This window comes from Brevibacillus panacihumi W25 (genome assembly GCF_000503775.1).
GTDB lineage: Bacteria > Bacillota > Bacilli > Brevibacillales > Brevibacillaceae > Brevibacillus > Brevibacillus panacihumi_A.
The window spans coordinates 1,748,579-1,979,264 of the sequence record NZ_KI629782.1 but is presented as its reverse complement, the minus strand read 5'-3'; the positions used below and the strand labels follow the sequence as shown (position 1 = coordinate 1,979,264).

Sequence of the window (230,686 nt, the reverse complement as noted above, 5' to 3'; positions counted from 1 at the left end):
AATTAAAAGAGGAATGGATCGCCAACATTTCCCATGATTTGAAAACACCCCTGGCTTCCATCCAAGGTTTCTCCGAAATGATCAAGGATCCGGATTATCAGTTTACGATAGACGAGATCAGGGAATATGCTGGGATAATCGAAAAAAAATCTCTCTATATAAAAGAGGTCATCGATGATTTGCATTTATCGACGCGATTAAAAAACAAAGAGCTATCCATCCGCAAGAAAACGGTAAACATGGTAGCGCTCATGAGAAATATGGTCATCGATATATTGAATGACCCGGAATACGCTGATCGACAAATCGAATTCCATGCAAAACAAGAGAATGTACCCGCAGAGGTGGATGAAATCCTGATCAGGCGAGCGATCACGAATTTGATTTACAATGCGATCGTTCACAACGATAAGGATGTAAAAATCGATGTAAGCGTCGAAAAGAAAGAACGAACGCATATCACGATTCAAGACAATGGAAAAGGAATTAAAAAGGAAGAGCTGGACAGAATTTTTGACCGCTATTATCGCGGAACCAACACAGGAGATGCGCATAAAGGTTCCGGCCTTGGAATGGCCATTGCGAATGATATTATTCAGGCACATGGTGGAGAGATTGCCATTCATAGTGTAGAGAAGCATGGGACCACAATTGAGATTCAATTGTTATCTCCCATGCTTTTTTTTGTGGGAAAATGAAAGATTATCGGAAGCTGCTCCGTCTATACAGTGTCAAGGAGGTGGGACATACATGGACGACAATGCCGGCGCCGGCGTGCGTATCGAACAATGGTTTCACGCTTACAGCAATGATATTTATCGCTTTCTGGTCTATTATACGGGACGAACGGATATTGACGATCTTGTGCAGGAAACCTTTATTCGTGCTCTCAAGGCTCTAGAGAAGACAGAGGTTAAAAACCCCAAAACGTGGCTGTTTGCCATTGCCAGACATGCGGCCATTGATGAAAAGCGCAGGTCAAAATTGATGAACTGGCTACCCGATCTATTCCTGCAGCAGCTTGTTTCGCACGATAAAACCCCCGAAGAGTCTTTGGAATTAAGTGAGACCAACCGGATGATCTACGACATGATTAATCAGTTGAAACAATCCTACAGGGACGTATTGATCCTGCGCGGGATCAAGGGATTGTCCAGCAAGGAAACGGGCGAGGTTTTGGGGTGGAGCGAAGCAAAAGTCAATATCACGTTTCACAGGGCGCTGAAAGCTGTCCAAAACAATAAGAATGTTCCTGTTTCGGAGGTGATGAGCAATGCCGTCTCAAGATAAACAGAATATCTTAGAAGAATTGCAGAGTTTCCCTGACCAGAGCCTTGCCTGGGAACGAAGCCAAGTAATCCTCGAGAACATACGAGAGGAGCGAAGACGTATGCTAAAACAAAAAAGGCGGAGAAAACATCTGGCTTGGGTGACCAACGGACTGATCACGTGTGCTGCGTTGTTTGCGATTATCTGGATGAACCCGTTCTCTTCTCCAGCAAAAACAACAGGCAGTGAGTCTGTACTAGAGCAAACATATTTCGCGGCAGCGCAAGAAGCAATCAAAGCAATTGGCATGAACAAGAATTTTCTTTTTGACGAGATGGAGCAGGACACAGAGTATTGGATTGTACGGACGACAGACCGCCAAGCCATTGTGACTTTTAAGCCGAATACGACAGAGGTGCGAAGTGTCTCGGCAACGTATAAGAGCGATGAGTTGACGCCAGTGTATCAAAAGTATGTAGAGACTGCACAGAATGCAATGAAGGAAGCAAATCAACCGGTTGATTTTCAGGAAGCTCATTTTTTCCAAATGGATGGAGAAACGACCTTTACCTTGTGGTTTGGGGATAACCAGTTCGTGCGTGTCGATCTGAAAACCAATCAAGTAACCGACTTCTCCATTTTTTACAACCTGGCGGATGTGGACGAAAAGGTTGTATCCAGTGCGAAAAATGCGTTGATGGTGCTAGCAAAGCACGATCGTTTCGCCTTTACTCAGGTAAAAAAATCAACAACCAAGAATGAAGAAGTGTGGACGTTCTCTAATGAACAAGAGAAGTATTCGGTTGAAGTGGGGGCAAAAACGGGCCAGATATATCGGGTGAAATATGTAACAGACCACTATCGCATATCATCCATAGATGAGGCCGTTACTGTGACCAAGCCGCTGGTACAAAGCCTGTTTGGTGTGGATATTACGGGGTACCAGGCTTATGGCGGCAGGGATTGGGGAGGCTATTTGCTAAAAAGTGAGGGAAAACCAACAATACGTATCAATATTGCTGATTTGAGCATCGGGAATATTGCTGCAATCGGCATGGAAAGATAGAAACATACGGATCGATGGAAAGAGCCTGGAGCGAATCTTCAGGCTTTTTTTCATAAGTGCATTTCGCACTTGACCAGTAGGTATTATCGGTAATATAGTAAGCATATTCTCATTTTATAAACGTAAATTCCGAGTGGAATGGAGGGGAATTGATTGTCTACTTTATGGACGATTGTGAACATCGTTATTTTGCTTGCCATCATTTTAGGATTGTACGCCATGCAGAAGAAACACATTTCATTTTCCAAGCGGGTGTTTGTCGGTTTAGGCGTAGGGATATTGTTTGGACTCATCCTGCAATTTGTGTATGGAGCAAAATCCGACATCCTGCAGACGACCTTGGATTGGTACAACGTCGTTGGAAAAGGATACGTGAAGCTGCTGCAAATGATTGTCATGCCGCTCGTTTTCATTTCCATCGTCGCGGCATTTACCAAAATGAAACTATCCCATAACATCGGAAAAATCAGCACCCTGATCATCGGCTTGCTGGTCGGGACGACTGCTGTAGCGGCAGCGATCGGGATTGCTTCCACACTGGCGTTCAATCTGGATGGCGCCCAGTTCCAGCAAGGTGATGCAGAAACCGCACGAATCGGACAGGTGGAGCAGCGTCTGGGCGAGATCCAGAACATGACTTTGCCGCAAAAGGTACTGGAGCTTTTGCCAGCCAATCCGTTCCTGGACTTGACGGGTGATCGTCCGACCTCTACCATTGCTGTCGTCATTTTTGCCGCGTTTATCGGAATCGCCTACTTGGGAATCAGAAAGAAAAATCAGGAGCAAGCCGAGCTGTTTGCCAAAATCGTGGATACCTTCCATGCGGTGATCATGCGGATTGTGACATTGATTCTGCGTCTGACTCCATACGGGGTACTGGCGATCATGACCAGAGTGACAGCAACCAGTGATTACAATGCGATTTGGCAGCTGGGGAAATTCGTCGTTGCCTCGTATGTGGCGCTGGCCCTCATGTTCATCGTTCATTTGCTGCTGTTGGCCTTCGCAGGTTTGAATCCGATCACGTATATCAAAAAGGCATTTCCGGTCCTCACCTTCGCCTTTACATCGCGTACGAGCGCAGGAGCTTTGCCGCTGAATGTCAAAACACAGACGCAGGATCTGGGAGTTCCTGAGGGAATTGCCAACTTTGCAGGCTCATTCGGTCTCTCCATCGGGCAGAATGGTTGCGCGGGGACTTACCCGGCCATGCTCGCCGTGATGGTTGCGCCGCTGGCAGGGATCGATCCGCTGACGCCTTCCTTTATTCTCACGCTGATCGTGGTTGTTGCCCTCAGTTCTTTTGGGGTAGCAGGTGTAGGTGGAGGAGCCACCTTTGCAGCGCTGCTGGTATTGTCTACGATGAATCTGCCAGTCGCGATCGTCGGTTTGCTGATTTCCGTAGAGCCGCTGATTGACATGGGACGTACTGCTCTGAATGTGAGCGGAAGCATGACGGCAGGCGTGCTGACGAGCAAAGCAACGAAAGAGCTGGATACCCATGTGTACAATGAAACGAGCTCGCAATCTGTAACGGCATAAATACATGCGGCTGCACGACTGATCCAAGGCAGGTTCAGCTCTACATCTAACAAGCAACGGGGATGCTCCGAGTCCTTTACGACTCTGGATGCATCCCCGTTTTCGCTAGTCATTTATCAACCCGGCAGTACTGCGTTACTTTTCAAGCTGGATGGGAACCTCCCAATTGCCGTCGCGGTACTGATGCTGCTGAATGCCATAGGTAATCGTCAGTTCCTTCGGCTGCCTCTCCAGGCCGTCTATGAATAGAGCGCTCTTGATCTGCACGCGTCCGTCTTTGCCGCGGGTGTACTCAGCGTCGCCATTGTTCATAGAAACACGGTATACCTTACCCGTTTCGTCTTTTGCTTTCCAATCGGTGATGTACACGATGTCCTTCGGCAGGGTCGCTTCAAACTCGATGATCCCGCCTTTGTCGTCCCACTTGTACCCTCCGATCATCTCCTCTTCATCGCTTTTCTTCAAATGGAATTTGCTGAACGTAAAGGTGCTTCCACTGTTTTCGACCACAACCGGCTGTTTGCTCCATTCATCGAGGGCAATCTTGGCTTCGAAGGACGCCGGTTCATTCAGATAGATGGAGTGTAGCTTGAAGATCACCTTTTCATGGCCTGTAAACGGAGTGAATCCGTCCCACCACACCATTCCACGGCCTTCGCTATCTCCTTTGCCTTGTCTTGTGTTTTCTACCCCATTTTTTCTAATGCCATTCAAGGCGTGGAACATGGTATCATCCCGACCTGCGATCAGATTCCCTTTTTCGTCAAGAATTTCATAGGCCAGATCGTAGCTGGTCAAGTAGTGCTGCATCCGCTCTCCATCAGTTAATCCTATTTCCTTCCTTTGACCATCAGGTGCATCGTTCCAGCCTTTCTCCTCGATCAGCTTCCTATACTCCTCGTTTCTCTGTTCATTCCAATCTGTCTGTAAGGTGAGAAGACTGGAGCTGGGAACGGTTATGATGTTGTCCAGCTTGATGACAACCCCCTGTGGTGATGTGTACTCCTGATTGATCACTACTGTTTTCGCCACTTCTTTTGCCTTTTTCATATCGATGGGAATTTCGAGCTTCCATGAGCCATCCGTCTGCATGATTTTACTGAACTCGAAGATGACGGTAATCTCATCAGGCACTTCTTCTGCTCCTGTGAAAAGGTGGTACAAGTCCTTTTTGACAAGCATGTAATCTCCGTATTTCTTCCGTGCCCAGCCATCTCCCTCGGGATTCAGGTCCTTCCCGTCCTTGTCGGTAAGCGTAAAGCTCGTTTCATACTCCCCAGCTTTGTAATCCAATTTCTTCCCGTCCTGGTCGACGATCTCCAAGATCAGGGCAATTCGCGTCGGATCGGCCAACACTTCCTTGACTGTTACGGTGATCCCTTTGTCTGACACCTTCTTGTTGACTTCCTGGACGTAGCCTTCGACCGCCGCGTTTTTCATGCCGCCGTCCGCTTGATTTATGGTATGGAATAAACTGTTTACGTAATTGGCAAACGTAGGTGATACCATCGTCCCGAATGTAACGGCAGCCGCAAGCCCTGCTACGGCAATCGCTGTTTTCTTCATGATATCAAGGCTCCTTTTCCTCCATGTATTTTTCCTGTTCATGCTTTTCGCTTGCCGCGCAATATCCCCCATGACCAGCTCCGTAAAATGAGGAGCGAGCAGCTCTTCTGCCAGCCATTCTTCCGCGTCAGGAGTCCCTTCCATGAGGCGAACCAGTTCTTCTTGGCAAGAGATGCATGAATCGACATGCTGTTCCAGCTCTGCTGATTCCAGCGAAGAGAGCTTCCCGTCGAAATACGGCTTCAACTGGTCAGATTTGTGGCATTTCATATATGGAAGCCCCCCCTTTTTCCAAGCCTTCTCGCAGCTTTTTTCTCGCTCGATGGAGCCTCATCTGGACAGTCGTCGTGGGCAGCTCCAGCGCCTTACTGATTTCTTTGTAACTGAGCTGGTCGATGTACCGAAGGACAAGCACCGACCGATATTCCTCTTCCAGGCCTTTCATCTGGCGGAGAAGCAATTGCTGCTGTTCTTTTTGCAAAAGTTCGTCCTCTGGTGTCTTTGCATCGATCAGTTCGACTTCTTCGCCAAGCGTTTTGACGGTCTGCTTTCTCCGTCTTAGCTCATCCAGACAGTGGTTGGCAGCTACCCGATAGAGCCAGGCTGAAAAATTGCCGTCCAGATGAAATGTATCCAGCTTGAAATACGCTTTTGTAAAAACCTCCTGGGCCAAATCTTGAGCATCCTGCCTCTGACCAATCATCCGGTAGAGGTGGGCAAATATTCTCCCTTTATACTTGTCGACAAGTCGTGCATAGGCTTGCTGGTTTCCTCCTAGCACCAGGCGAACGAGCTCGTTATCGTCCTGCATGTTTTCTCTACCTCCCATGCAAAAGGCTTGCTGCGCAGCGATTGCCTTTTTGACCATGTTCATCAAGTAAAACGGATATTTTTCCATTTCCTTTCACATTTTTGCAAAATTGTTTTTAAGAGGTGTAAAGCAGACCGCATGGAAAACGGGGATGTGCGAGTCCAGAACGACTCTGCTACATCCCCGTTTGTGCTAGTCAATCCATATCATGATGCAATCATTCGTGTACACGGCTGCACCCGGCTTGACGTGCTGATCATTCAGCCGAATGTGTCCTGCCTTGATGCGTTGGGCAATTTGCGTACGGCTCCAGCCGACAAGCTGTTCGGCAAGCAGTTTATCGAGACGAAGGCGGCTATCCGCACGGTCGATGATGATCTTCACTACCTTGCACCCGTTCCCCTGATAGTCCAGGATGTTGAGTTGCTCGGGCTCCATGATGTCGATGGAAAACTCCTCTTCGAGAACCTCGACATGCTCCGTGAACGACTTGTAAATAGCCAGCTTTTTGTTCCACGTATGCCCTTTTTCGCATTTGTAGATGGAAAAGCGGTAGATGTTTTTTCCGTTGGCGTTGTGACGGCGTACGGCGGTATCGGTAAAGCGGACGGTTTTTCCGCAGTTTTTGCAATGGCGTTCGATGCTGCTGGTAGCATTCGATGAAGCTTCCAGCGTCCAGTAAAGCTCGATGGTATGCATATCCTTCACCTCGCGAGTAGATAAAGGAACGCGATGGCCTATTTGAATGTCTTGCAGGGTGAACAGGTGAGGCATGTAAAAAGAATGCCGCAAACCAAAAAGGAGACTCACCCAAAGGGCGAATCTCCGTAAGCGTCAACTCTACAGATATCGTCACGTTCCTTTGTAATGGGAAAATGGGCAGACTACCCCCTTGAGAAAAACAAGGCTGTTTTTCGAGGGTAATGCTATCCAGTTGCGATCCATTACAAAGTAGTTGTTGGCATACGTGCGATAGCTCCTTTCCATTCAAACAGATTATAGGAATCATAACATGTGTGGGTAATTTTCCCAATAGGCAACATGAACCAACAGACGCCTCAGCATGTACTTTTTGGGCTTCTTCCGCGTATCACGGTTGTAAGAGACACCTTTTTGAGTCTGCTTGACCAGTATAAGTATCTGAAAATTAGAATAATATTTCATTGGCATCGTAACAAATAAGGCCAAGGAGGGACTCTATGAACAAGTGGAAGTCGTTGGCTGTGCTGGCTGCGGCTCTGTGTGTCTTCACCGCGCCTGTACAGGCGGCAGTACCGGGAGTACCGGCATCGACAGAAGGAGCCACGCAAGGAATTGTGGCGGTTTCCCATCCTGCCGCAGCGCAGGTCGGCAAAGAGATTTTGGCACGAGGCGGCAATGCTGTTGATGCAGCAGCAGGCATTCAGTTTGCACTGAACGTCGTGGAGCCGATGATGTCGGGGATCGGCGGCGGCGGGTTTATGATGATCTACCTGAAGGACCAAGACAAGTTCACCGTAATTGACAGCAGGGAAATGGCGCCGGGACATGCGGATCCGAACATGTTTCTGGACGAGAGCGGCAAACCGGTTCCTTTCGATGAGAGGCACACCAACGGCAAGGCGGTGGGAGTGCCCGGCACGCTGCTCGGGGTGGACACCGCACTGAAAAAGTACGGAACGATGAAGCTGTCTGAGGTCATCGATCCGGCCATTGATCTCGCAGAAAAAGGCGTTCCGGTCAACTGGATCACAAGCGAGTACATCCATGATGCGGAATGGAAGCTGCAAAAGCATGATACAGCCGGAAAAGTATTCGTGCCAGAGGGCAAGTCTTTGGAAGAGGGAGATCTGCTTGTACAGAAAGACCTGGCGAAGACGCTGAAGCTGATTAAGGAAAAAGGAACCGACGTCTTTTACAAAGGAGAAATCGGGGAAGCGCTGGTGAAGGAAGTGCAGCGTACCGGCGGCCGCATGACGATGGAAGACCTGCGGAATTACGTCGTCAAGGAGCGGGAGCCTGTGAGAGGGAGCTTCCGCGGCTATGATATTGTCTCGATGCCGCCGCCAAGCTCAGGTGGATTGACCGTGATCCAAATCCTCAAGCTGATGGAGGGATTTGACAACAAAAAGGCGGGGGCCAACTCTGCGGAATACTTGCATTACCTCATCGAAGCCAATCACCTGGCTTATGCCGACCGCGCCAAATACATGGCGGACGAGGATTTTTACCCCGTGCCGAAAAAAGGGCTGATCCATGATGATTACATCAAAGAGCGCAGAAAGCTGATTCTTCCAGACCGAGCAAACGCCGAAGTAACGGCTGGCGACCCGTGGATGTATGAGGAAAAAGCGGCTGCTGCTCCACTCCCGCAAAGCGAGGCAAGCGAGCATGTGTATACCACACATTTCTCCGTGATGGACAAGTGGGGAAATTTGGTCTCCTATACGACGACAATTGAAGACGTGTTTGGATCGGGGATCATGGTTCCCGGGTATGGCTTCATGCTGAACAATGAGTTGACCGACTTCGACGCTGTGCCGGGAGGAGCCAATGAGGTGGAGCCGGGCAAGCGTCCGCGCAGCAGCATGACGCCCACGATTGTGCTGAAGGACGGGAAACCCTTCATGGCAGTAGGCTCGCCAGGCGGTTCCACGATCATCGCATCCGTGTCCCAGACGATTTTAAACGTGATTGAACACGACATGCCTATTCAGGAGGCGATCCTGTCGCCGCGCATTTTCTCCAGCAGCTATCCGAATGTCAGCTGGGAGGCAGGGATTGATCAGGATGTGGTCCTGGCCCTGATGGCGAAAGGGCATGTGTTTGCGGAGCAGCCAGGCAACATCGGCAACGTGCAAGCCGTCATCTACGATTTCGAGACAGGCAAGATGTACGGTGGAGCGGACGATACGCGGGAAGGCACGGTATTGGGGGGGGACGCAGTCTCCTACAAGTCTTCCAAACCGGAAGCGGCTCGGTTGACGACGAATCGCCCGTTTACGCTGAAAGTAAACGGCCACACGTATCCGTACACAGCTGAGCAAAAAGTTCTGAGAAAGGGGACAGCATACATCCAGGCGGATAAGCTGCTGCTCGGTTTGAACGGCGGGGCACAAGCATTCAAGAGCGACGCAGTGCAAATCGACGGGAAGGAGTTCCTGCCAGTGAAAAAGGTAGCGGAAAAGCTGGGTTATTCCGTCACATGGGACGCAAAGGAACGGACGATTCATCTGGAGAAAAAGTAAGAAGAATGTAGAACAGGGCCCCTTCAAATAGGAGAGCCCTGCAAAATCCCCTTGTTGGAGCTTGCAACTCGAGTAACCCCATTGAATTGTGTAAAAAAGAGGGCAATAACGAAAAAATGCAGTTCAATCTCCCTCAGGAGGCGGACTGCATTTTCTCTGTTAATTTTATCATCCGTTTTACATTTACGACGAAAGTCGTAAGTATTGCCTGTATTCGCATGCGAAAGAGACCACGGTACTTAGCCTTGGTCATCCCATGATACCTTTTTAGTTCCGCATTTTTATGTTCAATAATCGGTCTGCGACAAATACGTTCCTTGAACGTATCGCTTTTCTCAAACTCGATTTGCTCTTGGTAATGTTCCGCCACAATCCGAATGGAATAGGTTTTGCTCTTCGCTCCTGGCTTGAAGCATCCTTCCTTAAGCGGGCACGCCTTGCATTTCTCGGTATCGAAATAGAAAACAAGAGAACGACTATTGCCACTTTGCTTGCTTCCTTGGACAGCTTTTCGAATACTGTGTTGTCCTGCCGGACAAATAACAAAGTCTGCATCCTTGTTGTATTCAAAACCTTCTTGTCTAAGCCCTCCGTTATGTACGATCGGGTTAAGTGGTACGACGGGTTGAATCTGCTTACTTTTCATCTCTTCCAAATTATCTTTACCCGAATATGCAGTGTCAGCAATCACTTCATGTACTTCTATACCTGCGTCCAAGGTTTGATTCAAAAGTTCTTTGAATTGTTTGCCGTCATCCGAACTTCCTTCAGTAACTTCCACAGCCGTAATGATCTCTTCTTCTGTCATGGCGATATGTTCTTTGTAGCCAAAAAAGGATTTTGTATTGCTCTTCCATCCAAAGCGTGCATCCGGATCAATGGCCGACATAATGCCTTTATTGGCAAGGAGACGCTCGTCTTCCACGATGGCCTTGGCGATTCGAACTTTCTCCGAGATGGAACCTTCATGATCCGGCAACAACAACTCAACAGTTTCCCCAAGATTAGCCAGGTACTGAAGCATGATCTTCTCGGCATCCTCTTGATCTTCTTTCCTCAACCCCGGTAACTTCGGGAGTTTCTTCTCAAGCTTGGGATGCTTTTTCACCACAACACGGAACAGGCGCTTCGCCGCATCTCGAAGTACTTCAAGTGGCTTTTGTTTTTGCGAAGCTGCCAGTGTATGGGTGGAGTCCATGATGATCGTCTTTGACTTCACAAGACCTTTTTCGATGCACTGACGCACAACTGATTTGAGCACCTCATCCACGGCTCCTGCTCCTAATCGATGATTACGAAAGCGAGACAGTTGGGAGGGGTCAGGAAGGTTATCCTCCGGATTTACACCTAAAAACCACTTGTAAGCGAGGTTTACCTGCGTTTCCTGAATGATGCGTTCATCCGAAAGATTGTAGAGAACTTGTAAAAACAGCAAACGAAACAGGAGTTCTGGTTCGTTAGCAGGTCTTCCGTAATGCTCACAATAAGAGGAACGAACTAAGTCATGAATAAACGTGAAATCTACGATTTCATTGATTTTTCGTAATGGGTGATCCTCGGGAATCAGTTTGTATAATTCGGCATGGAAAGATGCCGTCATTTGTTTAGAGGGCTGTAGCAATGGTTCCAACTCTTTCGTTTTCTTTTCATTGTACAACAAAACCCAGTGCCAAAGGGGGTACTGGTTGAAAACTCTACGGTTGGGGAGGAGAAGCATGTTTCCAGGCGGAGCGATTGGCGGAGTCCAGCCTAGCGGAACAGCGAAGCCCGGGGAAACGAAAGCGCAACCTATGAATAAACTCCGGAGCTGCGCGCCGTTTTGCGCTTCCCCCGGGATCGCTGTGGAGCGGACAGTTTAACTCCCTTGCGGGACGTAGACCGTAGCGCAGATCGGAAACATGCTTCTCCCCACTACAGCTACATTCACGACACATGAATCCCCAGTACCTAAAAGCACTGGGGATTCAGTTTACAGATAGTAGGTGGACTTTTGCAGGGCTCTCAAATAGGGGGCCTTGTTTTTCGTTTCATGCTTATCTCGGGCCGTATGATCGGAAGCGATTTCCTGTATGTTGCCGATTTCGATATAATGCAATCAAGAAGGTATAAGCGTCATTGCTGTTTGGAAGAAATAAAAGTGAAAACACGCTAGACAAGATGTGCAACGTATTTAGAAATAAACAAACTAGCAGATGTATAAGCAAAAATAATAAGTACGACATAAATCCCAAGTTCCAGTACCAATTCCATACTTGATTTAGTTTGTCGCTGTCTGAAGATGAACCTTAACGTCAACATGACCATCAGCATGCCACATATATAATAGGCAGCCAACGTCACATAATAAGAAGGAGAATTACCAAGTGCGTGTTGATCGCCCAGCATGAATACGAATACTTTTCCGGAGAAAATAAAAGCGAATGACAAAAGGTAGGTTAATAGAAATTTTCCTAGCATTATTTATAGCCTCCCACATGAATGGGTAGATACCCACCCAAATACGGGTGGGCATTCATTCAATTATTTCGATCCAACAATAGTTGTAATACCAGCTTGCGACTTGATGTTTCCAATATAAGATAAGTATGCTACGTTTTGTCCTTTTGTACCAGCGGAAACGATTCCATAGATGTTTAGATTACTTGTAACTTTACTGTCGGGTGCACCTACAGGAGATCCACTATCTCCATTTACGACGGGGATATTTACCTTTTTCTGTCCCGTCAAATAGCCTCCCCAGGCTAAAACACTCGCATTGGTTTCTTGTACCCATCCACACATCTGTGTATCTGTTTCGCCAAGGGATGTACAAACACCCATTCCTTCCCAGTCACTGGTTTGTTCACCGATGATTTTATAGCCAGATGCATTCCAGTTGTTACCGGATGTTGTTAGGATATTGGGGGTTGTAAGGCTGGAGGTGACCTTAACCAAGGAAACATCTACAGTTCCTCCCCAGTTAAAAATCTTCTTTTGAACGGTCCCAATGTAATTATCATTTTGATAACTTTGATTTACATTTTGCCCAACTTCAGAAGCACAATGTCCTGCTGATACTAGATAATAGTCGTTTTGGCTATCCTTGGCAGAAAAGCCGTTTGTACAAAATCCTGATCCTTCAAAGTTCATTTGAACGGCACCTGAAACGGGTCTTACCTTAATAGAGGCTCGATCGATCATTGAGTCTGGGCGTTTTGTTTTCACAAACTTAAATACGTTATCGTCAAATTCATTCGCGTTTAATCTACTGAGAGAATTTTTGTGAATATTATCAGAAATCTTTTTTCTCGCAGATTTTTCATCGGTTGCATAACCTACAATCACTTGTTGATCAGCAAAACTAGATGATATGGTGACAATATCGTCTTCATTTTTTTCAATAGTTTCAGAAATTAAATTCACAACATTTTCCAAATCGTTCCTTGAATAGTTCACTTCACTATATTTTACAATCGCCTCTTTACCAAGTATCTTTGAAACCTTAGACAATTTATTCTTATCAGGGATCGAGTAGAATCCAATGTTGACTATTCCGCCATTCTCTTGATCAACATATAAACCCGCATAATTTTCATCAAAATCACTCTCAAGATACTCTATCACTTTTGGAATATTCTTTTGAGTTTCTATCCGCTCCCAAAATTCATCGTGATCGATTGGGGTAACGAAATGATTTTGATAGTTCACGTTGTTTGGTTGAGCTTGAATTTGTCCTGGTAATTGCGTAAATGTTAAAGTACCCGAAACTAACAAACTTACAATCTTTCTACTTAACTTCATTCAATCTACCTCCTTGAAATATTTTATTGTATCACAGTAATTGGAAATAATTTTACAAAAATACATTTTTTGTAAAATTGGGTCGGATTTCATATTATTATAGGAATTTAATGGGGAAAATAGACTACTATTTAAGTTGCATTATAATAAGTCTCTATATTCTTTTGGGAACCATATACAGGTAGATAAATCGAGTTACACTTGAATGGAATGGGAAAAGTCGAAGCTGTCTAGAAAAGCATTGAGTACGGAAAGGGGATATTATGGAAGCCTTGCTGGAAGTAAAAGAGGTAACAGGCGGATACATGTCGAGCCGAGCGGTCATTGAAGAAGTCTCCTTTCATATCCGGGAAGGAGAGATCGTCGCGCTCATCGGCTTGAACGGGGCTGGAAAAAGCACAACGATCAAACATATTTTAGGTCTGCTGGAGCCGCGAAAAGGAGAGATCCGGATCGCCGGGAAGACGTTTTTAGACGATCCGGATTCATATCGGCACACCTACGGCTATATTCCGGAATCTCCTATTTACTACGAGGAACTGACCTTGTGGGAGCATTTGGAGCTTGCGGCGATGAGCTATGGCCTGGATAAAGAGCAGTTTGCGGAGCGTGTGAATCCGTTGCTTTCAGAATTTCACATGGAAGAGGCCAAAGACCGATTCCCCCAGCAGTTTTCAAAAGGGATGAGACAAAAGCTGATGATCATGATGGCCTTGCTGGTGCAGCCGTCTTTGTATATTGTGGACGAGCCTATTTTGGGGTTGGATCCGCTGGGAATCCGCAGCCTGTTGACCTGGCTTGAACGCTGCAAGGAGCAAGGAGCGGGTATCCTGATGTCGACGCATATCTTGGCGACAGCGGAAAAATACTGCGACCGATTTATCATCATGCATAAAGGCAGGATCAAAGCACAAGGGACGCTGGAAGAGCTGCGTAGCCTCACGGGATTGGCGCATCACTCGTTAGACGACATTTACCTGCGGCTGGTGGAGGAAGAATGAGGATGGATGTGGATGCACTATTTCGCAAACGTCTCAAGCGGTTTTTCAAGGAGGTAGTCCTTTACGGGCAGTACATGGCAAATGGAGGCGTGCTCATGGTCGCCATTTTTCTATGTGGACTGCTGGCTTATTACTACCCGCTTCTCATCCAAGCGATCCCCGAGTGGTTTCCTGTTGCAGTCGCGATTGCTTTCCTGCTTGCCCTCGTAGTTACGAGGAGTCCCCATCGAACCTTTTTGCTGGAAGCGGACCTGCTTTTCCTGACGCCCGCCGAGACCAAGATGGCTCGCTATTTTCAAAAGGCTCAGATCTACAATTTCGCGGTACAGAGCATCGGGCTTTTTCTCGTCCTGCTGTTATTGCTGCCTTTGTACCAGGTCAAGATTGGGGCCGCTGGTGTCCAGTTGTGGCTGTATTGGGGAATCCCCTTTGTCTTGAAGGGCTGGAATGTGTATACCAGTTGGATTACGATGCGTTTGACAGACAAAAGCCAGTATGTAGTGTCCACGCTAGTCAGATTCTTTCTTACGTTTTTGGTGCTTGCTTGGATGCTTAGCGAGGGCAGCTTCCTGGCATACCAGGGCGTGCCATATGGCATTGTGATCGGGATGGTGGTATTGGTCTGGTTCCATATGCGTCTGCAGCGAATTTTGAAAAAGCATGCTTACCAATGGTACCGATTGCTTGAAATGGAGAATGGACTGCGCTTGCGATTTTATCAGATCGCCAACCAATTTCGCGACGTACCGTTCTTGCAGCAGCAAGTGAAGCAGCGCAAATGGCTTGTTTGGGCCGCAGACCTGATTCGGTATCAAAAATCCAATGCGGGACGGGTCCTGATTTTGAAGTCGTTTCTGCGCTCTGGTGACCAGGCAGGCATGTATATCAGGCTCGTCGTCATCAGCTCGTTTCTTATCTTGATCCTGCCGGGGATCCTTCCCAAGGCGGCTGTCGCTGTGCTCTTTTTCTTTATGTCGGCGATCCAGTTGAAGGGAATCGGGAGCTCTGCTCGGCACCAAAGCCGCTTATCGCTCCTTCCGATCAATGAGCAACAGCAAAAAAGTGCTGTCATCTGGGTGCGACGGGTGCTTTTAGGCGTTCAAGGAATCGTGCATGTGTTGGTTGTATGGCTGTGGCTGTGAATCCTTTGCCTCGCCCGAATAGGGGGATATGATAGAGAAGGGGTAGACAGATATGGAGATTAGAAAACCCAACCTGGCGGAGCTTGAAAGCATTTTGCAGCTCTCGCCACAAGCCTTGTTTGAAGGGACATTGGGAAGTGTTAGACCAACCGGCGAAAAAGTGAAGCAACTGGTCGAGCCGCTCTTGAGGAAAGGCTGCTGCTACTTGATTGCTACTGAAGAAGAGAAGCTGATGGGGTGGATTCTGATCGGGACAAGCAGAGATCAATTTTCCGATGAGATCATTGGCTTTATATACGAACTATATGTCATGCAAGAGTTCAGAGGAAAAGGCATCTCCAAGCACCTCATGAAAAATGCCATTGAGCAGTTGAAGTCTGAGGGATATCCCGAGATTCGGCTGGGAGTTTTCGCAGGAAATCAGGCGATGAAGCTCTATAAGCAAATGGGATTCTCTGAAAGAAACGTTACGATGAGTCTCAGGTTCTAACAGCGTTGTGTCATAACATCATTGACAGGGATTATTTGGAAGTCATATACTGTGTGAAAATAATATCGCGAAACGCAATGATCGGGAGTAGTAAGGATACCTATCGTCCAGAGAACTGTCGGTTCGGTGCGAGACAGTCGATAGCTTCCCCAACTCACCCATGAGCGGTAAGACTGAATCCAGTAGGTCTTAACGGATCACCCCCGTAATCAGGTAAAAGAAGGTTCGTTTATTTTCTCAAACCAACGAACGAAAAAGAGTGGTACCGCGAAGGCAAAACCTATCGCCTCTTTGTAGGCAATAGGTTTTTTTATTTTCCTATGAAGGAAGGTGTTCCCTGATGGAAAACGTCATTGATTATTATTCGCGCTTCGATGAGTGGGGAAGGTTGGATCGAGAACCACTGGAATTTATCATCAACTGGCATTATATGAGACAATATTTACCCCCTCATGGTCATGTATTCGACAATGGTGCAGGACCCGGAAAATATGCGATGGAGTTGGCGAAACTAGGATATCAGGTAACCCTTTCTGATATCACACCTAGACTCGTGGAACTGGCGAAGGAGAAAGCAACCGAACTAGGGGTAATGGAACGCTTCGGTGGCTTCCATGTATGTAATGCTACACATCTAGCTGGAATACCGAATGAGTTTTTTGCTGCTTCTCTCATGTTGGGGCCACTCTACCATTTACAAAAGGAAGAAGAACGTATACATGCTGTTCGAGAATTATTCCGTGTCACAAAGAAGGACGGCATCGTTTTTGTTGCCTTTCAAAGTCGGATGAGAATGACCATTACATCACTGCAGTTCCCGCAGTACTGGAAGCCACATGACACGATCGATTCCATAAAAGAGTTCGGCAACACCGGGATATTTAATCACGAAGACAAAGGGCGGTTTACAGGAGCCTACTACTTCAACATAGATGATATCAAGCCTTTTATGGAAAGCCATGGATTTGAAACAATTGATTTGATCGGTTCATCGAGTATTGGTGGGTTGCTGAGCAAGGAACAAAAGCAGTCTTGGGAAGAAAAAGGGGAGTCGCACAAGCTGGTGAAAATGCTGATTGAAATGGCTAAGGACCGATCCGTCCTGGGGATTTCCTCTCATTTGCTGTATATCGGAAGAAGGAAATAGTGATCATACACATAGACCATTCCTACGAGGGATGGTCTGTTTTTTCATGTACAGATGGTTAATCATTCCAGTGTACAATCAATATTATTTTACCTATAAATTATTTGTTGTTAAATTCATGGGAAAGATGTGGTTTCATTGCGTATATTTTTTCAAAATTTTAAGGTCAGGCTAGCTCTTGCTTTTGTTGGATTATTGTTGATACCCGCACTGATTGTAGCCATACTGGCTTATCATTCTGCCAAGGATTCGATTAAGAATGAAATCATCAATGCTGCGGTTGAAAACACAAAACTATTGGATGGAATTATTGATTCGACTATTCAACCGAAAATAAATGATATGAACTATTTTGCAGAGACCATTACGGCGCAATCGAATGAAGATCAAAGCATGCTAAGAAAAAGCTTCACTCAATACGTGAAGCTGCACCCTGAAGTCGTAAGCGTTTATATCGGTACAATAGATGGGGAAACTATTCAGGAACCCAATCTGCTAGAAGGGGTAGTACCAGCGAAGCTGACACCACCCGCAAAGTAAATCACTCAAACATCAAGGTGAAAGTTTATACCTGCCAGAGTACACGATTTGTACATTAACATTGATATTTCGTAAGGAATCTTTGTTTAGCACAGTCCCGGATGCAATCCGTTTCCATTCATAAGGATTCTTGCGAAAAAGAGATTCCCCTAGATTATAAATATCTATTCTCTTTTCAAACGCGGTTTGAAAGGTCTGCCTAATTTGATGCTCAATTTCTTTTTGAGCCAGTTGCGTGAGTTCTTGCTCCGTAACGTCTGCATGTAGCTCATTTACTCCGGCCTTCACCTTAACGGAAATATCGAAATATGCTTTGTCATATTTAACCCTTGGTTTGACGTCATATTCGGGTTTTTCTGCGACGAGAACTGCAACAAGCTTGTTATCGGAAAACAAGTCAACGGGCAGTCGGATTGTGTGTTTATTCAGCCATGGCAATCCTTTTATTTCTTCGAGGCTCATGCGTGCGTAATATTTGTCCTTATCGTATATTTGTATGCCAGAATATCTAAGCAGCTCATGCGGTTTTTGACTTTCCTTCCATTGATCCTTTCGAACAGATAATTCTGGTATATAGCTTGTCCTCGCCTTTTCGTTTGAATCCATTACAAATTTTTGCAGGCGGATCGGAGCGAGGATAGAACGCTGCCGATAATTCTGTTCGGGGTTATGTAGAATCGATCCTATTGGCGATAATCTGAAAAATGGAGTCGCAATTAAGACCTCGTCAAGGGGATCGCGCGTACTGAACACCCAAGCTAAGTACCTTATCTCACGATATCGGTCGATCAGTTCCAACACTTCACCGACTTTTCGTTCCTTCAATAACCTTTCGCTAAACAAGATTGCAGAGATTTGTCCCCAGTTTAACCTTTGTTGCGAAGTGCTGTATAAATCATTCGCTGCTTCTGAAAATGAGATACCTTTTCCTCTACCGATCCAGACCGGAGGCTGTTCCGCTTTCTGTTGTCCTTCCAGTTTTGCCACTGTCGAGAAATCGAGCAACTGCGCATAAATGATGTATTGACCTTCCGCATAGTCAATTCCAACAGCCGTTGCATAATTCATGTTTTGCACTTCGTATTTGCTCCAACATCCGGTGAGAAGGAAGGGAAGCAGAAGAACTGCGGTAAATTTATATGTGTTCATTTCTGCTTATCCCCTTGGCTTGTAGAATCTTGAGTATTTAGCATGTCTGGCCGAGTTTTCCGCCATCTCCATGGTAATCGGAACAAGGCATTGGCGAAGTCTTCATATAGAGGCGAAATCGGAGCCAGGTAAGGCAAACCGCATGAACGCAAAGAGGCTAAATGAGTTGTCACGATAAACAAAGCAAGTAAATAGCCATAGATCCCCAAGATGGCAGACAAAGCGAACAGGAAGAAGCGCAAAATGCTCATTGTCCCAGCCAGTGACTGGTTGGATAAAGTCGAACCGAACACTTGCGTAAGTGCTCCTATGACAACAATGCTAGGGGATAAAAATCCTGCGCGTATGGCCGCATCCCCTAAGATGAGCCCTCCCACTACCGTAACTGTAGATCCTACCGCTGAAGGCAACCGAATACCGGCTTCCCGCAATATTTCCAAAAAGATGAGCGCGAGAAACATTTCCTCTGCCAGTCCAAGAGGAATGCCTAATCGGTTGATGCCAATTGTTGCAAGAAGGTAATAGGGCAACTGATCCTGATGAAACGAAAGAATGGCAACCCAAAAACCGGGCAGCATGAGTGATACGGACAATCCGAGCAAACGAAGCGATTGTCCAAACGTAGCCGATAAAGCAGTAAAGTGGATGTCCTCTGGCGTTTTCAGGAGCAGGTACAAATTTGCTGGTGCGATCAATGCAGCCGGTGTACCATCCACAATCAGCGCTACACGTCCATTCATCATGCAGTTAACGGTAAAGTCTGGTCTTCCCGTATAGCCCATCAACGGAAACAAAGCTTTGGTCGGTTCCATAAACTCTTCCAGTTGAGTGGCGCTGAATGCTCCGTCAATGTGTAGGCGATCCAATTTAGTCTTGATATCTTGGACGATTTTCGGATCAACAATGTCTTGCATATAGAGAATTGCAATGGTTGTTTTTGTCCGGACACCTACTGTTTTCGTTTCGTATACCATGCTTGTTGACTTGATTCGTTTCCGAATTAACGCAACATTGACACCGAGTTCCTCAACAAAACCGTCTTTCGGCCCGCGAATAGAGACTTCGATATTGGATTCTTCGGGCTGGCGTGCCGGTTTTTTTGATATGTCGAGGGAGAACAAAGCGGTTAGTGTCGGAATAAACAAAAGCAGTTTTCCCTCAAAAATGTCCGTTTCGGATTTCTGCCACCACTCCTCGAAGGAAATGCTCTCAAGCTGTAATTGACACGACTCAAGAACTTCCTGATTCTTTTGAAAACCGTGATTTTCGTAAAACCGAGTCAAGTGAGGAAGCACCACATCCTGAATGAGTTGTTGGTTGTCACATAACCCATCGCAATACAGTAAAACGATCCTTGATTGTTCGTCACCAGCTACTAATTTATAAACATGATGCTTAACATCACGACACATCTGGAAACGTTGAAGAAGTGTTTGTTCATTAAGCGGTTGTGTATCAGGCGCCCCTTGTTGTGTCGACGATTTTGTTTCTCTTATCCATTTATTCTTGAAAAGATTTATCATCTTCACCTGCTCCTTTTACCCCATGTTGAAATAAATATTCGCGCGACGTATACGAGCATGACCCCAAGGGTAAAGACACAAAACGAAGGGAAGTAATATCGGCTGAGCAGATCTTGAAAAAGCATATCGCTGATTGGCAATAATGTAACAACAAACATGAGTAAAGCGCCCAGAATCATAGGCAACCACTTATACTTTTGCAATTTCCACAATTCGCTTAAGAGAAACAGCGAAAGCGAAACTCGAATGTACATACCGGATAACCATTGGTAAATCGAGAAAAAATCAACATGCTCCACATACTCGCCCAGTCGAACCATTCTCCATTGTTCGTAAGCGGGGTATCGTTGGTGTGCCGCTTCATCAGGGCCGTACATGGCAATTGAGCCCATCAAAGGGCCGAGTGTTAGCCCAGATAATATGATGCAAATAAGCATTAAGCTTTTGAAGCTCGGCCTCTTTGTTAACTGGTGCTGAAACAAGATCAGCACCATCAACTCCAACAATCCCCCAGCTGCGTAGGGAATACCTTTCCAAAGTGGAGGTGTCCCATTTTCGAGTAACGGAAAAAGCATGGTGTAGTCTTTAAACTGAAAGTTTGCAGCCATGACTAGGTCACCTAGAATAACAACAAAAGGTAACAATATCCCGCTTAAAATCGCAATGGTGCGAAGCCCTTGAAATGCCGCGAAGAAACATCCGACAAGCGTTGTTCCTGCGAGAACAAGCATTGGAGATTGAGGCATATAAGTTGCAATTGTCCATGTTATAGTGTCCTTAAAGGAAATGAGCCCCATAAACCATACAAGTACACTGTATAGGACAATCAAGGTTGCCGAGAGAAATCTTCCGAAATGTTGCTTTAACCAATCCCTAACATGCATTCCGTTCATGTTATTTAGAATATAGCTTAAAATGCCAACCCAAATTGGCGAAGCGATTAACACAAGAAGTACTACAAACCAGGCATCTCGCCCTGATGCACCGAGCAGTAACGGTATGATGATGACGTGGTTCAGTAAACCGACAGAAAGTATTATGATCATGTATGACTGTAAAACTGAAATTTTCGGCATCAACTCACCTTACCCTGTAAAACACTAAATGGAAGCAGTACCTTTACTTTTCCCATCTTCATCATCTTTATCCCAAATTTAAATAGAACTTCACAGCAATCACTCCCATATTGTCTAATTAAGTATGCATCGGTATACTAAATTTTTTGATTAAAATTCCGATTCTGACCATTTTAAGAACTTTACTCGGAGAGGATCAAGTGAAGCGAAATTGGGAACTGGAAGAGTTAATTGAGCATTTTACGTTTCTTCCTAACGAAATGCAGCAAATCGGCAATAAGTCAGGGGAGACTCGGTTGCGCGATTCCCCTTCCATAAATTCGAAGTGCCCAAAGCAGTCATTCAATACTACTGGCGATTCCGGGAGATGAAAGTTGTACCGCCTACGCCTGATCGCATTGAGCGACTTATCAGAACCGCAATCCGTACATTTGAGGAACAATTTTTCCAGGACACACTGGAAAAGTTGCCTACGGCATCTTTGTCCAAATTGGATTCACTCGTAGATCGTATTGCATTTCTGGATGAACACCAGGACGGCCCAAGCAGCGACAAGGTACTTCTTTCTTTTCATGAGCTAAAGGCGGATCCGGGCAAACCAGGTGTCGAAAGTGTGTTAAGAGAAGTAAGCAAGCTGCGAACGATTCGAAAACTGGAACTTCCGGATGATGATGGCTGCCTTCTTCTGGCTAAGGAGTATGGAGATAACGGACAATTTGATCGAACTGCTTATTCAAATCGTCCATCGGATAGGTGTGCGGGCAGAACGCAAAGTCGAAAAGGAAATCCTGAATGATTTACGCAAGCTAAGCAATAAGTATGGCATTTTATTCAACATGGCGCAGTCTGCCGTCAGTAATCCAGAAGGAGTACTTCGTGATGTCATTATCCCGGTCGTTAATGAGCAAACATTACGGGATTTGATAAAAGAAATCAAACACACCGGACCGGCTTACCGGGAGAAAATCAATACCATTATTCGGGCTTCCTATGGGAGTCACTACCGCCGTATGGTTCCCGAAATATTAGGAATCCTGGAATTCCGATCAAACAATGAAGTGCATCGGCCAGTGATTCGTGCATTGGAGCTGGTAAAGAAATTTTCAGATACTGGCTATCATTATTTGCCAATGTCTGAAGAAATCCCGATAGATGGTATAATCCTGACTGTTAATAAAGAAATCATTGTAGAGAAGGACGAGAAAGGCCAAGAGCGAATTAATCGGATGAATTATGAGATAAGCGTCCTGCAAGCTTTACGGGAAAAGCTTCGTTGCACGAAAATATGGGTTGCCGGAGCGAACCGGTACCGGAACCCGGATCATGACCTGCCAACAGACTTCGAAGAACGGCGGGAAGAAAATTATAAGGCTCTAAAGCAACCGCTGGATCGGAAGCATTCATTGCAACATTGAAGCAGGCCATGAAAGATGGATTAGAAAAGCTTGATGCCGGACTCCAGAAAAACCTAATGTCAGGATCACAGAGAAGGGTAACGGTTGGATCAGAGCAAGATCAACCTATCGCCGATAAAATCAGAAATACTTCGGCGCTGGCCTATGACGAGCCTCTTGGACATTTTCAAAGAGACCGATCTCCGCGTGGGATTTACAGAAAAATTGCTGTACGCGAACCGTTAGGCCGGGACATTCTTCAAAAGCGACTCATCCTATCACTTTATGGCCTTGGGACAATACCGGCTTGAAACGTGTGAGTGCCGGTGAGCATGGAGAGAGTTACAAAGACTTGCTGTACGTTCGTAGGAAATTCATTCACAAGGACAATCTTCGAAATGCGATATCCGAAGTGGTGAACGCGATTTTTCGCGTTCGGATGCAAGAGATTTGGGGCAATACCACGTCATCCTATGCATTCTGGTATGACTTTTTGGCCAGGCACATGCTATCCGACTGTGGCGTAGAGCAAGTATATGAGGACTTCTGCAACAACTGGGAGTGATTCGTTTCTGGACAACTTAAATGCTGTTTGCATAAATTTGGAAAGGCGGATGCCTGCATGTTACCAACATTCAGTACAAGCATTAAAAACTGGACTACCTCTGCCCCAAGACAACCAAATCGATGTAAAAATTACATCTGGGGCAACTGGGATGGGTTGAAACAATTTTGTTCGAAACCTGTCTGCATTAAGAAACAACCAGTATAAGAGAATGTCCATCTTCTTTTACTTGATCATGTTCGGTTATCTGCAAAGAATTCTTGCCCAGTGACTGGCATTTTTTCCGAGGACGCATATAATGACGTGATCTAACTTTGAGGAGTGATGAATCATGTCCGTTGCGGCTCAAACAAGTACAAAGAGTTTACCTCCCTTTTCCATATGGGGAGTTCATGCATCTGTCGCCGGAAGACCGGTTGTGTGGGGCAAACTAGTAATGCGTGTTTTGCAGGACCAGCAAATTCAAGGCACCATCCAATTTCGCGGAACGCCGATTCCGATTGAAGGAAGTTGGAATGAAAGCACGCAGCAGATCATGTTTCATTCCCCCTACGCCGCCTACTCCGGCCAATTAACCATCTATGACGATGTCAAGATTCAACTTCGGCATTTGGTTCTCACCGGACGTCTGCGGATGCTGCCCTCTTCTTTACAGGCGGGCGAATATGGAACCTGGGTAGCGACAACTGATATAAGCTTGGCGGGGTATAGCGGCTATATCCCACCGCAACCGCCTTCAACTTCGCTGCCGCCGGTCGGCGTATTTGTAACGTCGAATATACTGTATGGAAACTCGCGTATATAAAACAGGCACGTATTGGATGAAAAATGATCGGTATCCGGATAACGGAAAGGGGTGGATCGGTGGACGAAAATCAGATTCATCATGCAATCGAACAAGCCTATCAATTGATTGTTGAAGCACACCGCAACATGACTGACATTTGGCGCACTCACGTACTGTTTACGCGGCAATGGTGGTTTGGAGTAGGTTTATCGATATGCCCCTGGCTATTTGGATCGGATTTCGGGATAAGAGAGCTACGGGACAGTTTCTCCTATCCGGGTTTACAATGATTATCGTGTCATCGTGGCTGGACCAGCTTGGGATTGCCATGGGACTCTGGCATTATCACTGGGAAGTCATACCGTTCATGCCGGCCAATTTCCCATGGAATTTTTCACTTCTTCCCGTCTCGGTTATGTTCTTACACCAGTACAAGTCTGGCATCCATCCGTTGTTCAAAGCTCTCCTATTTGGGGATTTTCCGCTTTTGTGGCCGAGCCGGTTTCACAAATGGCCGATTTATACCACCCCGTTCACTGGAAACATACCTATTCTTTTCCTATCTATGTTGGGCTGTACTTGCTGGCTTCAAGCATTGCCAAGAAGGGCATAGATTGCGGTAAGTCTTTTCAGAAAGACTCTAACCCCTGACAATAGCCAATCATCAAATTTTACCATTCATTATTTTTCTGACGGGTTGACATATTACATATGGATGCCATTTCAGGAGGTGATTCAACATGACGGTAGCTTCTCAAGTGAAAACAGCTGTAGCTTCATTAAAAAGCGCACAGGCCAGCTTTGAACAGTTTGCGTTAAATACACAAAACCAGCAGGCCAAAACCACGTTCACAAATGCAGCGCAACAGACACAAAACATCATTGACCAGGTCACTCCACGGATACAACAAATTGAACAGGAAGAACCGCAGTATAAAGGGTTCTAAAAAAGGCCATGCCGATCTTTTCTCGGCATGGCTGCCACCTTTATCTTTATTCCCTCGTAGACGACAGGATTGGGAGGCTGATTTTCTTGGCATGGATAGCAGGATTATGGCTAGTAAATACGGCACTATTGATCATTATTGCGGTTCGGGAGGTGCGCCGCCCCGCCAAAGCGTTGACTTGGATATCAGTCGGACTTGTATTACCGATTATCGGATTCGTTTGTTACCTGTTCGTAACGAATCCTGTGCAAATGCGGCGGGACAAGCTCGTTTCTTCGCACAATAACCCGATAGCGTTGCCTTCAGCATGTGGTGACTCCGCTTTTGTTATCGCTCGGGCTTTGCAACCTTTGTCTGTCAGTGGCCTTCGAACCGGTTACGTCCAAATCCTCACGAACGGGATGGAAACCTACGGAAAACTCCTTCAATCAATTCAGGCCGCACAAAAGACAATCGATCTGGAATATTACATATACCGGAATGACCATATCGGTAAACGTATCACAGATGTGCTGATTGACCGCGCTTTATCCGGTGTGAACATTCGTTTTATAAGGGATGGCTGGGGAAGCCGGTCGTTTCCCAAACATGCGGTTCGCCGGATGATGGAAGCAGGCATTGAATGCAGGACCATCTTTCCCTTGCGATTCCCCTGGGTACTATCCAACTTGACATACCGGGATCATTGCAAGATCGTCATCGTCGACGGAAAGGAAGCCTTCATGGGAGGAATCAACGTTGGGGACGAGTATACCGGAATGAAGCCGGATGTCGATTTTTGGCGCGACACTCATATGCGGTTAACCGGCGAAACAGCGGATGATGTGAAAGCCGTTTTTGAGGCTCACTGGAAAATGGCGTCACCGGACATGCTCCATTTAACGAGAAAGGCAAAATTTCTCCCTGAATCCGCTCAACTTTCTGACGATAAAGCCATTCATCCATTTCCATCCGGCAAAACAGAACGAGGATACGGATGGGAATGGGGATCGGAGCTGGGAACGATGGAAGGCACCCACATGGGAAAAGCTTCCCCATCCAAGGATTCGCATAACGTCTATATACAGATATTCGAAGGCAATCCCGGGCTGCCTACTCCGGTCATTCGGGAAATGCATTTCATCTGCCTGACGCAGGCGACCCGAACCATCGACGTGACCAACCCTTATTTTATACCCGATGCGGATATCATGATGGCCATCAAAACAGCCGCGGCGCGTGGCGTTCGAGTGCGATTACTGGTGCCGCGCCAAGTGATTCCTAAAGTTGCAGGAGCTGCAAGCCGTACGTATTATGGCGAACTCGTGGAAGCAGGGATCAATGTGTTTCAGTACAACAAAGGGGTATTGCACGCCAAAGTCATGATTATCGATGGCGAGATTGCCGAAGTGGGTTCTTCCAACTACGATCTCCGTAGTTACCGTTTAAACTACGAAGTGTGTGCAGTGATGTATCATTCTGATGTGGCCCGGGAGCTTACGGAACAATTCGAACGGGATCTCGCCGAGGCTACTCCATATCGTTTGGAAGATCATATGCATCGTACTTCTTCCGAGCGCATGCTTGATCAAGCGGCGCGTTTGTTGTCTCCTTTGTTATAAATCTCGAAAGTTACATGGAATTGAATCGAAGTCCAGTTTCCACTGGCGAAAGGGGAGAAGGCTTCCAACGAAGACAAGTAATATCGGATTTGGGCTACCGTCTATGGTGCAAATATCACGCCCGGCATATAGTGTAGAAAAAAAGGAGCTGCATCATAGATGATCATGATGAAACCGATTGAAGTGGAAGGTCATCAGGTTATAAGTATCGAGGTCGCCCTGCCCAAAACAACACTTCTGGCCATCACAACCGATCACGGATATATCATGTGCGGAGCGCTTGATATTCGTTTGTTAAATGAGAAATTAAACGATCGCCGCATTGTGGCAGGACGCGCAACCGGGGTACGAACAATAGAGCAATTGCTGGATGCCCCACTCGATATGGAGACCACAGAGACGGAATTACGCGGAATTTGCCCTGGGATGAAAGGAGCAGATGCGCTTTTAAAGATGGTAAACGAGGTTAGTTAATTTTAAATCCATACTTAAGGAAAGTAGGGGGATTTTTTGTTAACGGGTCTGCATATTGTTTTCCTTGGAGGCGATGCCCGACATCTTGAAATCATTCGGTCATTCACAGACCTGGATGCAAATGTTGTGGTAATCGGTTATGAAGATTTGCACGAACAACTTCTTGAAGTTCAGCATTCCAAGCTTACGAGGGAGGTGCTTCGCAATGCTGATGTATTGATATTACCGGTTGTCGGTACAGACGACCATGGCAGAGTAGAGTCTTCATTTTCATCTGAAACGTTATTGCTGAACAAGGAATATATGTCTTCCTTGCCGAAACACGCAAAAGTCTGTACTGGCATAGCCAAGTCTTACTTGAGGAACCTTTGCGTGGAACTAGGAATAGATCTGATTGAATTATTCAGCAGGGACGATGTTGCCATATACAATTCCATTCCCACTGCGGAAGGCGCCTTATTGATGGCCATTCAACATACGGACATTACCATACATGGTTCGCGTTGTATGGTGCTGGGTTTGGGGAGAATCGGTCTTACGTTAGCCGGAATGCTTCAGCGCCTGGGTGCACACGTCAAAGCGGGGGTGCAGAAACCGGAGCAGTTTGCACGTGCATGGGAGATGGGGATTGAGCCGTTTTATACGAAAGATTTGTACGATGAAGGCGTAAATGTGGATATTATTTTTAACACGGTTCCGGAGCAAATCCTTACTTCTCGTGTGTTGACCCGTATTCCGCATCACGCTATTATTATTGATTTGGCTTCCAAACCAGGTGGAACCGATTTTCGTTTTGCCGAAAAACGTGGAATCAAGGCCTTGTTGGCACCAAGTTTACCGGGATTGGTCGCGCCAAGAACGGCTGGACGTATATTGGCGAGAACGTTATGTCAATTGATCCAGGACGAACGGAGTCAAAATCGAGAGCAAATGGATATACTTGCTTGTCCTTCCGGGTTATGAGATCGCGAACGATGGAACCGATCCATCGTTTTTTTTGAGTTTCAGCGTGCATCACTGAATAAACGGGGCAGGATTGTTCAGTCATTTACTCGAATACTTTGAAGAAAAAACATGCGGTCTATTTATTTGAATCATCGTGGAAGAAAATGTACACGGATCGGGGAATACGGAAGATTTTGGCCAAATATTTGGAGGAAGCTAAACTTGCTCAAAACCTGTCGCCACACAAGCTGCGTCATTTTCTGTTGACCTGGCTCAATAAACAGGGCATCGATGACGCACTCATACAGCCGTATTCCGGTCATGAAAGCCGGAAGTCATTGGAAATCTATTCGAAGCTTGCAATCACCGATGCCCAGCAGGAATATAACGAGGTTATCAATAAATTTCCCATTTAATTTACATCTACTTTGCCCTTGGTGACAGCTACGCTGGTACTACCCCCTTTCGTGAGGATACCATCCAAGATGCTGAAGAGGTAATCGATTGGCCATGCAAAAATGTGTTATTCCAGGATCACGACTTCGAACATTTGGTTGAGATTGTATACCGGCGATTTCGGGAGATAAAAGTTGTACCGCCTACGCCCGATCGCATCGAGCGACTTATTAGAGCGGCAATCCGTACATATGAAGAGCAATTTTTCCAAGCCACACTGGGCAAGATGCCCACGTCGTCTTTGTCTAAATTGGATTCACTTGTAGAGCGCATCGCATTTCTGGATGAAGAACAGGGCGGTTCAAGCAGCGACGGGGGACTTCTTTCTTTTCAAGAGCTGAAGTCCGATCCAGGCAAACCAGGTGTTGAAAGTGTGTTAAGAGAAGTAAGCAAGCTACGAACGATTCGAAATCTGGAACTTCCGGATGATCTGTTTCGTGATATCCCTCTTAAAGTATTGACCAAGTACCAACAGCGGACCGCAACAGAGGATCTCAGGGAACTTCGCCGGCATCCTGATCCGATCCGTTATACACTGTTGGCCGCCTTCTTCCGGCTAAGAAGTATGGAAATAACGGACAATTTGATCGAGCTGCTTATTCAGATCGTCCATCGGATAGGAGTAAGAGCAGAACGTAAAGTCGAAAAGGAAATTCTGAATGACTTACGCAAGGTAAGCAATAAGTATGGAATTTTATTCAACATGGCGCAGTCCGCAATCAATAATCCAGATGGAGTAATTCGTGATGTCATTTTCCCGGTTGTTAATGAACAAACATTACGGGATTTGATAAAAGAAATCAAACACACCGGACCGGCTTACCGGGAGAAAATTCATACCATTATTCGGGCTTCCTATGGGAGTCACTACCGCCGTATGGTTCCCGAAATATTAGGCATCCTGGAATTTCGATCAAACAATGAAGTACATCGTCCGGTGATTCGTGCGTTGGAGCTGGTCAAGAAATATTCGGATACTGGTCATCATTATTTGCCAATGTCCGAAGAAATTCCGGTAGATGGTGTGATCCGTACTGTTAATAAAGAAATCATTGTTGAGAAGGACGAGAAAGGACAAGAGCGGATTAATCGGATGAATTATGAGATAAGCGTCCTGCAAGCTTTACGGGAAAAGCTTCGTTGCAAGGAGATATGGGTGGTCGGAGCGAAGCGGTACCGTAATCCGGACGATGACTTGCCAACAGACTTCGAAGATCGGCGAGAAGAAAATTACAAAGCTCTAAAGCAGCCGTTGGACGCGGAAGCATTCATTGCAACGTTGAAGCAAGCCATGAAAGAAGGATTGGAAAAACTCGATACCGGACTCCAGAAGAACCCCAAGGTTCGGATCACGGAGAAAGGGAATGGATGGATCAGCTTGTCTCCGTTAGAACCACAAGCAGAACCGGTCAATTTATCACGTATAAAAGCAGAGATGCTTCGGCGTTGGCCGATGACGAGCCTATTGGATATTTTGAAAGAAGCCGATCTTCGAGTTGGATTTACGGAAAAATTCAAGACCGTTGCTGTTCGTGAAGCGTTAGGACGGGATACGCTGCAAAAAAGACTTATCCTATCCCTATATGGCCTCGGAACGAACACCGGCCTAAAACGTGTGAGTGCCGGTGAGCATGGAGAAAGCTACAAGGATTTGTTGTACGTCCGGAGGAAATTCATTCATAAGGACAATCTTCGAAACGCGATATCCGAAGTGGTGAACGCGATTTTCCGTGTTTGGATGCAAGAAATTTGGGGCGATGCCACGACATCCTGTGCCTCGGATTCGAAAAAGTTTGGCGCATGGGATCAAAACCTTATGACGGAATGGCATATTCGTTACCGCGGCCGTGGCGTTATGATTTATTGGCACGTTGAGAAGAACTCGACATGCATCTACTCGCAGCTCAAATCGTGCTCCTCCTCCGAAGTTGCAGCCATGATGGAAGGATTGCTTCGTCACTGTACCGAAATGAAAGTCGAGAAGAATTATGTGGACTCGCACGGCCAGAGCGAGGTTGCGTTTGCATTTTGTTATCTTTTGGGTTATCAGCTCATGCCTCGACTCAAGGCGATTCATTCGCAAAAGTTGTACAGGCCCGAGCCAGGCATGACGGATGCCTATCCTAATTTACAACCGGTACTGACCCGTCCAATCAATTGGGAACTGATTCGGCAGCAGTACGATCAAATGATGAAGTACGCAACGGCCCTGCGCCTTGGAACCGCCGAAACGGAAGCAATCCTGAAACGATTTACCCTTAATAACCTAAAGCATCCGACCTATCAAGCATTGGGGGAACTCGGCAAAGCGGTCAAGACGATATTCCTGTGCGACTACCTTCACTCTGAAGAGCTGCGTCGCGAGATCAATGAAGGTTTGAATGTTGTGGAAAACTGGAATTCGGCCAACAGCTTTATTTTTTACGGCAAAGACGGAGAAATTTCCACCAACCGGTTAGAGGATCAAGAGATGGCCGTATTATCACTTCACCTTCTGCAAAACTGTCTGGTGTACATTAATACCATTATGTTGCAAAGCGTCCTATCCGACCGTAAATGGTACGATATGATGACTCCGGAAGACTTACGGGCGCTTACCCCGCTGATATACACGCATGTAAACCCTTATGGTACATTCAGACTGAACATGAACGAACGCCTTCCGTTGGAAGAAGGTGTTATCGCGTGAGTGAGAGACGAAATCGCCGAAACGTAAAGCGAAGGAACTGTCCAAATATCTTCGTGGAGAAAGGCCAGATTATACCTATCTCAAAAGCTTGTTCCAGCATCTTAGAGCGGAACTGGAGATTGAGGTTCCAAAAGTAGCAAAGAAGCTTCCTTATGTACCTACAGAAGAGGAGCTTAAACGCTACTACGACGTGGTTTGGAAAGCGAAGAACTTTCAAGATATGATGATCGTCAAGACGCTTCTATATACCGGCGTTCGAGTAAGCGAGCTGATCAATATCAAGTTGTCCGATGTTGATTTCCACTACTGCCAAATCCGGATTAACAAAGGCAAAGGCAGCAAAGATCGCATTGTCCCCTTCCCTCAATCGTTCAAAGAAATGCTGGCTATGCACGCCGATTCGATGAAAAAGAAGCAGGGGGTTTACCTGTTCGAATCATCTTGGAAGAAAAAATATACGGATCGGGGGATACGAAAGATTCTGGCCAAATATTCGGAGGAAGCCTGCCTTGTGCAAAATCTGTCGCCGCACAAGCTACGACATTTCCTGTTGACTTGGCTCAAAAAGCAGGGCATCGATGACGCGCTCATACAACCGTACTCCGGCCACGAAAGCCGCAAGTCGTTGGAAGTCTATTCTAAGCTTGCAATCACAGATGCCCAACAAGAGTACAACGAGGTTATCAATAAATTTCCTATTTAATTACATTCACTTTGCGGGTGGTGTCAGCTTCGCTGGTACTACCCCTAGAAAAATAGATTTTGATCCGCGGCAACGGAACTGGTATAAAGACGCGGATGAACGCAACGGGGATGTCGTGATTACCACCCCTTATGTGGATCGGGCTACGAAAAAAGTGATTCTTACCGTCGCCAAGAAACTAAAGGATGGTTCCGGAGTGGTGGCTGCAGATTTATACATAAGTGATATTCAAAAACTTACGGAACAAGTCAAAATCGGGAAAAAGGGGTACGCTGCTCTTCTTGATAAAGACAGGAACTACATTGTTCACCCGACTGCGGAGAGCGGTTCAAAGGCTACAGAGAGCATCATCGATTTGATCTATCAAGTGGAGGTTGGTCATTTTCCCTATGAACTGAATGGTGAAAGCAAGGAAATGACCTTTGCCTCCAATGAATTGACCGGTTGGAAGATTGTTGGCGTAATGTTTTCATCTGAGGTAGATGATGCTGCCTCCAAGATCCTTCACGCAACCTTGTTTGTTTTGCTTGGAGCACTCCTGGCTGGAGCTGTGGTCATTTACTTTGTGACCAAAGCAATCATGAAACCAATTCGGGAATTAAAATAGGGAAGCTAGCCGAACAATCCCAAACATCGGCGAAGCAAATTTTTGAAATCCTGAAAGGGATTCAACATGATACCGAAAACACGGTACAAATCATGGAACAGGTTACCGACGAGGTCCAAAACGGCATCAACGTGTCGGAGGAGGCAATCGAGAAATTCCAGACGATTGTAACGAGCATGAGGGAAATCTCTCCCCAAATCGAGGCGATTTCAGTGACGGCCCATCAGATGTCCGACGAGGTCCAAGAGGTTTCAGCCGCAGCGGATCAGCTTGCCCTCTTTGCGAAAGAAAATGCCGCAACGTCAGAAGAAGTAGCGGCATCTACGGAAGAACAGCTCGCTTCCATGGAAGAGATCTCCGCATCGGCCAGATCCCTTGCTAACATGGCAGAGGAGTTGAAAGAGTTGATATCGACCTTTACCTACTAAGCAGGGGGAAATAGCTTTTCCGATAGTAAAATACGAAAAAGAATAAGGAAATAGACTCTTGACTAAAAATAAATTATGTGTTATGATTAAATATTTTATATTGATTATTATTGCGCGGCTGGTATACTACCTTTTAGAACAAAACGTTCGAAAAAGGAGGCTGCGCGCTTGAAGGAAAACCAGGTTAGTCTAACCTCAATCATGACGGCTTATATCCGGGCCTATCACTCCAGGAATGATACCCCAAAAATCTTTGATGACTTTCTGGCCTACGACATGATCCCGCAAGAAAGACGTACACTCATTGAACAGGGTTTGGCTGGTGCGCTTCAGTTGAAGCCGAATACTGACCAAGAGAATTCCTGGCGATTCTTCTTGCAATCCATGGGGCTGCCTCAAGTAATTAGCCGTTCAAGATATGCGGAAGATCATCTTGAAGTGGCTTACCAGCAAGGGGTGCAGCAGTATGTGATACTCGGAGCCGGGATGGACACCATTGCCTTTCGTCGACCGGAATTGCTGGAGAAGCTTCGGGTGTTCGAGATCGACCACCCAGCTACACAAGCCTTTAAACGTGAGCGTCTGGCTGAGTTGGGATGGGAGATACCTGCAAATCTGTCTTTCGTTCCGGTGGACTTCTCGAGAGAAAGCTTGTCAAAAGCACTCATGGGATACCGCTTCGATCCTCAGGCGAAAAGCTTTTTTAGCTGGCTCGGTGTCACTATGTATCTGACACAAGACGAGGTGTTCGAGACGCTACGTTCCATCACCGAGGTAGCCCCTGCGGGTAGCACGGTTCTTTTCGATTATTTTGGACCAGACGAAAATGCTTCACATTCCCAAGAGACGCGAGAAAATTTACAAAAGATCGGGGAACCGATAAAAACGTATTTCGACCCTTCGGAGCTGGCAACACAACTTTCTCATTTGGGATTGCGCCTCATGGAGAACCTCAGCCCCGCTGAGATCCAAAGCCGCTATTTTCAAGGGCGTACGGACGGTTATGTTGCATCCAAGAATGTATACTTTGCTAGGGCAATGATTGAACCCTCTACTCATGGAGCAAAACCATAGAACATGAGCACAAAGACGAACAGTAAGACGTATCCAATCACTGCTGCGAATAAGATGTACATCACGCTTAATAGGATGCTGAGAAACCAAGAAAGTCCTTTCCGTCTGAAAAAGCGGATAAACCCGAGCAATCCCGCGAGTAACAGCGGTACGATATAAAAATAAGCGAACAGGCTGACCCAGTTGAATAATGCTTGAAACGCTTCTTGGGGGACTGGACCTTCTGTCATATGATAGGTATTCATGATATACAGTCGGCCGCTAAAAAAGACGAGCGAAAGGATGCAATAGTAGACGAGAAGAGGTTTTACTCTAATCATGTCATTCACCTCGAGCGTAAGGATATAAGTATAGTAAAAGTGAACATGGAAAAAACAAAAAGTACCAACTTTCTTTGGTACCCAAGGGAACAGGTACAGGAGAAGGAGCCATGTGATATTGACTGCTTTTTCGAAAAATTGTATGCTCTATGTTAGACTGTGAAAAAATGCCAAGTGAGGGTATCCAGATGAAAAAAGCATCCTTGAAATCGTTGTCTGCTGGAGTTGGATACTCGACGGCTGTTTTCTTTGTTTTTGCTAACGACGGGAGAAGTATGTCCAAAATTGGATGTCAGCGACTTTTATCCTTTCGTTAGCGGGTAGTAAAGGATATACCGTGGAAAATTCACCACAGGTCGCTCGCCTGTGGTTTCTTCTTTTCAAGGTGCGCCACAGGTTTGCTTTCCTGTGGTGTTTTTTATACCCAAAAAAGGAGAGAGAAAGATGCAGATCACTGGTGAAAACATTGTCGTCAAACTGGCGGAGGAGTCGGATGCTCAATCCCTTCTGGCTCTGGAAGTGAAAAACAGGGATTTTTTTCAACAGTTCACAGGACGAAGAGACGAAGCCTTCTATACCTATGAAGGGCAGCTGGGTCGCATCCAAGACGCTTTGAAGATGCAGCAGGAAGACAGGGGATACCTCTTTTTCATCTTTTTACGCCGTACAGGGCAATTGATTGGAGAGGTGATCCTATCCGAGGTAGTCCGTTACAATCTGCAAGGCTGCTGGATTGGCTATTTTTTGGATAAGGACTTCAATGGCAAAGGGTACATGACGGAGGCGGTGAAGCTGGTCGTCAGCTATGCGTTTACGGAATTGGATCTCCACCGGATCGAAGCAGGAGTCATGCCGCATAATACGGGTTCGATGAAAGTGCTGTTGAAAGCTGGTTTTACAAAGGAAGGCATTGCCCGAAAAAACGTGAAGATCAACGGTCATTGGGAAGATCATCAGACGTTGGCGATGATTAAGGAGGATTGGCTGGCAAGGGCAGGGAAGAAGGTCCATAGGAAAAATCCCGGCAGTGTCGCCCCTCCGATCGGCTCCTATACGCATCTGACCACGGTACCGAATGGAGCGGGTTTACTCGTGCTGTCCGGGCAGGTTGGAAATGATGAAAACGGTGAAATGCCGGTCGAGTTGAATCAGCAGCTGTACAACGCACTGCAAAATATCAAGCATATTTTGGCAGAAGAATCTGTATCCGTAGATCAAATCATCAAAATCAACATCTGGGCGACCGAGGAAATGGATTGGCGCTATTTCAATCAAGTGTGGCAGGAGTTTCACGGTGGGACTCCGCCCGCTATGACCATGGCTTATGTCCCGGCATTAGCGGTTTCTTCTTTAAAGGTGGAGATCGAAGCCTGGGCGGCCAAGTGGTGATTGCACAAAAGGACGGCTAAGACGGCCGTCTTTTTTTGCTATAATGAATTTGCTAAAAGTGGAAATTGTCGTGAGTCACATAAACAATGGACCGGAAGACAGGAGGGCAGGGGCATTGAAGATCAAGGTATTGATTGCAGATGATAATTCGTTTATTCGGGAAGGCATGAAAATCATCCTGACCACCTTCGAGGAGTTTGAAGTGGTCGGGACGGTGATGGACGGGGCCGAAGCAGTTGCATTTTGCCGGAACCATGAGGTGGATGTGGCGCTATTGGACGTGCGAATGCCGAACATAAACGGCGTCGAGGCGACACGTATCCTGACGGAAGAGTCGACCGTCAAACCGCTGATTCTGACGACATTTGATGATGACGAATTCATTCTAGAAGCTGTCAAGGCGGGGGCTCGGGGGTATTTGCTGAAAAACAACGACCCGGAACGCATTCGCGACGCCATCAAAAGTGTTTATCACAACCATCACGTATTGCAAGATGTCGTCCTCAACAAGATCAAACGAAACCTTACTTCAGACCAGGATGCAGTCGAAGCACCAGCCGATCCTTCGTCAGTGTCATCTGCCCCAGCTCCACTCGGCAGCAAAATCGACCGGAGTTTGTTTACAGAACGGGAACTTGATGTGATGGAGCATATCGCCAAGGGATTATCCAACAAGGAAATTGCCAGGAAGCTTTTTATCTCTGAAGGAACGGTTGCGAATTACATCACTTCCATTTTCAATAAAACTGGACTTGAACATCGCACGCAGATTGCCATTTATTATTTAACAGGGGAAGCGAGGAAGTCTGACGCATGAGAACCGCTCTGGAAAATTGGATGATTTGGAATAAAGCGACGGTGTTCGGATATATCATGACTGCTTCCTTCCTAGCTCATTTCGCGTCTGAGATAAATCCTTGGCTCATTCTCGGATACCTGCTTTACTTGGCCGTAAACATTGCGATTCCTATCGTGAAAACATCCAAGCCAAAGCGAGTGCTTACTGTCGTATCCGCTGGATTTGTCGTCGCTTACGGGCTGTATGTGGAACCGTTGTTTCTCCTACTTCTACCGATTAACGGATATGAACTGATCATTTTGTCCAACACGAGAGCCATCTTCGCTATTCTTTTCCTCATCCTGTCGCTTATCATGGTACCTTATGAGTTGATTCCGCAGTACCTGTTGAGCGCTCTACTCAGTTTTTTGCTTATCACGTATATCCATTCGTCGAGCGAAAAGCTCAAAAGATTGGAGGAGGAACGCGAGAACCTGCGGGCGGATTTGCAAAAAATGACCCGAGCTTTGAGCGAAAACAACGAGTACATCCGGCAGTCCGCCTATACCATCAAACTGGAGGAGCGCAACCGCCTATCCCAGCAGATTCACGATGATGTCGGGCATGCGATGGCAGGAGCGCTGATTCAGATGGAAGCGGCGAGACGGTTGTTTTCGGTAGATCAGGACAAGGCGGTAGAGCTGCTGGGCAATGCAATCTCTATTTCCAAAGAGGGCTTGGAGCGAATCCGACTGACGCTCAAGGATGTGAAGCCACGGCCAGAGGAGTTGGGCATCAATCGGCTTCGACTGTTTGTAGATGAGGTGTCTGCCAAGGAGACAGTGACAGCTACGTTAACCTTTGGCGGGGACATCGATGTCATTGCGCCGATTCACTGGAAAATTATTCAGCAGAACGCGACCGAAGCGGTAACGAATTCACTCAAGTATGCCAAGGCTACGGTTATCTCCATTGAGGTACGAGTGCTGAACAAGCTCATCAAAGCGGTTGTTTCGGATAACGGAATCGGAGTGGACAAGGTGGTCAAAGGTCTGGGCATTCTCGGCATGGAAGAGAGAGCCGCTTCTGTAGGCGGGACTGTTATCGTTGACGGGACCAAGGGCTTTCGCGTGACGACACTTTTGCCTTACGAGCACCAATGAAGTTTTATAGGAAGCGACATGAGGATTCTCATAGATAAAGGATGAACTTATGCACTGACATAGGGACATCCTTTTTTATTAGAATACAGATACATTGTGAAGGGGGGAGACTCGGGTGAGCCATGTGTTGGAAATCCGCAACTTGACCAAAAAATTCGGTGATTTCATCGCTGTTGATAATATGACGTTGAACGTGAGTGAAGGAGAAATATTTGGGTTTCTGGGTGCCAATGGAGCGGGCAAGAGCACCACAATTAATATGATCGCGTCTCTTTTGCGCTGTACCAAGGGCGAGATCTTTCTGATGGGCAAAAATATTGTGAAGGAAGCCAAGTTTGCGAAAATGAATACGGGCATCGTACCACAGGAACTTGCCATTTATGAGGATTTGACCGCCTATGAAAATGTGAGCTTCTTCGCTGGCTTGTACGGATTGCGAGGGACGCTGCTTCGGGAACGAACCGAAGAGGCTCTAGAATTCGTAGGCCTGGGCGACAAGAGCAAGAGCTTTCCCAAGAACTTTTCGGGCGGAATGAAACGCAGGCTGAACATCGCCTGTGCGATCGCGCATCGACCCAAGCTGATCATTATGGATGAACCAACGGTCGGAATTGACCCGCAGTCGCGGAACTATATCTTGCACTCCGTGCGCAAGCTGAACGAGATGGGATGCACGATCATTTATACGAGTCACTATATGGAGGAAGTCGAGGAAATCTGCACGCGGATTGCTATCATGGATCACGGCAAAATTATCGCGGAAGGAACCAAGGAGCAGCTCGAGTCGACCATTACCGATTCGAAGGAAATCTGGATTGGTATCAAAGAGGATGACTCGTTGTCGTTCGATTCACTCAGAGCGATCCAGGGAGTGACCTCCGTACGTCAAGAAGAGGGCATGATCAAGATCGTCTCGAAAGCAGAAGTCAATAATCTAAATCGGATCATTCAGCTTTTGATCAAGGATCAGGTGGAGATCCGATCAGTCAAAGAACAAGCACCAAATCTGGAGTCGGTGTTCCTGACCTTAACGGGCCGGAACCTCCGGGATTGAGGGAGGCTTCACCATGAACCTTTGGAATATAGTCATAAAAGAAATCAGGTCTGACCTGCGAGACAGGCGGACTTTCCTGTTTATGCTCGCACTTCCGATCACCCTGATGCTGATTCTCGGGGCGGCTCTTTCCAATGCTTTCACACCTGGTCATTCCATAGAAAATATGCAATTCCTTTATAAAACGAATACGACAGATCCAAATATGTTGATCTATTGGGAGTATTTTACAGAAGCGATCAAACAGGAAGGAGTTACAGCTGTGCCAGTGGATGCTGGGATGGACGGCGTGGAGGAGGTGCGTGCCAACCGTTTTACGGCTTATGCGATTCTTGAAGACGACGGCATCACGTTTTATGGAAGCAATAAATATCCGCTTGAGAGTAATATCGTCCAGGGCATGCTGACGGCGTTTGCAGATCGTTTCTCGCTCGCTACAGCAGTATTTCAGGTTGACCCTTCAGCGGCAAAATCAATTCTGGTCCGCGCTGGACAAAGTAGTGATTTTATCCGGGAAATGTCACTTCAAGCCGATAAAAAACCGGGTTCTTTTGACTATTACGCGATTGCGATGACAACGATGATGGCGTTTTACTCGGCTATTTCGGCACTCTACCTATTCCGGTCAGAACGAATTCGCAATACAGCTGTTCGGCTGATGGCTGCTCCCGTCAGCAAGTCAGTCATTTTCGTCGGCAAGATCATCGGCTGCACGTTTGTCAATTTTCTCTGCGTGTTGATCGTCATCTTGTTCAGCAAATTCGTTTACCATGCGGATTGGGGCAATCATTACGGGATGGTGGTACTTGTCCTTTTGACAGAGTTGCTGCTCGCTGTCAGCGTGGGTCTTGGCGTCAGTTTTCTTATCCAAGGGGAGGGAGCGAGGGCGGTTGTGTTGATTTTCACACAGATCTCGTCTTTCCTCGGGGGAGCCTATTTTCCGATTGGCGATGTGGAAGGCGTGTTGGACATCTTGACGAACTTGTCACCGATACGCTGGGCTAATCTAGCATTGATGCAAATCATCTATGCCGATAATCCTTCAGCGGCATGGCCAGCAATCGGATTGAATACGAGCATCGCCTTGGTCTTTTTGTTCTTTGCCAGCATTTCTATACGCAAACGGGGTGCGTTTTAAGATGAGTGAATTGATGTGGCTCATTCGCAAGACATTGAAGGATACGTTTCGGAAAAAAAGCAGTTGGTTTGGCTACTTCGGACTGCCGATCGCGGGCATTTTGATCACCATGTTTCTTTACGGCTATAACAACACTGGGATCATTCGCGTAGGTATCCTCAATCAGGACGGCAATCAGGCGATTACACAGAATGTGATTCGATTTATGGAAGGATTGAATCAAGTCAAAGTCACGATATTGGACGAACAAACGCTTCATGCCGACATCGCATCTGGCAAGCTAGACAGTGGCATTATTTTCGAGCAGGGGTTTGCTTCCAGTGTCCGGGATGGAGATCCGGAACATCTGAGCATCATCTCGGTAAAAGGGACGCAGGTTACCGCCTACATCAAAGCGATGCTCCAAAACTATATTGGAAATATAGCGGCGATCGGCAAGGAATCCCACGGAGATGATGCCATGTTTGTCCGGCTGTATGAGGCGTATAGCCAGCAAGATTTTATGCTGAAGGCAGAAACGATACAGGATACGTCGAACATGAAGATGATGACCTATCAATCGATTGGCTTCCTGATCGCTTTCATGATGTTTTCCGCCGTCAATATGTCTGAGATCATACTCAAAGAAAAGGAGAATCGCACCTTCCTGCGCTTGCTCTCATCGCCGATGTCGGCAAGGACGTATGTACTCTCCAACGTAGTGGCCAACTTGATTATGATGCTGCTACAAATTGTGGTTGCCTTGGTTGTGATGAAAAATGTCCTTCATATTGATTCCGGCGTAACATATAGCGAATTGATTCCAGCTCTTCTCCTTTTTGGGCTTGCAACCATTTGTTTATCGCTCTTGATCGTCGCATTTGCCAAAAGCACGACCGGAGTAGACGCGATGCAGAATCTGATTATCACGCCGAGCTGTCTGCTCGCCGGTTGCTTTTTTCCGATGGAGATCATGCCGGATACCGTACGTAAAATTTCAAGCTTTTTGCCGCAGCATTGGCTGCTGGACATGATCAATAAACTGCAAGAGGGTCAAACCCTTGGAAGTTTGTATGTGAACATGGCGATTCTGTTGGCGTTCGCCGTAGTCTTTGCCTTGATCGCGATTTTCCGGTTTGGCCGCAACAATGACGTCAGACAGTTTGTGTAGGATGGAATCTTGCAGGAATCAGAAGGCTCTTCAAAGAATTGGAAAATGGGGACAGCCCCAGAGAGGAGCGGGTACATGAACTTCACGATGAAAGAAGCCATTGAGGTTCTGGAGCGCACACCGAAGACGCTGGAGCATTTTTTATCCGGCATTTCGGACGAATGGTTGCATTGCAGGGAAGGCGAAGGAACCTGGACTGTCTCAGAAGTGATTGAGCACCTCATCGAGGGAGAAAGGCAGAATTGGATTCCCAGATTGACATGGATTCTCCAAGAAGGCGATACGAAACCCTTTCCCCCTTTTGACCGCTATTCACACTTGCAGAAAAAGCATGAGAGCTCCATCGAAGAGAAGCTGCATGAATTGAACAAGATCCGAACAGAGAGTATAACCAGGCTAAAAGAGCTGATTGATCCAGAACGGCATCTTGAGTCTACGGGCTTGCATCCTGAATTCGGCTCGGTAAAGGCAAGAGAATTGATCTCTACGTGGGTTGTTCATGATCTCACGCATATTGCTCAAATCGTTCGGGTCATGGCGAAGCGATACAGTACGGACGTTGGGCCTTGGAAAGCCTATTTAGGGATATTGAAAGCAAAAGATGGCGCAAGTTAACGTGTCTGTCTAAGCATCTCGCAGGTTACGTCCCCGAAGAGAGCGGCGGGTGATTCTCGTATCCCGCAAGCATCGCGTGTATTTCAGCGAGCACCTTGATGCGAAGCTCCTCCGGGGACAAGACCTGTGCCAACGATCCAAAGCCGAGAATCATTTCACAAGCATGCTCCAGCGTCGCAAATTGGATGGTCGCTTCCAACCATCCGTTTTCTCCAGGTGCTTTTTCCAATATGGTGATGTAATTCTCCTGCTCCAAGCGTCCAAGCAGCTGCTCGCTGACTTTCAGTTTGGCCGGAAAGCGAGGGAGCCTTTGCTTGAATTCGGCTGTTGATGCCTCCCAGTAGTTCGCCAAATGAAATTCCTGCGGGTAGGGAAACGATTCCTGCAGCACCTCTGCGTGGGCGATCCGCGAGACGCGATAGGTCCGAAGCGCTCCATCGCAATCGGCAACGAAGTACCATACCGAGCGTTTTGCTACCAGCCCAAGGGGACAGACAGTTCGGACCAAGGTTTCTTGGTCCCGTTTATAGTGGATGCATAGTTTGAGGTTCGCCCATACCGCTTCTTGAACAGTGGACAAGTATGGATAGCTTTCTTTTGCTTGATGCCAGCCGGCGCCGTCAATATGGAACTTTTTCTGGATCAGCTCGATGTTGTTCTTGATCGAAGCGGGAGAAGAAGCGAGCAATTTCTGATAAGTGGCATCAAAATGCTTCTTGATGCCCAGATCCGTCAATAATCCAGGATGCGCCGAGACGATCAGGGAGAGAAACTCCTCCGCCTTAATCCCCGTCAAACTCGTTCGATAGCCGTCTGCGAGAAGCCAGCCTCCGCCGCTTCCGCGTTCAGAATAGACGGGCACTCCAGACATGCTCAATGCCTCCATGTCGCGCAGAATCGTCCTCTCCGATACCTCCAGTCTTTCCGCCAATTCTTTTGCGGTCTTTTTCCCCTCATTTTGCAGCAATAATAAAATCGAAAGCATGCGATCGGCTCTCAGCTGTCTGCACCTCCAGTGAAGTCTCCTTGTTAAAAATAGTACCACACAAATATGACAAAGGGTGTCATCTATCACCCTTTACAATAAAGAGGATCAAAGTTGGAGGAGGAGTTGCATGATGAAGAAGCCTTTGGAGGGAAAGATAGCAGTGGTCGCTGGGGCTACGCGGGGTGCGGGCAGAGGAATTGCCGTCATGCTTGGGGAGGCAGGCGCAACGGTTTACTGTACGGGGCGGAGCGTGCGTGGCAATCCGTCTGATTTGAATCGATCCGAGACCATCGAAGAAACGGCAGAGATGGTGTGCGCCCGGGGCGGCATCGGAATCCCCGTCCAGGTCGATCATACGGACCCGGAACAAGTGAGAACGCTGTTTGAGCGTATCCAGGCAGAACAGAATGGGGTCCTCGATATTTTAGTGAACGACATCTGGGGCGGGGAGAAGCTGACCAAGTGGGATACGCCCTTTTGGGAACATTCCTTGCCTGATGGGCTGCTCATGCAGGAGCGCGTACTGAAGACGCATTTGATTACGAGCTATTACGGCGCTCCCTTGATGATTGCCCGCAAATCAGGTCTGATCATCGAAATCACGGATGGAACGGATTACAGGTATCGGGGACATCTCTATTACAGCTTGGCAAAAATTGCACCGATCCACATGGCGGCTGCGATGGCGCAAGAGCTGGCTCCGCATCAGGTTGCGGCTGTTTCTGTGACGCCAGGCTTTTTGCGCTCTGAGGAAATGCTGGATTACTTTGGGGTGAAGGAGGAGAATTGGCAGGACGCTGTAAAAAGCGATGTGCAGCACGCGGAGCATTTCGGAGAATCCGAGACGCCGTTTTTTATTGGCAGAGCGATCGCGGCGTTGGCAGCAGACCCGCACATCATGCAAAAAACAGGGCAGGCGCTGTCCAGCTGGTCTCTTTCCGACGAATATGATTTTTGTGATGTAGATGGAAGAAGACCGCATTGGGGGAATTATGCGAAACGGCATGGATTTCTATAGGGTTTTTGTGGATGAACGAAAAGCTCTCAGCACACTGGGAGCTTTTCGTTTGGACAACATCCGGTATACTTTTTCCTAGAGGAGGTGAAATGTCTGAAGTGAGTAGTTCATCAAACATCGTGTTGGATTCCATAACGGTAAGGTGGGGAGAGTGGACATGAACAGGACTCGCAGCTCCATTGAAAGAGAAGTATCCAATTTTATCGGTGCCTATATCAAGGATACGTTAGGAAGAGGACCAAGAGATACGGAAATCAAAATCGTCGATAACGTGTTGATATTTTTTATAAAAGGGATTCTCACTCCGATGGAAAAATACATTTTAAAAACCCCAGAAGGAAAGAGTGTGGTATTAAAGTCCCGACAACTCTTTGTGGAAAGTACCAATGAAGAGTACATGAAGTTTTTTGAGAAGACAGTAGGGGCCAAAGTTCTGCAAAATTATGAGTCATGGGATCTCGAAAATGACTCGGCCGTCGGTGTGCTGGTCTTCGAAAGAAAAGTATTGCAAAATTAACGAAATAGGGTTGATTTTTTGGATGAGGTCCGTATAATGATTAATAACAGAAAATTCAATATTATCCGAAAGCAAGGGTGAGGAACCTTTGTTTCTGTAAGAGCAGTGGAAGGGCCTCTTGACTCGTTCAATCAAGGGCAGACCATGGCTTATCAAAACTAATTTCGATTAGTTTTATAAGTTGTGGTCTGCCCTTTTTTGTCATTTTCCAAAAAGGGGGGATCTGTGGCGGAGGGTGTCATGAGTTTCCATGCTTGAAAACAAATCTATGAGAAATGGGGATGATTCCATGAATAAGCAAGAAAATAGCCAACTCAGCTCGATTGTCATCAATGGTCACGAGTTTACCTACGATATCCACGGTGAAGGCGATGGCCCGGTATTGCTGCTGCTCACCGGCTGGTGTCAAGATCACAGGCTGTTCAATTACATCGTCCAGCCGTTGGCCCAACAGCATAAGGTTCTTCGTTTGAACTGGCGCGGCCATTCGTACCCGCAGCAGTTGCCTGGGGACTTCGGTGTCAACGAACAGGCTGAGGATGTAATCGGAGTGTTGAATGCGCTTGACATCGAAAAAGTGATTCCCGTATCTACCTCGCATGGCGGCTGGGCGAATATCGAGATTACCGATCGGCTTGGCACCGCAAGAGCGCCTCAAACGGTGGTGATTGACTGGATTATGGGGGAAGCCGGGGAAGCGTTGCTGCGAGACTTGCGGGATATCCAAAATCCGGAGAAATGGGTATCTGGCCGGCAAAGCTTGTTCGACCACTGGCTGGGCGTCAGCAGCAATCGAGCGATCATGGATCACCTGAACAAAGAGATGGCCAGCTTTGGTTATGACATGTGGGAGAGATCGTGCCGCGTGATCGAGCAGGCTTACGAAAAATGGGGGGCGCCATTGCAGCGGATGTCTGCGCTGAAGGAGAAACGTCCGATCGTACACATCTACTCGCAAGCTCCAGGGCCAGGATACGAGGAGATGCAGCAAAGCTTTAAAGAGAAGCATTCCTGGTTTGATTATAAATGTATTAAAGCGCAAACGCATTTTCCTACTCTAGAGTCTCCGGAAGCAGTAGCGAATCACATCCATGATTTTGTCTCCCAACTTCGTTGACTTGTACATTCACGCCCCCATACATTCATTGCTTGATCAACCGAAAATATGGGGGCATTTTTTCTAGGTTATCTATCGAATTCAGCTCAGAACGGGAGGACGAGATCAAATGGGAACAAAACAAGTCATCATTGCTGGTGCCGGATTATCGGGTCTGACATTGGGAACCGCACTTGCCCAACGTGGATGGAAGGTTCAGGTCTTGGAAAGAGCGGCTGAGCTGAGGGAAATTGGTGCAGGCCTCTATACGTGGGAAAATGGATTGAAGGTACTGGAAGAGACAGACGTATATGAGGAAGCTTCGAAACAGATCGAGTTCATTTCGGAATTAAAGATGGTCGATGAAAAGAAACAAGTGATCCACTCAACCAAGTTTTCCGATCAAAACCGTTTTTGTGTCATTCCGCGAAAACAAGTATATGGGTCTTTGCTTCGGGCTGCGGAGAAAGCAGGGGTCCAGATTGAAACAAGCGCATGTGCGGTGTCTGCAGATCCATCAGGTGGGATCACCCTGGAAAATGGACACACGCTTCGGGCTGATCTGGTGGTGGGGGCTGACGGAATCAATTCTTCGATACGAACATCCCTGAACATGGCACATACCGTTGAGAAGATGAACAATGGGGCATTGCGAGCGCTGATTCCCAGAGTGGAAGCGGACGAAACAGGGATAGCCGCGGAGCATTGGTCTGGTTATCGCCGCATTGGCATTGCGCCTGCGACCGACGATTTCCGCTATATCTATTTGACAGCTCCTTCTTCAGACGCGGAGGGACTTTCCGACCCGATCAACAAAGAGGCATGGCTGACTTCGTTCCCTCACCTGGAATCTGTTATCGAACGGATAGATTCTTCGCGATTAGACCGCCACTTTGCTTATATCTACGCGAGCACTTGGTCCGTAAACCGGGCCGCGATCATTGGAGATGCAGCACATGGCATGGAACCGAATCTAGGGCAAGGGGCTGGGGTAAGCTTAACCAGTGCTCTGGAATTAGCCAAACAACTGGAACGACATGATATAGACACAGCCCTGCAACAGTGGGAGCGCATCATGAGGCCGACTGTAGAAAACACGCAGATCTGGTCAAGGATCTATGGATCGGCAGCATCGAACTGGCCTCGAGAATTATGGCATCTGCGTTCAGAAGTAATCAAAAAGGCGATGGATTCGGAAAACATCGACCTGATGATGAGTACTGCAGCAAGACATGTGACGGGAGCAGCGGAGCAATTGCAGGTATAATTTATCGTCAAAAAGGGGCGAGGAACTGTGGGGAATGATCAAAGGAAAGAGTATCAAATCGCTTCAAACCCAGGCAAATCCCAGCTTATGGGTATCGGAATTGTTCTCTTTGCATCCGCCCTCTTTTCAAGTTTGGGGGTCCTGACGAATCTGGCCTATGAAGCCGGGATGAGCCCGGTTGCCTTTGCCACTTGGCGTGAAACAATCGGTGCCCTTGCCATGGTGGTTCTCCTTCTGTTTGGTGTTGGACGCCCTTCACGTGCGCAACGTATCTCACTGTCGCAGATTCCTGGATGGCAGTGGAGGAATCTGACGATCGCGGCTGTTGCCTTTATGTCGTACAGCCTGGCCATCTTCTATGCGTTTGTTCACTTGACCGTTTCGTTGGCCCTGTTATTGTTCTATATCTATCCTGCATTAGTGACGTTGATCAGTATTGCGACAAGACGTGAGCCGTTTACGATGCCAAAGCTGATCGCATTGTTGCTCGCATTGGGTGGGAGCACGATGGCTATTAGCGGACAAATGTCGCAAGAGGGCGCCGTTCGTTTCGATACCATCGGGATTTTGCTCGCATTGGGCGCTGCTATTGGCATGTCGATCTATTTCCTGGTAGGTCGCGGCGGCTATCCGAGCATTCCCTCGTCGTACGCCACTACGATTTTTTTAACGGCGGGTGCTGTCGCCTTTGCTCTCATTGGCATTGCGATGGGGGAGAGCGCTTCGCTCCTGCAGCCTTTTCAAGCCGCTTCCATCTGGCCCATGCTGTTATTTGCCGGCATTGGCGGAGCAGCCATTCCGACCATGATGCTGCTAACGGGCATCCGCATGATCGGTGCGTCCAGAGCCTCCATTTTGGCCATTTTTGAACCGATTTCCGGTTCTGTGCTGGCAGCGGTGATCTTGGGTCAAATGCTTTCACTGATTCAAATCGTTGCAGGTGCGCTCATCCTGGGTGCGGCAGTTATTTTGCAGCGGAGCCCCGAAACCATAGAACCCGTAACACCAAGTCCAAGAAGCAACATCGATATTGCCTGAAAAGGGCCACTTGCCTGCCATGATTTAGGTGCAAACCGAGCAGGAATCAGACGACCTTTCAAAGAATTGGAGAAAGGGAAGGTTGCTTTCCGAAAACAAGTCATGAGGAGGCTGTCTGATGAGTAAAAAAGTCTTGATCGTAACAGGAGATGCTGTGGAGGCCCTGGAGGTATTTTATCCGTACTATCGTTGTTTGGAAGAAGGGTTTGAGACGGTCATTGCAGCGCCTACGGTGAAAACACTGCACACGGTTTGCCACGATTTTGAAGCTCACAGCGAAACGTATACCGAAAAGCCTGCCTACCAGCTTCCTGCCCATGTTTCCTTTGCAGAGATCAATCCAGAGGGATTCGACGCCCTGATTATCCCGGGTGGACGCGCCCCAGAACATATCCGGCTGAATGAACATCTGAAGCCGATTGTAGCCCATTTCTTTGAGGCGAATAAACCAGTAGCCGCCATTTGCCACGGCTCGCAGGTATTGACGATTGTCCGGGAGCACCTGGCTGGCAGGGAGATGACTGCTTACCAGGCATGCAGGCCTGATGTGGAGGCTTGCGGAGCAATCTATCAGACAGAGACGCTGCATGTAGACGGCAATCTGGTGTCTGGGCATGCATGGCCGGATCTGCCTGGCTTCATGCGCGAGTTTATTAAGCTGCTTCGTTAATGAATTATCAGTTCGTATTGTAAATAGCGACAACCTCCCGTCGAGGCTTGATGATTTCGTTCAAGTTTGACGGGGGGGTTGTTTTTTGTGAGATTTTAGCGGCAGCATATCGTCCTGATGTGGGGTATGATGGAGAAAGCGCCATATAACCATAGAGGACGGGGAGAAATCTTGAAAATCTTTAAAAAAGTATATATCGAAATTACCAGCATCTGCAATCTCGCCTGTACCTTTTGCCCGCCGACGGAGCGCAAGGCCAACTTCATTTCCGTAGATGATTTTGCGAAAAGACTGGATGAGATCAAACCGCACACCAAATACATTTATCTGCATGTCAAAGGGGAGCCGCTGCTCCACCCGAAGATCGATGAGCTGCTCGATCTGAGCCACGAGAAGGGGTTCAAGGTCAATATCACAACAAACGGTACGCTGATCGCAAAAAATCGGCATAAATTGCTCGGAAAGCCTGCGCTTAGACAGATGAACTTCTCGTTGCACAGCTTTGACGGACATGTGGGTTCGACCGACCGGGAAGGATATTTGCGGGACATCCTCTCCTTTGTTCGGGAGGCGCAAAAGCATCGCGTCCTCTTTTCCTTCCGTCTGTGGAATTTGACGCAGGACAATCAAACCAATATTCAAAAGAAAAGGAACCGCCAGACACTGGAGATTGTAGAGAAGGAATTTGGTCTGGATTACAGGATCGAAGAAAAGGTTGTGCCAGGCGGGGGGGTGAAGATCGCGGAGCGCGTCTATTTGAATCAGGACCATGAATTTCAGTGGCCCAGTCTGACAGCGCCGGAGGACGAGGGTAAAGGCTTTTGCTATGCGCTTCGCAGCCAGGCGGCGATTCTTGTGGACGGGACAGTAGTGCCATGCTGTCTGGACGGGGAAGGCGTAATCAACCTCGGAAACATCAATCAGGCATCGTTTTCTGACATCGTGAACGGCGAGCGGGCGAATCAACTCGTCGAAGGCTTTTCCCGCAGGGAGGCTGTCGAGGAGCTGTGCAGAAGATGTGGGTATCGGCAGCGCTTTGGGGCGTAACAGCCGCCTTGCCTAGTGCCGGGCTCAGTGCCTTATGGGAAATGCGAAATAGACCGTATCCTTCGTCAGGGAGCGGTCTATTTCTTTTCGGCAAGGCAAGAACGAACATCACACGATATCCAAAAGAAACGAGCAACCGTTCCTTAACAGATCTTCCACCTGTTCAGGCGGAACAGGCTTGCTGAAGAAATAGCCCTGCATATCTTGGCAGCCCATTTTTTGCAAAAACAGATACTGCTCCACTGCCTCTACACCCTCCGCAACCACATGAATCCCCAAGCTGTCGGCCAGAGCCACAATGGCCTGAATGATTGCTTCCTGATTTTTGTCCTTGCTGATGTCGCGTACAAAGGATTGGTCTACTTTCAATGTATTGATTGGAAATTTCTTCAAATAGCTGAGCGAGGAATAGCCCGTACCGAAATCATCGATCGAGATGTTTACCCCCAAACGACTCAATTCAGTCAGTTTGCTGATCATTTCCATCACATTTGTCATGGCAGTGCTTTCCGTGATTTCGATCCGGAGACAATGCGGAGGAAGTCCCGTCTCATCAAGGATTTGCTCTATTGTTTTCACAAAATCGTCGTTATCAAATTGGCGCGCCGAGGCATTAATAGAGACGTATGTGGAGGCGAGGCCCTCCTTTTGCCAACTTTTGCTTTGCAGGCAAGCAGTCTTGAGGATCCAGATGCCGATCGAATGGATCAGTCCCGCCTCTTCTGCCAAAGGGATAAATTCGGATGGGGAGATCATTCCCAATAGCGGATGATGCCAGCGAATCAATGCTTCAAATCCCACGATTATCCCTGTCGGGGCATGAATAATCGGTTGATAAACCAGAAAAAACTCATTGTTTCCAAGTGCTTTATGGAGGCTCTGCTCGATCAATACCTTTCTCGACAGATCTTTGGCCATTCCGGGCCGATAGATCTGATACTGATTTCCCCCTCTCCCTTTTGCAAAATACATAGCCTGGTCAGCCCGTTTTAACAAGGCATCAGGATCGTGGCCGTGATCCGGGTACATGCTGATCCCAACACTCGTCGTGATGACATACTCCTGACCATTGAGCCAGATCGGGCTCGATATCATCCAGAGGGCTTTTTCGACAGCAGACAAAACAGTTTCTATCCTTGTAAAATCCTCCAATACAATGGCGAATTCATCGCCGCCCTGACGAGAGATGGTACCCCATTCAAGCTGGCGGCTAGTCAATCGATTGGAAACGATTTGCAGAAGCTCATCGCCCACGTTATGGCCAAGAGAATCATTGATGCACGTAAAGCGGTCCAGGTCAAGAAAGAGCAGGGCGACCTTTGTTTTGTTTGCTGCGGCCTTGGTTAATGCTTGCTGGAGCCGATCGGTAAGTAACCGGCGATTGGGCAAGCCTGTCAAGGTATCATGGTAAGCCATGAAATGAAGCTGCTCTTCATAGACTTTTTGCTGGGTAATGTCATTGCAGACTCCATCCAAACGGACGAGTTGATTGAATTCATCCAAGATCGGAATGGTATAGTCGGAAATCCATTTGCATTTCCCGTTCTTGTCCACGATGCGATAATCATGCTTCAACGCTTTTCCTTCCAAAAGAAGCGGTTGTCGAGCCTCCACCTGTTTTCTGTCCAGAGGATGAATGACTCTTCTCCAGAGAGAGGGGTCTTCTGCAAATTCTTGTTGGGTATAGCCGTAAATTTTTTGACAGGCAGGCGATATATGCAGCAGGGAATTGGTTTGCATATCCATCGACCATAGACAAACGTCAATACTGTCGAAAATATGCTGCAGTTGGTTGCGGGATTGGATGAGTTCATTTTGTGTCGCATGCAAATCGCTCAAATTTTTCGCAATTCCCACAATTCCTTTGGTAGAACCGTTCAAAATAATTGGTACTGCAGTTACATAAAGATCCACGTCTTCCCCATTTTTTGGCGTAATGGTTGTTACAAATTTCTCCACATTTCCATTCAAGGCACTGACGAAATGCTGGACAACCCGATCCCTGTCTTCCTCTTTAATGAAGGGAAGAAAATTCATCTGATGCAATTCCGCTCTTGTATAACCGGTTAATTGGAGAGTTGATTCATTTGTAAAGAAAAAGTAGCCCTCGGAATCAATGGCATAACCTGCGTCCGGGTTGTTTTCGAAGAGCGTTTTGTAGATTTCGAGCTGCAATCGTTGGGGTACCTTGTTCGACATGGAAAGTCACCTTCACTCAAGATGTTATTCGTGTGCAAGTGGAAAAATGGGTACTTGGATCTAATTTTATATACCCGACCTTCAAGGGAAATAAACGCTAGTTTTTGAGTATTCCTTGCTTTAAAAATAATTCTTGGAAGTTGTTGCACTTTACTATAATATTTACCTCGAACTATTTTCCAAGGTAAAAACATACATAAAATCCAAACAGATGAGGCAGGGGAGAAAAACATGCTATCAGCTTGGTTTCGCAACATGAAAATCAGGACCAAAATCATAGTAATGGTTGCGATTTCGACAATAGCTCTTTTATTTGTTGGAGTCACAGGCTTTTTGAATATTTTGGCCCTTAAGCAAGCAAGCGCAACGGTGATTAATGAAGGGGTCGTCCCCATGAACACCATTCATGAACTGGAAAGCCATCATCGGGCTATTGAAGGATATGTCCTGGAACTGAATCTGACGATGAATGAGCAGAAAAACAAAGAACTGCTTGCCAGCATTTATGATACAAGGGAATCAGCAAACCAACTTCTGGCCGAATTGCAAGGCATGAATCTCTATCCCGAGGAAGTAGAGGTTCTTGCCAAATACAACGAAGTCCTGATCGAATACCGGGATACGCAGAACTATATCATCGAACTGGCGAAAGAAAATCGAAATACGGAGGCGTATTCGATCTATTCCAAAACGGGAACGGTGCTGAAAGAGGAATTGATGGGGCATCTCAGCCAATTGAAAGAGCACCTTACCCAAAGTGCGCAGAACATCTATCAAGACAATGAAGCCAAAGCAAATCAAGCGGTGTTTATTGTCCTCGTTTGTATCGTCGCTGCAGTCGTCCTCTTGTTGGCTTGTGGAATTGCGATTGTCCGAATGATTACAAAACCGATTAGACATATGCAAGAGATGATGGTACAGGTAAAAAACGGGGATCTGACTGTCCAGGCTGATTATCAGTCAAAAGATGAGATCGGACTGGTCATGAGGGATTTCAACGACACGATCACCGGATTAAATACGTTGATTGCCAGTGTGAAAATGAGTGTAGCTCAAATCTCGTCAAGCTCGGAGGAGCTCTCCAAAAGTGCCCAACAAACGGTTCAGGCCACGAACCAGGTAGCTGCATCCGTCTCGGAGATCTCCACCGGGGCAGAAGCGCAGCAAAAAGGAATAGAAGAAGTGTCCAGTGCCATGGAAGAGGTAACCATTGGGGTTCAGCGAATCGCCGAATCTTCATCAACGCTTTCCCAATTTTCTACGGATACGCTGAACCAGGCGGAAAAGGGACAGCAGGTCATCGCACAGACGCTGGACCAATTCCAAACCATTTATCAGACTACGGAAGAATCCGCAGCAGTCATTCACCAGTTGAACAAGCGTTCCCAAGAGATTGGACGCATTGTCGAGGTGATCTCGGAAATTACCGGCCAAACCAATCTGCTGGCGCTGAATGCTGCTATCGAGGCCTCGCGTGCGGGGGAACATGGCAGAGGATTCGCCGTTGTAGCAGATGAGGTAAGGAAGCTGGCAGAGGAATCCAAGAATTCGGCAGATCAAATCTCGAAAATTATCGCCCTGATTCAGGAAGAGACAGAGCGTGCGGTCCAAACCATCGAAGGCGGCAAAGAAACAGTCGAGAAGGGCAAGGTCTTTGTCCAACACACAGATGAAGTGTTTACGACCATTAGCCAGATGGTTCAGCGAGTGAATGAACAGGTGTATGAGATTTCTGCTTCGACTGAACAAATGTCAGCAAGCACAGAAGAGATAAGCGCCTCCATGAAACAATTGGAGAGAATCGCACGAGACGCTTCCCAATATGCGCAAGCCTCCGCAGCTTCTTCCCAGGAGCAGCTGGCGGAGATGGAGGAAGTCAATACAGCAAGTCAATCGCTGCAAGAGATGGCGACAGAATTGCAAAAGGCCGCGAGCCTGTTCAAGGTCTAGCGGTGTTGTTCAAACAAAAAGGGAGGCTGTCATCAGCCCCCCTTTTTTCTATTTATCCCTGTGCTTTTTGTGCTTTGATCCGCTCAGCATGCTCCTCCGTCATTTCCATTCTCTGCCCCTTGTCCTTGCCGGAACGCAAAGGAATCTCTTTTAGGAACAGGGCGAATACAACGGCAAATGCAGCGACGATCGCACCTGTTAAAAACGTCGTAGTAATCGCATAGCTCATTGCTTCCCGAATCTGATCGAGCATTTGTGCAAACAAGCCTTGTGCTTGCGGTGGCAAGCTTTGAAGCGCAGCTTCGATCTTCGGCTGATCCAACAGATTTTGCGGGTTTGAAAAAAGAGCCAGCTTTTCTGCCAAGGCCGGATCAGCTGGAGCAGACGCAGCACCTTGGCCCAATGTCCCGGACAGATCGGTCATTTTTTTCGCCATAGCAGAGCTCATGACGCTCCCCATGACAGCGATACCGATCGTACCGCCCAGGTTGCGGAAGAGCTGGGAGGTTGCTGTCGCCACGCCCAATTGCTGCGGTGCCACTGCGTTTTGTACGGTCAAGGAGAAGACCGGCATCGCGATCCCCATGCCCAGACCCAGGATGATCATGTACGCGACGAGCACATAGATCGGGGTGCTTGGAACCATGAAGTACATCATGACCATGCCGAATGTCATCAGCAGCAAGCCGCCAATCGCCATCTTCTTATATTTGCCTGTCTTGGTGATGAGTTGGCCGGACAGCGCCGAGGTGGCGAGCATCGCGATGGACATCGGCATCGCTACATAACCTGCCATCGTCGGGGAGATTCCTTTCACCCCTTGGACAAAGAACGGTACGTAAATGATCGCTCCCATCATCCCGGCGTTGAGGAAGAAACCTACCAGATTGGATACCGTGAAAATGCTGTTTTTAAACAGGCCAAGCGGCAATACCGGAGTTTTGACCTTCATTTCAACCAAGACAAAAATGAGCAAAGACACAACGCTTACAGACAATAGACCGATGATTTGCCATGAGCTCCAGGCGTACTTGCCCGCTCCGTCTCCTGCCCAGGAAAAGGCAAGAAGCATCGGCACGATGGTAGTCGTCAAAAAGAGGGAACCAAAATAGTCGACGGATTCCCCCTTGCGTTTTTCAACCTGCGGGAAATTGAGCAGAATCAAGGCAAAGGCAAGAAAGCCGATCGGCAGGAAGATCCAGAAGACCCAATGCCAGTCCAGATGGTCGACGATATAGCCGCCCAAAAGAGGACCGGCTACGCTGGAGACCCCGAAGACCGCGCTCATGACCCCGGTCCACTTTGCCCGTTCACGAGGTTCGTACAGATCGCCCATCGCTGTGAAGGCAGTGGACATGATAATCCCTGCACCTGCACCTTGAATCGCACGATACGTGATTAATTGAAAAATATCCGTAGAAAAACCGGATAGCAATGCACCAAGGCTAAACAAGCCGATCCCTGTCAGGATAAATGGTTTCCGTCCATAAATATCGGAAAGCTTCCCGACCAATACGGATGCGACGGTTGAAGTCAGCAAATAGATCGTGATCGCCCACGAATAGTAGTCCATACCGCCCAGTTTTGCGATGATTCGCGGCATGGCAACCCCGATGATGGTCTGGTTGATGGAGGAAAAAAACATCGAGGTGATAATCGCGATCATGATCGTGATTTTCTTTTTATCTGTAAGCTGTGTCATCTAGATGTTCTCCTCTCTTCGCTGTTCGATGTTTCGCAGTACCTGCTGGTAGATCCGGATCAGGTGATCGAGGTCCTCCTCAGACAATCCCACAAAAAATTCCTCTACCGTGCGCTTGAGCTCCGCTTTATAACGCGCCAGCATTTCGCGTCCCTGATCTGTGATCTCCAGATAGACCACGCGCCGGTCAGTCGTGTCACGTTTCCTGTCGACATACCCGCAAGCCATTAATTTATCAGCAAGACTGGTCACAGCCCCCGGAGTGATGTCCAAAAACTCCGCAATGGCCGAAACCTTTTGCGGCCCCTTCTTTTCAAGAAATTTGAGGATAAAGGATTGGGATCCGGAAATGAGCGGGTCCAGGCGCTTGTGCCATTCATTTGCAATTTTTCTTTGCAATTGGAGATACAGTTCTTCAAAACTCAAAAGATGGTGTTGATCTGGCATGGTCCTCGCTCCTATTTCGCCTGCGAATAATATATACAGTATATTATTTACCCACTAAAACATTTTCAAGTATACAATTTGCCTCCGAACGCTGTCAAACGCAATGGTCGTCCAAATATTGGGACTTGAGAATTTGGACAGAAGACCCAGGTCTTGGTAGAATAAATAGAAATAGAGATCGGATCGACCGAGGGGAGATAGATGTGAAAGCGATCATCGTGGATGATGAGCGTCTTGCTTTGAAAAAATTGGAGAATTTGTTGGCTGAAGCCATTGAGAAGGACATTCAATTTGAGGAGATTCGCACGTTTCAGGACCCACAGGCAGCGATAGAAGCAGTGCGCAACGAGACATTTCATCTGGCTTTTCTGGATATCGAAATGCCTGAAATCAACGGGTTTGAACTGGCTGAAAAATTAATGATGCTCCAACCGCATCTGCATATTATCTTCGTCACTGCGTATCAGGAGTATGCGGTCAAAGCGTTTGAAATGAATGCGCTGGACTATTTATTAAAACCTGTTCACGTACGCAGATTGACTATGACTATGCAGCGGGTCGCAAAAACAATGGTGTCGGCTCCGGTAGGCGACAGCGCGACCAACCAGGAGATGATCTGTTGCTTGCAAAATCTGCACTATATCGATCAGCAGGGAGAGGTGCAGTTTTTTCCCTGGAAGACGCTGAAAGCCCAGGAGCTGTTTGCTTACCTGGTGATGAATCGGAATAAAACCGTGAGCAAGCAAACCTTGATTGATTTGCTCTGGCCGGAATATGATACCGTTCGGTCGACCACGCAATTGCATACGGCCATCTATCAGATTCGCAAAATCATCAAGAACCTCGGCCTGGATCTGGAGATCAAATACAAGGATGAACGGTACCGCCTGGTCTGGGGAGACATCAAACTGGATGTCGAGGAGTGGGAAAATGCCGTTCGCGATGCTCCTCCTATTGATTCCCATACACTGAGGACACATTTGTCGATCATGGCCAAGTACCCGGGCGGTTTTTTGGAAGAGCATTCTTATCTATGGGCGGAATACGAGCAGGAGCGCCTGCAGATGATTTGGTTGAGTCATGCCAGTGAAATAGCGGAATGGTATCAGTCGACGGAACAATTTACGGAGGCGATCTTGCTGTACCAACAGATTCGGGAAAAATTGCCCGGCATGGAGGACGGCTATTTTGGTTTGATGAAGCTGTACGCGATGACGAATCATCCGAGGGAGGTCACGAAGCAATATCAGATTCTCACGGAAAAATTAAAGGAAGAATTCGATGTTGCGCCAAGCAAGGAATTGGAGCAGTGGTATCAACAGTGGAAACAAGGTAGGGATGCCAGATGACAAGAAAGATCATAGCCATGCTGCTGATGTTCACGGGAATCGTCGTTCTTAGCTACCCTACGCTTGCGGAGGAGTACTATGATTATCAGCAGCAAAAACTCGTCCAAGAGTGGCAGCAAAGCCTGCAAAGCATACATAACGGAGACGATGATGTTCTCCCCGCGGAGGAAGAGCCTGTGGCAGCCGTTCAACCAGCAGAAGCTGCTCACCCCGAAGAGACAGACGAGACCGGCTTCGCTGAATCGGAGACTAAGCAAAAGGAACTGCCTGATTTCAAGAGCTATCCGAATATGGAAGGAATCTTGATGATTGACAAGATCGACCTGGTATTGCCAATCCTGCATGGTGCCACAGACAAGAATATGAAAACGACAGTGGCGAGTATCGAACATACAGGAAAAGCCGGAGAGATTGGGAATTATGCCATCGCGGGACATCGCAACCTCACCTATGGAAGAAATTTCAATCGACTTGATGAAATCCAAACCGGGGACAAGATCGAGGTCGATGACGGCGAACGCGTATACAACTATACGGTGACAGAGAAATTGATCGTCAAACCAGAAGAAGTATGGGTGTTGGAAGGAAATGGCAGTGACGGAGAGATTACGTTGGTCACTTGTCACCCGATGGAAAACCCTACGCATCGCTTGATTGTGAAAGGAAAGATGCTTCGCGAGTAGGGAATTTTTTAGTGGAAATTTACCGAATGATTCCCCTTTTTGAAAATGTATGGTATTCTTTTCACAAAATCATAACTTTCAAACGATAATGGCAAATCTAATGAAAATTAGAGACGCAAAGCTAGAGGGCCTTCCTTCTCCATGAAGATGGCAGCCAGCTTCCGAAAGGGGAGTTACCTATGTTCAAAAGCCGATTGACGTTGGCTTTAGTAAGTATTTTCTGTTTGACGGTTCCCGTCACTGCTTGGGCGAATTCATCTGCTTCTCGCATCGATGTAAGCGAGTTGAGCCAAGGTGTCGTGTCCATCCAGAAGGACCCTGCTAGAGGCAGCGAAAAGGTGAAAATCACCAAAGGGAATCAACATTTTTTTACAGTGTCGCGGCGAATAATCGCTTTCCCTTGCAATTGGGAGATGGCACGTATACGATCTCTGTGTTGGAAAATGTCATGGGGAATCAGTATCGAATGGTTGAAAACAGAGAGGTAGTCCTGACCGCATCTAGTCAGGAAGCTGTCTTTTTACAGCCGATCCAGATGATCTACTGGAATGAGCAAACAAAGGCGATTGCCCAAGCCCGCGAATTGACCAAGGATAGGAAGACCGACAGGGAAAAAGTCGCTGCGATTTACAACTATATCATTCAAAACGTTCAGTACGACTATGAGAAAGCAAAGGTCGTCACTAGCGAATATATCCCTTCGGTAGATGCGACTCTGCAAGTCGGACAAGGCATCTGTTATGATTATGCAGCTCTGTTTGCGGCCATGCTCCGCAGCGAGGGCATCCCGACCAAGCTGGTCATGGGAAAAAAGAATGATATTCAGCAGTATCATGCCTGGAACGAGATTTATTTCAAGGATACCAATGAATGGGTCACCATCGATACGACATATGATTCGATCATGTCGAAAGGCACGAAAAAACCGACCATGATCAAAAATAAAAGCGAGTATATTACGGAAAAACAATTCTAAAGCATCAGCAGGCCAAATAGCCGCTCCATCTCTGGAAAGAGAGGGGGCGGTTTTTTCATTCTCAGTTATTCGGAAAATATTCAGTTTGTATTTGTAAGCTATCAGTTGGAATAAAATTGGGGACAAGGGCCTAATACATTCGAGGTAGATCTGCATGAAATATTACCTTGTCATCTAAAATGCGAGGTGAACATGATTAGAATGTGGGAGAGAAGGAGAGTCCTGTCTGTCTATCTCGTATTCGCTTTACTGTTGAATCTATTCATGCCAACTGCATTTGTCAGCGCGAATGAAGGATTGCTAGATGCAGGGGTTAGCGTGGAAGACACTCAGCAGCAAGACGAGTCAGGGGCTGGGACAGAGTTGGACACAGAACCGGGAGAAGAACCAGGGACAGAGCCTGGAACAGAACCAGGAACAGAGCCAGGAACAGAACCAGGAACAGAACCGGGGACAGAGCCAGGAACAGAACCGGGGACAGAACCAGGTGCAGAAGTGCCAGTTCCACAACCAGGCACGGACCCTGGGGCGCCACCAGTGCCTGATCTAGAGTCACCCCCTGTTCAAATTTCCAATCCATCATCGGATCAGGGTGGAAATGAAATAACAGAGGACGATTTCATTACGGATGTTGTCATGAAAGATGAGGATGGCAACGATATTGAAACCGTCCGGCCAGATGTAGGTTCGGAAGTAAGTATCGAGTATACCTGGGAACTGCCGGCAGGACATGAATATCGAAATGGTGCCACGTATACGTTTTCTCTCCCAGAAGCGTTTCAATGGGTTGAGGCCGAAGGAACAGTTCCTGGTGACGATGTAACGTTATCGTATGAGGTAACTTCAGGTGGCCAGGTAATCTTAACGTTGAATGGGGACTTTGAAGGAGCAAAAGTTTCTGGTAAGTTCGGGGTTTGGAGATCATTTGACGAGAGAAAACTTGATGATGGAACGAAGCAAACGATCGAGTTTACCACTCCCAAGAAAACGATCAGCGTTCATTTCAACAGTGACATCACAGCGGAAATGGACAAGCAAGGGGAAGCAGACAAAGATTTCAATCCGAGCGAGATCGATTGGGTCGTCAATTTTAACAAAGGCCAAAAAAATATTACCAATGCTATCTTTGAAGATTCCATCCCAGCCGGACTGGAACTTGATGAAACTTCCATCAAGGTATACAAGCTAAAGGTCAAGTTGGACGGAAGTGTAATTGAGGATGGTGAGTTTACAGGATTTACTCAACTACCGACAGACAACAAGCTAGTACTTGACTTTGGTGATATTCAAGATGCCTACCGTGTGAAGTACAAAACCAAAATCATCGAGGGAAAATCTTCGTACAAGAACGACGCGAAGATCCAGAGTGACAACTACACGAATGGCGCTTCAGCTACAGTCACGGCAAAGTTCAGCCAGCCACTCGCGAAAAATTCCAAATACGACTCTGCTTCCCAAACCATTACTTGGTCCATTGAGTACAATTACGATTTGCGTGATATCAAAACGGAGCTCGCATGGATCAAGGATACGATAACCACAACCAAAGCGGAATTTGCCCATGAGTTTGTCGGGGAATCGTTGAAAGTGTATGAAGTGTCAATAGACGACAACGGCAAGGATACACGCGGAAGCGAAGTGGAAGGTATTTATTCCGTTGATGGAACTGCAGATGGCTTTGAACTTCGTTTTAACCAGGATATTCAATCTGCCTATGAAATCGTCTATGTCACAAAACCGAAGGAACGTGTTCGCGATAGTGCCACAGTGATGAATGAGGTAGAGATGTACGGCGACAGGAAAGTATCGAAATCCGAACGTATTAACCATGTAATCTTTTGGAAGAGCGCCGATAACAAACAGATTAATTACAATGAAAAAACGATTACGTGGAAACTGTATCTAAACTATGATAAGCAAAAAATGAACGAAGTTGTCGTTACAGACAGCTATGCGAATCAGGGTTTAGAGTTGATCGAGGAAAGCTTGAAAATTACTGTACCTGGATCAAACAAGGTTCCAGCGTACACGTTAGAGCCAGATCCGAATTATCGTGAAGGGTTTAAAATAACCTTTGATAATGAGATCGAGGATCATTACGTAATCGAGTACAAAACAAGGTTTGACACCAACTATTTCAATAGCAACGACATTACGAACCACGGAAAAGTAGAATGGCTTGAGGGCACGACTTCTTACTCAAAAGAAGATTCAAGGACCGTTTCTTCAGACCGTTACACCAAGAAAAACGGGGAAAAAACGGGCGATTATGACGCGAGAACCAAGCGTATCACCTGGACTATCGATGTGAACTATAATCTGCGGACCATCACGAATCCAGTCCTTACCGATTTCTATCAAGGTGATCAGAAAATCGATCAAGGATCCTTAAAGGTCTATAACTTGATTCTAACTGGTGGTGCAGATGACGTAGATGTGGGTGCAGAAGTACCGGCAGAGGATTATACGGTTGAATGGGTGACAGACACCGAGGGAGACAACGGTTTTCGATTAAAGTTTGTTAATAACCTGCAGCAAATTAACAAGGCCTATCGCATCGTGTACGATACGAGTCTTGAGGATCTCGAAGTGTTAACCGAGTATTCAAACGAGGCTGTCTTAAGTGGCGATGAAGGTTCCGATTTATTTAAAGATTCGTTTACCGTACGTCCCGAGTATGGTGGCGAGTATATCTATAAAGAGGGCAGACAAGGCACTGGTGCCGATTCCGAGACTGCATTCTGGACCGTCTATCTGAATCGCAATCAGTCTTGGATCGCTGCGGGAACTACTCTGAAAGATGCATTGTCCGATAATCAAATGCTTATCCCGGGTTCCTTCAAGCTCTACAAGACATCAGTAGATAAGAAAGGAAACGTGAGCATTGGAGATCAAGAAGATCTGAATGACTATTTCCATCCGCCAATACTTGGAGAGCACAGCTTCGAACTGACACTGAAAAAGGACATTGAGAGCGCCTATATATTGAAATACGAGTCGTTCATCAATGCTGGTTCTGGAGAGCAAATCTTTAACAAAGCGGAATTTCATGATAAGGATTCCAGGGTTATCGGTGAGGATGGCAACGAGGGCATTAAGGTCAAATTCTCTGGTGCTTGGGGAAGCGTGTCTACCGAGAAGGACCATCTGAAAATTGTAAAGGTGGACAAGGATGGTAAACCGCTGACAGGGGCAAAATTCGGGTTGTATAACCAAGCAGGGACGATGCTTCTTGAAGAGATTGTAATTGAAGATGAGAGTGGCGAGGCGACAACAGAGAAGAAGTATAACTTCAGAAAATACCTGCTCAAAGAAATCACTCCCCCATCTGGTTATGTCATCGATGAAGCATTCAGAAACGGCGAGATTATCGATTTTAACAAAGACAACCCTACATTCACAATTGTGAATCACAAAGGCAACTGGAGTTTTGAACTGACCAAAGTTGATTCTCAGGATGCAGAGAAGTTTCTTCCAGGAGCCGAATTCAAACTCCAGAAGAAAGTCAACGGGACAGTCGACACGTATGAAGATGTTGTCGGTCTGACTTTGCAACCGACCAACACAGCCGGGAAGCTCTACCTACCGGAATTGGATGCTGGGGACTATCAGTTAGTGGAAATTGTTGCCCCAAGAGGATACAAGCTGGATGCAACTCCCGTAAAGTTCACAATTGATGCAAACCAGACAGAAATGAAGACTGGCACGAAAACGAATGAAGCAAATGTCGGCTCTGTTAAAATCGTAAAAGTCGACGAGTATGACCAGCAGCCATTGACAGGTGCTGAATTTGACCTTCTAGATGAAAAAGGTCAAGTGCTAAAAAGCAAGCTGACGACGAATGCAGATGGTGAGTTGGTTATTACAGATTTAAAAGCAGGGAAATACCAAATCAAGGAAGTCACAGCTCCAACAGACTACCTGTTGAGCAAGGACCCACTGGAATTCGAAATCGTAGACGATGGTGTAGAGGTACAAAAAACGTTTACAAACAAATTGATCCCAGGGGAAGTCATCCTGACAAAGATCGAAAAAGGTCGTCCGGATGTCACATTGAAAGGTGCTCAGTTCCGAATTTTGGACAAGGACAAAAAGCCGTTCCTGAGCGGACTTGCGCCTACAGATGACAACGGTGAATTGCATGTTGACGATCTAAGACCAGGCACATACTACTTCGAGGAAACCAAGGCACCAAGTGGTTACGTCATCAAGGATAGACTGACTGAGTTTATCATTGAAAAAGGGAAAGTCACGCTTATTACCGTCGAAAACAATCGCTTCTCCGGTGGAGGCGGCGGAGGTGGCGGAGGCGGAAATCCTGATCCGGAACCGCCAGTAGATCCGGAACCGCCAGTAGATCCAGAACCGCCAGTAGATCCGGAACCGCCAGTAGATCCGGAACCGCCAGTAGATCCAGAACCGCCAGTAGATCCAAAGCCGGATCCGGAAAAACCCGAGAAGCCGGACAAGGACAAACCGGATAGAGAAAAGCCGGATCGTCCAGGTTCATCGGGTGGGACTGATAAGAAACCCGAACAACCAGGCGTACCGACCCAACCTACTCAACCAGTAGAACCAACAACACCAATAGAGCCGCCAGTACCGGGCGAACCGACGGAAACGACTCCGAATCCGGTAGATCCTGCTCCGACAGCCCCGACTCCTGCTACGGAAGGACCTGGAAGTCAAGGGCCAGGAAAGGGAACGCCAGGGACAGACGAGCCTCTCTATGAAATAGACGGGAATGTTCCTGCTGGAGGTCTGTATCCTGACAAGGAAGCTTCAGGCAAAGCAAAAGTGTTGCCGAAGACAGGGGAAGAAAGTCATCTGCCGCTGCAATTGCTGGGGGCTGCCCTGATTGCGCTGGGAGCATGGCTCTATAACAGGAAGCACATTAGCCGCAACCACTAACCTTTTCTCGTAACGAGGTTTAGCCTGCTGACAGATGTCAGCAGGCTTCTTATTACCCTTCTTTTGCAGGTATCGAAAGACTGCGCCATCCCGTGATTCAGAAAATATTCAGAGTGAATTTATAGGCTAAGACGGAAAGACGCAACGTATTTTCCTTCTGAAGTGTCTTGAACAATGGGAGGAATTGAATTGGTATTACAAACAACACAAGTGCTCAATGAAAAAGCGATCCTTGCCGCACTCGAAAAATCTTTTGCCATGATTGAATTTAATATCCACGGAGAGGTGCTTTGGGCAAACGAAAATTTTGCTCAAGCGATGGGCTACCGGCTGCCAGAGTTGGTTGGGGCGCATCATCGGCAATTTTGCACTGCTGAATTCGCCAATAGTTCCGCTTACCTGTCTTTGTGGAATAACCTGAGAAACGGGAAGATGTTTCAAGAGAAAATCGTCCGTGTGGCGAAGGATGGGCGAATGCTTAATCTGGAAGCGACGTATATGCCCATACATGACGAACATGATCGAGTCGTTGCTGTGCTCAAGGTAGCGACAGACATAACAGAACGAGAAGCTGCCAAAGCTCAAATAACTAGCGAACTGAGAAGTATGTCAGAAGAGCTGTTGTCCCGTACAGAGGAAGGCATAACCCGCAACCAACAAGTATCTTCGGCAATTCTTCGTTTGACAGAAGATACGAAAAGAAATTTGGGGGTATCTGGATGACTTGGAACAGCAGAACATTGCCGTTCAACAAATTGTGAAGACAATTCGGCAATTTGCCTCGCAAACGAATCTGCTTGCGTTGAATGCAGCGATTGAAGCGGTACATGCCGGGGAACATGGGCGAGGCTTTCATGTCGTAGCTACTGAAGTGCGAAAGTTAGCGGAGAAAGTACAACAAGCTACACAAGAAATTCAAGCTACCATAGAGGGGATTTCCCAGCACGTCGAAAGAGTTAGTGAAGGAATGAAAACCTCTCAAAAGGTCATTGCTGACAGTCAACAGCAAATACAGCATGTAGTAGAAGAGTTTGCAGGGATCGGCGAGGCTGTTGGCAAGTTGGATGATCAGGCAAAAACTTTGAGTCGGATGGTATAACGGAATAGGAATCATTGCAACGAAATGACCAAGCTTGCTGGCTGCCATCAGCAGGCTTTTTTTCTTTGTACTCGTCCCGGTGACATATTCCAAACAAAGGGTAATCATCCAATTCGCGGGGCATACTTAACCCATGAATTTATTCACCGTCGGGAGATGACGACAGCATGGGTCAGACGTTTCAACAATGGGCATCCAGAACGGGCGACCTAGAGGTGGAGCATGTAGACGGGGAAGGCGGTCGTCTCCGCCTCTATTACCTAAGCACCATGGCGGACAAAAAAGCGGTATATCACCACGTGTTGCCTCGACTGCAGGAACTGGATTTATCCACTGTCACATTGCCGCAAATCGAGAGCAAAATCGGCGTAACCGTAGATCAACGCCTGTACAGCAAAAACCAGGTCATTGACCGACTGCTTCAAGGCGATATTTATATTCATCTGGATCAAGCAGAGTACGGAGTGTATTTCCCTTCAGACGGCACCCAAGACCGGCAAATCAGTTCACCGGAAAATGAAACGAACATTTTAGGTCCCAAAAACTCGTTTGTAGAGACTTTAGAAGTCAATCTCTCTTTGATCCGGAAGTACATCAGGTCTCCAAAATTATCGTATGAGCGGCTTCAGGTCGGGGAAACTGCGCCAATGGATGTCGCCCTTCTCTATATGGAAGGGATCACGAACCCAATCAATGTTCAAACGATGCGCCAACGAATACAGAATTTGATCATACCTGGAATTCCCGATGCCAGTACCTTGGCGCAATACATTAAAGACAACGAGTTTTCCATGTTTCCACAACTGCTTCTTTCCGAGAGGCCAGACCGAACAGTAGCTGGGTTGATACAAGGTCAGGTAGCTGTACTGGTAGATGGCAGCCCCAGTGCGTTAATGGGGCCGACTACGTTTACTCAGCTGTTTCATGCGGTGGAGGATTCCTATTTTCGCTGGATGATCTCCAGTTTTTTGCGGATTCTCCGATCAGGCGCGATTCTGTTGGCTCTGATCTTTACCCCCGTCTATGTCGCGATTTTGACCTTCCATTATGAGATGGTACCCGTGGATTTGTTGATTTCATTGGCTCAATCTCGTTCGCGAGTCCCCTTTCCACCACTGATGGAGGCGATTTTGCTGGAAGGCGTAATTGAGCTTTTGCGTGAGGCAGGTGCCCGGCTTCCGACGAAGATTGGGCAAACCATCGGTATCGTGGGCGGTATCGTGATTGGACAGGCCATCGTACAGGCGGGCTTTACGAGCAATATCTTGATTATCATTGTCGCACTCGGGGCACTGTCATCGTTTAGTTCACCCAGCTATTCACTTGGCGCTGCCGTTCGGGTACTGCGATTTCCCATCATTTTGCTGGCGGGGATATGGGGTGGATTCGGGATTGTCGTCGGCTTGAGCTTTTTACTGTCACATTTGTTGCGGCTGACCAGTCTGGGCAGCCCTTACCTCGAACCGCTGTATCCGCTGCGATTGTCGGATATGAAAGACAGTATTATTCGGATGCCGATTTCCTTTTTTTCTTTGCGCCCCCAAATTTTCCGACCTTTAGACGAAAGGCGATTTGATCCCAAAAAAGGCAGGCAACAGGAAGATATCGATGAGTAGGTGAGAAGTTCGTGCAAATCAACGTATATCCCAAGGCATCTAATCAAATTCCTGCCTATCTCTTCTTATTTTTGATCTATTCGAATCAGGTCGGGGTTGGCGTATTAGGCTTTCAGCGAATCATTGTAAAAGAAACCGGATATGACGCATGGATATCAGTCATTCTCGGAGGGCTGGCTGCCCATTTCGTCATGTGGATAATCGGCAGAACTCTTGGCAGGTATCCATCCTCCGATTTATTTGGAATCAACATAGATGTATTTGGCAAGGGGATCGGCAGTCTGCTGAATTATGGCTATATGCTGTATTACGTAATGGTAACGGTCAGGATCCTGCGGGATTACATTGAAGTCCTGCAGACGTGGATGTTTACCGAAATGGCTACGTGGATTGCCTCAGCTACGATCTTGGGACTGGCCCTCTACACGATCCTTGGGGGCATCAGGGTTATCACAGGGTATACCTTTATTAGTTTCCTTCTCACCATAGGGCTGATCAGTTTTCTGTATTTTCCTTTCGAGCACTCCAGGTGGTCCTACCTATTTCCGATTGCGAATTCCACAATCCCGGAACTGCTCGAAGGAGCGAGACGCATGTCCTTGTCGCTGACTGGCTTTGAAATCCTCTACATGCTTTACCCGTACGCCCAAAATAAGGAGAAATCACGTGTTTTCTCACAGTATGGTGCGCTGCTTACGAATGTGATCTACCTTATATTGATTGTTTTGGCTCAGACATTCTTCAGCAGGTTACAGTTGGAGAAAACCACCTGGGCTACATTGACCATTCAGCAGATGATCCATTTGCCTTTTATTGAACGCTTCGAGATGATCATCGTGTCGATCTGGTTATTTGTGATTATGCCGAACCTGATGCTGTTCACCTGGAGTGTTGCGCGAGGCTTCAAGAGGATGCATCAATGGTCCCATTTAAAGTCTACACTGATCGTTTTATTTGTTGTCTTCCTGGGCACGCTGCCACTTATCACCCGGGAGCAGGCAAGCGCTTATAGTTCATTTACTTCGCAAGTCAGCTTCTATTGTTCCTTTATATACCCGATTTTTCTCTATCTTTGTGTCGTGATCAAGAATTCCCGGCGCAAGCGAGGGGTGGAGGGGGTGCCGCATGAGACAGGGTAAAATCCGACGTGTTCCAAAACGAGAAATACTCCTGCTGCTTTTGTCGATGCTGCCTGTTCTTCTCATCAGCGGCTGTGAGCCGACTCATGTGCTGGACGAAACGACGTTGATTACAGGAATGGGATTTGATCTGATCAAAAATGATCTCTACCGCGCGACGATTACGGCTCCTGTTGTCAGTTCAATGGTCAGTCATAAGGATCAGATTGTATCCGCGACCGGATCGTCGCTGTACGGGATCATGAATTCATTGGATCTGCAGCTCGATCGTAGACCTCGGCTGGGACAATTGCGGATCGTCCTTTTTAGTGAGGATATTGCAAGAAAGGGAATCTACCCGATTGCAGGAGCTCTCGATCTCGTAGAAGTGGGAATCCGCCCCTACATCGTGATTGTTTCTGGAAATGCCTATGATCTCGTAAACGCCGCTTACCCGGCGCAAGGGAATTTAGGTGTGTATCTGTACTATACGATTTATAAAAACGTACGGGGAGAGCAGCTTCCTTCCCCTACCCTTCACGAGTTCATTCGCGATTATTATGGGGAGGGAAGCGATGCGATTCTTCCATATATCGAGAAAAAAGGGGACGGCATTAAAATCAAAGGGGTTGCCTTGCTAAAAGATGACAAATTCGTTGGCTGGGTGAAACCTGATAAGGCTTTTTTTATCAAGCTGATGCGCGATCAATTTCGCACGGGCTTGTTTCAATTGTCGATTCCGACAAAGGATCTGAAATCAGTTAAAAACAAAGGAAAAATGACTCCCATTGTTCTCGATACCATTCGCAGCAATCAAACAGTTAAACTGGTCTCAACGAATCCGCCGACATTTGACGTCCAGATTGAAATGAGCGCGCGTCTGGCGGAGATGAGGTATAAAGTAAATTTCGAGAGCAAGAAAGTCATGCGCACGATTGAGCGAGAAGTAGAAAAGAATATGGAAAAAAAGATGGCGGAGGTTGTCAAACTGCTTCAGAAATTGGATGTAGATCCAATCGGCTTCGGAGAAAAATATCGGTCGCTGTCCCATGCCAAGAATTTGAAAAAAGAGGATTGGCGGAAGCAATTCAAGCAGGCCAAATTTACGTACAAGGTGAAAATGAACATTATCCGGTTGAGTGTGACCAACTAAAAGATAGCGGCCTGGGAGAAATCCCGGGATGCGCTATCTTTTTCAAATATTTCCTTCGGTCAGGTTTAGTAAGTCGAGGAATGGGGAATGGGAACAGGAGGAGGTATTTTCAAACCAGGAATTATCTGATTTTTCTACGTTGCACTAATTTTACATACAAGAAGGTGAATCTAACGATGAAATGGTTTTATCACATCTCGATCTCAAAGAAGCTGATTATTGTCTTTACAGCAGTTTGCCTGTTTATGGTGGGCATTGGCTTTCTCGGCTATGTCTCACTCAACCGAATCAATGAAGATATGAAAGCCATGTACCAGGATCGATTTTTGCCGGTTATCCAACTGATGTCTGTAAACAAGGCTCTCTCAGAAAATACGGTGCTGCTGATGAATGCCGCTTCACTCGATCAAGACTATGACAAGCTGGAGCAAGCGGTCATAGCCAATCAATCCAAGATGAACACAGGCTTGTCCGATTACGGTCAATTGCCGCTCTCCGAGGAAGAACGGGAAATACTTGACGGGGCGCAAACCTTAACCAATGCTTACCAAAACAGCATTAATGAGTCGCTGAAACTGCTGAAAAACAACGATCGGATGGGTCTGATCCTGAAGCTGAACAGCAGCGCAACACAGAAGGCAGCGATTGAAGACCGGATTACCTCGCTCGTAGAGATGCAGGATAGACAGTCACAGGAGCTGTATCTGCAGTCTCTTAGCCGCTTTGAGCAGTCAAGGAATTTGACGATCATTTTGATTGGCGCGGGGATCTTACTTTCCCTGATTTTTGGCATTGTACTGACGCGAATGATTGCCAGACCAATCAATGAAGTAAAAGGGCGTCTGGTCGAGATGGCCCATGCAGGCGGTGATCTCACGCAGCGCCTCCAGGTGAAATCGCGTGATGAGGTTGGTCAGCTAGCCCGAGAGTTCAACTCTATGCTTGACAGCATCCAGGGCATCATCAAAGAAGTATTGCATGATTCCCAACTCGTATCTGAGACGGCAAACGCACTGGCTGAGCAGGCGAAAAAGTCCAGTCAAGCAAGTGAAAATATCGTATTGACCGTTAAGCAGATTGCGGCTGGAGCAGAAACACAGGTAGAGAGCATTTCTGAGACCTCCGCCTCGATGACGCAAATGTCATCAGGAATTCAGCAAATTTCCGCGAGCACGCAGGAAGTCACCTCTTCTGCCAACCTGGCAAGGGAAATGGCGGAAAACGGCAAACAAACGATCGATCAATCCATCGGAAAAATGGAAACGGTCACAACGAATGTTCTGCAGGCATCAGAAATGATCAAGCATTTGAATCAAAGCTCACAAGCCATCGGGACCGTTATCAATGTCATCAGCGGTATCGCAGCGCAAACGAATCTGCTCTCCCTGAACGCAGGAATCGAAGCAGCCCGGGCATCGGAGCATGGGCGTGGATTTGCGGTTGTCGCCAATGAGATTCGCAAACTGGCGGAGGAATCCCATCAGGCAGCGGAACAAATCGCAGTGATGATCAAGCAAATCCAGAATGAAACGACCAAAGTCTCTGCCTTCATGATCGCCGAAACGCAAAATGTAAAAGAGGGACTGGAAGCGGCAGAGGAAGCACGTGATGCGTTTCAGCAAATCCATTCAGCTATTGAAACGGTGAGCAGACAAATGTCGGAAGTGTCGACGGCGACTGTCCAGATGTCCGCAGGTACAGAGGAAGTCCTGCAATCCGTGGGAACTGTCGTACAGGTGGCAGAAGCAGCTTCGGATATGACGCACAAAGCACAGCAAGACGCTGAAGATACGCAAGAAGTGATGAATCAGATGGTTTCCTCGATTTCGTCGATGACCGAAATATCAGAGCGGCTGCAAAACCTGGTGGTACAGTTCAAAGTGTAGCTTCATATAGAAAAGCGCAGGGTGGAATCTCCTGCGTTTTTCTTTTCGCATAAATCTGACAGAATGTAATGGAGTTTTCAGACTTGCGATGCTACAATCAGATTTGTCGATTTCCCCTCGTCTTGATTGAGGAGGGATGGACAAGCTCTTATTCATTTCATCGTTCGCAGATAGGTGGAGATCAAGATGTTTCTGAAAAAATGGACCAGCGTCCTATTGGCGACCGTGCTGTTGAGCCCGGTATCGGCATTCGCCCAAGGGACAAATCAAGCTGCGGGACAAGCTCCGCAAGGGATCGCAGCCAGCGTCAAACAAGTGATGCCAGCAGATATGGTATTCACGAATGCCGTCGTGTACACCGTGGACCGGAACCGCAATGTCGCCCAGGCGGTAGCGATTCGCGGAGACAAGATTGTCTATGTCGGTACCGACGAGGGCGCGAAAAAGTACATAGGAAGCAAAACAAAAGTAACGGATTTGCAAGGAAAAATGATCTTGCCCGGCTTTATCGACAGCCACACGCACGCAAGCAAAACCACCGGGTTGATCTATTCCATCGACCTGTATGACGGAGGTTCCATCGAGGAATACCTCACGATCATCGAAGCCTTTGTGAAGGATCATCCGCACGAAAAGACATTGCAAGGACGCGGCTGGAGCAATCCCGTAGCGCCGGGCATCGGTCCGAAAAAGGAAGCGCTGGACAAGGTGGTTCCAGATGTCCCTCTCGCTTTGACGTCTGATGACGGCCATTCTCTCTGGGTGAACTCGGCAGCATTGAAGCTGGCAGGCATCACCAAAGATACGCCTAACCCAGAGGGCGGCATTATCGAGCGCGATCCAAAGACAGGGGAACCATCGGGAACGCTGCGCGAAAAGGCCATGGATCTGGTACTGGCCAAAATCGGCGGTTACACCGTCGAGCAGTATAAGAGCGGCATCGAGGAATACCAGCTCAAAGCGGTCGAACGCGGCGTGACTACTGTTCGCGACCCCGACATGCTGCGTTATCCGAACGTATTGGAAGCTTACGAAGAGCTGGCGAAAGAAAACAAGCTGACGATTCGCTACCGCAACGCGATTACAGCCAATCCGGACAAGGGACCTGAGCAGATCGCCGAGTTCGTCAAAATCAGAGAGCGGAATCAAAACCCGCTGTTCCAGGTCAATGCAGTCAAAATCTTCATGGACGGGGTAGTCGAGGGTGCTACGGCATACCTGGAAAAACCGTATGAGCATAAGCATACCAATGGAGAACTGATCTGGAATCCGGAGATTTACAAAAAAACAGCTGCTGAGGCAGACAAAGCCGGCTTCCAGCTTCATGTCCACTCCATCGGGGATGCATCGACCCGCATCGCGCTCGACGGTATGGAATATGCTGAAAAGCAGAATGGCGCCCATGATTCACGCCACTCGCTGGTTCACCTGCAATTGGTGAATCCGCAGGACATTGCCCGGTTTAAAAAGCTGGGTGCAGTCGGAATTGTACAGCCGTTCTGGTTCATGCAGGAAGAGGGCTATTACGATGAGATTGAGGTTCCGTACCTGGGACATGAGCGCGCGCAGCAAGAATACCCGATGAAAAGCTTTATCAATCAAGGCGTCCATATCGCTTCATCGAGCGATTACATCGTGACGCCGGAATTCAATCCGCTGCATGGCATTCAACAAGGGATTACCCGCATTGAAGAGGGAGAAACCGACCCAAGCAAAATCGCCAATCCTGATGAACGTGCCACATTGCCAGACATGATCGCCAGCTTCACCATTGACGGCGCGTACGCGAATCACGTGGATGACGTGACTGGATCGATTGAAGTGGGCAAAAAGGCTGACATCATCGTCCTGGACAAAAACCTGTTTGCCATCCCAGTGACGCAAATCAAGGATGTGCAAGTCTTGCTTACTTTGGTAGAGGGAAGAGAAGTGTACCGCCGTCAGGATAAAAAGTAGTCAACAGAATGAGGCCGGACCCGATCAGCAAATTTCCTGATTGAGGTCCGGCCTCTTTTTTTCGTGTACTACCGTCTGTATTTTTTCGAAAAGGAGGGAAACTATTCAGTCTGAATGGCTCTGCTGCGAAACCCGCTGATCAGCACATCACAAGCTTCCCGAAAGCTGGGAGCTAGTTGATCGATCCTCTCTAAGGCGCTTTCGTCAGGCAAGGAATGCGTGACGATGATGCCATGCAGCGTATAGAAAAGGATGTGGACATTTGTCAAAAGTCGCTCATCATTCTCTATGAAGGGCAACGAATCCTGAATGGCCTGCTTGAATTTCGCGAAGATTTCCTGACGTACATGCTTGATATCCAGCAATGGCTTAGTCGCTTCATCGACGGGGGAGGATTTGACCGTAAAGATAAAGGGATACATGTTGCGATGGGTCAAACCAAAGCGAATCAACGCGAGACTGAGAGTGGTCAGCTTCTCATGGGGAAGCCCTATTTGTTTCATGATATCGTCCAACTGCTTTGTCAGGGCGTTCAGGATAGGGAGGGAGAGTTCGAGAAGGAGTGCTTCCTTTTCTCTGAAGTAAATGTGAATGGCGGTATGCGAGCATCCCGCTTTTTTGGCAATTTCGCGCATGGTCACAGCGTCGTATCCGCGGGTCATAAACAGCTCTTCCGCAGCGGAGAGGATATTTCGTCTGGTTTCCTCGGCCTTTTTTCCTTGATTTGTCGACATGTCCCGATCACCTCACTGTAACCTTCCAATGATGTTTAATTCCATCAACATACTAAAATCAAGATTGAAAATCCTGATTCGAAAGGTTCATTCTGGGTCAGAAAACGGAAGGGATCTGCCGCTGTCGCTGGCAGATCCCATAGTAAGTCCTATTTCCATAAGGAGATGCCTACGCTTTCTTCTTCCCGAGTGGCAATCTCGTTCATTTTATCTATTTCTACAATGCGTATTGCCCCTCTATGGGAAAGTTCGATGATTCCCATTTCCTTCCATTTGTGCAGGATTTTGTTGACCGTGATGCGGGAGGCATCGATATAGCGGGCAAAGGAGGTCTGGTCGATCGGGACGTTTTCATTTTGATGGATCGAGTGCAGACGGATCAGATAATGCGCCATTTGCTGCTCCACCGGACTGTCCTGAAAAGCAATCACCTCGGCCAAAAGGCGAACTTTAAAGATTTGCGAATTGGTGAACAACACGGCTGCCTGGGGATGATCCATGCAGATATTGTTCAATGCTTCATCGGAAAAGTAGTACAAAATAGAGGGATTCGTCGTAATGGCAGAGGTCAAGTAGGAGCCCTTGTAAGCGCCATGCTCGCCTGACAGCATCCCGACAGGCACGTAGTCTATCGTTCGTTCATGTCCGTTGGCAGAAAGGAGAATGATTTTAAGTCCGCCGCGATCCAGGTAATAGAAGCCTTTTCCCTGCTCTCCCTGGCGATACACGACTACATTTTTCTTCACCTCCATCTTCTGTCCGTACATCAGGTAAGGAGACCACTGGTAGCGAAGATTCGTCATGAATTCACTCCTTTTCCAAGGATCAACGCGCGCAGATCGACGGGATTACCGGTGCTGTGTCAGGGTACACTGTCGCACGCAGCAGGTCGGGGTCCTTGATGGTAAACATCCGGTTTTGGAATTCCACCATGCCTTGTTCTTTCCACTGTCTTAAAATTTTATAGACTGTGATTCGAGTCAGCCCTGCACAGTCAGCCAAATCCTGCTGGGTGAGAGGAACCTCGTAGTTTTTGTATTCCTCGCAGATATTCAGTAAAAGAGTAGCAATATGCTCTTCAGATGTAAGCGCCTTCATATTTATCGCGGATACGAGAGTCCGCATCTTTTGGTGGATTGTTTGTGTTAAAAGGGTTAATAGCTCCGGCTGCACTTTCAGCATCTCTTGAAACTGACAACAGGAAAAATGGTAGACGACCGAGTTTTTGGCGGCAATGGCAGAAGTGAAATGCGTTTGCTGGTCCATGGATTGTATCCCCAGAATTTGTCCGGGAACGACAATATTGAGCAAGCGGTCGTTTCCCTTTACGGTAGTGGATACAATCTTGACCAAGCCCTTATGGAGATAGTAAAAACCTTCTCCCATTGTGCCTTGCTTGTAAATGACCGTTTTTCGTTTCCAAAATTGCCTGGTTCCGTATTTCAGGAATGATTCCCACTTCGCGTCTGTTTCATAAGGAATTACCATAGAGAACACTCCTTCCACTTGGATTGAAGCCTCAAAAAAGGTTATTCAAATGTGCAGCAGACTACTTCCCTTGAATTTGTGACATTTGCTGCAGGTGCAGCGCCTCTTCCGTAACCTCATGAATCGAGGAAGCCAGTTCGACAATGCCCTGTGCCTGCTGATTGGAGAGATTTTTGGAATCCAGGACCATGTTGGACAAAGAGGCCATCTCATTTTGCAAAAAAGAAAGCTTGTCGGAAATATCCCTTGCCAAATCACTTGAGTGCAACGCAAGCCGCCGCATTTCTCCAGCTACGATGGAAAAGCCTTTTCCATGTTCTCCGGCGCGTGCCGCTTCGATCGAGGCGTTAAGTCCCAGGACTTCTGATTGCCTGGCGATCTGCGAGATGGATTTCAGAACCGTAAATGTAGCATGCAAATGCTCTTGCATCAGCGTCATGGTTTGATACAGGCGCTCACTGTGGGAGGACAAGGATTCCGCACCGTTCTGCATAGCGCGGGATTGCGCGGAGACCTCCTCTACAATATCTGATAGATGCTGGGCAATCTGAGCCAGCTTGTTCTGGCGGTCAAGGCTGACCCCAAAGACAAGGGCGCCACAGACGGCACCGTCTTCCTCGATGGGAATTGCCCCAGCAACATACGCGACTCCGTACACAGATGAGTCCATCACTTTGCTGATTGGTTTTTGATTTTTCAAGATGAAATTGGCGAGACTTCCTTCACGGATCGGATCGTCGACGGATAAGCCAAAACGCAAGGATTGTCCTGCGATATAAGTCAGGAATCTCTCTCGATTGGTCACTCCCATGGTAAAATCCTCCTCGAAGCACAGAACCATTTTATGCATGAGGGGAGAGACGCGAACAACTTGCTCGAGCAGGCTCATCACTTTCAAACTCCTTCACAAACAGTGTTTTTTGTTCCAGGAGCATGGTAGAATGCGAATTGTAGGAATTGTCTATGATCTCATTATAAATAAAAAATTTAGAAACTTACAGTCCATTGGGAGTACAGTAGGAAAAAAAGCGGAGAAAAAGGTTAAACAGGTTACAAATGATGCCGAAGAGTAGCACTTTTTGTCCAAAAAACTGGGATAATACGTTAAGCAATTTACATAGACACTTCTGATATTTCAGTAAAATCGGATTAGTGGCAATTTCATGGCACCGCCGGAATCTTGCATTTTTCCGACATTTATCATCAAAAATTTAAACATTTGGGGGTAAACAATGAAGAGGTTCAAAAAATGGGGCGCTTCCCTGATTAGCGTTTCTCTGCTGGTGCTGATGACAACTGCCTGTGGCGGGGGAGCAACGAATACGTCTTCACAGCCAGCGCCTTCACAGCCTGGTGATGCTGCGCCTTCCACGGACGCTGCCAAGCCTACCTACAACTTTAAACTGGCTCATATCACGCCGCCGACACATATGTGGCATCTGGCAGCTGAGAAGTTCCGAGATGAGCTGGATCAACGTTCCGGCGGCCGCATGAAGCTGGAAATCTATCCGTCCAGCCAATTGGGGACAGAAGCCGACATGGTGCAGCAAATCGCTTCCGGCTCTGTAGATTTCGGTTTCATCACCGCAGCGTATCTGAGTTCCCGTGCGCCTTCCTATGCAGCATGGCTGGCTCCTTATGCCTTTAAAGACCTGGATGAGGCCAATAAAGCACGCAAAGAGGAAGTTTCCAAAAAAATCCTCGGCACACTCGAAGAGCAAGGGCTTATCGGCCTGGACTACTTCTTCGCGGGACAGCGCGTGATGCTGTTTAAAGACAAGGAAGTTCTCAAACCGGAAGATATGGTCGGTCTCAAGCTTCGCGTCCCCCCGAGCCCGCCGCTGACTGATTTCTACAAGTCTGCAGGGGCTGCTACGGAAGGCTTGCCGCTGCCAGAAGTATACTCTGCTGTACAGACAGGCGTAATCGACGGCATGGACATGGACCTGGATGCAGCGATCTCCAACAAATACTATGAGGTCGTAAAATACGGCGCAGTCACCAACCACATGGTGTGGCCGGCAGTCGCAATGGCGAGCAAGGTAAACTTCGACAAGATGCCAGAAGAAGACAAGCAGATTATCCGCGAAGCAATCGACGCAGCGGCTAATTTCTCTGCAACGACGAGAGCAGGGCAGGAAGAAGAGTTTAAGAAAACCCTGAGTGACAACGGCATGAAAATTTATGAAATCGATTCCAAGCTGTTTGAACCATACATGAAGCAGTTCGATGAAAAATATGGTCCAACAGACCCTCTCATCAAAGAGTTCCTGGATACATTCCGCAAATAGCCAGCTAGGGGGAAAGCATGATGAAAGCATTGAGCGATGGCATATCCAGAATTGAAAAACTCCTAGGCATTGTGCTGATGTTGGCAATGGCCGTCGTCGTTACGTTAGCAGTCGTCTTTCGCTATTTGCTTAATGCGCCCTTTTCGTGGGCGGGAGAAGTATCTGTCTACCTGCTGATATGGGTCAGCTTTATCGGCGGCAGCCTGGGACTGAAGTACAAGTCCCAGGCCGCTGTTACCATTCTGCTGGATTACTTGCCTGCGAGAGTACAAAAAATCCTGTTGATCATTGGTCATATCCTGATTCTGCTGTTTTTTGCACTCATGCTCTACTACAGCTATCAATGGGTCTTGTCTCCCGGGGTCGCGTTCCAAAAGTCCAGCGCCCTGCTCATGCCGATGTGGATTCCGTTTAGCGCTGTACCGGTCGGACTTACTTGTGCTGCGGTTCACGTATTGTCCAATTTGATCGAGATGTTCCGAAAGGAGGAAGTCCAATGACCGTCCTGGTAATACTGCTCTTCCTTCTTTTTCTGGTGATCGGGATTCCGATTTCTCTCGTCTTGGGCATGATCACGATCTGTTATTTCTTCCTCATGGGCAATACGACGCTGCTTACGTCTACTCCGATGCGCCTTTTCTCCGGCTTGGAAAACTTCGGGCTGCTGGCGATTCCGCTGTTCATGCTTGCGGGTGAGCTTATGAACGGAGGGGGCATTACGACGCGCCTGGTCAAGTTTGCCCGCGTGTTCGTGGGGCATGTGCGGGGAGGATTGGCGTATGTAACGGTCATCTCCAACATGTTCCTCGCTTCCATATTGGGCTCTGCCAATGCACAAGCTGCGATGATGAGCAAGGTCATGGTTCCGGAGATGGAGAAGGAAGGCTACACGAGGGACTTTGGATCAGCTCTGACGCTTGCCTCCTCCATCGTGGCGCCGATCATTCCGCCAAGCATGATTTTTATCATTTATGGTACTTTATCCGGCTCCTCTATTGGTGGCCTTTTCATGGCGGGGATCATCCCGGGAATCATCTATGGCATCGGGTTTATTGGATTGATCGCTTATATGGGGTACAAGCACAACTTCCCCAAAAGCGATCGCGCAACGGCAAATGAGATGGTCAAAAGTACGGTCAGCGTGCTGCCGGCCCTGCTGGTTCCGGTCGTAATCATTTTCGGTATCTTGAGCGGCGCCTTTACGGCGACAGAATCAGCGGCGATTGCCTGTGTGATTGCTTTTATCGTAGGGGCCTTCCTGTATCGGGAGCTCGATCTGAAGCAGCTGCCGCAAATTTTCATCAATACGGTAATCAGCACGGCGACTGTTACGTTCCTGATCGCGATGGCCAATATCTTTGGCTGGATGATTGCGTTTGAACAAATTCCGCAGTTGATCGCGAACACGATGCTGTCCATATCGGATAATCCATTTGTCTTCTTGCTGCTGGTCAACCTGCTTCTGTTATTGCTCGGGATGATTTTGGACGGGATCGCCGCCCTGATTATCCTGGTCCCTGTCTTGATGCCGCTGGTGACAGCATTCCAGATCGACCCGATCCATTTTGGGGTGATCATCTGTATTAACCTGACGATTGGATTGCTGACGCCGCCAGTCGGTACCGGCCTGTTTATCGTCTCCTCCATCGCAGAGGTGAAGTTCGAGAGACTGGTCAAGGCGACCATGCCGTTCTTAATCGTAGCGATTATCATCCTATTCATCATTACGTACTGGTCAGATGCCGTCCTCTTGGTGCCGCGAATGCTGGGACTGACGACGTAGTCTAAAACAAATAGCCAAACACATATACATGGCAGGGAAAAGGAGGTTGTCAACGTGAAATTACTGGGGATATCAGGAACGATCATCGGAGCCAAAACAAGTATCCTGGTGCAAAAGGTACTGGATGAGGCAAAGAAGCTTGCTCCGGAGATCGACGTGGAGATGCTGGACCTACGGGATTATCAGATGTCATTGTGTGACGGAAGAGATCCGGCCGCCTACCCGGACGATACCAAAAAGGTAATCGATCTTGTGTCATCGGCGGATTTCTATCTGATTGGTACACCGATTTTCCAAGGCTCCATGACCGGGGCATTGAAAAATCTGTTCGACCATATACCTCCACAGGCGATGCGCAACAAGGTGATGGGCTTCGTAGCGAATGGCGGCACCTATCAGCATTATCTCGTTATCGAAAATCAGTTGAAGCCAATCGCGGGATATTTCCGTGCGTACGTCGCACCGGGCTTCGTCTACGCTCATGCGGACCACTTCAACAAGCAAAATGAGATTATCGATGAAGATGTCTTAAGCAGAATCAGCAACCTGGCGCAAGAACTGGTGCATATGCAGACCGCGCTGAAAGGTGCTTCAAGTGTATCAAACCAATAGAGTCTAAAAACCAAACCTTCACTGACTAATCCTGTCAGTGAAGGTTTTTTATACTGGAGAATGTACGAGTTCATTTGAGGGAGGAATGGATGATGTTTACGAAAGTAGCCGATTTTGCCGCAGAGTGGGAGCAGGAGTCAGCCATAACCGTCAAACTGCTGGAGGCTTTGACGGATGAGGCATTGAATCAGCGGGTTGCAGAAGGACACTGGACATTGGGAGAGATCGCCTGGCATCTGGTCCAATCGATTAACTACATGAGCAGCATGGGGCTTAGCTTTCCTGCACCGCAGGCCGAGCAACCGACGAGTGCAGCTGCGATTGCGGCAGAATACCGCGCCATCAGCAGGGAGATGCTGAACGCCGTCATGACACAATGGGATGATGCCAGTCTTCTGGAGGTGAAGGAGATCGCCGGAGGACAGTGGAGAAACGGAGATTCACTCCGACTGACGATCACACACCAGGCCCATCATCGTGGTCAAATGACAGTGTTGATGCGGCAGGCAGGCATGAAGGAGATCCCGAGTATTTTCGGTTAACATAAGCTGCTATACCAGAAAATGGCCGTATGGTAGAATGGGCAAAACGAGTTCGCGATGAAAACGAGGTGATAGGGACATGTCCAAGGCAGACAACATGCTGTCCATTCTCTGGCTGCTCAGATCAGGGAGGAGAATGACAGCGCAGCAGTTGGCGGACGAGTTGGAAATTCATATCCGCACAGTCTACCGCTGCATTGATTCGTTGTGTGCCAGCGGCGTTCCGATCATTGCGGAAGCAGGACATCACGGCGGGTACCGGATTATGGATCACTTTTCCAAGGCTCCGCTCTTGTTCAATCAGGACGAACAAAAAGCGCTCATGCATGCTTCTATATTTGCCAGAGAAACGGGGTATCCGTTCACAGAAGACCTCAATCGGGCTATGAAAAAGTTGAAGCAATACACCACCCAGGATCAACAGGAGCGCATGGACCAACATGCGGAAGGGTTGGCAGTGATTCATCATCCTCCTGATAGCAAGCAGATTATTTTCCTGCAGACGTTGGAGGAAGCACTGTCGCAAAAAGTGTCCGTAGATCTGACATATAGGAAGGAACGAGATACGGAGTCCGTCACCCGCCGCTTTGACCCGTACGGAATCGTATATTGGAAGGGAAGCTGGTACACAGTAGGCTTCTGCCATTTGCGAAAAGCGCTGCGCAGCTTTCGGGCTGACCGGATTGTCGCGGTCAACCGGACTGACGAAGTCTTCGAGCGCCCTGCTGATTTTTCTGCCAAGGAGTATTTGCTCTCATCCCTGCTTCCTGGCTCCAAGGCAGACGAATCGCTGGTGACAGTTCGAATACAAGGACATGAGCATGCCCTCGACGAGCTTTGCAAGCATTGGCTGTTTGGTCACACCCTTGCACAGAGGATGGCGGGGGAGGCAGTCTTCGAGCTGGGGGCTGATTCGTTCCTAAGCTATGTGCCGTATTTTTTGCTCCCTTATGGAAGGGCCATTCGCATCGTGGAGCCGACAGTCCTGATCAGGAAAATGGTAGAGGTCTCACTGGAAATGGCAGCTCATTATCAGCAGTTGCTGCCTTCGCCGGCAGCGGATGTGGAGTAGCGAATAGCGAAGAATGAATAGGAACTCGCTCAGGCCATGTATAGCCTGGGCATTTTTTTTGAAAAGATTGTTTGAAAAGCGATCCATTTGGTGACAAATAAAGAACAATCCCTGAAAATGCATGTACTTGACTTGAAACAATCGCAACATTCATATAAACTAAAATTAATATGCATGCGAATTGTTTTGTGTGTAAAGGAAATAAGTGCTTGTACTCGTGTTTCACAGGGCGTTTTACGGGAAAGTGGCATGATTGCTTTCCCCCTGAATATGTTTGGAGGCGCTTTTCTTTTTGAGTAAAGGCACCAAGTGAATGGGGGGCATTCTATGGATCATATGATTTTTGAAGTAGGGACAGCACTAATCTTAGTTGCCATTGCTTCGTTATTGGCAAGCAAGCTGAAGTTTTCCATCATTCCCTTTTTAATCGTACTGGGCATGCTGGTGGGGCCTCATGCACCTACCATCGGGATCTTGGATTTTACCTTTATTGAAAGCCAAGAAATCATTGAATTTATGGGTCGAATCGGGGTTCTCTTCCTCTTGTTCTACCTCGGACTGGAATTCTCTGTCCCCAAGCTGATCAAATCGGGCCGAAATATTGTGTTCGGCGGCACCATCTACGTTATCCTCAATTTTTCCTTAGGTCTAGCCTACGGGTTCTTCCTCCAATATCCTATCTACGAAACATTAATCATTGCTGGAATGCTTTCCGTCTCGTCTACGGCGATTGTTGCCAAAGTCCTCGTCGACTTGAAGCGAACCGGGAACTCCGAGACGGAATTGATTCTAGGAATGATTTTATTTGACGACATATTCCTGGCTGTTTTCCTCTCCGTGATGTCCGGGCTTCTGCTTGGAGGCGCGACTTCTGTAGGAGGCATGGTCCTTTCCGTCGCGATATCGATCGGCTATATGCTGTTGTTCTTCGTCATTGCGCGAAAAGGAACCAAGATCTTAAACAAAATTCTCAACATCGCTTCCAATGAAATTTTCATCATTGTGGTGTTCTCTGCCCTGTTCTTCGTAGCCGGATTTTCGGAAACACTGCATGTGGCAGAAGCAATTGGCGCATTGTTGTTCGGTCTGGCCTTGTCGGAGACTGACCATAGCAAACGAATCGAAAAGCTGGTGGTTCCTTTCCGGGATTTCTTTGGAGCCGTGTTCTTTTTCAGCTTCGGACTGGGAATCGATCCATTGTCGTTAGGAAACGCAATCTGGCCGGCTTTGGGAGCCGTAATATTGACTATCCTAGGTAATGTCATTTCTGGTATGATAGCGGGACGTAAGGCTGGTCTCTCCCACAAAGCATCTACCAATATCGGTTTGACGATCATGGCACGCGGTGAGTTTACGATTATCGTGGCCAACCTGGGGATCGCGGCAGGCCTGATGCCTATATTGAAGCCTTTTTCCGCCATGTATGTGCTGATACTGGCCATCTTGGGGCCGTTGTTTGCAAAAGAATCGAAGTACATCTATAAAGGCTTTGACAAGATTTTCAAATGGAGCAAGCCGCAAGAAAAAGTGAAAAACCAAGCGTAACGGAACGGAGGATGGACAAGATGGATCATATTCGTGAATCAGATTTGCTAGGAATTGGGAAGAAATTTCAGGTGGAAACAAGGGCAGGAGATAAAATGGTGATCGTCATCCATGATGACGGAAGACGTGAGCTGTATCATTTCAATGAGGATGATCCAGACGAGAGCATTTCGATGGTGACTCTCGAGGATGAAGAGGCAAGACAGGTGGCTGCGATTATCGGCGGGATGACATACAAGCCGAAAGCGCTGGAGACGATAGAAGTCTCCCTGGATGAATTGATCATTGAGTGGTACAAAATCGAATCGCATTTCAAATGTATCGATAAAACCATCGCGGAGCTGCAAGTGCGTCAACGCACAGGTGCAACCATCCTGGCGACGGTCGAAAAAAACAAACAAAAGATCAATCCCGGACCCAATGATGTGCTCCAGGCAGAAATGACGCTTGTCATGGCGGGAGAGCGAAAACAGATCAAGCAACTAAAAGAACTATTGGTACACGGGTAGCAAAGCGGGAAAAGGAAACGTGCATCTGGCTGTAAAGCAAGGGGGTCATACCCATGGCTTACAGGGACAGATGCACGTTTTTTTACAGGCGTTTACTTGGAGAGGTCGAGAAGATTTTGCGACAACGAGGTAAGCTCTTGGACACTGGCTGTGATTTCTTCGGTGGCTGCGGCCTGGGAGTGAACCATCTGAGCACTTTCATTTATTCTTTCGGATACCTCGTTGATAGCATGATTGATTTCCTGAAGGCTCTTCTCAATGTTCTTTACGGCGTCACGGCTGTGCTGGGCAAGCTTGCGAATCTCGTTGGCTACGACATCAAAGCCTCTGCCGTGTTCGCCAGCTCGCGCAGCTTCAATCGCTGCGTTCAGACCCAGCAAGTGGGATTGATCGGAGATTTCGTCGATCAGGCGGCTGATTTCAGATGTTTTTTTCGCATATTCTTTCATGTTGGTCATTAATCCTACAATGAACTCCTGAGTAGAGGAGATAGACTGTGCTTTATCTGCAATATCGGAAATCGACGCGGCAATTTGTTCCAGAGATGCGGCGAGATGCTCTGCAGAGGAAGCAATCTTTTCCTGTTGCTCCAAAGACCAGCCGACACCGAATGCACCGACGACTGCTCCGTTCTCGTCTTTGATTGGCATTGTCACACAACGGAAGGGCACACCGCGGACTTCTTTGGGAACATACACACGCAAGACTTGATTGGCTTCAATCGCATCGTACAAGCCATCGCCCTTAACGATGGGACAACCCAAATATACGACGTCCAACGTTTTGCCAGGGTGGTAAAAGGTGACCTTTTCCAGATCTGTAATGCAGACCATGACATCATCATCTTTGTACACTTCGGACAGCAACGGAGATACCTGCAATAATGAATCGTACATGCTCATGTTTTCGTCAATCCTTCTTTCTTGGTAGTAGTCAGCGATACATGAAAAAGCTTCCCTAAATTTGGTATCGGCAATGAGTGTGTCGACAAATAGGGATTAAACGCAAAATAGTACGAAAAATGGCGAATTTTTAAAGGGATTGGATATATTTACTATAGCATATGACAAATGTCATATCCTTCACTTGACGTTTATGACTACAGCTAACATGTCTGATTCTTTACAATAAAGACACAACACTTCGGCTGGCGTGTGGCGAGAGGACGTCAGCGAGAGGAGACATGTCATGCATCAATCGAACATTGCTCACTTGAAAAAAGAGGTTGCTCCCTTTGAGCAGACGAATCTTAAGCTGAGCATCAGACAGATCATCAACACGTTGGTTCCTTATATTCTGCTCTGGTACGCAGCCTATCTCAGCCTTTCCGTTTCCTACTGGCTCACCCTGCCAATCCTCGTTGTTGCGAGCGGTTTTTTGATTCGTACCTTCATCATTTTTCATGACTGCTGCCATCAATCCTTTTTCCAAAACCGCTTGGCAAATGATATCGTAGGCACAATCACGGGTGTGCTGACACATGTACCTTATGAGCAATGGAAAAATTCCCATTCGATCCATCATGCCACCAGCAGCAACCTTGACAAGAGAGGCGTTGGTGACATCTGGATTCTGACTGTAAAAGAATATGAGGCAGCACCACTGTGGCTCCGCCTCGCTTATCGGATCTATCGAAATCCTATCGTCATGTTTGGCCTTGGCCCGATCTATGTATTTTTGCTGCAATACCGCTTCAATCGCAAAGGGGCAAGACGAAAAGAACGCCTCAATACGTATTTGACCAACCTGTTGATCGCTGGTTTTTATGCCGTCATGGTTTGGGCGGTCGGGTGGGAGACCTTCCTGCTGATTCAAGGCCCGATTTTTTATCTCTCCGGATTGTTCGGCATCTGGCTGTTTTATGTACAGCATCAGTTCGAGGATTCGTATTTCGAGAATGAAGAGGAATGGAGCTACGTCAAGGCGGCAGTAGAGGGAAGCTCATTCTATCAGCTGCCCAAGCCGCTGCAATGGATTACTGGCAATATTGGCTTCCACCATGTGCACCATCTCAGCCCGAAGGTTCCCAACTACCATCTGGAAAAAGCGCATGAGTCCACGCCGCCGCTCCAGCATGCTACAACGATTACGCTGAAGACAAGTTTGAAGTCGCTGCAATTTCGCCTGTGGGATGAAGAAAACAAAACGTTTGTCGGTTTTCGTTCGCGAAAGCGTCATCCTCGCCGTGTCGACCATGCGAAGGAAGTCATTCGCACAGGTCAGGCGTATATGGAAGGAAAATAACCCCCCACGAGCAGTCCGATTCGTATACACTTACCTTATCGGCATGTAAAGGTGGAATCGTATGCAAAAGTGGTACCAGATCTTTCATAAAAGCACTGGGCTAAGTCCGTATGTGTGGGTTGTCTTCCTGATCCTGCCTTTCTACTTTATTTTTCGCTCTTCCTCCACGTATGAAGTGGTGTTTGGGATCTGCATGATTCTGGGGTTTTTCATCTGCTACGTTTTCTCTTTTTTATCCAAGGGATGGCAGATGTACTTCTGGACGAGTCTGCAGATCATTATCTCGATCACGATGACGTTACTGTTCGGCTATGTATACTTTGCCTTGTTTCTTGCGTTTTTTATCGGCAATATTCAGAATAAAGTCGGCTTCTTTACGCTCTACACGATCCATCTGATCAGCTCTGTCGTATCGATCAACATGGGCTTCATCACCAAGAATCCCGATATTATCACCCAGTTGCCATTTGTCCTGGTCAATCTGATTGCGGTCATCCTCTTGCCCGTCACCACGTACAATCGAAACAAGCGAGAGCAGTTGGAAGGGCAGCTGGAACATGCGAACAAGCGAATCTCGGAGCTGGTCAAGCTAGAGGAGAGACAGCGCATTGCCCGCGATCTGCATGACACGCTTGGGCAGAAGCTTTCCCTGATCGGTCTGAAAAGCGATCTGGCTGCCAAGCTGATCAGCAAAAACCCGCAGCAGGCTCAGACGGAGCTGAAGGAAATCCGGCAGACAGCCCGAATTGCCTTGAAAGAGGTGCGGGAGATGGTGACGGAAATGCGCGGAACTCGCTTGGAGGATGAAATTCTCCGAATCAGACAGATCTTCCATGCTGCGCAAATTTCTTTTAAGCTGGCAGGGGAGACCAATCGGACGAACATCTCCCTGATTACCGAGAATGTTGTCAGCATGTGCCTGAAGGAAGCTGTGACCAATATCATCAAGCACAGCCAGGCTACGGAGTGCTGTATCGAGATCCAGCCCTCACGTACAGAACTGACGGTAAGGGTACAGGATAATGGTGTGGGCTTGACAGAGGAGACGGTGTACGGAAAAGGGAATGGCCTGCGTGGCATGCGGGAGCGGCTGGAGTTCGTAAATGGTACGATGGAGATAATAGCGGATGAGGGTACGACTCTAGTCATCAAGGTGCCAAGCGTTCTCAAACAACCGGAGAAGGAGGTGGGAGGATGATACGAATCGTCATTGCAGAGGATCAGCGTATGCTATTGGGCGCATTGGCTTCCCTGATCGATTTGGAGGAAGATATGCAGGTGGTCGGCAAGGCAAGCAATGGAGAGGATGCAGTCAAGCTGGTGCAGCTCCACCAGCCCGATATCTGCATTATGGATATTGAAATGCCGGTCAAAAGCGGATTGGAAGCCGCCGAAGAATTGCGCGGATCCGGCTGCAAAGTGATGATCCTGACCACTTTTGCCCGTCCGGGGTACTTTGATCGCGCCCTCAAGGCAGGCGCGCACGGCTATCTCTTGAAGGACAGCCCCAGCGAGGAGCTGGCCAGCTCGATCCGCAGCATCATGGCAGGGCGGCGCATCTATGCACCCGAGCTGATCGATGAAGCCTACGGCCAGGAAAATCCGCTGACTGAGCGGGAGAAAGAGGTCCTCCTTCTGATGGCGGACGGCAAGAACACCAAGGAGATCGCCAGCGAGCTATTCCTGACGACGGGCACAGTGCGGAATTACATCTCTGTCATCCTCGACAAGCTCGATGTAAGCAACCGAATTGAAGCAATCATGCGATTCAAGGAAAAAGGCTGGTTTAAATAGCCTTTTTTTTCTTTTCCTGTTGCTCATTCTTATTCCGGCGTACGGATGAAAAATCATGTATACTACATACAAGAAACCTGATAAGCGAATGATGAGGAGAAAGGCGGAGAAGAAATGAAGGTAGCGATCGCACAGCTCACTTCCACTTTAGATAAAGAGCAGAATTTGCAAAAGGCACTCGCGTATGTAGCCAAGGCGAAAGCAGCAGGAGCGGATATGGTGCTGTTTCCCGAGATGTACAGCGCCGCAGCTACACCGAAGTCAGGTGTTCGTCCGTCAGACGTGGCGGAACCATTGGACGGACCTTTTGTTTCGGCACTGGGTGAAGCAGCCCGTGAGCACGCCATCTATGTGATCTGTGGTGTGTTTGAGACAATCGCGGGAGATCAGGACCGCGCGTACAATACGACTGTCTTTTTCAATCGATCCGGAGAATTGATCCATACGTACCGCAAGACACATCTCTATGATGCGTTTTCGTATATCGAGTCTGACTTCATAGCGGCGGGAGAGTCGCCGTATCAGGTCGTGGATACAGAATTTGGAAAAATCGGGCTAATCGTCTGCTACGAGGTGCGTTTTCCGGAAATCGCCCGCCAATTCGCCTTGCAGGGCGCTGATGTCCTGTTGGTTCCGGCTGGCTGGGTAGCAGGGGCGATGAAAGAGGATCATTGGGAGACATTGGTTCGCACTCGTGCAATCGAAAACACCATGTTCGTCTGTGCAGCGGATCAGGTGGGCAATATTTTTGCCGGGCGCAGCATGATCGTGGACCCGATGGGGGTAGTTGTGGCGAGCGCAGGAGAAGAAGAGACCCTCCTGGTGGCGGAGATTGATCTTGAACGCATCCAGCGAGTACGCCAGAAGCTGCCAAGTGTAGCGAACAGAAGACCCGAACTGTATACGCGCTAGTTGAAAAATAGGCATCAGGCGACGGTTATTATCCCATTCTTGTGGGAACCGTCGCCTTTTTGCAGCTCGGATTTTTAGGCGGCCAGGCATGAACGTTTTTCCCGCTATACCATATGATGCTAGCAAAACAGGATTCCAATCTTATTTATGCAATCGCTATCATCATACGTGAAGGGAAGGATGATCGTATGTATTGGATCGTTGGCGGACTGGTAGGTCTGGTTGTCTGGTGGGGCATGAACATGCTGATGACGGGAAAAGCGGGAGGAACAGGATGGCTGGCGACCTTGATCGTCGCCTTGCTGGGAAGCTGGCTGGGAGATCTGATCCTGGGCGATTGGCTGTGGATGCTGGCCGGATTCAATGTGATTGCCGGTGCGATCGGCGCGGTCGTGTTGACATGGCTGTGGAATATGATCGCCAAACAGTTGAAGTGATGAGAAAAAGGTATGGATGAAAACAGGCTGCATCCGCGTGGATGCAGCCTGTTTTTTGGTTTGGTTGTCCTTTAGGAAATAAGGATGACCACGAACAGCTGGTCGAGGAAAAAGGGAAAAAAGCTGAAGGCATTTGGGATCTTGACCAAGCTGGAGCGGAAAAGGCGGAACACGAATTCAGCGGCCAACCCTGAATCACTTCTTCGAAGTGGCTGCTTTTGGCCGCGGTTCCGCCTTTGGAGTGAAGCGGCCAGGGATGACCCCAGCAAAGATCCCAACCCGCCTGAAGCGTTTTCCCTTTTTCCTCCCCTACACTACAGATGGTCGACCACTATCTCATAACCGATGCATACTTGAAGTAAGCACCACCGAGCGGAAAGATGATGAAATCTTTCACATGGTCATTTTTCACATAAGGATTGCCGCGGAAGTTGATCGGTGCCAAAGGCATTTCCTCCATCAGGATTGTTTCAGCCTCGAGCAGGATTTGCTTGCGTTTTTCGAGGTCAGGCTCGGTATAGCTTTGGTCGATCAATTCCTTGAACTTCGGATTCTCCCAATCCGGGTGGTTGTTGCCGCCCGTTTTTTCACGGAACATCTCCAGGAAGTTGATCGGGTCGTTGAAGTCCGCGCCCCATTGGAAACGGATCATGTCGAAATTGCCTTGCGAGCGCATATCCCGGTACACTTTCAATTCTGCCGTGTACAGCTTCACGTCAATGCCCAGGTTGCGTTTCCATTGGTCTTGCAAGGCTTCCGCCACTTTTTTGTTCATATCCGTCGAATCGAAGGTATACGTAACGCTCGGGAAGCTGGTCAAACCCAGCTCCTTCATTCCTTCTTCGAGCAGTTGTTTGGCTTTTGCCGGGTCTTCTTTAAAATAGCCTTCTGGTTTCAGGCCCATCGAATCGGGAACCCATCCATACGCTGCTGGTACGCCAGTCTGCAGGATGTTGTCGATGATCGCTTGGCGATCAATCGCGTAGGCGAAGGCTTGTCTGATCTTTTGGTTGTTGAAAGGCGGTTTCTGCGTATTGAAAACCACAGATTGCGTCCCCGGATTGCTGGCAACCATCAGTTTTCCTTCGTTTTTCAGATATGGGATGGCATCTGGCGGCAGAGTGGAGGCAGGATAGCCGCCCCAGTCGATGTCGCCGTTTTCAAACATGGAAAACGCGGTGTTGTTGTCATCGATCATGGCGACTTCCAGGCGGTCCAGTTTGACGTTGTCCTTGTCCCAGTAGTTGTCATTCTTCTCGAAGACAATTTTTTGCTTATGCTCCCATTCTTTCATGATGAACGGGCCGTTTCCCACGATTGTCGCAGCCTCATCCGCCCATTTCGGGTTGGATTCGACTGTTTTTTGATGCAGGGGGAAGAGGGTCGGGAAGAAGGTCAACTCCCGGAAAAACGGCGTAGGGGCCTTCAGCGTGAATTCCAGCGTGTAGTCATCCAAGGCTTTTACGCCGACATCATCAGCACTGCCTATTCCCGTATTGTATTCCTCTCCTCCTTTAATGTAGTAAAGCTGATAGGCATACTCGGAGGCCGTTTTCGGGTCCAGGTTGCGTTTGATCGCGTATACGAAGTCATGAGCCGTGAGCGGATCGCCATTGCTCCATTTGGCATCTTTGCGGATTTTAAAAGTAAACTGCGTGTAATCAGGCGAGTTGGTAAAGCTTTCGGCCGTTGCATTGACCAGTTCTCCGTTCACATCGTAGCTCGTCAACCCTTCAAAGGCTGCGTAAATCATGTCGAACGAGTCAGCGTCTACGGCGATCCCGGGATCAAGGGACGGCGGTTCACTGTTGATGCTCCAGCGCAGAACCATAGGCTCGCCATTGGTGCTGGCTTGTTCTGCTTGCGGTGATTCATTTGATTGCGTGCTGCACCCGGTCAATACCCCAAACAGCAAAGTCAGACCGGTGAGTAAGGCAAATGCTTTTTTCATGATGTTCTCCCCCCTATAAAATCTCTCGTCTATACATGTAAGGATATTTCTTTTAGTTTAGTAAAGTCAAACAAAATTATGTTAGATGGTTAACAATGAAAGAAGCTCCCTTTGAAAGGGAGCCTTCTGAAAGACAAAGCGTCTCATTGTCCGATGATGATGCGTTCTTTGGGATGGTGATAACGTACGATCCGCTCGTTCCGTTTGAGGAAGAGCAGGACGTTGATAATCCCGATCCGCCCGATCATCATGGTAATGATGAGGATCAGCTTGCCCGGGGTACTCAGCTCCGAAGTGATGCCTGTAGACAAGCCTGTCGTCCCGAAGGCGGAGCAGACCTCGAACAAGACGTGCTGGAATGGCATATCCTCGAGCCAGACCATCAGGATCACAGACGTGAAGACCAGGAATATGGCGACGAAGAACACGAGAAACGAGCGCATGATATCCTCTTCTACCAATTCCCTGCCGAACACCTTCACGTCCTTGTAGCCGCGCATATGGTTGATTACCGCCGCGACCATGACAAAAAAGGTCGTCGTCCGGATGCCGCCCCCGACACTGCTTGGAGAGGCGCCGATGAACATCAGACCAGCCAGCATCAGGAGGGCAGGACTGGAGAGATGGCTGATCTCCAGTGTGGACAGGCCTCCGCTGCGTGACGAGATGGAATGAAAGAGCGAATAAAACAAGGTCTCATGCCAGCTCATGCCCGCAAACAGCTGGGTTCGTTCAAATAGGTATAGAAAAAGGGCTCCGACGGCGACAAGGGAGAAGAAAGTAACCGTCGTGACTTTGGTAAAGAGGGAGAAGGTAAATCGCATTTTTGCCCGCCGATAGGAAAAGTAATTGCGGACCTCCATCAAGACCGGAAAGCCGATTGCACCGCAAATAATCAAAATCATAACAATGGATTGGTAAATATAGTCATGTGAAAAGTCGAGCATGGAGTTTCCATGAAGATCAAAGCCAGCGTTGGTAAAGGCGCTGACCGAAGCGAAGAAGCCATGGTAATACGCGGAGTACCAATTGCTGTAGTATCCGCTGAGCAAAAAGTGACTGCCCAAAAGAATGGTTCCCACCAACTCGATCAACAGGGCCAGGACGAGAATATTGCGCATCAGATTGACGAGGCCAGATAATGTCGAACGGTTGTGGTCCGTCGCGATCCAGATTCGTTGCTCCAGTCCGATCCTATGCCCCATCAGCAGCCAAAAGAAGGTGCCCAGTGTCATAATCCCGATCCCGCCCACTTGGAAGAGCAGCGTCAGATACAGAATGCCCCAATCGTTGAAAATCTCGTGGATGGTGATGACGGATAGACCAGTCACACTAATCGCGCTGGTTGCTGTAAACATGGCGTCGATAAAGGAAATGGAGGCGCCAGTGTTATGGAAGATGGGGAGGTATAAGAGAACGCTGGACAAAAGGATCAATCCGACGTAGAAAAAGACGATGATCTGAACCGACGTCAGCCGACGTTTTTGGTAGGAAGAAGATAACAAGGACAAGCCCCCCGAACACGTTTACTCATAACGGTAATCATACCGAAAAAGAAGGTTGCAAGCAAAACTTTTCCGTCAGGGGCTGTCCGAATGTTACAGAATCCAGAAAAAAATCACGGCTGCGAGCACAATTCGATAAAGGGCAAAGGGTACAAGCTTGATTCGATTGATCAGGCGCAGGAAGAATCGGATCGCGAGCCAAGCGAAGAGAAAGGCGCTGATAAAACCGACCACAAAAAACGGCAGAGCTTCGATCGTGATGTACTGCCAGTTCTTCAACAGGGACAAGAAGCTCGCGCCGGCCATGATCGGAACGGCCATAATAAACGTAAAGTCGGACGCGGAGCGGTGATTCAGGCCCAGCAGCACGCCGCCGGAGATCGTGGAACCAGAGCGGGAAAAACCCGGCCACAAGGCGATACATTGGAACAACCCGATAATCAGCGCTTGCTTGTGGGTGATCTGGTCTACAGAAACCACTTTGGGCTTGGCAGGACGAAACCAGTCTGCAGCGATCATCAAGAGTGCGCCTGCCACAAGGCCGATCAAGACGGTATGTACGGAAAAGAGATACTCGTCGATATAGTCGTTAAACAATACGCCTAAGATACCGGCGGGAATAAGGCCGACCAGGACTTGGGACAGACGAAGCTTTTCCCTGGGGTTGCCGTTGTCGGAGGGAAGCCTTTTTAACCCAAGCAGACTCAAGAAGCGATCTTTGAAGATGATGACTGCGGCTATGATGGAGCCGAGTTGGATAACTACTTTGAACGTGTTGGCGACATGTGGCGAAAACAAAGCACTGGAGTGAAGCAGCGTGTCGTCGACAATAATCATGTGTCCTGTAGATGAAACGGGGGCAAATTCGGTAAGTCCTTCTACAAGACCCAACACGAATGCCACGAAAATCTCCCAAAGATTCATGAACTCTCACCTTTCTGCGTAAATCGCAGGTTGATTTTGATAGGTAGACTTTTGTCCTTATTCACTTTAATACAAATAAACGTAAATAGGTACCCTTTCTCCATGTCGATTTCCCGGGAAAAGTACGATCGATTTGACAGAAAAAAAGACAGAATGGTGGAGAAAGAGCTCCATCCTGTCTTTTGTCTGCGAATCAGCATGCTACGGGGAGGGTGAAAACATGCGGGGCTGATACTCCAGGTTCTTCTGCAGCTCATCTAACTCCTTGGCAGTCAGATTTCGCCAATGCCCCAGCTTTAACCCGTTTAAGTGAATGTTCATGATGCGAATGCGCTCCAATTTGCGAACTTGATAGCCAAAGGCGGCACACATCCGTCTGATCTGCCGGTTCAGCCCCTGGGTCAGGATGATGCGGAAGACGCGTTCGCTCATTTTCGTCACGGTGCAAGGCTTTGTGATGGTGCCGAGGATGCGCACGCCGCTGGACATTCCTTGCAAAAAAGCGGGGGTAATCGGCTTGTCCACTGTGACGATGTACTCTTTATCATGGTTGTTTTCCGCACGCAGGATTTTATTGACAATATCGCCATCGTTCGTCAAAAGGATCAAGCCTTGGGAATCCTTGTCCAGCCTGCCGATCGGGAAGATGCGCTCGGGATGATTGACAAAATCGATGATGTTTCCTTTTACATGGAGCTCTGTCGTACAGGTGATGCCGACAGGCTTGTTCAAGGCGATGTAGACTGCCTTTTTTTTCGTGCCGATGGGCTTTCCATCGACCCTGACGTCATCACCCTCGGAGACGGTGCTCCCCAGTTGGGCGATGACGCCATTGATCGTCACTCGCTTGGCTTCGATCCATTTATCCGATTCACGTCTCGAACAAATGCCAGATTCACTGATGTATTTGTTAATTCGCATGCGCAAAATCCTTTCTTTACGATTGCAGCTTATCGAGAAGTTTCTTCCGCCATGGTTCTGCCAGTTCCGCCACTCCCAGCATTCGTTCGATGGTGGAGCGAGGGGGATTTTTCTCATGAAAGTAGAGGTGGTGAATGGAGGCGACAGTCACTTTGGCAGGATGGGCAGACAAAAGGGTGATTGTCGAGGACGGAACGATTGTCCCAGGCTGCAGCACGCGGAAAAAATACCCCGTATAGCCGGTCTCCACTACTTTTTTCAGCAATTGATTGTTGTTGTTGCGCTTGTTGATCGTGGCGCAAGGATAACGTCCCTGTGAAACCTGGAGGACAGCGTCCCCGATTTGAAAGATGTCTCCGATGCACACCTGTTCTTCCGTCATATTGCTTGCACTAATATTTTCGCCAAAAGCAGAAATCGGCAACGGGTATCCAAAAACTTTCTCCCAGTGGGCATAATGTTCAAAAGGATACAGGCAGACAACGCGGTCCGGACCGCCGTGATATGCGGGATTTGCCACTTGATCCGCTTCGATTTGCTGTTCTTGGACAAGCAATTCATCAGCTTGTGTCTTCCAAATGCCAGATCGAAATACGGCCCCGTTATATAGGTTGTCCTTCGGGGTGCCTTTACAGATAAACATGAGTTGTCGATCCATCTCCATCATTTCGCAATCTCCCGTCTCGTTTATTGATTTCATTACTATATCACAGGAGTGTGGGTGTCGAGAATCAGGGTTTTGCGATGATTTCTTCCGACAAAAAAGACACCTGTGGGAGGTTCTGGTATGATAATGGAAAGAAAGCTACAGGAGGCTTACTCACATGCAATCATCAGGCGTGGTATTGCACACCGATAAATATCAAATCAACATGATGTACGCGCACTGGATCAATGGAACGCATAATCGCAAGGCTGTGTTTGAGGCGTTTTTTCGCAAACTTCCCTTTGGCAACGGATATGCCGTCTACGCTGGTCTGGAGCGAATTGTGGCTTATATCCAGAATCTGCGCTTTGAAGAGAGCGATCTGGTTTACCTGAGCGAACAGGAGGAGAATTACGATCCTGCGTTTTTGGAGGAACTGCGTCAATTCCGCTTCACAGGCTCGCTCTATTCGGTCAAGGAAGGGACGCTGGTTTTTCCGAACGAACCGCTGATCCGCGTGGAAGGGCGCATGCTGGAAGCGCAGTTAGTGGAGACAGCGTTGCTCAACTACATGAATTACCAGACGCTGATCGCCACGAAGGCATCGCGGATCAAGCAGATCGCAGGAAATGACATCCTGATGGAGTTCGGGACGCGGCGGGCACAGGAGGCGGATGCAGCGCTTTGGGGAACACGCGCCGCTTATCTGGCAGGATTTGATGCGACCTCCAATATGCTGGCTGGGAAAATGTTTGGCATTCCGACAAAAGGGACGCATGCGCATTCGTGGGTTCAAAGCCATGACAGCGAGGAGCTTGCGTTCGAGCGTTTTGCAGAGGCCTTGCCGGGACAAGTGACCTTGCTGGTGGATACGTATGATACCTTGAAAAGCGGTGTCCCTCATGCCATCGAGCTGGGCAAAAAACTGCAGCAGCAGGGTAAGAAATTGGCTGCGGTCCGGCTGGACAGCGGAGATTTGGCTTATCTGTCGATCAAGACGCGCGAAATGCTGGATAAAGCGGGACTGGAGGACGTGCAAATCGTCGCATCCAATGATCTGGATGAGCATACGATTCTCAACCTGAAGGTACAGGGAGCGCGGATCGACAGCTGGGGGGTCGGCACGCAGCTGATCACCGCCGCAGACCAGCCGACGCTGGGCGGCGTCTACAAGCTCGTCGCGCGCGAAGGGGAAGACGGGAGCTATTTGCCGACGATCAAAATATCGGGGAATCCGGAAAAGGTAACCACACCGGGGATCAAGGAAATGTATCGGCTGATCGATCCGGCTACAGGAAAAGCTGTCGCCGACTATCTGTGCTACCCGGAAGAGCAGCAGGTTCTCAAAGGCGAGCCGATCGAGCTGATCAACCCAAGCCACCCCTATCTGAACAAAAAAGTAACGAACTATCGGGCGGAGCCGCTGTTGACTCCCGTCTTTGTGGAAGGCGAGCTGGTGTATGAACTGCCGACTCTTGAGGAAATCCGCGCTTATCATCGCGAGCAATTGGGCTTGTTCTGGCCCGAATACCTGCGCATGCTCAACCCTGAGCACTACCGTCTGCACATCAGCGAGCTGATGTGGACGACCAAGACCCAGTTAATGAAAGCGTACTTGTATAAATAAGGAAGCTTCGCCTTTCGGTCAACCATATAATCGTTGAACGAAAGGCGATTTTTTGGGGAAAAGATAAATAAATGTTAAATTAGGTCTTGAAAGTAAGCTAATTTTTTGAAAAAATGAATAATTATTAATTGTAGACTTCTCTTTTCTCGTCTATAATTATTGACGTTTCTATCGTCTCTTTACTTCGGTACAAAGGTGATGTGGTAAAATTTTACAGACAAAAAAGAGAGAGTCGGGAAGGGTGGAGAGTACATGCAAACAACAGAGAGAGAAATCGTAGGAAAAGAAAACCTGAATCCATTTGAGATCGTACAAAAGCAAATTGATGCGGCTGCATCCTTGCTGGGATTGCCTAGCACTGCTGTAGAAATACTGAAGCATCCCAAGCGGGTAGTCTGTGTCAGCTTCCCCGTCAAAATGGATGATGGCAGTGTTCGCGTATTCGAAGGCTATCGTTCGCAACATAATGACGCGATTGGTCCTACGAAGGGTGGAATCCGTTTCCATCCAGACGTTACATTAGATGAAGTAAAGGCGCTCTCCATGTGGATGACCTTTAAATGCGGCGTTGTCGGTCTGCCTTATGGCGGCGGAAAAGGCGGGGTCATCTGTGATCCGCATGATTTCAGCAAAGGTGAGCTGGAACGCATCAGCCGCGGCTTCATGGAAGCAATCGCGGATATTGTCGGACCGGATAAGGATATTCCAGCGCCGGATGTTTATACAACGCCACAGATCATGGGTTGGATGATGGATACCTTCAGCCGTTTGAAAGGCGCATACTCGCCAGGCGTCATTACGGGAAAACCGTTGATCATCGGCGGCTCCAAAGGACGCAGCGAAGCGACTGCACAAGGCTGTGTATTTACGATCCTGGAAGCGTTGAAAGAATTGGGCCGCAAGCCGGAGGAGACGACAGTCGCCATCCAAGGCTTTGGAAATGCCGGCCGCATCTCGGCCAAACTGCTTGCTGAGCTCGGTTTTGCCATCGTAGCAGTGAGCGACTCGCGCGGAGGCATCTACGATCCGAACGGTTTGGACGTGGAAAAGGTTGGTCAATTGAAGGACACCGGCTCGATCCAGGATTATGAAAACGGCAAAAAGATCTCCAACGCAGAGCTGTTGGAGCTTGATGTAGATATTTTGATTCCAGCGGCATTGGAAAATGTCATTACGGCCGCAAACGCCGAACGGGTGCGGGCCAAGGTGATTGCCGAGGCTGCCAACGGCCCAACAACACCGGATGCAGATGTCATCCTGCGTAAAAACGGTGTCTTGGTGATCCCGGACATCCTGGCGAATGCTGGAGGTGTGACCGTCTCTTACTTCGAGTGGGTACAGAACCTGATGCATCACTACTGGTCGGAAGCAGAGGTAAATGAGAAGCTGCAAACGGCGATGGTGGAAGCCTACGCTGCGGTTCGGACTCTGGCTGAGAAATACGGAGTAGATATGCGCACAGGTGCGTATATGGTCTCCTTGCTGCGGATTACGCAAGCCATGGAGGCGCGTGGCTGGATTTAAGTAAGCAAGCTTGACCTCTTGTCCCCTTTTTGGGAGGCAGGGGTCTTTTTCATACCAAGATTGAATATTTTGGCAGGAAGTTGAGTATAGTTGTCGAATTTCTCGGAATTACGATTTTTTCCCTGCTCGATGCAGATGGAAAGGGGGATTTTACATCATGCCTATCAAAGTGCCAGATGGTTTGCCAGCTACGGAAGTGTTAGCCAACGAGAATATTTTTGTGATGCCAGAAAGTCGTGCCTTTACCCAGGATATACGACCTTTGCGCATCGTTATCCTAAATCTGATGCCTGTCAAGGAAACGACGGAGACCCAACTGCTTCGATTGCTGGGGAATACGCCGCTGCAGGTCGAGATCGTTTTGCTGCACATGTCGAGCCACACCTCGAAAAATACGTCGGAGGAGCATCTTTCTTCGTTCTATCATACGTTTGAAGATATTCGCCACCAACGATTCGACGGGATGATCATTACAGGAGCGCCCGTGGAGCAGCTTGATTTCGAGGAAGTCACCTACTGGAAGGAATTGCAGGCGATCCTGGACTGGAAGATGGAAAATGTCACTTCCACCCTGCACATCTGCTGGGGAGCGCAAGCAGGGCTGTACCATCATTACGGAGTTCCGAAGCATCCGCTGCCGGATAAAATGTTCGGGATATTCCCTCATACGGTAAACCAGCAAAATATCAAATTGTTCCGTGGCTTCGACTCGTATTTCTACGTTCCGCATTCGCGGCACACCGAGAACCGCAGAGAGGACATCGAGAAGGTAACGGAGCTGGAGATTCTCTCCGAGTCGGAGGAATCGGGCGTATATATCGTCGCGAGCCGGGATGGACGCCAGATCTTTGTGACGGGCCATTCCGAATATGATCCGCATACCCTGCAGGATGAGTACCAGCGCGATGTCAGCAAGGGACTGGATATTGCGGTGCCGCGACACTATTACCCCAAGGACGATCCAACCAAAGCCCCGATCGTCACCTGGCGCTCCCATGCCAATTTGTTGTTCTCCAATTGGCTCAACTACTATGTCTATCAGGAAACACCATACGATTTGAACAATCCCAAGTAAGGACTATGCCATCCGCCTCGTGCGGGTGGTTTTTTAATTTTTCACTAAAAAAAGCAGGAGGACCATGGAAAGCTGGCTGAGGAAAAAGGGGAGATAAGCGAAGGCATTTGGGATCTTGACTAAGCCGGGAACGGAAAAGGCGGAACACGTATTCAGCGGCCAACCTTGAATGACTTCTTCGAAGTCGGCTGCTTTTGGCCGCGGTTCCGCCTTTGGAGTGGGAGGCGGCCAGGGATGACCCCCAGTAAAGATCCCACCCCGCCTGAGCGTTCTCTCCTTTTTCCTCTCCTCCACTGGAGCCCGTGGACCACCAGATACAAAGCAGTGGTGGCTGGATCGGGGAACCTCATGCACCTGGCGGTAGGCATGCGCATATAGATACTCATGATGGGAACGAAGACGAAGGAGGCAGCTTATGATCTGGATTGCTGGACGACAGGTAAATCCCTTGATGCTGCAGGCTGAATGGGGATTGAACGATGTGCAGCAGGAAATTGTCCATAGGATGGCCGCTAGCCGCGTAGTGTTTGAATATGCTTCGGCGGACGTCTTGCGCTTTGAGCTGAAGCTGCGGGATCATCTGGTCAAATCAGCACGAGCGCTGTACATGAGTGGAATTGCTTTTTCCGACTTTGAACATTCGCGAAGCAACCCGGAATTCTGGGAGCAGACCGAGCTGGGGGGCTTTCGCTTGCGACCGGGTATCCCTCCTTCTCGCGGGATTATTGATATCTTTCAAAATGGCAGGCTTTACGCCACTGAGTGTGCGACGGCGATGGTCATCATCTTGTACCATGCAGTGCTGAAGTCGATCCGGGAGGCAGATTTTGAGCGATTGTTCGCAGACATGATTCTGTACGATTGGCGTTACGATCAAGATTTGGACTTGCAGACCCTGCCGACAAACACGTTCTTGCCTGGTGACATCCTCTACTTCGCCAATCCGGATTACGATCCGAGCAAACCGCAATGGCAAGGGGAAAACGCTGTCTTCCTGGGGGGAGGCTTGTACTACGGGCACGGGGCAGGCATTCGGACAGCCCCTTCCATGATCGCGTTTTTGAACGAAAACAGAAAGCCGGGAGCCATGCGTTCTGCCTATTTGGTATCACAGGCGACGCGTCCGGGATTCGCTTACCTGGCCCCCTTTGACAATATGAGGGGAAACATTTCCTATGTCGACCACAGGGGCGCATTCCCCGACATCCTGGAGGCAGGAGTGCGGATCAAGGCAGAGATCGGCTCCTTTTATTGGGAAGGATGAGCTATACAAGGAAAACGCCTCGCAATCCACACAGGATGCGGGGCGTTTTTATACGGATGGTTACAGGCGATTCAGCGCAAATAAGGAAAGATCGTGCGTAGACTTGCCATCAGTCAGAAGCTGGCTGGCCGCTTCTCCGATCGCACTGGCGAATTTAAAGCCGTGCCCGGAGAAGCCTGCCGTAATGATGAAGTGTTTATGCTCGGGATGATGGTCAATGACGAAATGCTCATCCGGAGTCAGGGTGTAGATGCAGACGCGCCCCTGCTGCAGAGGGCCAGCGGCTTGCGGCATATAGGTTTCAAGAAAGGAACGGACATCTCCTTCGTCGGATGGATACGTGCCAAAGGTGCGGTCCAGTTGGTCGGGATCGATGGGGTGGCCTCCGTCGTGGCGGCCGATTTTTACTCCGGTCTGATCGATGCTGGGAAAACCGTAGTAGATGGAGTCCTCCAACTCAAAGACAAAGGCGGGAAACTTCTCCGAGCTGTACAGCTGCTCATCTGCTGCAAACCAGGCTACGGTCTTGCGAGTAGGCACCAGAGGAAGCTGGAGGCCCAAAGACTTCAGCAAAGCAGGATTCCAGGCTCCCGCACTCAACAACAGTTTCTCGCTTCGATAACTCCCCTGATCGGTGGTCACCGTGACGTGATCGGTTTCGACCTGCACGTCTGTCACTCGCGTGTGAGTCAGGAGGACGGCACCAAGACTCGTAGCCAGCTCACGGTAAGCTGTGATGCAGCGTTCGGAATAAAGGACACCAGCGTTCGTCTCGTAGCAGCCGTAGAAGTTGTCGGGCAGATTCATCCCTTCCCAGCGACGGTTGATCTCCTCAGCACTCATGACCTCCAATGGCAGCGAGAATTGTTTGGCTGATACCTGCATTTCTGCTAAAAAAGGGCTTCCCAGCGGTCCTGCACCCAATACGCCTGTACGTGCAAAAAGCGTCTTGCCCGAAAGCCCGGATAGCTCCTCCCACAATTCCTGCGCCCGCAGCGCGAGCGGTACATACTGTACGCCCTCCCCGTAGGCGTGCCGAATAATTCGCGTGTCGCCATGGTGGCTGCCCATCGTGTGCGGAGGATCAAAAGCGTCAAGCAGCAGTGTGCGAACCCCCTTTTTTGCCAGTTCATATCCGGCTGCCATCCCGACAGATCCTGCTCCTACCACGATTACATCAAACTTCTCCATCCCTTTTCTCCCCTTTATTACCGTATGGCTGGTTGCGTTCAAATCGTGCATGTTTTCTGATCTTACGCACTATGATAGTGATAATGACAGCGTTGTACAAGAAGTCAAACAAAACGGTCATGACCGTTTTGTTTGACCGCAAGCGGTCACATCCACTTTTATGAAAAACGTCGAGACGTTTTTCACAGAAAAAGGGACGGCCTTGACAACGGTACGAATGGCAGATCCGTAGCGGGGGTACTTGCATGGAAGACCTATTGATGGGAAGCATTTTATCGGCGATGGCGACCGGGGTGGGAGCACTGCCGATTCTCTTTTTCAGGACCGTCACGCATCGCTGGCGGGATATTCTGCTCGCCTTTACGGCGGGGATCATGATGGCGGCCGCGACTTTCAGCCTGATTCCCCAAGCGCTGAGCAAAGACAGCTTTCTGATCGTCTGCTTGGGCGTGCTGACCGGCATGCTGGTGCTGACTCTGCTGGAGAGCATCATTCCGCACATTGACCTGGAGCACTCGCGCATGAATCTCTCGATGGATACCCAGGCGATATTGGTTCTTTCCGCGATCACCCTGCACAATATTCCCGAAGGCTTGTCCGTCGGCGTCAGCTACTCCGGCGATCAGAATGAGCTTGGCGGACTGATTGCCTTTGCGATCGGACTTCAAAACGCGCCTGAGGGGTTCCTGGTGGCGCTTTTTTTGATCAATCAACGCGTGAGCAGACTCAAGGCCTTTTTTCTGGCGACGATGACGGGCTCGGTGGAAGTCGTGTCAGCCATCAGCGGGTACTATCTGACGAATGTGGTAGATGGATTGGTGCCGTACGGCTTGTCCTTCGCCGCTGGAGCTATGCTGTTTATTGTCTACAAGGAATTGATTCCGGAGAGTCACGGCGACGGTCACGCCGGAGCGGCAACTCTCTCTTTTATTACGGGTTTGCTGGTCATGATCGGTCTTACGGAATGGTTGAAATAGGGATGTATCGTGAAACGTTCAAAAAGAGTTCCGATTTTTACGCAACTTCCTCTCACAAATCGACACCAAATTACCGAAACCATATATAGATAGATTTGATTACGGAAGTTAGGGAGTGTCACAATGGAAAAATCGACCGTAATAGGTGTCGTACTAGGAGTCGTAGCCGTAGTTGTCGGGATGATCTTGAAACACGCCAGCCCGGCGGCATTGCTGAACGCTGCAGCCTTCATGATTATTATCGTGGGTACAATCGCCGCTATTTTAAATGCGTTTCCCTTCTCAGAAGTCAAGCGGGTACCTGCTTTGTTCAAAATTCTTTTTACCGAACGGAAACTCCCTGAAAAACGTGAACTGATTGGTCAATTCATGAACTGGGCTTCCATTGCCCGCCGCGAAGGCTTGCTTGCTCTGGAAAACACTTCGGATGAGATTGAGGACCCATTCCTGCGCAATGGAATGAAGATGATCATCGACGGCGGAGAGCCTGATTTCGTGAGAGATGTACTGAATGAAGAGATCCATGCGATTGAAGAGCGACATCATGCCAACGCCTTGATTTTCTCACAGGCAGGTTCCTATGCACCGACGCTTGGGGTATTGGGCGCGGTAGTAGGTCTCATCTCGGCACTCGGAAACCTGAGCGATATTGACGCGCTCGGCCTCTCCATTTCGGCCGCGTTCGTCGCGACGCTGCTCGGGATTTTTACCGGTTATGTACTCTGGCATCCATTCGCCAATAAATTGAAACGCAAGTCCAAGCAGGAAATTGAAATCAAAAAAATTATGGTAGAGGGGCTTCTCTCCATTCAAGCCGGGGTCTCTCCAGCCGCGATCGAGCAAAAGCTGCTTGTCTACATTCCGTTCAAGGAGCGCGCTGATGTCAAGGAGGAGACAAAGGAGGAAGGAGCTGCGGTAAATGGCTAAACGACCGAAGAAAAGTCCTCCGCATGAAGAACATGTGGACGAGTCTTGGCTGATTCCGTACGCTGATATTCTCACTCTTCTACTGGCCCTGTTCATCGTATTGTTTGCGTCCAGCGAGATGGATGCGAAGAAATTCGACCAGATGGTGAAGTCCTTCAATGTCGCCTTAAATGGCGGGGTGGGCGTCTTGAATCAACCAAGTCCAGTCCCGCTTGATCCGCTGATGGCCCAACAGACCTTGCACAAGGGGGCGCAGGAAGCAGAGAAGACAGAAGAAGAGAAGAAGCTGGAGGAAGCCATCCGCAAAGAAACAGAGGATCTGAAACAGCTGCAAACGCAGTTGGAGGGTTACATCAAGACCAATCAACTGGAGGACAAGCTCCAAACCAAGATGACGGAAGAGGGATTGCTGATCACGATCCTGGACAATGCGCTGTTTGACTCGGGGAAGGCAGACCTGAAGCCGGAAGCGCGTAAACTGGCGACAGAGATGGCGACCATGCTCGTTCCCCATCCGAAGAAAGTAACGGTTACGGGACATACGGACAATGTGCCGATCAACCGTGTTGAGTTTCCATCCAACTGGGATTTGAGCGTCAAGCGCTCCGTCAACTTCTTGAAGGTTCTTCTGGAAAATCCGAATCTGGATCCGTCAAAATTTAGCGCAACCGGAATGGGAGAGTATCATCCGGTCGCTCCGAATACCTCGGCAGAAGGAAGAGCCAAGAACCGTCGGGTAGAAGTAGCCATTCTGCGTGATTTGGCATCTACTCCCAAAAACAGCATCAACCCATAAGATCATTTGCGGAAAGGATAGTGCTTTTACGGGCGCTATCCTTTTTTCGTTGTGTGCAATCTTGACAAGGAAGGGGAGATAGAGGGATAATACTCTTATAACATAGTAAACAAATCGGAATTAATGAAAATAAATGAGGTGAGCGGAATGGAACGGACATTTCACATCAAGAGTGGCAGTATTTCCTTGGCAGCGACGCTTCACGAACCGGCATCCCTCTCAGGCAAAGCACCAGCGAAATATCCGCTTGTCGTGATCTGCCACGGATTTGTTGGCAGCCGGGTCGGCGTGAACCGTTTGTTTGTCAAGGCAGCCCGTGATTTAGCTGACCAGGACTGGGCTGTGCTTCGCTTTGACTACGGGGGCTGCGGTGAGAGCGAAGGAGAATACGGAGCCGGGGGGATCGACGTGCTGCTGCAACAGACACGCGACATTCTCCGCTACGCGTTTCAACTGGAGCGTGTGGACACGAGCCGAGTCGTACTGCTGGGACACAGCCTGGGCGGAGCAGTAGCGATGATTGCGGCCAGTCAGGAGCCGCGGATTCGTTCGCTGGTGCTGTGGGCTGCAGCAGCACGTCCGTATGAGGATATTACCCGCATCGTGGGCGCACAGAGGTATCAGGAAGCTTTGGCAACAGGTCACACCGATTATCTGGGCTACCAGCTCGAGAAGGGCTTTTTCCAATCCCTTCAGGCTGCCCAACCTTTGTCTGAGGCTGCGAATTTTACCGGGGACATCCTGCTGCTGCATGGCAATCGGGACGATGTAATCCCGCTGGATGCGATGTTTCACTATGAACGGGAGCTGCGCTTGCGCCAGAAGGGCAGCTCAGAGACGGAGATTGTGCTAGGAGCCGACCATACCTTTTCGTCTGTAGAAGGCTACCAAAAGCTGATCGCCAGTACGGCGAGCTGGATCAAGAGACAGACTGCCATTCCGTCCAATCTTGCCGTCTGAGGAGTATAAATATTGAATCGCTTGTTCTCGAAAGGAAGGGGATAACTCCTTCTTTTACCGGGAATAAGCGATTTTTTTGTCTGTGTGATAAAATAACAACATCACGTACACTCAGGCAGAAAAGCGAGGTGGATGGAAGTGAAAGCGTATTTGTACCGCCTCCGCTTTGTGGTATCCGTCATAGCAGCGACGGTTCTCCCAATTCTCATCACCGGTGTCGTCCTGCAAAAAGCAGCGGAACAAGCGTTGTTGGATGAGAAAAAGCAGAAGCTGATTGCGATTACAGAGCAGATGGATTTTGCTTTGACGAAAACCTATGAAGAAATGCTCGCGGATATGGGGGGAACGAACGCCTCCCGTGAAGAGAAAATCCGCTTGTTGAACAGCAAGCTGGAACCGCTTACAAATAAAATTGCGGCCGCTCATCCCGGAATCGGGGTAGGGTATTACGCAAAAGAACTGGATGCGATCCTGACGTATGGTCCTGTCACAGAGAGCTCCCATGTCGGCAAATCAATCTCCGCCGATCACCCGGGGCGAGAGGTATTAAGGACTCGGCAGCCAGATGTGGTCATCGGTGAGCAGGTGCGGGGCAATATTATGAATGCCATGATTCCGCTCATACGGGAGGGGGACATCATCGGCTATGTTTGGGCCAATGAATTGATGTCCAGCATCGACGTTCAATTGACCGGGATGAGGCAGAGTATCTACATTATTTTGGGGATTGGCTGTGTCGTTGCTGCTGTCGTCAGCGGACTTTTGGTACATCGGCTGGAAGTAATCCTGGCGGAGATCAAAAGCGGGCTGAGACGGCTTAGCTTTGATTTGTCCTTTCGAATGAAGCGTCTCGAAGGAGAGCCGGGTGAAATCACAAGCGCGATCAACAAACTGGCGAGTGATCTCCAGGCAAGCCGCAGCCATACGGAAACAATGATGGACAGTATGGAAAATGGCGTGATCGCTCTGGATCAGGATGGACGACTGACAGCCTGGAATGAGTCTGCTGCCAGTCTGACCGGATTGCAGAACGAGGCGAGAGGAGAGCGGTACGAGCAGATTTTCGCAAATAGTCCGGTGCTGCTCGATATGATTACACAGGCGCTGCAAAACGCTGAAACGAATCAGGAGCTGGAGTGGCGACATCCGCACACGGAGCGCGGGCTGCTGTGTATCAAGGTGAGCACATCGACGTGGAAAGGAACGCTGGACGAGGTTCTTGGAGTGATCGTCGTCCTGGAGGATCGCACAGAGTGGAAGCAGATGGAGGCGCGATTGGCTCAGGCGGAGCGGCTGGCGGTAATCGGCGAATGGGCGACAAGCATCGCTCATGAGGTGCGCAACCCGTTGACTTCGATCAAAGCATTTACGCAGATTATCGAGGAAGAATTGCCTGACAAGCATGACAGTCGCGAATATACCAGCATCATTATGGAGGAGGTCGAACGGCTCAATCGTTTTGCGGACGATCTTTTGCTCTTTTCCCGACCTTCTGAGGAAAACCATGCCTGGGTCAACCTCGAACAGGTCATCAGCCGCTCCCTCAAGCTGGTTCAGCGCAACGCAGCTCAAAAAGGGATATCTATTCAAACGGAAATCCCGGAGAATCTGCCGCTGGTGCTTGCTTCACCAGAGTTATTGACACAGGTGTTCCTCAATATTTTGCTCAATGCGCTGCAAGCCGCTCCGACGGGCAAGAGGGTCTGGCTGGAGACAGAACGGCTGGCTGATCATGTCTGCATCCATGTGTACAATGAAGGCTCTGCGATAGCCAAGGAAAATCTGTATACGATCTTTGAACCATTTTTCACGACAAAGCCTGCCGGAACAGGGCTGGGACTTGCGATTTCGCAACGCATCGTGCAGGCATACGGGGGTCATATTTACGCCGAAAACATCGCGGAAGGGGTCCGCTTTACCGTAGAATTGCCAACGAGAAGAGAGGAGGATGACTTATGAAACGACGGGTTTTGGTAGTCGATGATGAAGCGAATGTACGCAAAGCCTTGTCGACGACACTTGGCAAAGTCGGATATGACATCAAGGAAGCGGCAAGCGGCGATGAAGCGTTGATGCAGGTGGAGAGCTTTCGTCCGGAAGTGGTCCTGCTGGATCTGCGAATGCCTGTGATGGATGGGATGGAAACCTTGCGACGGATGAAGCAGCTGGACGGAAACCATTCGAGAGTTGTCATGATGACTGCCTATGGTTCCGCCAGCGATGTGATGGAAGCGATGAGGCTTGGCGCATTTGATTACATTCAAAAGCCGTTTGATCTGGCTGCTGTCAAACAAGTGGTAGCCAACGCCGTCCAGCATCCGGAAAACGAGGAAGAACCACTGCCAGGACATGATTCTGGCGATGAGGGGCAAGAGAGATCAGGGCTGATCGGGCTTAGTCCCGCCATGCAAAATGTCTACAAGCTGGTCGGCAGGGTGAGCATGTCGAAAGCAAATGTCCTGATCCAGGGAGAAAGCGGAACGGGAAAGGAACTGATTGCCCGTGCGATTCACGCCAATAGCCCAAGGGCCAGTCAACCGCTCATTCCGGTCAATTGTGGAGCCATTCCGGAAAATCTGCTGGAGAGTGAATTGTTCGGATACGAACGGGGGGCGTTTACAGGTGCAGTAGGACGAAAGCAGGGGATGTTTGAGCTGGCAGATGGGGGAACCCTTTTCCTGGACGAAGTAGGCGAGCTAAGTCCTGCTTTGCAAGTCAAACTGCTGCGTGTCTTGCAGGACCGCAAGCTGATCCGGCTCGGCGGTGTAGAGCCGATCTCCATCGATGTTCGCGTGATTGCGGCAACCAATCGCAATCTGCAAGAACGGATAAGGCAGGAGCTGTTTCGCGAGGATCTGTATTACCGGCTGAATGTCGTACCGATCCACATGCCCCCGCTGCGTGAACGAAAGGAGGACATTCCACTCCTGATTCGCCACTTCCTGGCCAAGTACAGCAGAGAGGCGGGAAAGGAAGGACTGTATCTGTCTCAGGCCACGATGGATCTACTGCTGGGATATCACTGGCCCGGCAACGTCCGCCAGCTGGAAAACACCATCGAAAGGGCGGTTATACTCGCAAGCGGACCATCCATACTCCCGGAGCATGTACGAGGACATCTGCAGGAAGTTGGTACAGCGGATCAGCCAGCGCCCGTTCCAGGCATCCGTTATGAGGGACGGACAATGCGCGAGATTCTCCAAGAGGTGGAGCGGGAAGCAATCGCCCGCGCTTTGCGCAAGGAGCGTGGCAACAAGCTGCAAACGGCGAAGCGGCTGGGTATTTCTCGTCGCGCTTTGCTGTACAAAATCGAAATGTACGGCTTGAAGATCAGCGAGGAAGAACAAGTGTAAGTGCGCAAGTTGATTACAAAGTGTGTAAAAAGTAGTCAGTTCCTTACATGCCGCAGATGTAAACGCATTCATTTTTGACGATTTGAATAACTTTTTGTCGTTGGCATACCTCTTGCAATACCTAAAACACGAAATGATATGTTTTTAGGAAGGGGTATGCATGTGTTTCGAGTCCTAACCAACGCATCGGTCAAAATGGTGCAGCGCTATTTGCCGGATGCCTTCTTGTTTGCTGTCATTCTTACCTTTATCGTTTTCTTGGGAGGCATTTTCATCAACGGCAAGTCGCCGATGGAGATGATCGGCTTTTGGGGAGGCGGGTTCTGGTCTCTCCTCGGCTTTACGATGCAGATGGTACTGATCCTGATTACCGGACATACCTTGGCCAGTACGGATATCTGTAAAAAAGGACTGCGCTCTCTGGCTAGCCTCGCCAAATCGCCAGGCCAGGCGATTATTCTCGTCACACTGGTCTCCTGTGTGGCCAACTGGATCAACTGGGGCTTCGGGCTTGTGATCAGCGCATTGCTTGCTCGTGAATTGGCGAATCAGGTAGCAAAGGTAGACTATCGTCTGCTGGTAGCCAGCGCGTACAGCGGATTCGTTGTCTGGCACGGCGGCTTGGCTGGCTCTGTGCCGTTGACCATTGCGACTGAAAATCACAGCATGCAGGACATCATTGGGATTATTCCGACCAGTGAAACCATGTTCTCTGCGATGAACCTGACGATTGTGATCGCAATCATGATTGTGCTGCCGATGGTAAACCGTCTGATGATGCCTGCGGAAAAAGACCGCATTGTCTTCAAAGGGGAAGGTGCCGCGGTAGAAGAGACAGCAGCAGGTGCAGAGGCAATGGACGCCAACAGCCCGGCTGCGAAGATGGAAAACAGCAAGCTTCTTTCGATCCTGGTTTCGTTAATGGGAATTGTATATCTCGTTTCCTATTTTGCTGAAAAAGGATTCGCGCTGAATCTGGATGTCGTCATCATGGCCTTTTTGTTCCTGGGGATTTTGCTGCACGGTACACCGCGCAAATTTTTGGATGCGATGAACGATGCGGTCAAGACGACGAGCGGAATCGTTGTGCAGTTTCCGTTTTACGCCGGGATCATCGGCATGATTACGGCATCAGGGCTGGCTGCTACCATGTCCCAATGGTTCATCAGCATCTCCACGCCGACTACGTTCCCGCTTTTCACATTCTGGAGCGCAGGTTTGCTCAACATCTTTATTCCATCTGGCGGCGGACAGTGGGCTGTACAAGCGCCAATCATGCTGCCAGTAGCGTCCGAGCTCGGCGTTTCCCATGCCAAGGTCGCGATGGCGATTGCCTGGGGCGATGCCTGGACCAACCTGATCCAGCCATTCTGGGCCTTGCCAGTACTGGCTCTGGCAGGACTGGGCGCGCGTGACATCATGGGATACTGTCTGATGCTGTTGCTGGTTACAGGTACCATTATCAGTCTTGGCTTCCTGATTTTTTAGATCTTTTCAAAGAAGAACTGTTCGTGTACAATGTAAGGAAGTGTTTTCTAGGGTTCCGCGGAATTCGTCCGGTCTGGTCCGAGAGAAAACCCACGGCGAAGAGCCGTGCACACGGAGGGATAAAAGCCCGGGAGAGTATCTAAGAGATATTCTTTCGGGCTTTTTTGTCTTTTCGTCAGGGAATGATACAGGCAGAGAGGGGAGAACATCGAAATGAACAAGACGTGGATGCTGGTTGTTCTGGCAGGTTTTTTTGAAGTCATGTGGGTTGCAGGTCTGAAGCACGCGGACAGCGTTCTGACATGGGGATTGACGGTAATCGCGATTATTGTAAGCTTTGGCGTACTGATCTACGCAAGTAAAAAGCTCCCGACCAGTACGGTGTACGCAGTCTTTGTCGGGCTGGGAACGGCAGGAACCGTCATCAGCGAGATGCTTTTTTTTGACGAGCCGTTTCGCTTGAGCAAGCTGATTCTTATTGCTTTGCTATTGGCAGGAATCATCGGACTGAAGCTGGCTACTCCTGAGCAGGCAGACTCCGTACGAGAGGAGGAGAGGGCGTCATGACATGGATTTCCTTGATTTTTGCCGGATTGTTTGAAGTTGTGGGTGTCACGGGGATGTCGATGGTAAACCGGGAGCGTACTGTCCGCTCGTACCTTATCCTTGTAGCAGGATTTGGCTTGAGCTTTGCCCTGCTTTCTTATGCCATGACAGGTATTGCAATGGGGACAGCATACGCAGTTTGGACGGGAATCGGCACGGTGGGCAGCACAGTAGTTGGCATGTTTTTGTACGGAGAGTCAAAAGATAGAATGAGGCTCTTTTGCATCGCATTGATTGTCTGCTCGGTCATCGGATTGAAACTGCTCGGATAAGGAAGGCAAGGAGGAGAGAAAAAGGATGGCTTCGTTGTGGGAAACCCTGAAAAAAGGAAACACGTCTTCAGCGACGGCAGCTCTGGGAAATACAGGCTTGGCGCTAGTCAAAGGCTTTGCTGCTGCATACAGCGGCAGTGGAGCGATGTTTGCGTCCGCGATGCATTCTGTTGCGGATGCGGTCAATCAGGGCTTCGTTTTTTTCGGGAGCGTGTTGGGCGAAAAAAAGCCGACTCGCCGGTTTCCCACGGGCTTTGGAAGGGTCATCAACCTGTTTTGCATGGTTGCGGTAATCGTGGTGACCATCATGGCTTACGAGACCATCAAGGAGGGGTTCCATCTTCTGAAGGTCCCCGCTGTCTCCACGCATTTTTGGCTGAATGCGGCGATTCTGACCCTGGCCATTGTCGTAGACGGTTTCGTTCTGATCAAAGCGATGAAGGAAATAGCGCATGAAGCGCGCGTAGAGGCAAAGGGCTGGGGTGTCGTGCCGCTCGCCTTTCGCAATGTAGGACGTGCAGCCCCACCCACGCGTCTGGTTTTTTATGAAGATCTGGTCGCGACACTGGGGGCTCTTCTGGCTTTGCTTGCTGTAGTCATGACACAGTTTACGACGTTCACCTGGCTGGATGGAATAGCGACGATTCTGATCGGCTTTTTGATGATCGGGGTTGGCTTTCGGGTAGGCTATGACAATATGGTTGGTTTGATTGGGGTCGCGGCTCCCAAGGAAATAGAGGAACGAGTGGCCAAGATCATTCTGCAGGACCCGGATGTGACCGATATCAATCGGCTGCGGATCGTCCAGGAGGGGCGCTTTTACCATGTCGAGAGCTATTTGGAGCTGCGGCCGGGTCTTATGCTATCTGTGGCTGACGATATCAAGTTCAGGGTGCGTGACAGTCTGCTGGCCGACCCGGATATTAGCGATGTCACCTTGGGGATTCTGGAGGACAATGGCATTACGGATTGGAAGCCCGAAACAAGCTCGGATTCATCAGATGGCGTGAGACAAACAAACAGATAGCGAATAGCTGGTAAAAAGAAAACTCCCGCAGTCCAGGAATGGCTGCGGGAGCTCTGCTTTTTCGTTTATGGTCAGGATACAGTGAGCAGTTGTTCTGACAGATCGGGATCGGTTTCATCCGAATTCATGCGTGTAATCAGAACGCGAGTCACACGATGATTATCCATTTCTTTTACGGTGAACAGATAGTTCTGCACTTCGACAAAAGCGTCTACAGCAATCTCTTCTTCCAATTGACTGTATAACCAGCCGCCGATGGTATCCACATCTTCGGATTCCAAATCAAACGGAAGGTAATCGTTCAAATGGGTCAGCATCATCATGCCGGAAACGGAGAAGCCGTTTTCCAGAATCTCGATGTCGGGCTGTTCATCGTCGTCGAATTCGTCCTGAATATCACCGACGATCTCTTCCAAAATATCCTCCATCGTCACGAGACCGGCAGTACCGCCGTATTCATCGATGACAATCGCCATTTGGGAGCGTTTCTTCTGCAACAGACGCAAGACGGCGCTGATTTCCATTGACTCCGGTACGGTTGTGACCGGACGCAGCAGAGATTCCAGCTCCACGTGTCCGTTTTCCAGAGCCGCCAGGTAAAAGTCAGTGGCGTGGACAAAACCGATGATATTGTCCTTGTCTTCATCTGCTACAGGCAGACGCGAGTGGCGCTGAGTTCGGATGATTTCGAGATTTTCTTCAAAGGTATTCGTGGTGTACAAGCAAATCATATCGATACGCGGAACCATCGTCTCCCGAACCAGCGTCTCGGAGAAGTCAAAGACCTGCTCGACCAGGGTGAGTTCGGTCTGGTCAATATGCCCGCTTTGGTGGCTTTGATTGACCAACAGACGAATTTCTTCCTCCGTATGGGCGGCTTCGTGCTCTGTGAGGACCTCCAAGCCCAAGCGTTTCATCATGGCATTGGCTGTCCCGTTCAGGAACCAGATAGCCGGGTAAAGCAATTTATGGAAGAACATCAAAGGCGCTGCAACCCACAGAGAAGTTTCTTCCGCTTTCTGAATCGCCAAAGATTTTGGTGCCAGCTCGCCAAGTACGATATGCAGGAACGTGATAATGGCGAACGCAATCCCGATCGAGATCGCCGAAATCAAGTAATCAGGAACACCCGCAAACCCCAGCAACGGCTCCACAATCATGTGGGAAATGGCTGGTTCACCGACCCAACCGAGAGCAAGCGAGGATAACGTGATCCCGACCTGACAAGCGGAAAGGTAAGCGTCAAGCTGCTGTGTAACCTTTTGGGCGTATTTGGCCCGTTTGTTCCCATCGTTGACCAACTGCGTGAGGCGAGTTTGCCGCACCTTGACGAGAGAAAACTCCGCGGCAACGAAAAAGCCGTTCAGAAATACAAGCAGAATAACTACTAGCAGGTTGAGCACTATCGGAACGGTGTCCAATGTGAAGGTTCATCCTCTCTTAAAATCTTTTTTCTTGTAAATATGTTTTTGTGTGGTACATGGTGGAAAATTTTGAATGTACACCTTCCTATCATACATTGTTTTTGGTCAACAGACAAAACCGATAAATCCCGATTCAGGGCATTGGCGCCCTTTTATCCGAGAAAATAGAGAATCTGATACCCTTTTCTCAGGTTTTTGCGCTCTAAGGCGGTGAATCAAAACCCTTGATGCAGCCATTGTTGGCCGATAACGAAGAAAATAGACAAGACCGCCGCCAGTCCCAGATAAGCAGCCAGCACTTTCCACTTGGTCGAAGCTGGTGCGACGTAATAGGTTGACAGACGATGCATCTGTTCTTCGACTTCTGTCAGCCTTTGACGTGCCACGCGCTCTCCTTCTTCCAGGGTAGGGGAGGGAGCAGGACGATTCGGGTCGCTGTCGATGAACAGCACTGGCTCACGTTCCCATTCGCGGAAAAGGTCGAGAAGACGGTTCGTGTAGACTTTGTCAAGCCGTTCACGGTCGCGCTTTAAACGCTGCTCGTCATGCAAAAAGGGAATGAGAAAGCCTTTTTGCGGGGGCAGCTGGGCCAATCGGCTTGCCCGTTCATTCAAGCTCATGCGCTTATACCAGGAAGACTCCAGCGTGGGCCATTGGGCGATCTCATGCAGGAATTCGTGCACCATTTCTTTTTCTGTTTGCAGCACTTGGTGCTGGTAGCTTTCACGCAGACGGTTCCACCAGGTAATGAGACCAATGATGAAGATGAACACCATGATGGGTCCCGGGGAGAAGAACAACATTACCCCTACTCCGATTAACCCAATGAACCAGATCTTGGTGGACAAGACAGAGACGATGCGTCCCCCGTCCAGCGGCGAGATTGGCATCAGATTGAACAGATTGAGCAGAGCTCCTAGATAGATGACTAAAGCCCAGAAAGGGTCTTGGGTATACCAATAGAGCGGCAAGGCAGGCAAAAACGACACAAGGCCTGCGAGCGGCCCGCCATAGGCCAGATAAGCCTCCGTTCCGGCATCCCGGGGGTGATCCTTCATGGAGATCATGGCCCCTGCAAAAGGGATGAAAATGGCTGGAGACGTGGCGATCCCTTTGCGTTTGGCCGCGACGAGATGCCCCATTTCATGGACGAAGATCAAATAGACGATGGCGACGGCAAATTTCCAGCCGTAAAACATCGCATATGCCCCCAGGCTGATCGCCATGGAAAGCAGGGTCGTGCCAAATTTCGAAAACTTCAGTAACCCCAAAATCCACTTGAGATTGGCTAATAAAAACGCGCCAATGGCCAAAAGGACGGAGCCTCGTTTTTTCATTGATTGTTCCTCCTACTGTTGTCATGGGGGAATCCCTATTCCTCCAGCCGCGGATTAAAGAATGAAAAACCGTATTCCCCATATAACGGATTGTAGCGAAGCGTACCCCCATCGAAAAACCAGAAGTCGGATGGCCGGATGACGAATCGCAATCCTTCTACTTCAAAGATGGCATCCTCTGCCATGTATTCGTCTTTTTCGATCGCATAAAAAAGTCCGCCTGTACCCGGTCCGCTCGTTCTCGCATACAAGCGAAGGGTCTCGCCCGGCTCAAAACCGGCATAGCGTTGATAAGCGAGTGAGAACGCGGGCTCGATGACAAGCCTGATGCTCATGGACAAACCCCTCTCGTTGTTTTCATTCTCTATTGTACCATAAATGGAACGACGCCCATTCGCATGGAGCCGAATGGGCGCAAGGGGGGATGTTTCCTAATCTTTTCCTTTGCTGACATCCAAGGTCGGGTGCATGAATCTCGCTCCCTTGAATTGCTTGTTTTCCAGCAGTTCACGGTTCTCGCGCGTGTTCCAGCCGATGTCATTGGTCGGGTGGACCCACCGGTCGCCTGCCATGACGGAGGGATCCGTATCAGTGCTCCACTGATTCAGCGGAGAGTTTTTTGAATCGTAAAAGCTGTCGCCGATGATGACCCCGAATTCGTTGACGAATGGTTCTTGAATCGAGAGGGGGGATGTCTTGTAGTCAGGTGCGCTGATTTGGTGTGGGAACGTGCCATCAATGGATTGCTTCTTCTTCTCGTCCATGAGATCAGGCCTCCTTTTCCGCAGCTTTCTGATCGTAGGATGTGTAAAGCAGACCCGTGTTATACCATGTCTGGCTCTGCTGCGCCCAGCCCAATATGCTGATTTGCGCATAAGATGCAGATAGATGTACGTAATCAAGAAAAGGGGAGATCAGATGCTTACCAGCGTCGTGATACCAACGAGAGATGTAGCTGATCAGCTCCTGTATACCTTGTTTTGCCTCAATCTGCAATTAACGTCATTCGATCATTTTGAAGTGATTGTGATAGACAATGGCTCTACAGACGATACGCAGCAAAAGGTCGCCCAGTTTGCAGCCAATTTCTCCCTGCGCTACGTCCGTTTTCAACGGAGATTGCCTTTTTATCGGTTAGTTAATGAAGGGGTTGTGCAGAGCCGTGGCAGCCTGGTCGTTTTTCTTGCCAGCAATATGATGGTACCGCGGGAGTTCATCGGCACACATATGCAGGCCCATCTGCACGATCCCAGGCTGGTGCTGCTCGGTCTGGACGCCAAGCGGATCTATTCGGTCTACGATCCGCGCTTTTCGGCAAAACAGCACGAGGAGTGCAGCAGCTGGCTGGAGCAATATCCGCAGATCAAACGGCCCCACACGCCTGCACGCATCCTGCCGCTACTGGAGGAGAATCAGATCGCAAGCGGTCTTCCATTCCATCTCGGCCTGCCGTGCCCCGAAGCGCAGCGCAGGCTTGCCATCCAGCGTGCCTACGGGTCTAAAATGGAGGATCATCATGCACCCTGGACATTGTTTACGACAGAGCACGTCTCCGTCCCCCGGGAAACCTTGCTGCGTACAGGTCTTTTCCAGGCTTTGATTCGTACGGCGATGGAGCGGGATATGGGGCGCAAGCTATGGAAAAACGGGCTTCATTTCCAGTTTGTTGATAAGCTGACCGTTCTGAAGCAAGAGCGTGTATTGTATCCAGCGACTCTCCGTCCAGAGGGTCGTAAAAAGCGCCGATCCTCGTAATCTGTCGGATCGGCGTTTTCCTGTCTATCAGCGGTTTTCTTTTAAGCGTTCTTGTGGTTCACTATTGATGGAGCCGTCTGAACGGACAGCTTCCGATTGAGCTTTGGGTCCGCGGATTTCCGCCGTTTTTCCAAAGTCTTTTTCCTTGTTGCGCACCATGTCTTCTCCTCCTCTACTCAATCAGGCTCGCGGCGCGACCACAAAGAGGTCAGAACCGTTTGCATGACCGTAGTATGACCCAAATGAAACAATTGAATGAGGAAATCTATACAGGAAAGGTTTGATCCAATATGGCGAAAAAACAAAAACGTCACCCGCAGCAGCGTTCTCACAACCAACAAACGGAACTGACAGATGCGAAGAATGGATTGAATGTCAAAGAAATTCTCAACGCAGATGCATTGGGCAAGTTGAAGCAGTTGGAAAAAGAGATTAAGGAGCAAAATGAGCGGCAAGCCCGGGAAGCTGCCGAGCAAAAGCGGCGCGAACAGGAGGAGCGTGAGCGCAACAAGAGCTTTGGGGAGCTGCTTGCCGAGTACGACAAAAAAGGCGGGGGCAAGTATAGCTGATGCGAGCAGATCAACGCCCTGACACTTCGAAGAACGGGATGATGAAAAAGCGTCCCTTGCAGGTCCATGACGACAAGGTGAAGGAGCGCGGGCGCGAAGTCCTGAGCCGCTTGGGGAAAAAGAGAGAGAAGAAGTGATTTTTCCCGCCCTATTCCCATATAGGTTAATGAAGGGAAGGAGGGAGGTCATGGGGATACTTCTGCTCCTGATCAGCCTCCTTTGTGTCTCGGTCGGTACGTGGAGGTTGATTGGCATTTACAAGACGGGCAAGAGTTATAGCAAACTGCTTTGGTGGACCGTCGCAAGCGTTGGAATTGCGCTTTTTTTTCTTTTAAAGCTGATGACAGATACCTATGCCTGAAAAAACATGCACCTGCAGCCAAGCCGCAGGTGCATGTTTTGTAGATGCCGATTATTCGTAACGCAGCGCTTCGATCGGGTCCAGCTTGGCAGCTTTGTTGGCTGGATAAAGACCGAAGAATATCCCGATTGCACTGGAGAAGGCAAAGGCTATGATGACGCTGTTCCAGGAGAGCATTGGTGGGAGGTTGGCAAAATAGGCGATCAGTGAAGCGATCCCCAGACCGGACAAGACGCCGATCAACCCCCCGATCAGGCAGACGATCACCGATTCGATCAGAAATTGTATCAGGATGTCGCTCCTTCGCGCACCTAAAGCTTTGCGAATCCCGATTTCTCTCGTCCGCTCCGTAACGGAGACAAGCATAATATTCATCACGCCTACCCCGCCGACCACCAGCGAGATTCCGGCGATGACACTGAAGATGATCGTCAGTGTACCTGTCACCTGATTGAACTGATTGACGGATTCCTGCATGGAGCGGGCCATGTAGTGGTCTTTCTTTTGATGCTTGCGGCTGAGGTATTGCTTGGCCTGCTGCATCGCCGGCTCGATGGAAGCCTTATCGACTGCTGTGCCCATCAGCATCTGGACATAAGGCTCTTCCTGCAGGCTTTGGGAATAGCGGATCGGCACGAAGGCGCCATAACTTTCGGCACCCATGTCAAACTTGAATTTTTCTTCTGTATATGTTCCGATCACGACAAGTGAGTTGTTCCCCATGCGGACCCGCTGCCCAATCGGATTTACCTGGCCGAACAGCTTTGTGCCCAGCGCTTCCTCCAATACGACGACAGCCCGTTGCTCCTTGTCATCCGTATGATTGAAAAAACGGCCTTTCGACAGCTTGGTTGTCGTCTTGAGCATCGGAAAATAATCCGCTGTAGTAGCGACCAGGTTGACTCTTTCTTCTTTTTTCGGGCCTTTCATTTCGACCGTACCTGGATTGTACGGAACGATATATTCGATGGCGGGACTGATCTTTGCGAGAACCTCAGCATCCTCGACGGTCAGATCGTCATTGGAATGCTCTTCTTTGGTGTCCCAATTGATGAAGACGTTGAAGTTGTTTCGCCCGAATTTCTCCATCTCCTCGTTGATCGCCCTTTGGCCGCCTTCACCGAGGGTCGTAACGGCGATGACGGAGGTAATTCCGATGATAATGCCCAGCATGGTCAGACTGGAGCGCATTTTATTCGCCCAAATCCCTTCTACTGCTGTTTGAAAGCTCTCGAAAAAGTTCATGTGACAATCACCTCGCCCGTCGGAGCAGCAAAAAGCCGTTCCGCAACCCGTTCATCGCGGATAATCACGCCATCCTTGAAGGTAACAATCCGTTCAGCGTGCTGCGCGATATCCAATTCGTGCGTAACCAGGATAATCGTGACTCCTTGCGCGTGCAATTCCTGAAACATGGCCATGATTTCGATACCGGAACGACTGTCGAGATTTCCGGTTGGTTCGTCAGCCAGTAATATCGAAGGGCGGTTCACTAGTGCCCGGGCGATGGCTACCCGTTGTTTTTGACCACCGGAGAGCTGTGTCGGCTTATGCAGCATGCGTTCAGCCAGCCCAACGCGCTTCAGCGCTTCAGTAGCACGGTTGCGGCGTTCCGTCTTGCTGATTTTGGCGTACATCATCGGAAGCTCCACATTGTGCAAGGAAGTAGAGCGCGCCAAGAGATTAAAGGATTGGAAGACGAAGCCGATTTTTTGATTGCGGACATGAGCCAGTTGCCTGTCCTTCAGGCTGCTTACTTCAATTCCGTCCAGCATATATGTACCCGTATCAGGACGATCCAGGCAGCCCAGCATGTTCATAAAGGTGGACTTACCTGAACCGGATGGCCCCATGATGGCTACGAACTCGCCTTTCTCCACCAGCAGGGAGACCCCTTTTAAGATCGGCAACTCAGAATCGCCTGTCTTGTATGATTTCGTCAAGCCTTCGACGTGAAGCATCGCGGCAGACCTCCTTTCTGGCTGCGTAATTAGATGCCGACCGGCGCAGCGCTGCCATTCATCGGCAGGATCGGTGTACCCTCACTCAGGCCATCGATGGGACTCAATATGATTTGCTCCTCGCCTTCGAGTCCGGTCTTGATGTGGGAGAAGAGTTCATTTTCAACTCCTGTATCCACTGGTTGCTTTTTCGCGACTCCATCAGATGCGATCCAGACATATGTGCTTCCGTTCTCGTCCTGTTGAATGGCTTCAATCGGAACTTGCAGGGCGGTGTCGATTTTTTCGACAGAAATATTGATGTCTACATGGAAGCCGGGTTTTAGAGCGGAAAGCTCGCCTCTAGGTTTGAGCATCACTTTGACGCGGGTTTTTTCACCCTGACCGGAACTGCTTTGGGTCGTCGTAGCAATGGGGGAAATACGAGTTACCTCGGCGTCCAGCTTTTCTTTTCCCAAGGTGACACCTTCAATCGTTGCGCTTTGGCCGAGCTTCAGCTTGTTGACATCCGATTCGTTGATGTCTGCCTGGATCAGCAGATTGTCGAGGTTGGCGAGCGTAAGTAGCTCGGTGCCTTTGTTGACATACTGTCCGTTCTCGGCGGCTACTGCGATGACCGTTCCGTCAGCAGGAGCGATGACGATGCTCTGCACCCGTTCCTTCTCCAGTTGTTGTCTTTCTACCTGAAGCTTGTTGATTTGCGCTTGATGAGAAGCGATTTCTTCCTTGCGAGGCCCTTTTTGCTTGAGCGCAAGCTGCTGTTTGGCTACCTCTAGAGAGGAGAGAGTGGAATCCAGCTGCGACTTCGCTTTATCCGCTTCCTGCTGCGTGGAGGCACCCGAGACAAACAATTGATGAATCCGGTCGTACTCCTTTTTAGCCGTGTCGTAATCGCGCTGTGCTTGCGCAAGGCGTTCCTGCTCCTGCGCTAATTCTTCCGGTTCCATCCCCGCCTGTGCTTTGGCCAAATTGGCTTGGGACAAACTCATTTGCGCTTCCAGGTCGAGAATTCTGCTATCGACGTCAGAGGTATCGATTTTGGCGATAATCTGCCCTTTTTTTACCTTGTCGCCTTCTTTGACGGCAAACTCGCGCAAGATTCCGGTAACAGTGGCATACTGCTTCTGCTTGTCCTCCACGATGACGGTTCCGGAGGTGAGGATTTTGCTTTCCAAAGCGGATTTGCTAGGAGTTGCAATCTGAACGGGCATGCCCATGGCTTGTTGTGATCCCATCATGCTTACTCCGATTGTCCCGACTCCTAAGAGGACGACCACGGACCCGATAATCCACCAGCGTTTTTTCATATTCATTCTCCTTGCTTCATAGTAAAAAGTAACAGCTGTCAAAAGCTAAAGGTTTCTACGAAATACCTGTCAATTCGTTACACTTTTTGGGATTGATTGCTTTTTGTCTTGTTTTGGCGGATGGTACTTTACAGTGATTTTGCGTGATAAGATAGGAAATAGAAGACGTTCGTTGGAGGGGGAGCCATGAGCCAGGCAATTCGATTTGATTACTCCCACGCTCGCGCCTTTGTCCAATCAGATGAATGGGAGAAGCTTGCGAAACCCATTTTTCAGGCACATGAAATGCTTCATAAAAGAACGGGACCAGGGAGTAACTATTTGGGTTGGATCGATTGGCCCGTACAATACGATCGTGCGGAATACACCCGAATCAAACGGATAGCGGCTCGGATTCAAGCGGACTCTGACGTGCTGCTGATCATAGGGATCGGCGGCTCTTGCCTTGGAGCCAAGGCAGCACTTGATTTTTTGAACCACAGCTTTTACAATTTGTTGCCTGCCTCCAAGCGAAGCACCCCGGAAATTCATTTCGTGGGCAATAATATCAGCCCTGTATACCTGGCTCATCTGATGGAGGTTCTGGAAGGAAAGCGTGTGTCCATCAATGTAATCTCGAAATCGGGTACGACCTTGGAGCCAGCCATTGCCTTCCGACTTTTTCGGGATTGGCTGGAAAAAAGGCTTGGCCGCGAAGAGGCGCGCAAACGCATCTATGTCACGACAGACAAAGCGAGAGGTGCTTTGCGCAAGCTGGCTGAGTGTGAAGGATACGAGACCTTTGTAATTCCCGAGGACATAGGCGGACGCTTCTCTGTGCTGACGCCTGTGGGATTGCTGCCCATTGCCGTAAGCGGGGTAGATATCGATGCCTTGCTGCAAGGAGCCGCTGACGCCCGAATGAATTATCTGGTGCCAGATATTGAGGAGAACCCCTGCTATCAATACGCCGGGATTCGCAACATCCTCTATGGCAAAGGAAAGCAAGTGGAAGTAGTGGTCAATTATGAACCGCGCTTTCGTTCGTTTGCCGAATGGTGGAAGCAGCTATTTGGCGAATCAGAGGGCAAGGATGGAAAAGGACTGTTCCCTGCCTCGGCCGAATTTTCCGCTGATTTGCATTCGCTGGGACAATACATACAGGACGGAGTGCGCCTGTTGTTCGAGACGGTTATCTCGGTGAAGCGTCCAGCGATAGACGTCCGGATCCAGCCGGAAGGGGAAGAGGTTGACGGCCTTCATTTTTTGTCAGGAAAGACGATGAATGACGTAAATCAGAAGGCTTTCGCGGGAACGATGCTGGCTCATGTGGATGGCGGCGTGCCCAATCTCGTGGTGGAGATCCCGGAAGCAACAGCCTACTATCTCGGGGGCCTGTTCTACTTTTTCCAAAAGGCGTGCGGCATCAGCGGCTATCTTTTGGGCATCAACCCGTTTGACCAGCCGGGTGTGGAGGCTTACAAAGCGAATATGCTGGCGCTCTTGGGCAAACCTGGATACGAGCTTCAAAAAGCAGAACTGGAAGTGAGATTGCGTGGAAAATAAGACGTACCTGACGATTGGCGAGACAGCCGTCTATCTGGAATTGCCGGAATCCTACATTATGGAAAAAATCCGCGAAGGAAAAATCCGTGCTGTACACGACGGCAGAGAATACCTGATCAACAAGGATCAATTCCAGCATCATCTGGAGGAAATTCGCAAGCTGCGGGAATGGGAAGAAATCCAGCGCTATGAGCCGATTCCGGAGAGCTACGACTACAAGGATGAGGATTGACGCTGCAGATGGCACTTGTCAGCCAGTCGGCCAGAGGTCTATACTGATGAAAATGGCATAAGAACACAGCAACTTGGGGAGTCCCGCAGGCGGGGCTGAGAGGACGGTAGCCATGACCGTCGACCCATTGCACCTGATCCGGATCATGCCGGCGCAGGGATATGGTTGCGAGCGAACAGCGTATAAAAGCGATTGTATATGCGTGGGAGCCCACCTTTTTCCTGTCGGGGAGAAGGTGGGCTTTTTGCTATGAACAAGGTGCAGGCAAAGGAGAGTTTCGTCATGGGAAAGGTATTGATTGTAGGCGGGGGAATCATCGGACTGAGTCTGGCGTATGAATTGGCTGCAAGAGGCAAGACCGTCACGATTGTCGAGCAGGGGGATTGGGGAGGACAAGCATCGTCTGCTGCTGCGGGCATGCTGGCTCCTCTGAAGGAATTCCAGTCTGTAGGGCCGTTGCTTGATTTGGGGATGGAGTCCTTGCAGAGCTATCCGCGTTGGGTGGAGGAGCTGCAGGCAATAGCGGGCGGAGATGTCCAGCTAAGCCTGGAGGGTCTGCTTACGGTCGCGCTGGATGAGGAGGAGGAAGAAGCGTTTTACAACAAATACCTCTGGCAAAAGAAAGCGGGACATGACGTGCACTGGCTGCAGGGAAAAGAACTGCAAGAAGTGGAGCCGCTTCTTACGGATCAAGCCGTCGCGGCGATTTATTCCCCGGGGGAAGGGCATATCAACAATCGCTTCCTGCTGCGGGCCTTGGTGACAGCCTGCCGCAAGCTGGGAGTCGATCTGCGAAGCGGCTGTGTCGTCAGCAAACTGCTGCACCATGCAGGCTGTGTGGAGGGCGTGGAGACATCCTCTGGGCGGATCTATGCGGATCACACCGTCATATGCTCGGGGGCTTGGGCAGGGATCATGATGCAGATGCTCGATGTGTCCATTCCCGTGCGTCCCGTTCGCGGCCAGATTGCTGCCGTATCCTCGATCGGGATTCCGTTGCGTACGGTCATTTTCGGTTCTTCCGGCTACTTGACGCCCAAAAAGGACGGAAGAATCGTGATCGGGGCCACGGAGGACGAAAGCGGCTTTCAACGTGAAGTGACGCTTTCGGGTCTTGCCCATGTCCTGCAGGGGGCCTTGCCTTATGTGCCTGCACTGCATGCGGCTGCATTTTTGGAGGCGTGGGGCGGGCTTCGGCCAGCGACGGCTGATGGCAAGCCGATTATGGGAGAAATACCTGGCTTACGCTGCATTTCGCTTGCCGGCGGCCATTTTCGCAATGGGATTCTGCTGTCTGTGGTTACGGCGAAAAGAATGGCAGATTGGCTGGAGACCGGGAATCAAGAACGGCTGATGCCTTTTTCGCCCGGCAGATTTCTGACGGACACTGCTGTGCCGGTACCCAGCAAAATGGGCTAGGATCACTGGGAAAAGAGCACACCTCCCCTTGGGCACCTGTATATGGTAATAAAGAAACACCAGAAGGGGAGGAGTTTCCATGCAGTCTGATAAAAGCCTGTTCCAGGCAGATGTCCAGTTGGTCAGCATGATCAAGGATATGCGGCAGTCGGTGCATGAAATCTGCCAGGAGCATGCTGAGAAAAAAGTGCGCATCGAGGCCATTGATGGACAGGTATTTGAAGGGGTGATCGTCGATTATGACGAGCACAACGTATACATTGAGGTCGAGGAAGAGGAGGAAGAGGACGACTACGACTACGAGGAGCAACTGCCGACGCGGCACGTAGCCAGTCGTACTTCTTTTGGAGAGTGGGGAAGTCCGTTTCAGCCATACGGCGGCGGATATCCCTATGGAGGATACGGAGGATTTGGGGGGTATGGAGATCCAGGCGGTTTTGGTGGATATGGAGGATATGGCGGTTACCCCAACTATCCTGGCTACAATCCCTATCCTGGATTTCCGCCATATTCCGGAATTTCTCCGTATGGCGATGAAAATCCATACGGTTATACGCCAACCTATCCCTATACAGGAGGATATCCGCAAGGCAGCAGCAATCGGCCTGCACCGCCGAATACGATGCTGAGTCCCTTCAGCGGAAAAAATGCGCCGCAAAGCTCGGTCAGCCCTTTTGGAGGGAAAAACGCGCCTTCTTCAAAAGTAAGCCCTTTTTCTGGGAAGGAAAGTGTAAGTCCCTTCGCCGGCAAAAACGTACCACAAGCAGTCAGTCCAAGCACGGAATCGAAGCCTTTTCAAGCCGTAAGTCCTTATCAAACCTTCCCCGCACCGTTCCCGGGACCATTTCCACCGCCGCCGAACTGCTACTACGTTTGCCCGCCGCCACCGCCGCCACCACCGCCGCCACCGTTTCCTCCGCATGCCGGCCCTGTCTTGATCGCTCCTGAGGTTCGGCGCAAACGGCGTCGTCGTCGCGGACGCAAGATTATTCCGCTTGCCTTGTTTACGCTCCTATCCATCGTTCTGATTTAAAAACAGACCTTTCGGGAAGCCTTGACCAGAACTTGTTTTGGCAGGGCTTTTTCCTATGGAGCCAAGGAAGGAGTACAACAAGGCTTGACGGCACACACTACCAGGAGGAAACAGGGAAAGGCAGGGATCCATGATGAGAGAAATTCACAACAGCAGCTTGCCAGGCACAAGAGGAACGTATGGCTATATTCAAGGAGCGCTCCAACCAGACTTTACACTGGCGAACTGGGATTATGAGCATGGCTACTTCGACTGCATGCTGGACGAGCAGGGAATGGTCTATCTTCGTCTGCCGGTCAAAGTCCTGCAAGGCGAACTGGACAGTCCGGATGCGTGGCTGGAAATGGGTACTCCCTTTGTGATTAAACATGTGTACCAGACAGGGGTGGAGCAGGATCTTGTGAATGCGTCGGTGGCTTCTGCGATGGTCAACCAATTTCAGGAGCCTGTCGACAAGGATGCAGAAGTCGAGGACAGGTGGATGAAGCAAGCAGAGCAGGTTGTCAAGCATGTAGAAGCAATTCTGGAGTAGTGGCGGGCCTGTCTTGGCTCGCTTTTTTGTTCGCTGCCATGCATCCTTCTTTTTCCTGTGGTATATTGAGAAAAACGATAGAGCGATTGCGGATAAAAGAGAGGGCCGATCAGCATGAAAATTGCAACTGTACTGCGAAATGACGACTATACGCGGGAAGTTGAACTGCGATTAAAGGATAAACTGAAGGAAGCAGGAAGCATGTACACCTTCGTTACGGGGCCGGATGAACATCCGGATATGGTACTTTCCATCGGCGGAGATGGAACTTTGCTGGAGGCGGTCCATCAATACGGCATGCAGCCGACCTACGTAGGCATACATACGGGTCATCTCGGCTTTTATGCGGATTGGCGGCCGGATGAGCTGGACGACTTCGTCACCATGCTGCTGGAACAAAAAGAGCCGTTCATCGCCGAATACCCGACCGTCCAATGTCAAATTACGACTGGTGACGGACAGGTGTATCATAAATGGGCTTTGAATGAGCTGGTTGTACGCAATGCTTCCTTGTCCACCCTCGTGGCCTGCGTCAACATCAACGGGGATGAGCTGGAGACCTTTCGCGGCGACGGGCTGATCGTCTCCTCGCCGTCAGGAAGCACAGCTTACAACAAGGCAGTAGATGGGGCCATCGTTCACCCTTCCATCGAAGCGATACAGCTATCCGAGATCGCATCCATCAACAACCAGGCGTACCGCACGATCAACAGCTCGCTGGTGCTGCCCAAGCATCACACAGTTGAATTGATCGTGATGAATCCGGAGATCATGATCGGTCTCGACCGCGAGCAGGGTGTATGGAAAAATGTGCGATCCATCATTTGCAGAGTGGGGCAGGAGAAGGTCAAATTTGCCCGCTACAAGAAGTTGACGTTCTGGAGCCGGGTCCGCAATTCGTTTATTACGGGCAGCCGTTAGAGGGGGAGAGAGGAAAGATGAAGAGAGTAGGGAGTCTGCAAAGCATTTTTCGCCATCCGGTGAAGGCGATGCGTGGAGAGCAGCTGACAGAATGCCAGGTAGACAGCTTCGGATTGTACGGGGATCGCAGCTACTATTTTCTCGATGAGTCTCGCAACGGCAAGTATTTGAGTGCAGACGTGGTACCGGCACTTCTGGGGTATGAGGCGGTCCTGGAGGAGAAGGCCAAGGAAGATGATCAATACCCGCAAGTCTATGTGACAGCTCGGGACGGAAACTCGTTCGTCTGGGAGGATGCCTTGTTTGAGCATGTGGCACAGACGGCGAAGCGGTCGATTGCGCCTAAGCGAAGCGTTCCTCAGGAAGGAGGGAAAAACTGGGAGGATCACATCCTGCTGGTGACGGATGCCTCCCTGCGGGAAATCGCGCGCCTGGCAGAGGTCGATGAGCTGGACCCAAGGCGTTTTCGCGGCAATCTGGTTATTGTGCTGGATGATGATGAACCGTTTGCCGAGGATAAATGGATCGGCAAGCAGATCCAGGTCAACGATGTCCTGCTCCAGGTGAACAAGCACTGCGACCGCTGCATGTACGTCAACATTGACCCGGATAGCCTCATGATGAATGCTGCGATTTTAAAGACCTGCGCCAAGCGGCATGACAATCACTTTGGCGTATATGCCTCCGTCATTCGCCCAGGTCGCGTTGCCGTGGGAGAATCCGTGTATGTGTTGGGAACATAGTAAAAAAAGGGCTGACCCGATGATGATGTGGGTCAGCTTTTATATAAAAATATAGGAGGATGGCATGAAGATCATCACGCTATGCGGATCGACAAAGTTCAAGAAGCAATTCGAACAAGTCAATGCACACCTAACCCTTCAAGGAAACATCGTGATTAGTTTAGCGTTTTTTGAACAAAGCGAAGGCTTTGATTTGACAGAAGAGCAAGCCGAATTATTGGGTGACTTGCATCTGAAGAAAATCGATCTCTCCGATGAAATATTTGTGATCGATGTCGATGGTTATATCGGCAGCAGCACGAGAAGAGAGATCGAGTATGCACAAAGGAAGGGAATAACAGTTCGTTATTTTTCGAAAGAAGCAATTCCCGCTGATTTTCCCTTGATGGGACGATCATAGCGCTTGGAAATCGTTAGTTTGAGACTTGCGCGATGCTTTTTGGGCTTGCAGCCGGTTGTTGTACACGTCCGGGCTGCAGAAGCTCGGGATAGCCATAGATTCCGTGTTCGCTGACGTCGAGGCCTACGAGCTCTTCTTCGCGAGATACACGAAGTCCCATGATGGCTTTCAATGCAGCCAGCACAATGTATGACACGGCGAAGACATAGGCGATCGAGCCTGCCAGTCCGAGTGCCTGAATCCCCAATTGATGAAAACCCCCGCCGTAGAACAAGCCTGCACCGCCGACTCCCACTTTTTCTGCGAGGGCAGGTGTGGCAAACAGCCCCGTGGACAAGGTTCCCCATATGCCTGCCACCCCGTGAACGGAGAAGGCGAAGATCGGATCATCGATACCCATGCGATCAAACCAAACAGAAGTATAGAAGGTCAGAATACCTGACACAGCTCCGATTACGACTGCTGCCCAGGGATCGACGAAGGCGCAGGAGGCTGTGATAGCGACCAGGGCTGAGAGGACGCCGTTCAGCATGCTGGGAATATCCGCCTTGCCCATGACGATCCAGGAGATGGCGAGAGCAGCGATGGCTCCGGCAGCTGTAGCGAGATTGGTGGTGACGGCGACATAGCCAAAGAAACCGTCTGAGGCACCCAGTGTAGAACCGCCATTGAACCCGAACCAACCGATCCACAGGAAAAGCACGCCAAGCACGGAGTATACCTGATTGTGACCCGGAATCAGATTGGAGCTGCCGTCGCGATTGTACTTGCCGATCCGGGGTTTCAAAAGGAGTGTGGCTACCAAGGCTACGATAGCGCCTTGTAAATGAACGACAGTAGAACCTGCGAAGTCCTGCATCCCCAGTTCTGCCAGCCACCCGCCGCCCCATACCCAGTGACCAACCACGGGATAGATCAACACAGTGAACAATATACTGAAAATGAAGTAGACCGAAAGCTTCGCCCGTTCGGCAAACCCGCCCCAGGCGATTGCTAGCGAAACAGCGGCGAATGCCAGCTGGAACAAAAAGAGGATCGTGATCGGGACAGAAGCTCCGGAGAAGTTGGAGAAAGATGCGGCTGCTTGTTCCGCAGAACCGTCGAAGAAAAATCCGGTAAGACCGATGAGGGAGTTGCCATCGCCAAAGGTAAGCCCGAATCCGAGAGACCAGAAGGCGATGGAGCAGATACCGAAAGTAAGGACGGTCTTGCCGGCGATGTGGCCGGCATTTTTCATCCGGGTTGAGCCTGCCTCCAGCAGAGCGAATCCAATCTGCATCATGATCACCAGGATGGCAGATACCATGACCCATGTAGAATCGATGGCGGAAGATACATCTTCTAAAGTCGGTTCCATTCAATCCACTCCTTTTTCATGTCAGAATATCTAACACTTATTTTCTATACGTCAGATTATATGACATGAATAAGCGGATTGCAATTCCTTTTTCCGAAAAAAAACCAATCTTTCTCCTTCAAGAAGAGGATTGGTCTGCTTGCTGTTGGTAGGAGTGTTGTTCAATGCTTCGTTCCCAGGCAAATCCGATGGCAGCTAAACTTACAAGGAAAAGTCCACTAACGAGAAATAGCTGTTCGACGGGCCATTTACCCAGCCAGATCGCTCCTAACATGCTGGACAGCATGCTGAAGAACGTAAACATGAGCATGTTGATGGAAAATATTTTGCCTGTGTTGCTGCCGGAGGCTTTCGTCTGGATCGCAGTAACCGTAGGAATTCCGATTAATGGTCCTCCTATTCCAGCGACCGCAGCAGCCAGATAGGCCAGCCAGTGGTACTCCGTTCCAAGTGCCAACAACAGAAAACCGCCCGCCTGAACCGCCCATCCGATCAAAATGACCAAGAGGTGACGATGATAAACAGCCCTTGCCATGTAGAGACTGCCGAACAGGTTGCCGATGCCGTAGCTGCCGATCAGCACAGCTAGCTGACTGCCATCGCCTTGTGCCATGCCTTCCGCCAAAAAAGGAAAGCCAACATTCCAACACACGATCCAAACGAGAAAACCCACATTGCTGAACACAAGAATCAAAAAGAGCAAATGATTACGCTTTAGCTCCGTCATGCCCATACCTATATCCTTGATGTACTGGGAAGGGGTCATTTTGACAGGAGCGCCGTTTTCCTGGATGGGTTGTAGAGCTGCGCTAATGGAATAGACGAAGAAGACGGAGAGCAGGTAGCTGACGGCATTGACGAAAAAAAGCGCAGACAAGGGCAAAAGAGAAGAGAGCAAGCCGATGCTCATGGGAGCAAGAATACGAATGGTCCGAAATGTCGTGTCCAGGATCGCGTTGGCACGACTGAGCTGTTCCAGAGGGACAATGGCTTTGAGAGCGACAGTACGTGCAGGTTGGAACAAGCTGGAGAATAGTCCAAGCAGGAACTGCGCTATCAGAAAAAAAGAAAACTGCTCAATCCCCAGAGCCGCCATAATGCCTACGGCGATTGCGACGAGAATACGGGCCAAATCTGATCCGACCATGAGCAATCGAGGATTGTAGCGATCGGCAAGAACCCCTCCAACGAGAAAAAAGAGCAGACCTGCCACCATTTCCGGGATGACGAGCAGACTTAACGCTGTTCCGGATTTCGTTGCTTGCAACAGGTACCAAAGCAAAGCGAAGCTGTAAAATTGATCGCCGATATTGGCGGTCATCTGCGCGAACCATAGCTTTACAAATGAACGATTTCTCCATAGAGATAGCTCCATGCCGATTTTCTCTCCGTCTCTTGGCAATATTCAGAAAAATATTTTTTACTAGCGTATCAGGAACGGTGCCCGAAGTAAAGAAAAGAAGCACTGCTGTGCAGGCTTCTTTTCACACACAAATCATGATTGGCGAGGCTGTTGCTGATTCTGATGCTGCTTCGCGTTTCCTTGATTGTCTGCGGTATGGGTGTCATCGGCTACCGTACTGCTGGTCAGACCGGTTACAGCCAATCCTTTTTGATTTAGATTCTTTGCGCTTTTCCATTTGGCCATGGTCGGAGATCTCCTTTACTTATCGGCTTCCTTATTACCATGCCAATTCGGGAGCTTGCCTACACATCCACATGTTTCCCGCATCGCGTGCTTGAGGAGGGGACAACAGGTATACTGAAAGAGAGAGTTTATGGCGAAAAGGGGAAATACAGATGGCAGCAGACTGCGTCTTAATCGTGGAGGGAAAAACGGACCGGGAGCGATTGCTCAAAGTCCTCGCAGAACCCGTTACGATTTATTGCACCTATGGCTCTTACAGTACGGAAAAGGCGGAACAGCTCGCCCTTTTGACGGAAGAAGCAGATGAGGTCTACCTGCTTACGGATGAAGATGAAAGCGGAATAAAATTGCGAAAGCAGCTGGCAGCAGATCTTCCTGACGCGATGCATCTCCATACGCAAAAGGTATACGGAGAAGTAGCCCGGACACCATTGGATGTTCTGGCTGAGATTTTGGAGCGGGCGGGCTTTGCTGTCGAATACCCTTGAATGGTACATGGAGCGGGGGATAAAATGACCTCCCTTCGGCTATAACAAGAAGTAGAGATAGCTGGAGGTGCAGTCGAATGCGTGGTTTTGTGTCCTTTTTCAACCGCATGAACATCTGGTGGTGGCTGCTCGGGATCTTTGTGGCGCATGCCTTGCTTTATTTGGTGCTAGGCACGGCCACTTGGCTTGCGACATCTTTATTGGCCACCGCATTTTACGGCATTATCCTACTGGTCGGAAAACTCATTGCGAGCCGATACCCAGACAAGGAAGAAAGCAGGTAAGTCGGCTGTATGCCGACTTTCTTATATGTTTAGAGCCTCTAAGCAAAGATCCCAACCCGCCTGGAGCGTTTTCTCCTTTTTCCTCCCCACCACTACAGCTGGATCAACGTTATTATCCCAGGTATTGCAATCCAAGAATGATCCCGCCAAGAATCCAGACGTAGACCGCAAACCCCTTCATAGAGCCGGTGCTGATAATTCTCAGCATCCAGCGAATCGCGAAGTAACCCGCGACTGCAGCAAAAAAAGTGCCTACAATCATGGGGATCAGTGAAGCGGTGTCGAGTGGATTTTGCGTCAGTTTGACGGTTTGCAGGGTACACGCGCCCAGGATGGCTGGCAAGGAGAGCAAAAAGGAAAAACGAGCCGCATCTGCCCGGTCGATTCCACGCAATAGGGAACCGGCAATGGTAAGTCCGGAGCGTGAGATAGCGGGAAGGATGGCCGCTCCTTGCAGGGTGCCGATGATCAAGGCATCGGTGTAGTTGATTTGTTCAAAACGGCGATGTCCCTTGCGCATGGATTCCACTGTCCATAGAATGACCCCAGTCGCAAGAAATTCCCAGCCGATCGTGACGCCAGTACGGGAGATTTCCTCGAAGTAATCCTCGAAGGCGAGTCCGATCACGGCTGTAGGGATGGTTCCTACGACAAGCAGACGGGCTAATTTGCTGGTAGGATTGGCGATTAGCTGTCTAATCTCGGGCCAGAATACGACAATGACAGCGATCAACGTCCCGAAGTGAAGCATCGTATCAAACAACAATCCGATCTCGTCCAGGCCAAAAAGCTTGCGGAATAAAACGAGATGGCCGGTGCTGGAGATGGGCAAAAATTCGGTTAAGCCCTGTACGATGCCAAGGAAGATGTATTCCAGTAAAAGCAACATAATGCGACGTCACTCCTATCGTTAAAAAGGGTCCGATATTGTCATATGTATGTCCCATTGTGCAAGACTTGCCTACTTTACGGGACAGCCGCCTTGGTCGCAGGAAAAAGTTGTGGTATTTTAATGGAATAGAGACGAGAGTGAGGAAGCGAAACGATGGATAGAGACAGAAGACAGGTACGAACCAAGGCTCCCAATCGAAATTTGCAGGCAGGCATGATTCTGAGGATGCGGGTAGCCCGCAAGAAGGAGATCGGATACTTTCTGACCGACGGCAGAGAGGAGGTCTTTCTCCACCGCAACGAAGCAGATGGCCCCCTCGAAAGCGGGGAAGAAGTCGAAGTGTTTTTGTACCATGACCACGAAGATCGATTGGCAGCAACGATGGCCATGCCATACGTGGGCCTTGATGAATACGGGTGGTTGGAAGTAGTGGATCTCTCCTCGCGTATGGGGATTTTTCTGGACAATGGGATCAACAAGCACTTGCTTGTTTTTATAGACGACCTCCCAAAGCTGCGGGATGAATGGCCCCGACCGGGAGACCGCTTGCTGGTGGCGATCAAGCGAGATCCGAAGGGACGGATGTTGGCAAAGCCGGTGACGGAGGCGGAAGTCGGACAGATTGCAGTGCCTGCCGACCATACGATGAAGAACAAGCAGGTGGTGGGTACGGTCTACAAGGTGATTCAAGCCGGTGCCTTTCTGTTGACGGATGAGGATCACATCCTGTTTATCCATCGGGATGAGATGACAGAACGGCTGCGTCTTGGGCAATCGGTTCGCTGCCGGGTTAGTTTTGTGCGGGAAGACGGCAGGCTCAATGGTTCTATGCGAGAGCGCAAGGAGGTCCAGTACGGGGAGGACGCGGAAAAGCTGCTGCGTTATCTGATCAATCGGGACGGGGCGATGCCGTATACGGACGATACGCCTGCCGATGTGGTCCGCGAGAAATTCGACATGAGCAAATCGAGCTTCAAGCGCGCACTGGGCAAGCTGATGAAGGAAAGACGAGTTGAGCAGGTGGATGGCTGGACGAAATTGATTGACAATCAGGTGGAATAACAAGAAACTCCCAAGCAGTCAGATGAACTGACGCATGGGAGTTTTCTTTTTGGCTATTAAGAAGGCAATTGGCCGAGTTGATTCTCTTTACGATTCTTGTAGTAAGAGAAAGCGAAAACCAAGGCCAGAAGGGCAAGTCCAATCGCATCTGTCATCGTGCCTGGAATGACTGCGAGCAGACCTCCGGCAACAGAAAGGATGCGCTCCAATGGATTGAGCTTTGCCATCCAGTAACCGATCAAGCCTGCACCTACACCGATCATCCCCATGACCGAGGTGAACATCACCCAGATCGATCCGAAGAGGGTCGTATCAATCAGCAGCAAGGCTGGCGAGACGACGAAGATGTAGGGAGCCATAAAGGCGGCGATAGCTAACCGGGTAGACTCCACACCCGTTCGCATCGGTTTTGATTTGGCTATACCTGACGCGGCGAAGGCGGCAAGTGCGACCGGTGGCGTGATGTCAGCCACGATACCGAAGTAGAACGTAAACATATGAGCAGCGACTACTGGCACACCAAGCTGTACGAGTGCAGGTGCAGCAATGGTGGAAGTGATGATGTAGTTGGCTGTCGTCGGTGTTCCCATCCCCAGAATAAGGGAGGCGATCATGGTAAAGAACAGTGTGAGGAACAACTGGCCGCCTGCCAAATCGATCAAACCATTGGCAAGCTTCAAGCCGATTCCCGTCAGGGTAACAGTTCCGACGATAATCCCAGCACAAGCAGTAGCGGCTACAACACCCAGTGCAATCTTGGAGCCAGAGGCGAACGCTTCCAGAATATCGGTTACAGACATGCGAGTTTCTTTGCGGAAGGCGCCGACAATGACGCAAGAGATAATCCCGATGATGGCAGCTCGCTCAGGAGTGAAGTTTAGCATCAAGGCTCCGATGATCACCAGGATCGGGAGCAATAAATAGCTTTTCTTCAGGACTTCCTTTTTGTCTGGCATTTCTTCTTTTTTCAGTCCGCGCAGCCCAAGGCGCTTCGCTTCAAAATGAGTCATGATCCAGATGCCTGTGAAATAGAGCAGAGCAGGCAAAGCCGCTGCTTTGACGATTTCCAAGTAAGGCACCCCAACAAACTCGGCCATGAGGAAGGCGGCAGCCCCCATGATTGGCGGCATGATTTGTCCACCAGTAGAAGCGGCGGCTTCTACCGCTCCAGCGAATTCCGGGCGGTATCCCAGACGTTTCATCATCGGGATGGTAAAGGAGCCGGATGTGACGACGTTGGCTACCGAGCTGCCGCTGATCGTTCCTTGCAAAGCACTGGAAAAAACAGCTACCTTTGCAGGACCGCCTATGCGACGACCGGCGATAACGAGTGAAAGATCGTTAAAGTACTGTCCGACACCTGTCTTCTCCAAAAACGCGCCAAACAGGACAAACAGAAAAATAAACGTCGAGGATACGGCGAGGGGCGTTCCCAAAATCCCCTCAAGGGTGAAGTATGTGTGTCCGATAATCCGCGGCACGGTGCTGCCGCGATGCTCCAGAAAGCCGGGCATGTACGGACCGAAATACGTATATAGAAGAAAGAGCGATGCGATAATCGTGATCGGCCAACCGACGACACGACGTGCAGCCTCCAGCACCAGCAGGATGGCAGCTCCGCCCACGAACATGTCCAAGGTAGTGTAGTTCCCTGTGCGCAAGACGAGATTTTCGTAATCAATAACCCAGTACAGCGAGACAAAGACGCTGAGAAGGGCAAGGATGATATTGATGATCCCGACTTTTTGCTCAGAGCCTTTCTTGCTTCTTCCTGCATAGAGCAGATAAATGAGACCCAAGCCAAACGCCAAGTGAATTGGACGGTGAATTTGCGGCGGCAGGGTCAGAAAGAGTGTATAGGATAGCTGATAAACAGCGAAAAGAACCAGCAGGCAAAACGTAATCCACTTCATCGGACCCACGTATTGTCGTACTGCGGATTCCTTGTCGTACTTGGCAATGAGATCTTCCATCTCTTTCTGGCTCATGTTGTTGGATGTGCTCATCTAGTATCCCCCTATCTCACGTAAGATGGATCGCTTTTCTACCTGAATCGTGATCGCTGTTCCGGGTTTGACGAGGGAACTCAGCGGAATATCGGTTCCTGCGAAAAGCAATGTATGGTTAGCTCGTACCTGTCCGGTGAACAGATGTAGAGCGGGAAAGATGCGATTCATATGGAGGATGCGAAACAAACCGTCCCGGACGACCAATTCTTCACCCGGGGCCAAGTCGTTCTCCATGCCGATTCCATAATCATGAAAACTCATCTCGGTTAGTATGATTTGTTCGTCTTCGATGCGGTAAAGCTCTTCGATGGCTGAACGATGGATGGAATGAGTCCAGCGTAAACCGAATGTTTGTTCCGAAGTGATCCTGCTGTTCCAAACCAGATGATTGGAAGCGGATTCACGTATGACCAGAGAAGGGTATAGAGGAAGGTTCAACAGGATGATGCAGGACAGAAGCAATGTTAAGGAGAAAAGGCGGAGCCGTGTCCGCCTTTTCCGACTTCCTTCTCGCTTTTGGGCAATCATGAAGCCTTTATTTCACGCCTTTTTCATCAAAGTATTTCTTCGCGCCAGGGTGTACAGGAATGCTTACGCCGGCAAGCGCATTTTCCACCTTGATCTCTTTTGCTTTTGCGTGGCCGAGTTTGTCTGTGTTTTCGTAGATTGCTTTGGTTACTTTGTACACGAGGTCCTCGCTCAGATCTGTACGGATGACCAGCATGGATTTTACAGAAACAGTAGTCGTTTCATCTGGTACTGTGCTGTAGGTGTTGCCTGGGATTACTGTTTTTACATAGAAAGGATATTTGGCAATGATCGCGTCAATTTTGTCCGCATCGATCGGAATGATTTTTACGCCAGTAGTTGCCGCCAGCTCAGTGATCGCAGCAGTTGGTGTTCCCGCTGTTTGGAAGGCTGCATCCAGTTGACCGTCTTGAATCGCTTTTGCGGAGTCAGCAAAAGAGAGACGTTGCAATTGCGTGTCTTCAAATTTCAGGCCATACGCTTCCAGGATTTGTTGAGCGTTCATTTCTGTACCGCTTCCTGGGGCGCCAACGGAGACGCGTTTGCCTTTCAGATCGGCTACACTGTTGATGTTGCTGTTCGCAGCTACTACGATCTGAATGGTTTCGTCATAGAGAGAACCCAATGCTTGGAAGGCATCGATTTTGCCATCTTGCTCAAACATGGCGGTTCCGTTTGCGGCATATTCCGCGATGTCGTTTTGAATAAAGGCGATATCTGCTTGCTTGTCGCGCAGAAGGCGAACGTTCTCAGCAGAAGCTCCGGTCGATTGAGCCGTTGCGGTTACGCCTGCATTTTTTGTGATGTGGTCAGCCATACCGCCACCCAGTGGGTAGTAGGTTCCGCCAGTACCGCCAGTTGCGACGATCAGTTGGCTAGGATCGTTGGCGCTGCCGCCACAGGCAGTGACCAAGGAAACAGTAAGGAGTAACGTTAATGAGAGAAGCATACTGCGTTTTTTCAAGTGAATTCCCCCTGTCTATATCATTCGTTGAACATGCGTTCACCGACTATTGTATGTTTCTGCCTATAAAAAACTACAAAAATCTATAAAAAAATATAGTAAAATGGATAAGATCCTAGTAGAAGGAACGGATGAAATTGTACATGCGCTATAGAGAGAGCTTCTTCATTTTGTTCATCATGCTGATTGCGGTGCCAATCGCAGGAGAGCTGAAGTTTCATCCGTTTCAGGATGATTTTCGAGTCAGCTTTGGCACCACGGCCTTTTTCTTCTTTATGTTGTGGCTGCGGCCTTCCTTGCTCGCTGGATGCTTGACAGGAGCCGTAGTAGTCCTGTTTCGGGTTTTCCTGGATGGGATCAATCAGGAAGACTTTTTGTGGAGCGCATCCCTTCACCAGCATATGCCTGCCTTCTTTTTCTATGCGGCTTTTGCAGGCTTGTTCTCTCTCTTCCGTGTCAATGACCTGCACCATCGTCCCTTATGGGTAGGCTTGCTTGGCACGTTGGCGGAAATTCTCGCCAATCTGGTGGAACTTTCTTTTCGGGCACCTTCGCTCTTGTCTGTGGTCCAGCCATCTGTCATCGGACCGATTGCTGTGATCGCCTTGATCCGATGCTTTTTTGTTCTGAGTTTTTTTAACATGATTAAACTGCGCCAGGCGATCTGGACCAAGGAGGAGCAGCGGCATCGCAATGAACGGATGCTCATGCTGATCTCCAATCTGTACGAAGAATCGATTCATTTAAAAAAGACCTTGCAGCAGGTAGAAGACATCACACGTGATTGCTATGAGCTGTATCGCGATATGAAAGAGCTTCCGGGGGAGCTGCAAAAAGATCGGTTTGCCCGTCAAATGCTGATGATTGCCGGCCAGGTGCATGAGGTGAAGAAGGATAACCAGCGGATCTATGCCGGGCTGTCCAAGCTGATTTCGGATGAAAACGAGCGGGATTACATGCCGCTTGGCGAATTGATCTCGATCATCGTGCGAGGACAGGAAAAATACGCGCGCATGCTGGGGAAAGACATCCGTTTTGAGGTGAATGTGGACATTCCCTATCTGGCTTGTCACATCTACACGACACTGTCGTTGGTCAACAACCTCGTCGCCAATGCGGTGGAGGCGATAGAAAACAAAGGCATGGTCTCCCTCGTGGCTACCTTGGACGAGACGCTTGGATGGATCCAGTTTTCCATCGGCGATGATGGTCCGGGAATTTCGATCAAGGAAAAAGAGCTGCTCTTCATGCCGGGATATACGACCAAATACGATGTGTCAGGGAAGCCCTCTACAGGAATCGGTCTTTGCTATGTAAAGGAAGTCGTGAACAATTTGAATGGACAAATCGAGATTTCAGAGCAGGCAGAACATTTCGCCACTGTGTTTACGATCCGCCTGCCCCACGTCAGTCTCGTTCAAAAAGGGTGATGGAAGATGCGTTTTTTCATTGTTGATGACGATCCGGCCATTCGTTCCATGCTGGCGCAAATCATTGAAGACGCGGATCTGGGAGAGATCTGCGGCGAAGCGGAGGATGGCTCGACCATCGATCTCGATTTTCTGGAATGGAAGCGGGTCGATATTCTCCTGATTGATCTGCTGATGCCGAATCGGGATGGCCTGGAGACGGTTCGCCATCTGAGAGGGTACCAGGGCAAGATCGTGATGCTCTCACAGATCGAGACGAAGGAAATGATCGCCGAGGCGTATTCCCACGGGATCGAATATTATGTGACCAAGCCGATCAATCGGCTGGAGGTGATCAACGTCCTGCAAAGAGTAAAGGAACGCTTGCTTCTGCAACAGTCGATCGAGGGAATTCAGCGTTCGTTAAGCGTGTTGTCCGGACATGCACAGCCTGCAAAAAAAGAGCCCGAATCAAATTCCAGCTTTATTGCCTCCGCCAAGTTTTTGCTTACGGAGCTGGGCATGATCAGCGAAAACGGGAGCAAAGACCTTTTGGCGATGATGGACTATTTGCATCATTGGGAAAAAAGCAACTCGGGCCATAACCGTTTTCCTTCATTAAAAGAGATTTTCATGAGTGTCGCTACCGAGAAGCTGAACACCACGAATACGGCTGCGGTCAACAAAGAGGTGAAGGCTGCCGAACAGCGCGTGCGCAGGGCCATCTATCAGGCGTTGACCCACTTGGCATCCCTGGGACTTACTGATTACAGCAATCCGAAGTTTGAGAGCTATGCCGCTACGTTCTTTGATTTCGTGGAGGTCCGCAAGCGGATGATGGAGCTGGAGAGCAAGCAAGACAACGGGATGTCAAACGCGAAAATCAACACCAAAAAGTTCATTTTCGTGCTCTACATCGAAGCGAAAAGGCGCATGGAGAACTAACGGGGGTTCCTTTGGTACGAGGCAACAAATGTGATAAGATAACACTATTGTTGTGTTGGGGGGGAACTTTCGTGAGTGAACTGCGGAATCCGTGGCAGTTACTATACCGCGTCTATCGATATGTACAGCCTGTTTTGGAGCGGGAGTTCGCTGCCTGGTACAAAAAGGCCGAGGCAATTCCCAACTTGGAATTGAGAAAACAAGCTTTGGCTAGTATGTATTCCAAAAAATTCCATTGTCAAGGAGGATGCGTGTACGCCACGCAGGTGGTCGATCAGGTCGAAACCATCGTCCCGCTGATCGTCGCGTATCAAACCATCAGCGATTACCTGGATAATCTGTGCGACCGCAGTACCTCACTGGACCCTGCTGATTTCCGGCAGCTGCACGTGTCGATGCAGGACGCCTTGACGCCTGGCGCTCCATTGCGCAATTACTATCAGTATCGCGAGGATCAGGAGGATGGCGGCTTTCTGGCGGGACTGGTGCAAACCTGTCAGCATTACGCCGCGCAATTGCCAGCCTATGAGAAAATCCAGCCGCAGGTGTTGTTGTTTTCCCGGCTGTACAGTGATCTGCAAGTGTACAAGCATATCGACCCGGCCTTGCGGGAGGCGAAGCTCCTGGACTGGTGGGATCAGCATAAAGAGCAGCATAGTCATTTGCAATGGCAGGAGTTCGCTGCCGTGACAGGCTCGACGATTGGCATATTCGCCTTGTTCTGCCTCGCGACGCAGTCAGATCTGGAGCAGGATGTGATCGACGAAGTGTGCAGGGCGTATTTTCCCTGGCTTTGCGGGTTGCATATCTTGCTGGATTACCTGATTGATCTGGAGGAGGACCGTCTCGGGGGGGATCTCAATTTTGTCTCTTATTACGAATCGGAGCAAGAGGCGACGGAGCGCTTGCAATATTTCATACAACAAGCGAAGGCAAGCGTCAGACGCTTGCCAAATCCTGCGTTTCACCGTATGATTGCGGACGGGCTGGTGGCCTTTTATCTCGCGGATCGCAAAGTAAATCGAACACAGCCGCGCAGTTACTCGATCGCCAAAAAACTGCTCAAACAGGCAAAAGGTCTGCCTGCCGTCCTCTTTTACGTGAACAGCCTTCTTGTCCGTCGTTAACGCAAAAAGGGATCAACGCAAGTGCTTGCGTTTGTACGAAAAGCCGAATCCCATCAGCGCAAAGGCAGCAACAAGGCAGCCGATGATGCCCAAGGTGCTTTGTTCTCCAATGGAAATGCCCACTCCGATGAGACAGGCGGTTACGCAAATGGCTAAGGCGAGTGTAACCAATTGATATCGGTTCATCGGTCTGCAACCTCCTATCTGTCAATGCTATCATTATACCTAATTTCCGAGAAAAACGTCCAAGTAAGTTTCCGGAAAACCCGGTACATTATTGAGTGAATTGGTGGAGACCTTCATATGGAAAGTATGATTCAAATCAAAAGAGGAAGTCGCATGGTAGAAGGAATCGTTACCTATGAAGAGGGAGATTTGATCGAAGCCCTCTTTTCCGACGAAACCGAGGTAACGGTAGGCGATCAGATCCGGTGTTTGCTCACCCCTGATTATGAGACGATTTCTACCTTTGAAGCGGTCGTGGTAGCCAGGGAGAAAAACAAGCTCTTTTTGTTCCATTCTCCGACAGCTACGGAGTTTCGCGAACAGCGCCGACGTTATCCGCGATTTGACATGGAGATAAAAGGGTGGCTCCAGTACCGTACACAGGAGCCCTCCTCCTTGTTGTCGCTGAGCAATCAGATGGTAGATCTGCTGAATTTGAGCTTGGGAGGATTGGCATTTCGCACCGAAAAGGAATTGCCGATCGACCAACCGTTTTTTTTCTCAGCGGAATTGTATGGCCGCAATCGTCCGGATGGGGTAATCAAGGTGGAGCTGCAGGCCATCCACACCCGTCTTGTCGGTACGCATCATCATTATGGATGTACGATCAAAGGGATTAGTGCCCGTCATTTTCACAACCTTCGCAAATACATTTTGCATCGGCAATTGCAGGAGCGCCGCGGCATTCCCATCGAATAAGAGAAGTCATTACTCCAATCTGCCCTTGCCAAAGGATGCAGCAGGGAGTTTTTTCTTTTTATACACCCTCTGCTAATCTCAAACTTAATGCAGGTTTGACAGTTGAGCATAGATCTCTTTTTTCAGGGAATCGAAGTGATATTCCTCAGACAGCTCCCGCCATACGCCTTCGTATTTGCCTTTCCACTCGGGGTCGCAGCCGAAATGCCGATAAAATAACAGCAGTTTGCGCACCACATGGATCAGATGGGGGATGAACTGGGTCGACCGTGTCACTTCGAGAGCCTGATCGACAGTGATGCGGGCAGCTGCCTTTTGTTCGCGGCGATACTGGCATAAACCGCGAAGGAGCGTAAAGGTACCTAATTCGCGCTGCATCGGGATGGATTGCAGGATCTCCAATGCGTGATCCGTGATTGCTTCAGCCGCATCCAGCTTATCTGACATCAGGTCGAGCAAGGCTTCCTGGGCGTGCAGATACAGGGTAAAGCCGGTGGATTGCAGCGGTTCCACTATGTTGCGCGCTTCCTGAAGTGCTGCTCGGGCCCGTTCCCAATCCCCCGTCTGTGTGTAGATTCCGATGGTAGCGATCTGCAGCTCGTCGCGGTAGATGGCACGCATTTGGCTCAGATAAGGCTGGATGTTTGCAAACAGGGATGCACAGGATGCCGTGTCCGTCTCGATCATGTAGTAAATATGAAGAAGATAAAAGCATTTTTCGGGCATGGGAAAAGCCTGATCGTGAAGAAACCAGAAAAAATCGCCGCGAATGAACGGCAGGTAGATCTCGTAGTATGGATCGAGTCGAATGCCCAGAACGTCCTGATGGGAGGCAAGCGTATGCATGGCTGCCCCCATGCCCATCCCGTGATAGGTTTCCAGCATGCCCCGTACATGATCCGCGAAGCTTTGGTTCAAAGCCTGGGGTTGAGGCGCATGCATGATTTTGCCGTTCAGACGATAACCGACACCGCGAACCGTTTCGATGGTGAAGAGATGCGACCATTTGGCCAGCTTGCGGCGCAGGCGGTAAATATGATCATCGACCGTCCGATCGGTAGGTGTCTCCATTGCCCATACGCTGTCGAGCAGCTGCTCCCGGGTAAAGGTGCGGTTTTTCCAGGTGTATAGATGCCGAAGAAGAGCATATTCTTTGGGCAATAAGGCAATCGTCTGGCCGGCGTAGCGCACTTGACAGGTATCCTCGAGCCATTCGATGTGCTCCATGGATCAGCTCTCCCCGTCCAGCTTGTATTTTCGCAGCTTGTTGTACAACGTGCCGCGAGAGATCCCCAGCAGATCCGCCGCTGCTTTTTTATTGCCGTAGGTACGCACCAGCGCTGCCTGGATTCGCTCGCGTTCATGATCGGCAGATGTAAAACGGTATGCAGCAGGAGCGGGCAGAGAAAAGTCCGGCTGCGCCTGTGTCGGACCGGAAGAGTGGGACACGAGCCGAATGGCCGACGGCAGATGATCCGGAAGAATAACCCCATTTTCCTGCAAGATGGAGAGGCGTTCGATGACGTTGCGCACCTGGCGGATATTGCCCGGCCAATGGTAGTCGATCAGGGCCTGCATCACCTCTGAGGAGATGCGCGGCACGGGCTGCTCCTGTGCGATCGAGTATTCCTGCAAGAAAAGCTGAACCAGCTCGGGCAGATCCTCGCGACGCTCTCGCAGGGGCGGAATATCCAAAGAAAATACATTCAATCGATAAAATAAATCCTCTCTAAATTGCCCCTCTGCCATCATTTTCTCCAGATTCCGGTTGGTCGCTGCGATGATGCGGGTGTTGACTGTGATCGGCTCTGTTCCCCCGACACGATAAAATTGCTTTTCCTGCAGGGCGCGCAGCAGCTTCACCTGCAATTCCAGCGGCAATTCCCCGATCTCATCGAGAAACAGCGTCCCCTCATGGGCCAGTTCCAGCTTTCCCGGCTTGCCTTTTTTCTCTGCGCCGGTAAATGCGCCGCTGTGGTACCCGAACAATTCGCTCTCAAACAAAGCGGCTGGTATCGCCCCGCAGTTGATGGCGATAAAGGGCTTTTCCCGACGCCGGCTGGCTTGGTGGATCGCTTTGGCAAACAGCTCTTTGCCGACGCCGCTCTCTCCGTAGATCAGGACGGTAGCGTCTGTCTGGGCGACTTTTTTTGCGGAGTGGATCGCGGCCTGTATCGAAGCCGAATGCCCTTTAATGGAAAAGAAAGGATCATCCCCTCGCTGTACCCGGCTCATCTCCTGCTGCAAGCTGTGCAGATGCTCAGTCGTGTGCGTCAATTCTTCGTTCAAGCGGACCATTTCGGTAATATCCTGCTCGATGGAGATGGCCCCGATGATGGCGCCGTTTTGCCGGATCGGAGCAGCGTTGATCAATACATGCCTGTCGGGGCGGGGGATGTGATAGACCCGTTCGACTGTTGTGCCGTGATGCAGCGCGTCCAGCAGACGGATCGACTCGCTCGAAAAGTGGTCGGCCAGAGAGGTTCCAATCACCTGTTCATGATCGATTTCATAAATCGTTTCGGCTGAACGATTCCAGAACCGCACGATATTTTCAATATCTACGACAGTAATGGCTTCGCTCATGCTATCCATCAAGGTTTCGAGCAAGGAAGACTGATTTTGCGCGATCGTCAAAAAGGCAGCGAGAAGCTGATGCGGCCAAATCACCCCTGTGGGCCGGTTGTTCTCATCAACAGTGACCAAAGGACGCAGGTTCTCCCCATTTTCCGGATCGATCCACTGCAGCAAAAGCTCCTTCAGCGTGACCGTTTCCTTGAGGAGGGTAACGGGGATCTGTTCCTGTCCGCGATGCCATACACCTTCCATTTGTTCAGCGCGTAAGCTGATCGCAGCAGGATCGAGGGGAGAGACCAGTGATTTGACAGACAAATCGAGCGAGAACAAGGGTTTCAAGTGATCACTTCCTATGGAAATTACGAATATACATACATGGGGATTACTCATAAGTGTACAGCAATAGACAGAGTATGTACATATGTGTATACAGAGTGCTTGGCATAATCAAATGGAAGGGCGGAACAACACCCGCGGAAGAATTGGCATAATTCATGCTTGTGTAAAGAAACAGAGTACCGTTGAGGGGGAGACATCCGAAATGGAGCAAGCAATGAAGAACTTTTTTCTGTATTTATCCAAAAATAAAACCTTGAATGCGGCAGCGAAAAAATGGGGCCTCCGCTTTGGTGCAAGCCGCTTTGTGTCGGGGGAGACGATCAACGAAGCCATTCAGGCGGTCCGGCAATTGAACGCCAAGGGTCTCGTCTGCACATTGGACCATCTGGGCGAGTTTGTTTTCAGTGTAGAAGAGGCGAATGTATCGGCCGATTACTGTATCAAGACGCTGGAAGCGATTCATCAATCCGGGGTGGACTGCAATCTCTCGCTGAAGATGACTTCACTGGGCTTGGACATCAGCCGTGAGCTGTGCATGAACAACATGCGCCGGATCCTGGATGCTGCCAAAACATGCGGCAATATCTTCGTGCGGATCGACATGGAGGATTATGCCCACAACCAGGTCACGATGGATATTTTGGAGGAGCTTTTGGCTGAATATGACAATGTAGGAACGGTCATTCAGGCATACTTGTACAAGGCAGCGGACGACATCGAGAAATTGAAGGAGAAAAAGGTCAACTTCCGTCTGGTAAAAGGGGCGTACAAAGAGTCCCCCGAGGTGGCCTATCCGAACAAACCCGATGTAGACGAAAACTACAAAAAAATCATCAAGCAGCATTTGCTGGGCGGCGGGTATGCGGCTGTCGCCACTCATGATGATGCGATCATCGACTATGTAAAAAAACTTGCGGTCGAGCACCAGATTCCACGGACGCAATTTGAATTCCAGATGCTCTACGGAATTCGCACGCAATCTCAGATTGACCTGGCGAATGAGGGCTACAAGATGCGTGTATATGTACCCTACGGCAATGACTGGTACGGCTACTTCATGCGCCGCCTGGCTGAAAGTCCTGCCAACGTGAAGTTCGTCCTGAAAGGAATGTTCACCAAATAAAAATAAATCTCTTACACCCTCGGAATTGTTTTCCGGGGGTCTTTTGTGGTGCGCCCAGCATGAACGGTAGCTATAGGGTGCAAGTCCCGAACGGGGGGTGGCTGTCCCAACCGTTAGCTTAAGGCAAGGGTGTCGACCGTGAGGTCGAATCTGAAGGAAGCCAGCGGCAAAGTCCCGACCTGAGGTACACGAACCCAATTTGAGGCTGTTGTATTCGGGCGAGTCTGCCATACAAGACAAAGCCCCATACAGCCAAGGGATGCAGCAGTAAACTTGGGCAGGTACATGGGATGAAAGTTATCGTTCTTACCTGGGGAGGTCTGCATGAAATGCCTTCAACCGTTGGTAACCGCCTCCGAAAGGAGGCGCTGAACATGCAGAAGTCAGCAGAGGCCATATTACCTGAGTAGAGGACGCTCGAATAGGGAAGGGCTGAACATCAAGTCAGCATGCAATCCATGTATTTTGTCACGATACGCCGAAGCAGAATTCCATCAAGGAACTACTTTTGAAGAGCAGGGGTGAAGCCCCGAGGGTACAAAAGAGGGCTGAGTATCGTACAGCAAACACGGAACCCGCATGTGCGAAGAAAGGAATATCGTCATGGATTTGCTGGAGAAAGTTTTATCACGGGAAAACTTACGGATGGCACTCCAAAGAGTGGAGGCAAACAAAGGTGTCGGTGGAGTCGATGGTGTTTCAACCGAACAACTACGCGACTATCTACGTGAACACTGGCAAACAATCCGTGAGAAATTGGAAAGAGGAACCTATCGACCTTCACCTGTCCGCAGAGTCGAAATCCCGAAACCTGACGGAGGCGTAAGGTTATTAGGTATTCCCACCGTGGTGGACCGTTTCATTCAGCAGGCCATCCTCCAAGTATTAACACCGATCTTTGACCCCACCTTCTCGGAATCCAGTTACGGGTTCCGTCCAAGACGTAGCGCCCACATGGCGGTAAGGAAAGCGCAAGCGTATATCTCCGAAGGATACCGATTTGTGGTAGACATCGATCTGGAGAAATTCTTTGATCGAGTCAACCATGATATCCTGATGAGCCGCGTGGCTCGTAAAGTCCAAGATAAGCGCATTCTAAAGCTGATTCGATCTTATCTAAACGCAGGTGTCATGATAAATGGAATCTGCACATCCTCAAGTGAAGGAACACCGCAAGGTGGGCCGCTAAGCCCACTATTAGCAAACATCCTGCTTGATGATCTGGATAAGGTACTAGAAAAGAGGGGACACCGCTTCTGCCGTTATGCAGACGATTGCAACGTTTACGTGAAAACAAAACGAGCAGGGGAACGAGTTAAGGAAAGCATGAAAAACTACTTGGAGAAGGTGCTTAGGCTAAAAGTAAATGAGGAGAAAAGTGCGGTAGAACGACCGTGGAAACGTAAATTCCTTGGTTTCAGTTTTACTTTCGTAAAACAGACAAGGGTTCGTATCCATCCAAAATCCCTTCTTAAGTTAAAAGAGAAAATCCGTACGATCACAAATCCTGTGTGGAGCATCTCGATTGAGGAACGGATTGAAAGGTTGAACCAGTATCTTATGGGTTGGATTGGATATTTTGCCCTTGCAGACGCAAAGGGAATCTTACAATCCATTGAGGAATGGACAAGACGCAGGCTCCGCCTTTGCTTGTGGACGCAGTGGAAACGAGTGAGAACCAGATATCGAGCACTCCGTTCCCTTGGCATTTCACATATAAAAGCAATCGAAATTGCAAACACCCGTAAGGGTGCATGGCGTACCACAAAGACCCCTCATATGCATAAAGCCCTCGGTATTGCCTATTGGCAACAACAAGGGCTGAAGAGCCTAGTACAACGATACTTTGAAACTCGTCAAGCTTGATGAACCGCCGTATACCGAACGGTACGTACGGTGGTGTGAGAGGACGGGGGTTAGTCACCCCCTCCTACTCGATTTAACAATATACTGGTGGAATATTCCCTTCCAAGAATCGAAGCTTGAATGTAGTATTGAAATTTAGTTATACTATAAAAAATTTAATTTATTAAAAAATTAAGGAGACATCATGAGAGAACTAACCAAGAGAGAAACCCTTACTGTAGGTTTGATGTTATTCGCTCTATTCTTTGGAGCCGGCAATATGATTTTTCCGCCTGCATTGGGACAGGCTTCAGGTACAAGCTTTTGGATTGCGATCATCGGTTTTATTATTACGGGTGTAGGGCTTCCTTTGCTGGGCGTGATCGCAGTCGGTCTTGGCGGCGGGAACCTGCAGACGCTGGCCGGTAGAGTGCATCCGGTGTTTGCCATCATTTTTACCTTTATCGTCTACCTGGCGATTGGACCGTTTTTGGCTATCCCCCGTACGGCGACGGTAACGTATGAGATGGGTGTCCTGCCGTTTTTGTCCGAGAGCGCAAAAGCAAGCTGGGTTCCCTTGCTGCTGACAACCGTGATCTATTTTGCCATCACCTTCTGGCTTTCCCTGAATCCGTCCAAGCTGGTTGATCGGATCGGAAAAATCCTTACGCCTGCGCTGCTTGTCATCATTGCCTTCATGTTTATCGGATCGCTGGTCAAACCCGTGGGAGAAATCGGGCAGCCGACAGGAGCATACCTGGAATCCTCGCCATTTGTGAAAGGATTTCTGGAAGGATATCTGACGCTGGATGCCCTGGCAGCGATGGTCTTCGGGATTGTCGTTACGGTGGCCGTACAGGCGAGCGGAGTTACAAATCCGCGAAAAATTACGATTTCTACGATCAAGGCTGCTATCATTGCCGCGATTGGTTTAGGATTGGTCTATCTGGCACTGGGATATATGGGTGCGACGAGCATCGGGCTTGGTCAATCTGAAAATGGCGGGCAAATCTTGACAGGCATGGTGCATCATCTGTTCGGCGGCGGTGGAACGGTCGTACTGGGCTTGGCTGTGATGCTGGCCTGCTTGACGACATCGGTCGGATTGGTGACGGCATGCGGACGCTTTTTCTCCAGCCAAATTCCAGGCATCTCCTACCGTGCCATGATCCTGATTCTTAGCGTGTTCAGTGCAGCGATAGCCAACGTGGGCCTGACGCAATTAATTGCCTATTCCGTACCTGTTCTGATGGCTATCTATCCGATCGCGATTGTTCTGATGCTGGTCTCTTTTTTTGACAAGCTCTTCCGTGGGTACAGGTCCGTCTATATCGGGGCCATTTTCCTTACAGCCCTGATCAGTCTCGTGGAGGGAGCGTCGATGCTGGGCTTGCCGGTAGAGGGCATCACCTCTGTCTACAAGAATTTGCCGCTGTTCAATCAGGGAGTGGGGTGGATTGTCCCTGCTGTTGTAGGTGCAGTACTTGGTTGGATCTGGGGGGCTATCCGAGAGGTTCCTCGTGTGAAATAACTGGAAATGTCGACAAAGCAAAGGTTGGTCTATTCAGCCTTTGCTTTGTTTTTCTTTTTCTATAGAACAAAATCTTCAGGACTTCTACCCGTCCACAAGTACGGCTATCTATGTTAACATAGAAAAGTTAGAACCTCTGGACAAAGTCGCGGAAATAAACGATGGCTATCACGAGAGACTGCATAAGAACTGGGCGCGAGCCTGGTTTTTTGGATAAAGGAGGTTGTGGACAGTGAGCCAAACAAAGGTACTGGTCATCGATGACGATCCAAATGTGTGTGAGATCATCCGCTTGTACTTCACCAAGCAACAGATTGACCTCGTCGTTGCCCACAACGGCAAGCAGGGGATCGAGATGATGGAGGTCGAAAATCCGGACGTGATTGTCCTGGATGTGATGATGCCGGAGATGGATGGCTTTGAAACCTGTCGGGAGATTCGCAAAAAGTGGGATACTCCCATTATCATGCTGACAGCAAAAGATGAAGAATTTGACCGGGTCCTGGGGCTGGAGCTGGGAGCGGACGACTATGTGACGAAGCCGTTTAGTCCGCGCGAGCTGGTCGCTCGGATTCGTGCCATATTGCGGCGCATGCAGCCAAAAGCCAAAGTGGAGGAAGATGCTGCGACGGTGATGTCATTTGACCAGTTGACGATCGATATTGACAAGCGCGAAGTCATCGCGGCAGGAGAGAAGATCAACTTCCGCCCGAAGGAATTTGACTTGCTCGTCCAACTTGCGAAGTCGCCTGGAAGTGTCCTTTCACGAGAGCAATTGCTCGAACAGGTATGGGGTTTTGACTATTTTGGCGATGTTCGCACCATTGACGTGCATATTAAGAAAATACGCCAGCGTCTGGAGAAGCTCCCGTACGAGTGCATCCACACGGTCTGGGGAATTGGCTATAAATTCGGGGTGGAAGATTGATGCTGGGGATGTCGAAAAGTATTTTCCGCCGTTTGTTGTTTAGTTTTCTCGCCACGGTCCTGCTCGGATTGGGCGTATCTGGAATCATGATCTCTATGTCAGCGCGAGAATACTTCTATGACGCCAAAAAAGAAGAATTGCTGCGTATGGCAAAAAATGTAAATGCTGCAATTCTGGAGCGCCCCCGTGTGGACAAAAAGCTGTTGGATATTTTGGAGGAGAAGGACAAGACCTACGACACGCGCATCTGGCTGTTCAACCAGGAAGGAAAGATTGTCGCCACGTCGATGAAGGATGAAGTGTTCACAGGCAAGTCCGTAGCGGTCTCCATCGCAGATAATGTGCTGCATGGGAAAAATGCCGTAACAGAGCTGCAGATCGAAGGATTGGACGATCCGATGCTCTCGGTCTCTGTCCCTTGGGGAGAAGGGGAGAAGATCTACGGCGGCATCATTTTGCACGCCCCGTTGGAAGGAATCGAGCGCACCTTCGCCCAGATGCGCGAGACGATTCTGTGGGCGACGCTTTTCGGGGTATTGCTGTCGACAGCAATGGTCTCCTATCTCTCCTGGTCGATTTCCCGGCCCCTGCGGACGATTGAAAGGACTGCTGCCGAGATCGGGCGGGGCAACTATGCGGAGCGGGTGCAAGTCCACACCTCGGATGAGATCAATGATTTGGCGCAGACGATCAATACCATGGCTGAAAAGCTGGAGAAGGTGGAGCAGGAGCGCCATCATCTGGAGCAGGTGCGAAATGATTTTCTCGCCAATGTATCGCATGAGCTGCGTACGCCTTTGACTGCCGTGCAGGGCTTTTTGGAAGCCTTGCAGGACGGTTTGGTAGAAGAGGAGGAAGCACGCCAGAAATATTATGCGGTGATGTATTCCGAGACCATGCAGATCAATCGCCTGGTCGATGATCTGATGGATTTGATGAAGCTGGAGAACAATGAAGTTACGCTTGCCAAGTTCCCTGTGGATGTCAAGGAGCTGTTGGGCAAGATCGCGTTTTCGTTCCATCCTGAGGCGGAAGAGAAGGGAATACGTATGGAGGTCGACGTGCCGGATGAATTGCCGAAAATCTATGCGGATCGGGATCGGGTGGCGCAGATTATCAAAAATCTGGTCAAAAACGCGTTGAAGTTCACCGAGGAAGGTGAGATCCGCCTGTCGGCGACCGCTGAGGAGCAGTATGTGCGGATTCGTGTGACAGATACCGGGGTCGGAATATCAGCTGATGATCTGAACCGGATATGGGAGCGGTTTTTCAAAGTGGATCGCGGCCGTTCCAAGAAGAACAAGGGAACAGGACTGGGGCTGGCAATCGTCAAGGAATTGGTCGAGCTGCATGACGGAAAATGCAGTGTAGAAAGCGTTCCGGGCGAGGGCAGCACCTTTACCGTCTGGCTTCCGACTGTCGCGTTTTACCGGCCGATGACCTGACCCATTGGGGAAGGTCATCATTTTTTCATATTTTGATCATGCTTTTTTCCAATTTGGCACACAGATTGGTTACCTTTACCCTTTACTATGGTAGTTGTGACGGTGAGACGGTCACTATGCTAAAGATTGAAAGGGGTAAATAAAGATGAATAAAAAATGGTTTTCACTCGCAGCGGTTGCACTGTTGTTGTCCGGTAGCTTGGTAGCTTGCTCCAGCGGAGAAACTCCAGAGCCAGCAACTCAACAAGAACAAGGTACTACCGAATCCACTCCTTCTGATGCACCAGCTTCTACTGAAGCACCTGCATCCACAGATGCTTCTACTGATGCTCCTGCATCCGCAGATGCTCCTACTGAAGCACCTGCAGCTGATGCACCAGCGGCTGACGCACCTGCTACAGATTCTGCTGACGCACCAGCATCCAGCGATGCACCTGCAGCAGATTCCGCTGAAACACCTGCTTCTAACTAATCCGTAATACGTCCATTACGGTGTAGTCGAGTTGAACGTTTGTACTCCTCTACTTCCCTCCCGGGTTCACATAGATCAGGGTTGCCCTATTGTAAGCGTAGGGCAACCCCTCTTTTTTTTCTTAGGAAGACCGCAGATTGGACAACAAGACCCCGAGAAATATGAAGAATGCCCCTGCGAAAAATCCCACACCGAGATATTCACCTAGCAGCAGCCAGCCCAGGAAAGCTCCGACGATGGGCTGGACAAAGAAAAATCCGGCTCCGCTCCCCGCTCGCATCCATTCGAACCCTTTGTTCCACAGATAAAAGGCTCCGGCAGTCGAGATGATGCCGATATACAGCACTCCCATCCAGATTTGCCAGCTCCACTCCCAGGATACCGGAGTGACGGCCAGCTCCCAGACAGACAGCGGCCAGGAAAAAATCAGGCCAAAAAAGGCGGCATAGGTCGTGACAGTGAGTGAAGAGTATTTCTGTGTCGCCTTTTTGCTCAGCACCGTATACAGACCCCAGCTCAGCGCTGCGACGAGCAGGATCAGATTGCCGATCCAGGACGTATGCGTATCCGTTTCACTCGGGACGCCGATGACGATCATCACCCCGACTGTAGCCAGCAGGATGCCAGCCGTCTGCTGCCATCTGATCCGCTCCTTCAGGATCCAGATGGCAAAAAGGGCGATGAAGGCAGGGGAAGCAGAGGTAATCAACGCCCCCATATGGGCCGATGACAGCTTGGTCCCTAGAAACTGCGCGGCGATGGAGATTGTCACGCCGACAAACGCGATGGCCATCAGCAGCGGAGCATCCTTTTTGGCGATGTATTCCCTGCGAGCGACGACAAAAGCGCCCAGTACGATCAAGGCGATGCCGAAGCGAATGATCAGCAGAGTAAAAGGCGGGATGACATCCAGGACGACTTTGCTTACGACGTAGACACCGCCCCAGATCGCCGCTGCGAGAGTAAGACAGATTGCGCCAAACAACTGCTTTTTCCAATGTACATTCTTCATAGGTAAGACCCCTCCCGGAAATCGATTGAACATGCGATTTCACAGCCGGGGGGATCGTCATGCCAACGCTCCCTCACCGGCTAGGCGAGAGCGGGCACATCACATTCAAAGCGTGGAGCGCACATCGTGGTTCACCTCCCTGCGTATTTGCGAATCAGTCCGATCTGACCTGTGTGGTATCCCATATGATAAGTCAAGCGTCCCAACGCTTCTCGCGGGGTCAGCTTGCCGATCGGCGCTTCACAGGGAATGTCCCAATCCTTTTCCGGCAGGGACTGGAGCGCATGCAACAAGTGCTGGTAGGCTTGATCCCGAAAGCGAAGCAACGGCTCAAGCTCTGTGTAGATGCCCTCATCCTTGACCGGACCGATGGTGGCAAGGGTTACGTCTTCAGGGAGAGGGGTTTGGAAGAACATCTGGCTGAAGCGGTACTCCACCTCTGCTAGATGTCGAATGAGAAAACCGATAGAGTTGGAGCCAGGGGCCAATTTCCAGGAAAGCTGATTTTCCTCCAGGCCACTCATCGTGTCCATATAACGGGAACGGGCTGTCTGAAAAGCGGGCAGCAGCATTTGCTCGAACATTATGATCCCTTCTTTCTGCTTTCTTCCATTCAAAATGCGGTTCTATCTCCTATTATACGGAAAATTGGCAAAATAGGCAGTCTCAGAAGTGCGAATATTGCGAATGAGCATTCACTCAGTCGTGGTTACACGGTATACTAGGGAGAAAGACGAGGAGGGATGGAGATGGTACATACATTCGACTTGACGGTCCGTTCCACGGATATTGATGTGATCGGGCATGTCAATAATGCCAAATACCTGGAGTACATGGAGTGGGCGAGGTTCGACTGGATCTGGAAGCTGGGCTTTACTTTCGATGAGATGAAGCGGCGTGGGGTCATGCCGGTTGTGGTGAATATCAACATCAATTATCGAAAAGAGCTGCGGCTGCTGGAAGAAGTGCAGGTGCGTACGACCGTTCTCAAGCAAGGAACGAAAAGCTTCGTCATCCGGCATGAACTATACAATCAAAAGGAAGAGCTGGTATCAGACGCCGATATCACGATGGTGATGATCGATGCACAGACCAGAAGCTCCATTCCACTTCCCCCGGAAATGACCGCCGCTTTGAAGGCGAGTCTAGCTTGACATTATTCTGACTGTATCGGAAAACGATCCGCAATTGCTTCCCGATACAGCAAGAATAAACGCTTCGGCTATACAATTGCCTTTCCTGTCGCGCGATCCGTTTAGTGGATGGCGCTCTTTTTAAACTGTCCGCCGCGCACATCGTGAATATTGCCGACAGCCAGGAAAGCAGAAGGGTCCAGCTCTTCTACAATCAGCTTCAGCTTTGCTTCCTCCAGACGAGTGATGACGCAAAACACGACTTTTTTGTCATCGCCGGAGTATCCGCCTTCGCCCTTCAGATAGGTGATTCCGCGACCCAAGCGTGCAGAGATGGCATCGCCGATCTCTTTGTAGTTGTCGCTGATGATCCAGACGGATTTGGATTCCTGAAAGCCATCAATGGTCAGGTCGATCATCTTGAACGCAATGTAGTAGGCGATCAGCGAGTACATCGCGTGATTCCAGCCAAAGACGAAGCCGGCGCTGCTCAGGATAAACAGATTCATGAACATCACGATTTCCCCGACGGAGAAGGGGGACTTTTTGTTCATCAGGACAGCGACGATCTCTGTACCGTCAAGTGAACCTCCGTAGCGCAGGACGAGCCCGACACCGATACCCAGGATGATTCCGCCAAATACAGCAGCGAGGAGTGGATCATCGGTCAAGCTGGATACGGGATGAAGCAGAGAGGTTCCAATAGACATGACCGTGACGCCAAAAAGTGTGGAGATGGCAAAGGTTTTGCCCATGTGCTTATAGCCGATCAGCAGAAAGGGGAGATTCAGTACAAATAAAAATACGCCCAGCTTGATTCCTGTTAAATGCGAGGCGATAATCGAGATTCCCACAATTCCACCGTCAATAATCTGATTTGGAACCAAAAAAATTTCCAGCCCGACCGACACCAGTGTAGCCCCGATCAGGATAAAAAGAGCTCTTCTCAATAGTTTTGAAATAGGCAGCTTTTGATGACTGGTTTTGGATGTTGCTTGGTCCATTCGTAACCTCCTTAATATTTGAACTACTTCCATTATACCATTTCATGGTGGAAATTTAGCGCAGGAATCGCAACCAAAAGTGCGGGCAAGCATATTGACTGGAAATACCAGGATTGGTATGTTCGATCTGACGGAATAGTCAGAGGAGGAAGAAAAGGATGAACTCATTTCAGGCAGAGATCGAAATCACGGCGCCTCGGGACTGGGTATGGTGGGCTTGGACGCATAGCGAACGCATCACCAAATGGTTTGCCCCGCAAGCGAATCTGGAACCGCGGCTAGGCGGCGCTTTTGAATTGTTTTTCACCCCAGGCAATCACGATCAGATGGGGACCAAGGGTTGCATCATTACACTTTGGGAGCCGCAGGAACGTCTGGGCTTTACCTGGAAGGGGCCGGATGATTTCGCATCTGTGATGAATCATGAAAAAGCACTCACGTATGTCCTTGTCACGCTCTCGGAAAAAGAAGAAGGGACTCATGTCTTGGTGGAGCATTTTGGATGGGGCGAGACGGAAGAGTGGGAAAAGGCGAAGGCGTGGCACCAGATGGCTTGGCCCCAGGTACTCTCTAGCCTGAAAAAAGAGCTGGAATCCGGAAAAGGAGAGCTTTGCTGCGCTCCCTAGAATATTCATTACAAAATGAAGAGCCGTCCCTCGTGAGGACAGCTCTTTTTTATGTTGTCTATTCTTTTGTGGCGGCCACTTCGGAATCGCCTGCAGCCGGCTTCTCATCCATGTATTCGTCGGGCCCGATGATTCCGGCAGCGCGGTCCTGCTTTTCCAGCTCAAGCGCTTTGGGGACGGAAAGCCAGTAGGCGAGGGCGATGGCAATCGCACCAGCGCCGAATTTGCCGACGATGACTGGCAAGATAATATTCGGTTGGAAGTTCGCGGAGAAGGAGAGATGATCGCCCAGCAAAAACGCAGCACAGACGCCAAACGAGATGTTGATCACCTTATCCTTTGGCGGCATGAAGCGCACCAGACGGAACATGGCTAAAATATTGGCGATGGTTGCCAGCAGCCCGGCGCTGCCCGTGGGACTCAAGCCCAAGCGCTTGCCTACGGCTTCGAGCGGTTTGGATGCGTATTTGCGCAAGAGATAGACCATCGGGAAGGCCCCAGCGAGCATAATACCGATGTAGCCAGCCGTCTCCAGCGCGCGGTACTGATCCTGCGGGTCTGCGATGATCGGGTCGAAACCCCATGCGCCGAACATGGTGGTGAAAATCCCGGTAAAGTATTCAACGATCGAAAAGACGAGGACAAGCTTGATCCCAGCATCCATCGTCCTGCCGAAAATCATGAAGCCGCGAATCATCATATCAGGCAGAAAGCGAAGGCCCAATGCAATGGCAACGACAAACACCAGGATGGGAGACAGGTTCAGCAAAACTTGCCCGATTCCGATGGCGAAGGCGTAGGTCGACTCGCCGTTTGCGGTGATCTCGGTGCGTACATTCATCTGGGTCGCAACGAGAATGGCGCTCGTGATAAACGCGCCAATCGGCACAGTCAAAATACCCGACATGATGCCCAAGGCCATGTACTTGTGATCGCGTTTGTCCAGCATCGCCAAGCCCATCGGTATCGAAAAGACGATGGTAGCACCCGCCATGAATCCGACAATCATGGCCATGACCCAGCCTTCGATGGTGCTTTTCAAAATGCCGGCCAGTTGATACCCGCCCATGTCAGAAGCGAGGATGGCTGTGGCGGCGATAGCGGGGTCAGCCCCGATCTGATGAAAAAGAGGGGAGACCGCTTTTTCGACAAACCAGGAGATATAGGGAAGAGATGCCATAATTCCTGCGGCAGGAACAAAAATATATCCAGTAGAATGAATGCCCTCCATAAATTCCTTGCCGAGTCCTGTATCACTGTTGCGGATGGCAGCGACAGCGCCGATGACGGCACAGATCATGATAATGTAAATGATAACGCTTCCAATATACTCCACGTTCCAATCCCACCTTTGTGCAAGTTTTCCCCTGTATCGAGCTCCTGGACTACAAGTGATTTTGCAATGGCATGGTTTGCGTTCGGTCGTCCCCCTTTTGGTCAGGTAAACAAGGAAAGCGCTTAGGAGTCTCGCAAACGAGAGATACCTAAGCGCCTTTGCTTACTTGTATGTACTTGTGTCAGACAGGCGGTCGAAAGATAGACCTGGAATGATCCTTAAGCGCCATTGCTTAAGATTTATTATAAAGTGATTATATGGGGAGGACTTCCTAAAGTCAATGAATATTTCAGAATCTTCCTACAACCAAGGACGAGGGACAAATATAGAAAAAGCCCTGCCGAAGCAGGGCGTTTACTGTTATTTACAGTTTTACTACGTTCTCAGCTTGTGGGCCGCGGTTGCCTTCTACCACGTTGAATTCAACGCGTTGGCCTTCTTCCAGGGATTTGAAACCTTCGCCTTGAATTGCGCTGAAGTGAACGAATACATCGTTTCCGCCTTCAACTGCGATGAAGCCATAACCTTTTTCAGCGTTGAACCATTTTACTGTACCTGTTTGCATGGGTGTACCTCCAAAAAGATAAAATGAATATGCAACTTTTATTTGTTGAAAATAAAAATTCACACATTGGTAAAGGTTCGAACATACGTGTAAACCCTTACCAATATGTGAACGCTCGCAAACTCTTTAGTTGAGATCATCATATCACAGGCAAAAAGCAAATGCAATTAGAGAAAATGGAAATCCCAGTCCTCATCCTTCAGCACCCATTCGAATGGAGAGGGCGCATGAATAAAGGCGGACTGGGAAAGAGATCAGGAATAAACCTTGACGCGCTCATCCAGCGGCTGGAAGGATTTTTCACCCGGCTGCGCAGTCGGCTTGCCAAAAGGCATCTGTGCAATCAGCTTCCATGTCGACGGGACGTTCCAGGTCTGGGCCACTTCTGCATCGATCAGCGGATTGTAGTGCTGCAGCGAAGCCCCTAAGCCGGCATCTTCCAGCGCGGTCCAGACGACGAATTGCAGCATGCCTGAGGATTGCTGGGACCAGATCGGGAAATTTTCCTTGTAGAGTGCGAATTGGTTTTGCATATTTTCGATCACGCTTTGGTCTTCATAAAACAGGACGGTCCCGTAGCCGCTGCGAAACGAGTTCATTTTTTCCTCTGTGGGGCCAAATTTATCAGCATCCACAATTTTGCGCAGGGTTTCCTTGGTGATGTCCCACAGCTTGTCATGCTGTTGTCCCAACAAGAGAACGACTCGGGCGCTTTGCGAATTGAACGCGGAGGGAGTGTGCTGTACGGCGTGGTTGATCACTTCTTGGATTTGCTGGTCGGAGATCGGGCTTTCCTTGCTGATGGCGTAATAGCTGCGCCGGTTTTTGACGGCTGACAGAAAATCGCTTCCCATAAATGGCTGCCTCCTAGACGTAATTTCTTCCACTATCAGGATGGGTGTTTGTTCGTGGATTTATGCACGACAGTCAGGGAGATTGCTAAGGTTGTCAAACACTTTACAGAGTGCGAAAGTAGCGTTAACGTGGTAAGTGGAGTTTGCGGGAGAAGGGGAGTTTGCACAATGAATGCTGCACGAGGAGAAAAGCGTGTGCTGGTTGTCACATCTGTCGAAGCAGAGCGTGATGCCGTGTGGCGCGGACTGGGGGAGGACAGCCGTTTTGAAGTCATCATCGGCGGAGTTGGTCCGATGTCAGCGGCGGCACGGACAGCGCGCAAATTGGCAGAAAAGCCGTATGATGCGGTCGTATGCGCAGGGATCTGCGGCGGCTTTGTCCAGCGGGCAGGGATCGGATCAATCGTCGTTGCCAAGGAAATCATCTGTGCGGATCTGGGAGCAGAGACGGCGGAAGGATTCGTCAGCGTGGACAAGCTGGGGTTTGGCACAGCCCGCATCGAGGTGAACGCCGAATGGGCCATCGCCTTGACGGAGGCGGTGCAGCGCAGAGGGGTTTCGGCGATCTGTGCCCCCATTTTGACACTGTCGACGGTGACAGGTACTGCGCAAACGGCCGAGGAGCTGATTGCACGCGTGCCGGAGGCGGCTGCAGAAGCGATGGAGGGCTTCGGGGTCGCTACGGCAGCCGTAGACTTCGGCTTGCCCGTCATGGAATTGCGGGCTGTCTCCAACGCCATCGGACCGCGTGACAAGTCGGCTTGGCGAATCAAGGAAGCACTGGAAGCATTGGAGCGCGCAAGCTCCGGATTACGGGAGGTACTATCATGAAAATTGCTTTTTCACCATGTCCCAATGACACATTTGTCTTCCACGCCTGGGCGCACGGGTTGATCCCGGGAGCGCCGGAGCTGGACATTATGTATGCGGATATTGACATCACCAATACACTGGCAGCTCGCGTCGAGGGACCGGAAGTGATGAAAATTTCCTACGCGGCACTGCCCTATGTCTTGAAGGATTACGCGCTGATTCCGTGCGGAGGAGCGTTGGGGAGAGGCTGCGGGCCGCTGGGGCTGACACTCGGCGGCGGTCAGGACCCGTCTGCATTGGCAGGCAAGCGGGTGGCGGTGCCGAGTGAACGTTCCACGGCTTATCTCTTGTTCCGTTTGTGGGCGGCAAGACATGTGCCGGGCGGCTTTGGCGAGATTGTCGTCATGCCATTCCACGAGATCATGCCTGCTGCGCGAGACGGACGGATCGACGCAGGACTGGTCATCCACGAAGCGAGATTCACGTATCAAAATTACGGTCTGTCCCTGATGCAGGACTTGGGAAGCTGGTGGGAGAGCGACACGAACCTGCCGATTCCGCTCGGAGCGATCATCGCCCGCAGGCATATGGATCTCGAGGCGCTGACCCGTTGGACACGCGCTTCCGTGGAATATGCCTGGGCGCATCCTGACGCTTCCACCGACTATGTGATGCGCCACGCGCAGGAGCTGTCGCCGGAAGTGGCAAAAGCGCATATTGATCTGTATGTCAATGAATTCACCCGCAATCTCGGCGAGGAAGGCTTCGCAGCTATCACGGCTCTGCTGGGAAGAGCTGCCGATGAGGGGCTTGTACCCAAAATCGATCCGGCTGCACTGAGAATCGAATAGCAAAAATGAAAAAGGGGCGATGGATTCGCCCCTTTTTGATCTTATTTTTTATAGAACTTTTTAAGGACGGAGGATCAGGCAAAGCTGGTCGAGGAAAAAGGGAAAAAAAGCGCAAGGCATTTGGGATCTTGACCAAGCTGGAGCGGAAAAGGCGGAACACGCTTTCAGCGGACAACCCTGAAATACTTCTTCGAAGTCGGCTGCTTTTGGCCGCGGTTCCGCCTTTGGAGTGTAGCCGGCCAGGGATGACCCCCAGCAAAGATCCCAACCCGCCTAAAGCGTTTTTCCCTTTTTCCTCCGCTCCACCACAGCTGGACCACTACTCAATAAAAGCGAGCTTAGTTGCTGATAACGACGGAGTTGGAATAGCCATCCCAGCTTACTTTTGCTCCCAACGCTTCACTGACAAAACGGATGGGAACCATGGTTGTCTCATTGTTGTACAGAATGGCGGGCACGTCCATGAGAATGGGCTGCCCATTTTTATATGCCGTTTTGGAACCGATGGTCAGCTTGATGACGTCGTTGCCTCGAGTGGCTGTGACGCTTTGCGTCGCTTCATCCCAATCTACCTTCGCGCCAAACGCTTCAAAGACAGCGCGCATAGGAACGAGAACCCGCGAGTTGATTTTGACAGGCGGCTTGCTGTAATTCTGCAATTCTCCGTCGATGAAGACGATGATCTGTCCCGATGTATTCACCGTATAGAAGGTAGACAGTGATTGTGCATACTCTTGGCTTGCTGAATCGATGACTTCGATGTAGAGCGTGTAGCCCCCGGTAGTCAGATTGAGGTTGGAAATGAGCTGATTGACATTGGACGGATCGATGGACACGCGACGCACTTCGTTGCCCCAGGCATCCACTACCACCAGATAATATTCGTAAACTTGATAGGAACTGGACACTTTAAGTGTCACTTTAATCGTTCCGTTGCTGTTGATCGTGACATTCCCGGGAAATTGTGCTCCGCTTGGAATGGAGAACTCTACTTTTGGCGCAGAAATGACCCACTTGACACTTTCGGAATAAGTTTTGCTGCCGCCGTTTGTCATCTCGAGCTGGACGGTGTACGTACCCGCTGACAGAGACAAGCTTTTGGAGGATAGCGTCGGGTTCTTGGTTTGTACAGGAATCCGCTTGACGACTTGTCCATTTTCATTGAGTACGACGAGCGTAAACTTTGCCTTCTCGTATCCAGTGGTCAGGTTGATGACGATCTGGATCGAACCCTCAGAGATTTTCACATACCCGGGAAAAGCGCTCTCTTTGCTCTTGGTAAAATAGATGGATTCTTCTTCCGATTGCAGGGTGAATTTGCCGCATGCCTCTTCTGAGACGATAGGATCGATAAAATATTCGCCTGTGGTTTTCTTTTCTTTTGGTTGATAGTTTCGTACTTCCAGATACACTTTTGCATCGACTGACAGCTCGTCCAGCTCTTTATGGGAGATGCGGATTTCACCTGTCTTGACTTTGACTTGAATTTCTTGGCCTTGCAGATCGCTGGCTGTGACGGTTTCGGTTCTCTGCTTTGCTACGGTATTCACCGGGATGCGCCACTGCTCTCTTCCCCGCTTGTCCATAAAGACCAGTTGCATGTGTTCGAGATATTCCGGTTCAACCCGAACATAGGCGGACAGATTGCCGTCCGCATCGATAATGACTTCCTTCAACACGGGAGCTAAAGGATTGCGGGTGGCATAGCAAGAGGCCTTGGCACTGCTGATGCCGAGAGTGGACACAAAAAGTAGAATGATGCTTGCGAGGCTGATCCATTTTTGCAATCGGTTCATGGGTGTATGACTCCTTTATTAGATGAATTACTTGTTGTATCGGAATAAATACCTATGACGATTAGTAGAAAGTACCTAAAAAGAGAAGAACATTTCAGTGCCAGGAAATATTCTTCTCTTTTATTTGCTAACCAGCTACGATCAGTCCGCATGCCAGGCGTTTTCCGGAGTTTCCGGCCGGCTGGGTGCGGTAATCGTCGGGGTTTTGGTGGATAACGACTGTTTTTCCGATCACATCTGCCGCCCGGAAGCGATTGGTGAAGAAATTCATCCGAGCGTATCCGCTATTGGACAGGAGGACAGGCAGATCTCCTGCGTGATGAGGGTGGGGCTGGTTGGTAGGATTCCAGTGCTCGCCCGAGGCCTGAAAGGGATTGGTCGGATCGCCGATGGCGCAAGAGCCTTTGTCATGCACATGGAAGCCAAAAAAGGGGCCGACCGGCTGGTGGCCTTCATGGGAAGGAAGACCGCTCACTTCTACAAATACATCCGTGCCATAAGGGACGTCGGTAAACACCACAAAGCCTTGCAGATCGGGAGCCAGAGGACCGCCCTGAATCTCAGCGTAGGATTGGGTCGGTGCATAAGCATACGAGGAGGACACGAATCGCGGATCGTATCCATAAGCAGCAGGTACATACCAATTCATTCTTGTATTCACCCTTGTCATGAACATTTGATGGTACATCGTATGACATGGGTGGGCGCAGCGTGCTTGCCTACGTTTGGGAGGGTTTTGTGTCTCGTGCACAGAAAAGGAAGAGTCGAATGGAAGAGAGAGGCGGTTAGGGGGGCTGGGGATGAATTATCACGGATCGGATTTTTATGACAGGGATGAGAATTTTGCCAGGTATATGGAGCGCAGACAAGCTGAGGAAAACGCCAATGACACGCTGGAGAAGCCTGTCTTCCAAGAACTGCTGGGGAGCGTAGCAGGATTACGCATACTTGATGTCGGCTGTGGAGACGCGAGCTACGGGAGAGAGTTACTGGACCGAGGCTGTACGGCTTATCTGGGCTTGGAGGGATCTGGCAACATGGTGACGGCCGCACAAAAGTCGCTGGAGGGGGCCAACGGGAACGTCGTTCGAACCTGGATGGAGGAGTGGGATTATCCGCATGAAGCCTTTGACCGGGTGATCTCCCGTCTGGCGATTCATTATGTAGCGGATCTGGACCGTTTGCTGCACAACTTTTTCCAGACTTTGACGCCCGACGGCAAACTCATATTTTCTGTCGAGCATCCCGTCATTACGTCTACATTGCAGCCCTCAGGCATACGTACAAGCTGGGTAGTGGACCATTATTTCACAGAAGGCTACCGGGAGCAGCAATGGATGGGTGGGACTGTCTACAAGTACCACCGTTCCATTGAGACGTATTTCCTTGCATTGCAAAAAGCTGGTTTTGTCGTGGAGCACGTAAGAGAATCCAAGCCGCTACGCACGAATTTTCGCCAGGAGGAAACCTATCAACGCAGGATGAGGATTCCGCTGTTTCTCTTTTTTTCGGCTAAGAAAAGAAGGGAGAGGGATTAATCCCAGATGCGCACCGGCCTGACGGGAGCCTTCGAAAAGGAGAGTTCGTAGACGTCGGGATTGGTCAGCCGCTCCCATTCGGCATATCCTGTACGCTCGTCATAATGCTTGAGCAGCAAGGAGAGCAGATTGCCATGGGTAGCCAGGACGATGTTTCCGCTGCCGCTAGCGGTAACTTCTCCGATCACGCCGAGGGCGCGGTTCATCGCCATTCTGCTGGATTCACCACCTGCGAAGATCAGGTCCAGGTCGTCAAAGGTGCGCTGGAGCATGGAGCGCCAATCGGGATGGTTTTCGCCGCAAAGCACCCGCTCCGCCAGCCGCTCATCTGCATCGATCGGAAGACCAAGACGGTCCGCTAAAGGCTGTACGGATTGACGGGTGCGAAGAAATGGACTTGAGATGATTCTTGCAATCTCTTTTCCCTGCAAAAAGTCGGCGAGACGCTGGGCTTGTTCCTGTCCCGCCGTGGTCAAAGGGGCCGCAGCCTCCTGACCTTCGGCGCTGCAATGCCTGACCAAAAACAGCTTCATCCGATCACCTCATTTTTTCTTTCTCTTATTTGTTGACGATGTCGCCCCATTTGAGCTCGAGATTGCCCATTCCGTCAATAAAGACACCTTTGACACGATCATGCTTTACCCAGGAATTGGTATAGTAGAAGAGGGGAGCGATCGGCATTTCGTCCATCAGGATTTGCTCTGCCTGTGCGAGCAATTGATTCCGCTTCTGCGTGTTCATCTCCAGGGCCGATTGTTTTAACAGCGCTTGATAACGTTTATTTTCCCACCCGGTATCGTTGTTCCCGCCTGCACGGTCCCGGAAGATGCCCAAGAAGCTGATCGGATCGTTAAAATCCCCGAGCCATCCAGACCTGGAGATCTGATAGTCTCCCTTGTGCTGGTCTTTCAAAAATTGGGTCCACTCTTTGTCTTCTACCTTCACATCGATGTGAAACGCTTGTCGCCATTGTCCTGCGACTGCCTCTGCCAATTGCTTGTGTGATTCAGAGGTATTGTACGTGAGCGTGATAGGAGGCAGGGTAGCTAGGCCCAGCTCGTTCAAGCCTTCCTGCAGCAGTTTTTTGGCAGTCTCGGTATCGTTGTCCAAAAAATATGGTTCGGTGTGAACGGCCATCGATGGGGGAACGAAACCCAGTGCCGGCTCCTGATGACCTTGCCTGACCTGATCAATAATAAGCTGTCGATTGATGGCGTAAGAGAACGCCTTGCGAATCTTGACATTGTTGAAAGGAACCTGTTGAGTATTGAATTTGTACATATAGACTGCCGCAATCGTCCGGGTTCTGATCTTCCCCGCATCGGTCAAGCCGGGTATCGCTTGAGCGGGCAAGGTGCTGAGCGGGGCGCCTGCCCAGTCCAGTTCATCTTTTTCATAGAGAAACAACTCAGTATTCTCATCCGAGATCATGGAAAATTCCACGCGATCAAGCTTGACGGCATCCTTGTCCCAATACTGGTTGTTTTTTGCCAGAACCAGCTTTGTATAATGGTCCCATTGCTCGATTTTGAACGGACCGTTGCCCACATGGGTATCCGCGTTTGACGCCCAGCGGGAATTGGCCTCGATCTGCGGCCGATAGACGGGATAATAGGTAGCAAAGGCAGTCAGCTCCGGGAAGTAGGAAGTCGGATGCTCAAGCTGCACGACAAGTGTTTTGTCATTGAGTGCCTTGACTCCGACCTCGTCTGCTGAGGCAAGGCCATTGTTGAATTTTTCGCCGTTTTTGAGATAGTACATCTGATAGGCATAGATGGATGCGGTCCTGGGATCGAGGACGCGTTTCCAGGCGTACTCAAAATCATGGGCCGTCACAGGCTCGCCATTGCTCCATTGGCTATCGCGCAAGTGGAAGGTATACGTGAGCCTGTCCGCTGAGACTTCCATTTTGTTCGCAACAGCCAACTGAGGCGTCCCATCGGTTCCGATGCGCGTCAAACCATCGAAGGTCGCACGAATGACGGCGGCCGACGTAGAATCCTCCGCGAAAGCAGGATCTGCTGTAGGCGGTTCAATCGACAGGTTCATTCGCAGCACTTTTTGTGCGGGTGGTTGTTCTGGTGGCGGTTCGGGTATCCTTCCCTGGTTGGATTGGCTGGAGGCGTTTTTCTCACAGCCCGTTATCGCTGCACTCATGCAGAGTACTATACACATCGCTATGAAAATCACTTTTCTCACGATGGGGTTCCCCCCTTTCGTAACTACTCTTACTATACCCATGTAAATATGTAGTGAAAATAATTGTCGTGAAGATTTAATTTTTGTTGATAATGTTTTAGATAAGGAGAGAGAAACGAATGAATATTCGAAGACTACAAGCAGCCGAATGTCCTCCGATGGAGCTGCTGTTATTGGCAGACCCATCCCGTACGCTGGTGGAAGAATATCTGAAAAGGGGAGAGTGCTATGTGGCGGAGCTAGAGGAGAGCATCGTGGGCACCTATGTGCTGCTGCCGACTCGTCCGGCGACGGTGGAGCTCGTCAATATCGCCGTGGCAGAACAGCATCAAGGAAGAGGGATTGGCAAGAAACTGGTGGAGCATGCGATCCAGCAGGGGAGAGAGGCCGGTTATCAAACGATGGAAATCGGCACTGGCAACTCCAGTGTGGGTCAGCTTGCTTTGTATCAAAAATGCGGTTTTCGCATGACGGGGGTCGACCGAGACTTCTTCCTGCGGCACTACGATGAGGCCATCTTCGAGAACGGAATTCAGGTGACAGACATGATCAGGCTTTCCCAGGACTTGTAATAGTCTTCAAGGCTAAGAGTGGAAATGAGAACAAGCATTCACTCCCACTCAGCATTTTACAGGGCTTTCCATGGTAAAAGCAACCTCTGCAATGACAGCCTGGACAACCGTTCTACGTCGTCACAGGCTGTATTCAACTGTAGAATTTGTATTGGTTTTTGCCTTTTTTCTTGGAATCGTACAAGGCTTGATCTGCCCGCTTGTACAGCATGTCAGGGTTCAGGCCGTGCTCAGGAAACAGCGCAATGCCGATGCTGACCGTTACTTTTTCACCGTCTAACTGAAATTCCTCCGCCGTCGACACCAGAATGGAATCAATCAGTTGTTGGGCTGTCTCTTCTGCTTCTGCCCGATCTGCTGAGGGCATGATCAGGACGAATTCGTCACCGCCAAGCCGGATCGGCGTATCCATGGGGCGAGCCACCTTGCGCAGGACAAGGGCTACACACTGCAATAAGTGATCGCCCATGTCATGGCCCAAATGGTCATTGACCAGCTTGAAATTGTCCAGATCGATCATCAACAGCGCTGATTGCTCATGCTTCTTGGAGATCGCCGCCTTCAGTCGTTCGTCAAAAGCCGCTCTGTTGTTCAGTCCAGTGAGGCTGTCGTGAAAGGCCAGGTACATCGGCCTTGCAACCCAACGCGATATAAGCGAGGAGAGAATGATTGTGATAATCAGAATAATCAAGAGCTGAATGATAAACTGGTTTCTGTGATCGTTCTGGATCTCTTGCAAATCCATGTCATGGTAGACGATTTCCAGTACCTTGTTCTTCGTAGTACCGTCATCATACTCCGATGTATAGTGGACGTATCTGTAGATGGCGGGTTCATTGTTCCACAAATCCTCGCATTCGATTGTCGTGCCTGTCTCCAGTGTTTTCTCGAACGCTTTTCTGCGTTCCGGGGGAAGCTTTCGTTGTATGGCCGAAGGATCTCCCAGTTTGTATCCGCCAATATTCAGGACATTGATTGCATAGATGGACTGTGATCTTTCAACGAGCTGGTCGATCGTGGAGAGAAAATTAAACTTGTGAAAGATATCCCCCTCTTGCAGAGAGTAGCCAAGCTGGATGATGTACTTTTTATCTGGTGTTGGCATGTAGCTGTATTTTTTGATGATGCCAGTCTTTTGTTCGAGATCCATCCCATCGTGGAAAAACTCGCCGTTGTTTCGGTATTCATCCAGCACCTTGGCCAATTTCCCGCAACAAGCATTGAAATCCATACCGATATCTTGCCTGAACGAGCTGTAGAGAATGACATTGTTGCTGTCGATGACGTAAACATCGAGTGAAAACCGGCGTTTGAGAGCGTCGAAGTCCCAGGTTTCAAAGGAGGGATTTTCCTCATACATGTCCAGGAGCTGGAGCGAGGTGTCTTTCATTTTGTGCGCAATGCTATCTCCAAACACATAGTAGGCTTTTTCGACGGTCTCCAATGCGTACTTGGCCAATTGTTCGTCCTGCTTAACCTGATTTTGCTTGTTCTCAATGGCGCGATCGCGCATCCGCAGGTAGTCGCTGGTCGTGATGGAGAAGGAAATCGTGAGGGCAAAGACAATCATGGTCATCGTCAATTTAAGTCGAAAACGGGCGTTCAACTGTTACACCTCGCTGCTTTAGGAAAAGGGGTAGGATGAATAAAGTCGAATAGAACTATTCCACGTTCGGACTAGTAATCCTTTTATTTCGACAAAAGTGTTGAAAGATGACGAAAAATGGAAAACCGACCCGTTTGCAGAAGCAAACAGATCGGTTTGAAAGGAAACGAATGTGTGCATCTCAGGTCCTCATTAAGGTTGGAAGCCAGGTGGCGATCGGCGGAAAGATCATGATGATGGCGACTAACAGCAGGTCCAGGCAGATAAATGGGAAGGCTGCCGCGTAGACTTGCCCCATTTTGACCCCTTTGGGTGCGACGGCTTTCATCACGAACAGTCCGGTTCCAAACGGTGGAGAGATCGTTCCGATTTCAATCGTGATCAACAGCATGGCGGCGAACCAAAGCAAATCGATGCCCAGCGTATTGGCGATCGGGATAAAGATCGGCAGGCACACCATGAGTATGGAAAGAGATTCCATGAAGGAGCCGAGCAAAAGCACGATCAAAAGCATGCCGATCACGAGCAATGTCACTGATACATCGAGGCTGGCAATCATGCGAACCAGTTCACTGGTCGCCCCGGAAAAGGACAGGATTTGGCTAAAACCCGTCGATCCGGCAATAATCATCAGCATCATGGCGGAAATCTTGAGTGTGCCGATCAACGCCAGCTTCAGCGTATGGAAATTCAACTGCTTGTAGTAGGCAGCGAGCAGCAGACTGCCGATCGAGCCCATCGCAGCTGCTTCGGTCGGAGTAGCAACGCCTAAGAACATCAATCCCACGACGAGGAAGATAATCAGGGATAAAGGAAAGATGTAGACGACGGTTGCCTTGATTTTTTCCGAGAGTGGAATGGACGCGACATCATAGTTCGGTGCCAGCTCGGGTTGAAGCTTGGCCCGGATGATAATATACAGTCCGAACAATATCGCCATCAGGACACCGGGCAAGATGATCGCGATCATAAACGCGCCGATGGAGATTTGTCCCATCGAAGCGAGCAGAACGCCCAAAGCGCTTGGCGGGATCAAGGCAGCCAAGGTTCCGCTGCCGAGAATCGGCCCGATCGACATCTGGTTTTTGTACTGACGCCGCTCCATCTCCGGGACGAGCGTGGAGCCGAGCATCGAGGTGCTCGCCATCGTCGAACCTGTCAGGGTAGAGATCAGGGTTCCTCCCGTCACAGCGAGCAAACTCAATCGCCCCGGAACTTTTCCAAACCACTTGTCGAGGGTATCGATCATCCTCGGGGCGATGCCCGTATGGAACATGATTTCGCCCATCAGGATAAAAAGCGGAATCGGGGCCAGCGCAAAGGTGGCGAGAGAGCTTTCGATGCTTCCCATCAATTGTCGAAGTCCCACTTCTCCGCCCCAGAGAAAAATGGCTGCTACGATATTGATCGCGAGGAAAGAAAAGGCCACTGGTACGCGCAGAATCATCAAAGCAAGCAAACTGAAAAAGATCAGTAAGAGAATGTGCCACCAGTCCACGATCATCCCTCCTTTATTCCTTGTTCTTTGGTGAACAGAGATGGTGAATCCGGGGTTATGACGATATCCTCATCCTGTTTTTTGCGGGCGAGGGTTGCCAGGTACAGCTTGCGTGCGAATTCCAGAGCAAGCAGCAGCGAGCCGATCGGAATGATCACGATTACGTACAGCTTGGGTATCGCGATCACCGACATGCTGCGAATATCGCGGACGTAGTGATCAATCGAGACCAGCGTGCCGTACCAGAACAGCACTGCGCTCACTGCAATGCCGATCAGCGCGACCAGCATGTCATTGTAGGCGCGCAATCGCGGGGACAGCATGCCCTCGATGATATCGACTGCGATGTGGCCGCTGCTGCGCGCCAGCCAAGCCCCCGCCAAAAAGGGCAGGTAGACCAGGATATAGGCATTCACCTCATCGACCCAAAGCAGCGGATAGTCGAAAAAGGTGCGGGAAATGACCTGGGCCCCGATGGAGAAGGTGGCAAACAGAAGCAGGATACAGGCGAGGACGGCAAACGCATTTTCGATGTTGTCGAGCCATCTGAAAAGGGTGTTCTTCACATTTTGTCACTCCTCTATGCGTCGGCTGGGCTCACGGATTGTATTTCAGCAGCTTCTTCAGCTCATTGACCTGATCGGGAACAGCTTTCTCCAGTACGCCCCATTTCTCTCTTTTTACGATTTCCTGGAACTTTTGGCTGTCCTCCGGGCTGAGCTTGATCAGCTCCACGCCTTTTTCTTGCAGGGTTTGTTTTTCTTTTTCGTTTTCCTTTTTGAAGTACTCGACCATTTCTGTTTCAAAATCCTTGGTCAGGGCGAGAAGCTTTTGTTGATTCTCTGACGAAAGCGACTCGAAAGCCTTGACGTTCATCAGGATGGTCGCGTTCTGGTTTAAAAAAGGCTCGTCGATCAGGTATTTGGTTACCTCTGTCCAGCCGTTCAGACGCGGTCCGAGGAGCGGAAAACCAAAGCCGTCTACCATTTTGCGTTCGAGAGACGTATAGACGTCGCCCGGGTTCACCTCCATCGGGACCATCTCCAGAGCCAGCATGACTTCGTGGTAAGTAGAGTTGGAGCGGAATTTGCTGCCTTTCAGCTCGTCCAGCGCCTGGATTTTCTTGTTGGTCCAGAAGTAGTAAGGAGACTCGCTCAGCCAGCGGCCCAGGTAGACCAGATTGTTTTGCTTGAAGCGATCAGACATGTAGTCAAAATAGCCGTTCTCCCGCTCTTCCGCCGGCGTGAAGGGAGAGAGGTTCAAAGAGTGCGATTCCGGCATGAGATGGCCGTAGTAGGAACTGACGTTGAAGCCGATATCGACAACCCCATTGCGCACGGCATCAAACTGATCGCCGACCGGCAGCGATTCGGGTCCGCCTACTACCCGTATGGTCACGGCGCCGTTCAATTCTTTTTCCACCTTTTCCTTCCACAGCGGAATCATGTCTTTGGGGAAGGGGTGATCCAGAGCCAAAAAGCTGACCAATTTCAGTTCCACGGGACCCGAGGACGAGCCTGCGGAACCTGCGGAGCTGGCGGGGCCGCTTGCAGAGTTCGAGCCACACCCGGCGAGGAGCAGCAAACAGCAGAGGAGGGACAGAAAAATACGTGGTCGCACAAATTTGAACATTCAGTCAATTCTCCCTTCGAAGTAAGTAGAAGTATAAAATGTTACATTTATTATCTATAACTTGAGGGTGAATAACTATTAAGGAGTTAACGTTTCTGGGGAGGGAAGGGGAGGTTTGGGAGATTCAAAGAAAAGGAGCAAGCCTGAGTAAGCAAAGCTGCTCCTTTCTGCCTTTTCATTTATCCTTTCTTACCGTACAGGATCGAAAAATCAACGGTGACTTCTGCTTGTTCCTGATTCGTCCATCGCTGAAGGAGGGCGTCCGATGTGCCCCATGACAGCGGAGTCATCCGTGCCAGGGAATGCAGTTCCTCCTTTTGCAAAAGGATGCTGTAGGTTACACGCTCCATCCCTATGAGTGAAAAATGGCGCTTGAACAGCTCTTGTATCCTTTTGTTGGAATACGTATCACGAAGTGTATGTTGGTGCAAGGCCTCTCGTAATTCTTGCAGGTAATGGCTCTCCGGAATTACTTTGATCACGATGCCGTCATCAGCCAGTATGCGGTGAAACTCGTCATAGTTGGAGGGCGACAAAAGATTCAATATCACGGAAAAGGAACGATCCATGACCGGGCATCTGGCCAGATCCGCCACGCACCAGATAGTGTTGGAACTTCTCTTCGCAGCGATTTTGATCCCCTCCTTGGAGATATCAAGCCCGACTCCCAGGGGAGCGATTTTGGTGCGTTCCAGGATATTCTGTTGTATGGAGACAAGATGCGATCCTTCTCCGCACCCTGCATCCAGGAGACGCAAAGGCTCGAGATGTGGCGGCATGTTTTGGTGGATGCCCTGACTGATTCGGGAAATCAAAGGTTCAAAAAATCCACTGGCATTCATGTGCTGTCGAGCGGCAAACAAGGACGTGTCATACTTGGTTTTGGGAGGACGCGTCAGCAAGTTGACGTAACCATGTTTGGCAAAATCAAAGCAATGTCCGCTCGAGCAAACAAAGCTCGTATTGGGAATAGCTTTCATCGGTTTGGAACATAGCGGACAAGCGAATACATGCTCATGTTGAGCGAGCAGATGGAAACGCTCCAGTTTCTTTTCGTTTTTGGACACAAAAAAGCACCCCATTCATTCGTTTTCGAGAATGAAAAAGGCACAGTGAAAGAAACCCAGGTCATTTTCCAAAAAAAAAATGACGTGAGCCTGCCTTCCTGCACCTCTCATTAACGGTAACGAATGAATTGGATGATCATGAGAAAAGCAACTCCTTTAAAACAGATCAAGGGGAAAAAGACCCCCAGGCAAATATAACATGAGCAAGGATGGTTTGAAAAATGGCAATGCAAAGAGTATCTTGAAAATAATGATGAGGGTTGAATCCATGAACGAAATGTTGGGAGTGGAGTTTCATGTACTTACGAAGCCTTGAGATTATGAGAAGTGGAGATTCGGATCCCAATCGCTATCCCTTTTCCATACCAGCAATAAAAAGTTTAACCTCGCTTTCTTTTCGAACCAACGTTACATTTTTTGTCGGAGAAAATGGTTCCGGAAAATCGACGATTCTTGAGGGGATTGCGTATCAATGTGGCTTTCATACGGCAGGTGGAGGAAAAAATAACTACTATGAGGTAGACTCTTCTGATTCTGCTTTGGGCGAGAACATTCGCCTCTCGTGGATGCCCAAAATGACGAACGGCTTTTTTCTAAGGGCAGAGACGTTTTATCACTTTGCCTCTCATATGGACACGATGCCGGCAAGCCTGCAATCCTACGGGGGACGTTCCTTGCATCAGCAATCACATGGAGAAGCATTTCTGTCTCTTTTTACCCATCGTTTTGGGGAAAAGGCGATATACCTGTTGGACGAGCCTGAAGCGGCCCTTTCACCTGCGCGGCAACTGGCTCTGTTACGCATCATAAAGGATCTGGAGAATAGCGCCCAATTCATCATTGCTACCCATTCCCCGATCTTGCTTGGCTATCCCAATGCACAAATCTTGAATTTTGATGAACAACCGATTGAAGAGATTCAGTATGAGGATACGTTGCATTACATCATTACCAGACGCTTTCTCGAAAACAGAAAAACAGTATTGGATGAATTGTTCCATGAGTAAGAAGCGCATGCATAACAAAGTGAAGAAAAAACTGTTCGGACTGTTCACCGGTGAGTGGTTTGCGGCATTGATGTTTGCCGTGCTTTGGGTCCTGTACTTGTATTTGCTCGAGGGATTCGAGGTTTATTTGACTTCCGCTCCGTCTCTCTACGCGTTTGTTATGTTGGAGTGGATCTTGCTTCAGGGAGGCTTTTACTGGTTTTTAAAATGGAGGCAGGTGCGAAACAAGTCATCCTCCAACCTTCCTGATCATCAATTGAGGCTGTTTGCGTTTTTTAAAAAGAGCAATATGTTCCTGATCGCTATCGGGATGTTGGTTCTGATCTACCAATGCTACGTGTTTGCCGCGGATTTCTATTGGTTTTTATTTTTGTTTTCTTTCGCCGTGATTGAACATATCAACTATTACCATATCCGCCTGTCCTACATGAGTGTAGAAGAGATCAAGGAGCTTTTGGGGCAAAAAGGGCTTCGGCGCTCGCTGCTGGCAAAGGAATTGAAGAAGTATCATGGGCGGTTGAAAGGAAAGCGCGGAGCGTCATAAAAGCAGCACTAGAAAAAGAACGGGCGGCCCCAAGAGGCACGCCCGTTTACCATTCTTCCTGCAAGATTCCCATGTGAAGGATGTCATGCCATTTTCCTTCCCTGAAGATCGCTTGACGCGATCTTCCCTCGTGTTTGAAACCCAATTTTTCATACAGCGATGTCGCGTTTTCGTTGAAAGAAAACACACGAAGCGACACCCGATGCAGATTCATTTCTAGAAAGGCGTAGTCCAGCAACAGCTTCAGTGCCTCCTTGCCGAACCCTTTGCCCCAGTACGCTTTCTCTCCAATATCGATGATGCATTCGGCATTGCGGTTCTTGGGATCGATGTGGACCAGGGAAGTGATGCCGATTGGCTTCTGTGTTTCTTTTTCGAGAATGAGATAGCTCTTGGACGTGGGCGATCCGAGAATCACCTGTGTGACGAAATCCGTGGTACTCTCGAAGGTATGCAGATCCAACATTGGAAGGGTCGTTCGCATGACCTCCAGATCATTTCTCCAGGAATGGTAGATCGGGATATCCTCCAAGGTCATTTTGCGAAAAGATATCCGTGCCGATTCAAACAACATCTGGATTCAGCTCCTCTGAGATTAGTGTTTCTCTTCTGCTGAGACGGGACGCAGCATTTCTTTTAAGGAAAACAAAAGCAGGTCACACTGCTCATCCACGTTGGTTTTGTCTTGACCCAAGTGAGCGGTGTCCAGCATCAGGCCATCGATGAAGGAAATAAGGTAACGGGCAATCGAGTCCCGTGGAAAGCGGGGGGCGAGATCTCCCCGTTCGGCACCTGCTTGAATAAAGGCAATGAGCACCTCTACTAATCGTTGGTAGCGATCGCTGATGTAGGGGTAGCCCGCTTTGTTTTCCCTGACGGACAAGAAAAACTCGGAATTGGCCACGAGCAGGGATTGGTCAATCTGCTTGATTTGCATTCGCTGTTTGTCGAGCCAGGAGATGATTTGCTGCCAGGAGGTCCGTTCGTCATCCGGAGTGAAACAAAGGATGTCTTGCTGGTCTTCGTACCGGAGAAGCTCGATATAGACGTGCTCCAGATTATCGAAGTAGGCGTACAACGCACCGCGAGATACACCTGCTTCGTCGAGGATGTCTTGCATCGTGGCGTTGGTGTAGCCCTTTTTGATAAAAACCTGCTTTGCGGCTTGCAACAACTCTGTTTTCTTTTGCTGCTTATACTCCTCGCTTACTTTTGGCGCCATGTTCTCACCTTCTTTATTAAAACGACATGACTGTCGTTATTTCTTGACTGTTAGTATAAACGACACCGATGTCGATTTTCAAGCAAAAAAATACCTTTCGCTTGAGCGGAAGGTAATTGGCTTGATATAGTACATTTGGTTCGTTATTTGAAACCATCACCTGCGTCTTTCATCCGGTAATTTCATGTATTGTGTCAGTGTTTTTAATTCCGCCAAATCGTCGATAACAAAATCAGCATGCTCGGGCGGGGACCAATGTTGGCTCTTCTTCCAAACGCCAATCATACCTATCTGTCTGGACGCCTGTACATCGTTGATCGGATGATCGCCAACGTACATGCTCTCTTGCGGAGAGACGCCTAGTAAATCCAGCGCATGGTGAAATATGCCCGGATCCGGTTTCTTGCGCCCCACTTGCTCCGATACTAAAATCTCAGAAAAGCAGTGTTCGATCCCCAATGCGCGAATATTTCTCATTTGAAATCCTGTGAAGCCATTGGTGATTACGGCCAACTTAAACTGGTGTTGTTTCAGATGCTCAACTGTCTCCATCAGGTGGGGAACCGGCACACAGTGAAAATGAAATCGCGTGATGTAGTCCTCAAGCAGCGCTTCTGCGGATACCCCCTGAATTCTAAACTCCTCAATCAATTTCTGGTAGACGACGTCTTTCCATACATATCCGTGCGCATCCAGCTCGACAAATCTTTTTACATAATCGGCTTGTAAAATATGTCCAAAGAAGGGTTGAAGCCGATCATGCTGATCGTGAAGGAAACGCAGCAGAGAAGCATCCCTGTCAAGCATCGTGTCATCCAGATCGAAAAGAACCGCACTTACCATTTCAGAAGATTCCCCCCTCTCACCATAAACTATGCGTACGACTTGCCGGATTAGCTGTAGAGAGGCGGAAAGCCGGCGCGACTCCACAGCCATAAAGGAGTATGTACGTCGATAGGTGCCAAGCCACTGCCCTTCAATGCTGTCTCCCAGGCAGACGCTACTGCCTGGCGGTCGCTGGTGCTGCCCTGCAAAACCTTTTCAGAACAAAGCCCAAGTTGGACACTTCCTTGCAAAATATGCGTATCCGGCGCGATTGTAATCAGTTCGCGGGATTTCCAGGCAATACCTGCATACGACTCTAGGACGTACAGCCAGTAATGAAAGATTTTGGGTCCGGACAAATAGGGAAAAGAGGATTTGCGCCGGACTTGCATCAGGTCGATCAGGGAGGCAACGTCGTAGTTACATGACTGAAGCATTCCGGCAACGCTGCCATCGGGGGAGGAATCTACAATGCCCTGCGCAACCCTTTGCCAGATCTCAGGATGCCGATTGGGCTGAAGCGCGACACGATGATGAATCAGGACATTGCGCAGCTCCTCTCTTTCACATGTGACCGCTGCAAAAGGACGAAAGATCCAGCGAGTGCCTTCATCCTGATAAGCATGTGCTACGGATTGCCAGAGCGTGTAGGCATTCCGTTGGTAATTCAGAGACATCGCCAGCGTCAACACATTCGGCAAATCCTCGTCCGGAACGATCCCGATAAGGGCATCCTCGGGCATCACTTCTCCGCCCAAAAGGCCACTTTGATGCATATGCACAAGTTGTTTCACGTTTTGTAAAAAGGTTTCGTGTGTCATTTTGCTACCTTCCGATTTCATATTGATATAACCTATTTCCCTTTGCTAGAGAATGAATTTTCTGGTAATCCATGATACAATACGTCCAGCACTCGTGCAAACGGATACGAAAAATGTTTCGCAATGGTATTTGAGGAGGAGCGAGCATGCAAGAATTGATCGTGGCCAAGGATTACAAACATAACGATGCCCTTCGAAAAAGCTTCTCCGAACTCGCATCCCAGACCTTCGGCATCCATTTTGAAGAATGGTACCAAAAGGGCTTTTGGGATGAGCGATATATCCCTTATTCCCTGGTTCAGGGCGATCAAGTCATAGCCAATGTCTCCGTAAACCTTCTATCATTTCTAATAAACGGCGAGAAGAAAAAAGCAATTCAGATCGGTACGGTCATGACGCACCCGGATTTCCGAAAACGGGGATTGTCGGCAAAATTGATGAATCTCGTCTTGGCAGAGTATGAAAATCAGTATGATTTCATGTACCTGTTTGCCAACGACACGGTATTGAATTTTTATCCCAAATTCGGTTTCCAACCTGTGGAGGAGCATCAATTTTCGATGCCCTTTACGCCTGGTCCTATTAAAAATCATACAAGAATACGGAAGCTGGACATCAATCAAGCAGAAGACCTGGATCTGATTGCCCAATACGCAGCGCAGAGGGTGCCTGTTTCCGAGTGTTTTGGAACAGACAACTGCCCTGGCATTTTCATGTTTTATGCTTTGTATGTCTTCTCTCAAGAGCTGTATTACCTGGAGGAAGAAAACGTGATCGCGATCTATAAGCAGGAGGGCGACTGCTTGCATCTCTATGATTGGCTCAGCAAGCAGAAGATCAGCATCCATGCGCTTTTGCGAAAATTGGCAGGGCCCGAGACGAAAAAAATCGTGTTTCACTTTACACCGGATGAGGAAGGGATCGAGACAGAGAGTGAAAGCCTGAATACGGGCTTATTTGTAAAGACGAATGGGGAGATTCCGTATCCGGTGCATGTAAAGCATCCGATGACCTCCATTGCGTAAGGGATAAATTACGCTTAGGAATCACCATGAAATGCGAAAGGAGTCTGCAGCATGTCAGCGAACCAGGATAACCACCATATATACTCATCCTTGCAAGGGGACTGCGAGAACTGCTTCGGTTTGTGCTGTGTCGCGCTCCCCTTTGCAGCCTCTTCCGACTTCGCGATGAACAAGGAAGCCGGGAAGCCTTGCCAAAACCTGCGGGAGGACTTCCGCTGCGGCGTTCACAGCAGCTTGAGGGAGCGGGGCTTTCGTGGATGTACGGTTTACGACTGCTTCGGTGCCGGGCAGAAGGTGTCGCAAATGACGTTTGGCGGTCGTGACTGGCGGCAAGAGCCAGGTGCGGCGAAGCAAATGTTCGAGGTATTCCCGATCATGTGGCAGCTTCATGAGTTGCTGTGGTACCTAAGAGAAGCGCTGAAGCTCCAGCCAGCCGCGGAGATTCATGAAGAACTCCAGAAGGCCTTCGATGAAACGATGCGCCTTACCCAGCTCGAGCCGGAAGCTCTCGGGAAACTGGACGTAGCGGCACACCGGGCTGATGTGAATGTTCTGCTGCTGCGGACAAGCGAGCTCGTACGAGAGGAGGCCCAGCGTCAATACAAGGGAGTTAAAGGCCGTCAGCAGAAATACGGCCGAGGTGTTGACCTCATCGGCGCCAAGCTCAAGGGGGCCGATCTGCGCTGTGCCAATCTTCGCGGAGCATATCTGATTGCTGCGGACCTTCGTGGTGCAGATCTTCGTGCTGCTGACCTCATTGGCGCCGATTTTCGAGATGCAGACCTGCGCGGAGCTGATCTGACCGGGAGTATCTTCCTCACGCAACCTCAGCTGAATGCAGCGAAAGGTGACTCCCACACGAAAATTCCGCTGTCACTCGAAAGACCGTCACACTGGTCTGCCTAAGAGTGATGGCAAAAAGAGGGACGTGTGACAGGAAAGGAACTGGCAGAGCTGCGCGTTCTTTTTGGGAAAAACCAGATAAGCAGGAAGTGGGGATCAATGTGAGTGATGCGACAAACGAAGCAGGAGGGCTCCTCGATGGGATTCCCATGCTGCGAAACCGTTACAGGCTGGAACGAATACACAGGGGGTACTCAAGCGATCACAAATACATGGTAAACGATCATGAGGGAAATCCCCAATACGTACTGCGAACCTACAGCATACAGAAGGAAAAAGACAAAGAGAACGAATTTAAGATGCTCCAGCGTATGGAGGAAATCGGCGTAAGATGCACCAAGCCGATTGAGAGCGGCGTCCTGCCAAGTCTGGGGCTCGGATACATGATTGTTTCCTACATCGAGGGGGAGGAAGCTTCTGAAGCACTGCCATTCCTTGCCGAAAAGGAGCAGTATGACATTGGCGTACAAGCTGGCCTGGAGCTGAGAAAGATGCATCAGATTCCTTGCACAGATGATGATGTGGGGGCCTGGCATGAAAGAATGACTGCCAAATATGACCGCAACCGGGCCGAATATGCCAAATGCGGGATTGCGATCGAGGAGGAGAGCAGGCTGTTGTCCTTTATCGACGGGAATTTGCACCTGATGAAGAATAGGCCGAACCTTTTTCAACACGACGATTACCATGTCGGAAACCTGATTGTGAAGGATGGCGCATTCTCAGGTGTGATTGATTTCAACCGGTACGACTGGGGAGATCCGATACACGAATTTGTAAAGGCAGGCATGTTTAGCGCGGAGGTTAGCGTTCCGTTCTGTATGGGGCAAATCCGGGGATACCATGATTGCAACGAGCCTGGGGATGAATTTTGGCGGTTGTATTCACTCTATCTGGCTATGACATTGGTCTCATCCGTGGTCTGGATTTTGAGAGTGAGGCCAGAGGAGCTGGACTCCATGATGGGGAAGATACGCAAGGTGCTGGATGATCACGACCACTTTGAACGGATCGTGCCCAAGTGGTATCGGAAGTAAGGCAAAAAACAGAGTCCGCCTCATCTTGACGATGCGGCGGACTCTTTCGATCAAAGCTTGAATGCCTTTCCGACCTGGTTCACCGATTTCCCCGATTGCTCTGCCAGCTTCTTCACTTCGTCCGCGACGACAGCGAATTCCCTGCCGTGCTCGCCAGCTCGAGCAGCTTCGATTGCAGCATTCAGCGCGAGCAATTGGGTTTGTTCCGCTACTTCGGTTATCATCGATAAAATGGTGGTGATTTCCGTTGTTTTTTTGCCAGATTGATCAATTCGGCAGTTTCCGCAGTCGCTTTGGAGGACTGATCGGCCATTTCCATGGAACGTCATTATTTCATGCTCCGACCTGTCACAGTCTCATCTCAAGAACAGTATGTAGACGGCCATAATTCCAGCATCTGCGAGGATGTGGCTCACAATCGAGCCTACCAGGGAACTGCTTTTATACCGCATGTATCCCCATATCATGCCGGCGATAAAAACAGGAACGACCATCATGATATTATACGGCCAGCTAAACAAAGGGATGATGGAAAGGAAATGATAAAGACTGTAAAACAGGGAAGTAAGCAGAATCATTGCCCGCACAGACCGTTTTCCTTCCAGCTTTTTAAAAAAATAGCCTCTCCAGTAGATTTCCTCGAGAAATGGATTGATTACGAGTAAAACCAGGATCAGCCAAATGACGAGATCGCCGGAGAATTGCCAGTCTGCCAACAAGGCTTGCAGATCGTCGCGATCAAAAAGAAAGCTGTGGAAGAAATAACCCGCGAGAAGTATCGTCAAAAAGAAAAGAAGTCCCGTGGCAACGCCGTGATAGACATTTTTACGATTGAAGACGAGACCCATTTGTCTGAACGTTTCTTTTCTCGTTTTTCTTCTGATGACGAACCATTCCACAGCGGGAACAGCAAACAGCCAGCCATAAAAAAGCAGGAATGTTAAAGGTACGCTGCTCATTACTTGCAAACCCAAAAAGATCATCAAGGTTGGTCCAAGAAATAATAGAACGAGATTCATCAGATCCCCACCAAATCATAGTATGTTCCTATCTAGTAAGATTGTAGTGGGGAGTAGAGGAAGCGTGTAGTACCAACTTCAAGTGGTACCTAGAAGGATGGGATCTAAAAAAAGGTTGTGGTTGCCAATAAATGACAGCGAGTGTAAAATCACTGTTATCAATCCATGGAGGTTCCTCATGAAAAAGGTGGTAATTCCTTTTATGGCAATGATCCTGGTATTTTCCCTAAGCAGTTGCCAAACAGGAAGTGATGAGAAGAGGTCTTTTACAGAAGAAACGAATCGCTCAGAAAGTTATAACAATGTCTCTGCTTTTATGGAAGAAGAAAGCAGAAAGGTTTTTTCGCCTTACTATGAGTTGTTGGACTTTGCCATCTCAGATTATCAGGAAGAAATCGTTGAGGGAAATGTAGAAGCGAGCTTTTGGTATAAGGTGATCTATAAAAATTTTGATAAGGACCCCGACACGGTGGGCTATATTCAAGAAGCAAAAGAAAAGGGCGACCCTCATTACCAACAACTATATGATGAATATCTACAGCCGAAAGAGATGAATTTTGAATGGAAGGCTGTGATCGATGCCGCCGATTCGATAACGCTTTATGCAAATGTGAATCCAAAAGGTACAACATGGGAAAAAGCAGAGATGTCTGATTTTATCCTGACGAAAGAATGAACCCGTGATTTGGGTGGTTTTCTACTTCACGAGTCCTGCCCTCAATGTCGTAATGCCAAATTCCAAATAGCCTTTTAAGCAGGTTAGCATATAAACCCAACCCTCTTTGTTGTCTACGAGTTCAGTAAGCAACGCATCATCCGTCTCTTGAAAACTGTAATGCCCCCCTTTGTCAAGACACTTTGAGAACGAAAATAAGTTATGTCCTCCCATCTTTTTGAATGGTGGTACAGTTCCGAAGGCCGCTTGACATGGAGCCTCTGCGGGCATGACTGCTCGCGATCGGGCGATGGCTAGTAAGCTAGCATCGCGAGGCTAACTAGCCTATCATGCCCGCCCCTCCATGTAAAGCTGCCTATGCTACCGATGTTACATGCTCGTAGTAAATCCTGTCTGGTGTTGCATAGTCCAAAGATTGATGAGGACGGTCCGTATTGTAGAACGTGACGTACCGTTTGATGCCTTTCCGTAATTCTCGTGGATTTTCAAATTCATTCAGATAGATACATTCATACTTTAAAGCTCGAAAGAATCGTTCTGTACGACTATTGTCCGTCGCACGTCCCTTGCCATCCATCGATACCTGGATTTCATGTTCTGCCAACAGATTGAGATAATCTGCATTCGTAAAATGGCTGCCTTGATCACTGTTGATGATTTCTGGCTTACAGCGACGAAATGCTCGTTTCAGACAGGTCATGACAAACCCTTTCTCTAGCGTGCTCGACAACTCGTAATCAACCACCTTGCGACTGAACCAGTCTATGATGGTGAACAGGTACATAAATCCTTTCCCCATGCGAAGGTATGTGATATCTACTCCCCAAACGTGATTGGGGCGATGGATGTCCAGTCCCCGTAACAAGTAAGGGCGAACGTACTTTGCATGCAGTCGCTTGCTCAAATTGGGCTGTGGATGGATTCCGTGAATCCCCATGAGTCTCATCAGACGCCGTACACGTTTGCGATTGACGTTGAAACCCATTTCCCGCAGTTTGACGGTGATCCGCCTGTACCCGAAGAAGGGCTTGTCGGTGTAGATGGCATCAATCACGTGCATGATTTGAATGTTTTCAGCGCTCTCCTCCGTTCCTGCGGGCTTGCGGTACACACTTGTACGATTAACACCTAACAAAGAAGCTTGGCGCTTAATGTTAATTGTGGGATGATCGCGCTCAATCATGGCTTGGCGCTCTTTGACGGATTTATTTAAGGCCAGATTTTTTTTTGAGCCAGTCGATCTCCACGGTTAGTTGACCGACCAGCTTTTCCAGATGTTCTTGTTTGCTCTCGTACTCCTTTCTCAGTTTGTCCGCTTCACTGGTTCCCTTCTCGAACACCATCGAGGCTCGCTCAAGAAACTCGGCTTTCCACCGGCTGATCATCACCGGATTCAGCTCATATTTGGCGGCAATTTGATTCACGGTCTGCTCTTCCTGAAGAACCTCAAGCACGACCTTCGTTTTAAATTCTGGGGTATATCGGTTCCGTTTTTCCATGGCTTCATTATAACTTATTTATCACGCTCCCGTGTCTCAGCCTATGGGAGCATTGTAAACCTTCTTCGTTCACTTCAATGATCGTAGTAGAAGGCTCCAGCTCTAAAAGAGTCATCGTAACGATATGACCTTCCCACCCTACCCATTCGAACACGATTTTTTTATCGATCTCGATTTCCAGGATCTTTATATCTCCTTCAGCATTGTATTCATCATATCTCAGGGTAACGATCTTCCCTTGTTCCCATCTTGCAGAACTGGATGAAAACCAAAAGTTTCCGATTTTTGCCGGGTCAACAAACGCCTCAAATACTTCATGAGCCGGTTTTTCGATCTTCATTTTCGTAAGGTTGTTCATACTGGATCAACTCTCTTTCGTTATAGGGATATGGGAGGTAAGGTTCTTCCCGTCTCGAGCAAGCTCTTCAAATTGCTTAGAATGGCGGGCCATCCATTGTTTAGACCTTCGAAGGTATCTTCTTGATCTACCAGGTCGGCAGGCACGAGATTTTCATGTTTCAGGGTTAGTTTCACTGTTGTGGAATCCATTGGTTTTAGCTCAAATGTAACCAGGGACGGTCGCTCGCGGGAGGCCTGATCCGCCACATACGTCCATGTAAAAGAAAGCAGGCGATATGGCTCACACTTCTGGATGGTCCCGTAATCGCTAACCTGTCCGTTCCTTGAATAAGTAATAGTGGAGCCTTCATGCCAATCGGATTCGATCTTGCTGCCGAAGAAGTATTTTTCCGTAAAATCGCTGCTTGTCAAAGCCTCCCACAGCTTTTCAGGCGTCGTTGCCATGTAAATCACATATACAAACGTGGTGTCAGTCATCACGATCCTCCTCAAGCTTACATGCGATGATTTACTGGTTATTTTTCCCTGTCAGGTTTGTTTGTATAAGGAAGGGGCGTAATCTTTTGCCCCTTTCCATGGCGTATTCTTTCTCAACAAAAACACTCGGGCCCATATTGAGCTCCATGCGGAGGCGTACTTGCCTCTTCTTTTTCATAGGATAGCAGCGCGTTGACACCGTGGCTGAGGATTGCTCCGGCCCGGGTTGTTGCCGCAACGAGAATTGACTCCACGATTTCCTCCATGGTCCCTCCGAGAGCCTTGTATTTCTTTACATGTACATCAATGCAATAGGGGCATCCCGTTACATGGGCCGTGGCGATCGCGATCAATTCTTTTGTCTTTTGCGGCAATGCATTTGCTGTTTGATAGACTTGCTTCTCAAAATGCAGATAAGATGCAGCTGTCTCGGGGCTTGCTTTCATTAAATCGGGAATCCGTCGTAAATGATCCGGGGAATAGTAGGGTTTCATTTCATTCATCTCCTCTGGCTATGCTTTGGCGGAGCATGTGCGCACGCCCAGTATTCGATAGACCAAACACATGCCTAGCACTCCGGTCAGGATCAGTGGAATCCCGAGGAACCCTACGTATTTCCAGGTGCCATTGACAAACACAAGCATAGACAAGAGAGCCATTCCCGATATGAGCCGTATGATACGATCCCATACACCAACGTTTTTCATCGTTTTCATCCCTCCTGTGTTTAGTGTAAGAGATGAAAACAATCCACTTCTGTGACATCGTCACTTTACTTGAGACAGTTTTTCCAGTTCGCTGCGTTTCAGCATCGAAATTTTGCCTCGCCCCAATCGAATCCAGCCACGCCGCTCGAATTCCTTCAGCACTCTGCTGACTACTTCTCTTGCTGTCCCCAATTCCAGGGACAATGACTCATGGGTGATATAAAGAGGTGCTCCGGAATGGGGATTCGTCTTGCGCAGCAGCAGTTCCGCTACTCTGCGATCCATCGGCAGGAATGTCATATCTTCAATAAGACTGGTAACGGAAATCATTCTCTTGATGAAAAGACGATAAATGAATTGATTGAGCTCTTTGTATGTATCCATCCATTGCTTAAACAAGGCGACGGGAAGTACGAGCAATTCCGTTTCCTCTTCCGTCTCCGCAATAGCCTCGTAGCCTGTTTCCCCGAGAATGCTTGCCATCATAATGACGCATACTTCCCCTCTTTTTACCCGATACAGCGTCAATTCTTTCCCAGTTGGGCTTAGTTTGTAGATTCGCACACTTCCGCTTAAAACGAAGGAGGCATGTTGAAAAATATGTCCTTCCTCGATAACCGGACGGGCGGGCAGCGTGATCACGGCTGCCTCTGTATTCTGCCATTGTTCAAGAGGAATAGCGGCAAAGCAGGGGAAGGTGGAGACAATGCTGGCTATCTTCTCGTTCTGCATGCAAAGCAAAACCTCCCAGTTTGGTTTATCTGTTAAAGCACTCCACATGCGCGGGAAGTTCACTGGTTGACGTGCTACAATTGATTCCCGATGTCAATCTCTAGCAAGGGCAATGTTCGACCTTGGAAAACCGTCGACTCTATTTCTCCAACCCGCTTTGCCCCCATTAAAAGGTAAAAATTTTCTGCATGGGGTTCACTATGGATCGTAATTTTATGAACACCCAAATCGTTTGCGACCACGAGCATATATCTCCATAACGCTCTGCCATATCCCTTGCCGATCGCTTCCGGTTCGATAAACAAATCTTTCAGCAAGCATGAATCGCCTTCTCGTTCCAGACCCAGAAAACCTTTTATAGTTTCTCTATCTTCTAAAACATAGACGAGAGAAGATGCGATATATTCTGGAGAAACGGTTAAATCGTCCCGACAAGCTTCCATAAACTCGTCGCTGTAACCCCAGTAGGCTTTTGAACGAAAGGAAAGATCGCTTAAATAACTAGCCTCATGAGCTTCTGCTTTTCGGATATTCAATTTGATTCTCTCCTTTCAAATGCCGTCACAGCTTCGATATCCGGCGAATCGCTTCTTTATGATGATTTCCGTGCTAATGCGGCTCTTCTAATGCTCTCTTTTGTCCAGGGAGGAGCTTTAGGATGATTCATGATTTCGTCGTAGGTCATCCAATGTACGGCATCAACCTCATCGGGACTTTTGCAATGTGCGGTACCGTTGTCATATTCACAGAGGAAGACGATGTTGATCACGTTGCATCCATCATCTGTCACAAACGAGGAGCTATACACAAAAGTGACAGCATCTTTTATATTGATGCCAACTTCTTCATACAGCTCTCTTTTTACGGTTCGTTCCAGGATGTCGAGCGTGTTCCCTTCCACGTCTGCTTTTCCTCCGACAAGAGATAGAGTCCCGCCTGCATGTTCTTCTTTACTGCTTCGAGTAATCACAAGCCATTTCTCATCCTGACAGATCGCACCTTCTACGTTTACGATGAACATGCTGTCATCCCCCCTCAAATGATTCGTCTAGCATTATTTTAACATTTTTTTCAAGAATCCTTCGCTCTGAGAAGTGGAATAGAAAATGATAAAAAGAAAAAAGAGGGGTGATAACCCCTCATAGAGAACAATGAAAACACTTTCATCTTTGTACAATACTTTAACATTACCCTAAGAAAGCAATAGAACGTTTCACTTTCCTTGCAAATGCAATGGGATTATCGATAGATTCCCAGTGTATATACATCAGACGCGGGTTATCAAACAGCCAGTGATTATGGACTGCTGTTACTTTGACCCCGTTTTTGCGAAGGTTTGACAGTAATCGATTTACTTGGTTTTGGAAGAGGGCCGTTTCTCCTAAACAGAGTGCGCGACCTGAACTGTCCAATGATTCAAAGGAGAACAGTTGATACCGGACCAATGGTGATGTTGTACGTCTTCCTAAAATGGCGGCGTTAATTCTCCTGTTTCTGGTGACAAAACAAACCGGACCCTTTGTTATTTCATGCTCAGTTCCGCCTAAAATGGCTGAAAATTGGTTGCATAGTCTTCTAAAACGGGGACTTGCTTTCACTTGTGCCGCCATACGAAATCATCCTTTCGCATTATGATAGTCATACCGCTTCCTTAACCCAAGAATGCGATGGATTCTTTGGTTTTCCTAGCAAATACAATCGGATTCTCAACGGCTTCCCAATGCATATACATCAGACGAGGAGTTTCTTTTAGCCAGTGATTGTGAACCGCAGTGACTTTTATCCCGCGTTTACGGAGGTTTGACATCAATCGATTTACCTGATTTTGATGGACGGCAGTCTCACCCAAACAAAGAGCGCGCCCCGTACTATCAAGAGATTCAAACGAGAACATTTGCATTTGAACCAAAGGGGAGCGCGTTCTTCTACCCAGGATCGTCGCCCGCAAGTTCGTCATTCGCGTGACAAAACAAACAGGACCTGCCTCAATTTCCGATTCACCGCCAAGGATTCTTCCAAATTGGGCACAGAGTCTTCTGAATCGTGGGCTAACACTCATTTTTTGGGCCATATTAATCCTCCTTTGATCATGATCGCAATATCGTATGAAGAATGCAGGAAATTGCATTGGACGATACACCAAGTTTCAAGAATAAAAAATGAATGTTGTCCTCAGGCGAATCACGGCATCCTGGATGAAAAAGAAAAGCCGAGCGAAAATCAGGGCAGATACCTGAATGTCGTCGGCCGAGTCGAAAATAATCAGAGAATACTTATCTTTCCTGACCATGATTGTCAGTGAAGGTGGTTTATGATTCACATATACAAATACTCTACTAGGGGGGACTCACTTTGAAAGAAGTGTTACTTTTTATAACGGATGGTTTTGCTGATTGGGAGGCAAGTTACGTCAGTTCAGAGCTAAACAAGCCAGGAACAGGATATCGTGTAAAGACAATCGCGATTGACCAGGAACCCAAGGTTTCGATGGGGGGTCTAACGGTCCTTCCAGATTACACCGTAAAAGAATTCAATCCTGACTCCGATATCGCCATGCTCATCATACCTGGTGGAACGGGATGGAGAGAAGAAAAGAATCAGCAAGCGAAAGTCATTGTCGACTATTGTGTTGGCAAGGAAATTCCTGTCGCAGCGATCTGTGATGCTACCACATTTTTAGGAAGCCATGGATATTTGGATCATCATAGACATACAGGCAATACGTTGCCTTATTTGCAGCAAGGAGCACCGAATTACAGTGGAGATCAACATTATGTAGATGGTCAGTCGGTCCTTGACGGGAATCTGATTACCGCGAATGGAAGCGGCGCACTGGAGTTTTCAAGACATATCTTGGAGAGATTGGGTGTATTAGAAGGCGACGAATTGAATGAATGGTACGAAATATTTAAAAAGGGCTACTTTCCCGCGTAGCCCGCACATGTGCAACGTAACATTTCCGCTTCACCTACAATATGATGGCCTAGAACAATCTAAAGAGGTGAGCCAATGGCAGTCGTAAAAGCCAGGAAAAATGATATTGACATGTTGGCCAGATTGCTTCGAGCCGAAGCTGAAGGTGAAGGCGAAATGGGTATGCTCCTTGTAGGAAACGTTGGGATTAACCGAATAAGAGCGAATTGCTCTGACTTTAAAGGGATCCGGACGATTCCCCAAATGATCAACCAGCCGCATGCGTTTGAGGCTCTGCAACATGGCATGTACTACCAAAGGGCCAGAGACAAAGAACGCCGTCTGGCGCGACGGGTTGTGAATGGCGAGCGGTTTTGGCCGGCCAAATACGCCCTCTGGTATTTTCGTCCGGGAACAGCTGCTGCTCCTCAGCCGTGTCCGCCGACCTGGTATAATCAGCCGCACGTAGGACGATACAAGCTTCATTGTTTTTATCAGCCGACCGGAGAAGAATGTGAAAATGTATATAATATCTATTAATTTCTACAAGGGGCTACATCGTTAGCCCCTTTCATTTTCTCCGTTATTCTACACTCTTTAATGATTCAATCATATTTATTTTCGTGACTTTTTTTCTAAGAAGAAAGTTAGATAGGATGGTGAGCAAAAAGGCCAGAATTACGGATACCAACATAACGGAAATGGTAAGCTTATCCGGAATTTGTTGATGGGCGCTAGATAGTGCCTTTACGACATTTGCATACAGATAGCCGCTAATCGGTAAAGCTGCGATTACCGCAAATGCGGTTAGGATGATGTTTTCAAAAAATATCAGCCTGTTTATTTTATATTTTTGATAGCCTAATACTTTAAGGGTTGCAAGCTCACGATTCCTTTCATAAATGTTGATGGACGAAATCGTATAGATGGCTCCAAAGGAGAGGATGACAGCACAAATGATAAACATGATAAAGATAAAACTGTTTTGCTTCAAAATATACTGAGCTGATTTCTTTAGATCCGTCTTACCAGCAATGGCCTCTACTTGAGGATCTTGTTCAAAGAAGTTGCGGATGCTGCTAAGATCTGTCGAGCTATTTGCTTCCACTACAAGCGTGGTTGGACGGTAATCTAGGCCAAGGCTTTGTAAATAATCAGCTGTGATCGTAAACGATGGATTCGAATACTGAGTAGATATCTGTACGACCTTCATCGTAACAGTTTTCCTTTTCAGCGCCGGTTCAGTAAACGTAATGGTGAGGAGATCCCCTTGCGCAATCTGATACTTATCGGCGTAGGATTTGGGTACCAGGGCTCCGTTATTTTGCAGATGGATTTTATTGTCGTTTTCGTCAAAGAAATGAATGAGAGAGGTATTTCTTTCCGTCACCACTACATCTGCCTTTACGGCTTCATTACCTTTTATGAATTCAATAGGTAAGGTGGATAAAAAATAGCTGTTTTTCATACCGGAGGGCAGCTGATAAGGATTCGGGGATGCTCCTATTTTATAATCCACTCTTAGATCATAGGTATAAACAGCTTCAATTTGGTCCGCTACTTTTTGCAAGGCAGATTGAGTCCCAAAAGCTGTTATCAATAAAACCGTGCTTACGACAACGCCTACGGAGCTCGCCAGCGCTTTTTGTTTATGTAGGAATAGGTTTCTTAGAATGAGCTTGTAGCTGTAAGGAATATGACCCCAGATACCCGGAATTTTTTCGAGGAGTATCTTTTTCGTCGTTTTTGGCGGTTTAGGACGGAGCGCTTGAGCCGCACGTTCTTTCAATATGGTTCTGCCACTAAGATAACAGGCTAGCATCCCAAACGCGCTAGAGATTAGGATGGGAGGAATGATTGAAAAAAGAGAAAGTGAGAATTGAATGCCTGGCAGAGAGTAGGCCTTTGCATTCGACGCAGTTACGAAGGGAACAAAAACGAATGCGGCAATGGCACAGCCCAGGATTGAGCCTAGGATACCGACCAGTACCGGGTATCCCATGTAGTGAAGCATGATGCTTCTGTTTTTCACCCCCAAAGCCTTCATAATGCCCACTTGATTTCTTTGAGAATCGATCATTCTCGACATGGTCAGAAATAAGATCATCGCTTCGATCAAAAAGAAAACCAAAGGGATAACCTTACTCATCAAATGATTATTATGGATCGTGGCAGTGAGCATGGAGTAGCTGAAAGTCCGTTCTTTGCTGACTTGGTGTAACTGCTAAACTAAATTCAACAGTATCCGCCAAATAGAAATGAACACTTTTTTCTTTCACTTGGTAACCCAGTTAAGCTATGATTACTTGTTCAACATAGCTTGGCTGGGGGATGGGAAAGGTGGAAAAATTACTGTTGTATCTTCAGGTTCATCAATTAAAAGAGCAAGGATTTAAGGTGGCAGCCATCGCAAGGAAATTGGATCTGTCGAGGAACACGGTCTATAAATATCTAGATATGACTTTTGAGGAGGCATCAGATTGGGTCAATTCCCTTGGTAACAGAAGCAAAAAGTTGAATCCCTACCGGGATAGGATTCTCAGTTGGTTACATGAACATCCAGATCTGTCTTCTTCTCAGGTCGAGGACTGGTTAAAGGAGAAATATCCTTCCATTAAGATTGGAGGAAGCACAGTTCGATCCTATGTTAGTGAGCTAAGGGAAATATACCATATTCCGAAAATTGTACATATTCGTGATCACGAAGCAGTGGACGAGTTGCCAATGGGCCAACAGGCTCAAGTGGATTGGGGAGAAGTCACGGTTAAAAATATGGAAAAAAAGGACGTGAGATTATACTTCATCACTTTTGTTCTCTCCCACTCCCGTTTCAAGTATGTAGAGTGGCAAAGCAGACCCTTTACCACAAGGGATGCAATCAGATGCCATGAAAACGCATTCGTATTTTTCGGAGGAATGCCAGAGGAATTGGTTTATGACCAAGATCACCTGATCACCGTAAGTGAAAATGCAGGAGACATTATCCTGACGAGTGAATTTCAGTCTTATAAGCAAGAACGTGGATTTCGCCTTTATTTATGCCGCAAGGCAGATCCGCAAAGTAAGGGCAAGATAGAAAACGTAGTGAAATTCGTGAAAAGAAACTTTGCCAAACACAGGGTTTTCTCCAATATCGATGCATGGAACGAACGGTCTCTGGCCTGGCTATCACGGACAGGCAATTACAATGTGCACCATACAACAAAAAAGAGACCGGTTGAAGTGCACGCCCTCGAAAAGCAACACTTGAAGCCAGTCTCTCCCCTGCTCTCTTTCGAGAGCAACCGTGGATCCAGTATAACAAGAACTGTCCATAAGGACAATGTGATTAAATATAAATCCAATCGGTACTCCCTTCCTTTAGGGACATACCGTCCAAGGGGAGAGAATCAAGTATTTATCGAGATTCATGAAGAGGAACTGATTGTCAGAGCAACTCCGCAAGGAGAAGTTCTTGCACGACATCGGCTTTGCCACGGAAAAGGAGAGCTTATAAAAAGTAGACAGCACTCACGTGATCGATCTAAAGGGATTCATGCTTATAAGGAGACCATTATCCGCCAATTTCACGATCAAGAAAAAGCAATGCTGTTTATTCATGAGATAAGCGTTCGGTATCCGAGGTATGTACGTGATCATTTGCAAATCGTTCAATATGCCATCACCCATTTCCAACCTGATATTGAGGAAGCCTTGGATGTATGTGTAAAAGACCATTTATGGAGTGCAAATGACCTCCGGGATGTTGCACAGCACCTTTCCCGACTAAAAGATACCAAGCCCTCCTCAGAACCTCGTTTCGATCAAGCAATACCAAGCAACTTCCGCAACCTCTCCGCATTACAAGCCACTTCACCAACGAGGGAAATGGATAAATATTTAAAAATACTAGGGGGCATTTGACGTTGAACAGCACCGTACAGACCATGCAAAATTACTTCCGCCATCTTCGGATGGCGGAGACAGCCAATGAACTGCCTGAATTCCTTCGTAAAGCTGAAAAATTCTCTTGGACCTATCAGGAATTTCTAGAAGAACTCTTAACCTATGAATTGAAACGGAGAGAAGCAAAAAATGCGGAGAGGAGATTGAAATGGGCCAAGTTTCCCTATCAAAAGACCTTGGATGAATTTCAGATCGATGAGCAAAAGTCAATCAGTTCCCGCCAAATCAAACAGTTGAAGGAACTGAATTGGCTAGAACAACAGTACAATCTGATCCTTCTTGGTCCTCCAGGAGTGGGCAAAACCCACATTGCAATTGGACTTGGGTTAGAAGCGATACAAAAGGGTTTTCAAGTTACCTTTTCAACCATGGGAGAGTTGATCCATCTATTGAAAACCCAAGAGTACCTCACAAAATCACAAACGCAGCTTAAAAGAATAAACGAATCCGATTTGGTCATTATTGATGATCTCATGTATATGGCAATGGATCAAAGGGAGGCAAACCTATTTTTCCACCTCATAAACAACCTGTATGAACGAAGTTCAATCATATTAACATCCAACAAAGGACCCGAACAGTGGGGAGAATTAATAGGTGATCAAGGAATTACGACGGCTATATTAGATCGATTGCTTCACAGAGTGGAAGTGATCCAACTAAACGAAGACAGCTACAGAATCAAATACAGGAGCTCTATTTTCGGAGAAAAAAGTGTTCAAACTTAATGAGCAAAAAGTGTTCAAAACTACTTGACGGTTACATGCTTCCCATATAGTAATTCGATCTCCCATAACGCCTCAACAGGATTTACCATTTCACTAACCTGAACAACCGCATTCTTCCGTTCCTTCACAACATGCAACATCGAGATCGCTCCTCTCCGCGATAATATTACCCCTTTGAAGGGAGTCGACAACATCTGACAATCTCTAAATTCATTCTATCAAATAACGAGAGATCTGAACATCCCGCAGACCAACCCTTACCAAAGAAAAAAGACGACTCGTCAATCAGAGTCGCCATCACGCCATCTGTACACCAATTTAAAAATCACAAAAGGAGTCGTACAACTCCGTCAAAATATACCCTTTAAATAAAGCGTATATGGAAGGGCAGAGCAGCATCTGGAACGTGCCAATTCCATGATAACGAGATAAACTGCAGTAAAAAGAGCGTTTTTTTAATGTAAAGCGAAACACAAGATAAAGTATACTAACATAAAGAAATTAAGTCGGCAAATTTTGCTCAACTAATAAATTGTAAATATTTTACATTTTATTAGAGTTAACCTTGGAGCCTTATCAAACATGAAGGGAGACGATGCCCTTTGAGGCACTTTCTCGTTCTAAGATTGCTAATATTCCATATATCAAATTGACTACCACGGGACTATTGAAGGATGAAGAAACATGTGGTCAAGTTGATTTAACCTATACATATCTAGTAACAACCGTAACGGAAACTTCCCATAATATTCTTCCGCCTCACATTTAAACTCGATTTCTGTTCCCACAACATTAATCTCATAATGCACTAACCATTTCTTCAAATAATCAATTAATAAGTCAACGTCGTAATCTGGCTTTACTTTCCTTGCTACCAAAGTGGCGAATTGCTCCGGGGAATACTTATTCAAATCCAAGTACCCTGTTGTCTGTCTAATCCCAGGAATTTCAGTATTATCAAATCTAACTGGTAATATATACTCTGATTTTTCAATAAATGCTCTAGCCTGAGCACTAGCTCTTTCATGGTTTGTCCAGAGTTTTTCTTTATAATACTTAGAGATAAACATTATACAGTGCCTCGATTTAACACGGTAGATATCATCTAAGTGTGTGTATAAGTCTTTCCCCCATAAATCCACTTCTTCATAAACATCGTAAAATACTCTAATACCGATTTCATGCAATATATCAGCTACTTGTTGAACATACTCTCTATCTTCCCCCGCAAAAGATAGAGCAACGTCGTACATATAAAGACTCATATTCAGCTCACGAAAGATGCAACATTTTTCTCAATTTCACGTTTCCAAGCTGGAGCATGTGCATTACGAGGTATTAAACAACCATCTAATAGACTTCTGAAATGTCGATTTTCAAATCTACTTGACTCAAACTTTTCCATAATCAAAATAAAATGAGCTAAAGTAAGAGGTACAATATTGATGAAGTCTGGCTCATCACCACGATACCAAACTCCTATTCTGAACGTTTCAGCAGTATTGTTGTCTATACTTCTAGCTAGGAATAAACCATATACAGGTTTATCTTGTGCTTGGTATTTCAGTTTTTCTTTCGCTACATGCCTTCTAACCGGCTCTCCTTCGGCTGCCTCTTGTCTCGAAGAAGTAGTTAAGGTTACTTCGACAACAAGTACAAAATCCTCGAACTCGAAGATCATATCCGCACCACCGCCCGATGCGCATGAAATCGGAAAGAAGTCCTGATCGACCTTAAACCTTCGGGCTTCGTGTGGTTTGTTTACTAAATTATTAACTGCTAAGAAAGCTCTCCAGACTGCCCATTCAAAGAATGATGGAGCATCATCGATCTCAATATCAAACTCGTCACCTATAGCCTGATTATCGAGCTTCCTCAGATATGCAATAATCTCTTTCACCTGACTAGCAGTTGATTGATCAGCTGCGAAGCGCTCTTCCAAGTGTAACTGGTATATCTCCTCATATTTCATCCGGATAAGGTTTATTTCAGCTACCTGCATATCAGTTGATACCGTAGGCAAGGAATCAACCTGAAAGCCTGCATCCAACAATATATATTTATACCGCTCTATCTCTTCAAGCGCATTCGCTTCATTATCGGTAGGTAATTCTGCACCTTTCCAAAGCCTCGTCAGATAAGCATTTTGATTGTCGATGTCAATCAAGCGGTGACTTCTTAATATTGCATTTACTACTGGTAGTTTAGTTGGATTAATAACCAACCGTTTACCTTGCAAAGAAACCAGACCTGTTAACCGTGGATATCGAAAGTTAACATCAGCGTAATCGCGTAGCGATTCCCAACTAACCCCCGCACTCGACGCGATATGTTCCAAAAGAAGTCTTTCCTGTTGCCTTTTACCGACACGTCCGACTGCCTGATCATAATTGTCACGGAAGTTGTATATTTGAGTGATAACCTGCTCTACCTCATTGTGGTATCTACACACCTGGACTAAAGCCATTTCAGTCTTCGACAATCCACGAGAATCCTGCAGGGTGGATAACTTTACTAGCACTTGCAGAATAAATACAAGTGGACTAAAAGGAGAATCCCCGTTCCTCGGCTCAATTGCTGACGGTATCTGATATGCTAAGAGCGCCCTTAGCATGCACTCATTTTGCTGTTGAACACTCTCTGCATTAATCATTCTTCGACCACTTGCAGTGATTTCGTATGGCTTACCTGACAAGCCTGAAGTGTTGTAGTCCGCTTGGACTTCTCTAATTACACCATCAACTTCATTAGTACCCACATTTCTTGAAAATTTATGAGTTATAAAGCCAAGCTGCGAAAAACACGCCCTCCATTTACGACCAAGATCGCTGTAATCCCTGTCCTTGTTTGCGATTACTACAACCCCTGCATTATCTAAGGCTTCTGCAAACAAAAGCTCTTGCGGTTTACCTATTAAATTACCATTTAATGTAGAGTTCTGTAATACAATCAAACCATCACGAATCCTCTGTGGATTCCTAACCGTAGTATTCCCAAAGTGCCACGCAGTTCCCACGATAAACCACCCCTTAATAACCTACGAAGATATACTCAAGCACTTGATTTCGATTATCATTTACTTTATGAGCCTGATTTCCGAACGAGTATCGATGCTCGATCTGATGTACATCAACATTCCTTTTATACTTCTTCATAAGGTGAACCATTTCATCCATTGTCGGAAAAGCATTTGAGGAATACGAAACCATCAAAATGCTATTTTGGTACTTTTTGAACAACTGATCGAAAGCATCGTAAGCTCCATCTTTGTTTCCAAAAGGGGTTGAATACTTCTTGAATTTCTTGGTTTTTGTTTCCCACTGAATCTCTAAACCTTCCCACATCGTTGATACCCCTTCAAGAAAATGGTATCTTCTTGTATATTCATTATCACTTAATGGGCTGTAATATGGTGGGTCAATATAGATAAGGTCACAGTCAGCCGATAGCTCCATAGTATCAACATTTAAGGATTTATTAAGTTGACCGTTATCAAAAACTGCTTCATTATATAACTTGACTGATTCTAAGAAATGCTGATGAACACTCTTTTGTAAATCTTTTCTACCATCGTTATAGCGGTTTCCAACATACGTGAAAATTCCTCTTGGGCGTCTTTTTAAGCATGCTCTGCATATAGCCGCAATCGCAATAGCTTTCTTATAAGGACAATCCAGCATCTCAATCCTTGCTCTTAGATCGTCAATAAAGATATTCTCGTCATCCGAAAAGTACAATCCTTTGAAAGTCTTAGGGATGAAACCTGAACCATTTCCTTTAATCAAAAGAGAATCGACATCTTCAACGGTTAACTGGACGTTATTATTCTCAATAATCGATTTTGCTACATTCGATGAAAAACTCATAAAGTCATTTGTTATGACCTTTTTACCTTTGGTTTTAAACATATATCCAACCACACTGCTACCGCTAAAGGCATCAAGTACGGACTCAAACTTAAACTGCTTAGCAATGTCCCAGATGGAACCAATTAGATTTTGTTTGCTGCCCATATAACGAGTCCCAGGGAATTTCTCCATTTGATTTTCAGGTACTTTTGGCTTAATAACACGAATACTTTTCCTATTTGGTTGTGCAAGCACGATAACATCTTCACCTACACGATTGTTGCCTTTTGAATTAATAAATCTCTTTGTCTGATGAATCTCAATTTTATAGTCACTATATAACTCATGAACAAGAGGATGGTTGGAGTTGGTCAATATAACTGTACAACCCATCTCATACAGACGCTTTACTTCTTCAGCTAAGTCCCTATGATCATCGTTGTCAAAGAAATGTTTCGTGTACCTTTTGAAATCTGCATACTGTGATACGGGAATATAAGGTGGATCAAGAAAAATGACGTCACCCTCTGATGCATACTGATTAAGTACCTCAAGGTAATCATCACAAACGAGTATCTGACCTTTAAGAGCGTTACTTGCATTTATTAAGGTAGCTTCATCGCATATTTTTGGATTCTTATACTTACCAAAAGGCACATTAAACTCACCTTTTTTATTAACGCGGTATAATCCATTATAACAAGTACGGTTGAGAAACATTGTTCTCGCTGCGCGTTCCAACTTACTTAACTTTTCAGGGTTTTGAGAACGAATAAAATAATAGAACTCTTCATCATTATGATAATTACCAAGAATATCGATCAGGTTTGAAACATTATCTCTGACTACCTCATAAAGATTGATCAGATCTGGGTTAGTATCTGACAGTACTGCTTTTTCAGGAGATAGACCAAAAAAAATAGCTCCTCCTCCGACAAACGGTTCGATATACTTGTTATAATTTGAAGGTATATATTTTTCAATCTCAAACCAGAGCTGCTGCTTACCCCCAGCCCACTTTAATATTGGTTTGTTAACTGGTAAATTCCTGTTAGTATTTAAGTTAATTATCTTCGAACTCATAAAAGCACCACCAATTCAATTCTATTGACACAAGACATACCTTTCTATATTTTAATATACTCTTGGGTTATTCACCACATAAAATAAAGAGTGGAGCGACACTAAGGATATCGCCTCACCCTTTAGAAAATCACGAAAATATGAATTCTATCTGATATATAGCGATTCTCCTGTTAGTCTTATAATATTCAAATCAACCATCCAGCTAACAATTGTGCTAGTTCTACGGTCTCCGGTTGATATAGTTATACCTTCGTCAATCAACATTTGTTCAATATCTTCTTCGCTGCATCCTGGATTGGAACGAATTAATTGCTCTGCCAATTCAAACACCTTGATGCCCTGTACGCGTTGCCGCAAATAGTCCATTTGTTCTTGAGGGTTCAAACCTAGGAAATGTTCACCATCAGGGAGGATCCAAGCATAATTCTGATGATTATTAATAAGACCTAATAATTCAGCTGCGTGTCTGTAATATCTCCCTTGTCTTTCCCCTTTACCAATATGCCTTGCAATCATGGCATAATTTGCACCTCGATGTTGTTGCACAAAGCTTACAGTTCTGATAACATCCGACAAAATGTCGGCTTGTGGCACTTCACTTGAATGTAGCATCTCCGGGTTTCCTCCCAACATCTATAATAACCTTAGTCATATTTTACTATTGTATCATATTTCCAATAGATAACATCGATAGAGCCCATACTATCTCGGCATGGGCTCTTAGAAATACTAAATCACACAAAAACATGGGCATTTTATGGAACAGAGGTATCACACTAACAACTCACGTATCTTTTCTGCAAGTATTGATTTTCTTGCTTCATAAAACTTTTCGAAGTCTTCTATTTCAAGTGAAACATCTCGAGGAATCATAGCCTGTTTATAAAATTCAGCCTTTTGTTCATCGTTCATATCGTTATAATAATCAACGAGTCGCATATCATTTTTGCTACCATTACTTCTGCCTTCAAGCAAATGTAGATTAGGTAGTCGATTACGATTTCCACGCCACCTTTTCCAATCTTCCATAGAAACAGACACAGGCTTGTTACCTTCAAATCTGTCATATGGATGCAGATGGTCTTGCTCATACTTATAGTTCCTGTTCATCCAGTCAAGGGACAGATAATATAGTGCCTCTCCAGCAACTCTACTGCCTTTTTCTGCATTGAGTATATCTTCAATTTTTCCGTCAGTTACTCTGAGTTCATTCATCTGGTTGAGCATATCCACATTGATTTCATAATCATAGCTGTTGATGTTACTCTTCATCTGTTGAAGTTTGCTAGTTGTGCCAGATTGGAAATACGTGAACAGAACCGCTCTAATCAAATAAGCACGAATGCCATCAAGGTTTTTATTATATTCCGGGTTATAATAAATAAAGTAGATTATTGGTAACAGTACGTTCCAACTGCTTGAAAAACGGCTGACCTCGATTTTCATGCCTTTCAGCACGGTTTCCAGATCCTTTAGTGCCTTTCTGAAAGCACTCCAGTTATTCTTCAGTTCCTCTGCAATCTGCTTGTTAATATTTGACTTTACAACATCACCGTAAAGCATAAGTGCAGAACGGATGATAAAATCCGAACCGAATCCAGCATAAGAGTCCACAAGTAGTTTTCCGAACTCTGTCTTTGCACTTGGCCAATATGCCTCAAGGATGGACATCGTTATTTCCGATTTGCGGAGTGCCTTGCCACCGCTGTTAAATCTTACGAACATCTCAAGGGCATCATCCTGTTTCATGTCCTGGATTTCTGTAAAACGAATCAGCTTTTCTACAAAGATCTTATTATACAGCTTATTCAGTATATCCCTTGCATACTGTTTACTGTCTGCCGGAACATTGGCAATGGCTTCATCGATAGCTTGGTCTCTGGTTGATCCATCCTGAAATTTCTCGTCTAGAATACTCTTAATTTCAAACTGTGTCGGACTCAGCTTGCCTACCTTTTCACTGAACTTGATGTCATACTTTTTACTATTATATTCCTCTTCATCAACTGTCAGCTTATTCTTATTCAATTCAATCAATAGCTTTGTGACCAATCCACCACCATTTTGCTTCCTTGCATGTTTTTGCCGAATATAGGCACCTCCTAACAAGGACAGAAACAGAGAAGTCAATCTCTGCTGTCCGTCCAATACCGCAGTATCAGTAATCTTCACATCTATGCTGGTCAATTCATAATTTACGCTGTCTGCCTGTTTTCTGCTATCAAACGTTACCTCAGACAGGAAGTTACAGAAGTATGTATCCCAGGTCACATTGTCATCGTTCACGTGCCAAAACAGGAATGTGGCAATTGGGTAATCAAGCAGAATGGAGTCCCACAACTTTTCAATTTGCTCCATGCTCCAAACATACTGTCTTTGAAATGCAGGCATAACAAACTTGCCGTTTTTAATGTTTTGCAATGCCTCATATATAGTTATACTGCTATCTATTAATCTACTCATTCTAGCACCTCTCAATCTTTAATCATTATAAACCAGTTAATGACTCGGTACGGTAGATCACATTTCCTTTATTTCCACTTCAATTTTATCGAATCACTAAATCATAGTTCGACAAATCCCCTCAATTCCCTTCCATTTCCTGAACACCTTTCATTTTGCCTCTATAATATCTGATAATAAAAGCCCAAGCGGTGACCCCACTTAGGCTCTATCAGTTTTAATGAAAGGTAAATGCGGCTCCTAATCATTACTTCCTTACGAGCGACACACAGCACTCCACATGCGCCGTATGCGGAAACATATCCACCGGCTGCACACTCACCAGCTCATACTGCCCAAGCATCTTCCCGATATCCTTCGCCAGCGTAGACGGATTGCACGAAACATACACGATCCGCTTCGGCTGCACCTCCAACAGCGACCGAATCAACGCATCATCCAACCCCGTCCTTGGCGGATCCACCACGACGACATCAGGACGGATTCCCTGCTGCTTGGCCCATTTGGGCATCAGCACTTCTGCTTTACCGACATGGAAGCTGGCATTGTCCGCGCCGTTGCGCTCAGCATTGCGGCGAGCATCCTCGACAGCCTCGGGGATCATCTCGATCCCGCGTACCTCACGCGCCAAAGGAGCAAGCCACAGCCCGATAGTTCCGGTCCCGCAGTACAAATCCAGCACGAGCTCCGTTCCTGTCAACCCAGCCGCTGCCTTCACCTGTTCGTACAGCTTCTTCGTCTGCTCGGGATTCAATTGAAAAAAGGCGCGGGCGGACAGGTCGAACGACAGATCTCCCAGCTTTTCCGCGATGGAGGGCTTGCCCCAAAGCGTGATTGTTTTCTCGCCAAAGACGAGCGAGGTTTTTTGCGGATTTACGTTTTGCGTAATCCCGATCAGTTGGGGGAGACGAGTGCGCAGCTCCAGCACGAGTTCCTTCACGCGCGGGATTTCCGGTGTCGCCGTGACCAGCGTCAGCTGGGTCTCGCCTGTCGCAAACGCCACACGGGCAACGATGGTCCGAATGACCCCTTTGCGCTTTTTCTCGTCGTACGAGGAGATGCCGAGCTCCTCGATAATCTGTTTGGCTGCTTGCACGATTTGGGTCGTCGCCTCATGCTGCACCTGACAGCTTTCGAGATTGACCAGCTTGTGGCTGCCTGCCTGGTAGAGTCCGGCTACCAGCTTGCCATCCTGTCTGCCTACCTGGAATTGCGCCTTGTTGCGGTACGACCAGGGATTGTCCATGCCGATGATAGGAGCTACCGGGGGATCGGGGAGCTTGGCGTATTTGCGCAGCGATTCGATCACGATCTCGCGCTTGCTGGCAAGCTGCGCCTGGTAATCCATATGCTGCAGACTGCATCCGCCGCATTCCTCGTAGACAGGGCAGGGAGGCGTTACGCGGGAGGGGGATTTCTCGACCACTCGCAAAAGGCGGGCCATTGCGTACTTTTCCCGCACCTCTGTCACTTCTGCATGCACGACCTCGCCGGGCAATGCTTTCTCTACAAAGACGATCTTGCGTTTAAAATAGCCGATGCCTTCGCCGTTGATGCCCAGGCTTTTGATCGTCAGAGTCATTTGCTGGCCGACACGGATTTGCGTCTCTTGTTCTTTTTGCTGCGGTTTCATCGGTCCGTTCACCTCTAGCTTCGATATCCTACTATTATAACGATATTTCCGATTTTCAAAAGAAAAAGGGCTGCATCCGGAAAATCCGAATGTGCAGCCCTTTCTGCAATTCTAAATATGGTTACCTGGAGGTATGCTTCGCTATTGCTGCGATGATCGCATCCCAATCGTCTGGATGAACCTCGTGGCCTGTGCCTTCCAGCGTGAGCAGTGTAGCGTCTTTTAACTCACGGGCGAGGGCAACTCCATGGGGGTAGGGGAGGATGGTGTCCTCTGTGCCGTGAATGACCAGGGCAGGCATGCGGATCTCCTCCACCTTGACGACGTAGGAATGGTCCTCTTGCAGCAGGGCGTGGTTGAACATGCTCAACAGATTGTTCGCCCGCTTGATTTCCGCTCTTACCTGCTTGTAGGCGCGTTCTTCATCTAACGTATGCTTGGAGCCGCACAGCAAACGCGATCCCGATACGAGATAATCTGCGACAGCTTCCTCGTCTGACCAGTCCAGTGCAGCGCCTTTCGCATGGTATGCGAGGATACGCTCATCCATGGGAGGCACATCTTCTTGAGGCAATGTAAGATCTGATCCGTAAAAGCTGGATGCAACAAAAGTGATGCTGCGAACCCTTTGCGGATGCTTGACTGCTATGATTTGCGCGATCATTCCGCCGAGGGACATGCCGACAAGATGTGCCTGCTCGATCCCGTATGCGTCCAGCACGCCAACTGCATCGTCAGCCATGTCGGCCACGGTATACGTTGCTGTTCCAGGCGCATAGGTCGTGGAGCGGCCCGTATCCCGATTGTCGTAGCGGATGACAAAACGCCCGGTGTCGGCAAGGCGCTGGCAAAATTCCTCATCCCAGTAGACCATGGAGCAAGTGGCTCCCATGAGCAGCAAGACCGCTGGATGTGCGGGATTGCCGAAGCTCTCTGAACATATCTGAATTCCATTGATGGTGTGGATGTTTTCTCTCATTGCGGATCTCCTCGTTTCATTCGTTTGTTTGATTAAAAAAGGCATGAACAAATAAACCCATACATCCTTTTGAAAAAAAGATGGGCTTATACAACACAGCTATTATTATCGCAAGCGAATGAACTGGATGATCATGGCAAACTCTCCCTAGTAAAGGATAGGGGCTTAAGCGCCCACTATTATATTGTAGCAAATTAAGATGCCTTTCGGATACGATTATGAGCAAAGCCGCAAAATAATGGCAACTTCCTGTGCAGACTCCTTTTTGATATAATAGTCCGGAAGAAATGGATGAGGGAGTTGTGACACTAGATGCAAGAGCTATTTGACAAAATGAAAGAATATCTCAATATGGATACAGAGATTTCCTTCGACGAGTTTGACGGTTATTATAAAAAAGTGGTTGCGTTCCTGAACGACAACTGGCAAGAGCTGAACGAAGAGGACACCATGCACATGCTGTTCATCCTCGACAACCTCAAGTCCAACGGTGAAGACCGTGCCAAGCGCAAGGAAAAAGAGGCGAAAAAATACGCGAAAATGGCGCAACGCACCGAGATCTGGGCAAACGCGCTGATCAAGCGCCTGCGTGACGCTGGGCTGACCGACGAAGAAATCGGCAAGCGCTACGAAGCGATCTACGAGACAGTATAGGGTATTGCTGTGTAAATAATGGGTCATGCCTCAAAGTGATTTCACTCGAGGTATGGCCCATTTTTACGTGTCTTGCTCTTTTTTACGGTTTGCTGCTGCAATTTCGTAAAAATCTCTTCCATGATTTGTTGAATATGTTTCTGCCGTTTCAGCAACATGTTTCGGATGAAGGCTTTCTCTGCCCTTTTCAGATAGCCTTTTGGCACTTTCTTGATCGCATTGTCAATCTCCCGCTTGGATAGACTGGAAATTTTTTGGACCATCGCCTCCGTGTAGGACCGATGCTGGAGTGTATACCTTTTCAAGCCTTTAGGGAACCGAAGCGTAAGAGACCTGCGCGCTTTTTTGGAATGCAGGGTCGTTTCATACGCACGCGGCTTTTTGTATGTTTTTCTGGACCAGCGTTTTTTCCATTTGCTTGGCGATCCAAATAACGCGATGCCGTGATCGATCAGGTACCAATTGTAGCGTCGTCTCGGGTGATTGCGATGCAGAATCAGGTTGTGATTGGTGCGGTCAAGGTTTAGAATCCAGGCATCGAAAGCGATCAATTGGGCCAAAAGCTCCGCCTTTTTTACTTTTCTCTCGATCTGGGCAGAGTTGTGGAATTGGGCTTTTTTCCATGGAATCACTTCTTTGGCCTTTGCTTTGATGGATAGAAGTCCGCGTTTTTTTATCCGACCGGGACCTTTTACGGAAATCTCCTTCAACTTGGAGACGGGGAGTCCAAGCTTGCGTGCAAGATAGGCAGCGATGTATTCATTTGCTACTAAGAGACGATACTTGTTTTTATTGGAAATAAAAGGTATTTTCAGGTACCCTTTTGTCCCGTCCCGTCTTTTGACGATCCAGATTTCTCTTCCATAACGTTTGCGAAGCAATTTCTTGAACTTCCATTTCCTGTTCGACACATGATCACCTTGGTGTTTGCAAACATTGTATGGAAATGAAGGAGCGCTCGTTCAACAAATAGGTTCCAGGAAGCCGCGATATTGCAAGGACAGGTCATTGACAACGAGTCCGTTTGCCCGTAGAATGGTTAACTAATTCGAATAGTTCGTCTTTCATTGCGAAGAAAAGGAAGAGTAGAAACAGATACAGCGTGCAGAGAGCCTTCCAGATGCTGAAAGGAGGGCCGCCAGCCTGTTTTGAAAATCACCTTGGAGCAGTGCCCTCGAAAACCGGGTGAAGCATGATGCCGGAAAAGTAAAGGGCAACGGATTCGTCCCCGTTACCGGACGGGAGTTCCCCAGTTGAACTTCTCAAGTCTGTTTTTCGTGAGAGAAGCAGAGAAGCTGAGTGGTACCGCGATGCTCTCGCCTCAGCCAGCCATGCGCATACAAGCGCGGCTGGCGGGGCGGGAGCTTTTTGTTTTTGGTTTGGTAGAGAGAAACAGGATAGACAGGAAGGGGAAATACCCATCATGAACCCAGTGAGAGTTGAGGAAATTGTCGTCGCCAACCACGCCCTGAAGGACGTAGTGGAAAAGACGCCATTGCAAAAAAACAAGCTGTTATCCGAACGCTACGGCTGCAATGTCTACCTGAAGCGAGAGGACTTGCAGGTGGTCCGTTCATTTAAAATCCGGGGGGCGTATCACTTTATCCGCAGCCTGGACCAGGAGCAGAGGGACAGAGGTGTTGTCTGTGCCAGCGCAGGCAATCACGCACAGGGAGTCGCGTATTCCTGCAACCATCTGCAAATCCAGGGCACGATCTTCATGCCGACCACAACACCGCGCCAAAAAGTATCACAGGTAAAATTGTTTGGCGGCTCCTTCGTCGAGGTCGTGCTGGTCGGTGACACCTTCGACGATTCGTTTGCCGAAGCGATGAAGTACTGTGTGCGGGAGGATCGCACCTTTGTCCATCCTTTTGACGATCCGCTGGTGGTAGCCGGACAGGGAACAGTCGGTCTGGAGATCATGAACGACATGGAGGAGCCTGCCGACTTTGTCTTTATGAGCATTGGCGGCGGCGGTTTGGCTGCCGGCATCGGGACGTATGTAAAAGGGATCAGTCCTGCGACAAAAATCATTGGAGTGGAGCCAGCGGGGGCGTCCTCCATGCAGGCGGCGCTGGAAAAAAACGATGTGGTAACACTTGATGAGATCGACAAGTTTGTGGACGGGGCCGCTGTCAAGCAGGTCGGACAGTTGACGATGGAGATTTGCAAGGAGGTACTGGATGACATCGTGCCGGTGCCGGAGGGCAAGGTATGCACCACGATTTTGGAGTTGTACAACAGCAGCGCCATCGTCGTGGAGCCTGCAGGTGCGCTCTCGATTGCTGCCCTGGATTTTTACCGCGAACAGATCGTCGGCAAGAATGTCGTCTGCGTGATCAGCGGGGGCAACAACGACATCGACCGGATGCAGGAGATCAAGGAGAGATCGTTGTTATATGAAGGACTGAAACACTATTTTATCCTGAACTTTCCGCAGCGGGCGGGGGCATTGCGCGAATTCATGGAAAAGGTGCTCGGTCCGCATGATGACATCACCCGCTTTGAGTACACAAAAAAGACCAACAAGGAGAACGGTCCGGCACTGGTAGGAATCGAGCTGAAATGCAAGGATGATTACGAGCCGTTGATTGGCCGGATGAAGCAGCATGGAGTGGGCTACGTGGAGATCACGCATGATCCCTACCTGTTTAACCTGTTGATTTAAGATGCGTGTGTTACAACAGAGATTCTTTTTCGAAAATGTATGAATACAGCGAAAAAAGGAGTAATCGGCAGAGAAACGGCGAGAGAGAATGATAATGCGTCGTCATGTGTTATAACAAACTTTTATAAAACAGATGCTGTTGTATTACAATACAGCTAACAACAGCTCTGGAGGGAAAATACCATGACACCGATCACTACCTTTTTTCGCAACCTGGAAGCAAAATGCTGTGCGTCCTGCGGCCAAGTGATTTCGGAGCAAGCCGAATCCTATGCCACCGAGTGCTACACATGCCAGGATCAAGCTTCTACCGACGCATACAAGCACTACTATAAAAAGAACTGAGTCGTTTCGAATGAGAATAGTCGATCCATAACAGGCATACCGCAGAGGAGAATTCCGGCGAGTATGTTTTTTTTTGCTTTTGTTCCGTGCAGGAAAAGGATGGAGGACGCCAGAAGTAAGGGGGAGAAAAACAGGGAGGTTCGAAACGATGAACGATCCGCGGATGATTCAGGCCCTATTTCAAGCGGCGGAGTCCGGAGATGAAGAGCAGCTTGCTTCCTTGTTGCAGGAGCATCCAGCGCTCGTGAATGCAGAAAATGAAAACGGGCTGACCCTACTGGGGTACGCGGCCCATTTTGGACATCCTGACCTCGTCAAGCTTTTGCTAGAACAGGGGGCAGACGTAAACGCGCTGTCGCATTCCCAAATCTCCTTCATCCCCTCCAACACCGCCCTGCATGCGGCGATAGCAGGGGAGCGCAATCTTGATGTCATCCGGCTTTTGCTAGAGCATGGGGCAAAGACCGACATCTTCGACAGCAATGGCCACACCTGCTTGCATACGGCCGCTTTCCATGATGACAATGAAGCTTTGATCGAGCTGTTGCTTGTACATGGCGCACAGCTAAATGCCAGACAGGAGGGCAAAGAATCGCCGCTTGATCTGGCCATCGCCCAAGGAAATGCGCGGGTAGAAGCCTTGTTGCGCCGAGCTGGAGCAAAGGCAGAGCAGGTCGAGCAGCTTCCAACAAAGCTGGAATCCGAGCATTAGCAGCGGTATTTCATTTTTTTCCTGCCTGCTCTTTCACGTAGTCAATAAGCCCAAGCTGAAAGCCTTCTTGCGTCAGCAGGCGTTGGGCCTCGTAGGTCCCGGAGTAGTAAGCGGCGACGTGCGGATCGTTCTCCAGCACTTGTCGGCACGCTTCGTCTGCAGCGAGCTCCTGGTACCAGGCTGCCTGCTTGATCTGGGAAACCAGGTCTTCATAGGCTGGCTCCGGTTTTTTCCAGGGATTGAGCCGATGAAGGATTTCGCCGGCAATCGCGACGAGGACGAGTATGGCAATCAAAAACATGGTGTTCACCTCAATCTTCATGGTACCACTGCCGGGGACGAATATGCCATGGCGAACTGGCGACAGCTTGCAAATCGCTAAAAAAGCGGGCATCCTAAACTAGAGCAAGCAAGGGATGTGAAGGGAGAAGAGATGATGTTTCACCCGCTGGTTTTTGACAATATCCGGGTCGTGCTGGAGGGCGGAGTGTACGACCGCGATTTTGAAGGAGCGATAACGATCACCGATCGATCGGATGTCATGGATATGGCAACCTTTCAGCGCCTGTTCCAGATCGATTTTGAACTGGCTGCGGCTACGAATCGGGAGAGGGCAGTCAAGGCGCGGATGCAGCTTCGAACCGGGCTTGCTGACATTGCTGCCGAGCAGCTGGAGCAGCCGCTGACCGATCACATTGGCTGCACGATTTGCATCCATTTTTTTACAGTCATCCAAGAGGTGACGGACGAGGTCCAGAGGATTGCGGTGCTTTTGAATGATATCTGGGGGCAGCGGCCTTATATCACCCAGACCGTATCGGTCCGTCTGGAGGAAAAACGCATAGAGTGGCCGCCGCAAAGCTATCTCAATCAGATCACGCTCGACTTCCATCGTAAAATCGACGAGGGGAACATCGACGATTTGCGCGATCTGATCGATCATACGGTGCAATCACTTGCTTCCCTGCAGGCGATTCGGGACTTGCAAAAATAAATGGACAGAAGGCATTTACATTTCCTCTGATGCGTATTATCATTTTGTTAACTCGTTTTATAATTTGGTTAACAAATAATTGGAGGAAGAATGCATGAGAAATGAACGACTTCGCTGGCTGCTTTTATCTGCGATTTTTGCCGGGGTGACGGCCGTCTTGTCGCAGCTTACCATCCCGCTTCCGCTGGTCCCGATTACAGGGCAGACGCTTGCAGTCGGCTTGACAGCGACAATCCTGGGCAGCCGTTACGGTACCTTGTCGATCCTGATTTACATATTGCTCGGAGCGGTCGGCATGCCTGTCTTTGCCGAGGCAAATGGGGGCTTGCATATTCTCATCGGCAAAACAGGCGGATACATCACCGGATTTATTTTGACCGCATATGTGACCGGACTCATTTTGGAAAAGACACGCTTTACCCTGACCAATGCCATTATCGCCAATATTGTCGGAATGATTATCACACTGGCCTTCGGGACCGTTCAACTGAAGTACGTACTGGATGTTCCATGGACAGATGCGATTGCCTGGGGTGTGACGCCGTTTTTGGTCGTCGGCGTGATCAAAGCGGTGCTCGCTTCCATCATCGGGATCAAAGTGCGGGAGCGGCTATTGGCGAGCAGGCTCTTGCGCCACAGCGATACACCGAGTGTCACTTCCTGAAAAGCATGCAATACCGTTTTACCAAAGTCGTCCTTTCCGGGCGGCTTTTTCCGTATAAATGGCTTCTTCTGCCGGATACTATGGGGAAACCACCCAAAGATGGGCTTAAAGGAGGACAAGATGGAGCAAATTACTGCCGGTCCCAAGGGACTTCCCATTTCCGGCAATGTACTCGCCTTTCGCCGGGATACACTGAAATTTATCCGCGATGCGGCAAAAGAATACGGAGATGTCGTTCATTTCCGATTTGGACCCAAACGCCATGTCTACATGCTGAACAATCCCGATATGATCAAGGAAGTGCTCGTTACCAAGCAAGCGCATTTTCGCAAGGGAAAGGGCTTGCAGGTGGCACGGGCCGTTGTCGGTGACGGCATTCTGACGAGTGAAGGCAAAAAACACATCCGCCAGCGCAGGTTGATGCAGCCGGCCTTTCACCGCGACCGGATCGCAGGGTACGCGGATGCTATGGTCCGTCAGGGTGTCGAGCTGATGGAGGACTGGAAGGATGGCGAGGTGCGGGACATTCATCAGGACATGATGAAGGTGACGCTGGCGATCATCACAGAGACAATGTTCGGCAAAACCGTCAAGGAGGGCGCAGACAAGATCGGTCATGCCATCGACGTCGGATTGAAATACGTGTCGACAAAAGCCACTTCCTTCATCGACATCCCGCTGTCTGTGCCGACACGCAGCAATCGGGAATTCGTCGAATCGAGCGAAGTGCTGGACAAGACCATTTATGGCTTGATCGAGGAGCGGCGCAAAAGCACGGGCAGCCATACCGATCTGTTGGCGATGCTTTTGTCTGCGCGAGACGAGGACGATGGGCAGGGCATGACGGATGAGCAGGTTCGCGACGAGGTCATGACCATTTTTGTGGCGGGTCACGAGACGACTGCCAATACGATGTCCTGGATCTTTTATTTGCTGGCGACCCATCCAGAGGCGGAACAAAAGCTGCATGACGAGTTGAAGTCCGTCCTCGGAGGAAGGCTGCCAACAGTCGAGGATATCCCCAATCTGACCTATGTCAACCTGATCATCTCCGAGACGCTTCGTCTCTCCCCGGCTGCTTGGACGATCAATCGCGAGGTGGTGGAACCAGTCGAGATCGGCGGCCATACGTATGAGCCGGGAGATACGCTGATGATGAGCCAGTATGTCATGCACCGCCAGGAAAAGTACTTCGAAGATCCGGATGAATTTCGTCCCGAGCGCTTTGCGGGGGATTTGCTGAAGCGGATTCCCGCCTACGCCTACTTTCCCTTCGGGGGAGGACCGCGTATTTGCATCGGCAACAACTTCGCATTGATGGAAGCGGCCTTGCTTCTGGCGACAATTGCCCAACGCTACCGACTGCGTCTGGCGCAGCCCGATCAGAAAGTAGAGCTGGAACCAGTCGTCACCCTCCGCCCGAAAAACGGTTTGCCGATGCGTCTGGAAAAAAGGGAACAAAACGAATAACGATTTGCCAAACCCGTGCAGTGAAAATGCTGTATGGGTTTTTTTGTGAATGGATTATGCAGGAAAGCTGGCCGAGGAAAAAGGGGAAAAAAGCGAGGGCATTTGGGATCTTGACCCAGACGCAATGGAAAAGGGGGAACACGCTTTCAGCAGCCAACCCTGAAATACTCCCAGGAGTCGGCTGCTTTTGGCTGCAGTTCCCCCTTTGGAATGGAGTCGGCCAGGGATGCCCCCCATCAAAGATCCCAACCCGCCCGAGCGTTTTCCCCTTTTTCCTCCCCCGCAGCTGGCGTACCACGAAAAGCATAAAAAAAAGGCATCTATCACGAGGCGGAAAGCCGCTGGTGTCAGATACCGAACTGGGGGTTATTTATCACTGAAAGCACATGCTTACTTTTCTAAATATAGCAGGTAAAAATAAAGAATCCGTAAAATAAACATAAAGTGAAATAAAATTAAGTTGTATAGAACGGAATGGTGAAAGAAAAACTGCTACCCACACCCAATTCACTCGTCACCATGATTTCCCCGCCATGGCGACGGACGATGCTTTGGCAGATATTCAGGCCAAGACCGGTGCCGCCGTTGTTCCGGTTGCGCGACTTTTCCACCCGATAAAATTTGGTGAAGATCTTCGTCTGATCCTCCGGGGATATACCTTCTCCCTTGTCGATGATGGAAAAAAGGACATGCCCTTCACGCTGATCGCAAGTAATCAGGATGGAACCCCCTGGTTTGTTGTAGACGATGGCGTTGTTGATCAAATTTTCCATCACCCGGCGAAGCTTGGCTTCGTCGGCCTCGATGTACAGCTCGTTGGAGACGCGCAGCTTCCATTGGAAGGAAAGCCCTGCCTCCTTGATGCGAACCAGGTAATCTTCGATGATTCCCTTCATGAATTGCTTGACGTGGATACGGCTTATATTCAAGCGCACCTCTGTGCTTTGGGTGCTGTAATCCTGCAATTCATCCAGAAGCTTCTCCAGATCGGATGTCTTTTGCTCGATTTTGCCCATCTGTTTCTGAATTCGTTCGAGATCAGTCACACGCCCGGAACCGATATAGGAGGCGTAGCCCTTGATCGTGGTGAGCGGTGTGCGAAAATCATGGGCGATGGCCGAAATCAGCTCCGACTGACGTTCCTCGGATACGCGCAATTCGTCCACCATGTCGCCGAAATACTGGAATAGCTGGCCGAATTCGTCATGCGTGCGATAAGAGAAGGAGACAAGCCGTTTGCCATCGCGAATCTCCTGCGTGACCCGGGTCAGCTCGTTGACTGGACGCAAGATCCAGCGGACATACAGGGCCATCAAAACCAGTCCGACCAGCGTAATGCTGCCGTAAATAAACCAGAGCATCATCGAGACGCCTTTGGAAGCCATGATGTCGTATTCGTCCGTGTAAAAGTAAATGACGGTCTCGCCTTCCTTGGGAGGCTCCTGCTGGAAATGATATTCGCCTACGACCTTCAGACTGCCGTTCGTCTCAGAATTTCTCGGGAGCATTTTCAAGTCATAGGCTTGTGAGGTTTTGGAGTAGATGACATTCCCCCGTGCATCCTGCACAACGATGCGATACATCAGATCCTCGGGAAGATTCTTGTTCATGTCCAGCTCCAGCCGCTCGGTCGGGTCTTTGAAATTGAGCGTGCGGAGCAATTGCATGAGCCGTACTTTTTCGGCCGTATCCTTTTCGTACTGGTATTGATTGTGCCGGTCGTTCTTCAATTGTTCGACGATTATATCCTCAAAGACAAATTTGAACAGCAGGATGTTGAGAACCATCAGGGCGATAAAGGAAAGAAAGAGTTTGTTGCGCAAGCTCATCTAGAGCTTCTCCCCGATAAAGACATAACCCGTCCCCCACTGTGTTTTGATGAACTGGCGATCTGCTTCCAATTTTTCGCGCAGGTTCTTAATATGGACAGTGACGGTGTTGAGTGAGCCGTACCCATACCCCCAGACACGATCGTAGATTTGCTCGCGGGTAAAGACAATGCCTGCATTCTCAGCCAGGAAGGTGAGCAGCTGGAACTCCTTGGTGGAAAGCTCGATTTTTTGCTCATTTACATAGACGGAGTACGTCTCCTTGTGAATTTCCAGGCCCTTGAATTTCAGGATGGTGATGGACGAGGAAGCCGCATCTTTATCCGGCTGTTCTTCCGAGTGCTTGCGGATTCGTTCGTATCTGCGAAGATGGGCCCGGATGCGCGCGAGCAGCTCTTCGGTATCAAAAGGCTTGGTAATGTAATCGTCTGCGCCGATCTCGAAGCCGACTACCTTGTCTACCGCTTTGCCCTTTGCGCTTAAGAATAAAATCGGCAGGTCCCACTCCCGGCGAATCTGGGAGCAAAGCTCGTAACCGCTCATATTGGGCATCATGATGTCGAGCAGGATCAAGCTGGGAACCTCGCCGCGTTTTAGTTTCATCAAGGCCTCCGCGCCATTTTCCGCAGAGGAGACCTGAAATCCCTCATTTTCCAGAATGTCTTCCAACAACTCTATGATTTCAAGATTGTCGTCGACGATCAGAATATGGTCATGCACCAACATTACCCCCAGTACCTTCTATCTTCCTCTTTGAACCAATGATACTTATGCATATCCTTGTCTACCTATCATACCATGCCCGGAACCATGGGAGGGAAAAAGAAAGCATCTTCTGACAAATAGGATAAGACTGTAGTCTCGTCCTGACACCTGGTCCTAAATTTCGTCAGAAAAAGCCAGAGATTCGATATCCCTGGCTTCCATGTTGCAAATGAATGTTTACTTTTGTGGCAGTGATGCAGCTTGCACCGCCTGTTCCTTGTCTGGAGCGGCAGGTGCTTCCTGTACCGTTTCCACTGGTGCAGCTGGCGCTTCTTCTGCTGCCTTCTCTTCCAGAGCTGGTACATGGATACGTTTGGCGCCTACGTAGCGCTTGCTCCAGTAGTACGGATCGTTCAACTTGGTGTTGACGACGCCGCGGCCTGACTCGGAGTGGACGAAGGTTCCGTCTCCGATGTAGATGCCGACATGCGAGATGCTGCGTCCGTTGGTTTGGAAGAAGACCAGATCACCTGGCTGCAGATCCTTCTTGTCCACGGCGGTGCCCACTTTGTATTGGGCGGCAGAACTCGCTGGCAATTCTACACCTAGTTCTTCAAAGACGTAGTGTGTGAAACCGGAGCAGTCAAATCCTTTTTTGGTCTTGCCTGCAGTTTTGTATGGGACGCCATAAAGATCGCTGACAACATCGTGAAGCTTTGTTGCCTTTTCTTCTGCATGTGCAGCGCCAGCTCCCATCGCAAGCATACCTACAATCAGTAATGAAGCGAACACCTTACGCAAAAGAACTGCTCCTCTCGTGAGCCTACGAGGTTAGCTGAAGGGTTCGGTCGAAAGGACGCCCTAGACTGCCACATGGACAGCCATTCACCCCAAAAACTTGGTTCCCCCGTTTCCGATCTGCGGAACTCGGCTTTTTCGATCTTTTTTTACAAGAACACCTCCTACGTATTCCATCTCGATCCGAGATTTCCTTTATTTCGCCTATTTGTTCACAATTTGTTCACATTTTTCTGTCAAAACGTGTAACGAAATCGGATCGACGGCGTCGGCCTGTATTCGTCACGGCTGTTTGTGGGACTCGACATTAGATTCGTCCGATTGCGGCAGGAAGCCGTATCCGTCCAAGGGCGGAGGCAAAAACCAACCGCTCGCCCGTTATGGAGGATTGGGTGCGGAGGCTAGAATAAAGCCATGAGATTCACATCTGCATCACGGGGTGTAGAGAGGAGGGAAGGACTAGATGGGTGAACGGTCAGGAAAGATTCTGCTCGGGCTGGTTCTGCTGCTCGTTGGTGGGCTGGTTTTGCTCGATCTGATCGGCATCGACAGCGGAGATTTGATTGGAGTGCTGATTCCGGGTGTGTTGATGTTTTACGGGGCACGCAAGATCCTGGGGCCGTCCGGGTCTCGTTTCTGGGGCATTCTGATTTTTCTGTTCGGCTTCCTGATGCTGATCGGCAAATTGAATCTGCTGTTTACCAGTCTCTTGGCGATCGGGATCATCTACCTGGGGTACCGACTGATTCGCCGTCAGGATGCCCCCAAGGAAGCGCCGCCCGAATGGGAGCGTCAATGGGCTCGCAAGGTACTCCAAGAAGACTCTTTGGATCGCTGGGAAAAAAGGTAAGCAGGATTGAACGAACTATTTTGGATGGACAATCTGATGTGATATGATGAGGAGGATATGAAAATGAGTATTTTTAAACGATTGCGTGATCTGACAGTAGCTTCGGTGAATGATGCCCTGGATTCGATGGAAGATCCGGTTGTGATGCTGAATCAATACATGAGAGATATGGAAGTGGAGATCGGCCAGGTCGAGGTAGCCGTAGCCCGTCAAGTAGCGCTGGAAAAGAAATTCAGACAGCAATGGGAAGAAGCTACTGCTCTGGTAGAGAAGAGGGATCGCCAGGTCAAGCTGGCACTCGTGGAGCAAGAGGATGAGCTGGCCCGCCGCGCGCTGATGGACAAGAAGCAGTTTGAAGCTCGTGCGCAGGAATACGAAGAGCTGTACCGTACTGCTTCGGAAGCCGCTGCCCAAATGCGGGAAAAGCTGACAGAACTGAAGGAAGAATTCTATAAAATGCGTGCAAAACGCTTTACGCTGATGGCGCGTGCTCAGGTTGCCCGTACGCAAAAGCAGGTTAATCAAGCGGTGACTGGTATTGGGACTCAGACAGCCGGGCGCGGATTTGCGCGCATGGAAGAAAAGGTAATCCGCATGGAAGCGGAAGCCCAATTGAGTGGAAAATGGCGTCAACCAAGCGTAGGGCTGGAAGATGCGCTCCTCGCCTTGGAAAAAGATGAACTCGATGCGGAATTGGCTGCATTGAAGGCAGCAATCGAGCAAAAGGCAGACAAGGTAGAAAAGCCAGGCGAGACAGCGAAGGCTGAAAAAGCCTGATCGAGCTTGATACTTGAATAGATCGTGGTAGTAAGGCAGCCTGTCCTACAGGCTGCTTTTCCCCTAGGAGGTACAGTTACTTGGCAGACTTTTTGGCCTTTTTACGACGTTTTATAGCAGAGCCCGGACAGGTTGGGAGCGTCATTCCCAGTTCCCGTTTTCTTTGTCAAAACATGCTCAGTTCGATCAATTGGGCGAAGACAGATGTGATTTTTGAGCTTGGACCCGGTACGGGAGTATTTACCCAGGCCATCTCTAAATATAAAAAACCGGATGCCTACTATTTATTGGTGGAACGAGACCCGCAGTTTCGTTCCATGCTTCATTCCCGCTTTCCTGACTTGACGATTCGGGAGGAAGCGACACAGCTTCGCACCTACCTGGATGAATTGCGTCTGGACAAGGTGGATGTCATCGTATCGGGGTTGCCCTTCGCCAACTTCCCGGCACAGCAGCGAGCAGCTATTTTGGATCAGGTTCAATCCGTTTTGGCGCCGGATGGCATATTTGTCACGTTTCAATATTCCTTGCAGCTTAAAGCTGAACTCCAAGCGCGGTTTTCCTGGGTCGAGACTGATTTCACCCTGTTCAATATTCCCCCTGCATTTATCTATACCTGTCGCAATCAAAAACGTGAAGACAACCTGCATGGGGCGTAAGAGAGGAGACTTCCGTGAAATTGTCCCGCTTGCACAAAATGATGGCTGGTGTCCTGATTTTGTTGACGGGCATCGGGCTGTTGTTAGACAGCTTTGGTATCATCCAATTCGGCCTGTTTGATCTGTGGCCGCTGGCGCTCATCTACTTCGGCGTCCGCCTCTGGAGCGATAATAAAAAAATTAGCGGCGGTATCCTGGCTTCACTGGGCATTGTAATCGCATTGGAGATGTGGCTCGGTATCGGGATCGAAGACCTGTTCAAAATCGGTGTGCCCCTGCTGTTTATCTACTTTGGTTACCGGTTGATTCGCGGCAAGAGTGTACGAACCATCAAGAAAAAAGAGTCCCCTCCGCTGGACGATGATTTTTTTGCGTCAGAGGAGACGGCTTCTCCACGGCAGGAAAGTGCGCCTATGGAAGAAAAGCGCTACCGCTGGAGGGGAAGACGTTATACGGGTCCTGCTCCGGAATACGCGCAGGCGCAAACCGGCGGGATCTTGCTGCCGATGGAATCACGCAGCTCCTTGATCGGTGATTTTCATTTGACCTCGGGTCGCTTTGAGCTGAACCACTTGCATGTCTGGCATGGAATTGGTGATGTGGTGATTGATTTGTCCAGGGCGGTGCTGATGCATGAGGAAGCCATCTTGTCTGTCGACGGCTGGATCGGAGACGTTACGATTTATGTCCCGATCGATTTGGCGGTGTCCGTATCTGCTGAGGTGAGTGTCGGCGATCTGGAGGTTTTTGGCCATCGACAAGGTGGCATCAGCCGCTGCATCGTGTTGCGTTCCGATCACTATGACACGGCTGCCAACAAGGTACATCTACGAATCTCGCTGCTCGTCGGCGATATTAAAGTCAAGTACATCTAGGGGGTACTGGCGAATGCGGCGACAGCGATTAGCGAGTTTGCAATGGCAAAGTGTCCGACACGGTCTCATGATGACAGTGAGTGTTATCATAGTTTCATTTGCGTGTTTTTTCTGCTTGTACTTTGTGGGGATGAATGACCCGCAGATCCAACAATGGTACGTTGCCTGGGTCCATGATCCGACGGTGACGGAAGTTATGGAGAATTACATGCCGTTCCAATTGCCACAGGAACCGGATTGGCTGGTGATGCTCGTTGCTTTTGCGGTCTCCCTGCCTGCGGGTGCTGTGATCGGTCTGTTCGGTTCCTATATCTACGGCAATCTGTTGAAAAAGCGGATGAACGTGCTTTGGGAAGCGGCAATGAATCTGGGACGGGGCATCTTGTCCTACCGCGTACCGGAGCTTGGGACGGATGAAGTCGGCGAGTTAGGGTGGCAATTGAACCGGCTGGCGTCCCAGTGGGAGGAGCAGGTTGCTTCCTTGCAACGTTTGTCCAACCACAACGCTGCTTTGGCCGAGCAGTTGAAGCACACAGCTGTTACAGAAGAGCGGCAGCGTTTGGCCAGAGAACTGCACGATGCGGTCAGTCAGCAGTTGTTTGCGATTGCGATGACGACCGCTGCCCTCAAGCGGATCGTGGAAAAAAATCCGCAGCGGGCCGCCCAGCAAATTGAGCTTGTGGAGGAAATGGCTGCTGCTGCACAGGCCGAGATGAGGGCTTTATTGCTTCATCTGCGGCCGGCGACACTGCAAAACAAAAGCCTTAAAGAGGCGATGCTGGATCTTTTGGAGGAACTGACCCGAAAGAACAGCATGGGCATCCATTGGGAAATCGAGGATGTCGATGGTCTGCCCAGCGGCATAGAGGACCACCTCTTCCGAATTCTTCAGGAGTCGCTGTCCAATACCCTGCGGCATGCCAAAGCAAACCAAATCGTCATCAAGCTGTTTACCCTGCAGGGACAAGTCCGGATGCGCATTGTCGATGACGGGGTAGGCTTTGATCCCGATGGTGAAAAGCTGACCTCGTACGGTTTGCAAAGCATGCGGGAGCGGGTGGCAGAGGTAGGCGGTTCGATGGAGATCTATTCGGCGATAGGAAAGGGAACCCAAATCGAAGTGCGGATTCCCTTGGTTTCACAAACGGAACGTGAAGGAGTTGAGGGTAATTCGTGATTCGGGTGTTACTGGTAGATGACCATGAGATGGTGAGAATGGGCTTGGCTGCCTATCTGTCGACAGAGGATGATATTGAGGTGGTGGCAGAGGCGGGAAGCGGGGAAGAAGGAGTGCGGCTGACTGTCGAGCTGAAGCCGGATGTCGTCCTGATGGATCTGGTCATGGAAGGCATAGGCGGGGTTGAGGCGACGCGGCGGATTCGTGAAAAATGCCCTGCGAGCAAGGTGATCGTGCTGACCAGCTTTATAGACGATGAAAAGGTGTATCCTGTGATCGAGGCGGGTGCATTCAGCTATTTGCTCAAGACATCGCGCGCTTCGGAAATCGCCAAAGCGATTCGCTCTGCCGCCGCTGGAGAGCCTGTCCTGGAATCCAGGGTCGCAGGCAAGATTATGGCTCGTTTTCGCCACGGACAGGAAGCCAAGCCGCATGAGCAGCTTACGCCACGCGAGTTGGAAGTGCTCAAGCTGATTGGAAAAGGAAAATCCAATCAAGAGATAGCCGACGAATTGATTATTGGAATCAAAACGGTCAAAACGCATGTGAGCAATATTTTGGCGAAGCTGGATGTAGAGGACCGGACACAGGCCGCGATCTATGTCCATACTCACAACCTTGGTTGACAGCACTGCCGGACTCACCCGAGAATAGAGGGGTGAGTTTTTTTTGCAGATGTGGTAAAGATAGTAAGTAATCGTATTGGAAGGGAGGAGCGGATCGTGAGACATAAACCACAGACGCGTTCCAAGATCCTCAATGCAGATCATGGTGTGGATTTCGTAGGCGATGTGCATGGTTGTCACGAGGAGTTTCTCGAGCTTCTGGGCCTCCTGGGATATGAGCGCGGACGAGACGGGACTTACCGCCATCCCGAGGGGCGCAAGCTCTTGTCGCTTGGCGATATTACAAGTCGAGGGCCGGCATCGATCGCGATGCTGCAATTTTTTATCCGTCATATCAACGCAGGCTTGGCCGAGATGGTAGATAGCAATCACGGGTGGAAAATCGCGCGCTGGCTCGATGGCAGACCCGTCACGTTGGCGCACGGAGACGAAAAGGTCGATGAGGAGTTTCGGATGTTCCAGCAGGAGTTCGGGCCGAAAAAAACGTCTTTGCTCAAGGAGCAGAGCCGTCGGATGCTGTTTTCATCCCCCTCGCACATGATGATTCGGCAAAAGGACAAGCTGGTCGCCGTCGCTGTCCACGCCGGAATTCGGGACGATTATATCGGCATGGAATCGCCTGCCGTACATACATTTTGCCGTTATGGCGACGTCGCCGGGATCGGGCCGGATGGACGGCCGATACGCAAGGACTGGGCGCAGGAACGAAAAACGAACCAGCCTTTGATCGTCTGGGGCCACGATCCGCGTCCGAAGCCGGAACGGTTGAACGGCACACTCAACATCGACCAGGGTTGCGTATTTGGCGGCATGTTGACCGCATATCGCTTTCCCGAGGACGAACTTTTAAGTGTGCCGGCCAAGAAAAACTACTCTGGATTAGAGGAGACGCCCCTCACTCGCTATCGGAGGGAGCATCAGGACTGATGCCTACTTTTCTTGCTGGCTCAGTTTCTCGTACAAGCGTTTGATGATCAGGGCTTCAGCCCAGAGAGGCAATGGCTGGTCCATTTGCTGGCGCCAGATTTCATCAGTCAAGAAACCTTGCTCATACAGCCAGTTGATCGCTTCATGCTTCCATTCAGGCACTGGTTGGCCACCTCCGTTTTCAGGTTTCGTTGGACCGGGTGTCGGCTTCGGTTCTGGCGGCGGGGGAGAAGGCGGTCGATAATTTTGCTTGGCGTAGATGCAGAAGGCGCGAACGACTGCTTCCGCAAGTCTCTCCCAGTCGGAGGCGAGTTTATTGGCATCCTGCGCGTTATCCGCGAAGCCGTATTCCACGATGACAGTCTCTACACTTCCCGTCTCGCGATGCATGTAGTAGTAGTCGAGCTTGGGATTGTTGGGCAAGGTGCGAGTAAAGATGCGGCGATTGGGCATGCCCGCTGCTTTCAGCTCTTCTGCGATAATGCGCGAAAAGGTAGGCGTGCTGTAGATCGAGTAGATCGCTTCAGAACCGCGACCTCCCCCGGAATTGATGTGATTGGAAATGCAGTAGCGTGCCCCACTTTCGCGCACTTTTGCCGTTCGAGCTTCTGCCGTCAAGGTAATATCTGTGGTTCGTGTAATCGCAACGGGTATATTCAATTCCTGGAATCGCCGATATTGGTAAAGGGAGATCTTCAGGTTCATATCCTTTTCTGTAAATTGCGCATTGTTTCCTCCGCCAGGGTCAATCCCGCCATGCCCGGCGTCAATGATCAGGATAGGAGACATGGATTTCATCACCTCTATTCATAGCATATGAAAAAAAAGAAGAACATGCGTGAGGCAGGAACACCATTTTCGTTCCCGTCATGTACAGGGAATCGAACTATGGTACAATAAAAGGGTTCATTATTTTATTTAAGAGGATGGTAATGCATAGATGGCATGGTACAACTGGGTAATCCCCATCGTTACACTGCTCGTTGGCCTCGCAGGAGGTTTTTACGGAGCCACCTATTACTTGAAAAAGCAAATGGCAAACATGCAGATGGATGACAAGCAACTGCAAGCGATGGCTCGTTCAATGGGAATGAATTTAAATCAAAAACAATTAAAGCAAATGAGCCGTACGATGAAAAATATGAAAATGCCCAACAAATTCGGCAAGTAGGATGACTGGAGGGATGTCGGAATGGGCCCGACCCGTCTTCGTTTCACGATGCTCGGCTTTATACTCGGCGTCTTTGTCGTGTACTTGAAAGAGTTGCCTTTGTCAGAGGGAATTCGGTTCGCAGCACCTTTTTACGGAGCGGGCATCGGCCTGCTGCTTGACGGCATCATACTTCGGCTCAAACAGCAAAAGGGAAGCAAGGAGTAGAGAAAAAGCTTGGCATATGCCAGGCTTTTTTTCGTGGACGATTTGCACGATTTGGAAGGATAGCCGGGGCGCCTTATCGAAAAAGGGAAGGATGACCAGTATTGGAAATCATGTGAAGGGAGCCAGTATGCGATATAGAACCATTCTCCTGATCGGATTCTCCACGATGATGGTGCTGTTGTTTACGCTCTTGGCGATTTTGACGAGCATCCATTCCAGCTTGATCGCAAACGTCACGGAAATTGTGGACGATCGTTACAACAAGGTAAAAGTGGCGACTGATGTGGAAAACCAGGTGAACCGCATGAGCGGCTTGTTGACCAATATCGTTCTTGAACAATCCTATGAAAGGATTCTCAAAGACAGGGAGAAGCTTACCGAATCTGCCAACAAGGCGAATCACGCCTTGAACTCCCTGCAAAATATGGTCACCTCGGAAGAAGCGCAAAAATACTTGAACGATACGATCGATCTCTTCTCTTCCTACGAGAGCAAGGCACAAAGCGTCATGGAAAGTGCGGAGGCAGGACAAAAAGCGGAAGCGAAGCAAATGATCGTACAGGAAGCGAGTACGATTCGCGATCAATTGCTGGAAAGCATCGACAAATTGAAAAACCTGCAGGAAAACCTGCTGGCAGAGGCCTACACAAGATCCAATGAGCAATATGTGTACATGAACAATATCAGTAGAGTTTTCATCGTGATCGGACTCGTCGTCGGGGGCATGGTAGCCGGCTGGACGATCCGCAACATTGCGAATAACCTGAGGCGCATCAGCTCTGTGATCACCATGGCGACGTATCGTTCCGAGGAAAACTATCCCCGTATTCAAATTGACACACGAGATGAAATTGGCGATATCGCGCGTGCATACAATATGATGGCAGAGACTTTGGAATTGCACGCCCAGCAAGAAAAAGAGTACAAGCAGGCCATCATGGATTACAGCTGGCTGAAGACGCAGGTCCTGGAGGTCACCTCCAACAGCCAAGGAATTCAGGATGTTACGAAGCTGGCCCAATCCATCGTAAACAAGATTACGCCGATCGTCGAAGCTTCATACGCGGTTCTTTTTGTTCGCGACGGGCACGTAGACGCTCAGAGGCTCGTCAAGGCAGGGACATACGGCTTTGATACCCTGGATTTGGAGGTTAAGTCCATCGAGTTCGGGGAAGGGCTCGCGGGTCAAGCCGCCTTGGAGAACAAGATAATCGAACGAGAGGACCTGCCGGAGGACTACATACGGATAGGGTCCGGTCTTGGCAGCACGAGCCCGGTTGCGATCATGATTTTGCCGATTTCGTATGAGGGGCATGTGCTGGGTGTGCTGGAACTCGCTTCGTTGCAGCGCTTTACACCGCTGCAAAAGGATTTTCTGCAGGAGATCATCCGCGACATCGGGACTATCATGAACAGCATTTACATCCATATGCAGGTACGCAATCTGCTGAAGGAATCCCAGACCTTGACCGAGGAGCTGCAAAGCCAATCCGAAGAACTTCAACTCCAACAGGAGGAGTTGCGAAGCATCAATGAAAAGCTGGAGGAACAGTATAAAAATGCCGAACAGAAAGCGAGAGAACTGGAGAAGGCAAAGGAAGAGCTGGAGAGAACTGCAGTCGAAATCGAGCTGGCTTCCCGCTATAAATCCGAATTTCTTGCCAACATGTCCCATGAGCTGCGGACTCCGTTGAACAGCCTTTTGATCCTGGCACAAATCCTCGCTGACAACAAGGAGCGCAATCTCACACCGCGCCAGGTGGAGTTCGCCGCGACGATTCATAAATCGGGTCATAATCTGCTCCATCTGATCAACGACATTCTGGACCTCTCAAAAATCGAATCAGGCAAGATGGATATTCTCATCTCCAAGGTTTCCATAAGCGAGATCGTCTCCTTTACCGAACAGAACATTCAACCGCTTGCCGCACAAAAGGGACTGCATTTTACGATTTCCATGGGGCCTGGTTTGCCTGAGAACATTGAGACTGACCAACAGCGCGTCCAGCAAATTATTACCAACTTGCTCTCCAATGCATGCAAGTTTACCACCAGAGGGAGCGTCAGCCTGGACATTTCCTTGGTTCCATCCGAATTTGGCGCAAGAATTGCGTTTGCTGTGAGAGATACGGGGATTGGCATACCGTCCGCAAAACAACAGATTGTCTTCGATGCATTCCAGCAGGCTGACGGGACGACGAGCCGCAAGTACGGCGGGACGGGCTTGGGTCTGTCGATCAGCAGAGAGCTTGCGAACCTCTTGGGAGGCTTCATTCAAGTAGAGAGTGAGGAAGGGAGAGGCAGTACCTTTACCCTCTTCCTGCCACTGGAGCAAGAAAGAATCGCTCATCCGGAAGTGCTGGCATTGCAGGAAGCGGCGGTATCCTTGGCCACAGGTGCAGAGCCATCTGAAACAACAGACTGGGATGAGGGATTGAAAGGGAAGAAAGTGCTGATCGTCGATGATGATATGCGCAACATCTTTGCCTTGACAGCCGCCATGGAAGAACGGCATATGCAGGTCATTTTTGCCGAGAATGGCAGAGAGGGAGTGCAGATGCTGGAGGAGCATCGGGATGTCGACATTGTGCTGATGGACATCATGATGCCGGAGATGGATGGGTACGAGGCGATTGAAAAAATACGCAGTGATCCGGAATTCCATAAATTGCCGATCATTGCTTTAACGGCGAAGGCCATGAAGCATGATAGAGAAAAATGTATCGAAGCGGGGGCTTCGGATTACATTAGCAAACCGGTAAACATGGAGCAGCTCATCTCGCTGATGCGCGTGTGGCTGTACGGATAGGAGTGAGGATATATTTACGAGAACCACGAAGATGCAGGAGAGCGCGAGGAACAGCAAGAGCATGATCTGGAGCGAATTGAGATCGCTCTTCTGCTTGAGGGCATCTATAACCAATACGGCCATGACTTTCGCAACTACACCTACTCTTCCATTCGACGCAGAATCTGGCATCGAATCAGAATCGAAAAGCTGCAAACGATTTCTGGCCTGCAAGAAAAAGTTTTGCATGACCCCAAGATGATGGAAAAGCTTTTTTCCGACTTTTCCATTAATGTAACCGAGATGTTTCGGGACCCGCATTTCTTTTTGACGTTTCGCAGGTCCATCGTCCCCCATCTGCGTAAGGCACCGTTCATCCGCATCTGGCACGCGGGCTGCTCTACCGGGCAGGAGGTTTTTTCAATGGCCATCCTGCTTCATGAGGAAGGACTTCTGCACAAGAGCAGGCTCTACGGGACGGATATGAATGAGCATGTCCTCAAGAAAGCGAAGATGGGCAGCTTTCCGATCGAAAAAATGCAGCTGTACACCAAAAACTACATGCAGGCTGGCGGTACGCGAGCCTTTTCCGAATACTACACGGTCAAAAATGGAGTGGTCCAGTTCGAGCCTTTTTTAAAGGACAATATGGTTTTTGCGCAGCACAATCTGGTTACAGACGGCTCCTTTAACGAATTTCAGGTCATCATTTGCCGCAATGTCATGATTTATTTCAACGAACCACTGCAGAATCACGTGCACGGGTTGATTTATGAAAGCCTGTGCACGGACGGTTATCTTGGACTCGGCAACAAGGAAGGAGTTGTATTCACAACCCATGCAAGCTGCTATGAAGAAGTGGACGGAACCGAAACATTCTACCGAAAAGTCAAATGATACGGGGCTGAATTGGGTGAAGGACTCTGAACATCAGGAGAATTGGGGATGGAATAAAAAGGTGAATATTCTTCTGGTAGATGATCGTGAGGAAAATCTGCTTTCTTTGCAGGCCGTGCTGGATTCCCCGCGTTATCGGCTCGTCTCCGTACAGTCGGGTGAGGAAGCCTTGCGCCAGGTCTTGAAAGAAGAATTTGCCCTGATTCTCTTGGACGTCCAGATGCCCGGCCTCAATGGATTCGAAACAGCCAAGCTCATCAAGCAGCGCGAGAAATCAAGAAACATTCCGATCATTTTCGTGACGGCAATCAGCAAAGCGACCGAACACGTCCTGGAAGGCTACAAATCCGGTGCTATAGATTATATCTTCAAGCCCTTTCATCCCGATACGCTGGTGATGAAGGTGGAAGGCTTCGTGCAGCTCTATCTGCAACAGCAGCAGATCGAAATCCAAAGGGAGATGCTTCATTCCCGCACCCTGGATCTGGAGGAAGCCAATAGCCGGTATTTGCGGACGTTGCAGGAATTGATCAAAAGCGAAGCTCTGTCGCGAACGATCGTAGACACTTCCGTCGATACCATTATCACGTTTGATGAAAACCGTCTGATACTTTCTCTGAATCCTGTGGTGTGGTCCATGTTTGGCTACAGGCCCCATGAGGTGTTGAACAAGCCGATCAATCAACTGCTTGCCTTGCCGTTTCGCTCGGATGATTACGTCCTGGACAAAATTGTGGAAACGGTAGCGGTGCGCAAGGATCAAAGCAGCTTTCCGGTCGAGATCCAGATTGGCAAAACGACGATCGAGCAGCGGGATATCTACGTGTGTTCGATACGCGATATAAGCGAAAGAAAGCAATTGGAGATTGAACGTAAGCATCAATACGACCGATTGGAGGTGCTGGTGAGGGAACGCACGAAAGAGTTGGCTGCATCGCAGGAGCAATTTCAGAAGATTTTCCAATCCAGCCCGTGCATGATCGCGATCCGTTCCTGTGAGGACGGTTCCTATATCGACGTCAACCAAAGCTGGATCGACATCATGCAATATACATACGAGGAAGTGAAGGACTCTACAGAGGACAAGCTGATCCTGGCCAGGGAATACAGCTGGCAAAAGCGCCCCCTCGATCTGGAGGAAGCGGTGCGCAATGAAAAGATTCAATACTTGACCAAATCCAACGAGCTGCGCGAAGGCTTGCTGTCTACGGAAATCATCTACATCCAAGACAAGCGAAGCATTCTAAGCGTCATCACGGATATTACCGAACGAGTCTATCTGGAGAAAGAAATGGCTCGCCTGGACCGTTTACACCTGATTGGGGAGATGGCAGCGGGAATTGCTCACGAGATCCGCAATCCGATGACGACGGTACGAGGCTTTTTGCAGTTAGCCAAAAATTCCAGGGATAGCTCTGCGCTTCAGTTCGTCGATCTGATGCTGGCAGAGCTGGATCGGGCCAATGTCATCATCACCGAATTTTTGACCTTGGCGAAGAATAAGACAAATGAAATGACAAGGCAGCATCTGGAGGACGCTCTGGCAACACTCCTGCCATTGATTCAGGCAGAGGCTGTATTAAGCGGAAAAAATGTGCAGATCGACTGGGCAAAATGTCCGGAAGTGTACCTGGACGGCAAAGAAATTCGCCAGTTGTTTTTGAATCTCGCATTGAATGGTCTAGAAGCCATGCCGCCAGGGAAGACCTTGACCATCAAGATCTATGAGCAGGATGAGGAGGTAGTCCTCGAGGTGACTGATGAAGGACCGGGCATCGAAGAGGAGCTGCTGGAAAAGATATGGACGCCGTTTTTCACGACCAAAGAAAAAGGGACAGGCCTGGGATTGGCTGTCTGCTACAGTGTCGCCAATCGCCATCGAGCCAAAATCGAAGTGAAAAGCAGCGGTTCAGGCACCTCATTTTTTGTACGCTTCAAGAGCTGCGATACCATTAGCGAAATCAATTGACAAGAGAGAATAGCAGATGGTAAAGTATTCCTGTCGTTCCATAAAATGAGACATGATACAGCAGGCGACGGGCTGCGTTCAACGGGCCTTTTCGCTTTTCTATATCGAACATGTGAACAGGCATATTGCTTACAAGCGGTATGCCTTTTTCGCTTCGCAAACCGGGGAGGACAGCGCTTCACGTTGGGAACGAGAGAGGAGTGAGTGGATGTTTTCGATTTTTCTGAAAATGGGTTGGTTTTTTAAAGAAAATTGGCAGCGATATACCTTGGCGATACTCCTGCTGATGGTCGGCAGCCTCCTGGAAATACTGCCGCCCAAGATCATCGGGATGTCCATCGACGAGATGTATCTGGGTACCTTGACAACGGATAGACTTATCGGCATATTGCTCTTCTTTACCGCACTTTCCTTCGCGATCTATGCGATCACCTACGTTTGGGTATCCAGGCTGTTCGGGGGAGCCTATCTGGCGGAGCGTACGCTGCGTGCCAAGCTGATGAGCCATTTTCTGCGTATGACCCCCACCTTTTTTCAACGAAATCGCACGGGGGATTTGATGGCACGCGCGACCAATGATTTGAAAGCCGTCTCCATGACCACAGGCTTCGGGGTCATGACGATCGTGGAGACCATCAGCTATACGGCGATGATCCTGCTGACGATGTTTGTCTTCATCAGTTGGGAGCTTACTCTGATGGCTATACTGCCGCTGCCAATCATGGCCTACGCGATCAACCGCTATGGCCGCAAAATCCACGCGCGCTTCTCTCTTGCACAGAATGCCTTCGGAGCGTTGAATGATCAAGTCCTGGAATCGGTCTCGGGTGTTCGCGTGATTCGCGCCTATGTGCAGGAAACAGCTGATCAACAACGCTTTCAGGAAATGACGGATGACGTCTATCAGAAAAATATTGCGGTAGCGAGGGTTGATTCCTTGATCGAACCGACTGTGAAGCTTTTGATCGGGATCAGCTATATGATCGGAATCCTGTACGGTGGTTATCTGGTTTTTCAGCAAAAGCTGACCTTGGGAGAGCTGGTTTCCTTCAATGTCTACCTGGGGATGCTGATCTGGCCGATGTTCGGCATTGGCGAATTGATCAACGTCTTGCAGCGAGGCAACGCTTCGCTGGACCGCGTCAATGAAACCCTCGGCTATCAACCAGATGTGCAGGACGCACAGGAAACGATTGCTGTCGAGGTGCCGACTGAGATCTGTTATGACCGTGTGACCTTTCGCTATCCTGCGGCACGCGGCGAACAGTTGAAAGACGTATCCTTCACCTTGCAGCGCGGACAGACGCTGGGGATCGTAGGGCGCACGGGCAGCGGCAAGACTACCTTGCTCCGACAGCTATTGCGGGAGTTTCCTCTGGGAGAAGGAAGGATTACCATCTCCGGCCAGCCGCTGGAGAAAATCGCGCTGGACAACGTCAAACGCTGGATCGGGTATGTGCCGCAGGAACAGATTCTCTTTTCGAAAACGGTCCGCGAGAATGTGTTGTTTGGACGACGGGACGGGACACAGGAAGAATTGCTGCATACCCTGCAGCTCGCCTCCTTTGACCAGGATGTGCAGAGGCTTCCTGATGGGCTGGAGACCTTGGTGGGGGAAAAGGGAGTGGCCTTATCCGGAGGACAAAAACAACGGGTCTCGATTGCGCGCGCGTTGATGATCGATCCGGAGATCCTGATCCTAGACGATGCGATGTCTGCGGTAGATGGGAAGACAGAAGCAGAGATGCTCACAAGCATCCGGCGGGAGCGGGCAGGAAAGACGACGCTGATCGCCACACATCGGATGTTTGCCGTCCAGCATGCTGACTGGATTCTGGTACTGGATGAAGGGCGAGTCGTGCAGGAAGGAGCACATGAGCAGCTTATGGTGCAGGGCGGCTGGTACAAAGAGCAATATGAACGGCAGCAGGCAGAAGAACGGTTGAATGAAGGGCAGGTGAAGCCATGAATACAGGCAAGAGATTGTTCCATATCGCGCTCCAGTTTAAAAAGACGATCCTGTTGGCGCTGCTGATGCTTTCTGTCGCGGTGGCTGCGGAACTGACGGGACCCTTTTTGGCGAAGAAGATGATTGACACCCACATCATGGGGATTGAGCTGCCTTGGTATGAGACGGCAGAACAGCCATTTGCGGTGGCGTATCAGGATCGGTGGTATACGCGTCAGGATCATGTACAGGAGGGGGACGGCGAGACAGGAAAAGAAGTGCGCATCCTGCAGGTGGGGCGTTCCTACTATTTTGTCGATCAGCCGATCACCTTTGACGGCGAGCGGACAGCCACGGATACGGAGCTGACAATTGTCAAAGGCAGCGAACAGGCAGTCTATCCGGCTGTGAAGCTGAGCGTCTCGGAGCTGTTCGCCTTCTTTCGCCCGGAGACGAAGGGCTTGCTGGTCTTGGCTGCATTCTACGGAGGCTTGCTGGTGATAGCGTCTGTGCTGCATTACGGGCAAAAATTCACGTTGCAAAAAGCGGCCAACCTGGTGATCCGCAAGCTGCGCATCGATGTCTTCGCCCATATCCAGCGACTGCCCGTCACCTATTTTGACCACTTGCCGGCGGGGAAGGTGGTGGCCCGCGTCACCAATGACACGGAAGCGATCCGCGAACTGTTTGCGAATGTGCTGGCTTCTTTTTTTACCAGCGCGATCTACCTGATCGGGATCTTTACGGCGTTGTTCCTGCTGGACACGCGGCTTGCGCTGGTCTGCCTGCTCATCCTGCCGATGATGTTCGTCTGGATCGCGGTGTACCGCAAATTTGCCACCCGCTTTAACTTTGTGATCCGCACACTCATCAGCGACATCAACGGCATGATCAACGAATCGATCCAGGGGATTCCGATCATTCAGGCGTTTCGCAAAGAAAAGGAGGCCATGCGCGAGTTCGCGGGGCTTAACGATGATCTGTTCGCCTATCAGAATAAAATGCTGCGGCTCAATGCGACAGTCTCGTTCAATCTGGTCATGCTGCTCAGCAATCTGAGCTTTGTCTGTTTCATTTGGTACACGGGCTGGGCTTCCTTGACTGGGGGCAATCTGTTCACGCTCGGGGTCATGTACGCATTCGTCGATTACCTGACCCGCTTGTTTCAGCCGATCAGACAGATCATGAATCAGTTGGCCAATTTTGAGCAGGCGCGCGTGGCTGCCCATCGGGTCTTTGAGCTGCTGAATGAACCGGGGACGGACGTGGAGACGGGGAGCGTGCCGCGTTTTACGGGGAAGGTCAGCTTTGAAAACGTCACCTTTGCCTATCAAAAGGACCAGGCCGTGCTGAAGGACATCTCGTTTGAAGCCATGCCGGGCGAGACGGTGGCGCTGGTGGGGCATACGGGATCCGGCAAAAGCTCGATTATCAATCTGCTGTTCCGCTTTTACGAGATCGAGCAGGGAACGATTCGCATAGACGGTCAGGACATCAGCCGGCTGCCCAAACAGCATTTGCGCCAGCATATGGCGATTGTGCTGCAGGACCCGTTTCTTTTTACCGGCACGATTGCGACCAATGTAAGCCTGAATCATCCCGACATCTCCCGGGAGCGAGTAGAGCAAGCCTTGCAGGCCGTCGGAGCGGATCAGCTTTTGCATACTCTTCCCAAAGGCTTTGACGAGCCCGTGCTGGAAAAGGGAAGCACTTTGTCAGCAGGACAACGCCAGCTTATCTCCTTTGCCAGAGCCCTCGCCTTCGATCCCGCGATCCTGATCCTGGATGAGGCGACAGCGAGCATCGATACGCAGACGGAGAGCGTCATCCAGCAGGCCTTGGAGGTGCTGAAAAAAGGGAGAACCACCTTCATCATCGCGCATCGGCTGTCGACGATCAAAAACGCCGACCGCATCCTCGTCCTCGACCGAGGAAGGATTGTGGAGCGTGGGCGCCACGAGGAACTGATGGAATTGGGGGGCAGGTATTATCAGATGTACCAATTGCAGCAGCGTAAGTCATCTGTTGCTTCGATCGGCTGAGCGCAGCCCTCAAAAGAAGGTTGGGAGACCAGGGACAGCTGGTTGAGGAAAAAGGGGGAAAAAGCGAAGGCATTTGGGATCTTGACCCAGTCGAAATGGAAAAGGTGGAACCCGAACTTAGCGGCCAGCGCGCCCAGCAAGCCGTTAATTGCTAGTTGGTGAAAGTCCAACCGAGGTAAGAGCCAAGTCGCCTCGTAGCTGACAGGCAACTGGTGGAGAGATCCTAAGGTTGAAGCCCTGTGACAAAGTATCCCGTAAGGGAGCGAGCAAATCAGCGGACCGTAACATAAAGTGAATCCTGCCGCTTCGTTAAAGGGACCATCAGTGGATGGACAAGGAGGAGACGAGCCCGGTGGCCGCAGGCGAAGTCCATGGACGATGTGTAGAACTTGGAGACAGCATCAAGGAACCTCCCGGAGTATGGGGAGCGGTTGGATTGTCAACACCTGACTAGACAGATTTCTTAAGTGCCTTCTCTTTGTACGCTAATGGGCTTAGATATCCTAGTGTGGAATGAATCCTTGCTTCGTTAAACCATTTGACGTATGTTCCTAGCTCTTGCTTTAACTGAGATAGCGATTCAAATTTGCGATTTCTCACGAACTCGGCTTTGATCAGCTTAAAGGTTGCCTCCGCAACTGCATTGTCATAGGGACAGCCTTTCATACTCAATGAACGCTTGATCTTGAACGTGTTGATCACTTCATCAATCGTGAGATTTCTAAACTCACTGCCACGATCTGTGTGAAAAAGCTGGATTTGGCGTAGATCTCCTTTTACGCTTGCAAATGCTTGATAGACTAGTGCGGCATCTTTAAATTTTCCGCAGCTGTAACCGATGATCTCCCGATTAAATAAGTCCACGAGCAAACAAATATAGTGCCATTTATTTGCGACCCGAACGTATGTCAAGTCACTCACAACGGCTTCCAGTGGTGCTTCTTTCGCAAACTCGCGATTCAGTTCGTTCTGGATCGGCGATTCGTTACATGACGACATATGCGGTTTATACTGCGCCACTGTGTAGACCGAGACCAGGCCGTTTTTCTTCATCAGACGTCCAATGCGCCGTCTGGAAACCGTCATTCCCTCTTCTTGAAGTTTTGCTTTGATTTTCCTTGCTCCATACACGCGCTGATTCTCTTCAAAAATACGGATAATTGCTTGTTCTACTTCATCATTGACAGATGATTGCTCATTACTCTCGTAGTAGTAGGTACTCCTATTGACCTGAAGGATCTTGCACATGGCCGATATGGGATACTTATGAGCGTTTTGCTGGATTACCGTTAATTTCGTCCGAAGATCAGCGCTGCTTGCTTTAAAATATCGTTTTCCATCTTCAACCGTTGGATTTCCTTACGCAGCGCTCTGAGTTCCTTTTCTTCCTCGGTTCGGTTGTCTTTTTCTTTGAAAGAACCTGTTGTTCTACTCTGTTTGACCCAACGGTCAAACGCAGATGCACTCAGATCATATTCTCTCAAAATATCTGCACGCGGTTTCCCATTCTCGTAAAGTTGAACCATCTGCTGCTTGAACTCGTCTGTAAATGACCGACGCTCACGTTTCTGCATGACATTCTCTCCGTTCCTTGTCGATTTGATTTCAATCTACTAGACCTTAAGAGAATTGTCCAATTCAGTGTAGCCGATCCA

Annotated in this window: 227 protein-coding genes, 2 pseudogenes, 4 riboswitches and 2 other annotated features (1 of these 235 only partly in view); of the genes and pseudogenes, 140 read left to right on the top strand and 89 right to left on the bottom strand. The window is 49.0% G+C overall.

Going from position 1 to position 230,686, the window contains the following annotated elements; all coding sequences use genetic code 11:
* The 4 genes from T458_RS38825 to T458_RS38810 all read left to right on the top strand — a co-directional run.
* Window positions 1-698 carry the end of a sensor histidine kinase gene (locus tag T458_RS38825; RefSeq protein ID WP_023556442.1) on the top strand. It extends 739 nt beyond the left edge of the window, so only the last 698 of its 1,437 coding nucleotides appear in the window; its start codon lies off the left edge, out of view; it ends in the stop codon at window positions 696-698.
* Between the two features lie 52 nt (window positions 699-750).
* A complete protein-coding gene (locus tag T458_RS38820) occupies window positions 751-1,290 on the top strand; it encodes an RNA polymerase sigma factor (RefSeq protein ID WP_023556441.1) in 540 nt (179 codons plus the stop codon).
* A gap of 100 nt (window positions 1,291-1,390) precedes the next feature.
* On the top strand, window positions 1,391-2,335 hold the full coding sequence (locus T458_RS38815; RefSeq protein WP_252989801.1) for a hypothetical protein: 945 nt from the start codon (window positions 1,391-1,393) through the stop codon (window positions 2,333-2,335).
* 153 nt (window positions 2,336-2,488) lie between these two features.
* The gene (locus T458_RS38810) at window positions 2,489-3,877 is read left to right on the top strand and encodes an L-cystine transporter (protein ID WP_023556439.1); all 1,389 of its coding nucleotides are present in this window, start codon (window positions 2,489-2,491) and stop codon (window positions 3,875-3,877) included.
* 135 nt (window positions 3,878-4,012) lie between these two features.
* On the opposite strand, the gene T458_RS38805 is transcribed toward T458_RS38810, so the two are convergent.
* The 3 genes from T458_RS38805 to T458_RS38795 form a co-directional block, all read right to left on the bottom strand.
* Window positions 4,013-5,713, bottom strand: coding sequence for a DUF4179 domain-containing protein (locus T458_RS38805; protein WP_023556438.1), 1,701 nt, complete (start codon window positions 5,711-5,713; stop codon window positions 4,013-4,015).
* Window positions 5,694-6,254 carry an RNA polymerase sigma factor gene (locus T458_RS38800; protein ID WP_031305642.1) on the bottom strand — a complete coding sequence of 187 codons (561 nt, stop codon included), beginning with the start codon at window positions 6,252-6,254 and terminating at the stop codon, window positions 5,694-5,696. The genes T458_RS38805 and T458_RS38800 overlap by 20 nt, the downstream gene beginning before the upstream one ends.
* A 192-nt stretch (window positions 6,255-6,446) precedes the next feature.
* A complete protein-coding gene (locus tag T458_RS38795; protein WP_023556436.1) occupies window positions 6,447-6,953 on the bottom strand; it encodes a S4 domain-containing protein in 507 nt (168 codons plus the stop codon).
* A 500-nt stretch (window positions 6,954-7,453) separates the two neighbouring features.
* On the opposite strand from T458_RS38795, the gene ggt reads away from it, so the two are divergent.
* Window positions 7,454-9,481, top strand: a complete 2,028-nt coding sequence (ggt, locus tag T458_RS38790; protein ID WP_023556435.1) for a gamma-glutamyltransferase — start codon at window positions 7,454-7,456, stop codon at window positions 9,479-9,481.
* A gap of 133 nt (window positions 9,482-9,614) precedes the next feature.
* Here ggt and T458_RS38785 read toward each other — a convergent pair whose 3' ends face one another.
* The 3 genes from T458_RS38785 to T458_RS38775 all read right to left on the bottom strand — a co-directional run bounded on the left by T458_RS38785 (window position 9,615) and on the right by T458_RS38775 (window position 13,261).
* Window positions 9,615-11,102 (bottom strand): IS1182 family transposase, encoded by a 1,488-nt coding sequence (locus T458_RS38785; protein WP_031305641.1) that lies wholly within the window; start codon window positions 11,100-11,102, stop codon window positions 9,615-9,617.
* A 527-nt stretch (window positions 11,103-11,629) separates the two neighbouring features.
* Window positions 11,630-11,938, bottom strand: coding sequence for a hypothetical protein (locus T458_RS38780; RefSeq protein WP_023556433.1), 309 nt, complete (start codon window positions 11,936-11,938; stop codon window positions 11,630-11,632).
* Between the two features lie 63 nt (window positions 11,939-12,001).
* Entirely contained in the window at window positions 12,002-13,261 is a 1,260-nt protein-coding gene (locus T458_RS38775) for a S1 family peptidase (RefSeq protein WP_023556432.1), read from the bottom strand.
* A gap of 263 nt (window positions 13,262-13,524) precedes the next feature.
* Between T458_RS38775 and T458_RS38770 the strand changes: the two genes are divergently transcribed.
* The 5 genes from T458_RS38770 to T458_RS38750 all read left to right on the top strand — a co-directional run bounded on the left by T458_RS38770 (window position 13,525) and on the right by T458_RS38750 (window position 17,581).
* Window positions 13,525-14,262 (top strand): ABC transporter ATP-binding protein, encoded by a 738-nt coding sequence (locus T458_RS38770; RefSeq protein WP_023556431.1) that lies wholly within the window; start codon window positions 13,525-13,527, stop codon window positions 14,260-14,262.
* Window positions 14,263-14,264: 2 nt separating this feature from the next.
* Complete coding sequence (locus T458_RS38765; protein ID WP_252989800.1) at window positions 14,265-15,404, top strand: ABC transporter permease; 1,140 nt, start codon at window positions 14,265-14,267, stop codon at window positions 15,402-15,404.
* Between the two features lie 52 nt (window positions 15,405-15,456).
* Window positions 15,457-15,894 (top strand): GNAT family N-acetyltransferase, encoded by a 438-nt coding sequence (locus T458_RS38760; RefSeq protein ID WP_023556429.1) that lies wholly within the window; start codon window positions 15,457-15,459, stop codon window positions 15,892-15,894.
* A 68-nt stretch (window positions 15,895-15,962) separates the two neighbouring features.
* Window positions 15,963-16,188 (top strand) — a binding site (T-box leader).
* A 46-nt stretch (window positions 16,189-16,234) separates the two neighbouring features.
* The gene (locus tag T458_RS38755; protein WP_023556428.1) at window positions 16,235-17,041 is read left to right on the top strand and encodes a class I SAM-dependent methyltransferase; all 807 of its coding nucleotides are present in this window, start codon (window positions 16,235-16,237) and stop codon (window positions 17,039-17,041) included.
* A 138-nt stretch (window positions 17,042-17,179) separates the two neighbouring features.
* Complete coding sequence (locus tag T458_RS38750) at window positions 17,180-17,581, top strand: hypothetical protein (protein ID WP_023556427.1); 402 nt, start codon at window positions 17,180-17,182, stop codon at window positions 17,579-17,581.
* A gap of 12 nt (window positions 17,582-17,593) precedes the next feature.
* Here the strand turns inward: T458_RS38750 and T458_RS38745 are convergent, their stop codons facing one another.
* The 3 genes from T458_RS38745 to T458_RS38735 are packed head-to-tail and all read right to left on the bottom strand — an operon-like array spanning window position 17,594 to window position 21,329.
* Window positions 17,594-18,730: a Ger(x)C family spore germination protein gene (locus tag T458_RS38745; protein WP_023556426.1), complete on the bottom strand. Its 1,137-nt coding sequence runs from the start codon at window positions 18,728-18,730 to the stop codon at window positions 17,594-17,596.
* On the bottom strand, window positions 18,727-20,253 hold the full coding sequence (locus T458_RS38740; protein WP_023556425.1) for a spore germination protein: 1,527 nt from the start codon (window positions 20,251-20,253) through the stop codon (window positions 18,727-18,729). Before T458_RS38740 ends, T458_RS38745 begins: the two co-directional genes overlap by 4 nt.
* Before the next feature lie 2 nt (window positions 20,254-20,255).
* Window positions 20,256-21,329, bottom strand: coding sequence for a GerAB/ArcD/ProY family transporter (locus T458_RS38735; protein ID WP_023556424.1), 1,074 nt, complete (start codon window positions 21,327-21,329; stop codon window positions 20,256-20,258).
* A 698-nt stretch (window positions 21,330-22,027) separates the two neighbouring features.
* Here T458_RS38735 and T458_RS56030 point away from each other — a divergent pair.
* The 14 genes and pseudogenes from T458_RS56030 to T458_RS38670 all read left to right on the top strand — a co-directional run bounded on the left by T458_RS56030 (window position 22,028) and on the right by T458_RS38670 (window position 33,999).
* On the top strand, window positions 22,028-22,744 hold the full coding sequence (locus tag T458_RS56030) for a hypothetical protein (protein WP_023556423.1): 717 nt from the start codon (window positions 22,028-22,030) through the stop codon (window positions 22,742-22,744).
* Window positions 22,745-23,030: 286 nt separating this feature from the next.
* The gene (locus tag T458_RS57905) at window positions 23,031-23,288 is read left to right on the top strand and encodes a Tn3 family transposase (RefSeq protein ID WP_023556421.1); all 258 of its coding nucleotides are present in this window, start codon (window positions 23,031-23,033) and stop codon (window positions 23,286-23,288) included.
* Window positions 23,289-23,724: 436 nt separating this feature from the next.
* Window positions 23,725-24,093: a hypothetical protein gene (locus T458_RS38725; RefSeq protein WP_246000696.1), complete on the top strand. Its 369-nt coding sequence runs from the start codon at window positions 23,725-23,727 to the stop codon at window positions 24,091-24,093.
* 169 nt (window positions 24,094-24,262) lie between these two features.
* Window positions 24,263-24,688: a CBO0543 family protein gene (locus T458_RS57765; RefSeq protein ID WP_354702688.1), complete on the top strand. Its 426-nt coding sequence runs from the start codon at window positions 24,263-24,265 to the stop codon at window positions 24,686-24,688.
* Window positions 24,689-24,815: 127 nt separating this feature from the next.
* Window positions 24,816-25,022, top strand: coding sequence for a DUF1657 domain-containing protein (locus tag T458_RS38715; protein WP_023556419.1), 207 nt, complete (start codon window positions 24,816-24,818; stop codon window positions 25,020-25,022).
* A gap of 86 nt (window positions 25,023-25,108) precedes the next feature.
* Window positions 25,109-26,623, top strand: a complete 1,515-nt coding sequence (locus T458_RS38710; protein ID WP_023556418.1) for a phospholipase D-like domain-containing protein — start codon at window positions 25,109-25,111, stop codon at window positions 26,621-26,623.
* 159 nt (window positions 26,624-26,782) lie between these two features.
* On the top strand, window positions 26,783-27,097 hold the full coding sequence (locus tag T458_RS38705; protein ID WP_023556417.1) for a YunC family protein: 315 nt from the start codon (window positions 26,783-26,785) through the stop codon (window positions 27,095-27,097).
* A 36-nt stretch (window positions 27,098-27,133) separates the two neighbouring features.
* Entirely contained in the window at window positions 27,134-28,060 is a 927-nt protein-coding gene (dpsA, locus tag T458_RS38700; RefSeq protein WP_023556416.1) for a dipicolinate synthase subunit DpsA, read from the top strand.
* A 98-nt stretch (window positions 28,061-28,158) separates the two neighbouring features.
* Entirely contained in the window at window positions 28,159-28,458 is a 300-nt protein-coding gene (locus T458_RS38695) for a tyrosine-type recombinase/integrase (protein ID WP_023556415.1), read from the top strand.
* Window positions 28,459-28,505: 47 nt separating this feature from the next.
* Window positions 28,506-31,187, top strand: a pseudogene (locus T458_RS38690) (Tn3 family transposase); the annotation flags it as partial.
* Between the two features lie 88 nt (window positions 31,188-31,275).
* Complete coding sequence (locus T458_RS38685) at window positions 31,276-31,890, top strand: tyrosine-type recombinase/integrase (protein WP_023556413.1); 615 nt, start codon at window positions 31,276-31,278, stop codon at window positions 31,888-31,890.
* Window positions 31,844-32,497, top strand: a complete 654-nt coding sequence (locus T458_RS38680; RefSeq protein ID WP_084567943.1) for a cache domain-containing protein — start codon at window positions 31,844-31,846, stop codon at window positions 32,495-32,497. Before T458_RS38685 ends, T458_RS38680 begins: the two co-directional genes overlap by 47 nt.
* Window positions 32,488-32,925 (top strand): methyl-accepting chemotaxis protein, encoded by a 438-nt coding sequence (locus T458_RS38675; protein ID WP_084567942.1) that lies wholly within the window; start codon window positions 32,488-32,490, stop codon window positions 32,923-32,925. The genes T458_RS38680 and T458_RS38675 overlap by 10 nt, the downstream gene beginning before the upstream one ends.
* Window positions 32,926-33,093: 168 nt before the next feature.
* A complete protein-coding gene (locus T458_RS38670; RefSeq protein WP_023556410.1) occupies window positions 33,094-33,999 on the top strand; it encodes a class I SAM-dependent methyltransferase in 906 nt (301 codons plus the stop codon).
* Here the strand turns inward: T458_RS38670 and T458_RS38665 are convergent.
* Entirely contained in the window at window positions 33,981-34,319 is a 339-nt protein-coding gene (locus tag T458_RS38665) for a hypothetical protein (RefSeq protein WP_144083827.1), read from the bottom strand. The two genes, T458_RS38670 and T458_RS38665, sit on opposite strands and share 19 nt — an antisense overlap.
* A gap of 444 nt (window positions 34,320-34,763) precedes the next feature.
* On the opposite strand from T458_RS38665, the gene T458_RS38655 reads away from it, so the two are divergent.
* The 7 genes from T458_RS38655 (at window position 34,764) to T458_RS38625 (ending at window position 41,606) form a co-directional block, all read left to right on the top strand.
* On the top strand, window positions 34,764-35,708 hold the full coding sequence (locus T458_RS38655; protein WP_023556407.1) for a GNAT family N-acetyltransferase: 945 nt from the start codon (window positions 34,764-34,766) through the stop codon (window positions 35,706-35,708).
* Between the two features lie 115 nt (window positions 35,709-35,823).
* Window positions 35,824-36,525, top strand: a complete 702-nt coding sequence (locus T458_RS38650; protein WP_023556406.1) for a response regulator transcription factor — start codon at window positions 35,824-35,826, stop codon at window positions 36,523-36,525.
* Window positions 36,522-37,649, top strand: a complete 1,128-nt coding sequence (locus tag T458_RS38645; RefSeq protein WP_023556405.1) for a sensor histidine kinase — start codon at window positions 36,522-36,524, stop codon at window positions 37,647-37,649. Before T458_RS38650 ends, T458_RS38645 begins: the two co-directional genes overlap by 4 nt.
* Window positions 37,650-37,764: 115 nt before the next feature.
* Window positions 37,765-38,703, top strand: a complete 939-nt coding sequence (locus tag T458_RS38640; protein WP_023556404.1) for an ABC transporter ATP-binding protein — start codon at window positions 37,765-37,767, stop codon at window positions 38,701-38,703.
* A gap of 13 nt (window positions 38,704-38,716) precedes the next feature.
* Window positions 38,717-39,841 (top strand): ABC transporter permease, encoded by a 1,125-nt coding sequence (locus T458_RS38635; protein WP_023556403.1) that lies wholly within the window; start codon window positions 38,717-38,719, stop codon window positions 39,839-39,841.
* A gap of 1 nt (window position 39,842) precedes the next feature.
* On the top strand, window positions 39,843-40,991 hold the full coding sequence (locus T458_RS38630) for an ABC transporter permease (RefSeq protein WP_023556402.1): 1,149 nt from the start codon (window positions 39,843-39,845) through the stop codon (window positions 40,989-40,991).
* Window positions 40,992-41,066: 75 nt separating this feature from the next.
* Entirely contained in the window at window positions 41,067-41,606 is a 540-nt protein-coding gene (locus T458_RS38625) for a DinB family protein (protein WP_023556401.1), read from the top strand.
* 25 nt (window positions 41,607-41,631) lie between these two features.
* Here the strand turns inward: T458_RS38625 and T458_RS38620 are convergent, their stop codons facing one another.
* Window positions 41,632-42,606, bottom strand: a complete 975-nt coding sequence (locus T458_RS38620; protein ID WP_031305633.1) for a helix-turn-helix transcriptional regulator — start codon at window positions 42,604-42,606, stop codon at window positions 41,632-41,634.
* Window positions 42,607-42,721: 115 nt separating this feature from the next.
* On the opposite strand from T458_RS38620, the gene T458_RS38615 reads away from it, so the two are divergent.
* The 7 genes from T458_RS38615 (at window position 42,722) to T458_RS38585 (ending at window position 49,247) form a co-directional block, all read left to right on the top strand.
* Window positions 42,722-43,612, top strand: coding sequence for an SDR family oxidoreductase (locus tag T458_RS38615; protein ID WP_023556399.1), 891 nt, complete (start codon window positions 42,722-42,724; stop codon window positions 43,610-43,612).
* 157 nt (window positions 43,613-43,769) lie between these two features.
* Window positions 43,770-44,129: a Na-translocating system protein MpsC family protein gene (locus tag T458_RS38610; protein WP_023556398.1), complete on the top strand. Its 360-nt coding sequence runs from the start codon at window positions 43,770-43,772 to the stop codon at window positions 44,127-44,129.
* A gap of 289 nt (window positions 44,130-44,418) precedes the next feature.
* A complete protein-coding gene (locus T458_RS38605; RefSeq protein WP_031305632.1) occupies window positions 44,419-45,246 on the top strand; it encodes an alpha/beta fold hydrolase in 828 nt (275 codons plus the stop codon).
* Window positions 45,247-45,355: 109 nt separating this feature from the next.
* Window positions 45,356-46,492 (top strand): FAD-dependent oxidoreductase, encoded by a 1,137-nt coding sequence (locus T458_RS38600; protein WP_023556396.1) that lies wholly within the window; start codon window positions 45,356-45,358, stop codon window positions 46,490-46,492.
* Window positions 46,493-46,519: 27 nt separating this feature from the next.
* Window positions 46,520-47,530 carry a DMT family transporter gene (locus T458_RS38595; RefSeq protein ID WP_023556395.1) on the top strand — a complete coding sequence of 337 codons (1,011 nt, stop codon included), beginning with the start codon at window positions 46,520-46,522 and terminating at the stop codon, window positions 47,528-47,530.
* A gap of 118 nt (window positions 47,531-47,648) precedes the next feature.
* Window positions 47,649-48,200, top strand: a complete 552-nt coding sequence (locus T458_RS38590; RefSeq protein ID WP_023556394.1) for a DJ-1/PfpI family protein — start codon at window positions 47,649-47,651, stop codon at window positions 48,198-48,200.
* Window positions 48,201-48,371: 171 nt separating this feature from the next.
* Window positions 48,372-49,247 carry a radical SAM/SPASM domain-containing protein gene (locus T458_RS38585; protein ID WP_031305629.1) on the top strand — a complete coding sequence of 292 codons (876 nt, stop codon included), beginning with the start codon at window positions 48,372-48,374 and terminating at the stop codon, window positions 49,245-49,247.
* Window positions 49,248-49,355: 108 nt separating this feature from the next.
* Here the strand turns inward: T458_RS38585 and T458_RS38580 are convergent, their stop codons facing one another.
* Window positions 49,356-51,446 carry a sensor domain-containing protein gene (locus tag T458_RS38580; RefSeq protein WP_023556392.1) on the bottom strand — a complete coding sequence of 697 codons (2,091 nt, stop codon included), beginning with the start codon at window positions 51,444-51,446 and terminating at the stop codon, window positions 49,356-49,358.
* 231 nt (window positions 51,447-51,677) lie between these two features.
* Here T458_RS38580 and T458_RS38575 point away from each other — a divergent pair, with 231 nt between their 5' ends.
* The gene (locus T458_RS38575; protein ID WP_023556391.1) at window positions 51,678-53,396 is read left to right on the top strand and encodes a methyl-accepting chemotaxis protein; all 1,719 of its coding nucleotides are present in this window, start codon (window positions 51,678-51,680) and stop codon (window positions 53,394-53,396) included.
* Between the two features lie 52 nt (window positions 53,397-53,448).
* Here T458_RS38575 and T458_RS38570 read toward each other — a convergent pair whose 3' ends face one another.
* Both T458_RS38570 and T458_RS38565 read right to left on the bottom strand, forming a co-directional pair.
* Entirely contained in the window at window positions 53,449-55,098 is a 1,650-nt protein-coding gene (locus T458_RS38570; protein ID WP_023556390.1) for an MDR family MFS transporter, read from the bottom strand.
* Window positions 55,099-55,545 carry a MarR family winged helix-turn-helix transcriptional regulator gene (locus T458_RS38565; RefSeq protein ID WP_023556389.1) on the bottom strand — a complete coding sequence of 149 codons (447 nt, stop codon included), beginning with the start codon at window positions 55,543-55,545 and terminating at the stop codon, window positions 55,099-55,101.
* Window positions 55,546-55,748: 203 nt separating this feature from the next.
* Here T458_RS38565 and T458_RS38560 point away from each other — a divergent pair, with 203 nt between their 5' ends.
* The 11 genes from T458_RS38560 to T458_RS38515 all read left to right on the top strand — a co-directional run bounded on the left by T458_RS38560 (window position 55,749) and on the right by T458_RS38515 (window position 72,292).
* The gene (locus tag T458_RS38560; protein ID WP_023556388.1) at window positions 55,749-56,894 is read left to right on the top strand and encodes a response regulator; all 1,146 of its coding nucleotides are present in this window, start codon (window positions 55,749-55,751) and stop codon (window positions 56,892-56,894) included.
* Window positions 56,891-57,577 carry a class D sortase gene (locus T458_RS38555; RefSeq protein ID WP_023556387.1) on the top strand — a complete coding sequence of 229 codons (687 nt, stop codon included), beginning with the start codon at window positions 56,891-56,893 and terminating at the stop codon, window positions 57,575-57,577. Before T458_RS38560 ends, T458_RS38555 begins: the two co-directional genes overlap by 4 nt.
* A gap of 80 nt (window positions 57,578-57,657) precedes the next feature.
* A riboswitch (cyclic di-GMP riboswitch) is annotated at window positions 57,658-57,743 on the top strand.
* 300 nt (window positions 57,744-58,043) lie between these two features.
* Entirely contained in the window at window positions 58,044-58,553 is a 510-nt protein-coding gene (locus tag T458_RS38550; RefSeq protein ID WP_171819364.1) for a transglutaminase-like domain-containing protein, read from the top strand.
* Window positions 58,554-58,745: 192 nt separating this feature from the next.
* Entirely contained in the window at window positions 58,746-63,464 is a 4,719-nt protein-coding gene (locus T458_RS38545) for a collagen binding domain-containing protein (protein WP_144083825.1), read from the top strand.
* Between the two features lie 189 nt (window positions 63,465-63,653).
* Window positions 63,654-64,187 carry a PAS domain-containing protein gene (locus T458_RS57900; protein WP_171819363.1) on the top strand — a complete coding sequence of 178 codons (534 nt, stop codon included), beginning with the start codon at window positions 63,654-63,656 and terminating at the stop codon, window positions 64,185-64,187.
* 1 nt (window position 64,188) lies between these two features.
* Entirely contained in the window at window positions 64,189-64,563 is a 375-nt protein-coding gene (locus T458_RS57895; protein WP_354702682.1) for a methyl-accepting chemotaxis protein, read from the top strand.
* A gap of 167 nt (window positions 64,564-64,730) precedes the next feature.
* Window positions 64,731-66,179: a spore germination protein gene (locus T458_RS38535; protein ID WP_023556385.1), complete on the top strand. Its 1,449-nt coding sequence runs from the start codon at window positions 64,731-64,733 to the stop codon at window positions 66,177-66,179.
* An 11-nt stretch (window positions 66,180-66,190) separates the two neighbouring features.
* The gene (locus tag T458_RS38530; RefSeq protein ID WP_023556384.1) at window positions 66,191-67,318 is read left to right on the top strand and encodes a GerAB/ArcD/ProY family transporter; all 1,128 of its coding nucleotides are present in this window, start codon (window positions 66,191-66,193) and stop codon (window positions 67,316-67,318) included.
* Complete coding sequence (locus T458_RS38525) at window positions 67,305-68,450, top strand: Ger(x)C family spore germination protein (protein WP_023556383.1); 1,146 nt, start codon at window positions 67,305-67,307, stop codon at window positions 68,448-68,450. The genes T458_RS38530 and T458_RS38525 overlap by 14 nt, the downstream gene beginning before the upstream one ends.
* Before the next feature lie 176 nt (window positions 68,451-68,626).
* Window positions 68,627-70,336 carry a methyl-accepting chemotaxis protein gene (locus T458_RS38520; protein WP_023556382.1) on the top strand — a complete coding sequence of 570 codons (1,710 nt, stop codon included), beginning with the start codon at window positions 68,627-68,629 and terminating at the stop codon, window positions 70,334-70,336.
* 186 nt (window positions 70,337-70,522) lie between these two features.
* Window positions 70,523-72,292: an amidohydrolase gene (locus T458_RS38515; RefSeq protein WP_023556381.1), complete on the top strand. Its 1,770-nt coding sequence runs from the start codon at window positions 70,523-70,525 to the stop codon at window positions 72,290-72,292.
* A gap of 101 nt (window positions 72,293-72,393) precedes the next feature.
* On the opposite strand, the gene T458_RS38510 is transcribed toward T458_RS38515, so the two are convergent.
* The 4 genes from T458_RS38510 to T458_RS38495 form a co-directional block, all read right to left on the bottom strand.
* On the bottom strand, window positions 72,394-73,026 hold the full coding sequence (locus tag T458_RS38510) for a TetR/AcrR family transcriptional regulator (protein ID WP_023556380.1): 633 nt from the start codon (window positions 73,024-73,026) through the stop codon (window positions 72,394-72,396).
* A gap of 149 nt (window positions 73,027-73,175) precedes the next feature.
* Entirely contained in the window at window positions 73,176-73,829 is a 654-nt protein-coding gene (locus tag T458_RS38505) for a Crp/Fnr family transcriptional regulator (protein ID WP_023556379.1), read from the bottom strand.
* 22 nt (window positions 73,830-73,851) lie between these two features.
* Complete coding sequence (locus T458_RS38500; protein WP_023556378.1) at window positions 73,852-74,514, bottom strand: Crp/Fnr family transcriptional regulator; 663 nt, start codon at window positions 74,512-74,514, stop codon at window positions 73,852-73,854.
* Between the two features lie 61 nt (window positions 74,515-74,575).
* On the bottom strand, window positions 74,576-75,403 hold the full coding sequence (locus tag T458_RS38495; protein ID WP_023556377.1) for a methyl-accepting chemotaxis protein: 828 nt from the start codon (window positions 75,401-75,403) through the stop codon (window positions 74,576-74,578).
* 52 nt (window positions 75,404-75,455) lie between these two features.
* Here T458_RS38495 and T458_RS57755 point away from each other — a divergent pair, with 52 nt between their 5' ends.
* From T458_RS57755 to T458_RS38455, 9 genes are all read left to right on the top strand, one after another.
* Window positions 75,456-75,587: a hypothetical protein gene (locus T458_RS57755; protein ID WP_023556376.1), complete on the top strand. Its 132-nt coding sequence runs from the start codon at window positions 75,456-75,458 to the stop codon at window positions 75,585-75,587.
* Between the two features lie 159 nt (window positions 75,588-75,746).
* Window positions 75,747-76,805 carry a TRAP transporter substrate-binding protein gene (locus T458_RS38490; protein ID WP_023556375.1) on the top strand — a complete coding sequence of 353 codons (1,059 nt, stop codon included), beginning with the start codon at window positions 75,747-75,749 and terminating at the stop codon, window positions 76,803-76,805.
* A gap of 17 nt (window positions 76,806-76,822) precedes the next feature.
* A complete protein-coding gene (locus T458_RS38485) occupies window positions 76,823-77,305 on the top strand; it encodes a TRAP transporter small permease (protein ID WP_252989799.1) in 483 nt (160 codons plus the stop codon).
* Window positions 77,302-78,588: a TRAP transporter large permease gene (locus tag T458_RS38480; protein WP_023556373.1), complete on the top strand. Its 1,287-nt coding sequence runs from the start codon at window positions 77,302-77,304 to the stop codon at window positions 78,586-78,588. Before T458_RS38485 ends, T458_RS38480 begins: the two co-directional genes overlap by 4 nt.
* Window positions 78,589-78,642: 54 nt before the next feature.
* Window positions 78,643-79,200, top strand: coding sequence for an NADPH-dependent FMN reductase (locus T458_RS38475; protein ID WP_023556372.1), 558 nt, complete (start codon window positions 78,643-78,645; stop codon window positions 79,198-79,200).
* Between the two features lie 89 nt (window positions 79,201-79,289).
* Window positions 79,290-79,742 carry a DinB family protein gene (locus tag T458_RS38470; protein ID WP_354702681.1) on the top strand — a complete coding sequence of 151 codons (453 nt, stop codon included), beginning with the start codon at window positions 79,290-79,292 and terminating at the stop codon, window positions 79,740-79,742.
* 79 nt (window positions 79,743-79,821) lie between these two features.
* A complete protein-coding gene (locus T458_RS38465) occupies window positions 79,822-80,814 on the top strand; it encodes a helix-turn-helix transcriptional regulator (RefSeq protein WP_023556370.1) in 993 nt (330 codons plus the stop codon).
* A 327-nt stretch (window positions 80,815-81,141) separates the two neighbouring features.
* Complete coding sequence (locus T458_RS38460; protein WP_023556369.1) at window positions 81,142-82,359, top strand: cation:proton antiporter; 1,218 nt, start codon at window positions 81,142-81,144, stop codon at window positions 82,357-82,359.
* 20 nt (window positions 82,360-82,379) lie between these two features.
* The gene (locus T458_RS38455) at window positions 82,380-82,868 is read left to right on the top strand and encodes a cation:proton antiporter regulatory subunit (RefSeq protein WP_023556368.1); all 489 of its coding nucleotides are present in this window, start codon (window positions 82,380-82,382) and stop codon (window positions 82,866-82,868) included.
* Window positions 82,869-82,960: 92 nt separating this feature from the next.
* On the opposite strand, the gene T458_RS38450 is transcribed toward T458_RS38455, so the two are convergent.
* The gene (locus tag T458_RS38450; RefSeq protein WP_023556367.1) at window positions 82,961-83,770 is read right to left on the bottom strand and encodes a methyl-accepting chemotaxis protein; all 810 of its coding nucleotides are present in this window, start codon (window positions 83,768-83,770) and stop codon (window positions 82,961-82,963) included.
* Between the two features lie 286 nt (window positions 83,771-84,056).
* Here T458_RS38450 and T458_RS38445 point away from each other — a divergent pair, with 286 nt between their 5' ends.
* From T458_RS38445 to T458_RS0128680, 5 genes are all read left to right on the top strand, one after another.
* Window positions 84,057-85,112 carry a Delta(5) desaturase DesA gene (locus tag T458_RS38445; RefSeq protein ID WP_023556366.1) on the top strand — a complete coding sequence of 352 codons (1,056 nt, stop codon included), beginning with the start codon at window positions 84,057-84,059 and terminating at the stop codon, window positions 85,110-85,112.
* Between the two features lie 61 nt (window positions 85,113-85,173).
* On the top strand, window positions 85,174-86,310 hold the full coding sequence (locus tag T458_RS38440) for a sensor histidine kinase (protein WP_023556365.1): 1,137 nt from the start codon (window positions 85,174-85,176) through the stop codon (window positions 86,308-86,310).
* Window positions 86,307-86,906 carry a response regulator transcription factor gene (locus tag T458_RS38435; RefSeq protein WP_023556364.1) on the top strand — a complete coding sequence of 200 codons (600 nt, stop codon included), beginning with the start codon at window positions 86,307-86,309 and terminating at the stop codon, window positions 86,904-86,906. The genes T458_RS38440 and T458_RS38435 overlap by 4 nt, the downstream gene beginning before the upstream one ends.
* 114 nt (window positions 86,907-87,020) lie before the next feature.
* Window positions 87,021-87,818 carry a carbon-nitrogen hydrolase family protein gene (locus T458_RS38430; RefSeq protein ID WP_023556363.1) on the top strand — a complete coding sequence of 266 codons (798 nt, stop codon included), beginning with the start codon at window positions 87,021-87,023 and terminating at the stop codon, window positions 87,816-87,818.
* A gap of 188 nt (window positions 87,819-88,006) precedes the next feature.
* Window positions 88,007-88,255, top strand: a complete 249-nt coding sequence (locus T458_RS0128680) for a GlsB/YeaQ/YmgE family stress response membrane protein (protein WP_031305625.1) — start codon at window positions 88,007-88,009, stop codon at window positions 88,253-88,255.
* Window positions 88,256-88,586: 331 nt separating this feature from the next.
* Here the strand turns inward: T458_RS0128680 and T458_RS38425 are convergent, their stop codons facing one another.
* The 5 genes from T458_RS38425 to T458_RS38400 form a co-directional block, all read right to left on the bottom strand.
* Window positions 88,587-90,206 (bottom strand): peptide ABC transporter substrate-binding protein, encoded by a 1,620-nt coding sequence (locus tag T458_RS38425; protein WP_023556360.1) that lies wholly within the window; start codon window positions 90,204-90,206, stop codon window positions 88,587-88,589.
* A gap of 143 nt (window positions 90,207-90,349) precedes the next feature.
* Window positions 90,350-91,711, bottom strand: coding sequence for a TrkH family potassium uptake protein (locus tag T458_RS38420; RefSeq protein WP_023556359.1), 1,362 nt, complete (start codon window positions 91,709-91,711; stop codon window positions 90,350-90,352).
* A 93-nt stretch (window positions 91,712-91,804) separates the two neighbouring features.
* Window positions 91,805-92,635 (bottom strand): undecaprenyl-diphosphate phosphatase, encoded by an 831-nt coding sequence (locus T458_RS38415; protein ID WP_023556358.1) that lies wholly within the window; start codon window positions 92,633-92,635, stop codon window positions 91,805-91,807.
* A gap of 201 nt (window positions 92,636-92,836) precedes the next feature.
* Window positions 92,837-93,556, bottom strand: coding sequence for a 23S rRNA pseudouridine(2604) synthase RluF (gene rluF, locus T458_RS38405; protein WP_023556356.1), 720 nt, complete (start codon window positions 93,554-93,556; stop codon window positions 92,837-92,839).
* 16 nt (window positions 93,557-93,572) lie between these two features.
* Window positions 93,573-94,223: an MOSC domain-containing protein gene (locus T458_RS38400; protein ID WP_023556355.1), complete on the bottom strand. Its 651-nt coding sequence runs from the start codon at window positions 94,221-94,223 to the stop codon at window positions 93,573-93,575.
* A 157-nt stretch (window positions 94,224-94,380) separates the two neighbouring features.
* Here T458_RS38400 and T458_RS38395 point away from each other — a divergent pair, with 157 nt between their 5' ends.
* The 4 genes from T458_RS38395 (at window position 94,381) to T458_RS38375 (ending at window position 99,692) form a co-directional block, all read left to right on the top strand.
* Window positions 94,381-95,829 (top strand): nicotinate phosphoribosyltransferase, encoded by a 1,449-nt coding sequence (locus tag T458_RS38395; RefSeq protein WP_023556354.1) that lies wholly within the window; start codon window positions 94,381-94,383, stop codon window positions 95,827-95,829.
* Window positions 95,830-96,081: 252 nt separating this feature from the next.
* Window positions 96,082-97,353: a Glu/Leu/Phe/Val family dehydrogenase gene (locus T458_RS38390; protein ID WP_023556353.1), complete on the top strand. Its 1,272-nt coding sequence runs from the start codon at window positions 96,082-96,084 to the stop codon at window positions 97,351-97,353.
* 157 nt (window positions 97,354-97,510) lie between these two features.
* Window positions 97,511-98,428: a homoserine O-acetyltransferase MetA gene (metA, locus tag T458_RS38385; protein WP_023556352.1), complete on the top strand. Its 918-nt coding sequence runs from the start codon at window positions 97,511-97,513 to the stop codon at window positions 98,426-98,428.
* A gap of 415 nt (window positions 98,429-98,843) precedes the next feature.
* Window positions 98,844-99,692 carry a protein-glutamine gamma-glutamyltransferase gene (locus tag T458_RS38375; protein ID WP_023556350.1) on the top strand — a complete coding sequence of 283 codons (849 nt, stop codon included), beginning with the start codon at window positions 98,844-98,846 and terminating at the stop codon, window positions 99,690-99,692.
* A gap of 60 nt (window positions 99,693-99,752) precedes the next feature.
* Here the strand turns inward: T458_RS38375 and solA are convergent, their stop codons facing one another.
* The gene (solA, locus tag T458_RS38370; RefSeq protein ID WP_023556349.1) at window positions 99,753-100,883 is read right to left on the bottom strand and encodes an N-methyl-L-tryptophan oxidase; all 1,131 of its coding nucleotides are present in this window, start codon (window positions 100,881-100,883) and stop codon (window positions 99,753-99,755) included.
* Between the two features lie 245 nt (window positions 100,884-101,128).
* Here solA and T458_RS38365 point away from each other — a divergent pair, with 245 nt between their 5' ends.
* From T458_RS38365 to T458_RS38320, 10 genes are all read left to right on the top strand, one after another.
* Window positions 101,129-101,860 (top strand): ZIP family metal transporter, encoded by a 732-nt coding sequence (locus T458_RS38365; protein ID WP_023556348.1) that lies wholly within the window; start codon window positions 101,129-101,131, stop codon window positions 101,858-101,860.
* A 123-nt stretch (window positions 101,861-101,983) separates the two neighbouring features.
* The gene (gene motA, locus T458_RS38360) at window positions 101,984-102,787 is read left to right on the top strand and encodes a flagellar motor stator protein MotA (RefSeq protein ID WP_023556347.1); all 804 of its coding nucleotides are present in this window, start codon (window positions 101,984-101,986) and stop codon (window positions 102,785-102,787) included.
* Window positions 102,780-103,583 carry a flagellar motor protein MotB gene (gene motB, locus T458_RS38355; RefSeq protein WP_023556346.1) on the top strand — a complete coding sequence of 268 codons (804 nt, stop codon included), beginning with the start codon at window positions 102,780-102,782 and terminating at the stop codon, window positions 103,581-103,583. The genes motA and motB overlap by 8 nt, the downstream gene beginning before the upstream one ends.
* Window positions 103,584-103,730: 147 nt before the next feature.
* A complete protein-coding gene (locus tag T458_RS38350) occupies window positions 103,731-104,543 on the top strand; it encodes an alpha/beta hydrolase (protein WP_023556345.1) in 813 nt (270 codons plus the stop codon).
* Between the two features lie 138 nt (window positions 104,544-104,681).
* A complete protein-coding gene (gene atoS / locus T458_RS38345) occupies window positions 104,682-106,502 on the top strand; it encodes a two-component system sensor histidine kinase AtoS (RefSeq protein WP_023556344.1) in 1,821 nt (606 codons plus the stop codon).
* A complete protein-coding gene (locus T458_RS38340; RefSeq protein ID WP_023556343.1) occupies window positions 106,499-107,896 on the top strand; it encodes a sigma-54-dependent transcriptional regulator in 1,398 nt (465 codons plus the stop codon). The genes atoS and T458_RS38340 overlap by 4 nt, the downstream gene beginning before the upstream one ends.
* A gap of 162 nt (window positions 107,897-108,058) precedes the next feature.
* Window positions 108,059-109,384 (top strand): short-chain fatty acid transporter, encoded by a 1,326-nt coding sequence (locus tag T458_RS38335; RefSeq protein WP_084567975.1) that lies wholly within the window; start codon window positions 108,059-108,061, stop codon window positions 109,382-109,384.
* 36 nt (window positions 109,385-109,420) lie between these two features.
* Window positions 109,421-109,520, top strand: a riboswitch (guanidine-I (ykkC/yxkD leader).
* Between the two features lie 77 nt (window positions 109,521-109,597).
* The gene (locus T458_RS38330; RefSeq protein WP_023556341.1) at window positions 109,598-109,951 is read left to right on the top strand and encodes a DMT family transporter; all 354 of its coding nucleotides are present in this window, start codon (window positions 109,598-109,600) and stop codon (window positions 109,949-109,951) included.
* Entirely contained in the window at window positions 109,948-110,262 is a 315-nt protein-coding gene (locus T458_RS38325) for a DMT family transporter (RefSeq protein ID WP_023556340.1), read from the top strand. The genes T458_RS38330 and T458_RS38325 overlap by 4 nt, the downstream gene beginning before the upstream one ends.
* Before the next feature lie 25 nt (window positions 110,263-110,287).
* Entirely contained in the window at window positions 110,288-111,289 is a 1,002-nt protein-coding gene (locus T458_RS38320; RefSeq protein WP_023556339.1) for a cation diffusion facilitator family transporter, read from the top strand.
* Between the two features lie 71 nt (window positions 111,290-111,360).
* Here the strand turns inward: T458_RS38320 and T458_RS38315 are convergent, their stop codons facing one another.
* The 4 genes from T458_RS38315 to T458_RS38300 form a co-directional block, all read right to left on the bottom strand.
* On the bottom strand, window positions 111,361-112,710 hold the full coding sequence (locus T458_RS38315) for a hemolysin family protein (RefSeq protein ID WP_023556338.1): 1,350 nt from the start codon (window positions 112,708-112,710) through the stop codon (window positions 111,361-111,363).
* A 218-nt stretch (window positions 112,711-112,928) separates the two neighbouring features.
* Entirely contained in the window at window positions 112,929-114,050 is a 1,122-nt protein-coding gene (locus tag T458_RS38310) for a site-2 protease family protein (protein WP_023556337.1), read from the bottom strand.
* A gap of 35 nt (window positions 114,051-114,085) precedes the next feature.
* Window positions 114,086-114,385, bottom strand: a complete 300-nt coding sequence (locus tag T458_RS38305; protein WP_023556336.1) for a (Fe-S)-binding protein — start codon at window positions 114,383-114,385, stop codon at window positions 114,086-114,088.
* Between the two features lie 96 nt (window positions 114,386-114,481).
* Window positions 114,482-114,814, bottom strand: a complete 333-nt coding sequence (locus T458_RS38300) for a DUF3905 domain-containing protein (protein WP_023556335.1) — start codon at window positions 114,812-114,814, stop codon at window positions 114,482-114,484.
* Between the two features lie 124 nt (window positions 114,815-114,938).
* Between T458_RS38300 and T458_RS38295 the strand changes: the two genes are divergently transcribed.
* Entirely contained in the window at window positions 114,939-115,805 is an 867-nt protein-coding gene (locus T458_RS38295; RefSeq protein WP_023556334.1) for a glycosyltransferase family A protein, read from the top strand.
* 27 nt (window positions 115,806-115,832) lie between these two features.
* Here the strand turns inward: T458_RS38295 and sspK are convergent, their stop codons facing one another.
* Window positions 115,833-115,964 (bottom strand): small acid-soluble spore protein K, encoded by a 132-nt coding sequence (sspK, locus tag T458_RS38290; protein WP_007724732.1) that lies wholly within the window; start codon window positions 115,962-115,964, stop codon window positions 115,833-115,835.
* Window positions 115,965-116,095: 131 nt separating this feature from the next.
* On the opposite strand from sspK, the gene T458_RS38285 reads away from it, so the two are divergent.
* Genes T458_RS38285 through T458_RS57165 form a run of 3 tightly spaced genes read left to right on the top strand, consistent with a single transcriptional unit; the run spans window position 116,096 to window position 116,735 of the window.
* A complete protein-coding gene (locus T458_RS38285; RefSeq protein WP_023556333.1) occupies window positions 116,096-116,374 on the top strand; it encodes a DUF3886 domain-containing protein in 279 nt (92 codons plus the stop codon).
* A complete protein-coding gene (locus T458_RS57170; RefSeq protein ID WP_023556332.1) occupies window positions 116,374-116,511 on the top strand; it encodes a hypothetical protein in 138 nt (45 codons plus the stop codon). The genes T458_RS38285 and T458_RS57170 overlap by 1 nt, the downstream gene beginning before the upstream one ends.
* 50 nt (window positions 116,512-116,561) lie before the next feature.
* Complete coding sequence (locus T458_RS57165; protein ID WP_023556331.1) at window positions 116,562-116,735, top strand: hypothetical protein; 174 nt, start codon at window positions 116,562-116,564, stop codon at window positions 116,733-116,735.
* Window positions 116,736-116,786: 51 nt separating this feature from the next.
* On the opposite strand, the gene T458_RS38280 is transcribed toward T458_RS57165, so the two are convergent.
* The 3 genes from T458_RS38280 to T458_RS38270 are packed head-to-tail and all read right to left on the bottom strand — an operon-like array spanning window position 116,787 to window position 120,003.
* On the bottom strand, window positions 116,787-117,980 hold the full coding sequence (locus T458_RS38280; RefSeq protein ID WP_023556330.1) for an ABC transporter permease: 1,194 nt from the start codon (window positions 117,978-117,980) through the stop codon (window positions 116,787-116,789).
* Window positions 117,977-118,696, bottom strand: a complete 720-nt coding sequence (locus tag T458_RS38275; protein WP_023556329.1) for an ABC transporter ATP-binding protein — start codon at window positions 118,694-118,696, stop codon at window positions 117,977-117,979. Before T458_RS38275 ends, T458_RS38280 begins: the two co-directional genes overlap by 4 nt.
* Before the next feature lie 29 nt (window positions 118,697-118,725).
* Window positions 118,726-120,003 carry an efflux RND transporter periplasmic adaptor subunit gene (locus T458_RS38270; RefSeq protein ID WP_023556328.1) on the bottom strand — a complete coding sequence of 426 codons (1,278 nt, stop codon included), beginning with the start codon at window positions 120,001-120,003 and terminating at the stop codon, window positions 118,726-118,728.
* Between the two features lie 186 nt (window positions 120,004-120,189).
* Here T458_RS38270 and T458_RS38265 point away from each other — a divergent pair, with 186 nt between their 5' ends.
* From T458_RS38265 to T458_RS38230, 8 genes are all read left to right on the top strand, one after another.
* On the top strand, window positions 120,190-121,548 hold the full coding sequence (locus tag T458_RS38265) for a glucose-6-phosphate isomerase (RefSeq protein ID WP_023556327.1): 1,359 nt from the start codon (window positions 120,190-120,192) through the stop codon (window positions 121,546-121,548).
* Window positions 121,538-121,780 carry an excisionase family DNA-binding protein gene (locus T458_RS38260; protein ID WP_023556326.1) on the top strand — a complete coding sequence of 81 codons (243 nt, stop codon included), beginning with the start codon at window positions 121,538-121,540 and terminating at the stop codon, window positions 121,778-121,780. Before T458_RS38265 ends, T458_RS38260 begins: the two co-directional genes overlap by 11 nt.
* 64 nt (window positions 121,781-121,844) lie before the next feature.
* Window positions 121,845-121,960: riboswitch (TPP riboswitch) on the top strand.
* A 102-nt stretch (window positions 121,961-122,062) separates the two neighbouring features.
* A complete protein-coding gene (gene thiO, locus T458_RS38255) occupies window positions 122,063-123,199 on the top strand; it encodes a glycine oxidase ThiO (protein ID WP_031305617.1) in 1,137 nt (378 codons plus the stop codon).
* A gap of 79 nt (window positions 123,200-123,278) precedes the next feature.
* Window positions 123,279-124,232, top strand: a complete 954-nt coding sequence (locus T458_RS56435; RefSeq protein ID WP_023556324.1) for a hypothetical protein — start codon at window positions 123,279-123,281, stop codon at window positions 124,230-124,232.
* Window positions 124,233-124,362: 130 nt separating this feature from the next.
* Complete coding sequence (locus tag T458_RS38245; RefSeq protein ID WP_023556323.1) at window positions 124,363-124,764, top strand: YugN family protein; 402 nt, start codon at window positions 124,363-124,365, stop codon at window positions 124,762-124,764.
* A gap of 114 nt (window positions 124,765-124,878) precedes the next feature.
* Window positions 124,879-125,685: an NAD kinase gene (locus T458_RS38240; protein WP_023556322.1), complete on the top strand. Its 807-nt coding sequence runs from the start codon at window positions 124,879-124,881 to the stop codon at window positions 125,683-125,685.
* Window positions 125,686-125,702: 17 nt separating this feature from the next.
* Complete coding sequence (locus tag T458_RS38235; protein ID WP_023556321.1) at window positions 125,703-126,428, top strand: MOSC domain-containing protein; 726 nt, start codon at window positions 125,703-125,705, stop codon at window positions 126,426-126,428.
* A gap of 64 nt (window positions 126,429-126,492) precedes the next feature.
* Window positions 126,493-126,828: a hypothetical protein gene (locus tag T458_RS38230; protein WP_023556320.1), complete on the top strand. Its 336-nt coding sequence runs from the start codon at window positions 126,493-126,495 to the stop codon at window positions 126,826-126,828.
* Window positions 126,829-126,841: 13 nt separating this feature from the next.
* On the opposite strand, the gene T458_RS38225 is transcribed toward T458_RS38230, so the two are convergent.
* The 3 genes from T458_RS38225 to T458_RS57160 all read right to left on the bottom strand — a co-directional run bounded on the left by T458_RS38225 (window position 126,842) and on the right by T458_RS57160 (window position 129,833).
* The gene (locus T458_RS38225; RefSeq protein ID WP_023556319.1) at window positions 126,842-128,185 is read right to left on the bottom strand and encodes an ammonium transporter; all 1,344 of its coding nucleotides are present in this window, start codon (window positions 128,183-128,185) and stop codon (window positions 126,842-126,844) included.
* 118 nt (window positions 128,186-128,303) lie between these two features.
* Window positions 128,304-129,560 carry an MFS transporter gene (locus T458_RS38220; protein WP_023556318.1) on the bottom strand — a complete coding sequence of 419 codons (1,257 nt, stop codon included), beginning with the start codon at window positions 129,558-129,560 and terminating at the stop codon, window positions 128,304-128,306.
* 120 nt (window positions 129,561-129,680) lie between these two features.
* The gene (locus T458_RS57160; RefSeq protein ID WP_023556317.1) at window positions 129,681-129,833 is read right to left on the bottom strand and encodes a hypothetical protein; all 153 of its coding nucleotides are present in this window, start codon (window positions 129,831-129,833) and stop codon (window positions 129,681-129,683) included.
* Window positions 129,834-129,985: 152 nt separating this feature from the next.
* Between T458_RS57160 and T458_RS38215 the strand changes: the two genes are divergently transcribed.
* Complete coding sequence (locus T458_RS38215) at window positions 129,986-130,321, top strand: toprim domain-containing protein (RefSeq protein WP_023556316.1); 336 nt, start codon at window positions 129,986-129,988, stop codon at window positions 130,319-130,321.
* Between the two features lie 77 nt (window positions 130,322-130,398).
* Complete coding sequence (locus T458_RS38210; RefSeq protein ID WP_023556315.1) at window positions 130,399-130,605, top strand: hypothetical protein; 207 nt, start codon at window positions 130,399-130,401, stop codon at window positions 130,603-130,605.
* Between the two features lie 112 nt (window positions 130,606-130,717).
* Here the strand turns inward: T458_RS38210 and T458_RS38205 are convergent, their stop codons facing one another.
* Complete coding sequence (locus T458_RS38205; protein WP_023556314.1) at window positions 130,718-131,494, bottom strand: undecaprenyl-diphosphate phosphatase; 777 nt, start codon at window positions 131,492-131,494, stop codon at window positions 130,718-130,720.
* 156 nt (window positions 131,495-131,650) lie between these two features.
* On the opposite strand from T458_RS38205, the gene T458_RS38200 reads away from it, so the two are divergent.
* A complete protein-coding gene (locus tag T458_RS38200; protein ID WP_023556313.1) occupies window positions 131,651-132,559 on the top strand; it encodes a CvfB family protein in 909 nt (302 codons plus the stop codon).
* Between the two features lie 56 nt (window positions 132,560-132,615).
* On the opposite strand, the gene T458_RS38195 is transcribed toward T458_RS38200, so the two are convergent.
* From T458_RS38195 to T458_RS38185, 3 genes are read right to left on the bottom strand one after another with little or no spacing between them, the layout of a single operon-like run.
* Window positions 132,616-134,565 carry a TRAP transporter permease gene (locus tag T458_RS38195; protein ID WP_023556312.1) on the bottom strand — a complete coding sequence of 650 codons (1,950 nt, stop codon included), beginning with the start codon at window positions 134,563-134,565 and terminating at the stop codon, window positions 132,616-132,618.
* A complete protein-coding gene (locus T458_RS38190) occupies window positions 134,566-135,096 on the bottom strand; it encodes a DUF1850 domain-containing protein (protein WP_023556311.1) in 531 nt (176 codons plus the stop codon).
* A gap of 7 nt (window positions 135,097-135,103) precedes the next feature.
* Complete coding sequence (locus T458_RS38185; RefSeq protein WP_023556310.1) at window positions 135,104-136,060, bottom strand: TAXI family TRAP transporter solute-binding subunit; 957 nt, start codon at window positions 136,058-136,060, stop codon at window positions 135,104-135,106.
* Between the two features lie 131 nt (window positions 136,061-136,191).
* Between T458_RS38185 and T458_RS38180 the strand changes: the two genes are divergently transcribed.
* From T458_RS38180 to T458_RS38170, 3 genes are all read left to right on the top strand, one after another.
* Entirely contained in the window at window positions 136,192-137,490 is a 1,299-nt protein-coding gene (locus tag T458_RS38180; protein WP_023556309.1) for a sensor histidine kinase, read from the top strand.
* Between the two features lie 6 nt (window positions 137,491-137,496).
* Window positions 137,497-138,414 (top strand): response regulator, encoded by a 918-nt coding sequence (locus tag T458_RS38175; protein ID WP_023556308.1) that lies wholly within the window; start codon window positions 137,497-137,499, stop codon window positions 138,412-138,414.
* A 71-nt stretch (window positions 138,415-138,485) separates the two neighbouring features.
* The gene (locus T458_RS38170) at window positions 138,486-139,541 is read left to right on the top strand and encodes a tetraprenyl-beta-curcumene synthase family protein (RefSeq protein WP_023556307.1); all 1,056 of its coding nucleotides are present in this window, start codon (window positions 138,486-138,488) and stop codon (window positions 139,539-139,541) included.
* A gap of 12 nt (window positions 139,542-139,553) precedes the next feature.
* Here the strand turns inward: T458_RS38170 and T458_RS57155 are convergent, their stop codons facing one another.
* A complete protein-coding gene (locus T458_RS57155; protein WP_023556306.1) occupies window positions 139,554-139,727 on the bottom strand; it encodes a YlaF family protein in 174 nt (57 codons plus the stop codon).
* A gap of 117 nt (window positions 139,728-139,844) precedes the next feature.
* Here T458_RS57155 and T458_RS38160 point away from each other — a divergent pair, with 117 nt between their 5' ends.
* Window positions 139,845-140,465, top strand: a complete 621-nt coding sequence (locus T458_RS38160) for a PilZ domain-containing protein (RefSeq protein WP_023556305.1) — start codon at window positions 139,845-139,847, stop codon at window positions 140,463-140,465.
* A gap of 84 nt (window positions 140,466-140,549) precedes the next feature.
* On the opposite strand, the gene T458_RS38155 is transcribed toward T458_RS38160, so the two are convergent.
* Window positions 140,550-141,692: a winged helix-turn-helix domain-containing protein gene (locus T458_RS38155; protein ID WP_023556304.1), complete on the bottom strand. Its 1,143-nt coding sequence runs from the start codon at window positions 141,690-141,692 to the stop codon at window positions 140,550-140,552.
* A 3-nt stretch (window positions 141,693-141,695) separates the two neighbouring features.
* The gene (locus T458_RS38150) at window positions 141,696-143,381 is read right to left on the bottom strand and encodes a sigma-54 interaction domain-containing protein (RefSeq protein WP_023556303.1); all 1,686 of its coding nucleotides are present in this window, start codon (window positions 143,379-143,381) and stop codon (window positions 141,696-141,698) included.
* Window positions 143,382-143,583: 202 nt separating this feature from the next.
* Between T458_RS38150 and T458_RS38145 the strand changes: the two genes are divergently transcribed.
* The 6 genes from T458_RS38145 (at window position 143,584) to T458_RS56430 (ending at window position 150,725) form a co-directional block, all read left to right on the top strand.
* Window positions 143,584-144,504: a proline dehydrogenase family protein gene (locus tag T458_RS38145; protein WP_023556302.1), complete on the top strand. Its 921-nt coding sequence runs from the start codon at window positions 143,584-143,586 to the stop codon at window positions 144,502-144,504.
* Between the two features lie 603 nt (window positions 144,505-145,107).
* On the top strand, window positions 145,108-146,370 hold the full coding sequence (ltrA, locus tag T458_RS38140) for a group II intron reverse transcriptase/maturase (RefSeq protein WP_023556301.1): 1,263 nt from the start codon (window positions 145,108-145,110) through the stop codon (window positions 146,368-146,370).
* Between the two features lie 184 nt (window positions 146,371-146,554).
* Window positions 146,555-147,880, top strand: a complete 1,326-nt coding sequence (gene brnQ, locus T458_RS38135) for a branched-chain amino acid transport system II carrier protein (protein WP_023556300.1) — start codon at window positions 146,555-146,557, stop codon at window positions 147,878-147,880.
* 232 nt (window positions 147,881-148,112) lie between these two features.
* Window positions 148,113-148,808, top strand: coding sequence for a response regulator transcription factor (locus T458_RS38130; RefSeq protein WP_023556299.1), 696 nt, complete (start codon window positions 148,113-148,115; stop codon window positions 148,806-148,808).
* Entirely contained in the window at window positions 148,808-150,253 is a 1,446-nt protein-coding gene (locus T458_RS38125) for a sensor histidine kinase (protein WP_023556298.1), read from the top strand. The genes T458_RS38130 and T458_RS38125 overlap by 1 nt, the downstream gene beginning before the upstream one ends.
* A 145-nt stretch (window positions 150,254-150,398) precedes the next feature.
* A complete protein-coding gene (locus T458_RS56430) occupies window positions 150,399-150,725 on the top strand; it encodes a hypothetical protein (RefSeq protein ID WP_084567940.1) in 327 nt (108 codons plus the stop codon).
* A gap of 121 nt (window positions 150,726-150,846) precedes the next feature.
* Here the strand turns inward: T458_RS56430 and T458_RS38115 are convergent, their stop codons facing one another.
* Complete coding sequence (locus tag T458_RS38115) at window positions 150,847-151,737, bottom strand: DMT family transporter (RefSeq protein ID WP_023556296.1); 891 nt, start codon at window positions 151,735-151,737, stop codon at window positions 150,847-150,849.
* A gap of 131 nt (window positions 151,738-151,868) precedes the next feature.
* On the bottom strand, window positions 151,869-152,321 hold the full coding sequence (locus tag T458_RS38110; RefSeq protein WP_031305615.1) for a DinB family protein: 453 nt from the start codon (window positions 152,319-152,321) through the stop codon (window positions 151,869-151,871).
* Between the two features lie 165 nt (window positions 152,322-152,486).
* Here T458_RS38110 and T458_RS38105 point away from each other — a divergent pair, with 165 nt between their 5' ends.
* Window positions 152,487-152,891, top strand: coding sequence for an acyl-CoA thioesterase (locus tag T458_RS38105; protein ID WP_023556294.1), 405 nt, complete (start codon window positions 152,487-152,489; stop codon window positions 152,889-152,891).
* Window positions 152,892-152,992: 101 nt separating this feature from the next.
* On the opposite strand, the gene T458_RS38100 is transcribed toward T458_RS38105, so the two are convergent.
* Entirely contained in the window at window positions 152,993-153,874 is an 882-nt protein-coding gene (locus T458_RS38100; protein WP_023556293.1) for a YitT family protein, read from the bottom strand.
* A 158-nt stretch (window positions 153,875-154,032) separates the two neighbouring features.
* On the opposite strand from T458_RS38100, the gene T458_RS38095 reads away from it, so the two are divergent.
* Complete coding sequence (locus T458_RS38095; RefSeq protein ID WP_023556292.1) at window positions 154,033-154,500, top strand: SRPBCC family protein; 468 nt, start codon at window positions 154,033-154,035, stop codon at window positions 154,498-154,500.
* A 58-nt stretch (window positions 154,501-154,558) separates the two neighbouring features.
* On the opposite strand, the gene eutH is transcribed toward T458_RS38095, so the two are convergent.
* The 3 genes from eutH to T458_RS38080 form a co-directional block, all read right to left on the bottom strand.
* The gene (gene eutH / locus T458_RS38090) at window positions 154,559-155,836 is read right to left on the bottom strand and encodes an ethanolamine utilization protein EutH (protein ID WP_023556291.1); all 1,278 of its coding nucleotides are present in this window, start codon (window positions 155,834-155,836) and stop codon (window positions 154,559-154,561) included.
* A gap of 364 nt (window positions 155,837-156,200) precedes the next feature.
* Window positions 156,201-156,401 carry a cold-shock protein gene (locus T458_RS38085; protein WP_023556290.1) on the bottom strand — a complete coding sequence of 67 codons (201 nt, stop codon included), beginning with the start codon at window positions 156,399-156,401 and terminating at the stop codon, window positions 156,201-156,203.
* 254 nt (window positions 156,402-156,655) lie between these two features.
* Window positions 156,656-157,255, bottom strand: coding sequence for a nitroreductase family protein (locus T458_RS38080; RefSeq protein WP_023556289.1), 600 nt, complete (start codon window positions 157,253-157,255; stop codon window positions 156,656-156,658).
* Window positions 157,256-157,423: 168 nt separating this feature from the next.
* On the opposite strand from T458_RS38080, the gene T458_RS38075 reads away from it, so the two are divergent.
* Complete coding sequence (locus T458_RS38075; protein ID WP_023556288.1) at window positions 157,424-158,086, top strand: futalosine hydrolase; 663 nt, start codon at window positions 157,424-157,426, stop codon at window positions 158,084-158,086.
* Window positions 158,083-158,919: a 1,4-dihydroxy-6-naphtoate synthase gene (locus tag T458_RS38070; RefSeq protein ID WP_023556287.1), complete on the top strand. Its 837-nt coding sequence runs from the start codon at window positions 158,083-158,085 to the stop codon at window positions 158,917-158,919. Before T458_RS38075 ends, T458_RS38070 begins: the two co-directional genes overlap by 4 nt.
* A 338-nt stretch (window positions 158,920-159,257) precedes the next feature.
* Here the strand turns inward: T458_RS38070 and T458_RS56010 are convergent, their stop codons facing one another.
* Both T458_RS56010 and T458_RS38060 read right to left on the bottom strand, forming a co-directional pair.
* Window positions 159,258-160,715, bottom strand: coding sequence for a copper amine oxidase N-terminal domain-containing protein (locus tag T458_RS56010; RefSeq protein ID WP_023556286.1), 1,458 nt, complete (start codon window positions 160,713-160,715; stop codon window positions 159,258-159,260).
* Between the two features lie 127 nt (window positions 160,716-160,842).
* The gene (locus tag T458_RS38060) at window positions 160,843-161,364 is read right to left on the bottom strand and encodes a superoxide dismutase family protein (protein ID WP_023556285.1); all 522 of its coding nucleotides are present in this window, start codon (window positions 161,362-161,364) and stop codon (window positions 160,843-160,845) included.
* Between the two features lie 151 nt (window positions 161,365-161,515).
* On the opposite strand from T458_RS38060, the gene T458_RS38055 reads away from it, so the two are divergent.
* Window positions 161,516-162,253: a class I SAM-dependent methyltransferase gene (locus T458_RS38055; RefSeq protein ID WP_023556284.1), complete on the top strand. Its 738-nt coding sequence runs from the start codon at window positions 161,516-161,518 to the stop codon at window positions 162,251-162,253.
* On the opposite strand, the gene T458_RS38050 is transcribed toward T458_RS38055, so the two are convergent.
* Window positions 162,250-162,786: a histidine phosphatase family protein gene (locus tag T458_RS38050; protein WP_023556283.1), complete on the bottom strand. Its 537-nt coding sequence runs from the start codon at window positions 162,784-162,786 to the stop codon at window positions 162,250-162,252. The two genes, T458_RS38055 and T458_RS38050, sit on opposite strands and share 4 nt — an antisense overlap.
* A 25-nt stretch (window positions 162,787-162,811) precedes the next feature.
* Window positions 162,812-164,452: a peptide ABC transporter substrate-binding protein gene (locus tag T458_RS38045; protein ID WP_023556282.1), complete on the bottom strand. Its 1,641-nt coding sequence runs from the start codon at window positions 164,450-164,452 to the stop codon at window positions 162,812-162,814.
* A 119-nt stretch (window positions 164,453-164,571) separates the two neighbouring features.
* On the opposite strand from T458_RS38045, the gene T458_RS38040 reads away from it, so the two are divergent.
* Window positions 164,572-165,024, top strand: a complete 453-nt coding sequence (locus tag T458_RS38040; protein ID WP_023556281.1) for a GNAT family N-acetyltransferase — start codon at window positions 164,572-164,574, stop codon at window positions 165,022-165,024.
* 133 nt (window positions 165,025-165,157) lie between these two features.
* Here the strand turns inward: T458_RS38040 and T458_RS38035 are convergent, their stop codons facing one another.
* The 5 genes from T458_RS38035 to T458_RS38020 form a co-directional block, all read right to left on the bottom strand.
* Window positions 165,158-166,630: a GGDEF domain-containing protein gene (locus T458_RS38035; RefSeq protein WP_023556280.1), complete on the bottom strand. Its 1,473-nt coding sequence runs from the start codon at window positions 166,628-166,630 to the stop codon at window positions 165,158-165,160.
* A gap of 181 nt (window positions 166,631-166,811) precedes the next feature.
* Window positions 166,812-168,128 (bottom strand): TRAP transporter large permease, encoded by a 1,317-nt coding sequence (locus T458_RS38030; protein WP_031305614.1) that lies wholly within the window; start codon window positions 168,126-168,128, stop codon window positions 166,812-166,814.
* Window positions 168,129-168,130: 2 nt separating this feature from the next.
* Window positions 168,131-168,694: a TRAP transporter small permease gene (locus T458_RS56005; RefSeq protein ID WP_023556278.1), complete on the bottom strand. Its 564-nt coding sequence runs from the start codon at window positions 168,692-168,694 to the stop codon at window positions 168,131-168,133.
* A gap of 31 nt (window positions 168,695-168,725) precedes the next feature.
* On the bottom strand, window positions 168,726-169,760 hold the full coding sequence (gene dctP / locus T458_RS38025; protein ID WP_023556277.1) for a TRAP transporter substrate-binding protein DctP: 1,035 nt from the start codon (window positions 169,758-169,760) through the stop codon (window positions 168,726-168,728).
* Between the two features lie 179 nt (window positions 169,761-169,939).
* Window positions 169,940-170,827, bottom strand: a complete 888-nt coding sequence (locus tag T458_RS38020; protein WP_035316084.1) for a putative RNA methyltransferase — start codon at window positions 170,825-170,827, stop codon at window positions 169,940-169,942.
* Window positions 170,828-171,123: 296 nt separating this feature from the next.
* Here T458_RS38020 and T458_RS38015 point away from each other — a divergent pair, with 296 nt between their 5' ends.
* Entirely contained in the window at window positions 171,124-171,834 is a 711-nt protein-coding gene (locus T458_RS38015; RefSeq protein ID WP_023556275.1) for an AAA family ATPase, read from the top strand.
* Window positions 171,827-172,378 carry a hypothetical protein gene (locus tag T458_RS38010; protein ID WP_023556274.1) on the top strand — a complete coding sequence of 184 codons (552 nt, stop codon included), beginning with the start codon at window positions 171,827-171,829 and terminating at the stop codon, window positions 172,376-172,378. The genes T458_RS38015 and T458_RS38010 overlap by 8 nt, the downstream gene beginning before the upstream one ends.
* A gap of 46 nt (window positions 172,379-172,424) precedes the next feature.
* On the opposite strand, the gene T458_RS38005 is transcribed toward T458_RS38010, so the two are convergent.
* The 4 genes from T458_RS38005 to T458_RS37990 all read right to left on the bottom strand — a co-directional run bounded on the left by T458_RS38005 (window position 172,425) and on the right by T458_RS37990 (window position 175,246).
* Window positions 172,425-172,952, bottom strand: coding sequence for a GNAT family N-acetyltransferase (locus T458_RS38005; protein WP_023556273.1), 528 nt, complete (start codon window positions 172,950-172,952; stop codon window positions 172,425-172,427).
* A gap of 21 nt (window positions 172,953-172,973) precedes the next feature.
* Entirely contained in the window at window positions 172,974-173,600 is a 627-nt protein-coding gene (locus T458_RS38000) for a TetR/AcrR family transcriptional regulator (protein ID WP_023556272.1), read from the bottom strand.
* 156 nt (window positions 173,601-173,756) lie between these two features.
* A complete protein-coding gene (locus tag T458_RS37995) occupies window positions 173,757-174,443 on the bottom strand; it encodes an HAD family hydrolase (protein ID WP_023556271.1) in 687 nt (228 codons plus the stop codon).
* Window positions 174,444-174,493: 50 nt separating this feature from the next.
* Window positions 174,494-175,246 (bottom strand): hypothetical protein, encoded by a 753-nt coding sequence (locus T458_RS37990; protein ID WP_031305610.1) that lies wholly within the window; start codon window positions 175,244-175,246, stop codon window positions 174,494-174,496.
* Between the two features lie 146 nt (window positions 175,247-175,392).
* Between T458_RS37990 and T458_RS37985 the strand changes: the two genes are divergently transcribed.
* The 3 genes from T458_RS37985 (at window position 175,393) to T458_RS37975 (ending at window position 178,211) form a co-directional block, all read left to right on the top strand.
* The gene (locus tag T458_RS37985) at window positions 175,393-176,271 is read left to right on the top strand and encodes a GNAT family N-acetyltransferase (protein ID WP_023556269.1); all 879 of its coding nucleotides are present in this window, start codon (window positions 175,393-175,395) and stop codon (window positions 176,269-176,271) included.
* Between the two features lie 51 nt (window positions 176,272-176,322).
* Window positions 176,323-177,177 (top strand): pentapeptide repeat-containing protein, encoded by an 855-nt coding sequence (locus tag T458_RS37980; RefSeq protein ID WP_023556268.1) that lies wholly within the window; start codon window positions 176,323-176,325, stop codon window positions 177,175-177,177.
* A 98-nt stretch (window positions 177,178-177,275) separates the two neighbouring features.
* Complete coding sequence (locus tag T458_RS37975) at window positions 177,276-178,211, top strand: aminoglycoside phosphotransferase family protein (protein ID WP_252989798.1); 936 nt, start codon at window positions 177,276-177,278, stop codon at window positions 178,209-178,211.
* Between the two features lie 71 nt (window positions 178,212-178,282).
* Here T458_RS37975 and T458_RS37970 read toward each other — a convergent pair.
* Both T458_RS37970 and T458_RS37965 read right to left on the bottom strand, forming a co-directional pair.
* A pseudogene (locus tag T458_RS37970) lies at window positions 178,283-178,483 on the bottom strand (methyl-accepting chemotaxis protein); the annotation flags it as partial.
* A gap of 84 nt (window positions 178,484-178,567) precedes the next feature.
* The gene (locus T458_RS37965; RefSeq protein ID WP_023556265.1) at window positions 178,568-179,230 is read right to left on the bottom strand and encodes a CPBP family intramembrane glutamic endopeptidase; all 663 of its coding nucleotides are present in this window, start codon (window positions 179,228-179,230) and stop codon (window positions 178,568-178,570) included.
* Between the two features lie 178 nt (window positions 179,231-179,408).
* On the opposite strand from T458_RS37965, the gene T458_RS37960 reads away from it, so the two are divergent.
* Complete coding sequence (locus T458_RS37960) at window positions 179,409-179,906, top strand: hypothetical protein (RefSeq protein WP_023556264.1); 498 nt, start codon at window positions 179,409-179,411, stop codon at window positions 179,904-179,906.
* 355 nt (window positions 179,907-180,261) lie between these two features.
* On the opposite strand, the gene T458_RS37955 is transcribed toward T458_RS37960, so the two are convergent.
* From T458_RS37955 to T458_RS37910, 10 genes are all read right to left on the bottom strand, one after another.
* Window positions 180,262-181,405 (bottom strand): IS3 family transposase gene (locus T458_RS37955; RefSeq protein ID WP_423236789.1). Its coding sequence is split into 2 segments (ribosomal slippage): window positions 180,262-181,135 and window positions 181,134-181,405, totalling 1,146 coding nucleotides; the frame shifts between segments, so codons are not numbered across the junction.
* Window positions 181,406-181,412: 7 nt separating this feature from the next.
* Entirely contained in the window at window positions 181,413-181,763 is a 351-nt protein-coding gene (locus T458_RS37945) for an SRPBCC domain-containing protein (protein WP_023556263.1), read from the bottom strand.
* Window positions 181,764-181,783: 20 nt separating this feature from the next.
* Complete coding sequence (locus T458_RS37940; protein ID WP_023556262.1) at window positions 181,784-182,242, bottom strand: SRPBCC family protein; 459 nt, start codon at window positions 182,240-182,242, stop codon at window positions 181,784-181,786.
* Window positions 182,243-182,355: 113 nt separating this feature from the next.
* A complete protein-coding gene (locus tag T458_RS37935) occupies window positions 182,356-182,736 on the bottom strand; it encodes a carboxymuconolactone decarboxylase family protein (protein WP_023556261.1) in 381 nt (126 codons plus the stop codon).
* Between the two features lie 18 nt (window positions 182,737-182,754).
* The gene (locus T458_RS37930; protein ID WP_023556260.1) at window positions 182,755-182,949 is read right to left on the bottom strand and encodes a YgaP family membrane protein; all 195 of its coding nucleotides are present in this window, start codon (window positions 182,947-182,949) and stop codon (window positions 182,755-182,757) included.
* 60 nt (window positions 182,950-183,009) lie between these two features.
* Window positions 183,010-183,681: a Crp/Fnr family transcriptional regulator gene (locus T458_RS37925; RefSeq protein ID WP_023556259.1), complete on the bottom strand. Its 672-nt coding sequence runs from the start codon at window positions 183,679-183,681 to the stop codon at window positions 183,010-183,012.
* Window positions 183,682-183,755: 74 nt separating this feature from the next.
* Window positions 183,756-184,217, bottom strand: a complete 462-nt coding sequence (locus tag T458_RS37920; RefSeq protein WP_023556258.1) for a GNAT family N-acetyltransferase — start codon at window positions 184,215-184,217, stop codon at window positions 183,756-183,758.
* A 56-nt stretch (window positions 184,218-184,273) separates the two neighbouring features.
* Window positions 184,274-184,702, bottom strand: coding sequence for an NUDIX hydrolase (locus tag T458_RS37915; protein ID WP_023556257.1), 429 nt, complete (start codon window positions 184,700-184,702; stop codon window positions 184,274-184,276).
* Between the two features lie 166 nt (window positions 184,703-184,868).
* Window positions 184,869-185,291 (bottom strand): DUF1259 domain-containing protein, encoded by a 423-nt coding sequence (locus T458_RS56425; RefSeq protein WP_023556256.1) that lies wholly within the window; start codon window positions 185,289-185,291, stop codon window positions 184,869-184,871.
* A 41-nt stretch (window positions 185,292-185,332) separates the two neighbouring features.
* A complete protein-coding gene (locus T458_RS37910; protein ID WP_023556255.1) occupies window positions 185,333-185,752 on the bottom strand; it encodes a DUF1259 domain-containing protein in 420 nt (139 codons plus the stop codon).
* Window positions 185,753-186,033: 281 nt separating this feature from the next.
* Between T458_RS37910 and T458_RS37905 the strand changes: the two genes are divergently transcribed.
* Together T458_RS37905 and T458_RS37900 are read left to right on the top strand one after the other, a co-directional pair.
* Window positions 186,034-186,615, top strand: a complete 582-nt coding sequence (locus tag T458_RS37905) for a type 1 glutamine amidotransferase family protein (RefSeq protein WP_023556254.1) — start codon at window positions 186,034-186,036, stop codon at window positions 186,613-186,615.
* Window positions 186,616-186,690: 75 nt separating this feature from the next.
* Window positions 186,691-187,134: a cell wall hydrolase gene (locus T458_RS37900; protein WP_023556253.1), complete on the top strand. Its 444-nt coding sequence runs from the start codon at window positions 186,691-186,693 to the stop codon at window positions 187,132-187,134.
* A 43-nt stretch (window positions 187,135-187,177) separates the two neighbouring features.
* On the opposite strand, the gene T458_RS37895 is transcribed toward T458_RS37900, so the two are convergent.
* Window positions 187,178-188,743: an ABC transporter permease gene (locus T458_RS37895; protein WP_436967336.1), complete on the bottom strand. Its 1,566-nt coding sequence runs from the start codon at window positions 188,741-188,743 to the stop codon at window positions 187,178-187,180.
* 203 nt (window positions 188,744-188,946) lie between these two features.
* Between T458_RS37895 and istA the strand changes: the two genes are divergently transcribed.
* A complete protein-coding gene (gene istA / locus T458_RS37890; protein ID WP_144083832.1) occupies window positions 188,947-190,497 on the top strand; it encodes an IS21 family transposase in 1,551 nt (516 codons plus the stop codon).
* Between the two features lie 2 nt (window positions 190,498-190,499).
* Window positions 190,500-191,267, top strand: coding sequence for an IS21-like element helper ATPase IstB (gene istB, locus T458_RS37885; RefSeq protein ID WP_023555913.1), 768 nt, complete (start codon window positions 190,500-190,502; stop codon window positions 191,265-191,267).
* A 653-nt stretch (window positions 191,268-191,920) separates the two neighbouring features.
* On the opposite strand, the gene T458_RS37880 is transcribed toward istB, so the two are convergent.
* The 7 genes from T458_RS37880 to T458_RS37855 all read right to left on the bottom strand — a co-directional run bounded on the left by T458_RS37880 (window position 191,921) and on the right by T458_RS37855 (window position 201,276).
* Window positions 191,921-192,520 (bottom strand): toll/interleukin-1 receptor domain-containing protein, encoded by a 600-nt coding sequence (locus T458_RS37880; protein WP_023556250.1) that lies wholly within the window; start codon window positions 192,518-192,520, stop codon window positions 191,921-191,923.
* Window positions 192,521-192,534: 14 nt separating this feature from the next.
* Window positions 192,535-194,220 carry an AlwI family type II restriction endonuclease gene (locus T458_RS0128660; protein ID WP_171819362.1) on the bottom strand — a complete coding sequence of 562 codons (1,686 nt, stop codon included), beginning with the start codon at window positions 194,218-194,220 and terminating at the stop codon, window positions 192,535-192,537.
* A 76-nt stretch (window positions 194,221-194,296) separates the two neighbouring features.
* The gene (locus tag T458_RS37875; protein WP_023556249.1) at window positions 194,297-196,198 is read right to left on the bottom strand and encodes a Dam family site-specific DNA-(adenine-N6)-methyltransferase; all 1,902 of its coding nucleotides are present in this window, start codon (window positions 196,196-196,198) and stop codon (window positions 194,297-194,299) included.
* 147 nt (window positions 196,199-196,345) lie between these two features.
* The gene (locus T458_RS37870; protein ID WP_023556248.1) at window positions 196,346-196,813 is read right to left on the bottom strand and encodes a DUF7226 domain-containing protein; all 468 of its coding nucleotides are present in this window, start codon (window positions 196,811-196,813) and stop codon (window positions 196,346-196,348) included.
* A gap of 159 nt (window positions 196,814-196,972) precedes the next feature.
* A complete protein-coding gene (locus tag T458_RS37865; RefSeq protein ID WP_023556247.1) occupies window positions 196,973-198,664 on the bottom strand; it encodes a DUF262 domain-containing protein in 1,692 nt (563 codons plus the stop codon).
* 247 nt (window positions 198,665-198,911) lie between these two features.
* Window positions 198,912-200,297 carry a 23S rRNA (uracil(1939)-C(5))-methyltransferase RlmD gene (gene rlmD, locus T458_RS37860; protein WP_023556246.1) on the bottom strand — a complete coding sequence of 462 codons (1,386 nt, stop codon included), beginning with the start codon at window positions 200,295-200,297 and terminating at the stop codon, window positions 198,912-198,914.
* 121 nt (window positions 200,298-200,418) lie between these two features.
* Complete coding sequence (locus T458_RS37855; protein WP_023556245.1) at window positions 200,419-201,276, bottom strand: alpha/beta fold macrolide esterase; 858 nt, start codon at window positions 201,274-201,276, stop codon at window positions 200,419-200,421.
* 312 nt (window positions 201,277-201,588) lie between these two features.
* Between T458_RS37855 and T458_RS37850 the strand changes: the two genes are divergently transcribed.
* A complete protein-coding gene (locus tag T458_RS37850) occupies window positions 201,589-201,930 on the top strand; it encodes a hypothetical protein (protein ID WP_023556244.1) in 342 nt (113 codons plus the stop codon).
* Between the two features lie 41 nt (window positions 201,931-201,971).
* On the opposite strand, the gene T458_RS37845 is transcribed toward T458_RS37850, so the two are convergent.
* Entirely contained in the window at window positions 201,972-202,841 is an 870-nt protein-coding gene (locus T458_RS37845) for a HipA family kinase (protein ID WP_023556243.1), read from the bottom strand.
* Between the two features lie 152 nt (window positions 202,842-202,993).
* Window positions 202,994-203,257 (top strand) — a binding site (T-box leader).
* A 96-nt stretch (window positions 203,258-203,353) separates the two neighbouring features.
* Between T458_RS37845 and ilvA the strand changes: the two genes are divergently transcribed.
* From ilvA to T458_RS37835, 3 genes are all read left to right on the top strand, one after another.
* Complete coding sequence (gene ilvA / locus T458_RS37840; RefSeq protein WP_023556241.1) at window positions 203,354-204,601, top strand: threonine ammonia-lyase IlvA; 1,248 nt, start codon at window positions 203,354-203,356, stop codon at window positions 204,599-204,601.
* 183 nt (window positions 204,602-204,784) lie between these two features.
* On the top strand, window positions 204,785-204,946 hold the full coding sequence (yhfH, locus tag T458_RS56420; RefSeq protein WP_023556240.1) for a protein YhfH: 162 nt from the start codon (window positions 204,785-204,787) through the stop codon (window positions 204,944-204,946).
* A 148-nt stretch (window positions 204,947-205,094) separates the two neighbouring features.
* The gene (locus T458_RS37835) at window positions 205,095-205,658 is read left to right on the top strand and encodes an ankyrin repeat domain-containing protein (RefSeq protein WP_023556239.1); all 564 of its coding nucleotides are present in this window, start codon (window positions 205,095-205,097) and stop codon (window positions 205,656-205,658) included.
* Between the two features lie 10 nt (window positions 205,659-205,668).
* Here the strand turns inward: T458_RS37835 and T458_RS37830 are convergent, their stop codons facing one another.
* Entirely contained in the window at window positions 205,669-205,980 is a 312-nt protein-coding gene (locus T458_RS37830) for a hypothetical protein (protein WP_252989797.1), read from the bottom strand.
* 114 nt (window positions 205,981-206,094) lie between these two features.
* On the opposite strand from T458_RS37830, the gene T458_RS37825 reads away from it, so the two are divergent.
* The 3 genes from T458_RS37825 (at window position 206,095) to T458_RS37815 (ending at window position 208,786) form a co-directional block, all read left to right on the top strand.
* Window positions 206,095-206,652, top strand: a complete 558-nt coding sequence (locus T458_RS37825; protein WP_023556237.1) for a hypothetical protein — start codon at window positions 206,095-206,097, stop codon at window positions 206,650-206,652.
* 94 nt (window positions 206,653-206,746) lie between these two features.
* The gene (locus T458_RS37820) at window positions 206,747-207,316 is read left to right on the top strand and encodes a biotin transporter BioY (RefSeq protein WP_023556236.1); all 570 of its coding nucleotides are present in this window, start codon (window positions 206,747-206,749) and stop codon (window positions 207,314-207,316) included.
* 120 nt (window positions 207,317-207,436) lie between these two features.
* Window positions 207,437-208,786 carry a cytochrome P450 gene (locus T458_RS37815; RefSeq protein ID WP_023556235.1) on the top strand — a complete coding sequence of 450 codons (1,350 nt, stop codon included), beginning with the start codon at window positions 207,437-207,439 and terminating at the stop codon, window positions 208,784-208,786.
* Between the two features lie 455 nt (window positions 208,787-209,241).
* Here T458_RS37815 and T458_RS37810 read toward each other — a convergent pair whose 3' ends face one another.
* From T458_RS37810 to T458_RS37800, 3 genes are all read right to left on the bottom strand, one after another.
* Window positions 209,242-210,615, bottom strand: a complete 1,374-nt coding sequence (locus tag T458_RS37810; protein WP_023556233.1) for a sensor histidine kinase — start codon at window positions 210,613-210,615, stop codon at window positions 209,242-209,244.
* The gene (locus T458_RS37805) at window positions 210,616-211,335 is read right to left on the bottom strand and encodes a response regulator transcription factor (protein ID WP_031305597.1); all 720 of its coding nucleotides are present in this window, start codon (window positions 211,333-211,335) and stop codon (window positions 210,616-210,618) included.
* Between the two features lie 222 nt (window positions 211,336-211,557).
* Window positions 211,558-212,121, bottom strand: a complete 564-nt coding sequence (locus T458_RS37800; RefSeq protein ID WP_023556231.1) for a C40 family peptidase — start codon at window positions 212,119-212,121, stop codon at window positions 211,558-211,560.
* A 4-nt stretch (window positions 212,122-212,125) separates the two neighbouring features.
* Window positions 212,126-212,263, bottom strand: a riboswitch (cyclic di-AMP (ydaO/yuaA leader).
* A gap of 318 nt (window positions 212,264-212,581) precedes the next feature.
* Here T458_RS37800 and T458_RS37795 point away from each other — a divergent pair.
* The 7 genes from T458_RS37795 (at window position 212,582) to T458_RS37765 (ending at window position 218,009) form a co-directional block, all read left to right on the top strand.
* On the top strand, window positions 212,582-212,968 hold the full coding sequence (locus T458_RS37795; protein WP_023556229.1) for a LiaF transmembrane domain-containing protein: 387 nt from the start codon (window positions 212,582-212,584) through the stop codon (window positions 212,966-212,968).
* A gap of 63 nt (window positions 212,969-213,031) precedes the next feature.
* Window positions 213,032-213,745 (top strand): PspA/IM30 family protein, encoded by a 714-nt coding sequence (locus T458_RS37790; RefSeq protein WP_023556228.1) that lies wholly within the window; start codon window positions 213,032-213,034, stop codon window positions 213,743-213,745.
* 80 nt (window positions 213,746-213,825) lie between these two features.
* Window positions 213,826-214,404 carry a class I SAM-dependent methyltransferase gene (locus tag T458_RS37785; protein WP_023556227.1) on the top strand — a complete coding sequence of 193 codons (579 nt, stop codon included), beginning with the start codon at window positions 213,826-213,828 and terminating at the stop codon, window positions 214,402-214,404.
* A gap of 14 nt (window positions 214,405-214,418) precedes the next feature.
* A complete protein-coding gene (gene liaF, locus T458_RS37780; RefSeq protein WP_023556226.1) occupies window positions 214,419-215,279 on the top strand; it encodes a cell wall-active antibiotics response protein LiaF in 861 nt (286 codons plus the stop codon).
* Between the two features lie 13 nt (window positions 215,280-215,292).
* The gene (locus T458_RS37775; protein ID WP_023556225.1) at window positions 215,293-216,456 is read left to right on the top strand and encodes a sensor histidine kinase; all 1,164 of its coding nucleotides are present in this window, start codon (window positions 215,293-215,295) and stop codon (window positions 216,454-216,456) included.
* Window positions 216,453-217,082: a response regulator gene (locus T458_RS37770; protein ID WP_023556224.1), complete on the top strand. Its 630-nt coding sequence runs from the start codon at window positions 216,453-216,455 to the stop codon at window positions 217,080-217,082. The genes T458_RS37775 and T458_RS37770 overlap by 4 nt, the downstream gene beginning before the upstream one ends.
* A 96-nt stretch (window positions 217,083-217,178) precedes the next feature.
* Entirely contained in the window at window positions 217,179-218,009 is an 831-nt protein-coding gene (locus T458_RS37765) for a bis(5'-nucleosyl)-tetraphosphatase PrpE (protein ID WP_023556223.1), read from the top strand.
* A 3-nt stretch (window positions 218,010-218,012) separates the two neighbouring features.
* Here T458_RS37765 and T458_RS37760 read toward each other — a convergent pair whose 3' ends face one another.
* Window positions 218,013-218,798 (bottom strand): N-acetylmuramoyl-L-alanine amidase family protein, encoded by a 786-nt coding sequence (locus T458_RS37760; protein WP_023556222.1) that lies wholly within the window; start codon window positions 218,796-218,798, stop codon window positions 218,013-218,015.
* 151 nt (window positions 218,799-218,949) lie between these two features.
* Here T458_RS37760 and T458_RS37755 point away from each other — a divergent pair, with 151 nt between their 5' ends.
* The 7 genes from T458_RS37755 (at window position 218,950) to T458_RS37725 (ending at window position 229,031) form a co-directional block, all read left to right on the top strand.
* Window positions 218,950-219,180 carry a YneF family protein gene (locus tag T458_RS37755; protein WP_023556221.1) on the top strand — a complete coding sequence of 77 codons (231 nt, stop codon included), beginning with the start codon at window positions 218,950-218,952 and terminating at the stop codon, window positions 219,178-219,180.
* Window positions 219,181-219,201: 21 nt separating this feature from the next.
* Window positions 219,202-219,387, top strand: coding sequence for a hypothetical protein (locus T458_RS37750; protein ID WP_023556220.1), 186 nt, complete (start codon window positions 219,202-219,204; stop codon window positions 219,385-219,387).
* A 127-nt stretch (window positions 219,388-219,514) separates the two neighbouring features.
* Window positions 219,515-222,196, top strand: coding sequence for a response regulator (locus tag T458_RS37745; protein WP_031305596.1), 2,682 nt, complete (start codon window positions 219,515-219,517; stop codon window positions 222,194-222,196).
* Window positions 222,197-222,262: 66 nt separating this feature from the next.
* Window positions 222,263-223,072: a CheR family methyltransferase gene (locus T458_RS37740; protein WP_031305595.1), complete on the top strand. Its 810-nt coding sequence runs from the start codon at window positions 222,263-222,265 to the stop codon at window positions 223,070-223,072.
* 16 nt (window positions 223,073-223,088) lie between these two features.
* Window positions 223,089-225,041 carry a response regulator gene (locus T458_RS37735; RefSeq protein WP_354702679.1) on the top strand — a complete coding sequence of 651 codons (1,953 nt, stop codon included), beginning with the start codon at window positions 223,089-223,091 and terminating at the stop codon, window positions 225,039-225,041.
* Between the two features lie 208 nt (window positions 225,042-225,249).
* Entirely contained in the window at window positions 225,250-227,010 is a 1,761-nt protein-coding gene (locus tag T458_RS37730) for an ABC transporter ATP-binding protein (RefSeq protein ID WP_023556216.1), read from the top strand.
* Window positions 227,007-229,031 carry an ABC transporter ATP-binding protein gene (locus T458_RS37725; protein WP_023556215.1) on the top strand — a complete coding sequence of 675 codons (2,025 nt, stop codon included), beginning with the start codon at window positions 227,007-227,009 and terminating at the stop codon, window positions 229,029-229,031. The genes T458_RS37730 and T458_RS37725 overlap by 4 nt, the downstream gene beginning before the upstream one ends.
* Before the next feature lie 450 nt (window positions 229,032-229,481).
* Here T458_RS37725 and T458_RS37720 read toward each other — a convergent pair.
* Window positions 229,482-230,605, bottom strand: a protein-coding gene (locus T458_RS37720) for an IS3 family transposase (protein ID WP_144083812.1) whose coding sequence is annotated in 2 segments (ribosomal slippage) — window positions 229,482-230,356 and window positions 230,356-230,605 — 1,125 coding nt in all. Because the reading frame shifts where the segments join, the coding sequence is not laid out codon by codon here.
* Between the last annotated feature and the right edge of the window lie 81 nt (window positions 230,606-230,686).

Coding starts and splice junctions, on each gene's coding strand:
- T458_RS38820 (WP_023556441.1), top strand. CDS start 751: ATGGACGACAATGCCGGCGCCGGCGTGCGTATCGAACAATGGTTTCAC.
- T458_RS38815 (WP_252989801.1), top strand. CDS start 1,391: ATGCTAAAACAAAAAAGGCGGAGAAAACATCTGGCTTGGGTGACCAAC.
- T458_RS38805 (WP_023556438.1), bottom strand. CDS start 5,713: ATGAAATGCCACAAATCTGACCAGTTGAAGCCGTATTTCGACGGGAAG.
- T458_RS38800 (WP_031305642.1), bottom strand. CDS start 6,254: ATGCAGGACGATAACGAGCTCGTTCGCCTGGTGCTAGGAGGAAACCAG.
- T458_RS38795 (WP_023556436.1), bottom strand. CDS start 6,953: ATGCATACCATCGAGCTTTACTGGACGCTGGAAGCTTCATCGAATGCT.
- ggt (WP_023556435.1), top strand. CDS start 7,454: ATGAACAAGTGGAAGTCGTTGGCTGTGCTGGCTGCGGCTCTGTGTGTC.
- T458_RS38780 (WP_023556433.1), bottom strand. CDS start 11,938: ATGCTAGGAAAATTTCTATTAACCTACCTTTTGTCATTCGCTTTTATT.
- T458_RS38775 (WP_023556432.1), bottom strand. CDS start 13,261: ATGAAGTTAAGTAGAAAGATTGTAAGTTTGTTAGTTTCGGGTACTTTA.
- T458_RS38770 (WP_023556431.1), top strand. CDS start 13,525: ATGGAAGCCTTGCTGGAAGTAAAAGAGGTAACAGGCGGATACATGTCG.
- T458_RS38765 (WP_252989800.1), top strand. CDS start 14,265: ATGGATGTGGATGCACTATTTCGCAAACGTCTCAAGCGGTTTTTCAAG.
- T458_RS38760 (WP_023556429.1), top strand. CDS start 15,457: ATGGAGATTAGAAAACCCAACCTGGCGGAGCTTGAAAGCATTTTGCAG.
- T458_RS38755 (WP_023556428.1), top strand. CDS start 16,235: ATGGAAAACGTCATTGATTATTATTCGCGCTTCGATGAGTGGGGAAGG.
- T458_RS38745 (WP_023556426.1), bottom strand. CDS start 18,730: ATGAACACATATAAATTTACCGCAGTTCTTCTGCTTCCCTTCCTTCTC.
- T458_RS38740 (WP_023556425.1), bottom strand. CDS start 20,253: ATGATAAATCTTTTCAAGAATAAATGGATAAGAGAAACAAAATCGTCG.
- T458_RS38735 (WP_023556424.1), bottom strand. CDS start 21,329: ATGCCGAAAATTTCAGTTTTACAGTCATACATGATCATAATACTTTCT.
- T458_RS56030 (WP_023556423.1), top strand. CDS start 22,028: ATGGAGATAACGGACAATTTGATCGAACTGCTTATTCAAATCGTCCAT.
- T458_RS38725 (WP_246000696.1), top strand. CDS start 23,725: ATGCGTGTTTTGCAGGACCAGCAAATTCAAGGCACCATCCAATTTCGC.
- T458_RS57765 (WP_354702688.1), top strand. CDS start 24,263: ATGGTGGTTTGGAGTAGGTTTATCGATATGCCCCTGGCTATTTGGATC.
- T458_RS38715 (WP_023556419.1), top strand. CDS start 24,816: ATGACGGTAGCTTCTCAAGTGAAAACAGCTGTAGCTTCATTAAAAAGC.
- T458_RS38705 (WP_023556417.1), top strand. CDS start 26,783: ATGATCATGATGAAACCGATTGAAGTGGAAGGTCATCAGGTTATAAGT.
- T458_RS38680 (WP_084567943.1), top strand. CDS start 31,844: ATGCCCAACAAGAGTACAACGAGGTTATCAATAAATTTCCTATTTAAT.
- T458_RS38665 (WP_144083827.1), bottom strand. CDS start 34,319: ATGATTAGAGTAAAACCTCTTCTCGTCTACTATTGCATCCTTTCGCTC.
- T458_RS38655 (WP_023556407.1), top strand. CDS start 34,764: ATGCAGATCACTGGTGAAAACATTGTCGTCAAACTGGCGGAGGAGTCG.
- T458_RS38645 (WP_023556405.1), top strand. CDS start 36,522: ATGAGAACCGCTCTGGAAAATTGGATGATTTGGAATAAAGCGACGGTG.
- T458_RS38635 (WP_023556403.1), top strand. CDS start 38,717: ATGAACCTTTGGAATATAGTCATAAAAGAAATCAGGTCTGACCTGCGA.
- T458_RS38630 (WP_023556402.1), top strand. CDS start 39,843: ATGAGTGAATTGATGTGGCTCATTCGCAAGACATTGAAGGATACGTTT.
- T458_RS38625 (WP_023556401.1), top strand. CDS start 41,067: ATGAACTTCACGATGAAAGAAGCCATTGAGGTTCTGGAGCGCACACCG.
- T458_RS38615 (WP_023556399.1), top strand. CDS start 42,722: ATGATGAAGAAGCCTTTGGAGGGAAAGATAGCAGTGGTCGCTGGGGCT.
- T458_RS38610 (WP_023556398.1), top strand. CDS start 43,770: ATGAACAGGACTCGCAGCTCCATTGAAAGAGAAGTATCCAATTTTATC.
- T458_RS38605 (WP_031305632.1), top strand. CDS start 44,419: ATGAATAAGCAAGAAAATAGCCAACTCAGCTCGATTGTCATCAATGGT.
- T458_RS38600 (WP_023556396.1), top strand. CDS start 45,356: ATGGGAACAAAACAAGTCATCATTGCTGGTGCCGGATTATCGGGTCTG.
- T458_RS38590 (WP_023556394.1), top strand. CDS start 47,649: ATGAGTAAAAAAGTCTTGATCGTAACAGGAGATGCTGTGGAGGCCCTG.
- T458_RS38580 (WP_023556392.1), bottom strand. CDS start 51,446: ATGTCGAACAAGGTACCCCAACGATTGCAGCTCGAAATCTACAAAACG.
- T458_RS38575 (WP_023556391.1), top strand. CDS start 51,678: ATGCTATCAGCTTGGTTTCGCAACATGAAAATCAGGACCAAAATCATA.
- T458_RS38570 (WP_023556390.1), bottom strand. CDS start 55,098: ATGACACAGCTTACAGATAAAAAGAAAATCACGATCATGATCGCGATT.
- T458_RS38565 (WP_023556389.1), bottom strand. CDS start 55,545: ATGCCAGATCAACACCATCTTTTGAGTTTTGAAGAACTGTATCTCCAA.
- T458_RS38555 (WP_023556387.1), top strand. CDS start 56,891: ATGACAAGAAAGATCATAGCCATGCTGCTGATGTTCACGGGAATCGTC.
- T458_RS38550 (WP_171819364.1), top strand. CDS start 58,044: ATGGTTGAAAACAGAGAGGTAGTCCTGACCGCATCTAGTCAGGAAGCT.
- T458_RS38545 (WP_144083825.1), top strand. CDS start 58,746: ATGATTAGAATGTGGGAGAGAAGGAGAGTCCTGTCTGTCTATCTCGTA.
- T458_RS38535 (WP_023556385.1), top strand. CDS start 64,731: ATGGGTCAGACGTTTCAACAATGGGCATCCAGAACGGGCGACCTAGAG.
- T458_RS38525 (WP_023556383.1), top strand. CDS start 67,305: ATGAGACAGGGTAAAATCCGACGTGTTCCAAAACGAGAAATACTCCTG.
- T458_RS38520 (WP_023556382.1), top strand. CDS start 68,627: ATGAAATGGTTTTATCACATCTCGATCTCAAAGAAGCTGATTATTGTC.
- T458_RS38515 (WP_023556381.1), top strand. CDS start 70,523: ATGTTTCTGAAAAAATGGACCAGCGTCCTATTGGCGACCGTGCTGTTG.
- T458_RS38510 (WP_023556380.1), bottom strand. CDS start 73,026: ATGTCGACAAATCAAGGAAAAAAGGCCGAGGAAACCAGACGAAATATC.
- T458_RS38505 (WP_023556379.1), bottom strand. CDS start 73,829: ATGACGAATCTTCGCTACCAGTGGTCTCCTTACCTGATGTACGGACAG.
- T458_RS38500 (WP_023556378.1), bottom strand. CDS start 74,514: ATGGTAATTCCTTATGAAACAGACGCGAAGTGGGAATCATTCCTGAAA.
- T458_RS38495 (WP_023556377.1), bottom strand. CDS start 75,403: ATGAGCCTGCTCGAGCAAGTTGTTCGCGTCTCTCCCCTCATGCATAAA.
- T458_RS57755 (WP_023556376.1), top strand. CDS start 75,456: ATGCGAATTGTAGGAATTGTCTATGATCTCATTATAAATAAAAAATTT.
- T458_RS38490 (WP_023556375.1), top strand. CDS start 75,747: ATGAAGAGGTTCAAAAAATGGGGCGCTTCCCTGATTAGCGTTTCTCTG.
- T458_RS38485 (WP_252989799.1), top strand. CDS start 76,823: ATGATGAAAGCATTGAGCGATGGCATATCCAGAATTGAAAAACTCCTA.
- T458_RS38480 (WP_023556373.1), top strand. CDS start 77,302: ATGACCGTCCTGGTAATACTGCTCTTCCTTCTTTTTCTGGTGATCGGG.
- T458_RS38470 (WP_354702681.1), top strand. CDS start 79,290: ATGATGTTTACGAAAGTAGCCGATTTTGCCGCAGAGTGGGAGCAGGAG.
- T458_RS38465 (WP_023556370.1), top strand. CDS start 79,822: ATGTCCAAGGCAGACAACATGCTGTCCATTCTCTGGCTGCTCAGATCA.
- T458_RS38460 (WP_023556369.1), top strand. CDS start 81,142: ATGGATCATATGATTTTTGAAGTAGGGACAGCACTAATCTTAGTTGCC.
- T458_RS38455 (WP_023556368.1), top strand. CDS start 82,380: ATGGATCATATTCGTGAATCAGATTTGCTAGGAATTGGGAAGAAATTT.
- T458_RS38450 (WP_023556367.1), bottom strand. CDS start 83,770: ATGAGCATGTACGATTCATTATTGCAGGTATCTCCGTTGCTGTCCGAA.
- T458_RS38445 (WP_023556366.1), top strand. CDS start 84,057: ATGCATCAATCGAACATTGCTCACTTGAAAAAAGAGGTTGCTCCCTTT.
- T458_RS38440 (WP_023556365.1), top strand. CDS start 85,174: ATGCAAAAGTGGTACCAGATCTTTCATAAAAGCACTGGGCTAAGTCCG.
- T458_RS38435 (WP_023556364.1), top strand. CDS start 86,307: ATGATACGAATCGTCATTGCAGAGGATCAGCGTATGCTATTGGGCGCA.
- T458_RS38430 (WP_023556363.1), top strand. CDS start 87,021: ATGAAGGTAGCGATCGCACAGCTCACTTCCACTTTAGATAAAGAGCAG.
- T458_RS0128680 (WP_031305625.1), top strand. CDS start 88,007: ATGTATTGGATCGTTGGCGGACTGGTAGGTCTGGTTGTCTGGTGGGGC.
- T458_RS38425 (WP_023556360.1), bottom strand. CDS start 90,206: ATGAAAAAAGCATTTGCCTTACTCACCGGTCTGACTTTGCTGTTTGGG.
- T458_RS38415 (WP_023556358.1), bottom strand. CDS start 92,635: ATGAATCTTTGGGAGATTTTCGTGGCATTCGTGTTGGGTCTTGTAGAA.
- rluF (WP_023556356.1), bottom strand. CDS start 93,556: ATGCGAATTAACAAATACATCAGTGAATCTGGCATTTGTTCGAGACGT.
- T458_RS38400 (WP_023556355.1), bottom strand. CDS start 94,223: ATGATGGAGATGGATCGACAACTCATGTTTATCTGTAAAGGCACCCCG.
- T458_RS38395 (WP_023556354.1), top strand. CDS start 94,381: ATGCAATCATCAGGCGTGGTATTGCACACCGATAAATATCAAATCAAC.
- T458_RS38390 (WP_023556353.1), top strand. CDS start 96,082: ATGCAAACAACAGAGAGAGAAATCGTAGGAAAAGAAAACCTGAATCCA.
- metA (WP_023556352.1), top strand. CDS start 97,511: ATGCCTATCAAAGTGCCAGATGGTTTGCCAGCTACGGAAGTGTTAGCC.
- T458_RS38375 (WP_023556350.1), top strand. CDS start 98,844: ATGATCTGGATTGCTGGACGACAGGTAAATCCCTTGATGCTGCAGGCT.
- solA (WP_023556349.1), bottom strand. CDS start 100,883: ATGGAGAAGTTTGATGTAATCGTGGTAGGAGCAGGATCTGTCGGGATG.
- T458_RS38365 (WP_023556348.1), top strand. CDS start 101,129: ATGGAAGACCTATTGATGGGAAGCATTTTATCGGCGATGGCGACCGGG.
- motA (WP_023556347.1), top strand. CDS start 101,984: ATGGAAAAATCGACCGTAATAGGTGTCGTACTAGGAGTCGTAGCCGTA.
- motB (WP_023556346.1), top strand. CDS start 102,780: ATGGCTAAACGACCGAAGAAAAGTCCTCCGCATGAAGAACATGTGGAC.
- T458_RS38350 (WP_023556345.1), top strand. CDS start 103,731: ATGGAACGGACATTTCACATCAAGAGTGGCAGTATTTCCTTGGCAGCG.
- T458_RS38340 (WP_023556343.1), top strand. CDS start 106,499: ATGAAACGACGGGTTTTGGTAGTCGATGATGAAGCGAATGTACGCAAA.
- T458_RS38330 (WP_023556341.1), top strand. CDS start 109,598: ATGAACAAGACGTGGATGCTGGTTGTTCTGGCAGGTTTTTTTGAAGTC.
- T458_RS38325 (WP_023556340.1), top strand. CDS start 109,948: ATGACATGGATTTCCTTGATTTTTGCCGGATTGTTTGAAGTTGTGGGT.
- T458_RS38320 (WP_023556339.1), top strand. CDS start 110,288: ATGGCTTCGTTGTGGGAAACCCTGAAAAAAGGAAACACGTCTTCAGCG.
- T458_RS38310 (WP_023556337.1), bottom strand. CDS start 114,050: ATGAAAAAACGAGGCTCCGTCCTTTTGGCCATTGGCGCGTTTTTATTA.
- T458_RS38305 (WP_023556336.1), bottom strand. CDS start 114,385: ATGAGCATCAGGCTTGTCATCGAGCCCGCGTTCTCACTCGCTTATCAA.
- T458_RS38300 (WP_023556335.1), bottom strand. CDS start 114,814: ATGGACGAGAAGAAGAAGCAATCCATTGATGGCACGTTCCCACACCAA.
- T458_RS38295 (WP_023556334.1), top strand. CDS start 114,939: ATGTACGTAATCAAGAAAAGGGGAGATCAGATGCTTACCAGCGTCGTG.
- sspK (WP_007724732.1), bottom strand. CDS start 115,964: ATGGTGCGCAACAAGGAAAAAGACTTTGGAAAAACGGCGGAAATCCGC.
- T458_RS38285 (WP_023556333.1), top strand. CDS start 116,096: ATGGCGAAAAAACAAAAACGTCACCCGCAGCAGCGTTCTCACAACCAA.
- T458_RS57170 (WP_023556332.1), top strand. CDS start 116,374: ATGCGAGCAGATCAACGCCCTGACACTTCGAAGAACGGGATGATGAAA.
- T458_RS57165 (WP_023556331.1), top strand. CDS start 116,562: ATGGGGATACTTCTGCTCCTGATCAGCCTCCTTTGTGTCTCGGTCGGT.
- T458_RS38280 (WP_023556330.1), bottom strand. CDS start 117,980: ATGAACTTTTTCGAGAGCTTTCAAACAGCAGTAGAAGGGATTTGGGCG.
- T458_RS38275 (WP_023556329.1), bottom strand. CDS start 118,696: ATGCTTCACGTCGAAGGCTTGACGAAATCATACAAGACAGGCGATTCT.
- T458_RS38270 (WP_023556328.1), bottom strand. CDS start 120,003: ATGAAAAAACGCTGGTGGATTATCGGGTCCGTGGTCGTCCTCTTAGGA.
- T458_RS38265 (WP_023556327.1), top strand. CDS start 120,190: ATGAGCCAGGCAATTCGATTTGATTACTCCCACGCTCGCGCCTTTGTC.
- thiO (WP_031305617.1), top strand. CDS start 122,063: ATGGGAAAGGTATTGATTGTAGGCGGGGGAATCATCGGACTGAGTCTG.
- T458_RS56435 (WP_023556324.1), top strand. CDS start 123,279: ATGCAGTCTGATAAAAGCCTGTTCCAGGCAGATGTCCAGTTGGTCAGC.
- T458_RS38245 (WP_023556323.1), top strand. CDS start 124,363: ATGATGAGAGAAATTCACAACAGCAGCTTGCCAGGCACAAGAGGAACG.
- T458_RS38240 (WP_023556322.1), top strand. CDS start 124,879: ATGAAAATTGCAACTGTACTGCGAAATGACGACTATACGCGGGAAGTT.
- T458_RS38235 (WP_023556321.1), top strand. CDS start 125,703: ATGAAGAGAGTAGGGAGTCTGCAAAGCATTTTTCGCCATCCGGTGAAG.
- T458_RS38230 (WP_023556320.1), top strand. CDS start 126,493: ATGAAGATCATCACGCTATGCGGATCGACAAAGTTCAAGAAGCAATTC.
- T458_RS38225 (WP_023556319.1), bottom strand. CDS start 128,185: ATGGAACCGACTTTAGAAGATGTATCTTCCGCCATCGATTCTACATGG.
- T458_RS38220 (WP_023556318.1), bottom strand. CDS start 129,560: ATGGAGCTATCTCTATGGAGAAATCGTTCATTTGTAAAGCTATGGTTC.
- T458_RS57160 (WP_023556317.1), bottom strand. CDS start 129,833: ATGGCCAAATGGAAAAGCGCAAAGAATCTAAATCAAAAAGGATTGGCT.
- T458_RS38215 (WP_023556316.1), top strand. CDS start 129,986: ATGGCAGCAGACTGCGTCTTAATCGTGGAGGGAAAAACGGACCGGGAG.
- T458_RS38210 (WP_023556315.1), top strand. CDS start 130,399: ATGCGTGGTTTTGTGTCCTTTTTCAACCGCATGAACATCTGGTGGTGG.
- T458_RS38205 (WP_023556314.1), bottom strand. CDS start 131,494: ATGTTGCTTTTACTGGAATACATCTTCCTTGGCATCGTACAGGGCTTA.
- T458_RS38200 (WP_023556313.1), top strand. CDS start 131,651: ATGGATAGAGACAGAAGACAGGTACGAACCAAGGCTCCCAATCGAAAT.
- T458_RS38195 (WP_023556312.1), bottom strand. CDS start 134,565: ATGAGCACATCCAACAACATGAGCCAGAAAGAGATGGAAGATCTCATT.
- T458_RS38190 (WP_023556311.1), bottom strand. CDS start 135,096: ATGATTGCCCAAAAGCGAGAAGGAAGTCGGAAAAGGCGGACACGGCTC.
- T458_RS38180 (WP_023556309.1), top strand. CDS start 136,192: ATGAAATTGTACATGCGCTATAGAGAGAGCTTCTTCATTTTGTTCATC.
- T458_RS38175 (WP_023556308.1), top strand. CDS start 137,497: ATGCGTTTTTTCATTGTTGATGACGATCCGGCCATTCGTTCCATGCTG.
- T458_RS57155 (WP_023556306.1), bottom strand. CDS start 139,727: ATGAACCGATATCAATTGGTTACACTCGCCTTAGCCATTTGCGTAACC.
- T458_RS38160 (WP_023556305.1), top strand. CDS start 139,845: ATGGAAAGTATGATTCAAATCAAAAGAGGAAGTCGCATGGTAGAAGGA.
- T458_RS38155 (WP_023556304.1), bottom strand. CDS start 141,692: ATGGAGCACATCGAATGGCTCGAGGATACCTGTCAAGTGCGCTACGCC.
- T458_RS38145 (WP_023556302.1), top strand. CDS start 143,584: ATGGAGCAAGCAATGAAGAACTTTTTTCTGTATTTATCCAAAAATAAA.
- ltrA (WP_023556301.1), top strand. CDS start 145,108: ATGGATTTGCTGGAGAAAGTTTTATCACGGGAAAACTTACGGATGGCA.
- brnQ (WP_023556300.1), top strand. CDS start 146,555: ATGAGAGAACTAACCAAGAGAGAAACCCTTACTGTAGGTTTGATGTTA.
- T458_RS38125 (WP_023556298.1), top strand. CDS start 148,808: ATGCTGGGGATGTCGAAAAGTATTTTCCGCCGTTTGTTGTTTAGTTTT.
- T458_RS56430 (WP_084567940.1), top strand. CDS start 150,399: ATGAATAAAAAATGGTTTTCACTCGCAGCGGTTGCACTGTTGTTGTCC.
- T458_RS38115 (WP_023556296.1), bottom strand. CDS start 151,737: ATGAAGAATGTACATTGGAAAAAGCAGTTGTTTGGCGCAATCTGTCTT.
- T458_RS38110 (WP_031305615.1), bottom strand. CDS start 152,321: ATGTTCGAGCAAATGCTGCTGCCCGCTTTTCAGACAGCCCGTTCCCGT.
- T458_RS38105 (WP_023556294.1), top strand. CDS start 152,487: ATGGTACATACATTCGACTTGACGGTCCGTTCCACGGATATTGATGTG.
- T458_RS38100 (WP_023556293.1), bottom strand. CDS start 153,874: ATGGACCAAGCAACATCCAAAACCAGTCATCAAAAGCTGCCTATTTCA.
- T458_RS38095 (WP_023556292.1), top strand. CDS start 154,033: ATGAACTCATTTCAGGCAGAGATCGAAATCACGGCGCCTCGGGACTGG.
- T458_RS38085 (WP_023556290.1), bottom strand. CDS start 156,401: ATGCAAACAGGTACAGTAAAATGGTTCAACGCTGAAAAAGGTTATGGC.
- T458_RS38080 (WP_023556289.1), bottom strand. CDS start 157,255: ATGGGAAGCGATTTTCTGTCAGCCGTCAAAAACCGGCGCAGCTATTAC.
- T458_RS38075 (WP_023556288.1), top strand. CDS start 157,424: ATGAATGCTGCACGAGGAGAAAAGCGTGTGCTGGTTGTCACATCTGTC.
- T458_RS38070 (WP_023556287.1), top strand. CDS start 158,083: ATGAAAATTGCTTTTTCACCATGTCCCAATGACACATTTGTCTTCCAC.
- T458_RS56010 (WP_023556286.1), bottom strand. CDS start 160,715: ATGAACCGATTGCAAAAATGGATCAGCCTCGCAAGCATCATTCTACTT.
- T458_RS38060 (WP_023556285.1), bottom strand. CDS start 161,364: ATGAATTGGTATGTACCTGCTGCTTATGGATACGATCCGCGATTCGTG.
- T458_RS38055 (WP_023556284.1), top strand. CDS start 161,516: ATGAATTATCACGGATCGGATTTTTATGACAGGGATGAGAATTTTGCC.
- T458_RS38050 (WP_023556283.1), bottom strand. CDS start 162,786: ATGAAGCTGTTTTTGGTCAGGCATTGCAGCGCCGAAGGTCAGGAGGCT.
- T458_RS38040 (WP_023556281.1), top strand. CDS start 164,572: ATGAATATTCGAAGACTACAAGCAGCCGAATGTCCTCCGATGGAGCTG.
- dctP (WP_023556277.1), bottom strand. CDS start 169,760: ATGTTCAAATTTGTGCGACCACGTATTTTTCTGTCCCTCCTCTGCTGT.
- T458_RS38015 (WP_023556275.1), top strand. CDS start 171,124: ATGTACTTACGAAGCCTTGAGATTATGAGAAGTGGAGATTCGGATCCC.
- T458_RS38010 (WP_023556274.1), top strand. CDS start 171,827: ATGAGTAAGAAGCGCATGCATAACAAAGTGAAGAAAAAACTGTTCGGA.
- T458_RS38005 (WP_023556273.1), bottom strand. CDS start 172,952: ATGTTGTTTGAATCGGCACGGATATCTTTTCGCAAAATGACCTTGGAG.
- T458_RS38000 (WP_023556272.1), bottom strand. CDS start 173,600: ATGGCGCCAAAAGTAAGCGAGGAGTATAAGCAGCAAAAGAAAACAGAG.
- T458_RS37995 (WP_023556271.1), bottom strand. CDS start 174,443: ATGGTAAGTGCGGTTCTTTTCGATCTGGATGACACGATGCTTGACAGG.
- T458_RS37990 (WP_031305610.1), bottom strand. CDS start 175,246: ATGACACACGAAACCTTTTTACAAAACGTGAAACAACTTGTGCATATG.
- T458_RS37985 (WP_023556269.1), top strand. CDS start 175,393: ATGCAAGAATTGATCGTGGCCAAGGATTACAAACATAACGATGCCCTT.
- T458_RS37980 (WP_023556268.1), top strand. CDS start 176,323: ATGTCAGCGAACCAGGATAACCACCATATATACTCATCCTTGCAAGGG.
- T458_RS37965 (WP_023556265.1), bottom strand. CDS start 179,230: ATGAATCTCGTTCTATTATTTCTTGGACCAACCTTGATGATCTTTTTG.
- T458_RS37960 (WP_023556264.1), top strand. CDS start 179,409: ATGAAAAAGGTGGTAATTCCTTTTATGGCAATGATCCTGGTATTTTCC.
- T458_RS37945 (WP_023556263.1), bottom strand. CDS start 181,763: ATGAACAACCTTACGAAAATGAAGATCGAAAAACCGGCTCATGAAGTA.
- T458_RS37940 (WP_023556262.1), bottom strand. CDS start 182,242: ATGACTGACACCACGTTTGTATATGTGATTTACATGGCAACGACGCCT.
- T458_RS37935 (WP_023556261.1), bottom strand. CDS start 182,736: ATGAAACCCTACTATTCCCCGGATCATTTACGACGGATTCCCGATTTA.
- T458_RS37930 (WP_023556260.1), bottom strand. CDS start 182,949: ATGAAAAACGTTGGTGTATGGGATCGTATCATACGGCTCATATCGGGA.
- T458_RS37925 (WP_023556259.1), bottom strand. CDS start 183,681: ATGCAGAACGAGAAGATAGCCAGCATTGTCTCCACCTTCCCCTGCTTT.
- T458_RS37915 (WP_023556257.1), bottom strand. CDS start 184,702: ATGTTCATCGTAAACGTAGAAGGTGCGATCTGTCAGGATGAGAAATGG.
- T458_RS56425 (WP_023556256.1), bottom strand. CDS start 185,291: ATGGCGGCACAAGTGAAAGCAAGTCCCCGTTTTAGAAGACTATGCAAC.
- T458_RS37910 (WP_023556255.1), bottom strand. CDS start 185,752: ATGGCCCAAAAAATGAGTGTTAGCCCACGATTCAGAAGACTCTGTGCC.
- T458_RS37900 (WP_023556253.1), top strand. CDS start 186,691: ATGGCAGTCGTAAAAGCCAGGAAAAATGATATTGACATGTTGGCCAGA.
- T458_RS37895 (WP_436967336.1), bottom strand. CDS start 188,743: ATGAGTAAGGTTATCCCTTTGGTTTTCTTTTTGATCGAAGCGATGATC.
- T458_RS37880 (WP_023556250.1), bottom strand. CDS start 192,520: ATGTACGACGTTGCTCTATCTTTTGCGGGGGAAGATAGAGAGTATGTT.
- T458_RS37875 (WP_023556249.1), bottom strand. CDS start 196,198: ATGAGTTCGAAGATAATTAACTTAAATACTAACAGGAATTTACCAGTT.
- T458_RS37870 (WP_023556248.1), bottom strand. CDS start 196,813: ATGCTACATTCAAGTGAAGTGCCACAAGCCGACATTTTGTCGGATGTT.
- T458_RS37865 (WP_023556247.1), bottom strand. CDS start 198,664: ATGAGTAGATTAATAGATAGCAGTATAACTATATATGAGGCATTGCAA.
- rlmD (WP_023556246.1), bottom strand. CDS start 200,297: ATGAAACCGCAGCAAAAAGAACAAGAGACGCAAATCCGTGTCGGCCAG.
- T458_RS37855 (WP_023556245.1), bottom strand. CDS start 201,276: ATGAGAGAAAACATCCACACCATCAATGGAATTCAGATATGTTCAGAG.
- T458_RS37850 (WP_023556244.1), top strand. CDS start 201,589: ATGCAAGAGCTATTTGACAAAATGAAAGAATATCTCAATATGGATACA.
- ilvA (WP_023556241.1), top strand. CDS start 203,354: ATGAACCCAGTGAGAGTTGAGGAAATTGTCGTCGCCAACCACGCCCTG.
- yhfH (WP_023556240.1), top strand. CDS start 204,785: ATGACACCGATCACTACCTTTTTTCGCAACCTGGAAGCAAAATGCTGT.
- T458_RS37835 (WP_023556239.1), top strand. CDS start 205,095: ATGAACGATCCGCGGATGATTCAGGCCCTATTTCAAGCGGCGGAGTCC.
- T458_RS37830 (WP_252989797.1), bottom strand. CDS start 205,980: ATGAAGATTGAGGTGAACACCATGTTTTTGATTGCCATACTCGTCCTC.
- T458_RS37825 (WP_023556237.1), top strand. CDS start 206,095: ATGTTTCACCCGCTGGTTTTTGACAATATCCGGGTCGTGCTGGAGGGC.
- T458_RS37820 (WP_023556236.1), top strand. CDS start 206,747: ATGAGAAATGAACGACTTCGCTGGCTGCTTTTATCTGCGATTTTTGCC.
- T458_RS37815 (WP_023556235.1), top strand. CDS start 207,437: ATGGAGCAAATTACTGCCGGTCCCAAGGGACTTCCCATTTCCGGCAAT.
- T458_RS37810 (WP_023556233.1), bottom strand. CDS start 210,615: ATGAGCTTGCGCAACAAACTCTTTCTTTCCTTTATCGCCCTGATGGTT.
- T458_RS37795 (WP_023556229.1), top strand. CDS start 212,582: ATGGGTGAACGGTCAGGAAAGATTCTGCTCGGGCTGGTTCTGCTGCTC.
- T458_RS37790 (WP_023556228.1), top strand. CDS start 213,032: ATGAGTATTTTTAAACGATTGCGTGATCTGACAGTAGCTTCGGTGAAT.
- T458_RS37775 (WP_023556225.1), top strand. CDS start 215,293: ATGCGGCGACAGCGATTAGCGAGTTTGCAATGGCAAAGTGTCCGACAC.
- T458_RS37760 (WP_023556222.1), bottom strand. CDS start 218,798: ATGTCTCCTATCCTGATCATTGACGCCGGGCATGGCGGGATTGACCCT.
- T458_RS37755 (WP_023556221.1), top strand. CDS start 218,950: ATGGCATGGTACAACTGGGTAATCCCCATCGTTACACTGCTCGTTGGC.
- T458_RS37750 (WP_023556220.1), top strand. CDS start 219,202: ATGGGCCCGACCCGTCTTCGTTTCACGATGCTCGGCTTTATACTCGGC.
- T458_RS37745 (WP_031305596.1), top strand. CDS start 219,515: ATGCGATATAGAACCATTCTCCTGATCGGATTCTCCACGATGATGGTG.
- T458_RS37730 (WP_023556216.1), top strand. CDS start 225,250: ATGTTTTCGATTTTTCTGAAAATGGGTTGGTTTTTTAAAGAAAATTGG.
- T458_RS37725 (WP_023556215.1), top strand. CDS start 227,007: ATGAATACAGGCAAGAGATTGTTCCATATCGCGCTCCAGTTTAAAAAG.